Origin of the sequence: Nocardia jiangxiensis NBRC 101359 (assembly GCF_000308615.1) — a bacterium.
Classification (GTDB): Bacteria; Actinomycetota; Actinomycetes; order Mycobacteriales; family Mycobacteriaceae; genus Nocardia; species Nocardia jiangxiensis.
In genome coordinates, this window is sequence record NZ_BAGB01000054.1 from 1 (window position 1) to 227,031 (window position 227,031).

Sequence of the window (227,031 nt, forward strand, 5' to 3'; positions counted from 1 at the left end):
CGTCGCCGCCGACACCTCCAGCTCCGCGGCGATCTGTTCGCCGGTCCTGCCTTCAGCAGCCAACTCGTCCGCGCGGCGCAGCTTGCGCACGATGTCCTCCGCGGAATGCCGCTTCCGACCAGCCATACCCTCATCGTCCCTTCCAGCCCCTACCAGGGCCAACAGGACTCTAATACCAAGCGGTCTCATTCACTGGGGACGGGCCAATCACACGCGACCGGAGACAGCCAAGCCAACTACACGGCTACGTAAAAGTGGACACCCAGCCTCGGGGTACACCAGCGGTACACGGCACCCTTCATAGCTGGTAATCGGCTTCAATTACCAACTGCCCTATCGGAAATCGCAGGTCAGACCCGTTCCCATGTTCACAGTGCCCCGCCGAGAGCGCGAACCTGCGACAGCGGTTCTTCATCCGCTGTCGCGTGATCAACGCGGCGCGGTCGGGCGACTCGACTGGTGGCCCGGTTCTGATGCCGAGTGTTGTAGACGTACAGTTCCAAAACAGCCGTAGCCGGAATCAGCGGCGGCCAGCCATCCATGGCGCGCGGGTTGCCGTCCAGTCGTCCCTGGTTGCCATTTAATCCGCCATTTAATGGCTGACGTCAGCCAACGACACCCACACTCGCCAACGCGAGTGACATCTATCACAAAATATGCCGGATGCTGCTTCGGCGTTCCCGCCGCTCAGAGACTGGACGAACCAACAACGTTCGATACTGGCCACCCTTGACAACGACACCAACCACAAGCTAGCTCTATGCGAGTACATGGAGTTACCCATGTGCTCACGACATCAGTTGTTGCCTTGGGTAGCGGGACAGTCTGTGCCGCGAGACTTGCGATGCCGAGTCACCTTTGAGAACGTGCCCGAGTTTCGGTCGTACCCCAGGAGTTATCCATGTCCTCGCCGGATCAGTTGCCCTTGGCGTTGAAAGCGCAAGGGGCGCTTCGAGAGATCGCGTTCTGGATGGAGCGTGGGCGGGCGCAGACTCATCGGGTCAAGGCGTATCGGCGGGCTGCGGATGCGGTTGCGGAGCTGTCGGATGAGGAGTTCGAGCGGTTCCGGAAAGGCGGTAAGTGGCAGGATATTTCGGGGATCGGGCCGAAGACCGCTGCCGTGATCGCGCAGGTGTGCGCCGGGGAAGTGCCTGCGAAGTTGGTCGAATTGCGTTCGGAGGCAAGGCCGATCGCGCCGGAGGGTGCGGAGTTGCGGAGGTTGTTGCGCGGGGATCTGCATACGCATTCGGATTGGTCCGATGGTGGCAGTCCGGTCGAGGAGATGATGCGGACGGCGATGGCGCTGGGGCACGAATACTGTGCGCTGACCGATCATTCGCCGCGGCTGCGGGTCGCCAACGGACTGTCGGCCGAGCGGCTGCGCCGTCAGCTCGACGTGGTCGCCGAACTGAACGAGCAGCTGGCGCCGTTCCGGATCCTGACCGCCATCGAGGTCGACATTCTCGACGACGGTTCGCTCGATCAGCGCGCGGATCTGCTCGCGGAACTCGATATCGTCGTGGCGAGCGTGCATTCGCAGCTGCGGGCGGACAGCGAAACCATGACCCGGCGCATGGTCACCGCGGTCGCGAATCCGGATGTGGACGTCCTCGGACACTGCACCGGGCGGCTGGTGGAGGGTGAGCGCGGCGTCCGGCCCGAATCGGAGTTCGATGCCGAACTCGTCTTCGAGGCGTGCCGACGTTTCGGGACGGCCGTGGAGATCAACAGCCGCCCCGAACGTCGCGATCCGCCCGGACGGCTGATCCGGCTGGCCGTCGAGATGGGGTGCCTTTTCTCCATCGACACCGACGCCCATGCGCCGGGTCAGCTGGATTGGCAGGGTTACGGCTGCGCGCGGGCGCTGGCCAACGGCGTGAATGCGAAACGCATCATCAACACCTGGCCACTGGATCAGCTGCTGGGCTTCACCGAGGCCGCGCACTGACACGCGAGTCGGCGGCGCGACACCGATCACCGTCCTGATCAATGCTGTAGCACGAGCACGGCCCCGAAGGTGAACATGATCAGGGCGATCACCGAATCCAGTGCGCGCCAGGCGGTTCGGCGAGCGAACAGCGGGCCCAGCAGGCGGGCGCCGAAGCCGAGGCCGGTGAACCACAGGATACTGCCGAGCATCGCGCCTGCGGCCAGGAACCATCGGTACGCGCCCGCGTAGGTGCTGGCGAACGAACCCAGCAGGACCACCGTGTCGAGGTAGACGTTCGGATTGAGCCAGGTCATTCCGAGGCAGGTGAGCAGCGTCGCGCCCAGTGCCACCGAGGCCCCGGACGGTTCCCCGGTGATCGCGCCCGGCGACAACGCCCGCCGCGCCGCCATGATCCCGTAGCCGATCAGGAATGCCGCCCCGGCATACCGCGCCATGACCAGCACCGTGGGGGCCGACCGGATGACCGCGCCGAACCCGGCCACGCCCGCCGCGATCAGCACCACATCCGAGACCGCACAGACCGCCACCACGGCCAGCACGTGCTCGCGACGGATGCCCTGACGAAGTACGAAGGTGTTCTGCGCGCCGATCACCACGATCAACGAGAGTCCGAAACCCAGGCCCGACAGGGCGGCCTGCACGGCCGACGACGTATTCACCGGCTCCACGCTAAGTGCGGCACAATGGCCAGACCAGCTAATGTTTTTCACCGATCATTACAATTTCTTGATATGGATCTGCAGCTGGATCAGCTCCGGGCCCTGGACGCGGCCGTCGCCGAGGGGACCTTCGAGGCGGCCGCGCGGCGGCTGCGCGTCACCCCGTCGGCGATCAGTCAGCGCATCAAGGCGCTCGAGCGGGCGGTCGGGCGCATCCTGCTACAGCGCACGAAACCCGTGCGCCCCACCGAATCCGGGCTCGCGGTGCTTCGCCTGGCCCGGCAGATCGAGTTGCTGACCGGCGATACCGCCCGCGAACTCGGCTCTGCCGCAAGCGAATACGGCGAGGCCGGACCCGAGGCCGACCGGCGCGTCCGGCTGCCGATCGCGGTCAACGCGGACTCCCTCGAGACCTGGGTGATGCCCGCGCTGTCCGGCGCACCGTCCGGGGTCTGCTTCGAAATCCACCGTGAGGACGAGGAACACACCACCCGCCTGCTGCGCAACGGCACCGTCATGGCCGCCATCACCGCCACCGCCCAGCCCGTGCAGGGCTGCCGAGTGCGCCGACTCGGCGCGATGCGCTACCGCCCCATGGCCACCCCGGAGTTCGCCCGCACCTGGTTCGCCGACGGCGCGACCGCACGCGCCTTCGGCACGGCCCCGGTGATCGTGTTCGACCGCAACGACGATCTGCAGGACCGCCTGATCCGCCGCCGCACCCGTCGCCCTGTCGACCCGCCCCGGCACTACATCCCCGCCACCTCCGGCTACGCCGAAGCCGTCCGCCTCGGCCTGGGCTGGGGACTGCTCCCCGACCTCCAGATCGACATGCACGGCTACGCGAAGTCGCTGGTCACCATCGACGAATCGCTGCACATCGATGTCGCGCTGTATTGGCAGCAATGGCGACTGGACTCCCCCGCGCTGACCTCCGTCGCCACCGCCATAGCCGAGGCCGCCGCCGAATCCCTGCGCTGATTCGGTTGCATTCAGGGTTCGTAGTCGGCCGATTCGATGCGAGTTTCGCCATACCGGCGGACACGATGTGGGGAAAATCCGGTGGGCCAGGCGGTTTCGGGTGAACGGGTAGCGCGTTCGACGACGACGAGAGCGTCGGTGTGGAGCCAGCCGTTGGCGACGAGGGCGGTCAGGTCGTCGGTGATCCGGGTGCCCTCCAGGGCGTAGGGCGGATCGGACAGCACCAGGTCGTACGGTCCGGCCGGAGGTGTGGCCAGTACGGAAGATACTGTGCCGATCCGCAATTCACCGCCGGGCAGACCCAGATCGGCGATATTGCCGCGGACCACAGCCGCCGCCTTGCGATCGGATTCGACCAGCAGCGCGTGAGATGCGCCGCGGGACAACGCCTCCAGTCCGAGCGCCCCCGAACCGGCATACAGGTCGAGCACCCGAATGCCGTCGAAATCCATTCGGGCACACAACATGCTGAACAGCGCTTCACGCACCCGATCCGAAGTCGGCCGGGTCCCGGCGGGCGGCACCCGCAACCGCCGCCCGCCCGCGACTCCGGCCACGATCCGTGTCATCGGGATACGCTCCCGCCCAGGAGATCTCGCGAATCACGACCGGTGCACCTCACCGGTCGGCCCCGGATTTCCGCCGACGCCGGTTCACTCGGCGGCGGTCTCGTTCACGCGGACGTTCACCAGCAGATCGCCGCCCTCCACCTGCTGCACCCGGCCGATGGCGACCCGGGCGACGGTGCCCGCGCGAGGCGCGGTGATGGCGGCTTCCATCTTCATCGCCTCGATCGTGCCGATGGTGTCACCCGCGGCGATCGTGTCGCCCTCGGCGACGACCAGGGTGACCACACCGGCGAAGGGTGCGGCGATGTGGCCGGGATCGGACTTGTCGGCCTTCTCCGCGGCGGGAATCTCGCTGGCGATCGAACGGTCGCGCACCAGGACCGGCCGCAGCTGGCCGTTCAGGATGCACATCACCGTGCGCATACCGCGCTCGTCGGGTTCGGAGATCGCCTCGAGGCCGATCAGCAGCGTGACGCCCTTCTCCAGCTGGACGCGATGCTCCTCGCCGTGCCGCAGACCGTAGAAGTACTGGTTCGTCGAGAGGCCGGAAGTGTCGCCGAATTTCTCGCGGTGGGCCAGGAATTCGCTCGTGGGGCCGGGAAACAGCAGGCGGTTCAACGTCTCTCGACGCAGGGTCGAATCACCGTTCAGCCCGGCCTCGTCCTGCGCGGTGAGCTCGGTCTCGGGTTTGGCCGCACCGCGCCCGGCCAGCGCCCGACTGCGGAACGGTTCGGGCCAGCCGCCCGCCGGCGTGCCGAGTTCCCCACGCAGGAAACCGATCACCGAATCGGGAATGTCGTAGCGGCCCGGATCGCCGGCGAAGTCGTCGACCGTCACCCCGGATCCGACCAGCGACAGCGCCAGATCACCGACCACCTTCGAGGACGGGGTCACCTTCACCAGACGGCCCAGGAGTCGGTCCGCCGCAGCGTATTTCGCCTCCACCTCCTCGAACCGATCGCCCAGGCCCAGCGCGATGGCCTGCTGCCGCAGATTCGACAGCTGACCACCCGGGATCTCGTGCTCGTAGACGCGCCCGGTGGGACTGGGCAGTCCGGATTCGAAGGGCGCGTAGCCCTTTCGCAACGCCTCCCAGTACGGCTCCAGATCGCAGACGTGCTGCAGGTTGATCCCGCTGTCGTACGCCGAATTCGCCGCTGCGGCAACGATTGCCGACAGCGCGGGCTGCGAGGTCGTACCGGCCATCGGCGCACTTGCGCCATCCACCGCATCGGCCCCGGCCTGCCACGCGGCCAGATATGTCGCCAACTGCCCGCCCGGAGTGTCGTGCGTGTGCACGTGCACCGGCAGATCGAAGTTGCTCCGCAACGCCGTGACCAGGGTGTGCGCCGCGGGTGCGCGCAGCAAACCGGCCATGTCCTTGATCGCGATGATGTGCGCGCCGGCCTCGACGATCTGCTCGGCCAGTTTCAGGTAGTAGTCCAGGGTGTACAGATCCTCGCCCGGATCCGACAGATCCCCGGTGTAGGACAACGCCACTTCCGCGATCGTGGTCCCGGTCTCGCGCACCGCATCGATCGCCGGACGCATCTGATCCACATTGTTCAGCGCGTCGAAGATCCGGAAGATATCGATACCGGTCGCCGCGGCCTCGGACACGAAGGTGCGCGTGACCTGCTCCGGATACGGCGTGTACCCCACCGTATTACGGCCCCGCAGCAGCATCTGCAGGTTGATGTTCGGCACCGCCTCCCGCAACGCCGCCAGCCGCTCCCACGGATCCTCGTGCAGGAATCGCAGCGCCACGTCGTACGTCGCCCCGCCCCAGCACTCGATCGACAACAGCTCCGGCGTCATCCGCGCCACGTGCCCGGCGACCTGCAACAGACTGTTGGTGCGCACGCGAGTGGCCAGCAGCGACTGATGCGCATCGCGGAAGGTGGTGTCGGTCACCGCGATTGCGCTCTGCTGCCGCAGCGACTGCGCGAAACCTTCCGGGCCCAGCTGCAACAGCCGCTGCCGCGAACCGTCCGGCGGCGGCACGGTCAGATCCAGCGCGGGCAGTTTGTCCTGCGGGTAGACCGCGGTGGGTCGTTCACCGTGCGGCTTGTTGACGGTGATGTCGGCCAGATAGTTCAGGATCTTGGTGCCGCGGTCCGCGGAGCCGCGCTGAGTCAACAGATGCGGCCGCTCGTCGATGAACGAGGTGGTGATCCGCCCGGCCCGGAAATCCGGATCGTCCAGAACCGCCTGCAGGAACGGAATGTTCGTGGCCACGCCGCGAATCCGGAATTCGGCCACCGCCCGTCGCGCACGCGCCACTGCCGTGGCGAAATCCCTTCCGCGACAGGTGAGTTTGACCAGCATCGAGTCGAAGTGCGCGGCGACCTCGGCACCCAGGTTGGCTCCGCCGTCCAGGCGGATGCCGCTGCCGCCGGGACTGCGGTACGCGGTGATCCGGCCGGTGTCGGGCCGGAATCCGTTGGCCGGATCCTCGGTGGTGATCCGGCACTGCAGCGCCGCACCGTGAATGCTGATCGAATCCTGGCTCAGCCCCAACGATTCCAGCGTCTCCCCCGCCGCGATGCGCAGCTGCGACTGGACCAGGTCGACATCGGTGATCTCCTCGGTGACCGTATGTTCCACCTGGATACGGGGATTCATCTCGATGAACACATGGTTGCCGCGCTCGTCCAGCAGGAATTCCACGGTGCCCGCGCAGCTGTAACCGATCTGCCGGGCGAAGGCCACGGCGTCGGCGCAAATACGTTCGCGCAGTGCGGGATCCAGATTCGGCGCGGGCGCGAGTTCGATGACCTTCTGATGCCGCCGCTGCAGCGAACAGTCGCGCTCGAACAGGTGGATCACGTTGCCGCTGCCGTCGGCCAGGATCTGCACCTCGATATGGCGCGGATTGATCACCGCCTGCTCGAGGAAGACCGTCGCATCGCCGAAGGCCGATTCGGCCTCACGCATCGCGGCCTCGATGGATTCGCGCAACTGAGCGCGATCCGCGACCCGTCGCATACCGCGACCGCCACCACCCGCGACGGCTTTGACGAAGACCGGGAATTCCATCGACTCCGCGGCGACCAGCAGTTCGGACACATCGGCCGACGGCTCACTCGAGCTGAGCACCGGCAGTCCGGCCGCCCGTGCGGCGGCGATGGCGCGCGCCTTGTTACCGGTCAGTTCGAGTACCTCGGACGAGGGACCGATGAAGGTGATGCCCTCCCTGGCGCAGGCCGCGGCCAAATCGGGGTTCTCCGACAGAAATCCGTATCCCGGATAGATCGCATCGGCGCCGGCCGTCCTGGCGGCCTTGATGATTTCCGGGATCGACAGGTAGGCCCGGACCGGATGGCCGGGCACGCCGATCTGGTAAGCCTCGTCGGCCTTGAGGCGGTGTACCGAGTTGCGGTCCTCGTAGGGGAACACCGCGACGGTCCCGACGCCGAGTTCGTAGGCGGCGCGGAACGCACGAATGGCGATTTCCCCGCGGTTGGCGACGAGCACTTTGGAGAACATCCGATAAAGGTACCTGTCCGGATACAGGTCGACGCAAACTGTAACGGGTTCGACCGAACACTCACCGAGTGCCCCCGCGACCGGTGCGCGGCCCGACATCGCCGCGACATGTCACTGTGCATCGACCGAATGCGGACTCCGGCGTCATCGGGGACGCGTTCGAACAACACGAACCGATCGGTCGCGACCGATCGGAGATACCGGCGACACGGCTCACCATCGGTTACCTTCGATGAACGGCTCGGCATCCCGGGGCGAACAGCGGTCGGCAATTGCCGTCCCGAACCTGGACGACCACGACAAATTCGCACACTACGCATCAGTAATATCGACCGAAACAGCGGGCACGGGAGATTGTCCGCAGACGTGGCCGAAGATATTGCAATGATTGCGAATCTCCACGGGTACCCTCTTGCACGTGCGCAAGATGTATGCGGGTGCCCGACTACGGCGATTGCGCGAGGAACGGCGGATGACGCAGGCCGCCCTGGCAAAGTCCCTCGAGCTCTCGCCCAGCTATCTCAACCAGCTCGAGCGGGATCAGCGGCCACTCACCATTCCTGTTCTGCTGAAACTGAATTCGACATTCGATCTGGATGTGCAGTTCTTCGCCGCCGACTCCGACGCGCGTCTGGTCTCGGATCTGCACGAGGTTCTGGTCGAGGCGGCGGGCGGCACCGCACCGCCCGCCGCCGAGGTCGAGGATCTGGCCACCCGCCTGCCCGAAGTCGCCAAGACCATCGTCGCCATGCACCGCCGCCTGCGCGCGGCCACCGATCAGCTGGATCTGCTCTCCTCCAAGGTCGCCACCCCGACCGGTGCGCCCGGTGTGCCGATGCCGTACGAGGACGTGCGCGATTTCTTCTACGACCACCACAATCACATCGCCCAGCTGGATCTGGCCGCCGAGCAACTGTTCGAGGAGTCCGGCCTGACGATCGGGTCACTGGACCGCCAGCTGGCCCGGGTCGCGGAGGAGCGCGCGCGGGTGACCGTGCTGGTGCGCGGCGACGGAGCCGATCCGACCATTCCCAAACGGCACTACGATCCGGAGAGCCGCACCCTCACCCTGGCGCGACGGCTGCGTCCGGGACAGCGCGCCTTCCAGATCGCCACCACCCTGGCATTCCTGCTGTACGGGCCGCTACTGGACGAGGTGATCGCCGGAACGCCCTCGCTGACCGGCGAATCGCGCGCCCTGGCCCGCGTCGGGCTGGCCAACTACTTCGCGGGCGCACTGGTACTGCCGTACGGGAAATTTCTGCGCTCCGCCGAGGAGTTGCGCTATGACATCGATCTCCTCGGACTGCGCTTCGAGGTGGGCTTCGAAACCGTCTGTCATCGGCTGAGCACGCTACAACGGCAGGGACAACGCGGCGTGCCCTTCTTCTTCGTGCGCACCGACCGCGCCGGGAACATCTCCAAACGTCAGTCCGCGACCGCATTCCACTTCTCCCGCGTCGGCGGCAGCTGCCCGCTGTGGGTCGTGCACGAGGCGTTCGCGAATCCCGGCCGGGTCCTGACCCAGGTCGCCGCCATGCCCGACGGGCGTCGCTACCTGTGGGTGGCCCGCACCACCAACCCGGCGACGCGCGGATTCAGCTCGGCCACCAAGGAATTCGCGATCGGGCTGGGATGCGATATCGAATACGCCGACCGCCTGGTGTACTCCAGCGGCCTGCAACTCGACGACCCATCCGCCGCGGTTCCCATCGGCGCGGGCTGCAAGGTCTGCGAGCGCTCCTCCTGCCCGCAGCGGGCGTTCCCGCAGATCGGACGGCCGCTGGCCGTCACCGAGACGACATCGGTCGACCTGCCGTACCCGCGCGCGGTGCGCTAGCGGCCAGCTGTCCCTAGAGTTCGGCCCGGCCGGTGCGGGTGGCGCCGGCCGACGCGGCGACCACACACGCGATCCCCGCCCACTGCATCAGGTTCATTCGCTGGCCGAGCACGAGCAGCCCGGCCACCGCCGCCACGGCGGGTTCCAGGCTCATCAGCACCCCGAACACCCTGGGCGGAATCCGGCGCAATGCCTCGAGCTCCACCGAATACGGCAGCACCGAGGACAGCATCGCGACTCCGAAACCGGCCGCCAGCACCGACGGATGCAGTAGCGACGTGCCCGCGCCCGCGATGCCGATCGGCGCCATCAGCACCCCGCCGAACGCCATCGCCAACGCCAATCCGCCACCGCCGCTGGTCTTCTCACCGAGTTTCGCACCGAGCAGGATGTAGCCCGCCCAGCAGGCCGCCGCGCCCAGCGCGAGCAGCACACCCGTCCACGGCACCTGCCGGGCCGCCCGGGTCAGCAACAGCACCCCGGCGCCGGCCAGCACCGCCCACACCGGATCGATCCAGCGGCGCGATCCTGCCAGGGCCACCGCCAGCGGTCCCAGGAATTCGAGCGTGACGGCCATACCGAGCGGGATGCGGTCGATGGCCTCGTAGAAGGACAGGTTCATCAGCGCCAGCACCGCGCCGTAACCGAGGACGACCGGCAGCACCCGGCGTTCGATCCGCAGCGACGAACGCCAGAACACCAGCAGCACGACCCCGGCGAAGAACAGTCGCAGACTCACCGCACCGGCGGGGCCGGTCGCGGCGAACAACTCGGTGGCCAGGGCCGCGCCCACCTGCACACTGACGATGCCCGCCAGCACGAGCAGCGTCGGCGGTACCCCGCCGATCCCCTGCCACACCGGCACGCGGGAGAACCACCGCGGCGCGGCCTCCCTGCGCATTCGCTCGAAATCGATCGCGACCACCGAATCCGCCGTCCTTCCTATCCGGCGCCCACACGTGCCGACGCCCTATCCAGCACCGGCACGCACCGACACCGACCCGAGCGAGCGTTCACGACTTGGCCAGGTACTCCAGGCGTTCACCGTCGACCGCCGCTCGCATCATCGTCGCCAGACCGGGATGACGGTTCAGCCCCGGGTCCGATTCGACGATCTCACGGGCGAGGTGCTGTGCGGCGGTGATCACCTCGAGATCGTCGAGCAGCGACAGCAGGCGCAGCGACCGCGCGGTGCCGGACTGGGCCGAGCCGAGCACGTCACCCTCCCGGCGTTGCCGCAGATCCAGCACCGACAATTCGAATCCGTCCAGGGTGCCCGCGACCGCCTCGAGCCGAGCCATGGCGGTACCCATCGGGGAGGTTTCGGTGATCAGCAGGCACAGTCCGGGATGTTTGCCGCGCCCGACGCGACCGCGCAACTGATGCAGCTGGCTGACTCCGAAGCGGTCCGCGTCCACGATCACCATGACCGTCGCGTTGGGCACGTCCACGCCGACCTCGACGACGGTGGTGCAGACCAGCACATCGATCTCGGCCTCGTTGAACGCGCGCATGACCGCGTCCTTCTCATCGCTCGGCAGCCGCCCGTGCAGCAGCCCGACCCGCAGACCGGCGAGTGCACCGGCCGAGAGCGTCTCGTAGACGTCGCGAGCCGCGTGCGTGGTCGGCCCCTCCTTCTCCTCCTCCGGTTTCGCCTTGCGCCCCTTGGCCTTCGGCTTGTCCTCCTCCTCGCCGATGCGCGAGCAGACCACATATGCCTGACGGCCCTGCCCGACCTCCTCGCGGATCCGCTCCCAGGCCCGGTCCACCCATTTCGGATGCATTCGGGCCGGGACCACGCGGGTGGTGATCGGCGAGCGCCCACGCGGCAGTTCGGTCAGCGTCGAGGTCTCCAGATCGCCCAGGGTCGTCATGGCGATCGTGCGCGGGATCGGGGTCGCGGTCATCACCAGCAGGTGCGGGCTTATGCCGTCCTTGGCCTTGGCGCGCAACGCATCCCGCTGCTCCACGCCGAAACGGTGCTGTTCGTCGACGATCACCATGCCCAGGTCGAGGAATTCGACGTTGTCCTGGATCAGCGCGTGCGTGCCGATGACGATTCCGGCCTCGCCGGTCACCGCGTCCAGTAGCGCGGCCTTCTTCGCGCCGGTGGACATCGAGCCGGTCATCAGCACGACCTTGGTGGCGTTGTCGGCCGCGCCCAGCTCACCGGCCGTGCCGAGCTCGCCGAGCATCCCGCGCAGCGATCGATAATGCTGGGCGGCAAGCACTTCGGTGGGCGCGAGCAGTGCGCACTGCTGTCCGGCATCGACCACCTGCAACATCGCGTGCAGGGCGACGATGGTCTTGCCGGAGCCGACCTCCCCCTGTAGCAGCCGGTGCATCGGATGCGGGCTGGACAGGTCTTCCGAGATCTCCGAGATCACCTGCTTCTGGCCCGCGGTGAGTTCGAACGGCAGGCGTTTGCCGAATTCCGTTGCGATACCGCCGGTCCGGGGCGGGCAGGGCTTCGCGACACGTCCCGCGGCATCGTGCCTGCGTTCGGCCAGGACCAGTTGCAGGGCCAGCGCCTCGTCGAAACGCAAACGCTCCCTGGCCTGTTCGATATCGGACTTGCGTTCGGGCAGGTGGATCAGGCGCAGCGCGTCCGAGACCGCGAGCAGTTCGCGATCGGCCCGAAGCTCCTGCGGCAGGGGATCATCGATCGGATCCAGCTGATCGAGCACCTGTCGCACGCAGGCGAGGACATCCCAGCTCTGCACCTTCGCGGTCGCCGGATAGACCGGGATGTATTCGCGCTCGAAGAACGACACGTCCACGCCCTCGGCGCCTTTCGCGCTCTGCGCCAGTCCGCGCAGATCGCCGCTGCCGCGCACCGCGGTGAGATTCTCCACCGATTCCCCGGCCTCGGGCAGGATCAGGTACGAGGGGTGCGAGAGATTCCAGCGGTCCGGCCGCCAGTAGTGCACGGTGCCCGACATCATCGCCCGCACACCCTGTTTCACCAGATAGCTCACCTTGTCGCCGTTGAAGAAGGTGATCTCCACCGGTTTCGCGGATCCGGCGTCGAGTTCGACCTTCAACAACCGGCCGCGGCGGTTCTTCATCGGCCGCAGTTCGGTTTTCGTGACCACGCCGACGAGGGTCAGGTGCGCGCCCTCCTCCGGGGCCTCCTCGCTCAGCGGCTGGCCCTGCGTGGCGTAGCGCAGTGGATAGTGCCGCAGCAGATCCTCGACCGTCTGCATGTCGAAGGCGTCGGCCAGGGAATCGGCCGCTTTCACCCCGAGCACGTGATCGAGCCGGTCCCGCAGTGTCGCCATGGTTATTCCACCCCGATCTGCACCAGATCCACGGACTGGCCGCCGAGGTAGGCGACCACCTCGACCCCGGGAAATGTCGCTGTGATGTGTTCGGCCAGATCTCGGCCCAGTTCGTCGGATGCGTCCGCGCCCAGCAGCAGGGTGACCAGCTCGCCACCGAGGCCGAGCATCCGGTCCAGCAGCGTGCAGGCCGCGGCGTGCGGATCGGGATCGATGACGACGACATCGTTGCCGACCAGACCGAGCCCGTCGCCACGGTCGCAGGTGCCCACGATGGTCAGCGCCCGCTCGGGGGCGACTCGCAGCGCACCCCAGCGGGTGCCCGCGGCGGCCTCGGACATGGCGAACGCGTCGTCCACGGCGATCCGCCCGCCGTCGTGCACGGCCAGCGCCGCCAGGCCCTGCACCATCGACCCGCTCGGCAACATCAGCACCTCCCGCGGGACGGCCCCGGCCCCGCTGCGAGCGGCCATACCGACCGCGACCAGTTCGTGTGCGGCCAGTGCGCCGTTGGGCAGGACCAGCACCTCGCGTTGCGGCATGCGTCGTATCGCGGCCAACAACGCCTCCGCGGTGACCTCACCGTCCAGCACGGTCGCCCCGGAATCCTCGAACAGCCGCGCCGCGCCCGCGCCCGCCGCGACCGCGAGGATGCCGCGATCGGTAGAGCCTTGTGCAGCAAGCGGATTCACCGTCAGCCCCTCGATGCGAATCCGGCTCAGCGCGCCCGCGACCAACCCCGCCTCGACGGCCGCGCCCGCATCCGCACAATGCACGTGCGCCGACCAGCCGTCCCCGCCGTCGCCGACCACGACCACCGAATCCCCCAGGAGCGCAAGATGTTCACGCAGTTCGTCGATGCGTGAAACGGTCGTCCCGGACAGCAGGTACATCACCTCGTACTGCGGAACCGTCGGATCACCCGTCACCGAATGCTCGTGCCGCACTGGAGATCCGGACTTGTCGGCCACCATGCCCGGCCGATGCTCCTGCTGCGCTGAGGATTCGGGAACATCGTCCGAAGTGGTCGGCCGCACTGTGGATTCGGAGACACCGCTCGACCGGTACTCCTGCCGCACCGGAGCCTGTCCGGCACTCACCGCCACCAACGCATCCAGCACCACGAGCAGCCCGCGCGCCCCGGCATCCACCACCCCCGCCGCCCGCAGCACCCCGAGCTGCGAGGGCGTATCCCCCAGCGCCTTGCACGCGCCGTCGGCAGCCGCCCGAGCAACCTCCGCCAAGTCGGTGTCCGGACAGTCCGCCGCCCGCTCCGCCGCCGCCTCCAGCACGCTGAGCATGGTCCCTTCGACCGGATTGCTCAACGCCCCCCGCACCAGCACCGCCGCCCGCCGCAGCGCGGCACGCAAGTTCTGCGCGGTCAACGGCCCGCTGCGCACGGCCTCCGCCAACCCTCTCAGCACCTGCGACAAGATGATCCCGGAGTTTCCCCTCGCCCCGGCCGTCCCCGCACGGGCCATCGCAGCAAGCACCCCACCTGCGTCTGCGCCGGTCGGACGACCCTGCCTCGAATCGCTCCGGACATCGTGGCCGCTCACATCACCGACGCCGCTACTCACATCACGCCTGGTCGCCGCATCGCCACCCGACCCGTCGTGACGCGCACCATCGGTGATCCCGGTGTCACCGTCCGTACCAGCAGCACTGTCGACAGAGTCGGGATCGGTCCCACCGCACGATCCGGCAGCGGCCAGCGCATCCTCGGCGGCGGTGACGGCGGCGCGCATGGTGGCCAGGAGGTTGGTCCCGGTATCCGCGTCGGCCACCGGGAAAACGTTCAGCGCGTTGATCTCCTCGCGGTGACGCTCCAAGCCCAACAGGCAGAGCTGACCCCACCGGACCATCGCTGATCCATCGAGCACCTCCCGGACCCCGGGCACCGTCACCATCCTTCCGCTCCCACCTGTGACCACGACCTCGGCAACCACCGCCCAGATCCCCCCGCAAGGGTAATCACCTCCACCGACACCGCACCGCCACGGCGGGAATCTTCGGTCGGCCGCCTGGCTATCCTGCTGACCGGCCACCGCGTTACCCGGCTACCGGGGGCGATTGGACATGGCTCGGCGCGGGCGGCTACTCTTGCACGGTTGCCTCACGCGCCCGTCGATCGGTCGCGTCGCCGACGCTCTCGTCGGCAGGCATTGGACGATACGTTTCCGGATCGGCTGTCTCGAATGGCAGCGGTCCGTACATGACATGAAGGAGCTCGCGACTATGGCTGCCGTCTGCGACGTCTGCGCCAAGGGCCCCGGCTTCGGTAAGTCGGTTTCGCACTCGCACCGGCGCACCAACCGTCGCTGGAACCCGAACATCCAGACCGTTCGCGCGCAGGTTGCACCCGGCAACACCCGCCGCATGAACGTCTGCACCTCCTGCCTGAAGGCGGGCAAGGTCGTTCGCGGCTGAGCTGCACGAACCGTTCGTCGACGCCCCGGCACCCGATGAGGGTGATCCGGGGTGTCGTCGTTTACACACAGGTGCCGAGATGACATCCGACCGCCCCTGGCACATCACCCCCCTGCGCGCCGAACACTGCCTCGGCCTCGCCGAATGCCATATCGGCTGCTGGCGTGAGGCGTATCGAGGACTGGTCCCGGACCATGTCCTGGACGCCTTCGACGTCGACCGCCGAGCCGAGCAGTGGGAACGTATCCGAGCCGCGACCCGGGCCCCGGATGCGGTCCTGGTCGCCCTCGTCGACGCCGTGGTCGTCGGCTTCACCGGCATCCGCGCGATCGACGAGCCCACGGCGGTGGCCGAGCGGGAATTGAACGCGATGTACGTCCGGGCCGCCTGGTACGGCACCGGACTCGCACACGATCTGATGCGCGAGGTCCTGGACGCCCGCAGGAACACCTCCCTGTGGGTGTTCGAGGAGAATCCCCGCGCCCAGGCTTTCTATCGCAAATACGGTTTCGAACTCGACGGCGGCCGACGAGCCGAGCGCTTCTCCCCCAGTATCGAAGTCCGGATGCTGCGCCCGACCGATCCGACCCCTGCCCGGTAGGGCGGGTTCACACCGTCGGGCGCGGCACTACCGACCAGCGATCACCTACCGCCGCCCAGGCACTGCACATTGGCGCTGAGGCTCTGGACCGCGCACAGACCGTACGCGTTCACATTCGACGAGAGCGAGGCGGAACCCGTCTGCGGATCCCACAGCGCCAGCACCGGCGCGGCCTGCTCGGTGTTCGCGGGCGCGGCCGGAACCTGCTCCAACGGAATGGTCCTGGCCTGCGCCGCAACCGGCGCCCCCATGATGGCGGCTCCGGCAGCCACGGTCACGATGGCACCGCGCACGGACTTGATCTGCATGCATCTGCTCCTACTGTGATGAGTTCGAACACCGGTCAAGGCAGGCGCCAGTCGACCGGGGCGGCCCCCAATGTACCGAGCAATTCATTGGTTCGGGAGAACGGCTGGGATCCGAAGAATCCTCGGGAGGCCGACAATGGTGAGGGATGGGCCGATTCGATGGACGGCACGGAGCCGAGCATCGGCTTGAGGGTGGACGCGTCGCGGCCCCACAGGATCGCCACCAGCGGCTGCTCACGCGCGACGAGCGCACGAATTGCCTGCTCGGTGACCGCTTCCCAGCCCTTGCCGCGATGTGAGGCCGGCTGGCCGGGCGAGACGGTGAGCACCCTGTTGAGCATCAGCACGCCCTGATCCGACCACGGCGACAGATCACCGCACGACGGCGTCGGAAAACCGAGATCCCGGGAGTACTCGGAAAAGATGTTCGACAGGCTGCGCGGCACCGGCGAGACATCGGGCGCGACCGAAAAGCTCAGGCCCATCGCATGTCCCGGCGTCGGATAGGGATCCTGGCCGACGATCAGCACCCGCACCTTGTCCAGTGGACGCTGGAACGCGCGCAGCACGTTCTCGCCCTTGGGCAGGTAGCCGCGCCCGGCCTCGTTCTCCGCGCGCAGGAATTCGCCCATGGCCGTAATGCGGTCGGCCACCGGCTCCAATGCCTCGGCCCAGCCCGAATCGATGATCTCCGACAGTGGTTTCGCACCCATGTCGGACAAACTTAGTGTGGCCCGATTCACCACGACAGCTCACCTACCTTCCGAGAAGGATTCCCAACCGCCCGGTCCGGATCTGCGCACGCCGTCGACGGTGACGCCGGCGCCGTCCGCGACCCGTCCGACCCGGGTCCATCCTGCCGGAAGCACCTGTCCCGCAGCGAATGTGGCCGCGAAGGCGTGGTCCTCACCGCCGGTGAGGATCCAGTCCGACGGATCCTCACCGAGTTCACGCGCAACCGGATCCAGTTCCTCGTCGCGAATCGCGGCGGTGTCGAGATCGATGGCGACGCACGAGGATTCGGCGATATGCCCGATATCGGCGAGCAGCCCGTCGGAGACATCGGTCAGGGAGGTGATCGCCGCGTCGTCCGGCAGGTCCAGCACGGCCCTATACGGCGGTTGCGGAACCCGGTGCGCGGCAACCACACCGGGGAATCGGGCCGGATCGAGCCCGGCGTTCAACACGGCCAGCCCGGCCGCCGACCAGCCGAGCCGTCCGGCGACCGCGACCACGTCACCCGGCTGTGCACCGGACAGCAGCACCGGCGTGCGGCGCGGATCACCGAACGCGGTCACCGAGACGATCAGCAGCGGTGCTCGCACCACGTCACCCCCGGCGATCGAGGCGCCCACCCGGCCCGCCTCGGCCCACATCCCCTCGACGAATCCGTCCACGAAGTCCACCGGGGTGTCGGGCGGGCAACCGAAGGACACCACGAAGCCGCTCGGCGCGGCTCCCATCGCCACCACGTCGGCGGCGTTCTGCGCGATCGCCTTGGCCCCGATATCGCACGGGCTCGACCAGTCCAGCCGGAAATGCCGGTCCTGAACCAGCATGTCGGTGCTGACCACGAATCGCCCGTCCGGCGCGGCGAGCACCGCGGCGTCGTCGCCGGGCCCGAGCAGGACGGCCGGAACCTGGGCGCGCCCGGTGCTCATCCGCGCGATGAGCCCGAACTCGCCCAGTTCACGCACCGTTCGCGGGCTGGTATCAGTGATGGCCGTCTCCTTTCACGAACCGCGCCGGGGGCGACGGACTATCGCGACGCTACCCTCGGACCCGAAACCAACGACCACCAGCCAGGATCCGGTACCGAGACGAGTGGAGAAGATCTCCGGGATGAGCAGCAGCGAAACGGAAGGGCCGGACGCGGACCGCTACAGCGTCGAACCCGAGGACACCCGGCGGTCCCCGGCGCTCATCGCGACCGCCGTCGCACTGCCGGTCGCGATGATCGTCGCGGTCCTGGCCATCGCGGTGTTCGCCCGGCAGCACCCGACGCGTGAGCCGCTCGCGCTGGGATCGGTCCCGCAACCGCAGGCCACCGGTCAGGCGTGCACCACGCTGCTACCGGCGCTGCCGTCGAGCCTGGGCGACTACACCCGGGCGGATCTGGCCCGGCCCGCACCGCCCGCGACCGTGGGCTGGCAACTGCCCGACGGCGGCGACCCGGTCGTCCTGCGCTGCGGCCTGGATCGTCCGGCCGAATTCGTCAAATCCGCTGCGCTGCAGGTGATCAACGGCGTCAACTGGTTCGAGGTGCGTGATCCGGCCAGCGGAATCACCTCGGGCACCTGGTACGTCGTCGACCGCGGCACCTACATCGCCGTCACCATGCCCGACAAGGCCGGACCGACTCCGCTGCAGGACATTTCGAATACGGTCGCCAAGGTGCTGCCGGCCCGCCCGATCGATCCCGCGCCGATCCCGAACTGATCCTCAGCCGGGTCGGCGGAAGGTGACTCGGCCCGTGCCCAGATCGACGCCGAGGCCGCCGGGCGCACCGTCGCCCGGATTCTCCCGGTGCATGAGCACCACCTGACGCTGCTGGAATTCGATCCGCTTGGCCGCCCCGAACACCGCGTCGAGCTCCTCCAGCCCGATGGCGGCGGCGCCCGGACCGCCCGATCCGCGCATCCACGGCAGCGCCGTGCGGCCGGTCAGCCGGCGATACAGCACGTCACCACAGGCGACGACCGTGATCAGCACTACCAGACCCGGGATCGTCATCGCGAACAACACCAGCCCGAGGATACCGACCCGGACCGAACCGCACGTCGGGCTCGGCCGAGGCGACACCTGCCGGGTGGGGATTCAGCGCAGGCCGGTGCCGCGGGCGAGTGCGGTCTCGATCAACGTGCTGACCAGCGCGCCGTTGTCGATGCCTGTCGCCGCCCACATCCGCGGGTACATCGAGATGGCGGTCATCCCGGGCATGGTGTTGATCTCGTTGATCACCGGGCCCTGCTCGGTGATGAAGAAGTCGACGCGGGCCAGCCCCTGGCAGTCCAGCGCCCGGAACGCCCCCACCGCCAGCTCCCGGATCTGCAGGGCCACATCGTCGTTCAACTTCGCCGGAATGTCGAACTCGCACACGTCGTCGAGATATTTGGTGTCGAAGTCGTAGAAGTCCGGGGCGTCCGAACTCAGCTCCGGCATCCGAATCTCGGCGGGCACACTGGCTTCCACCCGACCGTCCGGGAATTCCAGTACGCCGCACTCGACTTCGCGCCCGATGATCGCGGCCTCGACGATCACCTTCGGATCGTGCAGGCGCGCAGCGGCGATCGCCTCGTCCAGCCGGTCCCAGGCGTCCACCTTCGTGATGCCGATGGAGGATCCGCCGCGAGCGGGCTTGACGAACACCGGAACCCCGAGGCGCTCGCGATCCGCCTCGCTCACGGTGGCCGTGCCGGGCCGCAGCACGACGTGATCGCCGACCGGAATGCCCTCGGCGGCAAAGAGTTTCTTCATGAACTCCTTGTCCATCCCGGTGGCACTGGCGAGCACACCGGGACCGACGTAGGGCAGCCCCGCCATCTCCAGCAGACCCTGCACGGTGCCGTCCTCGCCGAACGCGCCGTGCAGCACCGGGAACACCACCTCGAGCGCGCCGGGCCCGCCCGTGGAACCGTCCAGCGGCAGCAGACTGCCGCCGCGGGTCGGATCGGCCGCCAGCACCAATTCGGTACCGGATCGGTCGACCGCGGGCAGCGTGCGATCGGCGATGGCGAGCGTTCCGGCGTCGGAGCCGCTCAACACCCAGGTCCCGTCGTGGGTGATCCCGACCGGCACGGCCTCGTATCGTTCGGGGTCCAGGTTGCGCAGCACGAAACCCGCCGAGACGCACGAGACGGCGTGCTCGTTGCTGCGGCCGCCGAAGACGACTCCGACCCGAATCCGGTTACTCATGCCCGGAACCGTACCCGGACAGCGGCGATTCAATCATTCCGGCTTCATCGACCGGCCGAGCAACCGTCCGACGGCGGCGGCGACCGACAGTCCCTCGTGACACACCTGATGCACCGAGGTCGTCAACGGCATCTCCACCCCGTTCCGTTCGGCCAGCGCCCGGATCGAGGTGCACGATTTGACGCCCTCGGCCACCTGACCGTGGGTGGCCTGCTGCGCGGCCTCCATGGACCCGCCCGTACCCAGCACGTGCCCGAACGACCGGTTGCGCGAGAGCGGCGAGGTGCAGGTGGCGACCAGGTCACCGACCCCGGCCAACCCCGCCAGGGTCACCGGATTCGCGCCCAGCGCGACGCCCAGCCGGATGATCTCGGCCAGCCCCCGGGTGATCAGGCTCGCGACGGTGTTGTCGCCCAGGCCCATTCCCGAGGCGATACCGCAGGCCAGCGCGATGACGTTCTTGCACGCACCGCCGATCTCGCAGCCGATCACGTCGGTGTTGGTGTACGGCCGGAAATAGCCGGTGGCGCACGCATGCTGCACGGCCTGGGCGCGCGCCTCGTCCCCGCAGGCCACCACCGAGGCGGCGGGCTGTTCGGCGGCGATCTCGCGCGCCAGGTTCGGCCCGGACAGCACCGCGATCCGACCGGGATCCGCGCCGGTGACCTCCGCGATCACCTCACTCATCCGCAGCAGCGTGCCGGTCTCGATCCCCTTGGCCAGACTCAGCAGCGTGGCGTCGGGCCCGATCGCGGGCCGCCAGTTCGCCAGATTGCCGCGCAGCGACTGGGACGGAACGGCCAGGACGACGATCTCCGCGCCGTCGAGCGCGGCCAGATAGTCGTCGGTGGCCCGCACCCCGTCCAGACGCACGTCGGGCAGATAGTCCGGATTGCGATGCTCGGTGGCCAGTGTCCGGGCCACCTCGGGCCGCCGGGCCCACATCGTCACCTCGGTGCCCGCGTCGTTCAACACCTTCGCGAATGCGGTGCCCCACGATCCCGCACCCATCACTGCCGCCCTAGTCACCAGACCGATACTGCCATTCGTTCCCGGATTCGCGTCGCAATACCGGTGGTCATGACCCCCACCACAGTGCAGGACATGCAACGATGGGCGCATGCGTCCGGATGCCGTCCACGCCGTGATCGCGGTGAAGAACCTCGAGCGTGCCAAGAGCCGACTCGCCGAAGAGTTGTCACCCGCCGATCGGTCGCGTCTGGTGCTGGCCATGCTGTCGGACACCGTGCACGCGGCCCTGGCCGCGGGGATCGGCTCGGTCACCGTCGTCACCCCGGACTCCGGTGTTGCGGCGGCGGTGCACGCACTGGGCGCGGCTGCCCATCCCGACCCGGAGGCGGCCGACGACGGGCTCAATGCCGCACTCGCCGACGCGGCCGAGGCGGTGCGCGATCGGCACGGTGCGGTGGATCTGCTTGCGTTGCAGGCGGATCTGCCCGCCCTGCGACCGAGCGAATTGACCGATATGCTGGCCTGCGCCCCCGTGACCGGACGCGCCCTGGTCGCCGATCACACGGGGCAGGGCACCGCCGCCCTCCTGGTGCGCGACGGGCTCGCCCCGCTGCGGCCGCTGTTCGGCCCGGATTCGGCTCGCCGCCATGCCGACTCGGGCGCGAAGGATCTCGACGGCGACTGGCCCGGCCTGCGCCTGGACGTGGACACACCCGCGGATCTGCGCGCCGCGGTCACACTCGGCCTCGGCGCGGCCACGACCGCACTGCTGCGCGACATCGGCTGGCCGCACCCTGTTCACACGGATCTCATACGGAGGTGCGGCGCGGGTCACATGTGTGCTAGATGATCGCCAGACCTGCATCGAGGGTTGGCAACCAGCGGTGCCGGTCGCGGTGCCGCTCGAACATGAGGGATGATCGTGAGTGTGATCGAGCCTGCGAGCGAACCAGCAGCACTGCCTGCGCCGAGCAGGTTACGACCGAGCGCAGCGAGGTGATGGTGTGAGTGATACAGAAATCGTCCAGCAGCAGCAGCCCCGGTTGCCGGCGGCGCCGCCGGCCGCCGCACCGCCTCCCGGGAGCACCACTGCTTCGCAGTTGCCCGCGGATCGCTACCTCAATCGAGAACTGAGCTGGCTGGACTTCAACGCGCGGGTGCTGGCCCTGGCCGAGGATCATTCCGAACCGTTGCTGGAGCGCGCGAAATTCCTGGCGATCTTCGCCTCGAACCTCGACGAGTTCTACATGGTCCGCGTTGCCGGGCTCAAACGCCGTGCCACGGCCGGACTCTCGGTGCGTTCGGCCGACGGCCTGTCCCCCACCGAACAGCTGGAGCTGATCGCGGCCGCCACCCAGGAGCTGGCCTCCCGGCACGCCCGGGTATTCCTGGACGATGTGCAGCCCGCGCTCGTCGAACAGGGCATCGCCATCATCGGCTGGTCCGATCTGGACGATGACGAGCGTCGCCGCCTGTCGGGCTACTTCCAGGATCAGGTGTTCCCGGTGCTGACCCCGCTGGCCGTGGACCCCGCCCACCCGTTCCCCTACATCAGCGGCCTGAGCCTGAACCTCGCTGTGACGGTGAAGGATTCCGACAACGGCGGTGAGCACTTCGCGCGAGTGAAGGTGCCCGACAACGTGGACCGCTTCGTGCGCGTGCGCCGCAGCACCCCGGCCGTCCCGGGCCGCGCCGCCGCCGCACTGCGCGACGGTGATCCGGCGGTGTCGAGTCTGGCCGCCTTCCTGCCGATGGAGGATCTGATCGCGGCTCACCTCGATCAGCTGTTCCCGGGAATGGATGTGGTGGAACACCATTCGTTCCGCATCACCCGCAACGCCGACTTCGAGGTGGACGAGGACCGCGACGAGGATCTGCTGCAGGCCCTCGAGCGCGAACTCGCCCGCCGACGCTTCGGATCTCCGGTGCGCCTGGAGGTTTCCGACGACATGACCGAGCACATGCTCGATCTGCTGCTGCGGGAACTCGACGTCGACCCGGGCGACGTCATCCAGGTGCCGGGCCTGCTGGACCTGTCCTGCCTGTGGCAGGTCTACGGGGTGGACCGGCCCGCGCTCAAGGACGCCCCCTACGTGCCGACCACTCCGCCCGCGTTCGGCGAAAGGGAAACGCCCCGAAACGTTTTCGCCGCCCTGCGCGAGGGCGACGTGCTGGTGCACCACCCCTACGACTCGTTCTCCACCAGCGTGCAGCGGTTCATCGAGCAGGCCGCGGCCGATCCGCAGGTCCTGGCGATCAAGCAGACGCTGTACCGCACCTCCGGCGACTCCCCGATCGTCAACGCGCTCATCGACGCCGCCGAGGCCGGTAAGCAGGTCGTGGCCCTGGTGGAGATCAAGGCCCGCTTCGACGAGCAGGCCAACATCAAGTGGGCGCGGGCACTGGAGCAGGCGGGCGTCCACGTGGTCTACGGCCTGATCGGCCTCAAGACGCACTGCAAGACCTGCCTGGTGGTCCGGCGCGAGGGCGCCACCATCCGCCGGTACTGCCACATCGGCACGGGCAACTACAACCCGAAGACCGCGCGACTATACGAGGACGTCGGATTACTTACCGCCGCACCGGAAATCGGCGCGGATCTGACCGATCTGTTCAATTCGCTGACCGGATACTCGCGTAAAGCCTCCTATCGGAATCTGCTCGTCGCCCCGACCGGTGTGCGGGCCGGGATCATCGAGCGGATCCAGCGCGAGGTCGAACTCGCCGAGCAGGGTCTGCCGGCCCGAATCCGGATGAAGGCCAACGCCATCGTCGACGAACAGGTGATCGACGCGCTGTACCGGGCCTCACAGGCCGGGGTGCCGGTGCAGATCGTGGTGCGCGGCATCTGCGGGCTGCGACCGGGCGTGGCCGGGATGAGTGAGAACATCGAGGTGCGCTCGATCCTCGGGCGGTTCCTGGAACATTCCCGGGTCATGCACTTCCAGGCTCAGGACGAGTACTGGATCGGCAGCGCCGACATGATGCACCGCAATCTGGACCGGCGCGTGGAGGTCATGGCGCAGGTCAAGGATCCCAAGCTGTGCGAGCAGCTGACGGTGACGTTCGATTCCGCGCTGTATCCCACGACGCGCTGCTGGGTACTGCAGCCGGACGGGACCTGGCAGGCCCGCCCGACCCCGGAAGAGGTCGCCGAGCTCGGCGAGCAGGTGCGCGACCATCAGGAATTCCTCATGCGTCTGCGGCGTCCGGATCAGCAGTGAGTCGTTCGGCGACACAGGATTCCGGCCCCGTCCGATATCCCGACCCCAGGGTCACCGCCAACATCCTCGCCGCCGGCGCCGTCGTATGGCGTCGGCGCCACGACGGCGCGATCGAAGTCGCGGTGGTGCACCGCCCGAAGTACGACGACTGGTCGCTGCCCAAGGGAAAACTCGATCCGGGCGAGACCGCGATGATCGCGGCGGTGCGCGAGGTCGCCGAGGAGACCGGTCTGAGCACCCGGCTGGGCCGGTATCTGGGCAAGGTCACCTATCCGGTGACCGGGCACCGGAAACTCAAGCGCGTGGACTACTGGTCCGCCCGGATCGACGACGGTGAATTCGCATCCAATTCCGAGGTGGACCGGCTGCAGTGGCTCACCATGGACCGGGTGATGGATGCACTGTCGTATCCGATGGATCGCACCATCATCCGCAATTTCCTGCGGTACCCGCCGGACACCGCGACCCTGCTGTTGGTGCGGCACGCCAAGGCCGGACATCGGGACCGCTTCTCCGGGCCCGATGCCGAACGTCCGCTGGACAAGAACGGCATCGCCCAAGCCCTGGCCCTGACGCCGAATCTGGCGGCCTTCGGACCCGCGGAGGTCTACTCGGCCCCGCCCCTGCGCTGTACGCAGACCGTCGAACCGCTCGCGGACGAACTCGGCGTCGAGATCGGTATCGAGCCGACGATGTCCGAAACCGCTTATGCCACAGCGCCGGACGCGGCACTGCGGCGGATCCGCGAACTGGTGTCACCGGACACCGTGCGCGTTATCTGCAGTCAGGGCAAGGTGATTCCGCCGCTGATGGCCGCCTGGGCCGAAATCGACGGTGTCACACTGCCTCCCGCGCGCAATCGCAAGGGCAGCGCCTGGGTGCTGTCGGTGGCCGACGGGCGGCTGGTCGCCGCCGACCATCTCGACAAGGCGTTGCGCGAGCTCTGACGCGCGAGCACACCGAAACATCGTGCCGACACACTAATCGGCCCCGGCCTGATGGGCCGGGGCCGATTCGTTGTGCAGACGTCAGCGGCGAGCGGTCCGCTTGGCAGCGGTCTTCTTCGCCGGGGCCTTCTTGGCGGCTGTGGTCTTCTTCGCGGCGGCCTTGGTCGCCGTGGCCTTCTTGGCCGGAGCCTTGGCAGCCGTGGTCTTCTTGGCGGTGGTCTTCTTGGCCACCGTCTTCTTGGCCGCGGCCTTCTTGGCAGGGGCCTTGCTGGCCGTCTTCTTCGCCACAGCCTTCTTGGCAGCCGTGGTCTTCTTGGCGGCTGCGGTCTTCTTGGCCGCGGCCTTCTTGGCTGCGGTCTTCTTCGCCGCACCCGACACCGGTGCTGCCACACCGCGTTTCACGGCCGGGCCCGAGGCCGCGACCTTCTGCTTCCCGGCAATGATTGCCTTGAACTGCGCACCCGGCCGGAATGCAGGGACCGAAGTGGGCTTGACCTTGACGGTTTCACCGGTACGCGGGTTGCGCGCCACTCGCGCAGCGCGCTTGCGCTGTTCGAACACACCGAATCCGGTGATGGTGACGCTGTTGCCCTTGTTCACCGCGCGCACGATCGTGTCGACAATCTGCTCGACTGCCGCAGTGGCCGTGCGCCTGTCAGTACCCAACTTTTCGGTCAGAACGTCGATCAGTTCCGCCTTGTTCATTGAATCCTCCGCAGACTAATGGCCCGTCGTCGGACCGACTAGGTACCACGGTAAACCTTCAATGGGCAAGAGTCTATGTGCCACGCCAAATTTCATGTGGTGTGGCACACGCACAGCTACCGCGATTGGCAGCTCTCAGCTAACGCCTAGGGCGGATTAGCCCCGCTAATTAGGCGTCGGAATGGTGGTGGGTTTCCAACCTGGCCTTGCCTTTTCGAACCGGTCGATCGCCTGTTCCTGACGAAGAGTCAGGCCGATGTCGTCCAAGCCCTCGAGCAGACGCCACCTGGTGTAGTCGTCAATTTCGAAGGGCAACACGACGGTTCCGGTCGCCACCGTGCGTGCCTCGAGGTCGACGATCAATTCCTGACCGGGTCGTTCCTCGAGCAACTTCCAGAGCAATTCGACATCATGTTGTGACATGCGGGCCGCCACCAGCCCGCCCTTACCGGCGTTGCCCCGGAAGATGTCACCGAACCGTGAGGAGATCACCACCCGGAAGCCGTAATCCATCAACGCCCAAACGGCGTGTTCGCGTGAGGATCCCGTACCGAAATCCGGGCCCGCCACCAGCACGCTGCCCCGGTTGAACGGTTCGGCGTTGAGAATGAACGTCGGATCCGAGCGCCAGGCCGCGAACAGCCCGTCCTCGAATCCCGTACGTGTGACTCGCTTCAGATAGACCGCCGGGATGATCTGGTCGGTATCGACATTGGACCGGCGCAGCGGCACCCCGATCCCCTTGTGCACCTTGAAGGGTTCCATGAGAGTTCTCCTGAGTATGTGGGTGAATCAGTTCAGGTCCGCAGGTGAGGACAGGGTTCCGCGCACCGCGGTGGCCGCCGCGACCAGCGGCGAAACCAGATGTGTGCGCGATCCTTTGCCCTGCCGGCCCTCGAAATTGCGGTTGGAGGTCGACGCGCAGCGCTGGCCCGGAGAAAGTTGATCGGGATTCATGCCCAGGCACATCGAACATCCGGCCTGCCGCCATTCCGCGCCCGCCGCGGTGAAAATCTCACCCAAACCCTCGGATTCGGCCTGCGCGCGCACCCGCATCGAACCGGGGACGATCAGCATGCGCACACCATCGGCCACCGTGCGCCCCTCCAGCACCGCCGCTACCGCACGCAGATCCTCGATCCGACCATTGGTGCAGGAACCGACGAATACGGTGTCGACCGCGACATCCCGAAGCGGAGTACCGGGCGCCAAATCCATATAACGCAATGCCTTCTCGGCGGTCTCGCGCTGCGTCTCGTCGGCCATTTCGGCCGGATCGGGCACGACGGCGCCCAACGGGGCGCCCTGTCCCGGGTTGGTCCCCCAGGTCACGAACGGTGTCAGCGCGGAGGCGTCGATATGCACCTCGGCGTCGAATTCCGCCTCCGGATCGGTCTTCAGCGCATCCCAGGCCGCCACCGCCGCATCCCAGTCCGCGCCCTGCGGCGCGTGCGGACGACCCTTCAGGAACTCGTAGGTGGTCTGATCGGGGGCCACCATGCCCGCCCGCGCACCCGCCTCGATGGACATGTTGCACATCGTCATCCGCGCTTCCATCGACATCGACCGCACGGCCTCGCCGCGATACTCGATGACGTAGCCCTGACCGCCGCCGGTGCCGATCTGCGCGATCACCGCCAGGATGACGTCCTTGCTGGTGACGCCGTGCGGCAGCTGGCCATCGATATTGACCGCCATGGTCTTGAACGGCCGCAGCGACAACGTCTGCGTGGCCAGAACATGTTCGACCTCGCTGGTGCCGATGCCCATCGCCAGCGCGCCGAACGCACCGTGCGTGGAGGTGTGCGAATCACCGCACACCACGGTCGTGCCCGGCTGGGTCAACCCGAGCTGCGGACCGACCACGTGCACGATGCCCTGCTCGATATCGCCCATCGGATAGAGCCGCACGCCGAATTCCTCGCAGTTGCGGCGCAATGTCTCGACCTGGGTACGCGAGGTCGGGTCGGCGATCGGCTTATCGATGTCGACGGTCGGGACGTTGTGGTCCTCGGTGGCGATGGTGAGATCGGTTCGGCGCACCGGCCGCCCGGCCTGCCGCAGTCCGTCGAACGCCTGCGGGCTGGTCACCTCGTGCACCAGGTGCAGATCGATGTAGATGAGATCGGGCTCGCGCGCCTCGCCCTCGCCCTGACCGCGGGCGACGACATGCTCGTCCCAGACCTTCTCCGCCAGTGTGCGTGGCCGTTCGGCCATCGGTATCACCTCTGTGTTCGATTGCCTCCGCTTCGCTCCGGCGGGTTCGCGGCCGCTCGAAGACTCGCTCCGTGCGGGCTGGGTCGAGAGCGGAAGTTGCGTGGTTGTGTTGTTGCTTTGTCGGTTGCTCCACCGGGCTGGGTGGGGTCTCGGACTGGTTTGCAAATCTCATTATCTGAGACTTAAATATCGTCCTATGAGACAGCATAGCGGTATCGGGGTGCTCGACAAAGCCATGACCGTGCTCTACGCGGTGGCCGAGCAGCCCTGTGGCCTCAATGAGCTGTGTGCGCGGACCGGATTGCCCCGGGCGACCGCGCACCGGCTGGCGGTCGGCCTCGAGACGCACCGCATGCTGGCCCGCGACGCCAACGGCCTCTGGCAGCCCGGACCCGCACTCTCCGAACTCGCGAGCACAGCGCAGGATCCCATGCTCGACGCCGCGGCCGTCGTACTGCCCCGGCTTCGCGAGATCACCGGGGAAAGTGTGCAGCTCTACCGGCTGGACGGGCATTCGCGGATCGCCGTCGCGGCCCTGGAACCCACCTCCGGACTGCGCGACACCGTCCCGGTCGGCGCTCGCCTTCCGCTGACCGCCGGATCGGCGGCCAAGGTCCTGCTGGCATGGGCGGATCCGGAACTGCAGCGCAGCGTGCTGCCCGACGCGGTCTTCGGCGAACGCGCACTGGCCGAGGTCCGCCGACGCGGCTGGGCGCAGAGCGCGGCCGAGCGGGCGGCCGGTGTGGCCAGCATCTCCGCGCCGGTGCGCGATTCGTCCGGCGCCGTGGTCGCCGCGGTCTCGGTGTCCGGACCGATCGACCGGATGGGGCGTCGTCCGGGCGCGCGCTGGGCCGCCGATCTGGTCGCGGCCGCGGATGCCCTGCACAAACGCCTGTAGGCCCGGCACTACTGTGACAACGGCCATGTGACGCGCACCATACGCCGTAAACTACAGTCGGCCCATGGGAGTGAATCAACGCGCACAGATCGTGATGTCCGACGACGAGGTCACCGGATTCCTCGAACGCAGCCGCATCATCACGCTGGCCACGCTCGGCCCGAAGGGCCTGCCGCATCTGACCGCCATGTGGTACGGCCTGGTGAACGGCGAGATCTGGTTCGAGACCAAGGCCAAATCGCAGAAGGCGGTCAACATCCGCCGCGACCCGCGGGTGACGGTGCTGATCGAGGCCGGTGACAGCTACGACCAGCTGCGCGGGGTCTCCATCGAGGGCCGCGCGGAGATCGTGGACGACCCCGAGGCGCTGTTCAAGGTGGGCGTGAGCGTCTGGGAGCGCTACACCGGCCCGTACACCGAGGAACTGCGCCCGATGGTGGACGCGATGCTGAACAAGCGCGTCGCGGTCCGGCTGGTGCCCGAACGCACCCGCAGCTGGGATCACCGCAAGCTCGGCATGCCGGAGATGCCGGCCGGCGGGTCGACCTGGCCGCTGGACAACTGAGCGCCGCACCCGTCGCACAACGAAAAAGATCCCCCAGCCGGATGGCCGGGGGATCTTCTCGTAGCCCCGACGGGATTTGAACCCGCGCTACCGCCTTGAGAGGGCGGCGTCCTAGGCCGCTAGACGACGGGGCCAGGACAAGTGCAACCGAATCGAAAGACCCGGACACACTCCGCTGGGGTACCAGGACTCGAACCTAGAATGGCTGAACCAGAATCAGCTGTGTTGCCAATTACACCATACCCCAATGACCTGGGCGTTCTGCCTCCCTCCCAGTGGGCTGGAGGCTCGTTTCCGGGCCGGGGAGAAGATTACCAGTCCCCTCCCCGCTTTATACAAATCGCCTGGTCAAATGGGGTCGAACGGCGTCTGAGGCGGTCAGATCGCGGTTGCGGCGGCCCGCAGCCGCTGCATGCTCACCTCCCGGCCGAGCAACTCCAGCGACTCGTACAGCGGCGGGCTGATGTGTGAACCGGTCACCGCGACTCGCACTGGTGCGAACGCCTTACGCGGTTTGAGGCCCAGATCGTCCACCAGAGCGGTTTTCAGCGCCGCTTCGAGTGCGATTGCCGACCAGTCGGAAATATCCTCCAGCGCCGCGATGGCGGCCTGCAACACGGGTGCGGCATCGGGTCCCAGATTCTTTTGCGCCGCGGCCTCGTCGACGGTGAACTCCGACGGCGGCAGGAACAGGAACTTCAACAAGTCCCAGGCGTCCCCGAGAACCACGATCCGGGTCTGCACCAACTCGGCCGCGGCCGAGAAAAGTGCATCGTCGACTTCGGCGCCGATGTGACCCTGCCCGGTGAGGTAGCTGCGGAGTCGATGAGCGAAATCCGCGGGCTCCAGCAAACGAATGTGCTCGGCGTTGACGGCGTCGGCCTTCTTCTGGTCGAACCGGGCCGGATTCGAATTTACTTTCGATATGTCGAATGCCGCGACCATCTCCTCCATCGAGAAGATGTCCCGGTCCTCACCTATGCTCCACCCGAGCAAAGCCAGGTAATTCAGCAAACCCTCGGGAATGAATCCCCGATCCCGATGCACGAACAGATTCGACTCGGGGTCGCGTTTGGACAACTTCTTGTTGCCCTGCCCCATCACGAAGGGCAGATGACCGAACTGCGGAGTGAACTCGGCGACCCCGATCCGGGTCAGCGCCTCGTACAGCGCGATCTGTCGCGGAGTGGAGGACAGAATGTCCTCACCGCGCAGTACGTGGGTGATCTTCATCAATGCGTCGTCGACCGGATTGACCAGGGTGTACAACGGCTCGCCGGTACCCCGGGTGATCGCGAAGTCGGGCACCACGCCGGCCCGGATGGTGGTCTCACCGCGTACCAGATCGTGCCAGGTGATGTCCTTGTCGGGCATCCGCAACCGGATCACCGCACCGCGGCCCTGCGCCTTGAAATCCGCGACCTGCTCGGCGCTCAGGTCGCGGTCGAAGTTGTCGTAGCCGAGCTTGGGATCGCGCCCCGCGGCCCGATGCCGGGCCTCGACTTCCTCTGGCGTGGAGAACGATTCGTACGCTTCGCCCGCCTCCAGCAACCTTCGGACGATGTCCATGTGCATGTCCCGGCGCAGCGACTGCCGGTACGGCGCATAGGGTCCGCCGACCTCCGGACCCTCGTCCCAGGTCAGGCCGAGCCAGCGCAGCGCGTCCAGCAGCGCGTGGTACGACTCGTCGGAATCGCGTGCGGCATCGGTGTCTTCGATGCGGAAGACGAATGCGCCGCCGTGGTGCCGGGCGAAGGCCCAGTTGAACAACGCCGTCCGGATCAGCCCGACGTGCGGTGTGCCGGTCGGCGACGGGCAGAAACGGACCCGTACGTCTGTCGCGGGGGATGGTGAGCCGGCGGGGTGGGTAGTCACAAGCCCTACTTTCCGATCAACGTTTGGCGGCAACAGGATTGGTGAGGGTGCCGATGCCCTCGACCGTCACGGAGACGGTTTGCCCGTCCTGCATCGGTCCTACCCCCTCGGGAGTGCCGGTCAGGATGACATCGCCGGGCAGCAGCGTCATCACGGTGGTGATCCACTCGATCAGCTTCGGAATATCGTGCAGCAGAAGTGATGTCCGGCTGCGCTGGCGGACCTCGCCGTCGAGCTCGGTGACGATCTCCAGATCCGTTGGGTCCAGCTCGGTTTCGATCCAGGGGCCGAGCGGGCAGAAGGTGTCGTACCCCTTGCCGCGCGTCCACTGGCCGTCGTGGCGCTGCTGGTCGCGAGCGGTGACGTCGTTGGCGACGGTGTAGCCGAGGATCACCTCGCGAGCACGGGCGGCGGGCACGTCCTTGCACGGGCGTCCGATGACGATCGCCAGCTCGCCCTCGTAATCGACCTGAGAGGAACTGGGCGGCAACACGATTGCCGAGTTCGGTCCGGCGATGGCGGTGTTGGGCTTGAGGAAGATCACCGGATCCGCCGGCGCCTCACCGCCCATCTCGCGGGCGTGCGCGGCGTAGTTCTTGCCGATGCACACCACCTTGCTGGCCAGGATCGGCGCGAGCAGCCGGACATCGGCGACCGGCCAACTGCGGCCGGTGAAGGTGGGCGTGCCGAACGGATGTTCGGCGATCTCCTTGGCAACACCATCGGAGGTGGTTCCTTCGATGCTCACGAACGCGACCCCATCGGGGCTGGCAACTCGACCTAGACGCATGGTTCGCAGTCTATCCACCAGGTGGTATGGGCCCGACCACCCGGTCTGCACACTGCGGCCGCGCTACCGCCGCACATTCGGCCGCGAGCCGGGTGTACCGTGAGCGAGAAGTTCACAGAATAAGATTCAAATCCCAGTATTTGAGATAGAGGTGAGAATATGGTGGCCGTGATCCAGCTGAGCACCACTCGACGGTGGGTCATGCTCGGCCTCGGACTCTTCGCCCAGGCCGCCAGCGCGGTGATGAGCAACGGCGCGCCGTTCCTGCTGCCCGCCCTCACCGAACGCGGAATGCCCTTGGCCACAGCCGGTCTGCTGGTGGCGATGCCGATGGTCGGCATGGTCTGCACGCTGGTCGCCTGGGGCTACGCGGTGGACCGGTTCGGCGAACGCACGGTGCTGATCGTGGGCCCGCTGCTGATGTTCGGCGCGGGCGCCGCCGCGGCCGCCACCACGAATTACCTTGCGCTGGGCGTATTGCTGCTGCTGGCCGGCATCGGCGCGGCGAGCACCAACGGCGCGAGCGGGCGGGTGATCGCGGGCTGGTTCCCACCCGATCAACGCGGATTGGCGATGGGAATCCGGCAGACCGCACAGCCCCTCGGCGTCGGCATCGCGGCCCTGGCGATCCCGGCAATTGCGGCGGCACACGGGTTTTCCACCGCCGTGCTGGTTCCCGCGGTGATGGCCGGTGTCGCCGCGATCGGCTGCGCGATCGGGATCATCGATCCGCCGCGCCCCGAACGTTCTGTTGCGCAGACCGATTCAGACAATCCCTACCGCCGAGATACGACATTGTGGCGCATTCACGCCGTTTCGGTCCTGCTGGTGATCCCGCAGGCGACGGTGTGGACGTTCGCACTGCTGTGGCTGAATCACGGTGTCGGACTGTCACTTGCGGTCGCGGGCGTTCTCGTCACTGTGACGCAGATCCTGGGTGCGGCGGGACGTATCGGCGCGGGAATCTGGTCCGATCGACTGGGCAGCCGCCTACGCCCACTGCGCACTATTGCGATCGCAGCAGTGGTTTCCATGGCCGCCCTGGCCTTCTCGGCATGGCTGCACTGGTGGTGGGCAGCGCTGCCGATCCTGGTGATCGCGTCGGTCATCACCGTCGCCGACAACGGCTTGTCCTTCACCGCCGTAGCCGAAATCGCGGGCCCCTTCTGGAGCGGTCGTGGCCTGGGCATTCAGAACACCGGCCAGTACCTCGCCACCGCCGCGGTGGCCCCGGTCTTCGGCGCACTGATCACCGCCGCGGGCTTCCCCGCCGCCTACCTCGCCGCCGCGGCCTTCGCCATCGCCGCCGTGCCGCTGGTCCCCCGGGACAGCCGCTAGCCCGGCACGATCGCGCCCCCGAGCCGGACGAAAGGACCGGTTCGGGGGCGCGAGTTCGTTCCACTCGGAATCTCTTCTGCGAGAACAAGATCGAACTCGAGGCTCGAAAGGGCTTGTCCGCCTCGGCATTCGCAATCGAGCGCACGCTCGACGACCTTCTCGAAGTTGAGGCTACAACCGAAAGGCCCCGCGCCCGAAGACATTCGGACGCGGGGCCTGGTTGTCGATACTCAGACCGCGGCGGCGATCCGGTCACCGATCTCGACGGTGGACGCGGTGCCGGTGCGGGTGGACAGATCCTTGGCCACGGCGGACTCGATGCGGGCGGCCTCGTCGGTCCGGCCCAGGTGGTTCAGCAGCAGGGAAACCGAGAGAATCGCGGCGGTGGGGTCGGCCTTGGACTGGCCCGCGATATCGGGGGCGCTGCCGTGCACGGGCTCGAACATGCTCGGGTTGACGCCCGAGGCGTCGATATTGCCCGAGGCGGCCAGGCCGATACCGCCGGAGACCGCGGCGGCCAGGTCGGTGATGATGTCGCCGAACAGGTTGTCGGTGACGATCACGTCGAAACGACCCGGATCGGTGACCATGTGGATGGTCGCGGCATCGATGTGCTGGTAGGCGACCTCGACGTCCGGATACTCCGCGCCGACCTCGGTCACCGTGCGCTGCCACAGCGAACCGGCGAAGGACAGCACGTTGGTCTTGTGCACCAGGGTCAGATGCTTACGACGCTGCTGGGCCGCGGCGAAGGCGTAGCGAACCACGCGCTCGATGCCGAAGCGGGTGTTCGTGCTGACCTCGGTGGCGACCTCGTGCGGGGTGTTCACGCGGATCGCGCCGCCGGTGCCGGTGTACGGGCCCTCGGTGCCCTCGCGCACGACGACGAAATCGATCTCCGGATCACCCGACAGCGGGCTGCTCACGCCCGGAAACAGCCGCGACGGACGCAGATTCACGTGATGATCCAGCGCGAAGCGGGTGTGCAGCAGCAGCCCGCGCTCGAGCAGACCGCTGGGCACCGACGGGTCGCCGATCGCACCGAGCAGAATCGCGTCATGCTGCTTCAGCTCGGGCAGCACCGAATCCGGCAGCACCTCACCGGTCTCGTGGTATCGCTTGGCGCCCAGGTCGTAGTGGGTCTTCTCGACACCCGGCACGACTACGTCGAGCACCTTGAGCGCCTCGGCGATGACCTCGGGACCGATACCGTCACCGGGGATGACAGCCAGTTTCATATGACAACGCTCCGTTCGTTCACGCTCGTGGCCCACATACCGGATATGTGGCCGAATCAGCCGGTAGGGCCGACCGGCACGATCTCGGCGGTACAGTGGCGCCGAGCCGATCGGCCATGCGATCACACGCGCCGATCGCAAGCATCGTCACCTTATCGGTACCCCGAATCTGCCCCGTAACCAGGGCGAGCCGCTCTCAATCCGTGAGATCCGGCCGCCGAGGTGAGCGTGCCGCGCTACCCCACCTGACCGCCACCATGGCGGCACAATGCTCACCGACGGCCCGCACCGAACTCAGTCGACGTGAGCGGACGGCAACCCGGTTGTTCCGGCCCTCGCGACCGCGAACTCACTGTCCGAGACACCTCGAGCGCGGCAGCGCCGGGTTACCGGTCTCGCTGGAAAAGCGGTGTGCGCGAGCCGATCGGCTCGCGCACACCGCATGTTCCCGGACTCAGCTCAGGTCGACCTGGACGACCTTGCCCGCGCCGACGACCTCGGCGATCGAGGACCGCACGTCGGCGGGAACCTCGGTGTTCACCCGCAGGATGACCGTCGCGCCCTCCTGGTCGACGTCCTGGCTCAGCTGGGCGGCCTGGATATCGATCCCGGCATCGCCCAGGGCGGTGCCGATCTTGCCCAGCGCGCCGGGACGGTCCTCGTAGTTCAGCACGGCCAGGTTCAGGCCCTCGGCGCGCATGTCGTAGTTGCGGCCGTTGATGTTGACGATCTTCTGCACCAGCTCCGGCTCGGTCAACGCGCCCGAGACGTTCAGGGTGCGGCCGTCGCCGAACACCGCGCGCAGATCCACCACGCTGCGGTGCGAGGGGCTCTCGGTGGCGGTCGTGACGGTCGCCTCGATCCCGCGCTCCTTGGCCAGCGCCGGGGCGTTGACGAAGGTCACCGCCGGGCCCTGCTCACCCTCGGAGTCGGTCTCGTTCAGCGCCGAGAAGATACCGCGCAGCGCCGAAAGTTCCAGCACCGTAACGTCGTACGCGCTGAGCTCGCCGCGCGCCTGCACCTCGAGGCTGACCGGCAGCTCGTCGGCCAGCGCACCCAGCAGCGCACCCTGCTTGCGCACGATCTCCAGCCACGGTGCGACGAACTCGTCCACCGCGCCGCCGGTGACGTTCACCGCGCCGGGCACGAATTCGCCTGCCAGAGCGAGCAATACGGACTTGGCCACGTCGGTGCCCGCGCGATCCTGCGCCTCGGAGGTGGACGCGCCCAGGTGCGGGGTCACCACGACCTGCGGCAGCTCGAACAGCGGGCTGTCGGTGCACGGCTCGGTCTCGTACACGTCGATACCCGCGCCGCGCACATGACCCGACTTGATCGCGTCGGCGAGGGCGGCCTCGTCGATCAGCCCGCCGCGGGCGGCGTTGACGATGATGACGCCCGGCTTGGTCAGCGCCAGCTTCTCCGCGGACAGCAGGCCCTTGGTCTCGGGGGTCTTGGGCAGGTGCACCGAGATCAGGTCGGCGCGGGCGAGCACCTCGTCCAGCTCGAGCAGTTCGATGCCCAGCTGCGCGGCGCGTGCGGGCGAGACGTAGGGGTCGTAGGCGACGATCTTGGTCTCGAAGGCGGCCAGGCGCGCGGCGAAGAGCTGCCCGATGCGGCCCAGGCCGATCACACCGACGGTCTTGCCGAAGATCTCCACACCGTTGAACTTGCTGCGCTGCCAGGTGTGCTCGCGCAAGGTGGCGTCGGCGGCCGGGATCTGGCGGGCGGTGGACAGCAGCAGGCTGACCGCGTGCTCGGCGGCGGTGTGGATATTGGAGGTCGGCGCGTTGACGACCATCACACCGCGCTCGGTGGCCGCGGGGACCTCGACGTTGTCCAGGCCGACACCGGCCCGCGCGACGATCTTCAACCGCCGGCCGGCGTCGAGGACCTCGGCGTCGACCGTGGTGGCGGAGCGGACCAGCAGCGCGTCGGCCTCCGGCACGGCGGCCAGCAGTTCGGGCCGATTGGGTCCGTCGACCCAGCGCACCTCGACACCGTCGCCGAGCGCATCGACGGTCGACTGGGCGAGCTTGTCGGCGATCAGAACAACAGGACGGCCATTTTGGCTCACTGGGGGCACTCCTGGAAGAAGAGGGGATCGGCATTTACCGGGGCCAAGCTTAATGGGCTCGTCTACGCCGGGCGGTGCGGGTGGTCCGATCTGCTCACACCCCGCACCGGGGGTGACCTCGGTCTCACCGATGCCGCGAGACGTGCGCCCGCTCCGCCTCGGGTGCGGTCTCACATCGGCCGCGACCCCACCCCCGGCACTTGCGCACGAGGACCGCATGACGCGTCCACGACCTCCCGGGTCGGATACTCGGCGACAGCTTTCGCATCCGGCAAGAAATCCGAGCGGAGGCGAATACACCGTCGATACTCGTTCATCACCGAGATCACCCGGCGCGCATCAGCTCGGACAGCCTGTGCGCGCTCCGCCCGAATACTCCGCACAGCATGCGTCTCGCCGACCCGGTCGCCCCGGGGCATATGGCGACGCCCCTGCCTCGCGTGCGGAAGCGCTTTTACCGACGCATTCAGCGAGGACGTCTTGTCGTCTACCCCGCTTGCGCGCGTTCCTCCTCGATTCCGCGCATCGCGTAGACCCGCTCGAGGAAGTCGCGGTGTGCCCGCAACGTCGAATCGAGCAGTTCGCGCCAGGTGCGGCGGTCGATGCGGGCGTCACTGTCCAGGGAGGAGAGCGAGGCGGGGCGGAGGCGGTCGATGTGGTCGACGATGAAGGTGAGTCGGCGCCGGGGGAACTGGTCGCCGATGCGGGGGTTCTCGGTCAGGAAGGTGTCCAGCGCGTAGAGGTAGTTGATCGCGCGGTTGTACTCCTCGTCGGTGAGGTGGTAGTCCATCCGCTTGATCTCCACGATCCACAGCTCACCGGCATCGTGCAGCAGGACGAAATCGGGTTCGCGCTTGGCGCTGCCGATGGCGCTGGTCACCAGGGTGGAGCCGAATTTCTGTGTGTACCAACGTTCGAAGGCCGCGCGGACGCGGGTGAGCGATTCGTTCATGCCCAGCGGAGTCCACTCCGGCGCGAGCAACCACGGCGCTCGCTCGATGAGTTCCTGGAAGGGCCGTTCGAGCGAGCGGCGATCGTCGATGAGCGTACGCAGCTTGTCCACCACCGCGACTCGTTCCCCGGCGATCTGGCCGAGCGAATAGATCTCCGCCACCCGGGCGCGTTCGAACAGTGCCACCACGACATCCAGGCGCGGATCGGAGTCCTCGGCGATCTGCTGCAGGGTGTCGAGCAGGCTGCGCTGCGGTCCGAGCGACAGGGCCAGGCGCACAATGCTTTCCACATGTCCGGGATCATCCAGTGCGGCACGGTCCTTGTTGGCCACCAGGATTCGCGCGGCCGCGGCCACCGATTCGCGAAACAGCTTGTCGCCCGGGCCGATCGCCTCCAGCGTCCGATAGATGTGCGAGCGCTCGACGAACTCCTCCCACACCCGCCGACGGATCGAGCGCTCCCCCATCCGGCCGATCTCGGCGATGAGCTCACGACCCCACGCGGCCAGCGCCTCGCCCCGCCCGGAGTTCCAGATGATGTCCTGCCGGTCCGAGCGCACCAGATCCTCCTCGTCGTCGAGCCAGTCCACGTGGATGGCCCCGACCAGGTAGGAACGCAGTTTGTACTCACCGGTGAATCCGGCCGCGATGCCGAAATCCCTTGTCTGAGCAACGATCTTGCCGCGCGCATAGATCCGCACGCCCGCCATCGCCTCATCTCGGTAGGGGTGCCGGGAGTAGGCGATCCAGCCGGTGACGGGCAGATACTGCCGACCCGTGAGCACCGGGCGCGAGGCCACATCGATACGCGTCTCCTCCATCACATCGATCGGCAGATCGCTGAGGATGAAGCTCTCGGTCTCCTGCGCCGCACTGTTGTGCACCTCGACCCGCCAGTCCGGGCGCTCGATCCCGAATCGCGCGGCGAGCTGGCGATTCAGTTCCGCACCCGAATTGACCCGCTTGCGGAAGAAATCCCGCAGGATGACAGTGGTGCCGCGCTGCGGGGCGACGGTGCCGTCCAACGGACCGACCGCCGGGTAGTAGTCGCTCTCGGTGTCGTGCACCATATCGTCCAGGTCCAGAACGATATGGGAGACAGGCCATCCGGCCTCGGTGCGATCCTGCTCGCCGCTGCCCGCGCTGATCACCTCGATGGTCCGGCAGATTCCGAAGGCGGCCAGTTTCCCGATTCCCTTGCGGCCCATGACCGGTCGGCTGCGTTCGCGCGAAAGATCCGAGCCCGTGCGGATTCGACGGTCCGAACCCACCATCAGATAGTGCTCGTTGACCTCGTCGGCGGTCATGCCGTGACCGTTGTCGGTCACGACGATCTCGTAGGGCGGCTCCTGCGCGCCGCGCACGGTGCCGGCGAGGGTCACTCCCCACGGCAACCACACCGCCACTTCGCTGGCGTCGGCGTCGTAGGAGTTGGCGATGAGTTCGGCCAGAACCGCCGAAACTCGGTCGTAGAGGCGGATTCCCAGCTTGTCGATGGCCAGCCGGCTGATCCGCATCGTGTACTTGTGGTCGGTCTGCACATCTTCATCCATGGTCGGGCCTTCCGCTGCCCGTGGGCAGCCGCTGTTCAGCTACCACCACTGCCACCCATGCTGCGTGGCCCCGTTGACCAGGGGTTGAACGGTAAACGTCCAGGTCGTCACAAGCCGGTTCCGGTCCGGCCGCACATCACGGAACGATGACCGCTCCGGCCTGCAAATACATTGGAGGCGCGGCGAATCGCTCACTAACATCGTTCACGTGAGCCTGCGCGCGATTCCGGATTCGATGGACCCCACCGTGGTGGGCGAGATCGACGCCGAGCTCGACCGGATCTGCCGCGAGGATCGCGTCTCGATCCGGCTGGCCGTCGAAAGCGGCAGCCGCGCCTGGGGTTTCCCGTCCCCGGACTCCGATTACGACTGCCGCTTCGTCTACGTCGCCGAGTTGGATCGCTATCTGTCGCCGTGGGCCGCGCGCGACGTCATCGAAACTCCGCTGACCGCGCTGCTGGACGTGAACGGCTGGGATCTGGCCAAGGCGTTGCGGCTGCTGGTGAACGGCAATGCGGCGCTGATCGAATGGCTGATGTCCCCGATCGTCTACCGCGGCGACACCGCGTTCCGGGAGCAGCTGCGGGCACTGGCCGACGAGGTCGCCGATCGCGACCGGATCGCCCGGCACTATCTGCACCTGGGCGAGCGGCACTGGCGACTGTTCGACGGCACTGGCTCGCTGAAGAAGGTGTTCTACTCGCTGCGCCCGGCGATGGCGCTGCGCTGGTTGCGCGAACATCCCGGGGCCGCGATCGCGCCGATGCATCTGCCGACGCTGTCGGCGCAGTGCGAGCTGCCCGCGGATCTCGTTGCGGCCGTGGGCGAGCTGACCGAACTGAAGTCCCGCACCCGCGAGATGGGCAGTGGCCCAGCACCGGTGGCGATCGCCCGATTCATCGACGAGGAGTTCGCCCGCGCGGTCGAGGAGTTCCCGAGCACGCGGGGCCGTGAGCGCGACGCGGCGAAGCTCGAGGCGGCGGAGTTCTTCCGTGCGCAGGCGCTGGCGGTCGGCTGAAACGTCCCCCCGGAAACGCGAAAGACCCCGCACCACAATGGTGCGGAGCCTTACCAAGTCAGGTGACTCAGATCACGCGCACGCCCTGGGCCTGCGGACCCTTCTGGCCCTGGCCGATCTCGAACTCCACGCGCTGACCCTCATCGAGGGACCGGAAGCCGCTTCCGGAAACAGCCGAGTAGTGCACGAACACATCCGGACCACCGTCATCCTGAGCGATGAACCCGAAGCCCTTCTCGCTGTTGAACCACTTCACTACGCCTTGCGCCATTTCATACCTTCTGTAGACGAGCCGGACCGGCCAACGTCCGCTCGACCCGGTCTCGATGCTCCAGAATGCCATGCCCAGGCGCTGCCGCGCCACTGTGATTTCCCGCAACCGGCGATTGCACCTGATACGCCAGCAGCCCTGACGGACCCGTCCCAGCATTCGTGATCGTACCGATATAGGCAGATCAGCCGGGGATCCGATTTCGGTGATCCCTATTCCGTCCGGCTTCGTGACCCGGTCGGGATAAAAATGGGCCGGTCCTGGACAGTGACTGTCCAGGACCGGCCACCCGGCCGATTCACACGGCCGTTGTGCGAGCTCAGCCGCCGAAAGACCCGGTCCACAGCGTGTTCAGGATCCCGTGGAACGCAGCGCTGCCGGTGTTGAACAGTCCGTGCAGAGCGGCGGAACCGGTATCGATGATAACGGGGATCATGGAATTGCCTTTCATTGTCGTCATCCGGCCGAACCGGCTTTCGACAGGCATATCGACCAACTTGAAACACTCGTTAGCCACAATTGCGGGAAAGTGACCCGCACAACACGATTTCAAAACTGTGTGCCACGACACACACAATCAGTTCTGTACGAGCCGGACGTTCCTGGCCTCGGGCCCGGTCTTGGTATGACGGATTTCGAACACCACCCGCTGTCCCTCCGCGAGCGAGCGGAAGCCGGTCCCTTCCAGCTCGGTGTAGTCGACGAAGGCATCGGGGCCGCCGTCATCCTGACGGATGAACCCGAAACCCTTCTTGGTGTCGAACCACTTGACCGTGCCTTGTGCCATATCACATACCTTCTCGCCATCGGGCCAGCCAGACCATAGCGAGGCAATCGGCGTCAGTCCAGGCCGATTCGGCGCGTCGCGCGCCGTGCCGTGCATTTCACGGGCGCAGATACCGCACCTGACGCGCCGTCGCGGCCTCCTGAGCCTCGTGGCCGGACAGCTGTTCCGGCACGCCTACCTGCCAGAACGCACCGGATTCGGTCCACGCCGAGGGGTGCGTGCGCACCACGACCACCGCGGGCCGCGACTGCCGGGCCGACGCCTCTCTGGCGTGGCCATATGCCTCGCGGAATTCGTCGGCACTCGAGGCGGTGAAAACGACACAACCCAGCGAATGCGCGTGCGCGGCGAAATTCACCCGTGGCGGCGCGGGATGATTGGTACGGCAGTCGCGATACATATTGTTGAAACCGTTGCCGCCCTGGCCCTCCTGCAGGCGTGCGATGACCGCGTATCCGTCGTTGTCGCAGACCACCGCGACGAAGCCGTGACCGGCGAACGCCGCGGAGAACAGCTCGGAGTTGAGCATCAGATACGAGCCGTCACCGAGCAACGTGGTGACCTGTCCGTGTCGATGCGCCATGGCCGCGCCCCACGCGCCCGCGAGTTCGTAACCCATACAGGAGAATCCGTACTCGACGTCCATGGTGGGTTCACCGCCCTCGGCCCGCCAGCCGCCGACCAGCTCACCCGGCAGACCACCGGACGAGGTCATCACGTAGTCGCCCGATTCGCTCAGGTCGTTGACCTCGCCGACGATCCGGGCGTAAGTCGGTGGTCCGGCAGCCGGTGCGCGCAGGGTGTCGATGTAGTCGTCCCACTCTTCGCGCACCGCAGCGGCACGGGTCGTCCACTCGCGAGCGACGCGCCAGCCGGACAGTTCGGCCTCCAGATCCTCCAGTGCCGCAGCGGCATCCGCGACCACCGCGAGCGCGCCGTGCTTGACCGCGTCGAAACGCGCGGCATTGATCGTGATCATCCGGACCTCGGGTGCGAAGGCGGTCCACGACGCGGTGGTGAAGTCCTGCAGGCGAGTTCCCACCGCGAGCACCAGATCCGCCTCCGCCGCAAGGGTATCGGCCGAGGCCGACCCGGTGATGCCCAGCGGTCCGGCGTACAGCGGGTGATCGTGCGCCACCAGGGTGCGCCCGGCGGTGGTCTCGGTGATCGGAATGCCGTGTCGCTCGGCGGTTTCCAGCGCCTGCGATGCGGCTCCGGAATAGCGCACGCCGCCGCCCAGGATAAGCAGCGGGCGTTGCGCGGACCGCAGCGCCTGCGCCGCCGCCGCGAGTGCGGTGCGATCCGGACGCGGCCGGGCCACGGTGTGTACGACCGGTTCGAACAGCACATCCGGGAAGTCGAAGGTTTCAGCCTGAACGTCCTGTGGCAGAGCGAGTGTCACCGGTCCGGCATCGGCGGGATCGGTGAGTACCCGGGCGACCTGCGGCAGCGTCGCGAGCAGTTGCTCGGGCCGGGTGATCCGGTCGAAATAGCGACTCACCGCCCGGAACGCGTCGTTGGCGGTCACGGTCGGATCGCCGAAGTGCTCGACCTGCTGCAACACCGGATCCGGCCCGCGCCCGGTGAACACGTCACCCGGGAGTAACAGCAGCGGAAGACGATTCGCATGCGCGACACCGGCCGCGGTCACCATGTTCAACGCGCCCGGCCCGATCGAGGAGGTGACCACGCCGACCTGCCGTCGGTGCACGGCTTTGGTCAGCCCGACCGCGGCCAGGGCCATGCCCTGTTCGGAATGTCCACGCCAGACCGGGATCACATCGCGACGCTCCTCGAGCGCCGTCCCCAAGCCCAGGACGTTGCCGTGCCCGAAGATCGCGAACACCGCGGGGAACAGCGGCACCTCACGCCCGTCCAGGGTCTGTGAGCGCTGGGCGATCAGCCAGGCCACCAATGCCTGCGCGGTCGTCAGTCGCATCTGTTGTCGCTCCTCGTCATGCCGGTCGTACGGTTAGGGCGAGGCCGGTTTGTCCGTCTTCCGGCCCGCTTTCGGCGAGTACCCATCGTGACCCACGTCATACCAACAACATTCCGGCCGAGCGATCGTCGCCGCCGGACGCCGGACGGATGCCGCCGCGGCCGGGTCATCACATGCGTCCCCAATGGTCGGTCACCGGGCAGCGCGGGTCGGGCGCGGTCGAGGCCCACGTGTCGCGGACCCAGCCGTGCGCCGGATCGTCGCAGAAGGCCATGGATCGCTCGGGCGCCGGGCCCGCCAGGACGTTCAGGTAGTACATCGGGTAGCCCGGCGCGGCCACACACGGCCCGTGATAGCCGCGCGGGATCAGGAATACGTCCCCGTCCCGCACCGCGACGTTCTCGTCGAGCTCGCCGTCGGCGGTGTAGGTGCGATGCAGGCCGAATCCCTCTCGGGAAGGTCTGATCTCGTCCCGTCCGGCGATGCGGAAGTAGTAGATCTCCTCGTTGACCACCTCGCACTCGCCCGCCTCGTCGTGCTTGTGCGGTGGATAGGAGGACCAGTTGCCGTCCGGGGTGAGGAGTTCACAGGCGTTGAGTTTGTCGGCGTGCTCCCACACTCCGGGTGTGCCGAAATTCGTGACCTGCCGGGTCGCCCGGCCCGCACCGCGAACCTCCACCGGAACATTCTCGGCCGCACCATATTTCGGGGACAGCCGCCGCTCGCAGCGGGCCATCGGCAGCGCGATCTCGGCACCGGCCCGGGAGGTGAACTCCACCTCGGCCTCGCGCGGGACGTAGGCGAAATCGGTGACGCGGGCGAAAACCGTCTCCCGGCCGGTCAATTCGAAGATCTCGCCGTCCACCCGGACGGTGCAGCCACCGCTGAGCGGAAGGATGAACGCCTCGTATTCTCCGGTGTGTACCGTCCGCGACTCCCCCGCAGGCAGCCCCAGTACCCGCAGCCCGACATAGGTCCACCCCGCCTCCTCGGCGGTTAGCAGGATCGGATCGTTGCCGTCGTTCAGCGTGCCTGCGGGGCGGTGTAATCGGCTCATCGCGCGCCCCCCTCGGATTCGATTCGGCACCGCCCGGCGGGCAACCGCGACCCAGGATCGGTCCAGGCCGAGGCAGTGGTGGACAGCAGGACGGGATCGTCTCCGTCGGCGAGTACTCCGATCGGCCGGTGCAGAATGCTCATCGCGCCTCCGTCAGGATTCGTGCGGCGGCGTCGACCGCGCCCGCGACATCGCCGTCGGGTGGATACAACAGACTGCGACCGACCACGAGGCCGCGCGAAACCTCGTGTCGCAGTGCACCTCCCCAGGCCGCCAGATCCGCCGCCGAATCGCCCGATGGTGCTCCGCCCAGCATGAGCACCGGCAGCGTGGTGGCGTCGAGTACCGAGATATCCTCCGGCGCGGGGATTTTCAGCCAGGTGTAGGCGGAGGTGACGCCGAGGCCCGACGCGACGGTGATCGCCCGCTGTAATGAGGCCGAATCCTTGTGCATCACCAGCGATCCGGACTCGTCGCGATGGTAGGGCAGCGGTTCCACCATCGCCATCAGGCCGTGCGCGGCCAGTTCCGAGACCGCGCGGGCGCACGCTTGCAGTGTCGGAATGGTGCGCGGGTCCGAATCCACCAGTCGCAGCAGCATTTTCCCGCCGTCCAGGCCGAACTCGACCAGCGATCGGGCATCGTATCCGGTGAACCGATCCTCGATCTCCCAGTCCGCACCGGCCAGGCCGCCGCGATTCATCGATCCGATGACGACCTTGTCGTGCAGCGCGTCCAGCAGCAGTAGTTCCTCCACGACGTCCGGGGAGCCGAGCACGCCGTCCACCGCCGGATTGTCCAGCGCGATCAGCAGACGTTCGAGCAGGGTGCGCCGATCGGCCATGGCGGTGCGGTCCGAACCGACCCCGAGCGCACCGCGGGCCGGATGGTCCGCCGCGACCAGGAACAGCGTGCCCTGCTCGGACAGCAGCCGCTCGCGCCGACGCCGCCCGGCGTAGGCACGCGCGACCGCTGCGGGTTCGGTGCTGCGCACGTGCAACAGCTCACGCCAGCGTTCGTCGGTCAGGTACACCGCATCTCCTCATACGATCTCCTCCGCGCGCCGTCCTCGGCACAGCAGTTCCTCGATCTCCGCAGTCGTGGGCATGGCGTCCGCGCAGGCCAGCCGCGAAGCCACCAGGGCCCCGGCGGCATTGGCGTATTCCGCGGCCCGCCGCGGATCCCAGCCCGCGAGCAGTCCGTGCGCCAGCGCGCCGCCGAAACCGTCGCCGGCGCCGAGTCCGCACACCACCTCGACCCGGCACGGCGGCACGGTCCACCGATGTCCCGCCGCATCGGCGACGAACACCCCGTCCGCACCGCATTTGATCACCGCCAGTTCGACCCCGCGCTCGACGAGCCGCTCGGCGGCCGCACCCGGATCGTCGGTCCCGACCGCGACCCGCACCTCGGTTCTGTTGCCCACCACCACATTGACGTGATCGAGCAGCGCACCGATCGCACGCCCGGCGGTCGTCGCATCGGGCCAGAACATCGGCCGATAGTCCAGATCGAGCACGGTATGTCCCCGCCGCGCGCGCCGTTCGAGCACCCGGTGCTGTGTGCTGCGCGCGGGTTCCGCGCTGACGCCGGTCCCGGTCACCCACAGCAGCGGAACGGATTCGACGACGTCCCAAGGGATATCGTCCTCGGTCAGGGTCAGATCCGGCGCGATCGGGGCACGATAGAACAGCAACGGCGGATCGGCGGGCGGATTCAACTCGCAGAACACCACGGGCGTCAGCAGATCTGCGGACGTGGCCACATACCGCGCCGAAACCCCGAACTCCCCCAACGCGGTTCGCACATACTCCCCGAACCCGTCCGCCCCGACCTTGGTCACCACCGCACTGCGCCGCCCCATCCGCGCCGCGGCCACGGCGACGTTGGTCGCGGTGCCGCCCAACGATTTCGCGAACGTGCGCACCTGAGCCAGCGGAACCCCGCTCTGCTCCGGATACAGATCCACCCCGACGCGGCCGACGGTCAGGACCTCCAGTTCGCTCATTCCACCACCCGCTCCAATTCATGTTGCAGCGCAGCGAGTTCCGCTCCCCCGGCCATCTGGCGGGTCAGCTCGGGCAGGTCGATCTCGGACTTCTCGTACGAACCCAGTACCGCGCCACGTTTGAGCAGCAGGAAGCGGTCACCGACGGGATAGGCATGGTGCGGGTTGTGGGTGATCAGCACGACCCCGAGGCCGCGATCGCGCGCCTGGACCACGTAGCGCAGCACGACCCCGGCCTGTTTCACGCCCAGCGCGGCGGTCGGCTCGTCCAGGATGAGCACCTTCGCGCCGTAGTGCACCGCACGCGCGATCGCCACACACTGCCGCTGCCCGCCGGACAGTGTGCCGACCGGCTGCTCCAGATCCCGAATCTCGATTCCCATATCCGACAACGCCTTCCGGGCGATTTCCCGGCTCCGGTCGCGATCCAGGAAACGCAGCGGCCCGATCCCGAAGGTCGGCTCCGAACCCAGCACGAAATTGCGCCACACACTCATCAGCGGGACCACCGCCAGATCCTGGTACACCGTGGCGATTCCACGATCGAGCGCCACACGCGGAGAGACGAACCGGGTCGGCTCCCCCTCGACGCGCAGCTCACCCGCGTCGTGCTGATGCACCCCGGCCAGAATCTTGATCAGCGTGGACTTTCCCGCACCGTTGTCGCCCAGCACGCAGGTGACCTCGCCGGCGTTCACCACCATGGACACGTCCTCGAGCGCGACCACCCCGCCGTAACTCTTGGTGACGCCGACGGTTTCGATGAGCGTGGTTGCCCCGGACGTCGCGGTCATCGCCGAATCCTCTCCGCGCGCTTGCTGAATGCGTTGTTGACCAGGACCGCCGCGAGCAGCAGCACGCCGAGGAACAACATGAACCAGTCGTCGTTCCAGCGGGCGAATACGATGCCCTGCCTGGCCATCCCGAAGATCAGCGCGCCCAGGGCCGCACCGATCACCGACCCGAATCCACCGGTCAGCAGGCAGCCGCCCACCACGGCGGCGATGATGAACTGCAGTTCCAGACCCACGCCCTGATTGGCCTGCACGCTGCCGAACCGCAGTATGCTGCACGAGCCGACCACCCACCCGGCGAGACCGGTACCCATGAACAGCAGGATCTTCGTGCGCACCGCGGGCACGCCGACCGCGCGGGCACTGGGCAGCGAACCGCCCACCGCGAACGTCCAGTTGCCGAATCGCGTGCGCAGCAACAGGATCGACCCCAGCACGGTCAGCAGGATCCACCACACCACCGACGCCTGGATACGGGTGCTGCCCAGATCGATCGTGGAGGCGAAAACCGCACCGGCCGAGGCGTATCCGGCCGCACCGCGAATCCCGGCGACCTGCACTGTGTCGGTGACCAGCCGGGTCACACCGAGATTCAGGCCCTGCAGCGCGAGGAACGTACCGAGCGTCACGATGAAACTCGGCAGTCCCGTCCGCATCACGACCCACCCGTTGAACGCGCCCACAGCCAGTGCGAACACCAGCGAGGCCAGCAGCGCGAACCACACGTTCCAACCTGCGTGCACCGCCAGCAGCGCGGTGACCAGCGAGGTCGAAGCCGTCATCACGCCCGCCGACAGATCGAATTCGCCGCCGATCATCAGCAGCGCCACCGCGACCGCCATGATCCCCAACGTCGAGGAGTCGTCGAGCCAGTTCGCGATGCCCAGCGGGCTCAGGAACCGGTCGGTGATGACGCTGAAGAACACGAACACCAGCAGCGCGCCGAGCAGTGCCCCGATCTCGGGCCGCACGATCGCGCGTTGCAGCAGCGTGGGGCCCGAGGTCGTGTCCGGCGCACCGGCCTGCGCGGAGGACGAGTCCGATGACGTTGCGGTGGTAATCAATTCATCGCCTCTCAGCGCGTGCCCTGCGACACCAGCGTCGCGATCGCGTCGACGTTGTCCTTGTCCACGAAGGCCGGACCCGTCTGCACCGGCGCGCCGCCGCCCACGGTATTGCGATTGGACTTGTACAGCTGCAGCATCACGATCGGCAGATAGCCCTGCTCGTACTGCTGCTGATCGATGGCGAACAGCAGTTTGCCCGATTTGATGGCGTCCACCACCTCACTGTTCAGATCGAACGTCGCGACCTGCGCGGTCGAACCGGATTCCCCGGCCGCGGCCACGGCGCGCGCCGCCACCTGCGAATTGAGCGTCAGCACGGCGTCGATGGAGTGATCGGCGTCCAGCGCGCCCTTGATCCGGGACTGTGCATCGGTCGGATTGTTGATATCGACCTGCAGGGTGGTCGCGCTGCCGCCGAAGCCCTTCGTCGCGCCGTCGCACCGCTGGTTGTCGCCGATGTTCCCGGCCTCGTGAATAACGCAGAGCAGCTTGTGTTTTCCGGCCGCGGCCAGGCGCTTGCCCGCTCCCTCGCCCGCGGATTCCTCGCTCTGCCCGACGTGACCGATCGCCCCGACGCTCGCGCTCTGCGCCTCGCCGGAGTTGATCGTGACCACGGGAATGCCTGCGGCGACGGCCTTCTGGATCGAGGGACGCAGCGCATCGGGATTGGCCATCGAGACCACCAGCCCGCCGACCCCCTGAGCGACGGCGTTGTCGATGAGTTTGGCCTGCTGGGTCGGATCGCCGGAGGATTGGTAGTCGACCTTGACGCCGAGTCGCTTACCCGCGGCGTCCGCGCCGTTCTTCACCACGTTCCAGAACGCATCACCCGCACTGCCGTGTGTGACAACGGAGACCGAGGTCAATGTGCCTGTCGGACCGGCCGTCTGGGTCGTGGTGTTCTCGGCGGCAGGTCCACTGCACGCGGCCAGCACCGCGGCCGTGGCGAACCAGGGCAGCACGCGCCGCCAGCGTGTTCGGACGGTGCGGGCCGAGGCGGACTTCGTTGTCATCTTCTCTCCTAATCGATCCGGAATGAGCCGGGGCCTGCGTGGTTACGCCCCTGCTGCCCGGATCCGCTCATTCCTGGGTCCGGCGGAATCCAGTGCCGCGCCGATATTTTCGAGCCGACGCAGACTTCGTTCGGTGTCCCGGGTGGGCCCGGCCGCGGTGTCCTCCGCCGCCAACGCCGTATCCTGCTCGAGCACATACCAGCCGCGATAGCCGCCCGAGTGGGCGCATCGCACCAGCGTCTCGATGTCCACATCCCCGTCGCCCAGCGGCACGAACAGGCCCTGGCGCACCGCTGCGCTGTATTCGATTGCACCGCAACGGATCTGTTCGGCGAGATCGGCCCGCACGTCCTTGAGGTGGATATGCCCTATCCGATCGGGGTGTCGACGGACCAAGGCCACCGGATCCGTGCCGCCGATCAGCAGATGCCCGGTGTCCAAGCACAATTCGAGGTCCGAATCGGCGAGCAGGCGCTCGACCTCCGCACCGGTCTCCACGAGCGTGCCCACATGCGGGTGCAGGACGGTGCGCAGGCCGTATCCGGCAGCGATATCGCGAATGTCGGTGGCCGTGTCGATCAGGGTGCGCCACTGGTGATCATCGAGCTGCGGACGGGTGTCGTACCCCTCGTCCCCGGTCGCCGCGGCGATTACCAGCACCTCGGCCCCGGCCGCGGCGAACAGTTCGGCGCTGGCGCGGGCGGCGGTGCGGGCAGCCGGTGGATCCCGATGCAGGGCCAGGGCGAGGAATCCGCCGATCGCGGCGATTCGGTAGGGCGCCAACAGTTCCCGGAGCCGGTCCGGCTCGACGGGCAGATATCCCGGCGGCCCGAATTCGGTGGCGGTGAGCCCGAGGGCGGCCATCTCCGACAACACGGTCGAGGCGGGGAGCACATGTCCCCAGCCGGGCACCTCGCACACGCCCCACGAGATCGGCGCGGCGGCGATCCGCAGCGGATGCATTGGTTCGGTCATAGCCTGCTCCGGCCTGTCGGTGCACGGTGCGCGCTCGGCGTCATTGGAGCGCTCCAATAATGTAACCTGTGTCACGATAGTGTCAAGGGGTCGTCGTACCGCGTTTCCGCAGGTTCCACCTCGGATAATGCACCCCAGCCAGGCGAATCCGGGAAAATCCCGATGGTGTGAATGTCCGATTGGAGCGCTCTATTGCTCGGTGCGTTGCCGCGCGGTACCGTCGGCGCACAGGTTCCGCCGAACGTCCGGGAAGAGGACATGATGCAGCGACCGACGATGCAGGACGTCGCCGCTCGGGCGGGCGTCTCGCGCGCCCTGGTCTCGCTCGTGATGCGCGATTCGCCGAAGGTCAGCGAGCATCGCCGCCGCGCGGTCCTGGCCGCGGCCGCCGAACTCGGCTATCGGCCGCACACCATGGCCCGCTCCCTGGCCAGCCGGACCTCCAATATCGTCGGCGTCCTGGTTTCCGATCTGCACAACGCGTTCTTCGCCGACGTGGTGGAGGCCATGGACGGCGCGGCACAGCAGGCCGGACTCGAGCTGATCCTCAACACCGGCCGCCGCAGCCCCGCCCGCGAACGCACCGCGCTGAGCAGTCTGCTGGCCTTCCATCCGGGCGGAATCATCCTGCTCTCACCGGTTCTCGCGGCGGCGGCGATCCGCGAGGCGTCCATGCAGTGCCCGGTGGTGCTGGTCTCGCGCAGTTCGTCGGCGGCGGAGGTGGACACCGTCGACGACGACGGCGAGACGGGATCCGCACTGGCCGTGGATCATCTGGTCGCCCTGGGGCATCGGCGCATCGTGCACTTCGACGGCGGCGCGGCCTTCAGCGCGACGCCGCGGCGCAAGGGATACGTCGCGGCCATGCATCGGCACGGCCTCGAACCCCTGGTCGTGCCGAGCGAGCACACCGACGAAGCGGGTGTCGCGGCCGTGCGCAAACTCCTGACGGTGTTCTCCCCCACCAACTTCCCCACGGCCCTGGTGTGCGGCAACGACTTCAACGCCGTGGGCGCGATGTCCGCACTGGAGGATGCGGGATTGCGTGTGCCGCAGGACGTCTCGGTCGTCGGCTACGACAACTCCTCGCTGGCCGCACTGCGACACGTCGCCCTGACCACCGTCGACCAACCGCGCACCGAGATCGGCCGCCTCGCGATCGAAGCGCTCGCCCAACGTCTGCACGCAGACCGCACCGACCCGGTCCGGCGACGCGTGCACCCCTCGCTGATCGTCCGCGCGACCACCGCCGCACCCGCGGATTGACCAGCAACCACCCGACGCCGGTCGTGGCGAGTCCACCCGACGCGCACGACCCGCCCCGAAAGGAGAACGCACCCATGACAATCCGGATCGGTCTGGCCGGAACCGGCCGCATCGGCGTCGCCCATGCGGAGATCCTGCGCAACCTGCCCGAGGTGGACCAGGTCGTCGTGGCCGATGCCGAGCCCGAACGCGCCCGCAGCACCGCGGCGAAACTGGGCATCGAATTCGCCCCCGACATCGAGAGCCTGTTCGCCTCGGACCTCACCGGCGTCGTGATCACCACCGCCACGGACTCGCATCCCGAACTCATCACCGCGGCGGTCGATCTGGGTATCCCGGTCTTCTGTGAGAAGCCGGTCGCCGCGGATATCGCGGGGACACTCGCGGTGATCGAGCGTCTCGAGCATTCGAGCGTCCCGGTGCAGATCGGTTTCCAACGTCGTTTCGACGCCGGATACCGGGCTGCCCGCGCCGCGGTCGCCTCAGGCGAACTCGGCCGCCTGCACACCCTGCGCGCCACCACCCTGGACCCGGCTCCCCCTCCGGCCGAGTACATTCCGCGCTCGGGCGGACTGTTCCGGGATTGCGGCGTGCACGATTTCGACATCATCCGCTGGGTCTCGGGCCGCGAGATCACCGAGGTGTCGGTGCTGGGCGCGAACCGCGGCGAGCAGTTCTTCCGCGACGCCGGTGACGTGGACACCGCCGCGATCCTGCTGCGCCTGGACGACGACACCCTGGCGACGGTCTCACTGGGCCGCTACAACGGCGCGGGCTACGACGTGCGCCTCGACGTCCTCGGATCGCGCGCCAACGCCATTGTGGGCCTGGATGATCGGGCCCCGCTGCGCTCGGTGGAGCCGGACTACCCCCCGCCGCTGTTCCCCGCCTACCCCGGTTTCATGGAACGCTTCCGCCGCGCCTACATCGAGGAATTGACCGCCTTCACCGCGGTGGCCACCGGCGAGGCCGAAAGCCCTTGCGGCCCAAGCGATGCCCTCGAGGCGTTCTACATCGCGGAGGCATGTGAGTTGTCCCGCACGCGAAACAGCACGGTGTCGGTCGCCGAGGTTCGTTGACGCGGCTCACCCGACAACGTGCAGATACTCCCCGTAGAACAACATCAGCCCGATGGCGCAGGCGCTCGCGCCCAATATCCAGAACCGGATGATGACCGTCGTCTCGGCCCATTTGCTCAGTTCGAAATGGTGATGGAACGGGGCCATCTTGAACAGTCGGCTGCGGGTGGTGCGGAAGACAACGATCTGTAGCAACACCGAGGCAATCTCCGCGACGAACAGCGCGCCGATCACGACGGTCAGCAACTCGGTCCGGGTGGTGATGGACAGACCGGCCAGCATTCCGCCCAGCGCCAACGATCCGGTGTCCCCCATGAAGATCCGGGCCGGTGCGGCATTCCACCACAGGAATCCGACACAGGCCGCCACCCCGGCCGCGCACACCACGGCCAGATCGAGCGGATCGCGCACGTCGTAACAGCCGATCTCGGGCCGGGTGGCGCAGGAGTTGATGTACTGCCACGACGTCACCACCACGTACGCGCCCAGCGCCAGACCCACCGATCCGGCGGCCAGCCCGTCCAGCCCGTCGGTGATGTTCACCGCGTTCGACCAAGCCACCACCAGAAAGCTCACGACCGCCAGGAATGCGATGAGACCGAAGGAGACGGTGTCGATATCGCGCACATAGGACACGTGCTCACTGGCCGGCGTCAGCCCGGTACTGCTCGGAAAACGCAGCGCCAGCACCCCGAAGATCAACGCGGCGGCGATCTGCCCGATGAACTTCCCGGCCGCGGTCAGCCCGAGATTGTGTCTTCGGCGGACCTTGAGCAGATCGTCGATGAATCCGACCGCGCCCAATGCCGTGGACAGGCCGAGCACCAGCAGGCCCGAGGCCGATATGCCCGGCGGGTGGTTGCTCACTCCGATCAGGTGCGCACCCAGATATCCGGCCCACATGCCGACCAGGATGGCGATGCCACCCATCGTCGGCGTGCCACGTTTGGCCTGGTGACTGGCCGGACCCTCGGCACGGATCTCCTGACCGACGTCGCTCTTGGTGAACCACTTGATCAGCAAGGGCGTCAATGTGATCGAGACCGCGAGCGCGATCATGGCCGCGAAGAGGACCTGGTTCATGCGCTCCCGTACCACCGATCACCACCGCCGACGGCTCCGACGGATTGCACCGATGGTAGCCATGTCGGGTTCCGCGCGCTGTTCCCCGGCCGGAACGACGCAAGATCGAAACGAGCGGCAGCATAACCGCTTCCGGAACGCCTCACCCGACACACGTTGCGCGCAGCCCGAATTCCCGGGCGCGACCACCTCATACCGCGACGAACGGCTCCCCTCGCTCGAGGTACAGCATGCCGCCGTCGTGATAGGCCGCGTACGCCTGCCGCAGGCGGCTCGCCAGCCGCGGCACCGCGTAATCCTCCACCGATTCGATGGGCGCCCACGCCCAGCGATCCAGTTCGCTGTCCTGCAGCACGATGGCCGATTCGTCGCCGAGCTCACCGCAGTCGAACACGAACAGCAGCCGGTCGGTACCGTCGTGCGGTGCCCAATCACAGACCAGCAGGCGCCGGGGCGGACGCGCGAGGCCGAGCTCTTCGGCGATCTCCCGTCGGCACGCCTCCACCGGGGCCTCGCTCACGTCCACGAATCCGCCGGGGATGTCCCAGCCGTCGCCGTAGGTCTTGTGCACCAGCAGTACCGACTCCTCGCGCACGAACAGCGCTCCGGCGGCCAGCCATGGTCGGGCGAAAACTTCAGGGGTATAACTGGTTTGCTCAAACGAGGCATTCATGCCGCCCACCGACCTCACCAGCCCGCACGATGCGAGACTTCATTCCGGATCCGAACATTCGCCGAACACGATCTCACACCGGCACCGCCTCGCGCCCGGCATCCGAACAGGACAGCGCGGCAGGCGAAGGCTGTTCATCTGCGACGCACCGGGTTTCATGGGTATCGATAGGCATGCATAATTACCCCGCCGCCTGGCAATTCTGATATCGATGACCCATGGCGAACGATGCGCTCGAGCCCGAGTACCGATTCAAGTGCTACAACGTGTCGGGTCTGGGTACCATCACGCCGCTCCTGGTCGCGGAGACGACCCTTTGCGGGCTGTACGTCCTGCACTTCGCGGACGGTGAGGCGTACGTGGGCCAGTCGGTCAACGTGGCGGCCAGATTCTCCGCGCATGCCCGGATGTGGAACGACATCGAGACGATCGATTTCGCGCCGTGGCCGGTCGAGGACCTCGATTTCGCCGAGCGTCACCTGATCTCCCTGCTCGAGCAGACCACCGAACTGCGCAACAAGCAGTGGGTCTATCTCGCCGGTGACGACGACGACGAATTCGTCCCAGTCGAGCATGCGCGCTCGATCGTGCTGCCCTGGGACCGCGGATCACGCACCACGGTGGAAGCCGGAACCGCCGGCGAGCAACGACACCGCTACTGGGAGCTGCACCGGCACAACGACTATCCCGCACTGCGTGCCGCCATCGCGCTGTACATCAACGAGACCATTCCCGATCCGGTGAACACCCAGCGCTACCTGTGGAACATTTCCGCGCTGCCGACCCGTTCACGGGGCGGGCGTCGGCTGATGACGTTGCGCTGCGGCGCCCTGGAGACGTTGTTCGTCTCGGAGAGCAAACTCGACGACGGCAGTCTCTACACCACGATCCGGATGAACGTCGACATCCCGAAGGGGATGAGCGACGAGGACCTGACCATCGAGAGCGATCTGTTCCACGCCCTGCCCGGCACCTATCGCAATCAGCGCGTCTGGTCGTGGGTCTTCGGCCTGTACGACCTGATCGAGGAGGACATCAACGTCGACTCGGTCACCGGCGGCTACGACTTCTTCGACCTCGCCTACGGCCTGAACATTCGCATGATGCGCCGCGGCATCTCCCGCTACGCCCGCAACCACAATCAGGATCTGGCCAACGACGTACTGACCGAGGCATACCGGCAGCAAATGGATTTCGGCGGGGAGACCTGATCTCGCCTTTTCAGCCCGGAACCTGCCCGAATCCGATCTCGTTGCCGTCGGGATCGGTGTAGGTGATCTTGCGGACGCCGTTGTCGTAGGTCTCGGTCTTCGCCAACAACTTCTCGTACCAGGTCACGGCCGTTCGGAAGTCCGCAACCGGAATTCCCGCGAACAGGTGCAACGCCGTCGGCACACGCTATCCACGACCGATCCGGTCGTTCACCAACGTTGCAGCGCGGATCCCGCTCTCAGTGAATCCGGTACAGATCGCTGTGCCGGGGATGGGGCTGAGGCTCGGCGAACAGGTACTTCACGCGGCACCGCATGCATATCGGCTGCGCCCGGTGATGCTTGTTGATCATCCACCGGTCACAGTTGACACAGTTCGTGGAGGTCGGCGGGTCGGACAGCTCGGACCAGCCGATCAGCAGCCCAGTGATCACCAGAATCAGGACGATCACCGGCAGTACGAAAACCAGAATCTCCAATGCCATGGGCTCAACTCCTTCTACAAATATCGTACTACGATACTTATACGTCGTGACCCGATACAAGGGCGGTACGGTGTGAACAATCAGTCGATCGCACCGACCGGTACGCGATACGAGGGAATGGGAACCGGCATGCCCAAGCTGACATCGCGTGACTACAGCACGCTCCTACACTTCCGCACCGCCCTACGCCGCTTCGAGCGCTGGAGCGAGGAACGCGCCAAACAGGTAGGCCTCACCCCCGCCCAACACCAACTCTTGCTCGCGATCACCGGCCACACCCACGACCAGGGCCCCACCATCGGCGAGATAGCCGACTACCTGACCGTCCGCCACCACAGCGCCGTCGGGCTGGTCGACCGGGCAGTGGATGCCGGTCTGGTGGAACGTATTCGAGACCCTCAGGACTCCCGAGTAGTGCGTCTGATCGCCACCGCGTTGGGCGAGGAACGCATCGAGGCCCTCAGCGAACTCCACCTCGCCGAGTTGGGGCGTCTCACACCGCTACTCGATCATTTGACCGCAAGTCTGCCCATTCCCGAAGTTCGGGCCGAGGGGTGAGGTTCGGCGCTACGCCGTCCGGCACAAGCGAACAGCCGATCCGCTACACGCCGTCGATCTCGCGTCGCGGACTCCCTCGAAAGTTCTCCTCATCGAACAACACCCACTGCCCCACGGCAATCTCGAACATCCGCGACGCACCCTCCGGCATGGCCTGCACTACCCCCGCCGCGTTCGGCCAACGCGCAACGAACGCCCGAGCCACGTCATCGCTCCCGACGCCGGCCAACTGCTGCGCCCGCCCGGTGAACGACACCCCGCGAGCTGTCAGACCGAGCTCCGTCGGCGGGTTGTCCAGAATCGCCCCGGCGACCGCGGCATTGCGCCGGATATTGTTCGAATGCAAACGATCGGTGCGAGAGACGAAATACAACCGATCCGGACGGAAAACCGGCAGGTATCACACGGTGCACACGGTAGGAGTGCCGTCGTCACACACCGTCGAGAGCTGCATCAGCTTGGCGTCCCGGACGTACTCCTCCAGAAGCTCACGTTCATCCACGGCTCTACGCTACGACCAGAGGCGTCCTAACTGGTCTGATGGCGCCTTGCGCTCGGCGCGCCCAACGCCGCCGAGATCGGCCAGCGGTCAGTTCGCACACGCGGTGTAAGCTGCCACAGCATCGGCTACCGGATTCGCGACGTCAGGAGACGGCAGGTCATCTTCCATGATGACATCGAGAATGTCCGCAGAATCGAGAGTGGCCCGGAGGTGATGACGTCTGGCATCTGCGATAACAGACTGCAGGACAACGGCATAGACCCTCGACCTCGGCACGATCAGACGACGTCCATACCTCTCGGATCTCTGCAAGGCCACCTCGACCGCGTCGATGACGTCCTGGATGACATGAATCTCGACGTCGGCGGCATCGTCGTCGGCACGCATCAGAACCCGAACTTCGGGCGCTCCGCCGGTTGCAGCCGACCACACGCGACAAGAAAAGCCTTGGCCCGCTGCTTGATCGGGCACGCTTCGAACGGGCAGCGGATGTGCTCCTGCATGACTGCATGGGCACGACGTGCGGTGAGTTCACCCGTCGGAACCAAGTGATCGACAGGCGGAACGGGAAACATGACGCAGTACCTCCGTTGTGGGAAACCGTTGGGACACAGGCTGTTCGCCTGCACCACAAGCACATCCTTGGACAGACGTCCAGAAGATGCGGTTCTGAATATTCAGAACAACCTCCCCAAAGCTCCACGTGAGCACTCAGATTCGCGCGAGAATCCCCTCAGAACAGTCCGGCTTCGTCGTTCGACTACCAGGGGGTTGAGACGTCCACAGAGCAAGCACCGACACTATTGCGCCGACAGCTCGGCCGATTCCTACGAGAACGACGATTGGAGGTCGGACTCACGATCGCTCGGGCCGCACAGGAGGTCCAGCTGAGCCCGGCTGCGCTGCAACGCATGGAGACCGGCCGTCCGCAGAAGTTGCGGAAGCAGGATGTGCGGGCGCTGTGCGAGCTGTTCGATGTCGATCCAGCCGAGACCTCGAAGGCGATCGAACTCGCCGCGAAGGCTGCCGACAATCCGGATGTCACAGCGCTGGGCGGGATGTTCAGCAATGCGTTCAACATGTACGTGGGCATGGAAACCGCAGCACAGAGGATGATCTCGTACCAGGAGCTGGTTCCGGGACTCCTGCAGACAGCGCCATATGCGCGAGCGCTGATCAGTACCAACCCCGAATTCGTGAAGGACGAGGATGTCGAGCGCCGAGTACAAGTCCGGCTTCGTCGCCAGAAGATCCTGACGAGAAGGGTTGCGCCCCTTCGGCTCGAGGTGCTCCTCCACGAATCCGCTCTGCGCCGCATCGTCGGCGATACCCGAACGATGGCCGCTCAACTCCGACACCTCGCCGAACTCGGCAAGCAGCCGAACCTCACCCTCCGAGTGCATCCCTACCGGGCCGGTTGCCCCTGGGGAATCCTGCCCGGCCAGTTCGTAATTCTGGAGTTCGATGACGACGCCGAGGGAACCCCGATCGAACCGCCCGTCGTCTACCGAGACGGTGGCATGAGCAGCGACATCTACTCCGAGGATCCGGTCGAACTACAGCACTACCATGAACTGACCGAAGCGATCCGGCGCACCGCACTGGACGAGGTGGACACAAGAAGCCTGCTACGGCAGGTGGCTAGGGAGTATGACAGTGATCGTTGATCTATCCGGGGCGCAATGGCGCAAGAGCAGCTACAGCGAGTCCAACTCCCAGTGCGTCGAAGTTGCCTGGCTCCCCGGAGGTCTGGTCGGCGTCCGGGACAGCAAGAACCCGGACGGGCCGGCACTCGTCTTCGCCCCGGAGGAATGGGATGCCTTCACAATCAACGCAGGACGCGACGAGTTCAGGCTCCCGGCTTAGGAGAAGAGGAATTCGTGGCTGAAACCATCCCCTCCCTCAAGGCGGTATCGTGTGCCCGAAGCACCAGCAGCCCATGACATGAACCTATGAACCTCAGCGACGAGCGAGCACAGTGGCAGACACCGCACACCAGCAGGCCATGCACCCAGCATCCGACTCGATAGAACTTCTCGTCCTTCGTGACCCGGACGGCCCGCTCGAGATCCACCTCCTCATCGATGGAGTGCCCTGCACTGCAACAGAATTCATTGTCGACAGCGGCGCAGGGTGGACCCCGGACGAGTGGGCGCAAAAGCGAGACACCGACCTGTCGATGGCTTCGGATGCTGCTCGCACCATCCTGCTCCAATGGTACGACTGCCCGCCTGGCAGCCAGTACGTGACGGACATGTAGGTGTTTACCTCGTTAAATTCGTTAGCATCGCGTACGAGTTCGAACACGCTGCCGCGTACGAGATTTCAACTATTCCTGATGTTGCAGATCAACATCGCTGACATGAGCATGGCACAATCGTCCCATGGACAGCTTGGTCGAGAATGATCTACGACAGATGGTTTTCGACCACCTCACCAAGGCCATGGCCGATAAGAGTGTCCGTGTCCTGACTCGAGAGGAACTGAATTCCTTCTGGGTAGGGACTCACTTCCGGCGGCTCATCGACGTCGCAAAAGAAATCTGGAACCCAGTGACCTACAGGGAACACTCGCAATCGTGTCGGACCCCCAAGGCCAGTACGCAGATGCCGAACTCAGCGACTCGGTGTTCGCGTATGCGTATCAGCAGGATACGGAAGAGGGCGACAACGCCAAGCTGCGACGCGCCTTCGAGCTCGGCCTTCCCCTGATCTTGTTCCGAAAGATTCGCCCGAGCCTGTACATGCCGATCTATCCTGTCTACGTCGTTGCAGATGACAGAAAGAATAGAAGATTTCTCATTGCCCTGGATGAAGAAATACGAATGTTCGACAACCCGTTCGACCTCAAACCGGATGAGCGCAGGTATGCCGAGCGAACAACCAAACAACGTCTACATCAACCAGAATTTCGAAGCAGAGTACTCACCGCCTATAAATACCAGTGCGCAGTGTGCAACCTAAAGAGAAGTAAACTTCTAGATGCCGCACATATCATAGCGGACGGGCAACCGAACAGCGTCCATCGACAACGGCTTGACGCTATGCAAGATTCACCATGCAGAATATGATATAAACTACTTGGGAATATCTCCCGAGTACGTTATACAAATAAATGAAGATCTCCTGCTCGAAGAGGACGGCCCGATGCTCAAGCATGGTCTTCAAGAGATGCACGACCGGCGGCTGTTCGTACCGTCGATAAAAAAGGAACGCCCATCACCAGAGCGATTGGCCGAACGATTCGACGAGTTCAGGGCAGCAAGCTAGCTCGCTCAGATGCTTCCTGAATCACCAGATTCGACTATCCATTCCGCTCGGGCAAGAAGCTCATCGAACGTCAGCACTTCTGGTTGAACCAGATCTCTGCGAAACAGTTCGAATGAACGAAATTTATTCTTGTTGTGCCCGCCGCTGTCATTTACCAGACTGTTCAGATTTCCTACCACGAGATACGAACGCGGACGCAATAGATAAGTATATTCGCCAGGAATATCATCGCCATCGGCAGACTTCCTCGCCAAGCGATCACCTATTTCGCGGATAGCTTCGTGAACAGTACATTGCGCCTGAGCAATCCCACCCGCCAACTCCGACGAAGGCGCCCAACATCCCGAGCGATACTCAGGCCCGAGTAGCGGCGTGCGGTGTGTCTTGATCTCAGCGAATACCATCGACTTGATTCGCCCGGAGGTGGTCAGAAGTGCGTCGACACGCTTGCCCACGTTTGCGATAGAGGCGCCTGCCACGACCTTCTCCAGCTTTTGCTTGTCCCAAGAGGTCAGCAGTTGTCCAGAAAGTGATACTCCAAAAATCCAAGGGTTGTCCTGGAAGAAGTTCTGCCAGACCTTTTCCCGCGCGGCAGACTTCGTCGAACAATCCTTCATCTTTGCCGCTTCCGAATCGAAGTAGCCGCTATCCAACAACAGTCTGCGAAATCGTTCGACCTGACTTCTTCTATGCGCCATCGCAATAACATCACGCGACGCCTCATCGTTGGAGATGATCGCTCGTAGCCGATCCGGATTTTTTCGGTAAGCTTCTTTCAGAACATCATCTAGATCAGATGCAGGCATCCCGAACGCGTCGGAAAGAATATCTACCAGCGTGGCAGCGATGCCTTTATCGACCTGCAATGACTGACTACTCTTACGGTGCGAAATTCGCTGCTGCGAACCGAAGGTAGATAAATGAACCAGCGTGGTCCCGTCGTCATCATGGACGACCTGATACTCACAGTCGACGCCCTGATCCACCTTGTGAGCAGATATTTTCTGCGTATTTTGCTTGATTTCGAGGATTCGAGCCAAGTCCGAAGACCCCCTGATCGACTGTCGTATTCAACCTGAACCACGTGGAAACTTCGGATCGATTCTTGTTGACAGTCGACCAGGTGTCAATGCAGCCGCTGCTCGTTTGACCCTGTTCCACTTAGGATTCCGCGCATTCGCAGTCAGCGTCGAGGGGCCTCGCTCAGCCTCATGCCCATACCCTTGACCTCAATACCGCTCGAGGTTTTACCGTCGTCCCATGCCCTTCACACCAGTCGAACGCGCCTACCTCAGCACCCAGAACCTCGGCCGCCTGGCGACCGTCACCCCAGGTGGCAAGCCCCTCATCGCTCCCGTCGGCTTCCAGCTGAACGATGACGGGACCATCGATATCGGCGGCCCGAACCCGGAGTCTCAGCGGTACCGGAACGTCGAGAAGAACCCGAATGTCACGTTCGCTGTAGACGACATGACTCCCGATGAGCCGGGGGCGGTCAAGCCGGGATGGGGGCGGGGAGTGATCATTCGAGGAGTTGCCGAGGTGCTGACCGTGGAGACGCCGCCGGTTGCCCCGGAGTGGTTCTCCAACAGGATCATTCGGATTCGGCCGGTTCGGATCCACAGTTGGCATATCGATCCGGACAACCCCGACGGGGAAGCTCGGGTCGTGAGGTAGGGGTTGTCCCCGAGGGGGTCTCATCCCTGCGGACGATTCTCACCCGGAAGTCGGGTCGGGACCGGTGACCTTCGGTTGCTTCTGCGCGAGACTGCTTGCAGGGCAATCGAGTTGGAAGGTGGTCACGATGAGCAGACGGTACTGGGCGCGGGCGGTGGTCGCGGGGGCGATCGTTGCGGTTCCGCTTGCGGCGCTGGCTGTTCCGGCGCAGGCCGAGCCGACTGCCCCGCACGTGACGCAGGTTCGGCACGAGCACTGGAGCGTTCCGTGGGACGTGCCGGGGACCTGGGACAACTGGAATCGTCATGGCCGGTGGGACGATCGCTACCCCTACGAGCGTCGTCACCACCATCATCGGGGATGGCAGCGATCCGTACCTCCGGGATGGTTCGGGAGCAGCTAGATCCGGGGGCGATAGCCCGGCACCGCACGGGGTGCCGGGCCATCGTCATATCGGTCAGTCCTCGTCGGAGGTGGTCAAAGCTCTGCGGCGACGTCGCCATTTCCAGTAGACGACGCCGAGAACGACGAGTACGACGACGACCACCGCCGCCCAGGCGTCAACTCGTTGCAGGATCGCCGTGAACGACTCGCCGATCGCGTAGCCGGCCATCACCATCGCGCAACCCCAGATGATGGCGCCAAGTGTGCTGGTGAACAGGAACCGCGAATATCGCATCGAGGACATGCCGACCAGCTGCGGCAGCATGGTTCGGAAGAACGTGCTGAAACGGCCGAAGATCACTGCCCAGCTGCCGTGACGTTCGAAGTATCGGCCGGAACGGTCCAACCGCTCACGATGACGTTCGAATACCGCCCAGCGCAGGATTCGCGCACCGAAGATCCTGCCGGTGCCGAATCCGACACTCGCGCCGACGATTGCGGCAACGACCACCAGGACCAGGGTGGTCGGCAGATCCAGCCGACCGCGGTTCGCGGCGACGCCGGCCAGGATCGCGGCGGTGTCACCGGGAACCAGCAGGCCGAAAACCATGGCCTCCTCCGCGCACACCAGAAGCGCCACAACCAGGTACGTCCACACCGGCTGAAGGCTCAGTACGCGCTGAACCAGCGACTCCATACCATCGACGCTAGCCACTGCGGTGAGCGATTTCAGGCGAGATCGTCGCGGACTGTCCGAACCGATATCGACAGCACAGCGCGATCGACCGCTAGATTCCGAATGGAACAAATCGAACGTCCGTCACGACATACCTCACGTACAGATCGACCCGAACACGAATCGACCCCCGAAGGAGCCGAACGGATGAAATTCGGTCGTATCGCCGCCGGTATCGCACTCGCCGCCGCTCTCACCACAGTCCCGGCCGTCGCCTCCGCCGACGACCCGGAATTCCCGCGCAACGGCGTGATCCCACCCGGCACGTATCACATCATCAGACACCCCTCCAACGTCGTCGGCTCCCCGATGGAGAACTGTGACCTCCAGGTATTCGTCGACCACACCGTCGTCGTACTGGTCTGCGGGGAGTCCGGAGTCACCGGACGTCAGTCCCCCGTCGGGCCCGACGAAACTCACGTGACCTTCGACGGCAGGCTGTTCGGCCTGGATCTACAGGACATCGACCCACGGTTCGGACATTGGATCGGCGTACCGAACGTCGCCGGAACCCAGTTGAAGGCACCGTATCCGCTGGCGGGAGTTACCCTGAACCGCCGCTGATCCAGCAGCCGTTCTCTCCTCCGCGGATACATCTCATCTATCCGCGGAGGCGGTCGGCTCATCGAGGAACCTGCCGAATCTCCACCGCACCGGCACTTCGCCTACCGAGCACGGATCGCATATTCTCGCGCAGAGGTGTTTTCGGAACGTCGGTCTCGTGAGTCTGATGGGGGCCGGTGGCTGTGCTGGCCGGCTGCTCGCCCGGCGATACGTCGACCGTGGACGCAATGGCGCGGGAAATCCACTTTACGAGTCCACCCCATGTGGTCGCGGACCAGTCTGGGGCGCTTTTCGTATCCGGGCAGACGCTGTGGGCGGTCGTCGATATTCCGCTGAATCAGCTGGATACTTTTCGGCAGCGGTCCAGGCTCGGGCAGTTCAGTGCCGGAGTGCCGCTGGACATTCCCGGCTACTTCAAGGGTGCCGGGGCGGTGGCCGACGTCCTGAAAACCGATGACGGAAACGTCAGTGTCGAAGACGCCCACGCGATTCCGGCACGACGCGTCGCCGCGCACACCACCGGTTCGGGCGAGCGGCGGGTTTCATCAGCGTGCTCTGCTGACATCTCGGCCCGGACAACGGAAACCGTTCAGGCCCTGGTTTTTTCATCGCCTTCGAGAACTCCCGCGATGCCGTCGAGGATCAGTTCCAGGCCGAAGGTGAAGTCTTCGTCGGCGGTGTCGGGTGGAGGCACCGATTCGAATAAGCCTGCGGCGAGGAGTTCGGCGACGTCCGGAAAACGGTGCGGGTCGACTAGTCGGGTCAGTTCGCGGCTGTAAATTCGCAGGGCACGAGACTCGTCGAGGTCGGCTGCGCGGTGGGCGGTGTCGAGCTGGTTCGCCATCAGGAAGCCTTGACGCACATAGCCACTCAGGACGGTGATGACGCCGATCTTGGCGCCCCAGTCGGCATCGGTCGCGCGCAGGGCGCGCAGGCCCGCGTCCATCCAGCCGACGGCGTTCGGACCGCGCGGGGGGCCGCTGATCGGGATCTGCACGAGCCACGGGTGACGTTCGAAGACGGCGAATTGCTCTCGCGCCCAACGGCTCAGGGCCGAACGCCAGGGTTCGTCGCCGGGGCCTGGTTGCGGGATCGGGCCGAAAGCGGCGTCGGACATCAGGGCGATCAGTTCGTCCTTGGAGCCGATGTGGCGGTACAGCGACATCGGCGTCACGCCGAGTGCGGCAGCAATTTTCGGGAGGGTCGCGCCGGACAGGCCGGTGCGGTCGGCCAGGTCGATCGCGGTGCGGACCACCGTGTCCACGTCCAACTCGGCCGGCCGACCCAGGCGGGTACCGAGCGGCAGCCGCCACAGGCGGGCCAGATCGTCGGGGATCTCTCGCTCAGCCATGATCCGAACATCCTTCCACAGAGGCTTGCCCGAACCTTAAGTATATGCCTTATAGTTTAAGCCATATACTTAAGGCCGATGCGCACCGGCACATCACCGAACGAACAGCGAGACCGCATGAACGCCAACGTCATTCGCCGTATCACCGGAGCGACCGCACTGCTGGGAGCGGTGTGCCAGCTCATCGAACTACCGCTGTACTTCGTCTACTCCGGGGCCCCGCCGGACTCGAACATCCTGACCCGGTCGCTGTTCGGGCTGGTCGGGCTGACGTTCTACGTGGTCTTCATGACCGGCATCGGCCACCTGGTGAGCGAACTCGGCCCGCAATACCGCTGGCTCGGCACGTTGACCAGTACCGCGGGCCTGATGTGGCTGGCGGTCGCGTTCGTGGGCATGGGACTCGAGGTGGGCGCGGTCATCCAGTCACCTGTCGACATCGATCCGACGATCGCCGTCAGCGGCACCTACATCCTCTACGGCACCATCTCGAAACTGCTGATGGGCCTGTTCCTGTTCGCCTTCGCCACCTCCGTACGCCTCACCCGCATCCTCCCGACGTGGACCCCATGGTCGGCATACGTTCTGGCACTGGTGAATTGGACATTCGTCCCGTCGATGTTCTTCGGCAACACCCCGGCCCACTTCTACGCCGCCAACGGCTGGGGCACCACCGCAACCACCGGCGGCATACTGATGTTGTGGCTGCTCGTCGTCGGCATCACCCTACTGCGACAGCCCTCCCTGACACCGGTCGACTCCGCACAACCGCAACCAGCCTGAGGGGAAAGCACCCGGCATCGGCTCGGGCGGGCCACCCCCTCGATCCGCTGGCTAATGGCCCCGCCGCACAGAAGTTCGGCAGGCCACTTCCCAGTCAAGGGCTACCGGCGCGCCAGAGCCCTACCGTTTGACACTCCACCAGCAATCACCCCCCGGATCCCGCGAGGAAAGGTAGAAAAGTCGGTACGGAATCAGCACTCGATCGCCCGATTCGCCGACCGAACGGAGCAGAACCATGAAGGAATTCCTGGTCGAGATCACCACGACGATTCCCGACGGCACCGACCCGGCCGAGGTCGACGCACGCCGCGCCGCCGAAGCCGTACGCGCCAAGGAACTCGCGGCCACCGGCCACCTGGGCCGACTCTGGCGTCCGGTCGGCGAGAGGCGCAGCATTGGTCTGTGGCGGGCGGAGGACGAGAACGATCTCTGCACAAACGTTCTCGGGACACTGCCGCTTCAGGACTGGATGAACTTCACGATCACCGCCCTCCAGCCGCACCCGAACGATCCGGGCGCGTAGCACCGCCCCGAACGCACTGCGGCCCGGCACCTTCGGAAGGTGCCGGGCCGCAGTGCGTGCGAAAACCTTACGCGGTCTCGGTGATCGGGCGATCGACCCAGCTCATCAGGCCGCGCAGCTTGGCGCCGGTGACCTCGATCGGGTGCTCGGCGTTGGCCTTGCGCAGACCCTCGAGCTCCTTGTTGCCGCCCTCGACGTTGGCGACGAGGCGCTTGACGAAGGTGCCGTCCTGGATGTCCTTCAGGATCTCGCGCATGCGCTCCTTGGTGCTCGCGTCGATGACGCGCGGGCCCGAGAGGTAGCCGCCGAACTCCGCGGTGTCGGACACCGAGTAGTTCATGCGCGCGATGCCGCCCTCGTACATCAGGTCGACGATCAGCTTCAGCTCGTGCAGCACCTCGAAGTAGGCCATCTCCGGCGCGTAACCGGCCTCGACCATGACCTCGAAACCGGTCTTGACCAGTTCCTCGGTGCCACCGCAGAGCACGGCCTGCTCACCGAACAGGTCGGTCTCGGTCTCCTCCTTGAAGGTGGTCTTGATGACGCCCGCGCGGGCGCCACCGATCGCCTTCGCGTAGGACAGCGACAGCGCCTGGCCCTCGCCCTTCGGGTCCTGGTCCACGGCGATCAGGCAGGGCACGCCCTTGCCGTCGACGAACTGGCGACGCACCAGGTGGCCGGGGCCCTTGGGGGCGACCATGCCGACGGTGACGTTGCCCGGAGCCTTGATCAGGCCGAAGTGGATGTTCAGGCCGTGGCCGAAGAACAGCGCGTCGCCGTCCTTCAGGTGCGGCTCGACGTCGTTGGTGAAGATCGACGCCTGCGCGGTGTCGGGGGCGAGCAGCATGATCACGTCGGCCCACTCGGAAACCTCGGCGGGGGTGCCGACCGTCAGCCCGGCCTCCTCGGCCTTGACCCGCGACTTCGAGCCCTCCTTCAGGCCGATGCGGACCTCGACGCCGGAGTCGCGCAAGCTCAGCGAGTGCGCGTGCCCCTGCGAGCCATAGCCGATGACGGCGACCTTGCGTCCCTGGATGATCGACAGGTCGGCGTCGTCGTCGTAGAACAGCTCGATAGCCACTGGTTGTATCCCTTCGCGGATGGCCCCCGGAGCATGCCGGGGAGTGTGTTCGGTATGCGCGCCACGAGGCGCATTCAGTTCAATGCATCAATTTCGATCGGACCCCGCACCGGCGGGGGAAAGCAGTTGCGCCGACCTATCGACAGACGACAACCCTAGTCCTCGCGACGCCGCGTCGGTGCAGCGCCCGTCCCCTACCACCGCGTACGGCGTGGAGCCCGATCGACGTCACCGGGTCGCGGTGATCGACTTGGGCCCGCGGCCCACGGCCACGACACCGGACTGCACGATCTCCCGGATGCCGTACGGTTCCAGCATCCGCAGCAGTGCGTCGAGTTTGGACCGGGTGCCGGTCGCCTCGACGGTGAGCGCGTCGGGCGAGACGTCGATCACCTTGGCGCGGAACAGGTTCACCGATTCGATGACCTGGGTGCGCACACTCGCATCGGCGCGCACCTTGACCAGGATCAGCTCACGGGCGACCGAGTTGTCCGAATCCTGCTCCACGATCTTGATGACGTTCACCAGCTTGTTGAGCTGTTTGGTGACCTGCTCGAGCGGCAGGTCCTCGACCGTCACCACGATCGTCATCCGCGAGACGTCCGGCAGTTCGGTGCCGCCGACCGCGAGGGACTCGATGTTGAATCCGCGCCGGGAGAACAGGCTCGCCACCCGAGCCAGCACACCGGGCTTGTCCTCCACCAGCACGCTCAAGGTGTGGGTGGTACTCATGCTGCATCCATTCCGGCCCGAGCGGGGCCCTCCGTGGTTACGCTTCGCTGCCGCCTGCGGGCCTGACCACTCATGCCGGGTGGTTCCCCTTCTGCCCGGCCTGCTCGTGCGCCATCGCCTCGTGGATCACCGAGGGCTCCGCGGCCGCTTCGTCGTCGTCGAACAGCGGGCGGATACCGCGGGCTGCCATGATCTCGTCGTTGGAGGTGCCGGCGGCGACCATCGGCCACACCTGCGCGTCCTTGCCGACGATGAAGTCGATCACCACGGGGCGGTCGTTGATGGACTGCGCCTCGCGGATCGCGGCCTCCACATCCTCTTCCTTCTCCACCCGGATGCCGTGGCAGCCCAGCGCTTCGGCGAGCTTGACGAAATCGGGGATGCGCAGGGTGTGGGTGCCCAGATCGGTGTTGGAGTACCGCTTCTCGTAGAACAGGGTCTGCCACTGGCGGACCATGCCGAGGTTGCCGTTGTTGATCAGCGCGACCTTGATCGGCACGCCCTCCACGGCGCAGGTGGCCAACTCCTGGTTGGTCATCTGGAAGCAGCCGTCACCGTCGACCGCCCACACCTCTTTGTCCGGAGCGCCCATCTTCGCGCCCATGGCCGCCGGAACGGCATAACCCATGGTGCCCAGACCACCGGAATTGAGCCAGGTGCGCGGCTTCTCGTACTTGATGAACTGCGCGGCCCACATCTGGTGCTGGCCGACGCCGGCACAGTAGATCGCGTCGGGCCCGGCGAGCTGGCCGAGCTTCTCGATGACGAATTCCGGGGACAGCGAACCGTCCGAGGGCGGGGTCCAGCCCAGCGGGTAGCTCTCGCGGACACCGTCCAGGTAGCTCCACCACTCCGAAAGTTCCAGCAGCGCAGCGTTCTCGGCGGTCGAATGCGCGGGGTCGGCCTCGAGCGTCTCGATCAGCTCGGCGATCACCTCGCGGCAGTCGCCAACGATCGGCACGTCGGCGTGCCGGTTCTTGCCGATCTCGGCGGGGTCGATGTCGGCGTGGATGACCTTGGCGTTCGGGGCGAACGAATCGAGCTGACCGGTGACGCGGTCGTCGAAACGCGCGCCCAGGGTGATCAGCAGATCCGACTTCTGCAGCGCCGCAACGGCTCCCACGGTGCCGTGCATACCGGGCATACCCATGTTCTGCCGGTGGCTGTCCGGGAACGCGCCGCGCGCCATCAACGTCGTGACGACCGGGATGCCGGTCAGCTCGGCCAGTTCCAGCAGCTTCGCCGACGCCTCGGCCTTGATCACGCCGCCGCCGACGTACAGCACCGGGGACTTCGAGTCCAGGATCAGGCGGGCGGCCTCGCGCACCTGCTTACCGTGCGGCTTGGTCACCGGGCGGTAGCCGGGCAGCCGCATCTCCGGCGGCCAGCTGAACAGCGTCTGCGCCTGCAGCACGTCCTTGGGGATGTCGACCAGCACCGCGCCCGGACGACCCGTCGAGGCCAGGTGGAAGGCCTCGGCGATCATGCGCGGGATGTCGAGCGGATCGTTGACCAGGAAGTTGTGCTTGGTGACCGGCATGGTGATACCGGAGATGTCCGCCTCCTGGAAGGCGTCGGTGCCGATCAGGCTCCGGCCGACCTGACCGGTGATGGCGACCAGCGGCACCGAGTCCATCTGCGCGTCGGCGATCGGGGTCACCAAGTTCGTCGCACCCGGTCCGGATGTGGCCATGCACACACCGACCTTGCCGGTGGCCTGGGCGTATCCGGTCGCGGCGTGACCCGCGCCCTGCTCGTGCCGAACCAGCACGTGACGAACCTTGGTGGAATCGAACAACGGATCGTAGACCGGGAGTACCGCACCGCCCGGAATGCCGAAGACCGTGTCGACGCCGAGCTCCTCGAGAGAGCGGACGACCGACTGCGCGCCGGTGACCCGCTCGGGCGGGACCTGGCGGCGGTTCGGTGCGGCAGTAGTCGCGGATGTCGGCTGATTGGCCGAGGGCGCGGGCCTGCGGGCCGAGGGCCCGGGGCGTGCGGTAGGTGCGCTCACCGTCTTGATCCTTTGCTGCTTGTCTTCTCTAGCGGAACTTGGCCTGAACACAAAAAAGCCCCCGACAGCCGATGGCTGATCGAGGGTGGCGCGTCGCAGCTACGAGCTGAGGTAATCAGTCTCAGCGCTGGACGCGCCGGCCGATTACGAGGAGCTCGATTCGATTCACGCGCACGACGGTATGTGGGCGTACAGCGTTGAGTCAAATTCCCTGACATGGGTGTCCCATCATGTGAGACAGGGCGGTATCTGTGTCCGATCGCCGTGATGCGAGGATGTGGGTGTGTCCTCGTCGCATCAGTCCGTGCCACCTGTTCGATCGTCCCACACCGCCGACCAGGCATCCGATACGGGTCGGGTGATCAGAAACCCGCGCCTCGGTCATCTGGCCGTGTTCGTGCTGTTGCTCTGTGTGGCGTTCGCCTTCTTCGGCTGGCCCCAGGTGCTGTGGATTCTGTTCGTCATTCCGATCGCCGTCGCGATCTGGATCGAGCGGACCCGGACGAAGGTGTCCGCGTCGGGGCTGGATCTGCGGACGTTCTTCGGCTCGCGGCATATCGACTGGTCACAGCTGCAAGGGGTGAGCATTCCCAAGCGCGGCTACGTGCGGGCGCATCTGTCCGACGGCTCCGAGGTGCCGCTGCCCGCGGTCGGATACGACCGGCTGCGCATCCTGGTCGAGGCCAGCGGGGGACGCATTCCGGACCCGTTCGCCGCGGCCGAGGAGGCCGCGGCGAAGGCCCGCGCCGAGGCTGCGGCAGCACAGGAGGAAGCGGCCGAGGACACCGGCGAGGAGACCAAGATCACCAAGGCCGCCGAGGTCGGCGCGGAGGCCGGTGCGCAGAACGACGACGCGGGAACTGCCACGCCCGCCGAGTGATCTCGCGCGACGGTCGGGCAGCTACCCGGACACCTCCGCCGACGTCGCGGGAATATCGGTCGCCACTCGTGTGCTGACACAGAAATCGGTCGATCGCGACACACCACGCCGCGCCCCCGCGAAGCCGCCCACCGGCGCATCACCTCCTCCTCACTCGGGAGTACCGTAAAAGGGCCGTCCAGGCAGTCACCAGTCGCCGAACAGCCCCCGCGACGAGATTCGAGGACCCGACACCTATGCCACCGCTTCGTTCACGAACCACCACGGCCGGACGCAACGCCGCAGGCGCACGCGCGCTGTGGCGGGCCACCGGCCTGACCGACTCCGACTTCGGTAAGCCGATCGTCGCCATCGCGAACTCGTACACCCAGTTCGTCCCCGGCCACGTGCATCTGAAGGACGTCGGCGAGATCGTGGCGGACGCGGTCCGCGCCGCGGGCGGCGTACCGCGCGAATTCCACACCATCGCCGTGGACGACGGCATCGCGATGGGCCACGGCGGCATGCTCTACTCGCTGCCCAGCCGCGAGATCATCGCCGACTCGGTGGAGTACATGGTCAACGCGCACACCGCCGACGCGCTGGTGTGCATCTCCAACTGCGACAAGATCACCCCCGGCATGCTCAACGCCGCCATGCGGCTCAACATCCCGGTCGTGTTCGTTTCCGGCGGCCCGATGGAGGCCGGTAAGGCCGTCGTCGTGGGCGGTGTCGCCCAGGCCCCGACCGACCTGATCACCGCCATCTCCGCGAGCGCCTCGAGCGCCGTGGACGACGAGGGCCTGTCCGAGGTCGAGCGCAGTGCCTGTCCGACCTGCGGTTCCTGTTCGGGCATGTTCACCGCCAACTCGATGAACTGCCTGACCGAGGCGCTGGGTCTGGCGCTGCCGGGCAACGGCTCCACACTGGCCACCCACGCCGCACGTCGCGCGCTGTTCGAGCGGGCCGGGACCACCGTCGTCGAGGCCGCCAACCGCTGGTACCGCGACGACGACGCCTCGGTGCTGCCGCGAAACATCGCCAACGCCAAGGCCTTCCGCAACGCGATGGCGCTGGACGTGGCCATGGGCGGTTCCACCAACACGGTGCTGCACACCCTCGCCGCCGCGCAGGAGGGCGAGATCGACTTCGATCTGGGCACCATCGACGAGATCTCGCGTCGCGTGCCGTGCCTGGCGAAGGTCTCCCCCAACTCCGACTACCACATGGAAGACGTGCACCGGGCCGGCGGCATCCCCGCCATCCTCGGTGAGCTGCGTCGCGCGGGCCTGCTGGAGACCGACGTCTCCACCGTGCACACCCGCAGCTTCGACGAATGGCTGGACACCTGGGACATCCGCTCGGGCAAAGCCTCCGACGAGGCGCTCGAACTGTTCCACGCCGCGCCCGGCGGTGTGCGCACGACCGTGCCGTTCTCCACCGAGAACCGCTGGTCGTCGCTGGACACCGACGCCGAGGGCGGGTGCATCCGCGATCTCGCGCACGCCTACACCGTCGAGGGCGGGCTGTGCGTGCTCAAGGGCAATATCGCCCCCGACGGCGCGATTCTCAAGACCGCGGGCATCGACGAGGACCTGTTCACCTTCGAAGGTCCGGCCGTGGTACTCGAATCGCAGGAGGACGCGGTCTCGGCCATCCTCGGCAAGAAGATCACCCCCGGCGACGTCGTCGTCATCCGGTACGAGGGCCCCGCGGGCGGCCCCGGCATGCAGGAGATGCTGCACCCCACCTCGTTCCTGAAGGGCCTCGGCCTGGGCAAGGTCTGCGCGCTGATCACCGACGGCCGCTTCTCCGGCGGCACCTCGGGCCTGTCCATCGGGCACATCTCCCCCGAGGCGGCCAGCGGCGGCACCATCGGCCTGATCGAGGACGGCGACCGCATCCGCGTCGACGTGCACACCCGCGCGTTGGAACTGCTGGTCTCCGACGAGGTGCTGGCCGAGCGTCGCGCGAAAATGGATGCGCGCGAACGGCCTTGGCAGCCGGTTGCCCGTGATCGTCCGATCACCACCGCCCTGCGCGCTTATGCCGCGTTGGCGACGTCGGCCGACAAGGGCGCTGTGCGTCGCGTGCCGTAGCTCGTCCGCCTCCCCGCGATTCAGCGCACAAGTAAGAGCCGCGAGATTTGCTCTGCGGGGTGACGGTTGATTGCCCGCTCGAGGTCTGGACGTACCCGAGGGGTTACCCATGTCCTCACGAAATCAGCCGACACCCCGCCACTTCTCGCGCCGTTGGAGCTATCACACTGTCGCGGAACGCCTTCCGGCGCTCAGGGCGTACATCAGCCCGCCGCCGAGGACAACGCCGACCGGCCAGGACAGGGCGGTTACGTACTGGGAATGCGGGATCAGGGCGACCAGGACTCCGACTGTTCCGGAGATCGCCAGGGCGGTCAGGGCGCGGGGGTTGAAGCCACGGGTGTAGTGGTAAGTGCCTTGGGGCGCTTCGGAATACAAGTCGGTCACCACTGTGCGCTGGCGGCGGATGAGGTAGTAGTCGACGATCAAGATGCCGAACACCGGTCCCATCAGGGCGCCGACGCCGCCGAGGAAATAGACGATGAAATTCTGGTTCTCCCACAGCTTCCAGGGCAGCACCAGGATCGACAGCACGGCGGTGATGATGCCGCCGGTGCGGAACGAGATGTATTTCGGTGCGGTGTTGGAGATGTCGTAGGACGGGGAGACGAAGTTCAGCACCACATTGATGCCGACCGTGGCGATCGCGAACAGCGCCGCGGCGATGACGACGATCGTATCGCTGTGAAGGTGCGCGACCAGCTCCACCGGATCGGACAGCACCTTGCCGTACACCTTCAGCGTGGCCAGTGAGATGACGATCGAGATCACCACGAAAGCGGTCTCGTTGAACGGAATTCCCCACGCGTTGCCGCGCACGATGGCCTTCCTGCTCGGCGAGAAGCGCGCGAAATCGGCGTAGTTCACCAGCGGCCCGGCCATGAACGCCACCATCAGGAAGACCACCCCGACGAACGCGGCCACCGTCTTGCCGCCGGAGAGCGCCGCACCCGCGCGCGAGCCGAAATCGATACTCCAACCGGCCTTTCCGAGAATCCAGATCGCCAGCGCGAGCATCCCGATCCACACCACCGGCCCCGCGAAATCCGACACCCGGCGCACCACCTCCATGCCGTAGGTGATAATCAGCAGCTGCGCGGCCCACAGCACCAGGAACGCGATCCAGCCCAGCTCCGACAGGCCGATGAAGCTGTGCTGCGTCAGCGCTTTCAGTCCTGGCGCGACCCGCAGCAGCAACACGATCACCGCTGTCGAAGCCAGATACGTCTGAATGCCGTACCAGAACACCGCCACCAGCGCCCGCAGCAGCGCCGGGATATTCGCGCCGAATATCCCGAACGCACCCCGGGCGAACACCGGGAACGGCACCCCGACCCGCTGCCCGGCCACCCCGATCAGATTGCTGCCGCCCCACAGCACCAGAACACCGACGAACAACGCCAGCATGGTCTGCCAGCCGCTCAGCCCGAGCGCGAGCATGCCCACGGCGAACCCGTAACTGCCGATGCTGTGCGCCGAGGTCATCCAGAGACAGAACAGATCCCAGGTGCGCCAGGCGTCGGTCTCGGAGGTGGTGGGCGTCAGATCCGCATTGACCAGCGCCGAACGTTCGACTACCGGTTTTAATTCTGTCTCCGTCATGGAAATTCCTCACTCGATCTCGGTAACCTGCAACGCGGTCACGGCGGGATTCATCTGCGGTATCACGGCATCGCCGTACACGCGCATGGTCTCTTCCTTGTTGTCGTGTTGCAGGTATCCGGCGAACTGATCGACACCGAGGGCGGCGAGGCGGCGCAGTTTGGCCAGGTGGTCCTCGGGGGTGCCCAGGATGCAGAAGCGGTCGACGACTTCGTCGGTGACGAAGTCCGCGTGAGCATTTCCCGCGCGGCCGTGCTGGTTGTAGTCGTAGCCCTGGCGTTCGGCGATGTAGTCGGTCAGGGCCGCGGGGATCTGTCCGCTCGTGCCGTAGCGGGCGACGATGTCCGCGACGTGATTGCCGACCATGCCGCCGAACCAGCGGCACTGCTCGCGCATGTGCGCGTAGTCGGTCCCGATGTACATCGGCGCTGCCACACAGACTTTCACCGCGTCCGGATCGCGCCCGGCCGCGGCGGCGGCCTCCCGGACGGTGCGGATCGTCCACTCGGCGATGTCCGGGTCGGCCAGTTGCAGGATGAATCCGTCCGCGACCTCACCCGCGAGCGCCAGGGCCTTGGGCCCGTACGCCGCGACCCACACCTCCAGCCGCGAACCCGCGCTCCACGGGAATTGCAGTGTGCGCCCGCCGTATTCGACGGACCGGGAATTGGCCAGCTCGCGGATAACCCGGATCGAGTCACGCAGAGTCTGCAATGTGACGGGATGTCCGCCGCCGACCCGCACGGCCGAATCGCCGCGCCCGATGCCACAGACGGTGCGATTGCCGTACGCCTCGTTGAGGGTGGCGAAGGTGGACGCGGTCACCGCCCAGTCCCGGGTGGCGGGATTGGTCACCATCGGGCCGACCGTAATTCGCTTGGTCTCGTTCAGGATTCGGCTGTGCAGCACGTACGGCTCTTGCCACAGGATGTGTGAATCGAATGTCCACACGTGGCTGAAGCCGTACGCTTCGGCCAGTTTCGCCAGATGCACCGTGCGCGCCGAGGGGGGATCGCACTGTAGGACCGCGCCGAATTGCATTGCCGTCTCCCTAGATCAGGTACTGACAGGGATCGCGGCGCACGAAGCGCCCGTCGCCCTTGCGGCCGAGGTACTCCCCCGCGTCGACGACGACCTTGCCGCGGGAGAGCACCGTGTCGACGTGGCCGTCGATCTCGAAGCCCTCCCAGGCCGAGTGGTCCATGTTCATGTGGTGGGTCTTGCCCAGGCCGATGGAGGTGTGGCCGTTCGGGTCGTAGATCACCACGTCGGCGTCCGCGCCGGGCGCGAGCACACCCTTGCGGCCGTAGAGTCCGAACATGCGCGCCGGTGTGGTGGAGGTGATCTCGACCCACCGCTCGAGGCTGATCCGGCCCTCGACCACGCCCTGATACATCAGGTCCATCCGGTGCTCGACCGAGCCGATGCCGTTGGGAATCTTGGAGAAATCCCCGACGCCCATATCCTTCTGCCCCTTCATGCAGAAGGGACAGTGGTCCGTGGCGACCATCTGAATGTCGTTGGTGCGCAACGCCTGCCACATGTGGTCCTGATGGTGTTCCGCGCGCGAGCGCAGCGGGGTGGAGCACACCCACTTGGCGCCCTCGAAACCCGGTGCGCCCAGTTGCTCCTCCAGTGACAGATACAGATACTGCGGGCAGGTCTCGCCGAAGACGTTGCGGCCGCGATCGCGCGCCGAAGCCACCTGTGCGACAGCCTGTTTCGCCGACACGTGCACGACATACAGTGGGGCGCCGGTCAGATCGGCCAACATGATCGCCCGATGGGTGGCCTCCTCCTCGAGCTGCCAGGCCCGCGCGATGCCGTGGTAGTACGGATCGGTCTTGCCCTGTTCGAGCAGTTGGCCCACGAGAACGTCGATGGCGGGCCCGTTCTCGGCGTGCATCATCGTCATCAGGCCGGTCGACGCGCCGGTCTGCATCGCGCGCAGGATCTGCGCGTCGTCGCTGTAGAACACGCCCGGATAGGCCATGAACAGCTTGTAACTGGTGATGCCTTCGTCCGGAAGCCCGCGCAGCGCCTGCAACGACGCGTCGTTCACGTCGCCGACGATCTGATGGAACCCGTAGTCGATCGCGCACTGTCCCGCGGCCATCTCGTGCCAGGTGGCCAGGCTGTCCTGTAGGCGCTCGCCGAACTTCTGTACCGCGAAGTCGATGATCGTGGTGGTGCCGCCCCAGGCCGCGGCGCGGGTGCCGGTCTCGAAATCGTCCGAGGCGGTGGTGCCGCCGAACGGCATCGACATGTGCGTGTGCGCGTCGATGCCGCCGGGGACGACGTATTTGCCGGTCGCGTCGATGACCGTGTCCGCGGTCCGGGCCAGGTCCGTGCCCAGCACGGTGCTGCCCGGTTCGAGCAACGCGGCGATCCGTTCGCCGTCGACGAGGATGTCCGCGGCGGTGCGGCCGGTTGCCGAGACGACGGTGCCGCCGGTGATGAAAGTGGTTGGCATACCGGATAACTCCTTAGGAAGAGGACCGGAAAAGGTGAGGCTGGTGGAATCGGCGGGCGGGCCGGGGCTCAGGGAGCGACGATCGCCTCGTACGAATCCGGGCGACGGTCCCGGTAGAACTGCCAGTCCCCGCGCACCTCACGCAGCACGTCCAGGTCCAGTTCGCGGATCACGAGTTCCTCGGTGCCGGTGGAAGCGACCGCGCCGACGTAGTTGCCGCGCGGATCCACGAAATACGAACTGCCGTAGAAGGTCACCGCCGCATCGCCGAATTCGTCACTCTCCGTGCCGATCCGGTTGTTGGCGGCGATGTAGTACTGGTTGGCGGCCGCGGCGGCGGGCTGCTCGAGCTCCCAAAGCCGGTTGGACAGACCGGGTTTGGTGGCCGAGGGGTTGAACACCAACTCCGCACCGGCCAGGCCCAGCGCCCGCCAGCCCTCGGGAAAGTGACGGTCGTAGCAGATGTAGACACCGATGCGGCCGACCGCGGTATCGAAGACCGGGTAGCCGAGGTTGCCGGGCCGGAAATAGAACTTCTCCCAGAAGCCCGGCAGGTGCGGGATGTGGTGCTTTCGGTACTTGCCCAGATAGCTGCCGTCCGCGTCGATCACCGCGGCGGTGTTGTACAGCACGCCGGGTTGCTCCTGCTCGTAGACCGGCAGGACGACGACCATGTTGTGCTCGCGGGCCAGTTCGGCGAATCGCGTCGTGGTCGGACCGGGCACCGATTCGGCGTACTCGTAGTACTTCTTGTCCTGAACATTTCCGAAGTACGGCCCGTAGAACAATTCCTGGAAGCAGATCACCCGCACACCCTCGGCCGCGGCCTGCTCGACGAACTTCTCGTGCTTGGCCAGCATCGATTCCCTGTCCCCGGTCCAGGTGGCCTGGGTGATGGCCGCCTTGATCGTCGCCATGGAGGTTCTCCTTCCAGAATTCAATTATTGTCGAATATAAACATTTCCTGAATATTTCGATGAATGCAGGAATTGTAAACCTGCCGCCGCGACGACCAGGCGGAAATGCGCAGAGTACGCGGAAGGCCGAGCCCGACGGATGCGGGCTCGGCCTTCCGGACGGCGAATCGCGGGACAGCGGATCGCCGGAACAGCGGTTCAGGTCAGTGACGAATGCCGTGGAACGGGTTACCGCCGTGCAGGTAGAACCAGGCGCCTGCGGCGGCGACCAGGGCGAGGACGAGGACAACGAAGGAGCCGTAGCTGGGGCGGGTCGCCCAGCCGCGGCTGCGGTCGAAGGACAGACGGCCGGGACCGGTGAGGATCAACGCAGCGGCCAGGCCCGCGAGGATCGACTCCAATTCGACTGTCTTGTACTGGAATCCGGAGGACATGCCCTGTTTCCAGAGCCACGCGTCGCTGATCGAGGCCAGGACCGCGCCCGCGGCCAAGGGAGTGGCCAGCCCCAGGATGATCAGGATGCCGCCGCCCACCTCGGCGACGGTGAGCATCGACGCGGACAATTCGACATGCTTCCAACCGCCGGAGGACAGCATCTCGCGGGTGCCGCTCAGACCCGGTCCGTGGAACCATCCGGCCAGCTTCTGCAGGCCGTGATAGAGGAAGGTCAGGCCGATGACCAGGCGCAGTACCAGCAGGCCCAGATCCTGTGTGCCACGGCGCGCGTCGATGCGAGTCAGACGTTGCCGCGGGGTGCTGTCACCACCCCCACCACTCGGCGCGGGCGGAATGGTGGCGAAGGAATACGTCGCGGCGGTGGATTCACCCGCCGGCACATCGCGGTCCTCGCCGGGTAGTTCACTCTTGGCCGATTCGTACCGGCCGATTCCCACGGATTCGTACTGGCCGGTGGTATACGGTTCGGTGGACGAGCCCCCCCTTGCGGGAACATCGGGATCGAGGCCGAGTTCGTCCTCGGTGCGCGGGACATCCGAGCCGGGAGCGGATTTCATTGTCGGGAACTCCCCGGTGGGCGCATCGTACGGACTGCGCGCCGGCTCACCGGGATGCCCCGGAGTGTTCGACTCGGATAATGCATGCGGCTTGTCGGTCACCCGAGCAGACTATGTCGGCGCCGGGATCCGCGCTTCGTCTCCGCGCGGCGTGTCCGCGCCACGCGGGCCGGTCGGATCACCCCCCTGCGAGCGTGCGCCACGGTATTTCCGTAACGTCTGACCCATGAGTGTGGTTGTCGCGGGCCGTATCGCTGTCAGCTTGGCCGTCGCCGCAGGTCTGCTGGCCGGGTGTGCCAGCTTCGACGATTCCGCCTCCAAACCGTTCACCCCCGCACCCAGCATCAGCCCCGAGGGATCGGGACCGACCACCACACCTCAGACCAAACCGTCCACGCCCAAACGCGCCGCCGGCCCCTGCGTCGACTCCGATCCGAGCGTCGTGGTGTCCTGCCTGGACACCACCGGCGGGCTCACCGTCCTGCCCGACGGGCAGCAGGCGCTGGTGGCCGAGCGCGTCACCGGACGGATCCTGAAGGTGGTCAACGTCGACCCCAGCGAGATACCGCCGACCCCGACCGAGGCGGCCAGAGTCGATGTCGATGCCGCAGGTGACGGCGGTCTCACCGCCGTCGCACTGTCGCCGACCTACGACGAGGACGGGCTGATGTACGCGTACATCACCACCGCGAGCGACAACCGCATCGTGCGCATCGGCGCGGGCGGCGTACCGAAGCCGATCCTGACCGGAATCCCCAAGGGCGCCACCGGGAATCGCGGCGCCATCGACTTCGTCTCGGCCTCGAAGATGGTGGTGGAGACCGGTAACGCGGGCGATCCGGGCGCGGCCGGGAATCCGAATTCGTTGGCGGGCAAGGTATTCACGATCGACAACCCCGGACCGGGCAACGCGAATCCGAAGATCCTCGCCTCGGGCATCGGCACGGCCGGTGGCATATGCCCGGATCACAAGGACACCATCTGGTTCACCGACCGCACCGCCACCGAGGACCGACTGCAGCGCGTGGACGCCAACGGCACCGTGAGCACCGGCTGGACCTGGCCGGACCGGCCGGGAGTCGGCGGCTGCGCGGCCGCCGCCGACGGCGTCGCTGTGTCACTCGCCGCGGGCAAGGCACTGGCCTTCGCCAACGCCGACCAGAACACGCACGCCATCACCACCCCGCCGACCATGGTCGCGCAGAACAAGTACGGCCAGTTGAACGGCGCATCGCTGGCGCCGGACGGCTACGTCTGGGTGGACACCGTGAACAAGCCGTCCGCCGCCGGACCGCTGGACGACCGCGTCGTGCGGATTCCGCCGCCGAAGGGCGGCTCGGGCAACGGCTCGCCGGACTGACCGAAGGCCGGTGGCGCATCGGCTCGAATGCGCCACCGCTGCTTCATCCGCCGACGGACGCTATCCGGCGACGCCGCAGGCCGCCAGCACCAGCTCACGCACGCGGGCGGCATCGGCCTGACCGCGGGTGGCCTTCATGACATCACCGACGACCTTGCCTGCGGCCTGCACCTTGCCCGAACGGATCTTCTCGGCGATATCGGGATTGGCAGCCAGGGCCTTGTCGACCTCGGCCTGCAGGGCCGAATCGTCGGACACCATGCCCAGGCCCTTGGCCTCGACGATCGCGCCCGGCTCACCCTCTCCGGCGAGTACGAAGTCGACGACCTGCTTGGCGACCTTGCTGTTGATGGTCTTGGCCTCGACCAGGGCGACGACCTCGGCGACCTGCTGCGGGGTGATGGGCAGCTCCTCGAGCGCCACCTCGCGCTCCTTGGCCTGCTCGGTGAGGTAGTTGACCCACCAGGCGCGGGCGGCGTCGACCGAGGAGCCCGCATCGACGGTCGCGATGATCAGATCCAGCGCATCGGCGTTGACCAGATCGCGGAACACCTCGTCGGACAGACCCCACTCGGCCTGGATGCGGGCGCGACGCAGCCACGGGTACTCCGGGATGGTGCCGCGCAGCTGCTCGACCCAGGCCGCGTCGGGAGCGATGGGCTCGAGGTCCGGCTCGGGGAAGTAGCGGTAGTCCTCGGCGGACTCCTTGATGCGGCCGGGCGAGGTGGTGCCGTCGGTCTCGTGGAAGTGTCTGGTCTCCATGAGGATCGAACCGCCCTCGGCGAGGATCGCGGCCTGACGGCGCATCTCGAACCGCACCGCGACCTCGACGCTCTTGAGCGAGTTCACGTTCTTGGTCTCGGTGCGGGTGCCGAACTCCTTGGCGCCCTTGGCCATCAGCGAGACGTTCGCATCGCAGCGCAGCGAGCCCTGCTCCATCTTCACGTCCGAGACGGCGAGCGATTTGAGGACCTCGCGCAGCGCGGTGACGTAGGCGCGAGCCACCTCGGGCGCGCGCTCACCCGCGCCGGTGACCGGCTTGGTGACGATCTCGATCAGCGGAACGCCCGCGCGGTTGTAGTCCAGCAGGGAGTGGCTCGCGCCGTGGATACGGCCGGTGGCGCCGCCCACGTGCAGGGACTTGCCCGTGTCCTCTTCCATGTGGGCGCGCTCGATCTCGACCCGGAAGGTGGAGCCGTCGTCCAGCGCGACGTCCAGGTGCCCGTTCACGGCGATCGGCTCGTCGTACTGGCTGATCTGGTAGTTCTTGGGCTGATCCGGATAGAAGTAGTTCTTGCGCGCGAACCGGCCCCACGGGGTGATCGAGCAGTTCAGCGCGAGGCCGATCCGGATGGCCGACTCGACGGCCTTCTCGTTGACCACGGGCAGCGCACCGGGCAGACCCAGGCAGACCGGGCAGACCTGGGTGTTCGGCTCGGCGCCGAAGGCCGTCGGGCAGCCGCAGAACATCTTCGTCGCGGTGCCCAGCTCGACATGCACTTCCATGCCCAGCACCGGCTCGAACCGGTCGACGACATCGGCATAGTCCATCAAGTCCACCGTTGGTGCAGTCATGCCGACAAGTCTATGTAAAGCCCCGACACCGTCGAGTCGCCGCACCCCGTCCAGGTCGCCGCACCCATTCCCAGCCATTGCAACGGGTGCGACCAACGCGAAAGAGTGCGGCAAAGCCCTGCCCCGGCGTGAGCCGAGCGACCCGACGTACCAACGCACTCAGCGGCGAAGTGTCTCCGTACGCCGGAACAGTCAGCCCGGTAACGCCAACCCCGAAGTTTTCGGCGCGGCTCGTCGTTGCGCGCTCGAAGCGCATGGCCGAAGGCCGAGTCTCGAGCGCGCAACGACGAGCCTTACAGCGCCGAAAACCCGCCGGAGCGAAGCGGAGGCCAAAAATACAGCCGATCAATCGGCGGCGATGGCTTCCACGATCGGCATGCGGGCCGCGCGCAGCGCCGGCGGGATCGAACCCAGCAGCGCGAGAACCAGTGCGGCCGAGGCGTAGACGAGCAGCATCGGGCTCGGGGTGTAGGTCACGGGGATGGTCATGGCCCGGCCGAACGCGATGTCGGCAAGGTACTGGACCGCGGCGCCGATCGCCAGCCCGAGCACCGCGCCGGTCAGCCCGATTCCGGCGGCCTCGGTGAGCACCGCGCGCAGCATGAATCGGCGGCTGGTGCCCATCGCTCGCAGGACGCCCAGTTCACGGCGTCTTTCCAGCACCGAGAGCATCAGCGTGTTCAACAGGGCGATCGTGGAGACCAGCACCACGATCCACAGGATCGATCCGGACAGCGACGTCCCCTGTTTCACGCTGCTGGACACCGCCGCCACCGAACCCGCACCGGTGTCCACCGACAGACCTCGCGGCACGGCCCGGCGCAGCAGGTCGAGTTCGGCCACAGGGTTCACGCCCGGGGCGTAGTTGATTCCGAGGATGGTCTCCCCGGGCCGCTCGTACCACTGCCGCATCATGTCCAGATCCAGAAGCACCGTCCCGGTGATCGCCGAGAAGTACGGGATCACTTGCAGCACATGGACTTCGTGGACACCCGTCGGCGTCGGCAGATCCAGCTCGGAGCCCTCGTGCACGCCCAGTTGCCGTGCCACATCGCCCGAGACGACCACACCCTCTCCACGCGCCATCCGGTCCTGCACACCCGGATGCAACTCGGCGATCGGACCCGCCGGGATGCCGCGCTCATAAGCCTGCAACATCACCTGCCCCCGCCCGAGCGTCGCGAAAGCCATCTGCGCGGAGCCCACATCGACCACCCCCGGCAGCGCCCGGATCCGGGCCTTCAGATCCGCGGGCAGCAGCGGCCCGGTCGGGAACTCCGCCATCGAACTCGTGCTGATGTAGGCGTCCCGGCGGGCGAGGTCGGCGAAGGTCGCTGTCGCCGAGTCGACCAGATTGTGTGACGCGCCGCCCATCGCGACCACCGCGGTCACACCGATCATGACGGTCATCGCGGTGGCCCAGACCCGGCGCGGAGCGCGCTCGATCGTGGTGGCGCCCAACGCTCCCGGCGCACCGAACACCCGCGCGACCGCCGCCGCGGATCGCACGATCGGTCCGGTCGCCGCGAAGCACAGCACCACCGCCGCGCTGATGGACAGCGAGATCGCCGCCAGGGACAAGCGGCCCAGGTCGGAGCGGGCGATCAGAATCGCCGCGGCGACCATCACACCGCCGAGAAGTACCGCGCCCCAACGCAACAGCGGATTCACCGCGTCGGATTTCGACACCCCCACCGGGGCCAGCGCCTCGATCGGCTGCACCTTGTAGATCTGCCGTGCCGCGATCGCTGCCGCGGCGGTACTGGCCAGCACACAGGCCGCGATCGCGATCGGGATGGCATATCCGGGCACCATGTATTCGATCCGGCCCTGCACCGAGGCCATCATCGCCGAGGGCACCTGATCGATCGCGGTGCGCCCCATGAACATTCCCACCACCGCGCCGATACCGCCGCCGATCAGGCCGAGCAGTGCGGCTTCGGCGATCAGATCACGCACCATCGGCCCGCGCCGCCCGCCGATGGCACGCAGCAGCGACAGCACCGGACGTCGTTGCGCCACAGCCATACTCATGGCGTTGTAGATCAGGAAGCCCGAGACGATCAGCGCCGCGGCCGAGGCCATCGTGGTCGAATAGCGCACCAGTTGGATGGCTCCGCCCGCCTGCGCGGTGCGCAGACTCGGATCGGCCACCACCGCACGTCCGTTCACCACCGCGGTGAGCGCCGAACGCAGTTGTCCCACATCGGTTCCCGGCGTCGGCACGATCTGGATCGAATCGAGCTGACCGGACCGGCCGAGGATCTTCTCGGCCACCGGCAGCGCCGCCACCACGATCTGACCGCCGTTGAGCTGCCCGGACGTGTTGTCGTCCAGCACGCCCGCCACCGTCACCGTGGCCGATCCGAGGGTGAACCGCTCCCCCTCGTGTCGCCCGAGACCCGCGCCGACCAGCACTCCGTCCGGCACCGAGAGCAGTTTCACCGCCTGCGAACTCATCGGCCCGGCCAGCGCACTGTCCAGCGCGGACACGCTCGCGTCGGCCCCGAGCAGCAACGTGCGATCCTCGCCCGTGCCGACCCTGGACCGCACCATCGGCACAGCCGCCGAGACCCCGGGCACCGCCCGGATCCGCGGCAGCAGATCCTGGTCGAATCCGCCGTCGGTGACACCGGAGATCTCCAGTGCCGCTTTACCTCCCAGTGCCCGGGTGAGTTTGTCGACCGAGCCGGTGACCGAGCCGGAGATGCTCAGCACCGAGACCAGCAGCCCGGCCGAGACGGCCATCACGACCAGCGACATGATGGTGCGGCCGCGATGCGCGAGCACCTCGCCGATATTGAACAGCCGCAGGCGATCCCACGCGGCGGCGATCATGCGCGAACCGCCGGGTGGCCGTCCACGGAACGTCGCTCGGGGGCAGCCTCGCCGCAGGTGATCGATCCGATTCGCCCGTCCCGCAGGGTGATCACTCGATCACAGTAGTGCGCGGCGCCCATGTCGTGCGTGACCATCACCACCGAATTGCCCTGCTCGGTGATCGTGCCGAACAGTTCCAGGATGGCCGCGCCGGTCTTGGAATCCAAGTTGCCGGTGGGCTCGTCGGCCAGGATCAGCGGTGGATCCATGATCAGCGCCCGCGCCACCGCCACCCGCTGCATCTGCCCGCCGGACAACTCGGCCGGGCGGTGCTCGCTGCGCTCGCTGAGCCCGACCAGGTCCAGCAGTTCCAGCGCCCGTGGTTTGGCCTTGCGTAATCCGGTGCCGTCCAACAGCTTCGGAATGGCCACGTTCTCCCAGGCGGTCAACGTCGGCAGCAGATTGAAGAACTGGAAGACGAATCCGACACGGTGCCGCCGGAATTCGGACTGCCGGTCGTCGCCGAGGTCGCCGATCTCCTCCCCCTGGAAGGTGATCGACCCGGAATCGGGCGAGTCCAGCGCGCCCAGCAGATGTAGCAGCGTGGACTTCCCGGACCCGGACGGGCCGATGACGGAGGTGAACTCCCCCGCGGCGATGGTCAGGCTGACGCCATCGAGGGCGCGGACCCGCTGCTGCCCGACTCGGTATTCCTTGACGACGTCGGTCAATTCCAACATCGGTGCTCCCCTCCTCGTTCCTGCCCGTCGACCGGGCACTGTCTCCGGTTGTGGTCGGCCTCAGCGCACGAGCACGGCGGGCGCGCGCCACCGGCGCACGTCCTGGGCGTCGAGTACGGCGCGCAGCACGGGTTGTTCGGCGGCCAGTTCGAGATACGCGTCGGCGGCCGATTGTCCTTGCAGCAACGCCAGATCGAGCTTCACGTGCAGATGGTTGTCCCAGCGGTATTGCAGCGCGGCCAGCACTCCGGCAGGCCCGCCGAACAGCCGATCGACGTCCGGAAGTCCGTGCAGCAGGCCCGGATTCGCCGGGTCGGCCGTCGCGCGCGTCAACACCACATCGAGAATTTCGGTACGGGCGTGCAGATCTTTCCATGTCATCGCACTCACCCCTTCCCTCCTGCGCCCGGCATCGGTCCGCCGAACGCTGTGGCATCGACCCTACGGACGCGACGTCGGCGAATCGTCGTGCCGAGGGCGTGAGTTCGACTCCTACTCCGGTAGGAGCGCACACCCGCTCCAGGGACGATGATCGGTGTCACACCGACTGGCTAGCCTTGGTACATGGAGGTGCTGCGGATCATCGTGCTGACCGCCGCCGCGGTTCTGCTGGCCGTGGTGGCCTGGAAGGCGATCGTGGGATGGCGGCACGCGCGGCAGCGGATCGTGGACTTCTGGCACGACCCGCGCGGCACATTCGAGCAGCACATCGCCGAACTGCCGTTCGACTATCCGCCCGCGGTGATCGTCAGCGCCGACCTGGCCCTGTCGATCGCCGCGATGACCGGCGTGATCCAGCGGCACGGCTACCTGGGGACCACCCTGCCCATTCTGGCGCTGCTGCTGGTCACCTTCGCATTCCCGATCCTGACCGTCTTCGGCGTCCCGCCGCGCCCGGTGCCGCTGTGCATCGTCGGGCTGATCGCGCAGGGCATGTTCCTGCTGCAGCCGGTTCCGCTGGACGCGTCACCCTTCGTGCTGGTGGTCGTCGCCGGGGAGGTCGCGGCGATCGCGAGTAAACGGATCAGCCTGCCGTTCGCGGCCCTGGCCATCCTGCAACTGCTGCTGTTCCACATCGTGGGCCCCGGGATCGACTCGCTGCCCGCCTACCTCGTCGGCATCGTGCTGGGCACGCTGGTCGGGCTGATGATGCAATACCAGCGCCTGTATCTGTATCAGGAACGCGAGAATCAGGAGATCCGCGCCGCCCGCGCCGCCGACGAGGAACGCCGCCGGATCGCCCGCGAGGTGCACGATGTGATCGCGCATTCGCTGAGCGTGACGCTGCTGCACCTCACCGCGGCCCGCCATTCGCTACAGACCGACCGCGACGTCGAGGAGGCGATCGACGCGCTCAGCGATGCCGAGCGGCTGGGCCGTCAGGCCATGGCCGACATCCGGCACACCGTGGGCCTGCTCGATCAGCGCCCCTCCAGCCTGACCCCCGAACCCGGTATGGACGATATCGCCGCTCTGGTCGAGGATTTCGTGCGCGCGGGACTGGACGTGGACTACTCGATGTCCGGGGATATCACGACCGTCTCGGCGACGACGGGTCTGGCGTTGTTCCGGATCAGCCAGGAATCGCTGGCCAATATCGCCAAGCACGCCCCGGACGCCGCGGCGACGCTGCGCATCGAGGTCAGCGACACCCGGGTCAGCGCGGTCGTCACCAACACCCTCGCCGGTCCGGCCCCGACCCGGCGCGGCCGCGGGATGGGCATCTCCGGAATGCGCCAGCGCGCCACCCTGATCGGCGGCAGCCTGACCGCCGGTCCCGCCGACGGGCGGTGGGAGGTGCACGCCGGATTCCCGATCGCCGACCCCGCCACCGGCCTGACGTGCCCGGTCTCCGGGCCGGAGGATCATCTGCGGAGCGTGCGCGACGCGTTCACCGCTCTGACCCGCAAACTCCAGGAGGGTATGTGATTCCGGGTACTTCGCAGTCCGAGGAGAACTCGCTCGGCGTACTCGTCGTCGACGATCAGGAGCTGGTGCGCGGCGGCCTGCGCCGGATCCTGCGCCGCCGCGACGGTTTCCTGGTGAGCGAATGCGCCGACGGCGACGAGGTCCCGGCCGCGCTCGCCGCGCAGCCCGCCGACGTGGTGTTGATGGATCTGCGAATGAAGCGCGTCGGCGGCATCGACGCCACCCGAATTCTGCGCTCGCGCACCGACGCACCGCCGGTTCTGGTGCTGACCACCTTCGACGACGACCAACTGCTCTCGGGCGCACTGCGCGCGGGCGCGGCCGGATTCATCCTCAAGGACTCCCCCGCCGAGGATCTGATCCGCGCGGTGCGCACGGTCGCGGGCGGCGGATCCTGGCTCGATCCGTCGGTAACCGGACGAGTGCTGTCGGCATACCGCACGGTTGCGCCGACTGCGGTCAAGACCCGTTCCGGCCTGGACGAGCTGACCGCGCGGGAGTATGAAGTATTGCAGCGAATCGGTCGCGGGCGGGTGAACACCGAGATCGCCGCCGAGTTGGGCATCTCGGAGGTCACGGTAAAGAGCCACGTCGGACACATTTTCGGAAAGCTCGGGTTACGGGATCGAGCCGCGGCGATCGTGTTCGCGTTTGACCACGGAGTAGTCGCACCTGGAGAATCGTCGGCGTAAGAGGGGCAGGCAACCCCGGTGAGACAGCCGGGCACGGGTCTCGCACCCTGCCCAGGGACGGAGGTTTCACCGGTGAACGCATCGCGGCCGCGGACCGGCGGCCGATTCGGTCCGTACGAGCTGCGCTCCATGCTGGGCCGCGGCAGCATGGGCGAGGTCTACGAGGCGTACGACACCCATAACGATCGCGTCGTCGCCCTGAAGTTGCTACCCGAGGAGCTGGCCCAGGATCCGAGTTATCGCGAGCGGTTCCGCCGGGAATCGCATGCCGCGACGCGCATCGCCGACCCGCACATCGTCCCGATCAATCGCGCGGGCGAGATCGAGGGCATGCTCTATCTGGACATGCGCCTGATCCGTGGCGACAACCTGCGCGCGCTGCTGCGTCGTCAGGGAGCGATGGAGCCCGCGCGCGCGGTGCACATCGTCGAGCAGATCGCCACCGCGCTCGATGCGGCGCACGGCGCGGGTCTGGTGCACCGTGACGTCAAACCGGCCAATATCCTCGTCACGCCGACCGATTTCGCCTTCCTCACCGATTTCGGCATCGCCCGCAGCGAGGGTGACAGCTCGACCACGATGGTCGGCATCACGGCGGGTTCGTACACCTACATGGCGCCCGAGCGGTTCGACTCGGGTCCGGTCACCGGCCGCTCGGACATCTATTCGCTGGCCTGCGTTCTGTACGAATGCCTCACCGGTGCAACGCCGTTCCCGGTGCAGAACGTGAGCACGCTGATCCGCGCACACCTGTCCGAGACGCCGCCGCGGCCGAGCCTGCAGCGTTCGGACGTGCCCGCGGCGCTGGATGCGGTGCTCGCGCATGCCATGTCGAAGTCGCCCGAGGACCGATTCTCCTCGGCCGGGGAGTTCGCCGGGGCCGCTCGTGCCGCGGTGGGTCTGTCGGGCGGGAGCGAGACCGTTGTCGCCGCGCCACCGCCGCCGCCCACCCCGACCTCGGTCGATCCGCCGCGGCCGCAGGACACCGGTGCGGTGCAGGCGGGTCCGCTGCCGCCGCTGCCGCAGCGCGCGGCTCCCGGACCGGGTGCACCCAGGCCGGTGCTGGAACCCACGACTTTCCAGCCGTTCGGGCCCGACGGGCCGACGATCGCGGCGCAGTTCCAGCCGCGCGGCGACGAGTTGCCCGAGTCCGGACCCGAACCGCGCGAGGAGATTCCCCCGGCCGTGGGTTCGGCGACCACCGTCATGCGGACCGGCGCGGGCACCGGCATACCGTCCAATGCGGACGAGACCACCAATGCGCTGGCTCGCGGCCCGGTCCCGACCTCCGCGGATCAGGACATCCCCGACGAACCGGCCCCTGCCCCACGGGGTTACGAGACGACCGGATCGTTGCGGATCATCGCGCCTGCCGATCCGGAGGAGCGCGATACCAGCAGCGATCTCCCGGTGATCACGCCCACGGATCCCTCCCGGGTGTCCCGGGAGGAATTCGAGTTCGCCCCGAAATCCCCGCAGCCACCGGGGCTGCCGCAGCGGGCGGCCGAATCGACCCCACCGGCGCCGAAGCTGCCGCAACGCACCTCGCAGGCGGCCCAGTCGGAACCGACTCTCCCGCAACGAGGACCGGAGTCGACTCGATCGACGCCGCAACTCCCGCAACGCGAGCCGCAGCCGATCCCGCCGACCTCGCAACTTCCGCAACGGTCGCCACAGCCGGTCCCCCCGCCGGAGCCGGCCCCTCAAACGTCGGTGCTCCCGCAACGCGCGCCACAGCCGATCCCGCCGCCGCAGCCGATCCCGCCGACCTCGGTACTCCCGCAACGCGCGGCGCAGTCGGCCCCACCGACCCAGCATCTCCCGCAGCGAGCGCCCGAGTCGACCGACCAGGCATCGAATCTGCCGCCGCAGGCATCGGAGCCGACCTCGCCGGCGCCGAAACTGCCACCGCGAGCGCCGGAATCGTCCGATCCGGCGCCACATACCGAACTGCTGCCGCACGGCACCACCGCCGGCGCGGCGACCGCGGGCGTGATCGGCGCGGGCTACGCCGAATACGAGGACGAGTCGCAGTACGGACCGCACGACGGTTACGACGACCAGGCCGGTTACCGCACCGACGACGGCTACGAGGACGAGTACGGCGACTACGACTCCGAGGCCACCCACACCGGCCAGGGTTACGCCGACTACTCCGAGGACGAGTACGCCGAAAACGGGTACGGCCGGGACGAATACGACCACGGCACCTATGCCGAGGGCGAGTACGCGGAAGGCGAGTACGCCGAGAACGACTACGTCTCGGGCGAATACGACCAGGACGAGTACGGCCGGGGCGAATACGACGACCGCACACCGCATTCCGTTCTCGGTTACGGCCCGGACGACGACGGCGACTACTCCGACGACTACGAATACGCCGACACCGCAGCCGGATACGGCGAGCGCAGCACCACGCCGAAGAAGCGTTCGGTCGCGGTGCCGCTGGTACTCGGCTTCCTCGGCGCGGCAGTGGCCATCGGAGTCGGTGTGGTCGGCTGGCAGGTCCTGGGCAAATCTCCCACGAGCAGTTCCTCGGCCGCGCAGCAGACCGCCGCGGTGGCGGCCACCACCGCGCCGATGGCCGCTCCGCAGACCGAGGCAGCGGACACCACGACCACTGCGGCCACCTCGACACCGCCCGAGGGGTCCACAGCGTGTTCGTCGAGTTCGTCGGGGCAGGACACCAAGTACACCCGGGCGGCATCGGGAAATTCGCAGACGACCTGTGGCTTCGCCGAAGCGGTCCGCAAGGCGTACGCCAAGGAGGCCGACGCGGAGTCCGACTCGCCGACGTCGGTGGTCGCGGTCAGCCCGACCACGGGCCGCTCGTACACCATGACCTGCAAGGCGACCGGTCGTCTGATCACCTGCTCCGGCGGCGACAACGCCGTGGTGTACGTGTACTGAACGAGGGCCGTTCCGGCAAATGGACCGCGATCGGGTCGCGCGGCCTGCCGAAACGTCACGCGTTCCGTCACATATGCGCCATCGCTCGTCGGTGCATTTGACCCCGGGGGCGTGACGGCACAGAATTCCACGACTGACCGGTGGCCCGGACGCGGGCCACCGCGCGATGTGGAGGTGGCCGGGTGCAGGTACCCAGAGAGCCGAGCAGGTGGCGCAGGAGCCTCGGGGCAGCCGTGTGCGGGCTGGCCCTGTTGGCGAGCGCGGCATGCTCCAAGGCCGCCGAGAACGCCCCCCTCCTCGATCCGGTCGTGACCCATCCGAACACTTCCAGCAGTCCCGGTCCGGTGGTGGCGTTGCCCGGAAGCCTGGCCGCCGATTTCACCTCGCTGCTGCCGACTCTGGGCGGGCACGCCGGGATGGCGATCATGGCGGTCGGCAGCGACACCGCGACCTCCATGGGCGACTGGACCTCCGGTCCGGCCTGGTCGACGATGAAGGTGCCGCTGACCCTGGCGGTGCTGAGCACCAACGGCAACACGCCCAGTTATGCGATGTCCGCGGCCATCACCGAATCGGACAACAATGCCGCCGACTCGCTGTGGCAGTCACTGGGCACCGGCGATCAGGCCGCGCAGGCGGTGCAGAAGATCCTGCAGCAGGGCGGCGACAGCACCACCAAGGTTCCCGCGACCCGATCTCGCGCGGATTATTCGGCGTTCGGCCAGGCCACCTGGGCGCTGGCCGATCAGGCGCGGTTCGCTTCGCATCTGCCGTGCCTGCCCAATGCGAATACGGTCACCGATCTGATGGGCAAGGTGGTCCCCGGTCAGCAGTGGGGTCTGGGACATCTGGAGAACGTCACCTTCAAGGGCGGTTGGGGCCCCGACCCGTCGGGCAACTATCTGGTCCGCCAATTCGGCCTGGTGACAACGCCGAACGGGCAGATGGCGATCGCCGTCGCCGCCCAGGCGAATTCGGGGTCCTTCGACGACGGCACCGCGATCCTGAACAAGATCGCCCCGCTGATCACCCAGCATCTCGGCGATCTTCCGGTGGGTTCCTGCGCTTCGGCGCACTAGCAGAATCACCCGGTCATCCGGCTTCCTTCCCTGCGCACAGCGCAGTTGTCACTTCGAGCTTCAAGATCGCCGACGCTATTGTCAACAATAATGTGAACATATAGGCTCCGAGGCGGTTCGCGACTGTGCCCGGCGCCACTTCCCACCGACGATGTGCACCACCGCACAGATCGACCAGGAGTGATCGGCTCTCGGCGCAGGTGTGCCCGGGTGAGAACATAAGGAGCACAGCGACTGTGGGCGTCATCGATTCACACACACATGTCATCGCCACCGACGCGGACCGGTATCCGGTGGACCCCATCGGCGGACGGCAATCCACCTGGTCGGTGGAGCATCCGGTCGACGTCGACGGCCTGCTGTCCGCGCTCGACGAAGCCGAGATCGACCGGGCGGTCGTGGTTCAGGCATCGACGGTGTACGGCCACGACAACCGTTACCTGGCCGATTCGATTCGCGCCCATCCCGATCGGCTGACCGGTGTGTTCTCCCTCGACGCGTTGGCGCCCGACGCGGTGGACCGCATCAACCACTGGCAGGATCAGGGTCTCTCGGGCTTCCGGCTCTTCACCACCGGCACCACCATGCCGGGACAGGCGGACTGGCTGGGCCACGAGGACTCCTATCCGGTGTGGGAATGCGCTCAGGCACAGGACATTCCGGTCTGTCTGCAGATGACGATCGAGGGAATCCCGGCACTGCAGCGCATCCTCGAGCAGTTCCCGCGGGTCAAGGTCGTCCTCGATCACTGCGCCCGGCCGATCCTGTCGGACGGCCCGCCGTACGCCGAGGCACGCGGGCTCTTTCAGCTCGCCGAGTATCCGGGGGTGCACCTGAAGGTGACCCACCGCGCGCTGCAGGCGGCCGGCGAGGGAGCCTCGACGGTCGACGACTTCCTGGCGGCGCTGCTCGCCGCCTACGGATCGCGGCGGCTCATCTGGGGATCGAATTTCCCGGCCGCGGCGGGACCCCTGTCCGGACTTCTCGCCGACGCCCGCAGCGCACTCGGCGGACTCGATCCGGCCGACGCCGCCAACGTCTTCGGCGGCAGCGTCGCGAACTTCTACGCGTTGCGCGAGCAGGGACCCCAGCATGTCTGAACAGACCGTCACCCTGACCGCGGCGTTGGGCAAACACCCTGTCGCACAGATACTCCGCAGTCGCGAGGTGAGCGACCCGATGGTGCGGCTCGACCTCGCCGACGTCGACCCCATCCACCGGGCCTTCGCGCCGATGGTGCGCGAGCAGAGCTTCGACGTCTGCGAGCTGGCGATCGTCACCGCGCTGCAGGCGGTGGCCTACGGTCATCCGATCGCGCTGCTGCCCGTCGTCGTGGCCGGACGCTTCCAGCGCGGATGCCTGGTCGGCCGCGCCGAGGATCGGATCGACGATCCCACCGAACTGCGCGGTCGACGCATCGGTGTGCGCTCCTACACCCAGACCACCGGCTTCTGGATCCGCACTCATCTGCACGAGGACTACGGCCTGCGTGCCGAGGACATGACGTGGCTGACCCAGAATCCCGCGCACGTCCCCGAGTACGAGGATCCGGACTTCGTCTCCCGCACCCTGTCGGGAAGTCTCGTCGACGCCCTGCGCGACGGTGCGATCGATGCGGCGATCTTCGGCAACGACCTGCCGGACGGCGACGAGTTCGTCCCGCTGATAAGCCAAGCGCGGCAACGCGATCGACGTTGGTACGACGAACACGGCTACGTCCCCGTCAACCACCTGGTGGCAGTGTCGCTGCCCACCCTGCAGGCCCACCCCGAGACCGTCGGCCGGGTCTGGGAGATGCTGACCCGCGCCGAGCACCTGGCCGCCGAGCGCGCCACGGATATCCCGGTCACCGCCGCCGGGTTGTCGCGGCTGGCCGGACCGATCGACGCCATCGCCGCACAATGCCATGCCCAGGGCATGCTGCCCCGGCCGCTGACCTCGGCAGAGGTGTTCGCTCCGCTCGACCGGCTCCCCGCACCTCGAGCGTGAACCCGATCCCCCGATAGCGGCACGGCCCCGCCGGGTCCGTGCCACTCCCGAACGCCGCACCGGCGTTGCTCAGAGAGAAGTTCTCCATGTCCGTTTCAGAGGCTCTGCCCCAACCCGAGCAGTCACGGCGTCGGCGATTCGACTGGAAGGCGTTGAGCCCCTTCAGCAAACCGCTGTACAAGGACCTGACCTTCCAGGTCCTCGTCGGCATGGTGCTCGGCGTACTGCTGGGCGTCTTCGTGCCGATCGTCGGCAAGAACGTCAACGTGGTCAGCACGATATTCATCAATCTGATCCAGATGGTGGTCGGGCTGGTGGTCTTCTGCACGGTCACCCTCGGCATCGCCAAGGTCCGCGATTTCGGCAAGGTCGGACGGATCGCGGTGAAGGCGATTCTCTACTTCGAGGTGGTGACCACCTTCGCGCTGGTGATCGGTCTGGTCGTGGTCAACGTGCTGCACCCCGGGTCCGGCATGCACGTGGATCCGGCCTCGTTGAGCGGCGCGAAGTCCGTGCATGCCGCGAAATCCATGAGCTTGTCGACCTTCCTGGAGGGTCTGGTGCCGACCAGCGCGGTCGATGCCTTCGCCAAGGGCGACATCCTGCAGGTGCTGGTGTTCTCGGCGTTGTTCGGCTGTGGTGTCGCCGCACTGGGCGCGAAGGCCGAACCGCTGGTGGGAGTCATCGACACCGTGCAGCAGAGTCTGTTCTGGGTCATCGGCAAGGTCATGAGGCTCGCACCGCTGGCTGCGTGCGCGGCGATCGCCTACTCGGTGGCCAGTTACGGGCTGCACACCCTGTTGTCACTCGGCTCGCTGGTGCTCGTCTTCTTTCTCACCGTGGCGGTGTTCTTCGTCGTCGTCCTGTGGCCCATCTCGTTGTTCGCCGGTGTCAGCCTCTGGAAATTGATCAGGTATTTCCGGGAGGAGCTGCTGCTGGTCATCGGGACGAGTTCCTCGGAGAGCGTCTTTCCGCAGCTGACGGCCAAACTCGAGAAACTGGGTGTGAGCGAGTCGGTGGTCGGCCTGGTCCTGCCGACGGCGTACAGCTTCAACCACGACGGCACCTGCCTGTACTGGGCGGCGACGAGTGTGTTCCTGGCGCAGGCGACCGATACCCACCTCGGCGTGGCCGGTCAGTTGAGCCTGATGGTCGTACTGCTGTTGACCTCCAAGGGAGGCGCGGGGGTCGCGGGTTCGGCGATCCCGATGCTCGCGCTGACCCTCGCCGCCACCCACACCATCCCGGTGGCCAGCGTGGCGCTCATCCTCGGGGTCCACAAGATCCTCTCGGCGGCCTTCGTGTTCACCAATATCGCCGGAAACTGTCTGGCCACGGTCGTGGTCGGGAAGTGGGAGAAAGCGATCGATTGGACGCAGATGAACCGGGAGCTGGCGGCGCGGGTGTGAAATGGTGGACCGGCTCCGGCCCTCGTCACCAACCCCGAGGTTTTCGAGCTTTACAGCGTCGAAAACCCGCCGGAGCGAAGCGGAGGCCAAAGATACGGCAAGATATGTGGCATGCGCATCGGAGTCTTGACCGGAGGCGGAGACTGCCCCGGACTGAACGCGGTCATCCGAGCCGTCGTCCGCACCGCGAACGGCCGCTACGGGGACGCGGTCGTCGGGTTCCAGGACGGCTGGCGCGGACTACTCGAGGATCGCAAGATCCACATCCACAACGACGATCGCACCGACCGGATACTCACCAAGGGCGGCACCATACTCGGCACCGCGCGCACCAATCCGGACGTGCTGCGTGACGGCCTGGGCCGGGTCAAGCAGACCCTGGACGACAACGGCATCGACGCACTCATCCCGATCGGCGGCGAGGGCACGCTCACCGCGGGCAGCTGGCTGGCCGACGAGGGCGTCCCGGTGGTCGGCGTGCCCAAGACCATCGATAACGACATCGATTGCACCGACACGACTTTCGGCCACGACACCGCGGTCACCATCGCCACCGACGCCATCGACCGCCTGCACACCACCGCCGAATCGCATCAGCGCGTCATGCTGGTGGAGGTGATGGGCCGGCACGCCGGATGGATCGCGATGAACGCCGGTATCGCGGCGGGCGCACATCTGACGCTGGTTCCCGAGGTGCCCTTCGACGTCGACGAGGTGTGCACGATGATCAAACGCCGCTTCCAGCGCGGTGATTCGCATTTCATCTGCGTGGTGGCCGAGGGCGCGAAACCCGGTGAGGGCTCGTTCGCGCTGCGCCAGGGCGGTATCGACGAATACGGTCACGAACGTTTCACCGGTGTGGCCCATCAGCTCGGTGTGGAGATCGAACGCCGCATCGGCAAGGAGGTCCGCACCACCGTCCTGGGCCACGTCCAGCGCGGCGGCACCCCCACCGCCTTCGACCGCGTCCTGGCGACCCGCTTCGGCGTGCACGCCACCGAGGCCGTGCACAACGGCCAGTTCGGCCAGATGGTCGCCCTGCACGGCACCGAAATAGACCTCGTCCCCCTCTCCGAGGCCACCAAACAGCTCAAACTCGTTCCGGCACACCGGCATGACGAGGCGGCCGCCTTCTTCGGCTGAGCCGCGCGGCCGCCGAGTCCCGGCCAGATCCTTTCGAGACTGATCGTGCGTTCGCTACCGGCGGGGGCGGCGGGCCTGGAAGACATCGCGCGACTGCTGATGATGCATCCGCGTGCGGTACAACGCGAACTCGCCGGTACCGGAACAACTTTCGAGGCCATGGTGGACGACGCACGACGCGATCTGACCACCACGCTACTGGCCAACCGCGACGTCTCGCTGTCCGCGGTCGCCCGCCAGATCGGATATTCCGAACAGAGCACACTCACCCGAAGCTGCCACCGATGGTTCAAGATGTCCGCGTTGGCGAAACGCCGAGAAACTGACCGGTCAGAGCGAGGAGACGTCCGCAATCGATCGCGCTCCGATGACGCGTCAGCGTGTTTCGGCGCGCACCTGCCCGGCCTCGCTCGTGGCCCGCCGACGATGGCCCACCAGCACGACACCCACCGCAGCAGCGGTGAAGGCGGCGCTGCACCACAGTGCCGTGGCCGGGCGGTCGGTGCGGTCGACCAGTGGACCGGCGGCGAAAGGGCCGAGAACGGCACCGACATTGAATGCGGTGGTCGCCAAGGCACCGGCGATACGCGGAGCAGCCGGTGCGGCGGTCTGCACGATCGTCGCGATCAGCGTCGAACCGCCGCCCAGCCCACAGGCCGGGCGGCTACCGTCTGGATGCCTCCGGAGAACTCACCCCGACACCTTAACAACCCACCTCCATCACACCGAAGCGACGACTACAACGTCATGACCCGCCCCCTCCGGATGATGTTCCGTCCGGCGGCAATTCGTTATCGACGTGCCGGAATGAGTTGTGCCGCATGATGTTCGGCCCGTCACCGATGAGTTGTCGAAACCTCTTGCGCCATGCTCCGGTGTAGGTGACAGGGATGTTCCGCCAGGTTCCGCGCCATCCTGTCCAGCACGTCGGCCGCACGGAGGAGGTGATCATTCACAGCGCTCGAGCCCAGCACGACCGGCGAGGATCGCCTGCGATGTCGAGTCGTGCGTCGGCGGTGTCGTGCCGGCGACCAGCACATTCGATACCCGTACTAGAGGCGTGTCGCGGTGCGAACGAGGTCGGCGACGGCTCTGGATCTGCTGTGCGGTGGCCAGGCGATGACGGTCGTGACGGCCGGTGCGTCCGGTACGGGGATGAGGGCGTGTCCCTCGCGCAGGTGCGTTCGGGCCGACTCGGGCAGCATCGCGCAGGCGCGGCCGAGCGCGATCAGCTGGGCGAGCTGGGTGTGGTCGCGGACCTGCGGGCCGGGTCCATCCGGATAGCTTCCGTCCGGTCGGGGCCAGCGCGGCAGCGGCAGGTCCGTGAGGGCAGCGACCTCGGCCGAGGAGATGTGCGACCGGGTGGCGAGCGGGTGGCCCGCGGGCAGGACGAGGATCTGCTGCTCGGTGTACAGATCCTCGGTGTCTAGTCCGGCGGTGGTGTCGAAGGGCCGGTGCAGCAGGGCGACGTCGGCGCGCCCGTCGCGCAACAGGCGTTCCTGCTCGCCGGGCCCGCACAGCAGCACCTCCACGGTGACCGAGTCCGGTTCGGCCGCATAGGCATTCAGCAGTTTCGGCAGCAGTTCGCTGGACGCTCCGGCCTTCGTGGCCAGCACCACGCCGGGCCGATCGGCGGCCGCGCGACGGGTGCGACGTTCGGCGGCTTCGACCGCGTCCAGTGCGGCGCGGGCTTCGCGCAGCAGCACCGACCCCGCCTCGGTCAAAGCGATCGCGCGGGTGGTGCGGTGCAGCAGAACCACTCCGAGCCGTCGTTCGAGCTGCTGGATCGCCCGCGACAACGGCGGTTGCGCGATGGCCAGGCGCTGTGCCGCCCGCCCGAAGTGCAACTCCTCGGCGACCGCGACGAAGTATCGCAACTCCCGAGTCTCCACCGTCCCATGATATCCGCCGCTGACCGCGATCCATACCCGTGCGGTATTGCCGCCTACTCGGTAGGTGTTGGACGCCCCATGCGAAGCCGACCCAGTATTTCGGTATGAGTGAACAGACGATCGCGCTGGTGACCGGCGCGAACAAAGGAATCGGCTACGAGATCGCGGCGGGCTTGGGCGCTCTGGGCTGGCGCGTCGGCGTCGGCGCGCGAGATGCGCAGCGCCGCGACACCGCGGTGGACAAGCTGCGCGCGGCCGGAGTCGACGCGTTCGGCGTACCGCTCGACGTGACCGACGACGCGAGTGTGGCCGCCGCGGCCGAGCTGATCGCCGACCGGGCCGGCGGGCTCGACGTCCTGGTCAACAACGCCGCGATCACCGGAGGGATGCCACAGGCACCCACCACCGTCGCGCCCGCGACCGTGCGAGATGTGGTGGACACCAACGTGATCGGGGTCATTCGCGTCACCAACGCGATGCTGCCCATGCTGCGCGCCTCCGCCTCGCCGCGGATCGTGAACATGTCCAGCACCGTCGGCTCCCTCACCCTGCAATCCACTCCCGGCGCCGAAACGGGCCCGATCTCCGCTGCCTACGCGGTGTCGAAATCCCTCCTCAACGCCGTCACCATCCAATACGTCAAGGAACTGGGCGACACCAACATCCTGATCAACTCCGGCTGCCCCGGTTTCACCGCCACAGACCTCAACGGCTTCCGCGGCATCCGCACCCCGCAACAGGGCGCGGCGATCGCGATCCACCTCGCAACCCTCCCCGACGACGGACCGACCGGCGGATTCTTCGACGACGCCGGAACAGTCCCCTGGTGAGGACCGCAGTACAGATCGGCCTGATATCGGTTCCCCAGCATTCCGATATTCCCTGACAGGCCGAGTGAACAGGCGCGCGCCATCGAATGGCGCGCGCCTGTCGCGCATTGCAGAGAGCCGACATCCGGCGTGGTACGCGGGATGTCGGCTCTCTGCCATGCCGTGACCATGATGATCGAACTCGCTTGTGCGCGACCGGGAGCCTACGCAGGCAGCAGCGCGGTGAGCATCGCGCGAGGGCCCGTCACTGGTTCGCTTCGCGCACATATGTTTCCGCACTGTTTGTAGGGCGATGTTTGTGCTTACGAATTCCTGCACGGTGAATTCCAGTACGGATAGTTGACGATGCCTCCTCGGCGGCGGGGATGTTCGTTGAGTCGCACCCGGTCTGTGATCGGGTTTCCAGATTGTCGGTGGGTGTCATTACAGTCGTGACTGCACTCTCCGAAGACGTAGTTTGCAGGCGAATGCCCGACGGGCGCTTGCTGATTCGTTCTCCCTGCGGCACACATCGAGTACACACCGAATCGTGCTAGCTTGGGGTCCGGTCAATGGCATTCGTCGCCAAAAGAAAACGTTCCAATCAATCTGAATGCAACAGTCACAGCCAAAGGGGGCCTCATGACGATCGAAGCGACCACCGTGCCACGCAGGCTGCTCGCCAGACGGCTGGTCGAGTTGCGGGAGTCCACCGGCCTCACTCGCGACGCCGCCGCCGAGCTCGCCGAGATCGGTCGACAAACCCTGTGGCGCTTGGAGAACGGACGCACCTCGGAGGTCAAGAAGCCGACCATCCGGGCGCTCTGCCGCGTCTACGAGGTCGAGGATGAGGATCTCAACAACCTGCTGTGGCTGGCGGACGAGTCGCGTAAGGACGGTTGGTGGCAGCCGTACAGTGAAGCGATCTTTCCCAACACCGACCTGTTCATCAGTCTCGAACAATCAGCGAGTCGGATCGTCTCATTCCAACTCACTTTGATACCCGGACTCGCGCAGACAGCCGACTATCGCCGCGCAATGGCATTGGATTACCGACCACCATTGAGTGATCAGCAAATCGACCAGCATCTCGAACTCCTCGCCAAACGCCAAGCATGCCTGACTGATTCGAAGAATCCGAAGATCTTCGATATACGAATAAGCGAGGCAGTGTTTCGTCACCTGATCGGAGGTAAATCCGTGATGCGCGATCAGGTACGCCACCTGCACGAACTGAGCATGCTCCCGAACATATCGGTGCGAATCGTACCTTTTTCGATCGAAGGATATCTCGGACTGCAAGTGAGCTCATTCGTGATGCTCGAGTTTCCGCGGCAACTGAATCCGGCGCTCACTCAGACCCCTATCGTCTACATCGAGAACTATGCTGGGTCTTTGTATCTGGACAAGCCGATGGAGATCGAGAGGTATCGCCAGGCACTGTCGGACATCGAGACGGTATCGCTGGACGAATCGCAGTCCAGAGCACTTCTACAGACGATCGAACGGGAGTACATGGCATGAACATCGACCTGTCCGCCGCGCAGTGGTTCAAGAGCAGTCGAAGCCAAACGGGGAGAGACTGCGTGGAGGTCGCCCACCTCGACGGCGGCATGGTCGGCGTCCGCGACTCCAAGAACCCCACCGGCCCGGCACTGATCTTCACCGCGGGCGAGTGGGATGCCTTCGTGGCCAACGTGAATCACCACCCGTAAGCAAACCCGCCTCACGACGCGGCGTCCGCCACCCCGTTCGCCGCGTCGGCAGGCCGCTCGTCCGCCTCGTCCCGCAGCTGCCTCGCGCGCCGATCGCGGTAACGCACCAGAGCCCACAACAACACCGCCTCGGCGATCGCGGTGAAGACCGTCAGGAACTGACTGAAATAACTGGCCAGCACATTCACCACGGTCAACGACACGACATCGGACCAGATGGCAAGGCGCACACCGAGTTCCTCGTTTCCGCGCAACCACGCCACCGCACCGACCGCGCACCCGATACCGACCGCGAGCTCGGCCACTGCCGCAATCGCCAAGGCCGCCAGGGATTTCCAGCCGTGGCCCTGGGTCATGTCGAGCATCCGGTCGATTTCGTGCCAGTGCGAATGCCAACCGGCGATCACCACACCGGCCAGCGCCAGCCGCAGCAGCGACCACACGCCGTGTGCGATCAGCACCGCGATCAGTACGACACGCAACATCGGCAGCGGCAGGAACCGCTTCTCGATCGCGAGGCCGATCCGGGTCAGCCGCCGCTCGAGTTCCGGCTCGGTGTCACACGGCAGTGCGCTCAGGTAATCGTTCAGTGCGACAACGAGTTCGCGATGTTCGGGACCGCACCTCTCCGGATCGATGGCGCGAAGTTCGGCGAGCAGCTCCGCGCGTCGCTGGGCGTTCATCCGGGTGCCGACGGACTGGCCGACCTCCTCGGTGATCGCGCCCAGTGCCAGCTCCGGATGCACGTTCCGCCGCCGCGCCGACATCCGCGCCACCGCGACGGTCAGCAGAAAGGCCAGGTAGATGATCGGAGCAGCCAGCGGAAAGAAGTAGTTGTTGTCCGTGGTGATGAATTTGCCCACCTCATCGATGAACAGCCCCAACCCCACCCCGGACAACAGCGCGGCCCAAGTCATCGCCGTCCGGCCCGAGGACATCAGCAAGAGCAGGCACGAAATCACCAGCAGCAGACCGCCGAACAGAGCGTGGGCGATGTGGTACGTGCTCCCGCCGATCTTCGGATATCCGGAGGCCATCAGGTACAGCCGGGTGATCACGACGGTCAACCCGAAAGCCACCGCCATCAACGTCACCAGCCGCCCGGCCTCGGGCCGCCACCGCATCCTCACACCCTGTGCGCCGATCATGAGAGTCACACTTCCACACCCCCGACCCGGGCGAATGCCGGTCACCCGATCGCGCGGTTGCCCCGAGGTCGAACCGACATGCTCGCTCACCGCCCACTTGCTACCTTGATGTCGACTCGTCTTCGAAAGGACTCTGCACTGTGGAACCCGGCTCTCCTGTCGACCTGCAGAAGGATCAGCCTCACACCGCCCGGATGTACGACTACTACCTCGGCGGCAAGGATCACTACCGCGCAGACCGGGAAGCAGCCGAAAAAGTCGTGGGCATCTGGCCCGGAGTGCGGGCGGCCGCGCGGGAGAACAGGGCCTTCATCCACCGCGTGACACGTTTTCTCGCGAACGAGGGCATTCGTCAATTCCTCGACATCGGCACCGGTATCCCGACCGAGCCGAATCTGCATCAGGTCGCCCAGCAGGTCGCGCCCGACGCGCGAATTGTCTACGCCGACAACGATCCGCTCGTGCTCGTGCACGCCAGAGCGTTGATGGTCAGCACACCGGAGGGACGCACCAACTACGTCTCCGCCGACGTCACCAAGCCCGAAACGATCCTCGACGCACCGGGATTGCACGAGACGCTGGACCTGACCCAGCCGGTCGCGCTCAGCCTCAACGCACTGTTTCATTTCGTCCCCGACGAGCAGGATGCCTACGGCATCGTCGACACGCTGATGGACGGGCTCGCGCCCGGCTCGTATCTGGTGATGACGCACGTGACCCCGGATTTCGATCCGGCCGCGATATCCACCGTGGTCGACATTTACCGCGGCAGCGGCCTATCGTGCCAGGTCCGAACCCGGGACGAGTTCCTGCGGTTCTTCCGGCAGCTGGAGCTGGTCGATCCCGGCGTGCAGGTGCCGCACCGCTGGCGTCCCGATGGTGTCGAGCACCCGAAGAAGGTGGACGCGGAAGTGTCCGCCTACGCAGGCGTCGCGCGGAAGCAGTAGCTCGCGTTCTACAGCGGCGTCTGGTCCCACCATTTGGCGAGCACCTCGTGTGCGGGGGTGTCCGCCATCATCTCCACCGAACCGGTGTCGTAGGCGTAGAGCAGCGTATTCGCCCGCGCCGGATCGTTTTCGAAGGAGACGAGCATTTCGGCCGTCTCGGTCCGCATATCCTCGGGCACGATCCAGTTGCGGACGGTGAAGGTCGCGTCGCCCTTGGCGCCGCCGGTGGTGCGGGTCATCGGAGCCGCGGCCAGGGCGGCCTGGACGGCGGCGGGGCTGTCGAAGACCGCGATCGCGTAGCTGAGCGAGGTCTGGCGCGACGTGCACTCCCAGGCGCCGATCCAGTTCGCCGCGGCGAGCGGATCGCTGCGCCGGATCACGCCGGTCATCGGGTCGCTCTGCAGTACCTTGCCGGGTTGACCGGCTTGACTGCGCTGACAGAACACTCGGCCCTGGTAGGCGTCCCCGGCGTTCGAATCCCCTTGCGGCAGTAGCGTCGGGAAGGACTGCTGGATTTCGCTGACCGGATCGGACAGCCGTGTCGCCGTCGGTGTCCCACCCCCCGACCCGGTCGGCGGGGCGGTGGCCTTCGGCCCGGCCGCCCCCTGGTGTGAACCGCCGGGGAGTGCGAGCAATCCCAGACCGACCACGATCAGCAGCGCGACCGCACCGAGCACGCCCCACAGCAGCAGATTGGACGTATGCCGCGAAACCGGTTGCGGTACAGCGGGAATGGGGGGAAATCCGCCGGTCGGCGGCCCCGGGGGCGACGCCGGTGCCGCCACCTGATGACCATTCATCGCCTGCGCGGCAGCCGGGATCCCAGCGGGCGGAACTCCTACGGGCGGGACTCCGACAGGTGGCACTCCGGCAGGAGCCAACGGCACCCCTGGGCGCACGGCAGCAGGCGGCACGGCGACGGGCGGCACCGCGGGAACCGGTGCGGTCAGCGCCTGCTTTGCCGCCGCGGCGAATTCCGCACAACTGGCGAACCGATCGACCGCGCGCTTGGCCATCGCCCGCGCCAGCACCAGATCCATCGCCGGATTCACCCCGGGCCGACGCGCGCTCACCGGCGGCAGCGGCAACCGCAGATGACCGTGGATCAGCTCGTTCGGATCCTCCGAATCGAACGGCCCGGTACCGCTGAGCAGCCAGTACAGCGCACAACCCAGCGCGTACTGATCCGAATGGTTGTCCAGCGGTGAGCCGGTCATCTGTTCGGGCGAGGCGTAGGCGAGGGTCGCGGTGAACATCCCGGCCTGGGTCAGGTGGGTGGAATCCTCGCGCAGCCGGGCGATCCCGAAATCGGTGAGATAGACCCGCTCACCCTTACCGTTGGTGTCGCGGCCGAGCATGATGTTGGCGGGCTTGACATCCCGGTGCAGCACACCATTGCTGTGCGCGTAATCCAGTGCGGCGGCGACGCCTTCGATGATCTGCACCGCGCGCTCGGGTGGCAGCGTATGCGGATTCACCGTGGCCGCGTCGACGCCATCGATGTACTGCATGCTGATCCACAGCTGTTCGTCCACGACGCCACGGTCGTAGACGGCCACGATGTTCGGGTGATCGAGCTGGGCGACGAGATCGGCCTCACGCTCGAAACGCGCGCGAATCTCCGCGTCGGCGAACAGTTCTCGGTTCAGCAGTTTCAGCGCCGTCTGCCGCTGCAATCGCGGATGCCGCGCCAGATACACCGAACCCATGCCACCCTGGCCGAGCAGTCGCTCGACGGAGAAACCGGCGAACACGTCACCGCTGCGCAACACCTACGACTCCCTTCCGGCGACGGGCTCATTCCCGCGTGCGCGGGGCGTGCGTTATCCGAGTCGATGCCACGCGCATCCTACTCGACCTGGACTCTGCACTTCCTGCTCGGGAATTCAGCCCGGCGTCACCAGACCCGATTCGTAGGCCAGTACCACCGCCTGGGCACGGTCGCGCAGGTCCAGTTTCGAAAATACCTTCGATACATGCGTTTTCACGGTCTGTTCCGCGACGAACAGGGCTTCGGCGATCTCGTTGTTCGACATTCCGCGGGCGATGAGTTCGAGTACCTCGCGCTCGCGCGGGGTGAGGGCGTTCAACGCCGGGGACGGAGTGCGACGGGCGCGACGGCGAGTGACGTCGGCGATGAGCCGCCTGGTCACCGTCGGGGCGAGCAGCGCTTGGCCGTCCGCGACGACCCGCACCGCGCGCACCAATTCCTCGGCGGGGGCGTCCTTGAGCAGAAAACCGCTGGCCCCCAGGCTCAATGCCTCGTAGACGTAGTCGTCGATATCGAAGGTGGTCAGCATCAGCACCCGCACCGGCGGATCGAATCCGGCGGCGAGGATCGCGCGGGCGGCGTCGAGACCGTTCATCTCCGGCATGCGCACATCCATCAGCACCACGTCGGGGCGCAGGCGTTTGGCCTCGGAGACCGCGACCTGCCCGTTCGCCGCGTCACCGATGACGCTGATATCGGACTGCGCGGTCAGCAGCGCGCCGAATCCCTGCCGAACCATCGCCTGGTCGTCGGCGATCAACACGGTGATGGGCACGGACTTCGCCTCAGACGAATCGGATGATCGACAGCAGGCCCGCGACCAAGCAGTACACCGCGAACGGCAGCATCGTGCGGGTCTTGAAGAACCGCTCCAGGAAACGCACCGCGAACCACGCGGCCAGACCGGCGACGATCGCGCCGACCACGGACTGGCCGATGATGTCGCGTCCCTGCGGACCGGCCAGTTCGGGCAGCTTCAGCACACCCGCGGCCAGAATCACCGGCGTGGCCAGCAGGAAGGCGAACTTGGCGGTGTCCTCGTGGTCGAGTCCGCGCAGCAGACCGCCGACCATGGTCAGACCCGAGCGGCTGAATCCGGCCAGCAGCGCACCGGACTGGGCCAGGCCGATGCCGAGCGCATCCTTCACGCTCAGGGCCGCGAGACGTTCGTCCGAGGCGAGATGTTCCTCGGTCAGCACATCGCCGCCGTGGCCCGACGCGTGCGCCTCCTCCTCGGCGAATTGGCGTCCGTAATCCGACAGCGACGGCGCGTTGCGGCGGCGCAGACCCTCGCCGACGATCAGCACGACGCCGTTGAGCATCAGGAAGATGCTCGCGTAGATCGGGGTGGCGAACAGTGTCCGCAGCGGATGTTCCAGGGCCAGGCCCAGGATGCCGACCGGAATCGTCGCGATGACGATCAGCCAGGCCAGCCGCTGCGTGGAGGTCTCGATGCGGCGGGTGCGCAGGGTCTGCACGAATCCGATGATGATGTCGCGCCAGTCCCGCCAGTAGTACCCCAGTAGCGCGATTGCCGTCGCGACGTGCAGGGCGACCACGAACGCCAGGTACGGCGTGCCCGACTTGGAATCCCCCTGCGTGACCAACTCCTGCCAGCTGCCGCCGATCCACGCCGGGACCAGCACCGAATGACCGAGACTGGAGATGGGGAACAACTCGGTGACGCCTTGCAGCGCACCGATCACGATGGCTTGGAAGTAGGTGAGCATCGTGACGAGTCTCCCATGTGCACCCTCGATCCGCCGCACCAGTTCCCGGGTCGCTCGATCGCACCCCCGAACTTGTGAAGAACCGGCGCTGCCACACTCCCCCGGGTATCGGATGCGAGCTGTCCCGGCCCAGCTCGAAGCGGTTTCCGGCCGGGCTGCTCCCCGAGCGCATTCCCGCACGAGGCAGCGGTAGCCGGGTCCCCAGCGTCGGCAGCATCCAGCCCGCCCACGCGGCCGGGTTACAGCAGAGCGCTCGGTGTGGTGATGGCGGAGGGTGTCGCGGGAAGCCGGGCGCTGACCTCGAATCCACCGTCGGGGCGCGGCTCGGCGGTGAGGGTTCCGCCGATGTATTCCGCACGGGCGCGCATCCCGGCGATCCCTGTTCCGGGGGTTCCGTCGGCCGGGGATTCGCCAGGGGCATTGACGACCAGCAAGTTCACGAAGTGTTCGTCGACCGTCAGGCTCGCCTGCACCGCCGCATGCGGGGCGTGACGCGAGGCGTTGGACAGCGATTCCTGCACGATCCGGTAAAGGGCCAGACCGACGGTGTCCGGCACGGTGTGCAACGGGCCCTCGACGGTCCAGTCGAGCGGGACACCGGCCCGGCGCGCACCCTCCAAGAGCGGGAGAACGTCGGCGGCCGCAGGTTGCGGGGCGTGGTCGGGCAACTGGCCGTCACTGCGCAGCACACCCAGCATGCTGCGGACCTCGTTGAGCGCGTCCCGCGCCGAGGAGCCGATCGACTCGAATTCCGCACGCGCGGCGGGTGATACGTCCGCGATCCGGTACGGCGCGGTCTGCGCCTGCACCACCACCATCGACATGTGATGCGCGACGACGTCGTGCAGATCGCGGGCGATGCGCGCCTTCTCCTCGAGGACGGTGCGGCGGGCCCGTTCCAGCTCGCTGACCTCCTCCTGCTCGACCAGCGCCCGGCGCGAGAGCACCAGCCAGCGCACCAGCAGACCGAACAGCACCAGCCCCGTCATCGCGATCGGCCAGCCGAAGGCCGAGGAGGCGACCGACGCGTCCGCCCCCGCCATCGTCGTGGCGAACAGCAGAGCCGAGGACACCCAGGCGACCAGCACGATCTGGACGTGCGCGCGCACCGCGACCGCGAACAGCAGCGGGAAGAACACCAGGATGTGCACCACCTGGAACGGCAGGTCGTTCCCCGGCTGATGCGGAATCGCCAGCGCGATCAGCAGTGCCGAACCCGCCGAGATCGCCCATCCCAGAGCGGGATTCACCCGGATCAGCACCAGCGGCAGCGCCGCCAGCCCCGCGATGAACGGTTGCGCCGCCGCAGGTACCTGATGCGTCAGATGCAACGTCGGCCAGGCCACCGAGAACAAGATCGCGGCAACCACCCCGATGGATACGTCGAACCACAACCGCATCTGTTTCGGGTCCCGCGCCGTTCGCGCCAGCCACCGCATCGTCCGAGCCATACCCATGACCCTAGAAACCCCGTCCACCCGATTCCGTCATACCGGCGGGTGAATTCGCACCCCTACTCCAGTACGAGACGCACCCCCGCCTCCCCCACCACGTCCGCTCACGAACAGACCCCCAGCGTGAGGCCCGATTCACGTCCGAATTCATACGTTCAACCCATGAGCGAGCCCCATGCCGCACCCCCGCAGAATGTCGGCCCCCTTACCCGCAGCGCACCCGCGGAAGCGGTGATCCCGGAACCTGCCGAAGACCGCGAATCAACGCCCGTTCGGCGCGAATCCCCTTGCATCCCAGAATCATCGGACTCATCTGACACGACCACGACCGATTCACCCGCGAGGCCGCCCACGCACCGGACATCCGAATCGGAGTCGCCGCACGCACACGAGGACAGCGCCCGCGATGTGCCCACGCCGCCGCACGAGTGCACCTCGCTGCTCGCGAACAGATCAGGGCGAGCGCAACCCAGCTCGGAATCGGCGACGGCGTCCACAGCCAAGGCACCAGAAGTCTCACATCGCCCGACCGACCACGCCACTACCGCGAGCCCTGGAAGGGTACGCGGGCCCGCAGACCGAGCACCAGGCTCGAAATCGACGGCCCAGCCGAAAGATGACCAGTGCGAGGACGCAAAGCCATCACATCGTCCGAACGACCACGCCCCCTCCGAAACTCCCGGAACCGTACGCAGGTCCACAGACCGAGCACCGGGCTCGGAATCGACGGCCCAGCCGAAAGACGACGGTGGCGCACAGCCATCACATCGTTCGAGTGACCACGTGTCCGTTGCCGGAGTTGTGACCTACTCTCGGAACCGCGCTGGGAGATCGTGGCGCGGGCGGGTATCAGCGGGGGTCGGGGCCGCCGGTGTGGTTGCGGCATTCGTTGTCGCGCAGCCGGTTGCCGGTGCGACGGCGGGGGCTGCGGGTGGGGAGAATTCCGCGGCTCGGGTGGCTGTGGCGGGGTTGACCGGGCCGCATCCGGGAAATGTGGTGCTGCCGGCGGACTTCGCCGCCGAGCGGGGATATCGGCCGGTGGTCGCCGATGGGCTGCTGGTGGATCCGGGTGGCGACTGTTCCTCGCCGGTGCGGTTGCCCGCGGAATTCCGTACCGCGTGCCAGGCACACGATCTCGGGTACGACCTGCTGCGTTATGCCGACGATCACGGACAACCGCTGGGGACGTGGGCGCGGCAGGCGATCGATGCCGTCCTCGAGCAGCGCATGCAGGCCGCCTGCGACGACCGGCACGGCCTGCACCGGACCGGGTGCCGGACAATGGCCACCGTCGCCGGAACCGCCGTGGACCTGAACTCCCGTCGCCAGAACTACGCGACACCCCGCCCCGAGTACCTGTTCGGCATCCGGCTCGCGGGCGAACACTTCGGCTACCAGTTCCTCGCCATCGCCGCACCCGCCGCGCTGGTGCTCAGCGCTCTCGCACTGCTCATCACCGAATCAGTGCGCGGCAGGCGGCGGCGAAACCCGACCTCGTCCGACCGTGCCGAGACAACGCGATGATCCCGGGAGGCTCGCCACGGTCGCCCGGGGCACCCTCGTTGTCGCCCGGGGCGTCGGCCGCTGGGATAGGCGTCGTCGCCACACCGGCAGCTGCGAATCGATGCTGCCGGCCATCCAACTGCTACTCGACTGCACACAGCCGACCCGCACAGCGATCCCCGCGCGACACACCTGATCACCGACATACACAGCAGCAAGCGCGCCATACGGCGGTTCATGGCCGCCGACCTCGAACGACCAGCCCGTGCGGCCGTCGCCGGGCGACACAACCGATCACCGATTCAGCAATTGCACCGGGCACGGCGATCCAGTGCTTCTCGACTGCCCGGGTCCCGCGAGGAGTTCGGCTCGGATACAGGGAGTTTCGATGAGTTCGTCAACTGCTCACGGTCGGATCGATGGCGAATCCGCAGGGGTTTCCAGGCCGCGGCGTTTTCCGATGCCGTGTACGGGCACCGTGGTTGCGGTGGCGTCGGGGGCGGTGATGTCGCTGGCTCCCGGGCTGCTGCCGCGGACTCCGATCGCGCAGGGGCTGCTCACCGGGGTGCTGGTGGCGTTATTCGTCGGTGTGGCCGCTGGAGTGCGAATGGTTCTGCGGCACAGGCGGTCCGGTATGGAGCAGCGGTGGGTTCGCATTGCGGTTGCGGCGGGCTGCGCGCTGGTGGTGGCGCTTGCGGTGATGCGGGCCGAGTGGTGGCAGAACCGGCTGCGGGCGGCCATGGGGTTTCCGGACGTGGGTGTCGGCTACTGGCTCGAATGCGCTGTCGGGGCGCTGGTGGTGGCGGTCGCGCTGATCGGGAGCGCTCGGGCGCTGCGGTGGGTCGTTCGGTGGGCGATGCGGGCGCGGAACGTCACGCTGACGATTGTCGCCGCGTTGGCGATACAGATCGCGCTGATGCCCGCGATGGCCGATGGTCGGCGACCCGCAGACGCGCGAGCCGATGCGCCGACGGATTCCGCGAGTGCGCGGCAGGTGTCCGAAAGCCTTTCCGGGAGCGGCGAATCAGTGGTCGACTGGTCCTCACTGGGGACACAGGGACGCAAATTCATGTCGGCCGATGCCGGACGCTCGGTACGGGTCTATGCGGGTCTGGATTCGGCACCCGATCTGAATTCCCGTGTTGCCCTGGCAATCCGCGAACTCGAACGGTCGGGTGGACTGGATCGCTCCAATCTCGTCGTCATGGCCCCGACCGGATCGGGCTGGGTCGACGAGCACGCGGTGGCGGGCCTGGCCCGGCGATTCGGCGGCGACGTCGCCCTGGTCGCCCTGCAATACTCGGATGCTCCGAGCTGGATCGGCTACGTGTTCGGCCGCGACGCCGCCGAACAGTCGCAGCGAGCCCTGTTCACCGCGCTCGAACGGCGACTGTCCGACCTGAAACATCCACCGCGCCTGTACATCTACGGTCAGAGCCTGGGCGCGACCGCCGGAAGTTCGGTCTTCACGGACGACGCCGATCAACGCCACCGCGTCTGCGCCGCACTCTGGGCAGGCCCGCCCGCCGACCGCGTCCACCACGCCGGTGCACGGATCCTGGCCAACTCCTCCGACCCGGTCGTCCAGTGGTCGCCCGAATTGCTCTGGCACGCACCGAATCTCACCGACACCCGCCCCGACGCCCCGCACCCGCCCTGGATCCCGATCGTCGGATTCATCCAAACCAGCGTGGACCTGCTCACCGCCCTCACTCCCGCCCCCGGTCACGGCCACCGCTACGGCGCCGATCAGGGCACCGCCCTGGGCGCCTGCAACTGACCGATCAACGCGGCGACCGGTGCGCGAGCCACCCGCAGAGCCCGAAGGCCGGAGTACGACTCCGGCCTTCGGTGCGACTGTTCAGATGTCGGCTACCCGCGAACGACCAAACCCCTTGCGGGATCAGGCAATCGGTCCGCGCGCCGCCTCGTAGGCCGCGCCGACGCGGTACAGGCGGTCATCGGCCATGGCGGGAGCCATGATCTGCAGGCCGACCGGCAGATTGTCGTCCGCGCTGAGCCTCGACGGGACCGACATGGCGCAGTGCCCGGCCAGGTTGGTCGGCAGCGTGCACAGGTCGGACAGGTACATCGCGAGCGGATCGTTGACCTTCTCCCCCAGCTTCCAGGGGGTGAACGGGCTGGTCGGCGAGACCAGGACGTCGACCTGCTCGTAGGCGCGGTCGAAATCCTGCGCGATCAGGGTGCGCACCTGCAGCGCCTTGCCGTAGTACGCGTCGTAGTATCCGGCGGACAGCGCGTAGGTGCCGATCATGATGCGGCGCTTGACCTCCGGGCCGAATCCGGCCTCACGGGTGGCGGCCATGACCTGCTCGGCGCTGTGCTGACCGTCGTCGCTGACGCGCAATCCGTACCGCATCGCGTCGAAACGCGCCAGGTTCGAGGAGACCTCACTGGGCAGGATCAGGTAGTAGGCGGCCAGCGCGTGCTCGAAGTTCGGGCACGACACCTCCAGCACATCCGCACCCAGATCCTTCAGCGCGGCGACGGCGGCGTCGAAGGAGGCCAGCACGCCGGGCTGATAGCTGTCCGAATGCAGCTCCTTGACCACGCCGACCTTCAGACCGCTCAGATCCCCCCGCGCGCCTTCGCGAGCCGCGGCCACCACGCCGGGAACCGGCGCGTTGCGGGAGGTCGAATCCTTCGGGTCGTATCCGGCGATGACCTCGTGCAGCAGCGCGGTATCCAGCACCGTACGCCCGCACGGACCACCCTGATCCAGCGAGGACGCGCACGCGACCAGGCCGTATCGCGACACCGTGCCGTAGGTCGGCTTGGTGCCCACGGTGGCGGTGACCGCGGCGGGCTGGCGAATCGATCCGCCGGTGTCGGTGCCGATGGCCAGCGGAGCCTGATACGAGGCCAGCGCGGCAGCCGAACCGCCACCCGAACCGCCCGGAATCCGCTCGGTGTCCCACGGGTTGCGGGTCGGGCCGTAGGCGGAGTTCTCCGTCGACGAACCCATCGCGAATTCGTCCATATTGGTCTTACCGATGATCGGGATGCCCGCGGCGCGCAGCTTGCTCGTCACCGTCGCGTCGTACGGCGACACCCAACCCTCGAGGATCTTCGACCCGCAGGTGGTGGGCATGTCAGTGGTGGTGAACACATCCTTCAGCGCCAGCGGCACACCGGCCAGCGCCGAGGCCACCTCGCCGGCGGCGATCGCGCGGTCCACCTCGGCCGCGGTCAGCAGCGCCTGCTCACCCGCGACGTGCAGGAAGGCGTTCAACTCCCCGTCCACCTCGGCGATGCGCTGCAGATGCGCCTCGGTGACCTGCACCGAAGACACCTCGCGGGCGTGGATCTTCTCCGCCAGCTCGGCCGCGGACAACCGGGTCAGATCGGCCTCGCTCATTCGCCCTCCCCCAGAATCTGCGGAACCATGAACCGCTGCTCGTCGACCGCCGGAGCGCCCGAGAGCGCCTCGTCGGGCGTCAGGCAATCCACCGGCACATCCGCACGAGTCACATTCGTGGTCGGATTCGGCGCCGCGGTGGCGGGAACATCGGCGGCGACCTCGGAGATCACCTGGACGTGGCTCAGGATCGAATCCAGCTGGCCCGCATACAGGTCGAGCTCTTCGTCGGTCAGAGCGAGCCGGGACAACCGGGCGAGGTGTGCAACCTCGTCGCGGGAGATGGCGGGCACCGCGGGACCCCTTTCGGCAGGTTCGAACGTGGAACAGGTCCGGCATCGAGACGATCGCGCCGGTTGGCACAGATAGCCTAGCGAGTCGGCCTCCACACCCCACGCACAGGAGGCTGGATCTTCGGCCTCCGCTCAGCTACGACCGGGCCGGAGCCCGTCAAACCGACCTTCGGGCGGACATTCGGTTGACCGCTCAACGTCCACACGGCTTCGGTGGCACGAACGGCCGATGAGGATCACAATGCGAGTGATGTAGGTCACCGCGGATACTTCGAGTCGATTGCCCGGCATTGCGGGTGTAAAGATGACCAGGCTCGGGTACCCGTCCGAAAGTTTCGGTCGCACAGGAAGGAAGGAACGCACGTGTCATTTCTGCTCCGCGTGCAACTTCCGGATCGCCCAGGAAGTCTCGGATCTCTTGCCCTCGCCTTGGGCTCGGTAGGCGCGGACATTCTCTCACTCGACGTAGTCGACCGCGGGGCCGGTTACGCCATCGACGACATCGTCGTCGAGGTCACCCCGGGCGCCCTGCCCGACACGTTGATCACTGCGGCCGAATCGATCGAGGACGTCCGCGTCGATTCCCTGCGCCCGTATTCGGGGGTGCTGGACACCCATCGCGAACTCGAGCTGATCGACCAGGTCGCCGGGGCGCGCGACGATCGACTACAGGTGCTCGTCGACGGCGTGCCGCGGGTGCTGCGCGTCGGCTGGTGCACGGTCCTGGACATGGGTCCGCAGGGCGCGTACCGGCTGGTCGGCAGCCAGAGCGCACCCGAGACCCAGGCGGCAACGGCTCCCTGGATGCCCCTGGAGAAGCCGGTCGCCCTGGACGGCGAGGCCGACTGGGTGCCGCAGATCTGGAAGGACATGGACACCAAGCTGGCCGCCGCACCGCTCGGCAACACCGGCAAGGTGCTGATGCTCGGTCGCCCCGGCGGGCCCGACTTCCGTCCCTCCGAAATCGCCCGGCTGGGTTACCTTTCCGGCATCGTCGCCACCGCCCTGGGCTGAACGCCCGGTCCGGCTCTCGACGCGATCGACGAAATGCGAAGGGCTACAACGCCAGACGCATGACGGTCAGCTGCAGGCCCGAATCGGTCGCCCAATCCCGTTCGGGCACATGAGCGAAGCCGATTCGGTCGTACATCCGACGGGCGTCGGCCATGCCCGGCATGGTCGTGAGCACCACCGCGTCGAAACCCTCCGCTCGCGCGGTATCGATGACCGCGCGCACGAGCGCGGCTCCGATGCCGCCGCCGCGGGCCTGCGGATCTACCGCGAGCATCCGGAATTCCAGCTCGCCCGGCCGGGCGATGTCGGCGAACGGCGTCCCCGGACGCGCGATCGTCACCGAGCCGAGCACCTGCCCGGCCCGGGAGGCGACCAGCACCAGCGCCGAGCGCACCCGCGTTGCGGTGTCGAAAAGCTCTGCAACATAAGTACTCTCGGCGTGCACATGCCCCTCGCCGATGTAGACGCCGACGGTCAGCGCGCCGATATCGGCGAACTCCTCCTCGCGTGCCGAACGGATCTCGACCTGTTCGGGTGCGAGATCGGCTCGGCTGCGTTCGGGCGTGGTTCCCGCGGGCCGTCCCGGGTTCATTACTCGTCCTCGCTCTCGTCCGCATCCGGCTGCGGCGGTGTCACCGCCTCGGGGCCGCTCTCCAGCAACGTACGGAATCCGTCCTCGTCCAGGATCGGCACCCCGAGCTCCTCGGCCTTGGCCGCCTTGGAACCGGGTGCGTCGCCGATGACGACGAAGGCGGTCTTCTTCGAGACCGATCCGGCCGCCTTACCGCCGCGCACCAGAATCGCCTCCTTGGCCTCGTCGCGCGAAAAGCCTTGCAGCGAACCGGTGACCACGATGGACAGGCCCTCGAGGTTGCGTTCGATGGAGGTGTCGCGCTCGTCCTGCATGCGCACCCCCGCGGCGCGCCACTTCTCGACGATGGCGCGATGCCAGTCGACGGTGAACCATTCGATCAGGGCCGCCGCGATGGTCGGGCCGACGCCGTCGACCGCGGCCAACTCCTCGCCCGCTGCCTGTTCGATCCGTTCCATACTGCCGAGCTCGGCGGCCAGGGCGCGCGCCGCGGTCGGCCCGACGTGCCGGATGGACAGGGCCACCAGCACCCGCCACAGCGGCCGGTCCTTGGCCGAATCCAGATTCTGCAGCAGGCGGCGGCCGTTGGCCGAGAGGCTGCCGTCCTTGTTGACGAAAAGCGTTGTGCTGAGCAGCTTTTCCTCGGACAGGTCGAACAGGTCGCCCTCGTCGGTGATGACACCGGACTCGAGCAGATCGACCGCGGCCTCGTAGCCCAGCGATTCGATGTCGAACGCACCCCGCCCGGCCATGTGGAACACCCGCTCGCGCAGCTGCGCCGGACAGTGCTGCTGATTCGGACAGCGGATGTCGGCGTCGCCCTCCTTCTCGGGGGCCAGTTCGGTGCCGCATTCGGGGCAGTGCGTCGGCATCACGAACGCGCGCTCGGACCCGTCGCGCGTATCGACCACCGGCCCGAGCACCTCGGGGATCACGTCACCGGCCTTGCGGATGGTCACCGTATCGCCGATCAGCACGCCCTTGCGCACGACCTCGGCGGCATTGTGCAGGGTGGCCATCGCGACGGTCGAGCCCGCGATGGCGACCGGTTCCATCACCGCGAACGGCGTGACCCGGCCGGTGCGACCGACGTTGACCTGAATATCACGCAGCGTCGTGGTGGCCTCCTCCGGCGGATATTTGTAGGCGATCGCCCAGCGCGGGGCACGCGAGGTCGACCCGAGCCTGCGCTGCAACGCGATCTCATCGATCTTGATGACCTGGCCGTCGATCTCGTGCTCGATATCGTGCCGATGCTCACCCCAGTACGCGATGCGCTCGAGCACCGCATCGGCCCCCTGCACCCGCACGGTGTGCGCGGACACCGGCAAGCCCCACGCGACCAGCGCCTGATATGCCTCGTACTGCGAGGCCGGGCTGAAACCTGCCATCCGGCCGAAGCCGTGACAGATCATCCGCAGCCGCCGCCGGGAGGTGACCGCCGGATCCTTCTGCCGCAGCGAACCGGCCGCGGTATTGCGCGGATTCGCGTACGGCGCTTTACCTTCCGCGACGATGGCGGCGTTCAGATTCTCGAAGTCCTCGAGCCGGAAGTACACCTCACCACGCACCTCGAGCAGTTCGGGGACCGGGAACTCCGCGGTGGGGGTGAGTTCGGTGGGGATGTCCTCGATGGTGCGGGCATTGAGCGTGACGTCCTCACCGGTGCGGCCGTCGCCGCGGGTCGCGCCGCGCACCAGCCGGCCGTTCTCGTAGACGAGGTTGAGTGCGACGCCGTCGATCTTCACCTCGCAGACGTAGTGGATGTCCGGACCGGTCTCGGCCTCCACCCGGCTGATCCAGGTGCGCATCTCCTCGGCGTCGAACACGTTGTCCAGCGACAGCATCCGCTCGAGGTGGTCCACCGCGGTGAATTCGGTGGCGAAACCGCCGCCGACCAGCTGCGTCGGCGAATCGGGGGCGCGCAGGTCCGGATGCGTCTCCTCGAGGGCCAGCAGGCGCTGGAACAGCGCGTCGAACTCGCCGTCGGAGATGATCGGCGCATCGCGCACGTAATAGCGGAACTGATGTTCGCGCACCTGCTCGGCCAGCTCCTGCCACTGCAGCCGCTCATCTCCGGTGGCCGCGCTGATCCCGCTACCGGATACCTCCGATGTCACCGATTCCCTGGTCAGCTCGTTCACGGGTCGAACATTAGCCGAACCCACCGACACCGAGCGCGACCTGCGTCGACCTCGCGGAGTGCGGCATGTCCGACACCGGCCCGGGCCGACCGATGGTCGACTTCCTCCGGCCATTGTTCCGATTCGAAACCCGTTGCAGGTCTTGTATCTTGACACTATGTCGCCAACGTCCGACGTAGATCCGAGTGTGCCGCACATCGCCCGGATGTACGACTACTACCTGGGTGGAAAAGACCACTACCAGGTCGATGCCGAGGCCGCCGAGAAGGTGCTCGAGGCGCTGCCCGCCGTCCGGATCGCCGCCCAGGCGAATCGCGGTTTCATGCATCGCGCGACGCGGTATCTGGCCGCTGAGGCAGGTGTGCGTCAATTCCTCGACATCGGCACCGGCATCCCGACCGAACCCAACCTCCATCAGATCGCGCAGGAACAGGTCCCCAGCGCGCGGGTCGTCTACGCGGACAACGACCCGCTCGTGCTCGCCCACGCGCGCGCCCTGATGAAGGGAACCCCCGAAGGTCGCACCAACTACATCCAGGCCGACGCCACCCGCCCGCAGGAGATCCTCGACGCCGCACGCGCCACCCTGGATTTCACCCAGCCGATCGGGTTGTCGGTGATCGCGTTGATGAATTTCGTGCCCGACGCGTACGAGATCATCACCACCCTCACAGCCGCGCTCGCCCCCGGATCGCACCTGGTCATGACGCATCTGACGGCGGATTTCGATCCGGAGGGAGTCGCCGCCACCGCAACGGTGTACCGGGACCGCGGAATGCATTGCCAGCCACGAAACCGAAGCGAGATCGCCCAATTCTTCGACGGCCTCGAACTACTCGAGCCCGGAGTGGTGCCGATCCACCGCTGGCGAGCACCCGTCGAACCGCCGAAGTCGAGGGACGCCCAAGTTCCCGGTTACGCAGCCGTGGCCCGGAAGCCTTGATTCGCGGCGGAGTGAGCACGATCCGTTCCCGCCGTGAAAACGCGGCGGGAACACCACCCCCACCGCGCAGGTTGGAGACCTTATGGAACTCGCCACCGCCCTGGACTTCGCCCGCACCCACACCCGCTCGGTCCTGACGACGATCCGCCGCAACGGACGCCCCCAACTGTCGAACGTCACGCACTGGCTCGCCGACGACGGCCTCATCCGCATCTCGATCACCGCCGACCGGGCCAAATACGTCAACCTGCTCCGCGAGCCGTGGGCCGCGCTGCACATCACCCGCGAGGATTTCTGGGCCTACGCGGTGATCGAAGGCGACGTCGAACTCACGCCCGTCGCCGCCGACCCCGACGACGCCACCGTCGCCGAACTGATCGACTACTACCGCGCCCTGTCCGGCGAACACCCGGACTGGGACGACTACCGCCGCGCCATGGTCGCCGACCGCCGAGCGATCGTCCGGATCACCCCCACCCGCGCCTACGGCATGCTCCCCTGATCAGAATCGCCTGCACCACTGCCGATCGACACGGCGATCCGCACAGCCCGGCCCGAATCATCGGTGTCAGAATCCCTCACTGCCGCAGATGTTTTCGAGTTCGGATCTGCACAGAGCGCGCACGCTTTCGATGGCGTCGCGTAGCGCCTGCGGGTCGGTGGTGAGTGATTCGACGATCTCATCTATCGCCGTGAGCCCGGCTCGGGTGAGCAGCGACTTCTCGTTGGTGATCCATTCGGCGCGGGCGGCGAGGATGGCGTGGGCGAAACAGGATGCGGCTACTGCGATCTGACCGGCACAGGGGGTGAGGCGGCCGTGCGGGGCGTGGTTGGCGGCGGCGTAGTCGAGGGTCATTTCGGCCTGCGCCGCCCAGGTGCGTGGTGCGTTGCGGCGCAAGGCTTCCGGGTAGGCGGGACGCGGAAGTGAGCCGCACAGCACACGATTGATCGCAAGCTCGGCGACGACCAGATAGGTGGGGATGCCGGCGAGATGGAAGGCCAGTGGTTCGATCCGGAATCTGCCCGACTCGGCCGCGCGCAGTTGGGCATCCACCACGTCCAGGTCGCGGTAGTGCACGTCGACGCGGCGGTCCTCGATGGTCAGCCAGGCGCCGCCGTTGAAGACGCCGCCGCCCCATTCGCCCAGTTCGGAGACTTGTCCGGGCCATCCGACCGCCGCCAGGTCCGCCGGGGCGAAGGCGCCGCGATAGTAGATCGCCAGATCCCAGTCGCTGTCGGGGCGGGCGGTGCCCTGCGCCCGCGAGCCGCCCAGCGCCACCGCGGTGACGCCCGGCAGCGCGAACAGCGTGTCGGCGGTCGTGTTCAGGAATGTCTCGTCATCCACGCTGCACCATCCCCTGTCGCGATGAAATTCGTTCGCCGCCTTGGCATACCGCTTTCGGCGGACCTGCGCCCCTACGCCTGGTCGGGCTGCGGCAGTTCGGGCAGCACCTCGCCGGTTTCCAGCAGAGTCTTGAGATTCGCCAGGATCGCGGGCCAGCCTTCGGTGATGCCCGCGAGCATCGCACTGCCCGGCCCGAACCCATTGTGCACCACGGTCAGCTTCACCTGCTCACCCAGCGGCTCGATCTCGAAGCGCACCCGTGATCGCGGCTCCTGGGACAGCTTCTCGAAATCCTCTGCGCTGAAACCGAATTCGTCAGCGAATGCCTGATCGACGGTGTGCCAGGCGTAGGACAGCAGGCGGTAGGGCTGCGCCTCGAGCACGACCTGCTCGGGGTCCTTGCCGGTCCAGCCGCGCTGGGACCAGACCATCGGTGAGCCGGGCTGCCAGTCGGTGTCGAAACTCGCACCCCAGTAGCGGCTGGTGAAGGCCGGATCGGTCAGCGCCTGCCACAGCTGACGATCGGTGGTCTTGATGTAGGTGGTGTAGACGAATTCGTTCGAGTCGGTCATGGTCACGCTCTCCAATGTGGATTTGAGGTCGGCGAGCAGATGCACTCGCCCGCGGTCGTAGCGGTTGATCCAGCGATCGGCGATGGCGTTGATGGGCTCGGCGTTCAAATAGTGCAACTTCTCCCGGCCGCGGCGGCGGGTGCTGACCAGATTCGCCGCCTCGAGCACCGCGAGATGTTTGCTGACGGCCTGTCTGGTCATCGCCAGCCCGGCACACAGCTCGCGCAGAGTCTGGCCGTTGTCCGCGTTCAGACTGTCCAGCAATCGGCGGCGGCTGGGATCCGCCAGGGCCTTGAACACCTCGTCCACATCACCATCCTCCACATGCAACCATCCGGCTGCATATTCAGACGATAGGCATCCGATTGGTTGCCTGTCAATACCGGCCCGGTGTCACCGCCTCGGACGGCGGGCGGCAGGATCACACCCGTGCTGCGCAACTTTCAGGTGACGAATCACAGATCGCTGGCCGAACCGCAGGAACTACGGCTGGTCGGTACCCGGGCAGCGTCGCTGCCCGCGCCGGTGACCGCGGTGCACGGCCCGGCCGCCTCCGGTAAGTCGAGCCTGGTGGACGCGTTGGGCCAGATGCGCGATGCGGTGCTGAACTCGGTCACCGGCTGGGATCCGTATGCCGGCCCGGTCCGCGCCCCGCATCTCGGATTCGCCGAGCGCCCTTCGGAATTCGCCGCGACGTTCATCGCCGAGGGCGTCCCCTACACCTACGGCTTCCGGCTGGACAACGCCGACGTCAGCGCCGAATGGTTGCACAGCCACCCGCACAATCGCAAACGCATCGTCTTCGAACGAGACGGCGAGCAGATCCGCATCGGCCCGCAGTTCGAACCGGTGCGCTACGGCATCGGCGCGCTGGTACCGCTGGTGCGCCCGAATGCGCTGCTGCTCAGCCTCGCCGGGCAGATGTACGCCGAGGCGCTGGTCCCGGCCTACCGCTGGTTCTCCGCGCAACTGGACGTGCTGCGCGGCCGGGAGGATCCGGAGACCACCGCCCGGCGCCTGGCCGGTCATCTGTCCCGCTCACCGGAGACCGCAGCCCGGCTGCTGACCCTGCTGCGCTCGGCCGAGCTGGGCATCGAGGATCTGCTCATCGCCGAGCCCGATCCGATGTACGCGGACTACCTGCGCGATCTGGATGCCGAGATCGCCGGTGCGGCAACCCAACTCGACGCCTGCCTGGCCTCGCCCGCACACGCGGCGCAATTCGAGAGCACGCACGGGCTCAGCCCGACGGGCCTGGAACGGGAGTTGAGCAATCTGCGCGCGGCCCGCGACACCCTGTACACCCGGATGGTGAGTCGCCGCGGCGCGGGACTGGGCCTGGTGCACGAGGGCATCGACACGCCGTTCGACATCGCCGACGAGTCCACCGCGACACTGGCTCTGCTGCGCCTGTTCCCCACCGTCCTGGACGCCCTGGACACCGGCCGCGTCCTGGCCGTGGACGATATCGACACCCACCTGTCCGGCGACACCGCCGACCGGCTCGTCCAGCTGTTCCAGAATCCGGAGACCAATTCCCGTGGCGCACAACTGATCTACACCACCAGCAACCGCACCCTGGTCGACCGCGGCAACGGCCGCTCGTCCCGCCGCACCACCGTCTGGCAGCTGCGCCGCACGCCGAGCGGCACCAGCGAACTGACCGCCCACTGACCGGATCGGGGCTCGGCAGGCGGTGGTGATCCGCCTCGCGCCGGACGTGGCCCGACGCGAACAACGCCTAGCATGGTGACCATGCTGCTGCAGATCGTGTTCGTTGTGGTGATCGCCGGCGCGCTGGTGGCCATGGTGACGTTGTACCTGCGCGGACGCAGTGGGACGCCGCAGGCGAACGCCGAGTCCGGGACGCTGTACGTCACGGGTGTGAGTCCCCGTCCGGCAGCGCAGGGTGAGCAGTACGTGACGATCACGGGCACCCTGGCCGGTCCGTCGGTGTCCGGGGAGACGGTCTACGGCCGGTACGCCTGGGACGTCGACCAGTGGCCCAGCCCCGGCGACCAGATCCCGGTCAGCTACCCGCCCGGCAAGCCGCAGCACTGGCAGATCGCGCATCCGGGAGCCCGGCCGCCGCTGGGTTCCTGATCGGCCGAGGCAGCAGCTCAGTCGAAGGTCAGCGACTCCGGGTCCTCGGTGAAGGCGCGGGCGGTTTCGGTGGCCAGGGAAAGGGTGCGGCGGGCCCAGGTCAGCGGGGCGTTCGCGAGGCCGCAGGCGGGGGTGATCAGGATCCGGTCGGCGAGGGTGCGGCGGCCCATGCCCAGGCGGTCGACCAGACGTACCGCAGGTTCGGCGATCTCGCGCCAGGTGACCGGGGTGGACGGGGGCTGGACCGCGATCAGCCCCAGCGCCAGTTGTTTTCCGGTCTCGAGCAGTTCGCCGATATCGTCCAGGTCGGCGGTGCGGATCGTGGCGAGGTCGAAACCGATTGCGGCGGCGGCACTTCCGCGCAGGAATTCCAGAGCGGGACGGTCCGCGCAGGTGTGCACCAGGACGGGGTGCCGCACGCCGGTGATCACCGAGTCCAGGATCGACAGCGCCTCGGGGGCGGGGACGGCGCGCACCGAATCCAGCAAGCTGGTGCCGGGTAGCGATCCCTCCAGCACGGCGGTGCTGGACGGTTCATCCAGCTGCACAACGACTTTCGCGCCGAGCCGCGCGGCCACCTCCGCCGCGTGCCGGGCCAGGCCCTCGGCGAGCGACTCGGAAAGGTCGTGCACCGCACCGGAATCGGTCAGCACGCGATGTCCGCCGGCCAACTCCAGCTGCGCCGCCAACGTCAGCGGTCCCGCCGCCTGCACCTTGACCGTGCGCCCGGCCCCCGCCGAACCGGTACCCTCCCAAGCTTCTTCGAGCGCATCGAGATCGGTCCGCAGCAGATCACGCGCGCGGCGAGAGACCGCACCGGGACGCGGGGTGAGCCGATACCCGCGCGTACTCACATCGAAAGGCATATCGACCAGCAGCGCCGACGTGCGCCCGATCATGTCCGAACCCGTTCCACGGCCGGGCAATTCGACCAGATGAGCCAGATCTCCCAACTCACCGGCTACGGTCGCGGCAGCCTCCCGCGGATCCGTACCGGGCCACGACCCGACCGCCGTGGCGATGCCGCCACGCAACAACTGCTCGGTCTGCTCAGCGCTCACCGCACATCCCCTCGGTCGACATCGAACCGGCGCAACCGGCGAATGTCCACGCACGGTGTCGGTCCGGTCCGATCAGCTCGAATTCGCCTGACGGTAGTCGGGGAATCCCTCACCGACCGACGTCCGACACCAGACCGGCGGCATCCAGGTCGCTTCGATCCCGGTCGGCGCCGGTGATGGTACCGCTACCGATGACCTCGTCGCCGAGCGCGTCGGTGCGATACAGCACCACGGCCTGACCTCGGGCGACGCCGGTCAGCGGCTCCCGCAGCCGGGCCACGAGGCCGTCGCCGACCGCCTCGGCCACCGCGGGCGCGGTGCCGCCGTGCGCGCGGACCTGCGCGATGCACTCGATCGGTCCCTCGGGACCCGCACCGGAAGTCCAGATCGCGCGCTCGGCCCGCACCGTCCACACGTTCAACTCGTCCGCGCCGCCCACGCGCACGGTCCCGGATTCGGGATCGATATCGGTGACGTAGCGGGGACGGCCGTCCGCGGCCGGGCCGGGCAGACCCAGGCCCTTGCGCTGGCCGATGGTGAAGCCGTGCACACCGTCGTGTTCGGCGAGCCGGTGCCCGTCGGAGTCCACGATCGCACCCGGCCGGATGCCGATCTTCGCACCCAGGAAGGCACGGGTGTCACCGGACGGAATGAAGCAGATGTCGTGCGAATCGGGCTTGTTCGCCACGGCCAGACCACGTTCCGCGGCCTCGGCGCGGATCTGCGGCTTCGGGGTGTCGCCGACCGGGAACATCGCGCGCGAGAGCTGCTCGGCGGTCAGCACCGCGAGCACATAGGACTGATCCTTGTCCGCATCCACCGCGCGACGCAGCACGCCGTCCTCGAGACGGGCGTAGTGGCCGGTGGCCACCGCGTCGAACCCCAGCGCCACCGCGCGGTCGGCCAGGGCGGAGAACTTGATCTTCTCGTTGCAGCGCAGGCACGGATTCGGCGTCTCCCCCGCCGCGTAGGCGGCGACGAAGTCGTCGATCACGTCCTCTTTGAACCGATCGGCGAAATCCCAGACGTAGAACGGGATTCCGAGCACATCGGCGGCGCGGCGGGCATCACCCGCATCCTCCTTGGAGCAGCAGCCCCGCGATCCGGTACGCAGCGTCCCGGGTGTCGCGGACAGCGCCAGATGCACGCCGACCACCTCGTGACCGGCCTCGACAGCGCGGGCCGCTGCGACCGCCGAATCGACGCCGCCGCTCATCGCCGCGAGCACTCTCATCGCGAACCTCCCTGCACACTCGCCAGTCCCGCCGCCCGCGCACGGTCCACCACCGGCGGCAGCACCTCCAGAACTCTGTCGATATCGACGCGGGTCGAGGTGTGCCCCAACGAGAATCGCAGCGAACCCCGCGCCGCGCGCGCCTGCGCGCCCATCGCCAACAGGACGTGACTGGGCGCGGCCACACCCGCATTGCAGGCCGACCCGGTGGAGCATTCGATCCCCGCCGCGTCCAGCAGCATCAGCAGCGAATCACCCTCACAGCCGGGAAAGGTGAAGTGCGCGATACCCGGTAGCCGCAGCTCGGCGGGCCCGTTGACCACCACGTCGGGCACCGCGGCCCGCACACCGGCGACCAGATCGTCCCGTAGCAGAGTCAGTTCGGCTGTGCGCGAAGGCAACCCGCGGACGGTCTCGCGCAGCGCGGCGGCCATTCCGACCGCACCGGGCACATCCGAGGTCCCCGAACGCAGATCGCGTTCGTGGCCGCCACCGTGCAGCAGCGGCACGCAGCCGACCTGCCGACCCAGCAGCAGCACGCCGACGCCGTGCGGCCCGCCGACCTTGTGCGCGGCGAAACTTGCCGCGGCAGCGCCGCTTCCGGCGAAATCGATAGGCAGCTGAGCGGCGGCCTGCACCGCGTCGGTATGCAGCGGCACACCGAATTCCTGTGCCACGGCCGCCAATTCGGCAATCGGCTCGATCGTGCCGACCTCGTTGTTGGCCCACATGATCGAGATCAGCGCGACCTCACCGGCATGCTTGGTCAGAATCTCGCGCAACGTGCGGGGCGACACCAGGCCCTCGCCGTCGACCTCGAGCAGACTCACCTGAGCGTCCTCGTGCTGTTCGAGCCACTCGACCGCGTCCAGCACCGCATGATGCTCGACCGTGCTGACCAGAATTCTGGTGCGCTTCGGGTCGGCGTCACGACGCGCCCAGTAGATCCCCTTGACGGCGAGATTGTCGCTCTCGGTGCCGCCCGAGGTGAAGATCACCTCCGAGGGCCGCGCCCCCAGATCGGCGGCGATCGATTCGCGCGCCTCCTCCAGCTGCCGCCGCGCCACGCGCCCGGACCCGTGCAACGAGGACGCATTGCCCGCCGCCCCCAGGACAGCCGTCATCGCCTCGACGGCGGCGGGGAACATAGGTGTTGTGGCCGCGTGGTCGAGGTAGACCGTCTGGGGCACCGCACCGACCGGACCCGGGAAGACCGACTTCATGACCGTGTAAGCCTAACCGACCGTTGACCTGCGCATCTTGGGGGTATCCCTTCGGCTTCTTCGATTTCGTCCACGATTCACCACGATCCGTAACCCGGTGACCGCCCTCCGCTATTCCCGGAGCCCGCTGCGCAGCACGTCACCGAGGGTGACCTCGCGGCCCGAACCGCCGCCTACACACCGAGGCGCGCACGCCGGACGGCCTCGACCGCCTCTGACGGACCGCTGTCGGTCCCTCGGGGCCGAGCTCCTCGAGCAGATCGACGAGCTGTTCTCGCTCGACGGCGTCGAACAGCGGCGGACATGCCATGTGAAGAGTTCAGCGAGCGCCGAACCGGCGAACTTCGATCGACGCTGAGCCGACTACATCACGTCACCGATATCTCGAGGCCGCCCCGGCGAGCCCACCGCCACCGTGACTCTATTTCGTTGCAGCGGTGGCAGTCTCGCGCGTAGTTCGTCGAGGGTGGCCGAGATGAATCCGGTGCCGATGTTGCCGATGTCAGCTCACCGGGAGGTCCATCGGGCCGCGCCTGCTCCGGCGAGCCGGTCCGCTGCGACGTCACGTCCGGTGAGCACCAGCAGCAAGGCGGTCACGGATCCTTCGATGATCAGCCCGTCGCCGACGGCCCAGTCGGTGTCGGTTGCCGCGAGACGGTAGCCGTCGAATTTCTCGGGCGCGTGGAACGGGGCGCCCGTGTGCCAGATTCGGTCCAGCGCCGATCGCGCGGCGGCAACCGGCACGGTGTGCGCGATTCCGAGCGGTACCGCGATGTCCTGGCCGTGCACGAGCAGATCCATCAGCCGGTCGGTCGGTGTTGTGCCGACCGGCGCGACCCGGGCGCCGATACTCTCGCGCAGCCCGACGAGGAGCTGGGCGCTGGTGCGAGCGTCCGCGTGGCGGATGGCCGTGTCGCGGATCGCGCGGTCGAGGCTGCCGCGGGCGCGTGCCAGATTGAGCAGTAGCCAGCCGATCCTGGGCCGGGCAGACAACACCAGATGTGCGACAACGTCGCGCACCCGCCAGCCGTCGCACAAAGAGGCGTGGCCCCACTCGGCCTCGGGCAGGGCCTCGAGCATTTCGGCCAGGCCCGCGCGCTCGGTGTCCACCGCCCGCCAGATCTGTTCGGTGCTCATCGATGTCGGTCCGGTCATTCGCGTGACTCCCTTTTTCCGGTGGGTGTTCCAGTAGGGTAGGAATTCCAGTCGGGTGGAGGTTCCAGCTATTGTGACTGAGATCACACACCGTGAGGAGCTGGTCGGCACCGGGGAACTGTCCCGGCTGATCGGTGTGCCGGTGCGCACCATCCGCTTCTACTGCGACGAAGGGCTCGTTCAACCCCACCGCAGCTCCGGCGGGCACCGCCTGTTCGATCCGGCTGGCGTGGATCGGCTGCGATCGGTGCGCCGGTTGCGCGCACTCGGGCTCGGTCTGGCCGCGATCTCCGCCGTCCTGGACGGCACGATGTCGATCACCGAAGCTGTAGCCGCCGAACAGGCGGCACTCGACACCGAATTGGGTGCACTGGTGTGGCGGCGAGCGATACTGGCCGCTGCTCAGGATGCACCGCCGGGCGCGCGAGCCACGCGACTGGACCTGCTCGCAACGGTTGGCGATCCACACAGCGCTCACGATGGTCTCGTCACCTTCTGGCAACGGCTGCTGGCCCCCGCATCGGCGAGCGTCTTCGAGGGGTTCGTCGTGATGAACGTCCCGACCCCACCGACCGACCCGACCCCCGAGCAGGTGGTCGCCTACGCCGAACTCGTCGGAACCGCGGCCGATCCCGCACTGGCAGCGGCGATCTCGCGCCAGCTGTGGCGATCGGATCCCGCGAGCGTCCGCCACCCGCGAGAACTTCTGGCCGGAATCTCCGAAGCCTGCGCCATGGTGGAACCCCTGCTCAGCGCCCACGTTCCACCGCGACCAGGACCCGAACTGGACTGTTTCCTCGATGCCCACGCCACCGCGCGGCACGAACTCGACACCCCCCGCTTCCGGCAGCACATCCTCTCTGGCGCTGACGATTTCGATCCTCGCATCCATCGATACTGGGAGCTCACCGGCGAGATCACCGCAACGACCACCGCGGGCGCCGCCCTACAGTGGCTACGACAAGCCCTGGGGCAGTCTCGGCCATCCGAACGGACCGACGGCGAGACCTGACCGCGAGACCGCACAGCCGCTCCAGCGGTGTTTCCGGGTCAGGCCCTGGCCGGTCGCCAATGCGAAGCACGGATGCACGGCGTGGTCAGTGGGAGTCCGGCCCGGGGATGCGGACCCCGGCGGAGCGCAGCTTGGTCTCGACCAGAGCGAGTGCCCGAGCGGCGGCAGATCCCTGCTGTTCGCCGTGGTGCGCGATCAGGTGGTAGCGCGTCCCGGCCTCGGTGCGGGCTTGCATACCGGTCACGATTTTCAGCTGTGCGGGGTTGGCGAGGTAATGCTCGGCCATGGCGGTGGCGAGTTCGTCGATGCGCGGGTCGTCCGGCTGCCAGGCCGCGGCCTCGGCCGCGCCTCGGATCAAGGCGACGTAGCGGGGGTCGTCCAGGGCGTGCTCGAGGTGCGCGAGGTAGTCCTCGAAACCTTCCGGGACCAAGGCTTTTGCCAGCACCCAGCCCTCCCTGGTGGCCGCCACCTCGTCGGCGGGGAAGCCGAGGCCGGGCATCCGCTCCAACAGCGCCACCGCGCGGTCGCCCAGCAGCGCACGGTCACCATCGGCGAGCATGTGCAGCATGTCGCGCCGCGCGATCAACTCCTCGATCCGCGCGGTGAGCTGCCGGTCGACGTCGGCGAGTGCGGCGGCGAACGAGGTGGTGTCGGCATCGAGCATCGGCCCGACCTCGGCCAGCGGCACCCCGGCGGCGGCCAGCGTCCGGACCCGCACCAGCCGCAACAGCTCGGCCGATCCGTACCGCCGGAAACCGGAGCTGTCACGTTCGGGCTCGGCGACCAGGCCGAGCTTGTGATAGTGCCGCACCGTCTTCACCGTGACGCCGACGAATGCCGCCGCCTGCCCGATCGTCACTCCGTTCCGCACCTACCCAGCCTTCCTCACGAACTTTGCGCGAACGTGGACACCGGCGGCGGACGCCGACGAAGTACTCAACCCACCGGCCTAGCCTGATCCGCCTGCCCGGCGCAGAACACCTTTTCGACGAGCTTGCGCTGAGCGTTCCGGAAGGCTGTTGCGATCGAAAGGTCGGCGTCGTCGACACAGTTGAGCGCGGCAGTCAGGGTCTTGCTGCCGTCGGGCGTGCTGTACATCAGCGCCGCGTACCCCGCGGCGGCGCCGTTGTGGCAGATGACGGTGCCACCCTCCGTGGTCAGCACGAAAACTCCCAGGCCGTAATCCATATCCGGGATGCCCGTCGGATGCGGAGTGCACATCTCGGCCAGCAACGGCGCGGGCAGGAGCTTGCCGCCCAACAGCGCGGAGATGAACCGGGCCAGATCCGCGGTGGTCGAGATCATGTCACCACCGGTGCAGACCCAGGAGGGATTCTGCCGGGTGATGTCGATCGTCTGCTGCCGATCGGCGTCCGCGTAGCGGTAGTAGGCGTGGGCGTGCGGCTCGGGGATCTCCGGTGAGGCGTCCGGCAGCACGGTGCCCGACAGACAGAGCGGCCCGATGATCCGCCGCTGCATCTCCTCGGCCAGCGAGCGGCCGGTGACCTTCTCGATCAACAGCCGGGCCAGCACATAGTTGGTGTTCGAATAGCTCCAGCCCGTCCCCGGCTCGAACCGCGCGGGCTCGGACAGCGCCGCCTTCACCAACTCCTCGGGACGGTAGGTGTGGAACCGGTTGTCCAGCCACTGCCTGCCCGTGGCGCCGTAGGGGACGGGGATCGCATGCACGATCGTCCCGTCCGCATCGACCTCGCCGGTGAAGTTGAAGACTCCGCTGGTGTGCTGCAACAACATTCGCACCGTGATCCGACGGTCCAACCCGAACTCGGGCAGATGATCGATCACGGGGGCGTCGAGGGCGATCCTGCCCTCGGCCACCAATTGCAGCACCAGGGTCGCGGTGAAGGTTTTCGTATTGCTGCTGATCCGGACGTGCCCGTCGGTCGGCGGCTTCTCGATACCGCCCAGCTCGGCTACTCCGGCGCTGCCGACCCATTCGCCGTGGTTGTCGCGCACACGCAACGTCACGCCGAGGAAACCGGAATCGACGATCTCCTCGATCGTCCGCAGAATGCGCTCGTCTTGCTCGGAATGGGAGACGGACATGGCGGTGTGCTCCTGAAAACTGTTGTGCCCGGTCGGCGTAGTGCCGCTCGCGACGAGCCTGCACCCTGACCCAGGGTCAACTTCAACAGTGACCTAGCACACAGCCATGGTCCGTCCGGTCCGGCATCGACCTGCTACAACACGTCGCTGATGTCGACGCCGTTCCTGGTCAGCCCCACTTCACCGCCACGTTCGGTGATCGCGCCGAGTACCGGCTCGATGGCTCCGATGAGTTGCCCGAACGCGGGTGCGAACTCTTCGGTCATGGCTGCGGGCACGGTGAAGCGGAGTACGTATTCGGTGGACTGCTCTGCATCGACCGGATCAGGGGACGTGCTCATGGTGCGTCCTCTCGTTCACGAACGGCGGATGTTGCATCGACAGACGGGTATAGCCGGATCGACCCCGAGTCGAAACCTCGGGCTCCGCACAATCCCGCCACACCGGCCGCCCGGCCGCGACATCTCGTCCCTCAATCACGGAGTCGAGTTTCGTGACCCGAGCCGCGGGAAGGTCGTCGGTGTGGGAAGGAGAAAGCCGTGGCCGATCCTCGAGAGACTGACGATCCTCCGCAGAATACCGGCGCACCGAATGCCGTGGAAGCCGATCCGGCGGCTCCGAACAGCGCCGATGCCCTCACCGCGCCGCAACCGGGCCGCACCGGCGCCGGACCGCGGTCACCGGAGCAGATCCGGTGACGTCGCCGCACACCGGCAACTCCCCGCCGCGCCCACTCCGGGCGGTGGCGCGACACCACAGCGGCAGGGCCACTGATCGCTCGACGTCTCAGGCGACCGTGACCGGGTGGTGAATATCGTTGTCCGAGACGATCTTGCGGGTCGGTCCGGTGCCCAGTGCGGTGGCGCGGGCGTCGATGGCGGGGGTTTCGTCGCCGCGGATGGCGCGTTCGCAGCGGCGGGCCAGATCGTGCCGGTCGTCGCCGGCGGATTCGGCTGGCAGCAGGGTGATCTCGGCGACCACGCCGCGGGCGTGCAGGACGCGGCCGACCGAGTCCAGGAAGGTGTCCACACCGACGAAGCCGGGCACGGTGGACAGCTCACCCGTGCGATCGAGGTACCGCACCCGAATCGGCTGTACGGCGGTTCCGGTGTCCACCGCGGCCTGGAACAGCGCCGGGCGCATCCGGCCGTGTGCGCGACCACACCAGGTGGTGCCCTCGGGGAACATCGCGACGCGCTCGCCCGCGGACAGCCGCGCGGCGATCGCGTCGATCACCTCCGGCAGCGCCCGCAACCGTTCCCGCTCGATCGGGATCACCCGCATCAGCCGCGCGAGCGCGCCGAGCACCGGCCAATCGATCAGATCCGCCCGAGCCACGAACCCCATCGGCTGCACCGCGGCCAGCGCAATCACATCGGTCCAACCGACATGCCCCGCCACGGTCAGCAGTGCTTCATCCTCGCCCTCCGCGTTCGCCGAGCCGGAATTCACACCGCGCTCGTCGACGACGCGCAATCCGATTCCGCAGCAACGCAATACGGCTCGGGCGTAGCCACGATGCAGTCCCTTGCGACGGCTGCGCGGAGTGACCAGGTTGACCACCGGGAAGGTGAACAGCAGGCCGAACGCACCCAGTACCCGACCGGCGACGCGCAGCGACCCGACCTCGGCCTCGGTCTCGACGCAACCGGGCACGCAGGGGCTCGACGGCATCCAGGCGTGCACGGCCGCAGCGGGCGGGCACGATAACGCTGCTGATCCCGGAGAAACGAACGCGGGCATCGACATTCACCGTCCATCCATGACCGAGGCCGCCGACTGTAAGCGCTCCAGATACCGGCGGTTGATGGTGTCCAGGCCGAGCAGGACGACGAAGTCCGCGACGGCGAAATCAGGATCGTGCGCAGGCTGACCGCAGATGTCCGCGCCCAGGCGCAGATATCCGCGCAACAGCGGCGGAAGTTTCGGCCGCGCGGGCGGTTCCAGCTCGTCCAGGGTGCGGCCGTCGACCACGACCGGGTTCAGCGGGCGCGCCCACCGCGCCGGATCTCCACCGTGCTTGGCCAGCACCATGTCTCGCACGCCGCGCACATTGACACCGACCGGATCGCCGGGCGCGTCCTGCATGGGCACCGACGCGCAGCCCATCACCCAGTCGTAACCGGTGAGCTGGATGTAGTGCAGGATGCCCGCCCACATCAGCGTCACCACCGAGCCGTTGCGGTGGTCGGGCACCACGCACGCCCGGCCCATCTCCACGATGCGCTGACCTTCGGGATTCATTGCGCTGAGGTCGAATTCGGTGGCGGTGTAGTAGCCGCCCGCGGCGGCGACCTTGTCCGGCGGCAGCATCCGGTAGCAGCCGACGAACTGATCGGTCAGCTCGTCGCGCACGAGCAGGTGGTCGCAGTGGTCGTCGAACGAGTCCGCGTCCAGGCCGTCGGCCCGCTCGGGAATGCGGAATCCGGGTTCCCCGGCGAAGACCTGGTAGCGCAACCGCTGTGCGGCGATGCGGTGCTCGGCGTCGGAGGACACCACCAGCGAGTACTGTGGGCGGCCGTCTCCGGCGGCCGCGCTGCGCACCGGCGCGGGCGAAACCGCGGCGGGTGCGGACTCGGGTGAGAGCAGGGCGGGATCTGACACTGCCTTTATCGCCATGATCCGATGAAGCCAGCCCGAATCGGCCCTGAAGCATCCGCCGAGTGTCGCCCCGATGCCAGTCCGGTGAACGAGACGAGCATCACACCCGACGTTCACCGCGAGGTCGTGTCCAGTTCGCCCAGATTACGAAGTGCGCCGCTACTCGAAACGAATCCGTCACTTCCGCAGGTGTTTCAACTCTCGATCGTATCCGCGAAGCCGGGCTCCCCGATCCGCCGGGTGTTGCTCCGGAGAATCTCCGTGACGCGCTCCACCCAGTCCGCGATCGCCGCCCACTCCTTCGCGCTGTACCGACCCGTCAGCCCGGCCATGTCCTGCCCGAAGGGCACGAACACCGCGGTGAGCAGTGCGTCGACACGAGCGTTCGGGATCAGCTCGACCAGCACCTTGCGACGATCCCCCGGATCGCGCGTGCGGCGCGCGTACCCGGCCTTCTCCAGGCGATCGACCAGTCCGGTGACCGCCCCGGTGGTCAGGCCGGTCCCAGGACCGACAGCGTATCCAGATGAGACGATCCGAAGGGGGGACCCGATCCATGTCCGAACCCGATAAACGCACCAAGGCGATCTGGCTGGCGGCCGCAGTGGCAAACCTCGCCGCGGACATGCTGCTGCCGACGCTGACCTGGCCCGCGGTTCGTTCTACCTCGTCGTCTTCGGGGTGATCGTGCTGGCCTCGACCTGGACCGACCGGCCGATGATGCAGGTGGCACTGAAGCCCGTTGCAACGCAAGGCGATCCACTGCGCACTGCGGCATACGACCGGCTCTGGGCGAGTTCGAAGCGATTCCGCGTGATCTACCGGACGGTCAACGGCTCGCTGGGAATGGTTCTGCTGGCCGACGCGGCCCTGCGAATCGTCGTGATCTACAGCTTCTCATCCGGGCAGATCGCGCAATCCGGACTCATTTCCCAGCTGCCGTTCGTGGTGCTGATCGCCGCGTGGTTCCTGATCAATCGGGGGCTGCTGGTATGGCGCGCCCGCCGCATGCTGGACGCGGAATGTGATGTGGCTCAGGGCACGGAAAAGAAACTGTTCCCACCGGCCGGCGATTCATATACTCGAATGTCGTCGGCCGTCCGGCCGACCGGGTAAAAAGGGACAAATACGAAATGAAACGTGTTTTCGTTGGCGCCGCAGTAACTCTCGCCCTCGTAGCGGGCGGCAGCACAGTCGCCGCGGCCACCGCGAGCGCGCAGACGGTACCGGCTCCGATCGCCAGCACCGGGTCCGCCAATGGAGCGGGGACGACCGGCATCCTGCAGACGCTGCTCGCGGGCAAGGTCGGCTGCTTGCTGGGCGGCCTGTTCGGGACCACTCTGCCCAACTGCTGATCTGCCCGAAAAACGATCGGGTACACCATGATTCGCGCCCGTCCGGCAACAGCCGGGCGGGCACGACGGTTATCCGGAAGCGCGAGGCTCACCAACGCCGCACGGTCGCCTGCGAATGCGAGCGGATCGCCTCGGACTCCTCCTCGGGCACGTAAACCGATTGCACCGCAACACGTCCCGGCCCGACCAGCCGCAACCAGATACTGCGATAACTGAAACTGCGCCACCAGCCCAGCCCGCGAGTATGCGGATACTCCAGGTGCAGATGCGCGGTCACCGACAGGTCCCGATACAGCAGCGCAGAAGGTTTGACCAACAGACTCTGCCCCGGCGCGAGATCCCGGATGAAGGTATTGCCCGGTGCGTGCAACAACAGCAGGCCGGGACCGCTCTGCGCGCTGAAGATATCGCCGAACATGCCGAGCGGATAATGCGTCTTGCGATCATCGCCGCTACCGGTGACGAACCAGACGTTGTTGTTGGACCAGTCGTAGGCGATATTGCCGCTGGCCACCAGGAATCGGTGCTCGCGCACCCACATCTGCTGATTGGGCGCCAGCGGCAGCACCACGACATCCCCGGCGTGCGTACCGGACAGCGCGATGTGGCCGGGCCCGCGGCCGGTCATCATGATCAGCGGCAGCCCGCCCATCATCCGCCGCCACGCGCCCTTGAGGCTCATCCGGTCCAACTGCGCGGCCGGATCGACCCAGAGCAGATTATGATGGGAGAAGTAGATCCAATCACCCTGTGCCAGAGCGAAATCCGCGGCCGGAACCAGCGTTCCCTCGATCTGGCAGCGGGATTGGCCGAACTGGATGCGGGTCATATCGCGGATCGCGGGCTGCTTGGTCCAGCCCGACGCGCTGACCGCAGCCCGGATATCCACCGGCGCACCGCAATTCGGGCAGGTGCTGGCGTTCGGATCGCTCGCCTGACGACAGAACAGGCAGGTGTACGCGTTCATCGCGGCCTACCCGGACCGGTGGTGGACGTACATCGACTGGATGCCGACCCGGCCCGGCCCGGTCATCTCGGCCAGATACATCCGGCCGAACAAACCGACCTTGATGTTCTGCGGCACCGCCTGCATCTGCACGGTCGCGTCCTTGTAGAGGAATCCGCCCGGTTCGACCAGGATCTTCTCCCCCGGACGCAGATTCCGCTCGAAGACGTTGCCGTACCCGTGCAACATCAGCAGCCCCGGATAGCCCTGGGTGATGAACCGGTCCATGTACATGCCGTTGCCGCCGTGCAGGATATTGGCCAGGCCCTTGATCCGCACGAACGAATAGTTGATGCTGCCCGAGGCGAGCAGGAACCCGTGCTCGCGCACATCGAGTTCCATCCCCGGATGCATCGGCAGCACCACCAGCTCGCCCGGCGAATCCCTGGAGAACGCGATACGCCCCGGCCCCTGGGACACCGTGACGACGTGCGGCATACCGGCCAGCGACCGTTTCATCCCGCCGCCGGTGTTGAGCGCGAAGATCGGGACGGCCTCGTCCTTCCACAACATCACGTGATGCTCGTAGTAGACCTGATCCCCTGGCCCGAGCGCGATCTCGGCCACCGGCACGAGCTCACCCTCGACCTGGCAGACGCTGTTGCCGAACCGGAATTCGGTCATGTCCCGCAGCCGCGGGGCCTCCCGCCAGCCCGAATCGCTGACCTTGTTCGCCTCGTCCAGCGGCGCACCGCAACTGGGGCAGGTATGCCCCGTACCGGGCGGCGTCTGCACCCCGCACCAGTCGCACTGCAGCTTGTCCACAGCCGAATCCTCCCCGTGCGCAACCGGTCCGCGACCGTCCATCGAAAACGAGTAGAACGTAGCACCCGGCCGCTGATCCTTCGAGTGCGTTACTCCGAGTTCGGATCCCGCTCCGGCAGCGGCCGTTCGACGACGACCGGACGTCCCATCGGATTGCGTACCCGGCGCTTGGCGGCCTGATAGACCAGGATCGTCTCGGCCGCAACCACATCCCAGGCGAAGTCGGCGGTGAGCCGCTCCCGCGCGGCGAACGCGCGGTCCTGCGCGGCGCGCGGATCGTCCAGCACCGCGCACGCCGCCTCGACCAGGCCGGACACGTCCGCGGGAGCGAAGGACGCACCCGTCACACCGTCCACGACCAACTCGCCGAGCCCGCCCGCATTCGAGGTGACCAGCGGGATACCCGCCGCGGCCGCCTCCAGCGCGACGATGCCGAAAGGCTCGTAGCGGCTGGGCAATACGACCGCGTCGGCGCCGTGCAGCCAGCCCAGCAGCTCCTCGTGATCGAGACGGCCGACGAAATTCACCGCCCGCGCCACCCGATGCACCCGGGCGCGCTCACGCAACCACTCGAACTGGGTGCCCACACCGGCGACGGTCAGCGTCGTGCCCGGATGCGCACGCCGGATCCGGGGCAGCGCCGCGATCGCGTCCTGCACGCCCTTCTCGTACTCCAACCGCCCGACGTACAGCAGCCGAGGCGGGCCCGAGCGCGGACCCCGAGCGCGAAAAGGCCAGGCCCCCACATCAATTCCGTTGCGGATCACCCGCAGCGGCACCCGCTCGGGGTGATAGAGCCGCTCCACCTCGTCCTGCATCGAGGCCGAACACGTGATGAGCGCATCGGATTCGTTGGCCAGCCACCACTCCACCGAGTGCACCTGCCGGTTGACCCGGCCGGACACCCAGCCGCTGTGCCGTCCGGCCTCGGTGGCGTGGATGGTGGAAACCAGTGGTACGTCGAAGTATTCGGCCAGGGCGATGGCCGGATGCGCGACCAGCCAGTCGTGCGCGTGCACCACGTCGGGCGTCCACCCCTCGGCGATGCCCGGCTTGCTCAGGGCCACGCCCGCGCGCACCATCGCATGCCCCATCGCCAGGGTCCAGGCGAGCATGTCCTCACCGAAGTCGAAGGCGGGAGGATCCTCCGCCACCGCGACGACCAGGACCCGGTCCTCGATATAGGTGTGCGTGGGGTGGGTGGAGGCATCGGTGCCCATCGGACGACGGGCCAGCACGACGACCTCGTGTCCGGCGACGGCCAATTCGGTGGCCAGGTGATGTACGTGGCGGCCCAGGCCGCCGACCACGACCGGTGGGTACTCCCACGACACCATCAAGATCTTCATGCTGGTCCTCTGTGTTCGATGTGGCCGCCCGCCGAGGGTGCCATCGATGCCGCAGGGCCCAGCCGCCGCGCGTCCAACGCGGGAAAGAGTCCGTCGGCCGCATACCATCCTGCCGCCAGATCACGCGCCTTGGCCAGTTGCCCGCCCAACACCGCCGCGGCGATCTCCCGCACCGCGTGCGCATGCCGATGCGCGCGATCGCGGGCATATCCGGCGGCGGAGTCCTTACTGACCATGAACGCCCAGTCGCTGGACACCGCCAGCACGACCTCGCGCAGCAGCTGATCGGCGACGCGATCGCGCACCTGCACACCGCCCGCTTCCGCGCGCATCTTGTCCAGCGTCTCCAGGGTGAAGCGCACGATCTCGGCATTGAGCTCGACCAGATCGCGCACCTTATCCCCGGCCCACACCCGCCAGTCCTTACCCGAACCCCAGGACGAGTCCGCGAGCTGAACCGGTTGTCCCACATAGCTGTTCGCGCGGGCGTCGGCCAGCGTGCCGACGGTGACGCCGGCCTCGGGCAGTGCACGCAGCACCTGTTCGAGCCACTGTGGACCCTCGTGCCACCAGTGCCCGAACAGCTCGGTGTCGAACGCGGCCACCACCAGCGCCGGACGTCCGATGCGCGCGGATTCGGCGATCAGGCGCTCGCGCACGGTCGCCACGAAGTCGGCCACGTCGCGCCGCACCGCCGCGGCCGCGAGTTCCGGATCGTACGGCGCCTTGTCCGGGCCTTCGACCTGTTTACCGGTCACCCTTGCGGGTTTGAGGCCGGTGGCGTGGTCGTAATGATGGAAGTCGCGGTACGCGCCGTGCCCCGGATATCCCGACTTCGGCGACCAGACGCGGTAACTCACCTGCAGGTCCCGGCCGAAGGCCAGCACATCCGAATCCCGCACCGGCCGACCGAGAGTCGTGTCACCGCGCAGGGCCGGGCCGTCGACCATGAAGTGCGTCACACCCGCGGCAGCGTATTCCGTTTCCATGCCCGGGGTGAATCCGCATTCGGGAGCCCAGATGCCCGCGGGGGTGTGCCCCCAGCGGTGCTGCGCGTCGGCCAGGCCCTCGGCGAGTTCGAAGGTGCGCAGCCGCGGATCCAGCAGCGGCTGGAACGGATGCGACAGCGGCCCGCCGAGCAGCTCGATCGTCCCGGCGGCGATCAGCTCCCGCCACACCGGCGAACCACCGTGCCGCCAGCGCTGTTCGAAATCGGCCAGCGCGGCCGCGGCGAGGCCGTGTTCGTGACGGCCGAGCGCGACGTTCCCGGCCATCGCGGCCTCGTCGGCACGCAACTGCCAGTTGCCGAGCCAGTGATGCATTCCGGCCAGGGCGTGCGGATCGTCCAGCTGAGCAGCCAGCACCGGCGTGATGCCCAGGCTCAGCAGATTCGAACGTCCCTCGGCGGCAAGGGTTCTCAACACTCGCGCCACGGGCAGATAGGACGCGGCCCAGGACTGGTACAGCCACTCCTCGCCCACCGGCCAGCGCCCGTGATGGGCCAGCCAGGGCAGATGTGAGTGCAACACCAGGGTGAACTGCCCCGGCACCGCCCGCGTCTCGGCGTCGGATACGCCGGTCACGGCTTCACCGCGATCGCGACCAGGTCCAGGCTCGCATCGATGCGCGGATCCCACACTCCGCCGAAACCTTCCGGCCCGCGGTCCGCCGGGGTGATGTCCAGGGCGAAATCCGCACTGCGGACCGCGGCGACGTCGGCGGCCAGATCGACGGGCCAGGGCTCACCGGCGAGCGCGCGCTCGATCTGCGCGTCGATGATCGATCCGCCCCACTTCCGGTCCAGCGCAACGATTTCGGGACCGTGGTGCACACCGGTCATCACCTCGAGCCGAAAACCCGCCTCCGCCAACAGTTCCGCCATCTCCGAGGCGGCGAGCTCGCGGGTGTGGAAGGGGTTCAGCGGCGTATCGCGTCCGGGCGAGAAGGTGATCCGATTCGGCGTGCTGATCAGCAGCTCACCGCCGGGACGCAGCACCCGCAGACATTCGCGCAGGAACTGCCCCTGATCCCAAAGGTGTTCGATCACCTGGAAATTCACCACCACGTCGACCGAATCGTCGTCGAGCGGCAGCTCGGCCAGATTCCCCTGGAGCATCTCCACCCGGGGATAGGCCGCGCGCACGTGCTCGACCGCGCTCGCGTCGTAGTCCAGGCCGATCACCCGCGCGGCGACACCGGCGATCATGTTCGCACCGTATCCCTCACCGGATCCGGCCTCGAGCACGGTGCGACCGACGCAGCGCGAAAGCACTCGCAGATAGGCGATCTCGTGACGACGGAACCAGTAGTTCTCCTCCGGAATGCCCGGCACGGTCCGTTCACCGGTCAGCGGTAACGGGTCCACCACACTGGCTTCCTCAGGGGAGAAAACGGCCTCACTCATTCAACAGACGTTAGCGGTTGCCTGTATCACACCGACGCTCGGAGGTGTCGATGCAGAACATCACACCGTAAGTTACCCATGAGTAACTTAACGTAGGGTAATGTCCCGAATCGAGCTACTTTCCGTGGACGTACGGCCCTCGTGCGACCCCACTTTCACGTGTCCACCAGAACAGGAGGTCGACGAAGACCAATGCCGAACATCGTCGTACTGATCAAGCAGGTTCCCGACACCTGGTCCGAGCGCAAGCTGACCGATGGTGACTACACCCTCGACCGGGAGGCCGCCGACGCCATCCTGGACGAGATCAACGAGCGTGCCGTCGAAGAGGCCCTGCTGATCAAGGAAGCGCAGGGCGGCGAGGTGACGGTCCTGGCCATGGGCCCCGAGCGTGCCACCGAGGCCATCCGCAAGGCGCTGTCCATGGGCGCCGACAAGGCGATTCACGTCAAGGACGACGCGATCCACGGCTCGGACGCCGTGCAGACCGCTTACGTTCTGGCCGCCGCGCTGGGGCAGGTCGAGGGTGTCGAGTTGGTCATCGCCGGTAACGAGGCCACCGACGGCCGCAGCGGCGCGGTGCCCGCGATCATCGCCGAGTACATCGGCATCCCGCAGCTGACGCACCTGCGCAAGCTGACCGTCGACGGCGAGAAGATCACCGGCGAGCGCGAGACCGACGAGGGCGTGTTCAAGCTCGAGGCCAGCCTGCCCGCCATCGTCTCGGTCACCGAGAAGATCAACGAGCCGCGCTTCCCCTCCTTCAAGGGCATCATGGCCGCGAAGAAGAAGGAAGTGCAGACCTTCACCCTGGCCGACCTGGGCGTGGATCCCGCCACCGTCGGCGTGGCCAACGCGGGCTCCGCGGTCACCGGTGTCACCCCCAAGCCGCCGCGCACGGCGGGCGAGAAGATCGTCGACGAGGGCGAGGGCGGTAACCAGATCTCCGCCTACCTGGTCGGCCAGAAGATCATCTGATACCGCCCCCGAGCAACTCCCAGGAGAAGAGAACAATGGCAGAAGTACTCGTGCTCGTGGAGCACGCCGACGGTGCGGTCAAGAAGGTCAGCACCGAACTCCTCACCGCCGCCCGCACACTGGGCACCCCGGCCGCGGTCGTGCTCGGCCCGGCCGGCACCGGTGACAAGCTCGCCGACGCGCTCGCCGCGGCCGGCGCCGAGAAGATCTACGTCGCCGAGTCCGACGACGTGGACGGCTTCCTGGTCACCCCGAAGGTCGACGTGCTGGCCGGTCTGAGCGAATCGGCCGCCCCGGCAGCCGTTCTGGTCGCCGCCTCCGCCGAGGGCAAGGAGGTGTCGGGGCGCCTGGCCGCCCGCATCGGTTCGGGCCTGCTCACCGACGTCATCGACGTGAAGTCGGACGGCACGGTCACGCACTCCATCTTCGGTGGCGCGTTCACCGTGGACGCCAAGGCCACCGGCGACGTGCCGGTGATCTCGGTGCGTCCGGGCGCGATCGAGGCCGCCCCGCAGGCCGGCGCCGGCGAGAAGGTGACCGTCGAGGTTCCCGCGCAGGAAGAGGGCGTCACCAAGGTGACCTCCCGCGAGCCCGTGGTCGGCGGCGACCGGCCGGAGCTCACCGAGGCCACCATCGTGGTCTCCGGTGGCCGCGGCGTCGGCAGCGAGGACAACTTCCACAAGGTCATCGAGCCGCTCGCCGATGCGCTCGGCGCGGCGGTGGGCGCCTCGCGCGCCGCGGTCGACTCGGGTTACTACCCGGGTCAGTTCCAGGTCGGCCAGACCGGTAAGACGGTCTCCCCGCAGCTGTACGTCGCGCTGGGCATTTCCGGCGCCATCCAGCACCGCGCGGGCATGCAGACCTCGAAGACCATCGTCGCGGTCAACAAGGACGAGGAAGCCCCGATCTTCGAGATCAGCGATTACGGCATCGTGGGCGACCTGTTCAATGTCGCCCCGCAGCTGACCGAAGCGGTCAAGACCCACAAGGGCTAGCCCGTTCGAACCTGCACTACTGTGGCCCCGGCTGGAAACAGCCGGGGCCACTGTTGTTTTCGATCACAAGAGTTTGTAACGGTTCGGTCGCTGTCATCCTGAAATGCTGCTAATGTTGGCCCGCGTCGGGTTACGGGAGTGGTCTGGTCCCGCATCGGCGTTGCCGTCGCGAGATCGCCTGTCCCGGCGGCATTTCGAGCATTCAAGGGCAGGCTTGCGCCTGCCCGGTTCCAGAAGTTGACAGGCATGATCCGGTCGCGGGCAAGACGCGACCGACGAGCTGAGGAAGGCGAGGCGGCCGGACACCCGGCAAGAGGAAACCTGATGAATCAATCTACTGCCGTGACGATTTCGTGGATCCTCGCCGTGGTGCTCCTCCTGGCCGTCTGCGCGGCGGTCTACGCGGTCTACTATGCGGCCCAGCAGCGCGCACGCGCCGAGACCGCTGCCCGCGAGGTCACCTCGCGCGAGGACGAGCTCGAGTATTTCGTCACCACGACGATGCCCTTCGCGGTCGAGTCCACAAGACATTCGGACAGCCAGGTGGAACTACCCACCGGCAACGAGCGCTTCCCCCGCCTGCTGCGCGGGCTGGCCGAGCGCTACATCTCGGATCTGCACATGGTGCAGGCCGAGACCCGCGACCGAACCCGTCATGAGACGGAATTCGAAGCGCAGCAAGCAATTTCGCAAGCCGAGACCGCCGGGCGGGCCGAGATCGAGGCCGCCCGCGCGGAAGCGGACAAGGTCCGCAACGACGTCCAGGCCGGTGCGCACGAGGCCACCAGTGCCGCGGTGCGCTCGTTCGGCACGTCGGTGGTGAGCCTGGGCGCCGACGTCGGCCAGGTGGTCAGCGACGCGCTGCGCCGCCACCGCGGCGACGAGGTCTACGAGACGCTCTCCCGCATCGACCACAACGTTCAGCAGATGATCCGTCAGGCGCAGTCCTACGTGATCGTCTGTGGTGGTCTGCCCGGTCGCCGCTGGCCCCAGCAGTCGCTGACCGACATCGTCGGCGGCGCCATCGGCCGTGTGCGTGACTACACCCGCGTCCGGCCCGGGCAGCTCGACCGGGTGGTGATCAGCCGTGCGGTCGAGCCGCTGGTGCACACCCTGGCCACCCTGCTGGACAACGCGCTGCGCTACTCGCCGCCGACCTCCTTCGTGGACGTCAGCTTCCAGGAAGGCCATCACGGCGTCACGATCATCATCGACGACGCCGGTGTGCGGATGAACGCCGAGCAGATGGAAGAGGCTCGGCAGATCCTGGCCGGAGAGCGCGCCGTGGACATCCACCAGCTCGGCCCCGCACCCCGAGTCGGTCTGCCCGGTATCGCCGCCCTGGCCCGACGCTACGGCTTCAGCGTCTACGTCGATGGCCCCAACGCGTACGGGGGTATGCGCGCCATGGTATTCGTTCCCGAAACCCTGCTCACCGAACGCAAGAGCACCGATCAGCCCGCCGTGGATCCGGCGGTGCCGACGGTGTCCGCCCCCGTACCCGTGGAACCCGTTGCGGCGCAACCGAATCCGCCGATGCCCGCACCCGCCCAGATCAGGGAGCCGGAGCCGGTGTCGATGCAGGATCCGGAGCCCGTCACCACCTCGACCGTGCACGAGATCACCCCGGGCGGCCTGCCGCGCCGCCGTCGCCGGACCGTTTCGGTCTCCAGCGTGGCGCGACTGGCCAGCGCCGAGGACGGCACCGTCTCCGAAACCACCGCGCTGCCCCGCCCCGAGATCGCGACCGCGTGGCACAGCGGTTCCCAGAGCGGCCGCGCCGCATTCGACGAACACAGCGAAGGGATGACATCCTGATGGGCACACCCGGTACAGCCGTCACAGACGGCAACAAACTGGCCTGGATGCTCGACGATCTCCACGTTCCCGGCGTTCGCTTCGCCGTCCTGCTCTCCGAAGACGGTCTGCGCATCGCCCACGTCGGCGCCATCAGCCTCGACGACGCCGAGCGTTTCGCCGCCGCGTCCTCCGGGCTACGTTCGCTGGGCAAGGCCCTGGGCGAATTCTGCGGTACGGCAAATGCGGTGCGGCAGAACATGACCGAGTACGACGACGGGATGATCTTCATCACCGCGGCCGGTGAGGGTGCCCTGATCGGCGTGTCGACCACCAGCGAGGTCGACGTCAGCATGGTTGCCCACAGGATGAACGAACTCGCCGGTCGGGTCGGCCGGGAGCTCGGTAGCCTTCCGCGCCAGCACTAGCGGCCGGTGACATGAGTAACCACCGGCGCGACCCGGATCTGGTGCGTTCGTATGTCCGTACAGGCGGTCGTCTGCGTCCCAGTCGAGAACTCGACCTGGTGACCCTCGTCGTCGCAGCTCAGGATCCAGCACCCGGCGCGAGCCCGGATGCCTTACGGGTCCTGGGTGTGTGCAACCGACGCCGCGTGCTCTCGCTGGCCGAGATCGCCGCCTACCTGGATCTACCACCCTCGGTGGTCAAGATCCTCGCATCCGACCTGCTGGACAGCGGCCACCTGGCCACACCGGCCCCGGCGAAATCCGTGCCGGAGCTTGCTCTGCTCGAGGAGGTACTCAATGGGCTCCGCGCTCTCGCCGTCTGAGTCTGCGGTTCCCGACCGCACCGTCGACTATGTGCCCGAGACCGTGACCCGGTCGGTGAAGCTACTGGTCGCCGGTAATTTCGGCGTCGGCAAGACGACGTTCGTGGGCAGCGTGTCCGAGATCCGGCCGCTGCGCACCGAGGAGACCATCACCGAGGCCAGCGTCGGCATCGACGATATGGCCGGCTTGCCCGGCAAGGTAACCACCACCGTGGCAATGGATTTCGGCCGCATCACGCTGAATCCGCAACTGGCGCTGTACCTGTTCGGCACGCCGGGCCAGCGACGGTTCATCCCGCTGTGGGAGGAACTGTCCCGCGGCGCGCTCGGCGCGCTGGTCCTGGTCGACACCCGGCGCATCGACAAGGCGGACGAGGTGCTCGCGGTCCTCGAGGAACGTGGCGTGCCGTATTCGGTGGCGGTCAACGAGTTCGAGGGTTCGCAGCGGTATCCGCTCAGCGAGATCCGCGACGCTCTGGACCTCGAGCCCGGCACACCGCTGACCGCCCTGGACGCGCGCGACCGCGGCACCTGTCTGCGTTCACTGATCACTCTGGTCGAACATCTCTTCCACCGCGTCGAGACCCGCGGCTAGAGCTCACGAGCTGTGCAGTGCGGCCAGCAACGTCACCAGAATCGGTGAGGGCCGCACATCACTGCGCACGACCGAGGACACCGGTATCCGCAGCGGGTTCCCGGCCAGATTCAGTCGGGCGATCCCCTCGACCGCGCTGTTCGCGTACAGGATGGTCCACGCGTCCGGGCGATTGATCAGTTCCATCGTGGCCGTGTGATCCGGCGGGATCGGCGGGCCGAAGGTGGGCCGAACCGGCAGATCCGCGAATGCGGAGCGCACCACGTTGTGCAGCAGCACCTGTTCCTGTTCCGGCGGCAGCAACAACGGGTAATTACCCAACTGGGTGAGTGTGACGTCCTCGCGTCCGGCGAGCGGATGCGATGTCGAGGCAGCCAACTCGAGGTCCTCCACCCACAGTTGTTCGACCGTCAGACCGGGCTGATCGACACTGCCACGGATGAGAGCAAGATCACAATCGCCATCTGCCACCGCGGCGATGCGCTGCCGGAACGGCTTGATCACGAACTCGATCTCCGCCCCCGGATGCGCGTCGCGCGCCCCAGCGATGGCCGACAGCGATCTTGTTGCGAAGGACATATTGGCGGCCAGGCGAATCCGCGGTCCCGATGCCCGCACAGCTGCGCGAATGGCCGATTCCAGACTCAGCATCTGTTTCGCAAGCGGAAGTAGCCGAGCGGTTGCGTCGGTCGGGACGACCGATCGCGTGGAGCGTTCGAAGAGCTGTACACCAAGATCATGTTCGAGTCTGGCGATCTGGTGACTGATAGCCGATTGCGATATGAAGCACCGCGAAGCCGCCCTACTGAAGCTGAGCTCCTCGCAGACGGCGACGAAGTACGAGAGCTGCCGTAGTTCCATCACGAACTCCATTCATGAAAGATCCAGATAAGAGTCATCTGAATTATGCGCCCTGACCCGTGGAACAGTCCCCTTCCGGATCGCGTTTACTAATGACAGAAGGAGGCTGTCATGCAGAACGTGGATGCGGGTATCGAAGCCGCGGATGTCGTCATCGTCGGATCGGGCTTCGGCGGGCTCGCCGCCGCGAAGCAATTGAACAAGTCGGGGGTTGATTACGTCCTCATCTCGAGTACGCCGGAGCATTTGTTCCAGCCGCTGCTGTACCAAGTAGCGACGGGTGTGCTCCCGGCCACAGACATCGCCCCGCCGATCGCGCAGGTGCTGCGTCGGCACAAGGGTGCGGATGTCCGGCTGGGCAAGGTCGTCGAGATCGACGCCGACGCCGCGGTACTCACCTACGAGACCGAGCAGGGCGCACGCAAGATCCGCTACGGGTCGCTGATCGCGGCCACCGGAGCCAACCAGTCCTATTTCGGCCGGGACGATTTCGCCGAGAAGACCTATTCGCTCAAGACCATCGACGATGCCCGTCGGCTGCGCGCGCAGATCGAGCGCGTCTTCGCCGAGGCCGCCGGGGCCGACCAGCAGACCCGGGAGCGGCTGCTGAGCTTCGTGGTCGTCGGCGCCGGGCCGACCGGTGTCGAGGTTGCCGGTCAGCTCAAGGAACTCGCGAAAAGATACTACCACCAGGAGATTTCGGTCGCCCTCGTGGAGGGCGCCGGCGCCGTGCTGCCCCCGTTCGGCGGCAGCCTGTCGGAATACGCGCGGGAGTCGTTGACCCGCAACGGTGTCGAGGTGCTGCTCGACACGTTCGTCACCGATATCGATGACGGCAAGGTGACGGTCAAGACCAAGGACGGCGTCGAGCGGGGCATCGCCGCCGAGACCGTGGTGTGGTCGGCGGGTGTGGCGGCCGGCGGTTTCGCCGGACTGCTGGCCGAGGCCACCGGCTGCGAGACCGACCGCGCCGGGCGACTGCTGATCAACCAGGACTGCACGGTCGGCGGCCACGCGGACATCTACGCCATCGGCGATATGACCTCGCTGAACGGCTATCCGGGCCAGTCGCCCACGGCGATGCAGGAGGGCCGCCACGTCGCGGACATCATCCGCCGCAAGAAGCAGCCCGGCACGCCGTTCGTCTACTGGGACAAGGGATCCATGGCGGTGATCAGCCGGTTCAGCGCGGTCACCAAGGTCAGCGACAAGCTGAAGTTCACCGGCGTCATCGCGTGGACCACCTGGCTCGCGGTGCACCTGTTCTACCTGGTCGGGTTCCGCAACCGGTTCATCGCGGTCGCGTCGTGGCTGGTGGCCTTCATCGGCACCGGTCGTCCGGGCTTCGCCGAGACCGAGAAGGTCACCGCCGAACCCGCGGCCGAACAACGACGAGCGGCCTAGGCACTCCCCCGAGACCCTCCGGTATCGACCGGAGGGTCTCGTCGTCTGCGACGGACTCTCACGCAGCGCGTTCCACCTCCGTATCGGTCGTCGCCATCTCGAACAACGCCTCGGCGAGCGCATCGGGCCCGACCCGCTCGACCTCGTTCGGCTCGACCGAGGCGAAATGCCCGGAGTCGTACAGCCGCTGCGCCGCACTCGTCTCGATGAGCCTGCTGATCTGCAGACTACCCACGCGCACCCCCGCCGGGCGGACCTGCTGAGCCGCCGAGCGCAGGTAGTTGAGCAGGCCGGACTGCGGAATCCCGACACTGGCCAGCGCGGGCTGCGGTTCATGCAGGGAACTGCCCTGCGCGACGAGTGCCGCGCCGGATCCGCGGCGCACCATCTCCGGCAACAGGGCGTGCAGGATGCGGACGGGGGTGGTCAGATTCAGCGGCAGCCAGGTTCGCAGGGTGTCCGCATCGAGGGCGAGCGCGTCCACCGGGAGGCGTTCGACGCCGCCCGGCGAATAGAGCAGCACATCCGGAATGCCATGGCGGGCACGCAGATTCGTCAGGGCGGTAGCCACCTGCGCGTCGTCGGTCAGATCCGCCAGCAGGATGTCGGCGGCGATGCCGTCGGCAGCAAGGCTCCGCCGCAGCGTGTCGAGTGTGTCGCCGTTGCGCGCGATCAGCGTCACCGAGTACCCGGCGCGGCCGAAGCGGCGCGCGGTGGACAGACCGAGAGCGGGACCTGCGCCGAACACTGCCAGATGAGGCATGGCGAGTTCCTTTCACTGAAGTTGAGAAGGCACTCAATTTGAGCACCCTCTCAACTTAGCTCGAAACCGAGAGGGCATTCAACTTGTTAGGCTGAAGTCATGGTGGACGCGGGCGAACGAGGAACTATCGCGAGCGCCGCGTCGACGCGTCCGCGCCGCCGGGATGCCCGCGACAATCGGGACAAGGTCGTCGCCGCGGCCCGCAACCGGTTCGGCACCGACGGACTGGACGCCTCGCTCAACGCGATCGCACGCGATGCCGGAGTCAGCATCGGAACGCTCTACAACCACTTCCCGACCCGCGAGGAATTGATCGGCGAAGCACTGTTGGAGCAGGTGCGGGAGTCGGTGCGCAGCGCCGAGGCGGCACTGCGGGCCGCCGATCCGTGGACGGGGCTGGTCGAACATCTGACCACGCTGGCCTCGTGGCAGGCCCGCGACCGCGGATTCACCGATATCTGCGTGCGTTCACTACCGCCCGACAGCCCCATCGAGATCGCGAAACATCAGGGCCACAGCCTGTTTCATCAACTGGTCACCCGGGTGCGGGATTCCGGTGCGCTGCGTGCGGACGTCGAGGTGGCCGATATCGGGTTGTTGCTGTGGTCGGCCGTGCGGGCGACCGAGAGGGTACGTGAGCAGGCGCCCGACGCTTGGCGGCGGCACCTCGGCATCCTGCTCGACGGATTGCGCAGCGAGGCCGCGCATCCCCTGCCGGGGCCGCCGCTGGACCAGGAAATCCTGCGCACGGCAATGCGATTCGGGTAGCCGGTCGGGTCAGGAACGGCGCAGCGACAGCACCGGAATCGTGCGGATGCCCGCGGTCTTCTCCGCGTACTCGGCGAAACCCGGATAGCGGCGGGCCTGCTCGTCGAAGATACGGTCCCGGTCCGCGCCGGTGACCTCGGCCACGGCGACCGGATAGGTCTCGGTGCCGCGCTCGATCTGCGTGGATCCCGCGGTGGTGAGGTTGTAGTACCAATCCGGGTTGGTCGGCGCGCCCGCCTTGGACGCGAAGACGTAGACCAGATCCGGATCCTGATCGTCGGCCATGTACATCGTCGGGGTCACCGACTCACGTCCGCTCTTGCGGCCGCGATGATGGAGCAGCAATACCGGCGCACCCTCGAACGGCCCGCCCACACGTCCCTCGTTGGCACGGAACTCCGCGATGATATTCGCATTCCAGTCGCTCATGCGAACCATCCTTCCCGATATCTCGCCAGGTGAGGCCGATATCGGGTCGGCGCGGCGACGATCGACCGGAGCGGGGGCCAACTACATACCGTTGACCTCGACGATCGGGGCCGGATATACCGAGTGCGGGATACCGGACCGCCACGGCGTATGCACCGAGGCGCCGGACAGCTGCGCCAGCTCGGGAAGCCAGCGGCGCACGTACTCCCCGTCCGGATCGTGGCGTTCGGCCTGACGGAGCGGATTGAGCACCCGATTCGGGCGGGTGTCGGTGCCGGTGCCCGCCGCCCACTGCCAGTTGAGCTGATTGTTGGCCACGTCCGCGTCGATCAGCCAGCGCCGGAAATGCGCGGCCCCGATACGCCAATCGATCCGCAGCGTCTTGGTCAGGAATGCGGCCACGATCAACCGGGCCCGGCCCGGCATCCAACCCTCGGCCACCAGCTGACGCATCGCGGCGTCGATCACCGGATATCCGGTGCGACCGCTACGCCATGCCTCGACGGCGTCCGGGTCGTCGCGCCATCCGGCGGGCGCGCGCCGGTAGTCGGTCCACCCGGCCTCCGGACGATCGGCCAACAGCTGGTGGTGGAAATCGCGCCAGGCCAACTGACGTACGAAGGCGTGGCCGCCGGGTGTCGAGGTATCGGTCCGATGCACCAACTCGGTCGCGGAGACACAGCCGAAATGCAGATACGGCGACAGATGCGAGGTCGCGTCGGATGCGAGGTCGTCGCTCATCGAGTCGTACTCGTGGATCGGGCCGGACAGCCACTGCTTCATGAGCTTGCGACCGCTGGTCTCGCCGCCCGCAGACATCTGCGGCGAGCCCGGTTCGGCACACAGCTCCTGCGGCCGGGGCAGTTCCGCACCGCGCAGCGGCGGCACCACGAACCGCGGCGGCGGCGCGAGCGGACGGCGTACGGGCGTCTCCATCCACCGCCGGAAATACGGTGTGAAAACGGCGAAATGGCCGCGACCGCTTGCGGGCGACGGGTCGCCGGGTTTGGCCACCGTCACCGAGTCGTCATGAGCGTGCAGCAGACAGTCCCGGCGCGCGAGCCGCTCGCGCAGCAGACGCTCGCGCTCGCGGCTGTACCAGCTCACGTCGGCGGCGATGTGCACGCTCTCGGCGTGCGTGTGCGCGACCACCTTGTCCACCTCGTCCAGGACATCTCCGCGCCGGATCACCAGGCGCCCGTCCAGTGCGTGCAGTTCGTCGTCCAGCTCGCTCAGGGCGGTCAGCAGGAATCGGATCCGGTTGGGCGACACCGGTTCCCGGGCGATGATCCGGTCGTCCAGGACGAACAGCGGGACGACCCCGGCACCCTCGTGACAGGCCGCACGCAACATCGGATTGTCGTGCACGCGCAGATCGCGGGTGAACAGCGCAACCGTGACCGTCATCGGCTCCCACCTCCGGAGCAGCTATCTCCGGATCGAGCGGTGGACAGGAAAATCTTTGACACACTTACCCTTTCGAGATCGCATCGGACATCCGGATACCCTCGACCCGCGCCGGTCAGACCGAGCACAGCGGAGCGATCGTGCCGAGCCCACCCGTCGTGGGCGAGGTCAGATAGATACAGCTGTTCTCGCCCGCCACGGTGATGGCGGCGCGGATCGCGGCCCAGTGCGCCGAGTCGAGCGCAGGCGTGCGGGAGAGCACGAAACCGGAAATCCGCGCGGGATCGGTCACCAGCGCCCAGTCGTAGTCGGCGCCGAGCGCGGTCACGATGTAATTGGTCGGGCCCTCGCGGCGGTCCTGGGTCGGCACCCCCGGAAAGCTCACGCGCAGTTGGGCATCGGTCGCCGGATCGGTCACGGTCGCGGTTCCCGCGATCTGGTTCAACGATCCGTTCCAGGTGGTGCAGCTGTTGTGCACCGATACGTCGCCGCGGGAGTCGAGGGCATAGACCGCTCGCGTATCGCGGGCGCAGACGAGATTGAAGTACTGCGGCACGGCGGCCAGCTGATACCAGGTGCCCAGATACCGCTGCAGGTCCAGGCGCGGGACCGGCGCGGGCGGGGCTGCGGACGCCGGCGCGGCCATGATCGCGAGGGCAGCCGCGGCGACGCCGAGCGCGCCGGCGAATCGGCCGAGCCACTGGGGTCGATCGGTGATCACACCGTTCTCCTTCGAATCGACTAGGTACCCACTGTAGCAATATTTCGATGCATAAACGATGCAAAAAAGGCAACCGATGTTGGCGATGCCTGCGCCGGTTGCGCTGTGGCCCCAAAAGGAATCCACGACCCTGGTCTCCTCGGCACGAGCTCGCCTCGATGTCGACTCGGCGGTCCGCTTTGGTGGGCCGAACTGAGCATCGGTCCGACTTCCTGCCGAAATCCATACCCTGATAGATCTGGCTACAGCTCTCACCGCGCTCAACTGACCGCTGCGTACCCACGTCGGACTACCCACATTATCGATGCGCAAACGATGCGTTCGACTCATCGGAGCCTTCGCGCCGTATGCACCATCGGGCCCGCCGAATCCGGCGACCGATCACGGTGCCCGCACCTCTGTCAGAACACGGCAGCCTGGGGATCTCCGCATTCGCCGCCTACGCCTGCTCCGACCGTCCGGCCTTCGACAAGTCTTCTGCCGCAGGATGATCGGTTGTCGCGAGCCTGGTTCGCGGTGGCGGCACACTACTTCGCGCTCGCCCGGGAAGTGGGACCGGCCGCTTGCGTCGACGGCGAGTGCCCACTCGACGGACGATCGGTTCGCCACCGCGGTCCGGGATCAGTCGTGAGTCTGGTTGTCGAGCGTGCGGCCGAGGATGTGACGCAGGGCGAAATCCAGTTCGGGAGTGCGGAATCGGTGTCCGGCGGCCTGCAATCGGGCAGGTTGCACGCGCTGGCTGGCGACGGCCAGTTCGCGGACGCCCTCGGTACCCAGGAGCAGGGCCGGGCCGAATGTGGGGACCGGGAGCAGCGCGGGCCGATGCAGCACGCGCGACAGGGTGCGGGCATAGTCGGCATTGGTGACCGGTTGGGGCGCAACGGCATTGACCGGCCCGGTCAGCTCCGTGTCCCACAGCGCCCGGTGGTAGATGTCGACGAGATCATCGATTCCGATCCAGGACAGCCATTGGCGGCCGTCACCGATGCGTCCGCCGAGTCCGGCCGCGAACAGCGGACGCTGTAGCCGCAGTGTGCCGCCACGCGGGGACTGGACGATCCCGGTGCGGACGGTGACCACCCGAATGCGATCTGCGGCGACCTCGGCGGCGGACTCCCATCGGGTGACCAGATCCGCGAGGAAACCCGTACCGCGCGAACTGTTCTCGGTCAGCTGCTCCGCACCCCGGTCGGCGCCGTACAGGCCGATCGCGGAGGCACTGACGAAGGTGCGCACCCCGGACCTTGCGGCCAGATCGGCGAGTCGCCGCGTTGGTTCGATCCGGCTGTCGGCGATGGCACGCTTGTGCGCGGCGGTGAACCGGCCGGCGATGGAGGCTCCCGCGAGATGCACCACCGCATCCACCCCCTCCAGCAGTGCCGGGTCCGGATCGGACGGATCCCACCGGCGCTCGCCGGGACCGGACGGTGCGCGGCGGACCAGCCGGATCACGGTATGACCGCCGGTGCTCAGCATCGCGGTGAGCGCAGCCCCGACCAGTCCGCGCGCACCGGTGACCGCGACGACCGACGGCGCCAGGCCGTGCTCGGCCGCACGTCGATGCGCCGCCAGATCATCGGACAGCTGCCGGGACCGGTAGGCGAACATCGGCCGCAGGGCGAACTCCGGCACCGGCGAATCGACGCGATCCACCACACGGGTGTGGTCCGCGTCCAGAGCCTCGAATTCGTGAGTGTGCCGCCACGGCAGCAGTCCCGCGGGCAGCGTGGTGAGCCCGTCGGTGACTACTTCGTCCACGAACCGATGCGGCGGATCGTAATCCCCCGAACGATGCTGTGCCACCCAGGACAGCCCGCCCGGAAGTCCCAGAATCGCACGCCCGTCGGCCAGCGACCGAGCCTCCGATCGCACCCTGACCGGCTGCCACGGCGGAGCCAGCCGAGTGAACGCCCCCGGACGCTCGAACCAGGCGAAAACCTCGTGACGAGGCACAGCGACGACACTCGACCATTCGATGCCCACGAACCGAGCCTAACCATGCGAGAGCAGAATCCAGCTCATTCACCCGCCCGGCCGGAAACGATCAGCTTGCCGCCGCCACACCTCCGATGCCGTCGCCACGTAGGACTCCCGACCCCAGCCGGGATCCGTACCTGCTCAATTCCTGGCCGGGAGCCGATCGAGAATCTCCCGCAACAGATCGCCATGCGCCCGCATCAACTCACCCTGTTCACGGAACATGGCGTCGTGCCGGTCCAGCCGAGCGTTCACCGCCCGGAACTCCGCTCGCATGGCATCGAGCTCTCCACGCACACCCGCGAGTTCTTCGTGCACAGCGGCGAACTGCCGATCCACATCAGCGAACTTCTCCCGCACACCGCCAAGCTCTTTGTGCACAGCAGCGAACTGCCGGTCCACGTCCTCGAACTTCGCACCCATACCAACGAGTTCCTCGTGTACAGCAGCGAACTCCTGACGCATCCCGGCCAGCTCACCATGTACAACGGTGAACTCCTGACGCATCCCCGCCAATTCACCGTGCACGACAGCGAACTCCTGGCGCATCTCTTGGAGGGTGCCGTGTACTCGGCCGAATTCTTCGAGCACCTTGTCGTGGTTGGCGGTTACGGTTACCTCGAGTTTGTCGAGGCGGCCGGTGGTGGCGACGGCGATGTGTTCCAAGTGGGTCACCCCGATCTCGAGCGGCGCGGTCACTGTGAGTCCTCTCAGGAGTGGGATGTTAGCAAGCCGGAGCGGGGCGACGCCGGCGATGAAGGAGGGCGGTCGACCCTCAGGCGCGGTCCTCGCGGAGGGGGATGCGGACCGCCTCGACGGCGGTGCGCACCTGCTGGCAATCGGTGTCGGTGAAGTCGGCGTCCTTCTCCAGGACGGCGTCGTGGCAAGCCGTGAGCAACGTGTTCGCCAGGGCGGGATAGTCGGCGCTGGAGTACAGCTCGGTCTGCACGGTCCAGTACAGGGCGGCAGCCTTCTCCAGGCCGATTCCCCGGATCTTCCGGCGGCCGAAGGTTCCCCCGTCGGTGATCAGGAAGGCCAGCTTGTTGCCGACGCCGCTGTTGATGTGCACACCGCCCAGATCGGGCACCCGATTGCGATCGGAGTACGTCGCCGGCGCCCACCCCGGCCCGCGGTAGGTCTCCGGCTGCGGATCGGCCGCGGTGGCCGGAGATTTCATATCCCGGATGACGCCCACCTGCGTCCCGTTGCCGATCTTCCAGCGATCCTCGGCGGAATGCTTTGCACGAGTGGTCAGTTCGGTGAATTCGCCGAATACGTCGGACAGTGATTCGTTGATCGCACCCGACTCGTTGAGGTAGTCCAGATCGCTGGTCTTCTCGGTGACGCCGTGGGTCAGCTCGTGTGCGACGACGTCCGGCCCGAGGACCGCGGTGCCCATCACGAACCCTTCGGCATCGGACCAGAACGCGTTCGCGTACGGGCACGAATCGGGACATACCCGGACGTGCGCGCGCAGCGCCTTGCCACGGCCGTCGTGCGCATCGATGCCGATCAGATCGGTGAGGCTGCCCAGATCGGTGTAGCGCGCGTAGAACCTCTCGGTATCGCCGATCCAGTCGTAGACCTTGTTCGCATCGTCGTTGCCGCGAACCCTGGCCTGCCCCTCGGCGCGCACGACCGGATACGATCCGTCGGCGCCGCACGGAGTGCCGAGTTCCGCCTCCGAACCATGGAAATTCGCATCGCACACCACCCGAGTCAGATTCGCGCCCGTCTGCCAGGCGTCCAGTACCGCGCCGGACGAATCTGCCGCGACGAATATCCGCCATCCGGTCCCTGCCGCGGTGACCTCGAACCGGTACGCGGGGACCGCGGTCTTGTCCGGACCGCTGCCCGTCAGCTCCGGATCGAACCAGACCGCCACCCCGGCCCGCACCCGCACCGCGCTCGCCGGGACACGAGCGAGTGCCGTGGCGGTGGTGATCGCGCGGTCCCGAGCACTCGCCGGGGGCGTCGTCCGACCGGCGGGGAAGTGGCCCGAGATGTGTTCGGCGAGTGCACCGCTCGCCGAGAGCAACGCCCCGTCCGGTTGCAGGGCCAGCGCGACGGCCGCACCGTAGACGGGCACCGCACCGATCGACTGCGTGAGCCGCACGGTACTGCCTCGACCGCGCCGAGAAACCTTCTGCACCAGGAGTTTCCCCGATGTGGTCGCACCGAAGAGGCGCTCGACGGCGGCGGCGTGCGCGAGAGCCGCGTCGGCATCACCGCCGGACGCACCCACTCGCGGGACGGGCCGATCCGGCACGACCTGACGCACAGATCCGGCCGCATCGCGGTGAATTCGCTTGGGCGCGGCCACGAGTGCTGGCGTGGCGGGCGGCTGAGCCGATGCGGGACCAGCCGCCGGAACGGATGCGAGTACCGCAACCGCACACAGGGCAGCGATCGAAACCCTCATGAATCCCCCTATTACTCGATGACGACGCAGAACCCCGGCATGCATCGAGCGATCCCCGACAACGGGTCACCACCGACGTACCGAGAGAAAACGTCTTCCGACAAATTCGTTTTTCTGCAATCCATTTCGATTGCGGTCCCCCGAGACGAATTCTCTCGGTATTCACATAATCAGTTCATCCACTGTGTGCACTCATCGGGATGATCCGGCATTCCCGATCCGCAAGAATCGCCGGAAAGGTATCGCCGAGCCCCTACAACTTGGCGAAAATCTTGTGCACCGTGGCCCAGGTACGAGTGGTGACCTGTTTGCCGAAGGTCTTGTCCAGCCAGACCATATGATTCGGCGTACCCGGCGTGCTGTTGTCCATCACCGCCAGAATCGCCCGGACCTGCTCGTCGTACCCGAGAATCTTCACCTGGTCGGCCAGATGCGGCGGCGGTTCGGCGCCCAGACCGGGATTGTCGGCATCCTTCAGAAACGTCACCATCAGATAGGTCTCCCGCGAATGCGTGAGACCCGAGAACGGATCGGATTCGATCAGAGCCTGCAACTCGCCGCGGGTGCGGATCAGCGTGCCGCCGCCTATACCGAGCTCGGTGGACAATCCCTGCTGAATCTGCGATTCCAGTGCGGCACAATCGGATTCCGCACTGCTGAACACGATGTTGCCACTGCCCAGCACCGAGCCGACCGATTCGAAACCCAAACCACTGAACACGCCGCGCAACTTCTCCCCGCGCATGGCGGGATTGCTCGGAGTTATTCCTCGCAACAGAGCGGCGTATCGGTTCATGGCTCAGACGCTACCGCCCGCCACCGACAGATTCACCCTCCTGCGGCCAGCCGCCCTACGACGCGCCGATACTGGAAGATTCCACTTGTGCGGCATCCCCGTCGGCCGCCTTCTTGCGCTCGATATCGGCCAGCGCGGCCGCGTGCGCAGCGCGCGCATCGGCGGCCGCATCCCAGGCGTCCTTACGGTTCTTGACCACCTTGGCGGGCGCGCCGACCGCGATGCTGTAGTCCGGGACGTCGCCCTTGACCACCGCGTGCGCGCCCAGGACACAGCCGCGGCCGACCCGGGTGCCGCGCAGAACGGTGACCTTCGCCGCGATCCAGGTGTCCGGGCCGATGCGCACCGGGCTCTTCACGATGCCCTGATCCTTGATCGGCATGGTGACGTCGTCCATCTTGTGGTCGAAGTCGCAGATGTAGCACCAGTCCGCCACCAGCGTGGACGCGCCGATCTCGATGTCGAGATAGGTGTTCACGACGTTGTCCTTGCCGAACACCACCTTGTCACCGATGCGCAGCGAACCCTCGTGGCAGCGGATCGCGTTGCCGTCGCCGATGTGCACCCAGCGGCCGATCTCCATGCGCCCCAACTCGGGCGTCGCATGCACCTCGACCCGGCGGCCCAGGAAGACCATGCCGCGCAACACGATGTGCGGATTGGCCAGGCGGAATTTCAACAACCGGTAGTACCGCACCAGGTACCAGGGGGTGTAGGCCCGATTGGCGAGTACCCAGCGCAGCGACGCCACGGTGAGGAAACGCGCCTGCTCCGGATCCCGGCGGCGCGAACCCCGCCAACGCGAGCGCAACGGTGCGCCCCACATGCTCGTCACGAAGTGCTCCTCGCGTCCATCGGGCGATCCTCTCGTCCCGCGGTGTCGTCGTCGAGCTACCAGGGTACTTTCGGTCGAAATCGACCGGATCCCCTACCCTGGCCGGGCGCGGAAATCCCCCGAAGCGGGCGCACTGCGTGAGGCGGCACACCACCCGCTCGCCGGGACGGTTAGTCTCGTGCAAGCCCGTACGAGCAGAGGGGAGACAAGGTCAGGTGCGTACCAGCATCCGGCGACCCGCGCACGTTCTCCGTACCATTGTGCGCCGCCCGGCATTTCGTGCCGCCGCGGCCCTCGGTGCGGTCGGCGTGCTGACCCTGAGCGGCTGCGGGGGGACGACGCTCGACGACATCACGGTGGGGCCCGGCCACGGCTGGCCCTCGGCCTTCCACGACGGGCGCAACAGCGGCACGACCACGGTCACCGGTTCGCGGCATCTGACGCTGAGCTGGTCCAGGCCGATCGGCGGGCCCGCTCTCACGCCCACCACGGTCGGACCGGACGGGCAACTGTTCGTCACCACCGGAATCGACAACGCCTGCGTCGGCGCTCCGGGCGCCGTCGGGGCACTGTTCTCGTTCCAGATGCCCACGGGCCGCAAACGATTCTGTAATCCGCTGGGCGTGAATGCGATCCACTCGGTGTCGGCGGTCGACGAACTGGCCAACGTCTACGTCGGCGATGACGGCGGGGTGAATTCGATCAACTCGCTGGGTGAGCCGCGCTGGCGCACGCCCGTGGCCGGTGTGCCGGTCTCGGTGCAGTTCACCGGTGACAGCAATGTGCTGACCATCACCCAGTCCGGCCAGGTCGACGTGCTGAACCGGCAGACCGGCGATCGCACGGTCCCCTCGTTCCAGCTCCTTGGCGAACCCGACTTCCTGGCCCACCCGAACCTGCCGCGCCCGGCCGACGGCGACGGTCTCGACGACTGCGGCTCGGGCGGTCCGCAATGTCCGGTGGCCAACGTCTCGGCCATCGATCCGAGTTCCGAGCGCTTCTACGTGACCGTGTGGCAGCGTGGGTCGGCGAACGCGTCACTCGTGGCACTGCGCTACGCGGACAAGCGAATTCAGCAGGACTGGAGCGCCGACATCCTGACCGACGGCAGCGCCACCAGCCCGACGCTGTCCCCCGACGGCAAGACCGTCTACGTCGGCGACAACAGCGGTCGCCTGATCGCCGTCGACGCCGAGAACGGGCACACCAAATGGGTGCAGCCACTGGGCTTCACGCCGCGCGGCGCGGTCTCCGACGACGACGGCCTGCTGATTCCCGGCGGTGACGACGGCCATCTGATCGCGTTGCACGACAACGGCGACAGCGTCCGGATCGCCTGGGAACGCAAGGATCTGCAGTTGCGCGGACGCCCCGCGCAGACCGCGGGCGAGACCGGATACGTGGTGTCCCCGATCGGTGACGCGCTGAATCTGGTCACCTTCGACACCCATACCGGCACCACCGTCGCCTCGGCCGTACTGCCCGGTGCTCAGGGCACCACCACCGGAACCTCGGTCGGCCAGAAGGGCGAGGTCGTGGTGACCTCCCGGGTCGGGCAGATCTACGTCTTCAAACCGGAGACGTAGCCACAGTCGGACAGGCCCCGATCAGCGCACGGGAGGCGTCCGGCAGAGGAATACCGTCGGTGTGCGGCCGATTCTGGTGATCACCAAGGTGAACGGAACGCTCCCTCGGGGTTTGATCCGTCCACGCAGGGCGTCAGGATCCAGATCCACTCCGCGGGTGAGGATTTCCAGCGGGCCGCAGTCCCGGCGGCGCAGTTCGGCGCGCAGGGTCTTCTCGCGCAGGTCCAAGCGGTCCAGGATGCGAAAACCGCGTATCCCCTCCGGGACGCGGTCGCCGGTGAGGTAGGCGATGCGGGGATCCAGCTGCCACAGGCCGTTCTCGGCGGCGTAGTGGCGCACCAGACCGGCGCGCACCACCGCGCCGTCCGGATCGATGATCCACTCCCCCGGCGGACGTTCGGGGATCTCGTCGGGTGCGGCGTCGGTGAGCGTCCAGTGGCCGCCGTCCGAACGCAGCACCGTCGCCCGGCGGGTGACGCCGGGTTCGGTCAGTCCGGGTGACCACAGGCACGCCTCGCGCACCGCTCCGTCGAGGGAGACCACCTCGGCTTCGCATTCGGTGAACTGGTCGAAATCCAGTCCGGGAGCGCATTTCACGGCGATGTCGCGGCCGCGGTAGGCATCGAGCAGATCCGGCAGCGGCGGTTGCAGCTTCGCCGGATCATGCGTGCGACGGCCGTCCGCGCGCCGGGCCGGATCGGCGATGACGACGGTCCCGGTACTGCACGGAACGAGCGCATCGGCCTGCGCCAGCAGGACGTTCCGGGCGTCGGCGAGATTGTGCGCGGCCATCGCGAGACGCACCTGGTCCAGGTCACTGCCAATCACCGCGGGACAAACCTGTTGCAGCGCAGCGAGTTCCGCACCGATCGAACAGGTCAGATCATGCACCGTGCGCCCGGCCAGCCGACGAGCCCGGTGCCGCGCGACCACACTCGGCGTGGCCTGCTGCAATGCCTCGTCGGTGAACAGCCAGTCCGGTGCGTCGGTCAGTTTCGCCGCGGCCCGGCGACGCAGACGCACCGTTTCCACCAGCGCGGCGGCGCGATCACCGTGATCGCGCCGCACCCGCTCGAGATCGCCGAGCAGACTCGCTGTGGTCAACGTCAGCCGATCCACCTCGGCGAGCGCCGCCCGACCGGCGGAGTCCCCGAGATACGCGACATCCGCACGGGTGAAGCGGTACGCCACTAGAGCACCCCGCCCGGTCGCATTACCTTCCCGCGCCGCCCGGCTTCACGCCGGTGATCATCGCGTTGTAGAAGAACTGCCGGGGCACGACGTGCCGCAGCACCTTCTCGTCCAGCTTGCTCAGGCCCAGCCACGCCCGGTACTGCGCCATGCGGTAACGCCAGGTCAGCTTCGCGTCGGGCACCGCGGCCTCGAAGGTGCGCACCGGCCAGCCCCACAGCGCCGCGGCGAACTCCTCGGTCTCGGCGTGCACCTCGGTCGCGCCCGCGCGACGGGCGATGCTCTCGAGCTCCGAGGGATCGAAGGTGTGCAGATCCACCACGGCCTCGAGGGCCGCCGCCCGGGAGGACTCGTCGAGCTCCTCCTGCGGCCGCCGCCAATCGGACAGGAACGGCAGCTTGGTGACCTCGGTGGTCACCTTCCAGGTGATCTGGCCCAGTTTGCGGGCGTAGAAGTTGCCGATCGTGGTCGGCTCACCGGCGAACACGAACCGGCCGCCGGGCTTGAGCACGCGCAGGCATTCCTTCAGCGCCAGCTCGACATCCGGAATGTGGTGCAGCACAGCGTGACCACAGACCAGATCGAAGGTGTCGTCGTCGTACGGGATGGTCTCGGCGTCGGCGACCCGGCCGTCGACGTCCAGGCCCAGGTTCTGGCCGTTGCGGGTGGCGACCTTGACCATGCCGGGCGACAGATCGGTCACCGAACCGGCCTTCGCGACCCCGGACTGCATCAGGTTCAGCAGGAAGAATCCCGTGCCGCAGCCGAGTTCGAGCGCACGCTCGTAGGGCAGCGGCGCGTCGGGGACCACGGCGTCGAAGCGACCGCGGGCATAGGCGATGCAGCGCTCGTCGTACGAGATCGACCACTTGTCGTCGTAGGTCTCGGCCTCCCAGTCGTGGTAGAGGACCTGAGCGAGCTTGTTGTCGGAAAGTGCGGCCTGGACCTGCGCTTCGGTCGCGTGCGGGTTCGGCGCGGGGTCGTCATGACGTGCGGTCATGATCGGAAAGGGTAGCCCAGCCTCACGTGCGCATTACCACCAGGCCCGTGGCGGACGGCTCGGTCGAACACCGGCGACCGCGGGCGGGATCGGCAGCCGATTCCCGCCCGGTGCGGTCAGCGGCCGACGAATTCGGCCGACCCTGGACCGGCGACCAAATAAGAACCTGTTCCTATCCTGCGATCTTCGGTCCCGAACAGCTCCGCCCACTCGCTCCGGGCCCGATCGTGGCCGTGCGTTCCGGCCTCGAAGACGGCCTTCGCGGCAGCCAGCGCACGAGCCGGGCCGGAGACGAACTGCCGGGCCCAGCGCATCGCGGCGAGGTAGACGTCATCGGGGGCGACCACCTCGTCGACCAAGCCGAGCGCGGCGGCCTCGCCGGGCTCCACGAAACGTCCCGTGTACACCAGATCCTTCGCCCGCGCAGCACCGATGAGCAGACTCAGCCGCCGGATCCCCGCGAGCGGGATCAGACCCGCGCGAATCTGCGGCAGCCCCAGACGCACGTTGTCGCCGATGATGCGCCGATCCGCGCCCAGGGCCAGTTCCAGCCCGGCACCGAGTGCGTAACCGCTGATCGCGGCAACCGTGGGTTGCGGCAGGCGGGCCAGGCAACCCAGCGCGGACTGCAGATCCCCGGCCCGCGCCGCGGCCTGCTCGGGGGTGAGGCGGTCCAGCTCGGCCAACTCGTCACCGGCGCAGAACACCCGTTCGTCGCCGTACACGAGCACCGCGCGCACCTCGGCGTCCGCGCCGATCCGCTCGGCCTCGGCGGCCAACTCGCGCGCCACCTGCAGATCGATCAGATTCATCGGCGGCCGCGCGAAGCGCAGCACGGCGATTCCCGCCTCGGGACGGTCAACGGTCACGAATTCGGCCACGGAGCAGGAGCCTACTGGTCGCTCGCTCGCGCACCGGCAGCGCGGCGGGCGAGACATTTCGGCCCCGGGTCGGCGGCACGCCATCCAAGGAACCTGATCCAGCTCTGCGGCACAGCGTCCGGCGCATCCGATCCAGCCCGGCAACTCGACTCCAGGCTCCCGCTCCAGACCCGCGACGCTGCGTCCGGACGCTCAGTCCGCGGGCTGTGATCCGCGCATGCGCGAACCTTCCGGGAAATCGGCGAAGTAGCGCTCGTTGTTCGGAAACTGCAGGCGCGGTTTGCCGTCGACGGTCGTCAGGACCGGCTGGATCGGCTCGAAATCCGGTGTGGCGGCGAAGATCTCCGCGGTCGAGGAATACTCGCCGAGCGCGATCAGCTGCGACCAGGTGGGCGGCAGCAGTACATCGGTCCCCGCCTTCCACCGCTCGATGGCCTCGGCGGGAGTGCTCCAGATGACGTGTTGAGCTTCGGAAGTGGCCCCATCGGCGCGCTGCCCCTCCGGAAGGACCGCGACGAAGAACCAGGTGTCGTATCGCCGCGACTCCACGGTGGGCGTGATCCAGTTGGCCCAGGGCCGCAACAGATCCGCGCGCAACACCAGATTCTCGGCGGCAAGGAACTGTCCGAGGGACAGCTCGCGACGCTCGAGGCGGGCGCGCGCAGCGCTGTACACGGACGTGTCGGAGACGACGGTGTCGGCAGTCGGCCCCGCCAGCAGGACTCCGCATTCCTCGAACGTCTCGCGCACCGCCGCGCACACCAGTGCCTGCGCTCGCGCCTCGTCGACGCCGAACCGCTCGGCCCACCAGGCGGGACCCGCTCCGGCCCAGATGATCTCGGCCTGCGCGTCGGAGGGGTCCACCCCGCCGCCCGGGAAGACCGTCATTCCGGCGGCGAATGCCATCGCCTTGACCCGCCGCTGCAGGAACACCTCGGGACCCGATGCACCCTCGCGCACCAGCATGACCGTTGACGCGTCCTTGGGCGCCACCGGCGCCGAATCGTTCACAGCTGCACCGTGCCGGTACTCGGGTTCGCGCGACGCCCGGCGCGCTGTGTCCTCGGTTCACTCACGGCAACAGTCTCGCTCACCCTTCGCACCCTAACGGGTGCTTGGCCCCGCTCATCGCGAGCCCCGGCTCCATACAATCGCGGACCCGCGACCCGGTGCACGCGCTCGACCGGGGTCCGCACGATCGAGTGGCGCGCGATCACGACGGAGCGCGTACTCACTCAGGCGCGGTGCCGCCCCAGCCGACGACTCCGACGCGCGAAATAACGCCCCTCGATGCGGTCCAGGGTGATCGACTGCCGGAACGCCTTGCTGAGGTTCTCCGCGGTGAGTACGTCCTCGAGCAACCCCTGGGCGACGACGCTGCCCTCGTTGAGCAGCAGGCCGTGCGAGAAGCCCGGCGGAATCTCCTCGACGTGGTGGGTGACCAGCACGGTGGCCGGCGAGTCCGGATTCGAGGCCAGATCGCCCAGGCGCTCCACCAATTCCTCCCGGCCGCCCAGATCCAGCCCGGCGCCGGGTTCGTCCAGCAGCAGCAGTTCCGGATCGGTCATCAGCGCCCGTGCGATCAGCACCCGCTTACGCTCCCCCTCGGACAGGGTGCCGTAGGCGCGATCGGAAAGATGTTCCGCGCCGAGGCTTTCCAGCATGTCCACCGCGCGGTCGGTGTCCTGGTCCTCGTATTCCTCCCGCCAGCGGCCCATCACCGCGTAGCCCGCCGACACCACGAGGTCACTGACCTTCTCGTCCAGCGGCACCCGGCTGGCCACCGCGGCCGAGGACAGGCCGATGCGCGGGCGCAGGTCGTTGATGTCGGTCCGGCCCAGCACCTCACCCAGCAGATGGGCGGTACCCGAGGTCGGATGCAGTTCGGCGGCGGCCATTCGGAGCAGGGAGGTCTTACCGGCGCCGTTGGGGCCGAGCACGACCCAGCGCTCGTCGAGCTCCACTTGCCAGCTGAGGGGACCTACGAGCGTATGTCCCGACCGCCGGACGGTCACCTGGTTGAAATCGATGAGTAGATCGGGATCGGGTTGCGACACGGGCTCCATCTTGGACCACGCACCCGAAACATTCCCAACATGGTCCGTTTGCACGTAGATGTCATATCCCGCCGTACGCCCGAAGTGGCCGCGAATTCACCATCACGCCGGTGAGATTCGACACTGTCACCTTCATGACAACCGGACGCTCGCGGCAGCCGTGGCCGCGGTCAGCCCGCAACGCCTGGCGGGACGGCGATCACCGTCATCGATCCGGGGGCGACCTCGGTGAATCCGGCGTCCCGCACCGCCGTCGCCGAACCCGCACGGACCAGGCGGGCCAGCTCGGGCCAGCGCGGACCGGCCTCGCGCACCGAACAGCGATAACCGTGCCCGGCCCATCGGAACGCCTGCTCCACCGACAACGCACCGGCCAACAGCATGCTCGCGTGGCCGACCTGGGCCGCGGCCTTGCCGACGGTCATCCCCAACTCCGAATCCACCCACAGCACAGGCAGTTCCGGATCGACCGGACCGGGATCGTCCGCTTCGAGATCGGTGCCGCCGATCTGCAGTCGACGAATTCGCTGATCGATGGCGCCGACCGGACCCGGCACCAGCGCCCGAGCCTGCGCGCCGTCGACCTGCACGGTGATCCCGTCGACCTCGTTCGCCGCCAGCCACTGCGCACCGCGAGCCCGCCGCGCCACCTTGCGAATCCGTGAGCGTTTCCAGGTCAGATACCGCTGCTCCCATTCGCCTCCGGGGCCGACCCGCGAATCCATGCACAACGCGACCGCCGCCGTCGCGGCAGCAGCCAACAGTGCACTGCGAGGCGGCGGATCCTGCTTCGGAATGTGCAGCACCATCTGCATCGCCTGAACCAGCGCCGGATCCTCCGGATCCCCGCCGCCCCCGTAACCCCGCGCCAATTCCGCGTGCCGCGCGACGAATCCGTCGTCGAGCTCCGACTCTACGAGCATCCCGGAGCTGCTCAGTTCAGCGGGACGCGACGCAGCAGACCGTCGCGAGCATCGGCGGCTTCGACCTCGTCACGGGTGACGCCGAGAATGAACAGGACCGCGTCCAGGTAGGGGTGCGACAGGGCGGCGTCGGCGATCTCGCGCAGTGCGGGTTTGGCATTGAAGGCGATACCCAGACCCGCCGCGTTGAGCATGTCGATATCGTTCGCACCGTCCCCCACCGCGACGGTCTGTTCCATCGGCACGCCGGCCTCGGCGGCGAAACGCCGCAGCGCCACGGCCTTCGCGGGCCGGTCCACGATCTCCCCGATCACCTTGCCGGTCAGGCGACCACCGACCACCTCGAGCGTGTTGGCCTGGACGAAATCGAGTTCCAGCTCATGCGCGAGCGGCTCGATGACCTGGCGGAAACCGCCGGAAACCACACCGCAGCGAAAACCCAGCCGACGCAGCGTGCGAATGGTCGTGCGCGCGCCGGGGGTCAGCGTGATCGCCTCGGCGACCTCGTCGATCACCGACTCCTGCAACCCGCTCAGCGTCGCCACCCGTTGCCGCAGCGATTCGGCGAAGTCCAGCTCCCCGCGCATGGCCGCCTCGGTCACCTTGCGGACCTCGTCCTCGACCCCGGCGTGTGCGGCGAGCATCTCGATCACCTCGCCCTGGATCAGCGTGGAGTCGACGTCGAAGACGATCAGCCGCTTGGCGCGCCGGGCCAGGCCCGCGCGCTCGACGGCGATATCGATGTTCTGCTTGGCCGCGACCTCGGCCAGGGTGGTGCGCAGCCGCGTCTCGGCGGATTCGGTCGCGGGAGCGGTCACGGTCAGTTCGAGACCCGTCACCGGATAGTCCGCGACACCGCGGATCGCGTCGATGTTGACGTCCTGTTCGGCCAGTTTGCGGGCGATGACGCTGAACGCCCGCGCGGTCACCGGACTGCCCAGCACGACGATCGCATGTGTGGACAGCCGTGCTCCGGCCGAAGGCTCCGCATCGATCTCGACCTCGACCTGCATGCCGACGGTGACCATCGCATCCTCGAGCTCATCCTGCAGGCCCTCCGGATCGCCCGGGCAGGACACCAGCACACCGAGGGTCAGGCGGCCGCGGATCACGACCTGCTCGACGTCCAGGAGGCTCACTCCGTTGCGCGCCAGCGCCGCCAGCAGAACCGAGGTGACACCGGGCCGATCGGGGCCGGTGACGGTGATCAGCACCGTCGTCCCCGCGGCAGCCTGTGCGGCCACGGACGGACCGTGGTTGCCGGGTTCAGGCTCGGACGTGCTCACGTTGTCTCCCTCTCGCGACATGCTCGGCCGCCGACGACGGCTCTTCATTGTCTCAGGCTGTTTCCGGCGTACCGGACACGGCCCACGGCACCGTGGCCGGAATCACTGCCGGAAAAGCCGAACGCGGCGGCCGTCTCGGAAGAGACGACCGCCGCGCCGGTCATAGCGAGGATCAGCCGATCAGTTCGGCACCTTCTCCAGCTCCTTGACGGCGTGCGACTTCCCGCCCCAGCCGACGTGGGCCTCGGCCCGCATCCGCTCCACCATGTGCGGGTAGTGCAGCTCGAACGCCGGCCGCTCGGACCGGATGCGCGGCAGCTCGTAGAAGTTGTGCCGCGGCGGCGGGCAGGAGGTGGCCCACTCCAGCGAGTTGCCGTAGCCCCACGGATCGTCCACGGTCACGACCTCGCCGTAGCGGTAGGACTTGAAGACGTTCCAGATGAACGGCAGCGTCGAGGCGCCCAGGATGAACGCGCCGATCGTGGAGATCGTGTTCAACGTGGTGAAACCGTCGGTGGGCAGGTAGTCCGCGTACCGACGCGGCATACCCTCGGCACCCAGCCAGTGCTGCACCAGGAAGGTGGTGTGGAAGCCGACCATGGTCGCCCAGAAGTGCCACTTGCCCAGGCGCTCGTCCATCATGCGGCCGGTCATCTTCGGGAACCAGAAGTAGATGCCCGCGAAGGTGGCGAACACGATGGTGCCGAAGAGCACGTAGTGGAAGTGCGCGACCACGAAGTAGGTGTCCGACACGTGGAAGTCCAGCGGCGGGCTGGCCAGGATGACACCGGACAGACCACCGAACAGGAAGGTGACCAGGAAGCCCACCGACCACAGCATCGGCGTCTCGAACGTCAGCTGACCGCGCCACATGGTGCCGATCCAGTTGAAGAACTTCACGCCGGTCGGGACAGCGATCAGGAAGGTCATGAAGGAGAAGTACGGCAGCAGCACCGCGCCGGTGGCGTACATGTGGTGCGCCCACACCGCGATGGACAGCGCCGCGATACCCAGGGTCGCGTAGACCAGCGTGGTGTAACCGAAGATCGGCTTACGGCTGAAGACCGGGAAGATCTCCGAGACGATGCCGAAGAACGGCAGCGCGATGATGTACACCTCGGGGTGGCCGAAGTACCAGAACAGGTGCTGGTACAGGATGGCGCCACCGTTGGCCGGGTCGTAGATGTGCCCGCCCAGGTGCCGGTCGTAGGCCAGGCCGAACAGCGCCGCGGTCAGCAGCGGGAACGCCAGCAGCACCAGCACGCTGGTGACCGCGATGTTCCAGGTGAAGATCGGCATGCGGAACAGCGTCATACCCGGGCAACGCAGGCAGACAACGGTGGTCAACATGTTGACGCCACCGAGGATGGTGCCCAGACCGGAGACGGCCAGACCCAGGATCCACAGGTCGGCGCCGACACCCGGGGAGTGCACGATGTCCGACAGCGGGGTGTAGGCGGTCCAGCCGAAGTCGGCCGCGCCACCGGGGGTGATGAAACCGGCGGTCGCCATGCTCGCGCCGAACAGATACAGCCAGTAGCTGAACGCGTTCAGACGCGGGAAGGCGACGTCGGGCGCGCCGATCTGCAGAGGCAACACGATATTCGCGAAACCGAACACGATCGCCGTCGCGTAGAACAGCAGCATGATCGTGCCATGCATGGTGAACAGCTGGTTGAACTGCTCGGGCGAGAGGAACTGCAGACCCGGACGAGCCAGCTCCGCACGCATCAGCAACGCCATCAGGCCGCCGATCATGAAGAACGACATGGCCGTCACCAGGTACATCACCCCGAGGACCTTCGGGTCGGTGGTGGTGACCAACTTGTAGATGAACGAACCCTTCGGCCCCAGACGTTGCGGGTACGGCCGAGTCGCTTCCAATTGGGGGACTGGCTGGGGCTCTACAGCAGTCACTGATCCTCCTGAAGGTTTGCCTTCTGGTCGTTGTCGTACGTCTGGCTCCGGCCCGGCGGACAGGCGCACGGCGAACGACGGTGGCTTTCGCTACTACGGATCGTAAACCGTGCTGCCGTAAGCATCACGCCCGGTCCTACTCTGTGTCGTAATTGGGTGCCACCCCCGGCATTTGCCTCGGGCCCGGAGGCCGCGGCTCGGGAATCACGCCGGGCCCGCAAATGCCGTCGAAGGCACCGCATGTGTACCCTTCCCCGCATGCCCGTGAGCCAGCGCAGCGAGCGAACCCCCGACCCGGCGAAGCGTTCGCGTGGCAGCGGTCTGCGCGAGGACCTCGATGCCCGACGTCGCACGCGCCGCGTGCGCGGTGGTTGCCTGATGCTTGCTGTGGCCGTGACGGCATTGACCGCCTGCAGCAACGGGTCCGGTGACGATGCCAGTTCGATCGTCCGCACCACCACCAATATCGCCGGTGCGGACGTGGTGGGTATCGAGCGCGACACCACCCGCGCCTGCCCGCTGCCGAGCGATCCGGATCAGCCCGCGGGCACCCGCGATGTGACCAGTCCCGCTGGGACAGCTCAGGTTTCGGCCGATCCGAAGCGGGTCGTCGTCCTGGACACCGCCGCGCTGGACGCGGCGTGCGCACTGGGCCTGTGGCAGCGCGTGGTCGGCGCGACGACGCTCGCCGGTCCCAGCCCGCAGCCGTCGTATCTGGGTTACGGCCTGCAGATCGTGCCGAGCGTGGGCGCCTCGGGCGCACCCGACGTCGCGAAAATCGCAGCGATGCACCCGGATCTGGTGCTCGGCACGGTGGGCGACGGTGATCTGAACGCGTTGCGCACGGCCGCGCCCACCGTGCTGATCGGCAAGGATCCCAGCTGGCAGGCATCGTTCAGCGCCTTCGCCGATGCCCTGGGACGCTCGAACGCCGGGGCGAAGGCGATCACCGACTACCACACCTATGCGCACGACACCGGTGTCTCGATCGCGGCCTCGTTGTCCCAGGCCTCGGTCCTGCGATTCGGGGCCTCCGATGCGCAGGTACAGGGTGCGGACACCTTTGCCGGACGAGTGCTGGCCGATGCCGGCGTACAACGTCCCGAAGCGCAGCGGGGTGCGTCCTACCAGGTGAACAGCCTGGGCAGTGAGCGGGACCGGGCCAAGGTCGAGGGCGACATCATCTACGCGATGTTCGACGGCAAGGACGGCGAGACCTACGGACAGAAGGTCATGCACGGCGACGACTGGAAGAAACTCGGCGCGGTCTCGGACAAGCGCGACTTCGTCGTCGACGACACCATCTGGCACGGTTCGGGCCTCACCGCCGCCCGCGCCCTGATCGATGATCTGCGCACCTCGCTCAACGCGTACGTGAACGACTAGTCGACAGCTCAGTAGATCCGCAACCCACGACGTCGCACGATGGCCAGGGCGATCGCGGTGCCGAGAATCCACACCAGCAGCCCGACCCCGGCGTTCCAGACGAAGCGCAGATTCCGATCCAGGTGCGGCAGCAGTCGCAGCAGCGGATCGTGCTGGGCGCCGTCGATCGGGGCGATGAGGTAGTACACGCCGTACGGCAACGCCAGATGACCGAGCCACAGCAACGTGGTCCGATCCCGCCGTTCGCGCCATCGCCGCACCAGCGTCCGGGTCTCCACGGCCAGCAGGACCGAGACGATATTCCCGACGCCGAGCCAGCACAGCAGCGGCAGCGTCACCACGAACAGGGTGCCCATGAGCGGCCCCGGCCGCATCGCATGGGCGAGGATCGCGGTCAACGCCAATGTCGGCAGGCCCACGATGACGAGCAGCGCAAGGTTTTTCGTCACCAGGATGCCGCGCATCGACATGCCTTCGGCCAGGCTCGCGCGCACCCGCGGTGCATCCAGGCCCAGCACGTTGGTCGTGGTGACGTCGGCCAGGATGAAGGTGGCGAAATAGGTTCCGACCAGCACCACCCAGCCGAACTGACGATGCGGGTGGACCAGCGGCGAGTAGAGCAGATAGAGCAGCGAGAGCACGACGTTCACCCCGACGCCCTCGAGCCAGTGCCGCGGCGGCGCGAACGACCAGCGCACCTCGTCGGCCACGCGCCGCAGCAGACCGTCTCCGGGGACCATCGGCGGGGGTGGTGCGGTGCGAACCTCATGTTCGCTCAGATATGCGCGCAGCCGTCCGCGCGCACCCGCGGAAACCTGCTCAGCCCACCGAATCGACAAATTCACCTATCTTCGCCGCGATGACATCCGGAATCCGCTGCGGCAGCAGATGTCCGCCTCCCGCGACCAGCTCCAGGCGGGATCGCGGAAACCGGTCGTGCAGCGCGCGTGCGGTCGAGATCGGGACGACTTTATCGGTCGGATCGGCGACGATCAACGCGGGCATATCGGTTGCGTCGAGGCGGTCGAGCCAGTGGTCCAGGCTGCGGAACAGTTCGCGTTGTTCGAGCAGGACGGTGCGCCACACCGGACCGTACTCGTGCTGGATGTCGCCGAACGCATGCCAGGACGCGACGGCGTCCGGGTGACGTGTGCGATGCCACCGGGCCAGCCGCGGCATCATCGACCACATCGCCAGCGCCAGCGCCGGTCCCGCGACGGGTGCGGCGAGCACCTCGTCCCATCTCGTGGCGCAGTCGGGCCCGATTCCGGCGATGGAGATCAGCCCGCGCACCCGTTCGGGCGCGATCGCGGCCGCGGCGAGTGCGACACCGCCGCCGTAGGAGTGCCCGGCCAGCACGGCATCGTGAATACCCGCGCGCTCCAACCGATCCAGCAACCAGACAGCATTTTCTTCGAGGGTGCCCGCGGGCCGCTCGTTGGCACCGTATCCGGGCCGATCCCACGCCATCGCCCGCACCGAGGACGGCAACTGCTCGAGCACACCGTTCCAAGCGGAATGATCCCCTGGCTGCCCGTGCAGCAGGACAACCGGCGCGGTCGTGGTCATCGCCCTCCCCCTCTGCGAGCCCGTCGAGTGCCCGAGCACCGCGGGAGCCGCCGGCCCGACGACCACGTCGGAAGTATTCGTCATGACCCGCTCCTGTCCAATTACTGTCCAGTTACCGACAGTAACGGCCGAAGCTGGCCCCCAGCCAGGTACTTTCTGTGCGCTTGCTGTGCACCCGATCCGAGCGGACGACTCGGCACGCCGTCACCCGACTGCTACTTCCGGGACCACCAGCGACAGTGCCGCTGGCAGCCTGCGAAGCGACGCTCACATTCCGATCGTGTTGGACAACTCCAGCCCGTATCCCTCGATTCGCGCAATGATCCGATCGCCGCGATCCAAGCGGAAACCGGCCTGGTAGCTGCCCTTGTCAGCGCCCAGGTAGAGGTAGTGGACCGTACCCGGACGGGTCAGTTCGGGATAGCCGAACAGCGTCGAGACCAGATCGTCCACCCGGTAGTGCAGCGCATCGGCGCCGGTGCGGAAGGCGCCCTGCCACGCGGGCGCGCCGTCCCGCTCGATGGTGACCGTCCCGGTGACCTCGGCGGGCGGCGGTTCGCGGAACAACCACGGCAGGATGGCCGGCTGGCAGAGTTTGGCGTAGGCCAGGTGCCCCGGCAGACGCTTGAAGTGGCCGATGTCGGTGAGGTCGTTGCCGAACGTGTATCCGACGTAGACCGGGGCGCCGGTCGGATCGATGACGTAGACCAGCACCACCTCGATCTCCTCGCACAACGCCTCGAAGGTGGCCGGGACGCGCAGCGGGCCGTCACCCACCGCCGATGCCGAGCCGAATCCTTTGAAGAACCAATTCGGCTGAGCCGGAACGTCATCGGCGGCATTCACATGATGGGTGCGCATGAAACCGCTGACCAGAGCCGCACCGGTGCGAGGCAGTAGCGGCGGCCGGAATACGACGTCGGCGGCCGCGACCCGGATCGGAGTCACGCCGGGACGCAGCGCCGTCGACGCATCGCCGGCGATCGAGGCCTCCGCGGAATCATCTGTGGCACAGGGGAACAGATCGATCAGTTCGGCCGCGCAACGCACTGCCAGGTGCTCCGCACCGCGGTACTCGCACTGGGCGACGGCGGCAATCTTGCGAGCAGCCATGATCAGACTCTCGGCTCACCAGGGTGAGCAGCTCCCGGATCGCGAGTTCGTACCCGTCGACGCGGAGCCCGCAGATGGTGCCGCGCGCCACCGCGGAGATGATCGAATGTCGCCGGAACTCTTCGCGGGCATGGATATTCGTCAGATGGACCTCGATCACCGGCACCGGGATGACGTCGATGACATCACGCAGCGAGAGCCCGTAGTGCGACAGCGGGCCGGGGTTGATGATCGCGCCGTCATAGGAATCGACCGCATCCTGCAACAGGGTCACCAGTTCGCCTTCGGAATTACGTTGCGCGGCAGTGAGTTCCACGCCGAGTCCGGTGGCGAATTCGATCAGGCGCTTTTCGACCACCGGCAGCGGTGTCGAGCCGTACAGGTGCGGGTCGCGAAGCCCGAGCAGGTTCAGGTTCGGATCGTTGAGCAGCAGAATCCGGGTGGTCATGGTTCATCCCTTCGCCGCCGCCGACGGCTTGGTCGTCACGCCGACCAAGGTCGGCTACATCCTGATCGCCACCGACGGCGCCGGGCTCGAGCGCAAGTTCGAGGCGAAGCAGCGCAACCGCGGCAAGCCGGGAGTGGTGCTGTGCGCATCCCTGGCGCAGCTGGCGGAATTGGCCGAGCTCAACGATGAGATCGCCGAGTTCTACCGCAAACATTGGGACTCCGTCGTGGTCTCGACATCGATCGGATCATGGAGAATCTGGGCGAGAGCTTCCCGTCCTGGGACTACCGTCACGGCGACTACTACTGAACAACCGAGCCCCGCACCGGCCACGACCGGTGCGGGGAGGTTCAGCGTCGGAGACGCGGGATCAGAACTCCCAGTCCTCGTCCTCGGTGTTGACCGCCTTGCCGATGACGTAGCTCGAGCCCGAACCGGAGAAGAAGTCGTGGTTCTCATCGGCATTGGGTGACAGTGCCGAGAGGATGGCCGGGTTGACCTCGGTCTCGTCCTTCGGGAACAAGCCCTCGTAGCCGAGGTTCATCAGGGCCTTGTTGGCGTTGTAGCGCAGGAACTTCTTGACATCTTCGGTCAGGCCGACCTCGTCGTACAGATCCTGGGTGTACTCGACCTCGTTCTCGTACAACTCGAACAGCAGCTCGAAGGTGTAGCTCTTGAGCTCCTCGCGTTCGGGCTCGGTGAGCTGCTCGAGGCCCTTCTGATACTTGTAGCCGATGTAGTAGCCGTGCACGGCCTCGTCGCGGATGATCAGGCGGATCAGGTCGGCGGTGTTGGTGAGCTTGGCCCGCGAGGACCAGTACATCGGCAGGTAGAACCCCGAGTAGAACAGGAAGCTCTCCAGCAGCGTGGAGGCCACCTTGCGCTTGAGCGGCTCGTCGCCCCGGTAGTAGTCCAGCACGATCTCGGCCTTGCGCTGCAGGTTGCGATTCTCCTCCGACCAGCGGAAGGCGTCATCGATATCGCGCGTCGAGCAGAGCGTGGAGAAGATCGAGCTGTAGCTCTTGGCGTGCACCGACTCCATGAACGCGATGTTGGTGTACACCGCCTCCTCATGCGGGGTGAGCGCATCCGGGATCAGGCTCACCGCGCCGACCGTGCCCTGAATCGTGTCCAGCAGCGTCAGACCGGTGAAAACCCGCATGGTGAGCTGCTTTTCATGCGCGGTCAACGTGTTCCACGAGGGAATGTCGTTGGACACCGGAACCTTCTCGGGCAACCAGAAGTTGCCGGTGAGCCTGTCCCAGACCTCGGCATCCTTCTCGTCGGGCACCCGATTCCAGTTGATCGCACTCACTCGATCGATCAGCTTCACGCCCACCTCACTCACCTTCTCGCTTCGCCGAATCGCGGGGATATCACTCACCTTGAACACTACTACTGGTGGCCGACATCCTTAAGTAGCACAACACCTTGTGTCTTTCGCCGCCTGCGAATATCGGTGCGAACGTGCGGTGATCCACACCGCCACCGCTGGTCGCGGCAGCATGCGGCCCGTCACACGAGTTCGCAGGGCGAATGACAGCCCCCGCGGAGGATCCGTTCGGGGCGCTCGCAGTTTGCCAGACGCCGACGCCACGACAGCGCCCAACCCCACCCATCCCCGGGCGCACTACGCCTCGCCGCTCCCGGCGATCGCGGCCTGCACATCGAGCCACGTCGGCACGGCGCGAACCCACTCCGGCGCAGGCGCGGACTGCGCACCGAACCAGAACAGCTGCGGCACCAGCCCCCGCAGCGCCTCGTGCACCTCGATCCGGTCATCGATCATGTGCGTGATCCCCAGTTCCGCACAGTGGATCGCCTTGTCCGCTCGCGCCCGGCAGAACCGCACGTTCTCGCCCGGAATCCCGGTACGCCGAAAGAAGTCGTGGTGAGCAAGCCACTGCCGAGTCCGCTGTTCGACCCGAGGACCACACTTCGAAATGACCCACACCCCCTCGAACAGCGGCACGATCCGCGCCAACACCTCGAAGGCATCCGCACTCGGCGGAGTCGACATCGCCTGCTCCACACCACCGGACAGAAAAACGGTGTCCGCCTCGCCGGGCTCGGTCGCGGCCCCCTGGATCACCCGCCCGAAATCGACCCCCAGTCGTTGTGCCGCAGTAGTTTCCGGCGACATGACACTCTCCCCCACTTCTTCGATGACCGCCCTCTCACGTTGAGCGTGCCGCCGCGATCCACTGGGGCGCAACCCGTTTACCACTGTTCGAGAGTTTCCCCTATTTCCATGGTTCCACCCGGCAACGACCAGTTGCCCGAGTCGCCGCGCTGCTGCATGAGCACACGGCCGGAATCGTCCACCACCAGCGCGGAAGCTCCCGACGTCAGGGAGTTGGGCTCGGGTGCGTTCGGATCCTTGTAGTAGTCCCGCCGTGAGCCCATGATTTCCCCTGTGTGATGCACTGGGTTTCGCAGTCCCTGTACCCGTCATTTAGAGTTTTTGCATACCGGTCGCTTCGCGAACCACTGAAGTCCCCGATCGCTCGCCGGTACGAAGATTGCGCCAATTGATCGTGAGCCATCGATGACCGATCTCACTGTTCCAGGGCAATGCCCCGCCTCAGATGCCCAGCACGAGCTTCGCGGTGGTGAAGTAGATGATCAAGCCGGTGGCGTCGACCAGGGTCGTGACCATCGGGGCGGAGATCACCGCCGGATCGATGCGCAACTTCTTGGCCAGCAACGGCATGGTGCCGCCGATGGTCGCCGCCCAGCCGCAGATGATCACCAGGGTGATGCCGACGACCACCGCGATCTGCGCACCGACGAACGCGGCTCCGATGACCATGCCGACCACCGCGAGCATCGAACCCAGCACCAGGCCGACCCGGCATTCGCGCCAGATGACCTTCAGCAGATCCGAGACCCGCACCTCGCCGACGGCCAGCGCTCGCACACAGGAGGTCGCCGCCTGCGCACCGGCATTACCGCCCGCACCGATCAGCAGCGGAATGAACAGCGCGAGATGCGCGGCCCGAGTCAGCGTCACCTCGAACGCATCGGTGACGGTCACCGTCAAAGTGGCCGCCACCAGGAGCAACAGCAACCACATCGCGCGGTAGCGGGCCAGCTGGAAAACCCCGGCGGCCATATAGTGACCGGCCCACGGGCTCGCCCCGGCCTGGCGCGCCACATCCTCACTGTCGGCGGCCTCGATGACCTCGACCGCGTCATCGATCGTCAACAAGCCGACCAGCCGATCCTCGCTGTCGACGACCGGCAGGTTGATCAGGTTGGTTTCGCGCATGAGCCGCGCCGCCTTCTCCGCGGCATCGGTGGCGCGCGCGAAAACCGGTGCGGTGACGACGAGTTCGGTCAGCGGGGTTCCGGGATCGCTGAGGACCAGTGCGCGCATCTCGACCACGCCGGTGAGCCGGCGGCCCCCGTCCACCACGGGCAGGGTGTACACGGTCTCCGCATGCGCACCCTTGGCGCGAACCACCCCCAGCGCCTGTTCGACCGTCAGATCACGGTGCAGCGCAACGACTTCCGGAGTCATATAGCGCCCGGCCGAGCCCTCGGAATAGCCGAGCAGCGCCGCGGTCATCCGACGCTCACGCGAACTCAGCCCGGCCAGCACCTTCTTGACGACCGTCGCGGGGGCCTCACGCAGCATCCGGGCCCGGTCGTCGGGGTCCATACCCTCGACCAGTTCGCGGAAGCTCTGGTCCCGCATACCGGCCAGGATCTGCTGCTGGTCGACGGGTTCGAGCTCCTCGAAAACCGCCAGCGCCCGATCCTTGTCCAACAGCCGGAACGCGATTCCCGCGTGCACGGCGTCCATGCGGGCGAGTTCGTCGGCGATCCGGTGCGGCGGGTGGTTCTCCAACCAGGTCGCAGCGGCATCGACGTGCCGGGCAGCAATGCTATCGCGCAGCGACGCGTCATCCGAATCTGCTTCGGCAGCAACGGATTCAGCGACAACGTCCCCGGCAGCCTCGGTTCGGGTGACCGCCGCCGCGTCGGCAGGACGGTCGTCACTCAGTGCATCGGAGCGTGCGGGGGCGACAAAGGACAGATCGGTCGACATGACAGAACCTCGGCATACGGCGAGTGGGTACGGGAATCACGGATTCACACCGCGAGGCACCGACCTCGCCACCGAAAGCTCTACCGGCAGAACAGGAGGACGGCGCCGCGCGGCGTTCGACTCGGGGGTTCGCTACGCATAGCCACCCACCTCCTCATCGCCGACACTGCACCGTCAGGAATTCATCTCGATGCCCCCTGGCACCGCACGACCTGCACCGTCGCAGATCACCAGCACGGAAAGACCGCGCCGTACGCAGGCTACACCTCCACACACCGCCACGCCGAACCTCAGCCTGCCGCAACCACGTGATGTGAGTCATCGGCGGCTTCACCCCGCCTTCGCACCGGCAAGTTGTGGCAAACCGAATGGCGACAGCCCACAACGAGTCTGCCGCCATTCCGATCAGAGCGCTCGGCTCCTATCGCCTACAGCATGCAGCTGACGCAACCCTCGACTTCGGTTCCCTCCAAAGCCATCTGGCGGATGCGGATGTAGTAGAGGGTCTTGATTCCCTTGCGCCAGGCGTAGATCTGCGCCCGGTTGACGTCGCGGGTGGTGGCGCTGTCCTTGAAGAACAGCGTCAGCGACAGTCCTTGGTCGACGTGCTGGGTGGCCGCGGCGTAGGTGTCGATGATCTTCTCGTAGCCGATGTCGTAGGCGTCGGCAAAATAATCGAGATTGTCGTTGGTCAGGTAGGGGGCCGGGTAGTAGACGCGGCCGATCTTGCCTTCCTTGCGGATCTCGATCTTCGAGGCCACCGGGTGGATCGAGCTGGTCGAGTGGTTGATGTAGGAGATCGAACCGGTCGGCGGGACGGCCTGCAGGTTCTGGTTGTAGATGCCGTGCGCCATGACCGAGGACTTCAGGTCGAGCCAGTCCTCCCGGGTCGGGATGTGCACCCCGGCCTCGGCGAAGATCTGGCGCACGCGTTCGGTTTTCGGCTCCCACGCCTGCTCGGTGTACTTGTCGAAGTACTCACCGCTGGCGTACTTGGACTCCGGGAATCCACCGAAGGCGGTGCCGCGTTCGACGGCGAGCTTGTTCGAGGCCCGCACCGCGTGATACGCGACGGTGTAGAAGTAGATGTTGGTGAAGTCGACACCCTCTTCGGATCCGTAGTGGACCCGCTCGCGCGCCAGATACCCGTGCAGATTCATCTGCCCCAGGCCGATCGCGTGCGAGGAGTTGTTGCCCTGTTCGATCGAGGGCACCGAGTAGATGTGGGTCTGATCCGAGACCGCGGTCAACGCCCGGATGGACACCTCGATGGTCTGCCCGAAATCCGGTGAGTCCATCGCCTTGGCGATGTTCAGCGAGCCGAGGTTGCACGAGATGTCCTTGCCCACAGTGGCATAGGACAGATCGTCGTTGAACACCGACGGCGTGGAGACCTGCAGGATCTCCGAGCACAGATTCGAGTGGGTGATCTTGCCCTTCACCGGATTGGCCCGGTTCACCGTGTCCTCGTACATGATGTACGGGTAGCCGGATTCGAACTGCAGCTCGGCGATGGTCTGGAAGAACTCGCGCGCGTTGATCTTCGACTTGCGGATGCGCCCGTCGTCGACCATCTCGTGGTACTTCTCGGTGACGTCGATGTCGGCGAACGGCACACCGTAGATCCGCTCGACGTCGTACGGCGAGAACAGGTACATGTCCTCGTTCTTCTTCGCCAGTTCGAAGGTGATGTCCGGGATCACCACACCCAGCGAGAGCGTCTTGATGCGGATCTTCTCGTCCGCGTTCTCCCGCTTGGTGTCCAGGAACCGGTAGATGTCCGGGTGGTGCGCGTGCAGGTACACCGCACCCGCCCCCTGCCGCGCGCCGAGCTGATTGGCGTAGGAGAACGAATCCTCCAGCAGCTTCATGATCGGGATGACACCCGAGGACTGGTTCTCGATCTTCTTGATCGGCGCACCGTGCTCACGAATGTTGCTGAGTAGCAGGGCAACCCCGCCACCCCGCTTGGACAGCTGCAACGCCGAGTTGATCGACCGCCCGATGGACTCCATGTTGTCCTCGATGCGCAGCAGGAAACAGCTGACCGGCTCGCCGCGCTGCTTCTTGCCCGAGTTGAGGAAGGTCGGGGTGGCGGGCTGGAAGCGGCCGTCGATGATCTCCTCGACCAGCTGCTTCGCGAGGATTTCGTCGCCGTCGGCGAGGGTGAGCGCGACCATGCAGACGCGGTCCTCGAAACGTTCGAGGTAGCGCTTTCCGTCGAAGGTCTTGAGGGTGTACGAGGTGTAGTACTTGAATGCGCCGAGGAAGGTCGGGAAGCGGAACTTCTTGGCGTAGGCCTGCTGGAACAGCTTCTTCACGAAAGCCCGGCTGTACTTGTCCAGTACCTCGGCCTCGTAGTAGTTCTCCTTCACCAGGTAGTCGAGCTTCTCGTCGAGGTTGTGGAAGAAGACGGTGTTCTGGTTGACATGTTGCAGGAAGTACTGGTTCGCGGCCTCGCGATCCTTGTCGAACTGGATCTCCCCGTTCGGACCGTAGAGATTCAGCATCGCGTTGAGGGCGTGGTAGTCCAGGCCCTCGGTCGATGCGGTATCCACGGTGACCGGTCGCTCTAGGCGGGCCGACTTACCGGCAGGTGCTGTTGTCGTTGCCAAAACAATCCCAATCCCTCTCGGACGCGCTCGACGTCCTCGGCAGTTCCCATGAGTTCGAAGCGATACAGGTACGGAACGCCGCATTTGCGCGAGATCACTTCTCCCGCATAGCAGTACGTATCGCCGAAGTTCGTGTTGCCGGCCGCGATGACGCCGCGCAACAGCGCACGGTTGTGCGGATCGTTCAGAAACTTGGCCACCTGGCGGGGCACGAATTCCTTCTCGGATCTGTTGCCGCCCAGAACGTGCCGACCACCCCCGTAGGTGGGGCAGATCAGCACGTAGGGCTCGTCGACGCGAAGCGAATCGGCAGTGTGGAGCGGAATGCGAACGGCGGGCAGGCCCAGCCGTTCGACGAAACGGTGCGTGTTCTCCGACGCACTCGAGAAGTAGACCAGGGGTGCGTTCCCGCGAGGCGCTTCCCCACGCTTGCGGGAATCAGGCGTTTCGGCCATCAGCACTCCCCTTCCTACTACCTCCCTCGCCGGCGAACTCGACCGGCGGATCAGGCCGCGGCGACCGCCAGGGACTTGATCCGATCCGGGCGGAATCCGGACCAGTGATCCTCACCGGCGACGACGACCGGGGCCTGCAGATAACCCAGGGCCATCACGTAGTCGCGGGCCTCCGGATTCTCCGAGATGTCAATTACTTCGTATTCGATACCGGCCTTGTCGAGGGCACGGTAGGTGGCGTTGCACTGGACGCAAGCGGGCTTGGTGTAGACGGTGATGGTCATGTGTCCCTCTCTGATCGGGCCTTGGAACCGAACCTGAACCTGAGCCTTGAATCCGTATGCAGTGCATGACCGAGTGCGATTCGCCTCACGTGCGCAAACCCCTGGAAGTGGGCTCGGCCCCCCAGGTCACACGACCCCGGACGACCTTGCGGCCGTACCGTCTTCCAGCTTCCAAGACACTACACCTAGTGGCCGACAGAATCCTAGAACACGAGATGTTGCGAGTCACAAAGGTGAAATTCGGTCGGTGTAAGTACCTGGACAGTCGATTCGCAACCCGACACGACTGTGCTACAGATCACGATTTCATCGCGTAGCTTCTTCCCAGCTAACACATTGTTCCCACAGGTAACAGATGCCCCTCCCGGCTCACAGCCCCCGAATACGACCTTCCCCGGACACGACGCGGCCCGCCCCGTCGAATCCGACGGGGCGGGCCCGGTGGTCACACCTCGGTCACATCAGGATCGGCCCTGCCGGGCCGTGCGTCAGGCGTTGACCGAATTCTCGACCGCCTCGACCAACTCGTGCACCGTGGCGGCGAGCTCGGTCAGAGCCTCGGCGTCGTCGCGGGGGTGCACCTCGCCGAAACGCTGCCCGATGACACCGAAGTGCAGATGCGCGCTCTCCACCACCGACGCGCCCGCCACGCCGAGCACCTTGACGGTGTCGCCGTGCGACCACTTGGCGGCGTTCTGGCTGATCGACGCGCTCACCACAGCGGCGGGCTTGCCCTTGATGGAACCCGCGCCGTAGGGACGCGAGGCCCAGTCGATGGCGTTCTTGAGCACGGCCGGGATCGAGCCGTTGTATTCGGGGACGAAGACCAGCAGACCGTCGGCGGCGGCGACGGCCTCGCGCAGCGCGGTCGCGGCGGCGGGAACGCTGCCGGGTACGTCGATGTCCTCGTTGTAGAACGGGATGTCGGCGAGGCCGGAGGCGATGCTGACCTCGACACCCTCCGCGGCGGTCTGCGCCGCGGCCTCGGCGAGCTGCCGGTTGATCGAGCCGTCGCGCAGGCTGCCGACGAGTGCGAGAAGACGAGTCCGAGACATGATCACTCCTTGATTTGCCGAGGCGGTCACCGCCGCCGTCACGGTAGAATAACCGGACCACGGTCCGCTTTCATTCCGTCCCTAGGGGGGCCACCCCGTGAACTACGACACAGCCGCCGACGACCCGTGCGCGCGAGAGTCCGGCGACGATCGTCCCACACGGCTGCCGATCGAGGCCGTCGCCATCCAGATGCCTCCCGAGGCACTCGCCCTGCTACCCGTCACGACCGCCGCGGCAGAGCGCAGCGACGCGGCCCGCAACCGGCAACTTCTCCTGGATGCTGCCGAGCAACTGGTGCGTGAGTTCGGCGCGGATGGCGTCACGATGGACGCGGTCGCCCGAAGTGCGGGCGTCGGCAAAGGTACCGTCTTCCGGCGTTTCGGCACCCGCTCGGGTCTGATGCTGGCCCTGCTCGACCAGTCCGAGCGAAAGCTGCAGGCCGCGTACATGTTCGGCCCGCCGCCGCTGGGACCGGGCGCACCACCCGCGCAACGGCTGATCGCCTTCGGCCGGGCGCGACTGGCCGGTATCGAGGTCGAGGGCGAGATGCGCCGGGCGGCGGACGATTCGAGCCGCTACTCCAGCCCGCCTTACAACATCACGAAATCCCATGTCTCACTGCTGCTCCGGGAGGCCGGTGCGGCCGGGGACATCGCACTGCTGGCCGACAGCCTGATCGCCGCCCTGGACGCCGCGCTGGTCCTGCACCAGATCCGGGTGCTCGGGTACACCACCGAACAGGTCGCCGACAACTGGGAACGCCTGGTCCGCTGGGTCCTGGCCGACGCCTCGGTAGAGTGACCGGCGTGGGTAATCTTCGCCAGGCCATCATCGCCGAATTGGGTGTTCAGCCGATCATCGAACCGAAGGTGGAGGTGCGCCGCCGCGTCGATTTCCTGAAGGCGTATCTGCGCTCCACTCCCGCAACGGGTTTCGTGCTCGGCATCAGCGGCGGCCAGGACTCCACACTGACCGGGCGGCTGTGTCAGCTGGCCGCGCAGGAATTGCGCGAGGAGGGGCACGAGGCCACCTTCGTGGCGGTGCGCCTGCCCTACGGCGTCCAGGCCGACGAGGACGATGCGCAGGTCGCGTTGCGTTTCATCCAGCCCGATCGCTCGATCGAGGTCAATGTCAAACCCGGCGCGGACGCGGTCGCCGCCGAAGCCGCACGCGGTCTGGGCGAGCTGTCCGCGAGCGGAACCGACGAACCCCGCCTGCGCGATTTCGTGCGCGGCAATATCAAGGCCCGCGAGCGCATGGTCATCCAGTACGCGATCGCCGGTCAGCTGAACATGCTGGTCGTGGGCACCGACCACGCGGCCGAGGCGCTCACCGGATTCTTCACCAAATACGGCGACGGCGGCGTCGACCTCACTCCCCTCACCGGCCTGTCCAAACGCCAGGGCGCGGCCCTGCTCCAGGAACTCGGCGCACCCCCGAGCGTCTGGGAGAAGGTCCCCACCGCCGATCTCGAAGACGACCGCCCCGCCCTCCCCGACGAGGTCGCACTCGGCGTGAAGTACGCCGACATCGACGACTACCTGGAAGGCCGCGACGTCACCCCCGAGGTAGCCGACCGCCTCGAATCCATCTTCCGCAACACCCGCCACAAGCGCACCGTCCCCGCCACCCCCTTCGACACCTGGTGGACGTGAACCGGGCACAACCGGACCCCGCGCATCGAATCGCTCGACCACAAACCGAAGTCAGTGCACGAATTGCGGCTCGGGCGACGGACATTGCCGTGAGCTATGGTGAGCACAAGTCGTCGGCAAAGAGGTGATCGTCGGTGAATTTCGCTGCTATTCGTCCACGTCCGGGCAACCTTCGCGTTGTCGCCGAGGAGATCGAGCAGAGAGCAGATCATCCGTAGGAACGGCTGGTACAGCGTCGCAGGCGTTCGCACCCTCCTGGTCCTGGATCCCCGGTTCGGGCCGATGGGAGCTGTACACCCACCCGGCGGGACGGGGACTATCACGGTCGGCTCGACGGCAAGTACGGAGATCCTATTCCGTTGCCGGAGCCGTTCGGGTTCACGGTGGAGACAGGCGAGCTGCCGCGCTACGCCCGGTGAGGTCTATCCCCCGGCGAAGGGGGGTAGGACGTCTACGCGGGGCGTGAGGGGGGTGGTGACGTCGCGGGTGAGTTCGTCGCCGATGAGGAAGGCGCAGACCTTCAGCATGGGGTCGAGGGTGGGGCCGTAGGTGCGCGAGAGGGTGTGGCGCAGGTCGGAGATGGTGGCCTCGGCGGGGAGGTCGAGGTGTTCGCTGGATTTACCGACCGCGTCCGCGATCGCGGCGAAATATCGGACCTCAACCACCGATCGCTCCCATCGTCCGTTCCGGCGGCACGAAACCGGCCGCATCGATGCCGTGTCCGGCCCATTTGTTCCACATCGCGCCGCGCCACAGCTCGGCCAGTTCGGTATCGGTCGCGCCCTCGCGCAACGGCGCCCGTAGGTCGTATTCCTCGTCGCTGAACAGGCAGGAGCGGATCTTGCCATCGGCGGTGAGACGGGTGCGATCGCAGGCCGAGCAGAACGTCCTGGTCACCGAGGCGATGATGCCGACGGTCGCCGGGCCGCCGTCGACCAGCCAGGTCTCGGCGGGTGCGGCCGGATCCTCGCGACCGGCGGCGGTCAGCGTGAAGCGTTCCCCCAGGACCTCGAGCAGTTCGGCGGCGGTCACCATATTCGCGCGGGCCCATTCGTGATCGGCGTCCAGCGGCATCTCCTCGATGAACCGCAACGCGCAGCCCTCGGCCAGACACCACTGCAGCAGATCCGGTGCCCCGGAAAGGTTTTCGCGCATCAGCACCGCATTCACCTTGACCGGGGCCAGGCCCGCGCGCTGGGCGGCGCGGATGCCGGCCAGTACCGAGGGGAGCCGGTCGCGGCGGGTCAGCCGGGCGAAGGCGGCGCGGTCGACGGTGTCGAGTGAGACGTTGACCCTGCTCAGGCCCGCGCGCACCAACGCATCCGCCCGATGTTCGAGCCCGACGGCGTTGGTGGTCATCGCCAGCGGCGTATCCGGTACGGCCGCGTGGCAGCCCGCGACGATCTCCTCCAGATCCCGGCGCATGAGCGGTTCGCCACCGGTGAAGCGCACCTCGCGCACACCCAGTTCGCGCACCGCGAGCGTGACCACACGCACGATCTCCCCGGCCGAGAGCAGCTCGTCGCGGGGGATGGCGGGCAGCCCCTCCTCGGGCATGCAGTAGGTACAGCGCAGCGAGCACTTCTCGGTGATGGATACCCGCAGGTCGCGGGCGATTCGCCCGAATTTGTCCACCAGGTGCGGCGTATCGGGCCGTCCCGCCGACGGGGGATGCCCGCGGCGCACGGCGGGAATCCCCATCACGACCACACTCACAGAATCCATTATTGCCGCACGATGCCACAGGTGCTTCGGAGGAACATACGAACTGTCCGGAACAGGGCCGCTACTACAGTGCCTTGTATGGCATTATCGCGCAGCGATTCGATGAGCGGCGGCGGGCGGACCGGCCCGGTCGCCGTCCCGGCCCGGTCGGTCGAGGAACACCTGCGCCGGGTCGAGGAACTGCTGCGGCCACTCGCGATCCGCGACGTCCAGGACGTGGCGATGGCCGAGACGCTGGGGCGGCGGCTGGCGCGCGACGTGCACGCGCCACTGGATCTGCCGGTGTTCCGCAACTCCGGGATGGACGGTTACGCCGTGCGCGCCGCCTCGGTGTCGGTGACGCCGGTCACCCTGCCGCTCGCGGGTGTCGTGGCGGCCGGACAGGCCGGGCAGGCGCCGCTGCCGCCCGGCGCAGCGATGAAGGTGATGACGGGTGCGCCGATCCCCAGCGGCGCGGACTGCGTGGTGCCGGTCGAGGACACCCACAACGACGGTCCTACGGTGACGATCGAACGTGGTCGCAAGACCGGGGATTTCGTGCGCGAACCGGGTGTCGACGTGCGTTCCGGGGAGCTGCTGGTGTCGGCGGGAACCGCGCTGGGTCCCCGGCACATCGCCGCCCTCGCCGCGGTCGGCCTCCCGAATCTGCCGGTGTTGCGCCGGGTGCGCGCCGCCGTGCTGACCACCGGTGACGAACTGATGCCCGCGGGAGTTCCGTTGCGCCCCGGGCAGATCTACAACTCCAATGGCATCGCACTCGCCGCGGCGCTGACCGCGAACGGGGTCGAGGTCGTCTCGGTGGAGCACAGCCGCGACGACCCGGCCGAGTTCGGTGACCGTCTCGCGGCGGCGACCGCCCGCGCGGACGTGGTGTTCACCTCCGGCGGAGTGTCCAAGGGCGACTTCGAGGTCGTCAAGGACGTATTGTCCACGCGAGGCGGAGAATTCGGCTCGGTCGCGGTGCAACCCGGCGGACCACAGGGGCTTTCGGTCTCCGACGGCGTCCCGGTGCTGAGCTTCCCCGGCAATCCGGTCAGCACGATGGTGTCCTTCGAGGTGTTCGCGCGGCCGATCCTGCGCGAACTCGCGGGCCTGCCGCCGGTGCCGACACACGATGTGACACTGCTGGATCCGGTGCGCTCCCCGGCCGGTCGACGGCAGTTCCTGCGCGGCCGCCTGGACGACGCGGGGGTGTGGCTGGCCTCGGGGCCCGGATCTCATCTGGTCGCCGCGATGGCCCATGCCGATGTGCTGATCGATATCGCCCCCGAGATCACCGAGCTGGCCGCGGGTTCGATCGTGAAGGTCCGGGAACTGTGAGCGAACACGAACTCTCGCACGTCGATTCGGAGGGCCGCGCGCGCATGGTCGACGTGAGCGCCAAGGCCGATACCGCCCGCATCGCCGTCGCCGCCGGTGAGCTGCGCACCACCGCCGAGGTGGTCACGCTGGTGCGCGCCGACGACATGCCCAAGGCCGATGTCCTGTCCACCGCCCGCCTGGCCGGAATCTCCGGCGCCAAGAAGACCTCCGAACTCATCCCGCTGTGTCATCAGCTGGCCCTGACCAAGGTCGACGTGCGGTTCGGATTCACCGCCGACACCATCACCATCGAGGCGACCGCCAAGACCACCGGCCCCACCGGCGTCGAGATGGAAGCGCTCACCGCGGTGGCCGTCGCGGGGCTGACCCTGCACGACATGGTCAAGGCCGTGGACCCCGCCGCGGTCCTGAACAACGTCCGCCTGCTCACCAAAGACGGTGGCAAGCACGGACATTGGGAACGTCCGGAGGCACAGGCCACGGCCGATTCGTCCACGCACACGCCACCCGAGGCGACCGCGCACGAGACCACCACAACGCATCGCGGACACGATTCGACGGCGTCCGGAACTGGAAAAGACACCGAGCCCACCGGATCCCGGACCGCGGTTGTCGTGGTGGCTTCGACCGGAGCGGCAGCAGGCACGCGGGTCGACAAGACCGGTCCGGTGCTGCGGGATTGGCTTGCGGGACTGGGTTTCTCGGTGCGCGGTCCACTGGTGTACGCCGATGCCGACATCGCGGCCGGGCTGGCGGACGCACTGGGCGGGCAGCCGGGTCTGGTGATCACCACGGGCGGAACCGGAGCCTCGCCGACCGACGCCACGCCCGAGGCGACGCGCGCGGTCCTGGATCGCGAACTGCCCGGGGTGGCCGAGCAGATCCGTCTGAAGGGAACCGCGACCTTCCCGCTGGCCGCGTTGAGTCGCGGCACCGCCGGTCTGGCCGGGCGCACCGTGCTGATCAATCTGCCCGGATCGCCGGGCGGGGTGCGCGACGGCATCGCCGTGCTCGAACCACTGCTGGACCATCTGCTGGCCCAGGTCGCCGGAGGAGGCAGCCATGACTGATCTGCAACCCGCCGTCCGCCTCGCCACGATCAGCGATCGGCCGCTCTCGCCCGAGGCGGTGGAGCAGGCGGTGACCGGACCCGAGTACGGCGCGGTCGTGGTGTTCACCGGCAAGGTGCGTAATCACGATGGCGGACAGTCGGTTTCGTCGCTGGAGTACTCCGCGCATCCGGATGCGGAGAAATTCCTGCACCGGATCTGCGCCGAGGTCGCGACCTCGACCGGCCTGCCGGTGGCCGCGATGCACCGCATCGGCGCACTGGGGATCGGTGATGCGGCCATCGTCGTGGCGGTCGCCGCAGCGCATCGCGCCGAGGCGTTCACCACCTGCGCCGACCTGGTGGATCGGATCAAGCACGAGGTCCCGATCTGGAAACGCCAGCTGTTCGCCGACGGCCTGTCCGAATGGGTCAACGCCTGCGGCTGAACGGAATTCGCGATCAGCCGTCGAGCGAGTCGGGTGTGAGATTGTGCCGGATCCGGTCCAGCGCCTGCACCACGGCCGCACGTTCGGCGTCGTCGAATCCGGCCAGCGCCCGATCGGTGAGACCGGCCATCTCGTCCTCGATGGTGGCCTCGAGATCACGGCCGCGTTCGGTCAGATGTAACCGGACCAGCCTTCGATCGGTGGGGTGCGGTTCGCGTCGCAGCAGGCCCGCGGCCTCCATCCGGGTGGTCGCCCGGGTGATCGTCGGGGTGGACAGACCGAGCCGTTTGGCCACCTCCCCCGGCGTCAGCCCGTCCTGCGACCACAGGCTGCGCAGGATGAACTGCTGCCCCTCGTAGACGCCGTGCCGCGCGTACGTGGCGGTCGCAGCCATCGTCACCGCGCGTTTGGTGGACCAGTACACGGTGAGGAAGTCTTCGGCGTCGGCGGTGGTCATGGTGCGTTCAGCGTAGGGTATTGAGTTCGTTAGCCGACTCACGATATGGTCGTTGTCCGGCTAATGATCCTATCGAAGGACCGCGATGAAACTTGGCATCGGCATCACCGACTTCTCCTGGCCCGTCCCCGCCGATCACCTCGGCCCGACCGTGACCGACCTCGCGCAGCAGGCCGACGAGTCGGGATTCGACAGCCTGTGGGTGATGGACCACTTCTTCCAGATCGGCCTGTCCGGGCAGCCGCCCGAATCCCCGATGCTGGAAGCCTATGCGGCGCTGGGTTTCCTGGCCGGCATCACGCACCGCATCACACTCGGCACCCTGGTCACCTCCGTGGCGTACCGTCACCCGGGCGTACTGCTCAAATCGCTCACCACGATCGACGTACTCAGCGGCGGCAGAACGTATTTCGGCATCGGCGCGGGAGCCGCGCTGAATCCCCGGACCCTCGACCGGATCTTCGAGACCGATGGCCTGGGCATCCCCTTCCCGTCGCTGGGGCAGCGCTTCGAGATGCTCGAGGAGACCCTGCAGATCGCCCATCGGATGTGGGACGGCGACGAAACACCTTTCCGCGGAATACATTACGAGCTGGCCCGGCCGCTCAACTCACCGAATTCGGTGCAGCGTCCACGTCCGCCGATCCTGATCGCGGGCAGCGGCGAGCGTAAGACGCTGCGGCTGGTGGCCCGATACGGCGACGCCTGCAGCCTGTTCGACATGCCCGGCGCGGGCTACGCGGACGACATCACCCACAAACTCGACGTGCTGCGCGCGCACTGCGACGAGGCCGGGCGCGATTTCGACGAGATCGAGAAGACGATCGGCACCCACCTGGACCCGAGTGACGAGAAGCACTTCATCGCCCATATGCGCGAACTGGCCGCCCTCGGCATCGACCACGTCCTGCTCGCCCCGCAGGGTCCCTGGGACGAGAAACGGCTGGCCGGGGTCGCGGCGATGCTGCCGGAGGTGCACGCGATGTGAGTCCGTTCCCGCGATCGGCCCGGTGGCCACTGTGCGCCGTTCGCGGAGTCCGCGCGCCGACGACATTGAGCTGAGCACGGCAAAAGGGCAGAATTGGTGTGTCGGAGTTCGGCGCATATGCGGTATTCCTGTCCGGCCCGGTCGACAACGGTTACTGTCGAGTGCCCCGCTCGGGTGGATTCAATGATTCGCCATCGGTGGATCCAGGGGGCATGTGCGTTCCCACCCGCAGGTGGCGGGTCCGGGAGAGGATCGGATCGCCCGGCCGCGCGGGTGGATCGAGAAAGGGGCGCAGCGTGCACTGGTGGGAGACCGCGCCTCCAGGAAGGGCATCCGTGCCGATCGCTGCCCGTTCCGCTGCCACAGCTGCCCGATTCGTCCTGTTTCCCGGTCCTGGCGGCACCCTGACGATCCCCATCGCGACGTCGGCCGATATCGCCACCGCGCGGCAGGCGGGGCGCGACTGCGCCATCGGGCTCGGCTTCTCCCCCACCGATGTCACCATGATCTCCACCGCCATCTCCGAGGTGGCCCGCAACATCACCAGCTATGCCGGACACGGCGAGATCCGCCTGACCATCGCCGACGTCCAGGCCCGCCGGGCACTGGTCGTGCACGCGCAGGATCAGGGCCCCGGCATTCCCGACACGGTCGCGGCCCTGGAACACGCGGCCGGTTCGGGCCGCAGACTCGGCCTGGGCCTGCCCGGCGCGCGCCGGTTGATGGACGGGCTCGTGCTCGAGTCCGAACTCGGCCAGGGCACGCTGGTGGAGATGTGGAAGTGGATCCCGGTGCGCGCACGGCGATGAGCCCGTGCGCTCTCGGTGAGGTGCACGCTGCTCGGTAGGGTGGGCGCGTGAGTCGGCGCATCCCTGTACTGATCGTGGCCGGATTTCTCGGAGCCGGAAAGACGACGCTGCTGAACCATCTGCTGCGGCAGCGGCAGGCGCGAATCGGAGTGGTGGTCAACGATTTCGGCGCGGTCAACATCGACGCGATGCTGGTGGCCGGACAGGTCGATGCGATGGTGTCGCTGGGCAACGGCTGCGTGTGCTGCGCGGTGGACGTCGGCGAACTGGACGAGATGTTCACCCGCCTGGCGCAGAGCAATCGCGTCGATGTGATCGTCGTGGAGGCCAGCGGGCTGGCCGAGCCGCGCAATCTGATCCGCATGGTGATCGCCAGCGACAATCCGCGCATCCGATACGGCGGGTTGATCGAGATCGTGGACGCCGAACATTTCCCGGACAGTCGCGCCCGGCATCCGGAATTGACGTCTCATCTGCGACTGGCGGATCTGGTCGTGGTGAACAAGGCCGACCGGGTGCCGTCCGGGGAACTCGAACGACTGCGGGGCGAGATCGGCGACATGGTGCGCGGTGTCCCGGTGCACGCGACCACACACGGACGGATCGATCCCACCCTGCTGTTCGATCCGCCCGAACAGACCACCGCCACCGTGGCCGAACAACTCAGCTTCGACGAACTGCTCGACGAGCACGACCACACCGCCGAGGATCACCACCACCTGCACGACGACTACCAGAGCGTATCGTTCACCAGCACAACCGATCTCGATCCGCGCAAGCTGGTAGCACTGCTGGAGGATCCACCGGCCGGACTGTTCCGCGCCAAGGGCTTCGTCGCCTTCGGCGTCGCGGACGACCGCCGAAAGTTCCTGCTGCACATGGTCGGACGGCACGTCGTGTTCGGACCGGCCAGCTGGTCGCGCGGTGAATCCCGCCGAACCGACCTCGTGCTGATCGGATCCGGCCTGGACACCGCCGCCGCCACGGCCGCCCTGCACGAGACCGTCCACGATGCACCCGAACCGCTGGAGGAACAGGCGCTACTCGGCGTCTGGCGGCACGTCCCGCGCGAACTCAGCGACGCCGAGCTCTGAGCCCGGCCCGGCGAGGCGGTCCAGCAGATCGGCGGCGGCGAGGCGAACCGGTGCCGGATCGAGGTTCCGGCCGAGCATGCGCAGCACCGTGTCCGGGATCAGATGATCCGCCTCGTCGGGTGCGGCGCCTCGATCGGACCGGATGTTGATCACGCTCTCGACCAAGCGGAACGGCAGTGTGTGCGCATCGACCGCCCAGGCCGTGGCCACCTCGGCGGCCAGACGCTCGTACCGCTCGCGCAATTCAGCGCGGCGCAGCCGGAATTGCGCGAAACGCTCCGAGCGCAGTTCGGGCAGGAGATACAGCGCACCGAGATTCCACCGCGCCGCGCACAGCTGACGCACGTCGAACCACGCCAGGGCATACAGCCGCACCTCGGGCGGTTCCTCGGTGCGATCCAGCAGCGCCGCCAGATCCAGTGGCGCGGAGATCGTTTCGGACAGCAGCGCGTCGAGGATGTCGTCCTTGGCGCCGAAATGGTGATAGAGCGATGCCTGCCGGATGCCGACCGCGTCGGCGATCGCCCGGGTCGAGGTGCTCGCGTACCCGCGCGTGGTGAACAGTTCGGCGGCGGCGTCGAGGATTTCCGCGCGCGGGGTCGTGCCCCGGCGTCGCCGGGCCTCGTGGCGGGGACGGCCGGGTCCGGGTTGCATCACACCTGCCATTCTGGACCATAACCCCGCTCGCAGGCCCGTCACCTGGGCGGAGAGATTTCTGTCATTTGACAGAAATTCAGGCAACACAAAAGTTACCGACGGTAGCGGACTGGATACATCACCGTCACCGACCGCGCGATCGGACTCGGAAAACTATCAGTCGATAGATATTGGCCACGACGCCGAAGGATCCCGCCCATGGCCACCACCCTGCCCGCACCCCCGTCCGACAGCGCCGACCTCGAGGCGTTCGGCTACCGGCCCGTCCTGCACCGCAAGCTCGGCCGCTACGCCTCGTTCGCGGCCGGATTCTCCTTCGTCTCCATCCTCACCACCATCTTCCAATTCTTCGGATTCGGTTACGGATTCGGCGGCGGAGCCTTCTTCTGGACCTGGCCGATCGTTTTCGCCGGACAGTTCCTGGTGGCGCTGAACTTCGCCGAACTCGCTGCGCGATACCCGATCTCGGGCTGTATCTACCAGTGGTCGCGCCGGCTGGCGGGTGAGGTCGTGGGCTGGTTCGCGGGCTGGATGATGATCATCGCCCAGATCGTCACCGCCGCCGCTGCGGCGATCGCCCTGCAGGTGGTGCTGCCCTCGATCTGGAGCGGATTCCAGCTGATCGGCCACGACACCGCGCTGACCTCGAAATCCGGTGCGGCGAACGCGGTTCTGCTGGGCAGCATTCTGCTGGTGCTGACCACCGTGGTCAACGTCGTCGGCATCGAACTGATGGCCCGGATCAACACCATCGGCGTGACGGTCGAGATCGTCGGGGTCCTGGCCACGATCGCGCTGTTCCTCACCCACACCCATCGCGGACCGCACGTCGTCGTGGAGCACAGCACCGCCGCACCCGGCGGATATTGGGCCGCATTCCTGGTGTCCGGGCTGATGGCCGCCTATGTGATGGTCGGATTCGATTCCGCCGGTGAACTTTCCGAGGAGACGCGCAATCCGCGGCGGGTCGCGCCGCGCACGATTCTGACCGCGTTGGCGGTCTCGGCGCTGGGTGGCGGGCTCATGCTGCTCGGCGCGCTCATGGCCGCACCGAGTCTGACCGACGGCAAGCTGTCGACCGACGGCCTGGCGTACGTCATCTCCGCGACCCTGGACAGCCCGGCGGGCAAGGTGCTGCTGTGCTGCGTGGCCATCGCGATCTCGGTGTGCACCTTGGCGATTCAGACGGCCGGTTCGCGCCTGATGTTCTCGATGGCCCGCGACGGGCGGCTGCCGTTCGCCCGGCGGCTGGCGACGGTGCATCCCCGCTTCGGCACGCCCGTGCTGCCGTCGGTGGTGATCGGCGCGCTCGCCGTCGCGCTGCTGGTGCTCAACCTCGGCAACGCGGCGATCTTCGCGACCCTGGCCAGCGTCTGCATCGTCATGCTGTACCTCGCCTACCTGCTGGTGACCGTACCGCTGCTGCTCCAGCGGCTGCGCGGCACCGCCCGACAGCCCGACGGCCTGTTCTCCCTGGGGCGCTGGGGAATTCCGGTGAACCTGCTGGCCGTGCTGTGGGGCATCGCGATGGCGGTGAATCTGGCCTGGCCCCGCCCGGCGGTCTACACGCCCAACGGCGGCAGCTGGTGGATGCTCTGGGCCGCACCGCTGTTCGTGCTGCTGACCATCGCCGTCGGAGTGGTGGTGCACCGACTCGCCGCTGCGCCGGACCGAACCTCCGCGCCCGCAGTGCAACCCGCATGATCCGCCGAGCCGGTGCCGGCCCCGCCGCCGCACAGCCGGGACTGCTGGGCCGCCCGGCCCTGGCTCTGCTCATCGCGGCCGCGATCGACCGAGCCGTGACCGCCGCACGCCATCGAAAGGACAAAACATGACCAGCACCGCATCCACGACCGAGGCACGCGCGCACGCTCGTTCACAGGCGGCGGACGCGCACGTCATCGGACCGGCGCTGCCCCCGGACGTGGACCCCGCGAACATCTGCTTCGCCCAACGGATTCCGGCGGGCGGATACGCGAATATCGTGCTCGACCGCGGCACCCGGATCCGACTGTCCGATCCCGCGGGCGCGGCATGCGCGCACATCATGCTGCTGCGCGCCGAATCACCTTGGGAGCGACTCAATGTCGCGGACACGGTGAAGGTGCCGTGGCAGGCGTATCTGGGGACCGGGCATCCGCTGCTCTCGGATCAGGGACGCATCCTGGCCACACTCCTGGCCGATTCGTCGCAGCGGCACGACGCACTGTGCGGTCCGGGGCCCGCCGCGCGCCGGGCGCTGCTGCTCGCCGCCGCGAAACACGGGCTGAGCCCGCGCGATATCGGCCCGACGGTATCGCTGTTCCGCGGTGTGCGGGTCGAGCCGGACGGCGAACTCGTGCCGACCGGCGGCGCCGGAGCCGGGCGCGCGGTCGACCTGATCACGCACCTGCCCGTCACGCTGCTGATCGCCGACGCCGAACATCCCCTCGACCCGACCCCGGTCACCGAACTGGACGTCATCGCGTGGCACGCACCGGAAGATCTCACGCGCATCCCCGGCGACGAGCCGGAATATCGACGGGCCGTCGAGAACACCGAACTGGCCCGGCGCGCCGCGCACGCGTGAACGCTCCGGCCCGCATCGACCGCAAGCCCCTCTCCCGGAACGGATTTCGAACATGACCACATCGGCGCACACCGTGACACTCGATCAGACCGTGCCCGCCCGCAGCCCCTGGTCGGCCGTCGTCCCCGCCGGAGCCCGGCTGGACATCATCGACCTGCACGGCAATCAGGCCGTCGACTGTCTGCTGTACTCGGCCGCCGACCACGCCGACCGCTACAGCGCCCAGGCCACGATCACCGCCCAGCGCAACATCTTCCTCACCACCGGCAGTGTCCTGCGCACCGACACCGGCACCGCCCTGATGACGGTGATCGCCGACGAGGTCGGCAATCACGACACCGTCGCCGGAGCCTGCTCGCAGGAGTCCAATACGCTGCGTTACGGCCACCACACCCGCCACCAGCACGCCTGCGTCGAGAATTTCCTGGCCGAAGGCATGAAATGGGGTCTGGGCAAACGGGATCTGGTGTCGAACATCAACTGGTTCATGAACGTCCCGGTGGAGGCCGACGGCACGCTGGGCATCGTCGACGGCCGATCGGCTCCCGGCAAGAGTCTGTCGCTGCGCGCCGAGATCGACACGCTCGTCCTGATCTCCAACTGTCCGCAGATCAACAACCCCTGCAACGGATTCGACCCCACCCCCGTACGGATGGTCGTCTCGCGTTGAGCCGGGCGCGACGTCCCGAATCCACCGCAGCACGGTCGCATTCGCTCAGGAGGTCCGAGTAATGACCGACACCGCACCACCCCTCTCGCCGATCGGACGCCCACCCACGGCCATCAACGGCGACACCGAATTCCGAACCGCGAGGGACAGTCTCGCGCCCACCTCACCTGACGTACCACCGCGGGACGCGCATACGGCGGGCGGTGCCGCGCCGACGGTGAGCACGCCGGGAGACATCGCCGCATCGTCGGCGCACGAATCGACGACACCTTCCGCTATCGAGGTGCTGCGCCCGGGAATGCTCACGACAGTGCAGGATTGGCCGGGGCGAGTGGGGTTCTGGCATGTCGGTGTACCACCGTCGGGGCCGATGGACGATCTGTCGTTCCGGCTGGGCAACCGGGCGCTCGGCAATGCCGAGGGCGCGGCGGGACTCGAGTGCACGCTGGGCGGTCCGGCACTGCGATTCGAGCGATCCGCACTGGTCTGCGTGACGGGAGCGCCCGCCAAGGTGACCGTGGACGGGGCACCGGCGCCACAGTGGCGCACGATCCGGGTTCCGGCGGGCGGCGTACTGGATGTGGGTCCGGTCTCCGGGCCCGGCATGCGGAGTTACATCCTGTTCGCGGGCGGACTGGACATTCCCGAATACCTCGGCAGTACAGCGACGTTCACCCTCGGCGGATTCGGCGGAAGCACCGGGGCGGCACTGCGTTCCGGAGACCGGTTGCCGCTCGGCCCGGCCATCGGCACGATCACCTCCGGCGTGCCCGCAGACGATCGCCCGATGCTCTCGCAACGCTGGGAACTGGCCGTCACCGAGGGGCCGCACGGTGCACCGGAGTTCTTCACGCGCGAGGACATCGACACCATCGTCGGGTCCGACTACGAGGTACATTTCAACTCCGATCGCACCGGCGTGCGACTCATCGGCCCCAAACCGCAGTGGGCGCGCACCGACGGCGGCGAGGCCGGATTACATCCGTCCAACATCCACGACACCGCGTATTCGGTTGGCGCACTGGACTTCACCGGTGATACGCCGATCCTGCTCGGACCGGACGGACCGAGCCTCGGTGGATTCGTCTGCCCGGTCACGGTGACCGCCGCGGATCGGTGGAAGCTCGGTCAGCTCGCCCCGGGCGATACCGTTCGATTCGTCCCGGTACGAGCCGATCGCGCCGCCTCACCACACGCTCTGGGGCCCGCCCGACGCGCAGGCTGGCCGTTCGTCCGCTCCACCGCCGGAGACGGCGACGACGGCATCCTGATCCGCACCGACGCCGACGACACCACCACGGTCACCTACCGCCGAGCGGGCGAGGACGGCATACTCGTCGAATACGGCGATATGACACTGGATCTCGAGCTGCGGGCACGCGTCCACGCACTGTACGAACATCTGCGCGAGCGCGGTGAACCGGGCATCACCGAACTGACGCCGGGCGTGCGCTCACTCCAGGTCCGTTTCGATCCGGAACGTCTCCCGACCGCGAAACTGCTCACGCTGCTGCGCGAAGCGGAGTCGCTACTGCCGTCCGCCGACGAACTCGTGGTACCCAGCCGGACCGTGCATCTGCCGCTGTCCTGGGACGATCCAGCCACCCGGGAGGCGATCACCCGATACATGCACGGCGTGCGCGCGGACGCGCCGTGGTGCCCGTGGAATATCGAGTTCATCCGTAGAATGAACGGATTGTGCTCCGTCGGTGAGGTTTTCGACACCGTCTTCGCCGCCGAATATCTGGTGCTCGGCCTCGGCGATGTCTACCTCGGCGCGCCCGTGGCCACCCCGACCGATCCACGACACCGGCTCGTCACCACGAAATACAATCCGGCACGCACCTGGACCCCGCAGAACGCGGTCGGCATCGGCGGCGCGTATCTGTGCATCTACGGTATGGAAGGTCCGGGCGGCTACCAGTTCGTCGGGCGAACCACCCAGGTATGGCGTCATCACTCCGCCGACGACGAATCCCCTTGGCTGCTGAGGTATTTCGATCGCATCCGGTGGTACCCCGTGGAGGCCGACGAATTACTGGACATGCGTGCGGAATTCGCCGCCGGTCGCGGTGAGCTGCGAGCCCAGGACGGCGAATTCCGGCTCGCGGACCACCGTCGCTTCCTCACGGCCAACGCCACCTCGATCGAACAGTTCCGCACCCGGCAGCAGGAAGCCTTCGCCGCCGAACGCCAATCCTGGCGCGCGGCAGGCGAACTCGCCGAATCCGCGGTATGAGCGGAGCAGCCAGCGATCCGCACGAACCACCACCTTCACGCACCGAGGAGACCAGACCATGACCGTGTGGATTCATCGGCCACCGGACGATTCGATCGCCGCGCAGCTCGCGAACGCCCGGGGCGAGCTGGCCGGGCTACGGCTGGCCGTGAAGGACAACGTCGACGTCGCCGAAATGCCCACGACCGCAGGCTGTCCGGAGTTCGCCTACACCCCCGAGCAGGATGCACCGGCGGTAGCGGCCCTGCGTGCGGCCGGAGCGGTCGTGGTGGGCAAGACGAATCTGGATCAGTTCGCGACCGGTCTGGTCGGCACCCGGTCGCCCTACGGCGCGGTGCGGGACCTGCGGCGGCCCGAATTCGTCTCGGGTGGTTCGAGTTCCGGTTCCGCGATCGCGGTGGCCAGCGGCGCGGCCGATATCGCGATCGGCACCGATACCGCTGGTTCCGGCCGGGTGCCCGCGGCGTTCCAGGGCATCGTCGGTATCAAACCGACCGTCGGGGTGGTGTCGACCGAGGGCGTCGTCCCGGCCTGCCGCTCCTACGACTGCGTGACGATCTTCGCTGCGGACGTGGATCTGGCGAATCGGGCCATGGGCGTACTCGCCGCGGACGCGGGTGCCCGCAGCTGGCCCGCCGACGTGCGGTTCGCCGCACCGCCGGAACCGGTCGTGGCGATATTCGACGCACTGCCCGATCTGGATCCGGTGTGGCACAGCGCCTTCGATCGGACGGTCGCGAGATTGCGCGAAGCGGGCGCACGAATCGTCACGGTGGATCCGGAACCGTTCCTGGCAGCGGCACGGCTGCTCTACGACGGCGCGCTGGTCGCCGAAAGATACGCCGCAGTAGGCGAATTCGTCGATGCGCGACCCGATGCGGTCGACCCCACGGTCGGGTCGATCATCCGCGCGGCCCGCGACATCCCGGCTCACCGGCTCGTCTCGGATCTGGCTGCGCTGCAGGCCCTTCGCGCTCGCGCACTGGCGAGCCTCGACGGCGCGGACGTACTGCTGACCCCGACCGCCCCCGCACAGCCGACGATCGCAGAGGTGACCGCCGACCCGATCGGCGTGAACTCCCGGGTCGGGGTCTACACGAATTTCTGCAATCTGTTCGACCTGTGCGCGGTGGCGGTTCCGGCCGGGACCGCGGGCGATGCACAGTTCGGCGTCACCGTGCTCGCCAGGCCCTTCGAAGATGCGGTCGCCCTCGATATCGCCGCCCGAATTTCCCATGGGGACAACGATTCCCGGCCGGACCTGCAGACGACCTGGCCGCTGCGCGCCGCCCCCGCGCACGAGCTGATCGTCTTCGGCGCGCATCTGCGCGATCAGCCGCTGGCGCATCAACTCACCGGCCCGGGGGCGAGGTGGATGGGCCCGGTGCGCACCGCGCCGCGATACCGGCTGGCCGTTCTGGACACCGAGCCGCCGAAACCGGCCGTCACCCGGCAGCCGGAGGATATCGCCGGAGTCGCCGTGGCCGGGGAGCGATGGATGCTCTCCCCCGCCGCTCTGGGCCGTTTCCTCGCGCAGCTGCCCGCCCCCATGCAACTGGGCGCGGTCGAACTGGACGACGGCACCTGGCACACCGCCTTCGGATGTGACGGCGCTGCCGCGTTGGCAGGCAAGGACATCAGCGAATACGGCGGCTGGAAGGCCGCACTCGCCGCTGGGGCGGTCGGCTGAGAAGTTCTCGCACGAAGCCGTGCGCCCTGCCGCACGTGACGGGCGGCAGGGCGCGAGCGGAGCGAGGCTTACTTGGTGGCGGTCGCCACCGCATTACCCGCGGCGCCGATCAACGTCGACACCAGGGTGTAGGCGAGATTGACCAGTTCCGAATTCGCCACATCACCCAGGCCCAGTGAAGTGGCCAAGGGTGCGAGCAACTGGATGGCCGCGGTGACCAGCATGCTCGCCGCCGAATTCGGATCGACGGACTTGGGCGCACCGGGCTGTGCCTGGGTGCCCGGGGTGGTCCCCGCCTGCGGCGTGGTTCCGGGCGTGGTCTGATTCTGCGGCAGCGTCCCGGGCGCGGTCTGATACTGCGGCGCGGTGCCGGGCGCGGACTGCGGCTGCGCGGCGCCCGGGGTGTAGGCATTGGGCGTACCCTGTTGCGGCGCAGCGGGCGTCGTGGTCTCTGGCGTGGAATTCACTGCCGGGGCGGCGTTCTGCGGAGCGCTGCCGTCGTTCCCCGCCGGAGCCGCGTTCGGCTGCGGAATCGGGGAGGCGGCAGGGCTGTCGGCCGATCCGGTGGACGCGGCCCCGAGCAGATAGGTCACCAGCCCGGTCGTGATGGCGATCGCGTGCTTGATCTGGCCCTCGTTGGAGACCAGCTGCGCCGCGTCGTTCTTGTTGGCGCCGTTGCCCATTTCGATGAACACATTGGGCACCTCGGTCAATGCGGGTCCGGCGATATCGGAACGGGTCTGCATACCGTCGACGGCCCCGGCATAGCCGGCCGCGGTGAACCCGGCCCGCTTGTAGGCGTCACGCACCGATTTGCTGGCGGCCATTCCGGCAGTGGCCTGTACCTCCGCGGCCCTGAGATCGGGGACGGGCAGTTTCGGGACGATCAGGTGGAATCCGTGATCCTGTGCGGGTGCGCTGTCGGCGTGAATGCTGATCGCGACATTCGCCCCGGAACGATTCGCCGCGGCGGCCCGCTCGTCCACGCAGCCGCCCCATCCGGTGTCGTCCTGACGGCTCAGCACCACCCGAGCGCCCAGCACCTCGAGCGACTGTTTGACGAGGTTGGCAACCTTCCAGTTGATGGTGTGCTCGGGTGTACCGTCCAAGGCCGTCATTCCGGTGGTCTGACACGCTTTGGTGCCGCCGTAGCCATTGTTGACCGGGCGATCGAGATTCTGCCCGGATCCCTGGTGGCCTGGATCGAGGAATACCGTCTTACCTGAGAGTTTGGTCGACAGATTGGACGGGGGCTGCGCGGGCGCGGCCGGGGCGGCCGAGGCTGTCGGCGCGAGTCCCGCACAGGTGGCAGCGGTCGTGACGACAAGGCACAGACCTGCCCGAACGATTTTCGGCTTGCGGTAGAACAGCTGGCGAGAGAACACAACGCCCTCCAAATCCGGTGCTGGTACCGGTCTCGCGGTGCCAATGAGCACAGCCGGGGCGGTGGACCGCCCTAGCTGTTACTGCTGTTGCGGTTGTTACGGGTGAGCATAGCCACAATCCCATCCGATGTCGCCTTCCGCCCCCCTTTCACAGCGATCCGCAACATTTCCGCATCCGAAATTCGCGGCGCTCTCGCCTCAGGCGCGCACGATATTGCCGTCCTGCACCTTCACCGGGTGCGAATCCAGCGGACGGGTCGCCGGACCATGCGCGACAGTCCCGTCGAGATGGAATGTACTTCCGTGACAGGGACATTCGATCAATCCGTTTTCGACCTTGTTGACCTTGCAACCGGCATGAGTGCAGGTGGTGGAGAAACCGGAGAAGTTGCCCGCGGTCGACTGGGTGACGACGGTGTCGCCGACGATCACCCCGCCACCCACGGGAACATCCGAGGTACTGGTCAGCGGAGCGGTCGCCTGAGCGCCCGTGGTTCCGGCGGCGGCCGCCGAGGACTTCCCCGACGAGGACGAGGACGAGGACGAATCATCCGAACTGCAGGCGGCGGCCAGGGTGAGCGCCGCTGCGGCCACACCGGCACCGGCCAGGGCCGTGCGACGGTCGAGCGGGTTGATGACCTGATCGTTCTGAGACATGGGCTGTTCTCCTCACCGGGGCGCGCGTACCAGCGCGATCCGCATCACCCCATCGGTGTTCGGGGCAAGATCGGTCGAGCCGAACGATACGGGCGCATCGTGGTGCAACACCACAAATTTCACCGATTCGATCAATTCGCCCTCGCGATTCTGATAAACACCCCGGGAAAGGTGCGGGGAACTCCCGCCGCCGTCCGAGTTCTCGGCGGCACAGATATGTTCGAGGAGGACCACCGTGCGTGCCAGCACGCTTGCGATCGCCGGGGCCGTGGCTTCGACGGCCACACTGCTCGCCTCGGGGACGGCCGCCGCCGCTCCGGCGAAGTCCATGCCCGGCGACGGGCTCTACCGCGTCGGCGTGGACATCACCCCCGGCATCTACCAGGCGGCCGGATCGACCGATCCGGTGCACGCGTGCTTCTGGGAGCGGCTGTGGAAGATTCCCGGCCCGAAGGACCACGGCGATCCGAATCAGTACATCATCGCCAGCGACCTCACCCACCAGACTCCGGTCCGGGTGATGATCAAGTCGACCGACGTCGCGTTCAAGGCGACCGGCTGCGGCGGCTGGGTGATGGCTCCCACCCCGCCGAGCACCGGCTCCTACGGTCCGGGTGGCCTGTTCGGCAGCGAATACTGACCCTGTCGCGAGAACGTTCAGGCATATCGCCGAATGTTCTCGTGCGGCCCTGATGTGAGCGCTCACAACTTCCCCGTGTACTGTCCGGACCGACTCTCACGTGTCCCGATCGGAGGTTGGCATGGCGCTCGTACCTGACCAGATGCGCACACCGCAGCGGGCCCGCCGGTGATCATCACCCGCCGCCGGCTCGCCGACGACCGCGAGATTCTCTACTTCGACCGGGCCCCGGTGGCTCGCACCGCCACCGACACCCGCGACCTGCCGCACACCACCACCCATTCGCAGACCCGATTCGATCCACTGCTCGGGGAATGGGTGGTCCTGGCCTCGCACCGGCAGACCCGTACCTTCCTGCCCCCGGCGGATCTGTGCCCGCTGTGCCCTTCGACTCCGGAGCGCGCCACCGAGGTTCCCGAATCCGACTACGAGATAGCGGTTTTCGAAAATCGCTTTCCCTCGCTGTCCACCGACCACACCGAATGGCCGGATACCGTGGACGGTTCGCCGCTCACCGCGCTGCGCGAAGGCTACGGACGTTGTGAAGTGGTGTGCTTCACCAGCGTTCACGACTCCTCCTTCGATCGGCTGGATCCGCAACGCGCGCGCATGGTGGTCGACGTCTGGGCTCATCGCACGGCCGAACTGGCCGAACTGGACGGCGTCGGTCAGGTGTTCTGCTTCGAGAATCACGGCGAGGAGATCGGGGTCACGCTCTCGCATCCGCACGGGCAGATCTACGCCTACCCGTTCGTCACGCCACGCGTGGCGAAGATTTCCGCCAACGTCGCCGAGTATCGGAAAGCCCACGGCGGCAACCTGTTCGGCGATCTGCTCGACGCCGAGCGCGCCGCCGGACTGCGGGTGGTCGCGGCCAACGAGGAGTGGACCGCCTTCGTCCCGCCGTTCGCCCGCTGGCCCTACGAGGTGCAGTTGTATCCGCACCGCCGGGTCGCCGACATCCCCGATCTCGATGACGCCCAGCGCGACGCGTTCGCCGAACTGTATCTGGACGTCCTGGGCCGCTTCGCCCGCCGCTTCGACACCCCGATGCCGTACATCGCCGCCTGGAATCAAGCACCGACACCGAAATCCGGTGCGCCCCGCGATGATTGGTGGCTGAACATGCAACTGTTCTCGATCCGCCGCGCCGCGGGCAAGCTGAAGTACCTGGCCGGATCCGAGTCCGGTATGAACGTCTTCATCAGCGACACCACTCCCGAGACCGTCGCGGCCGAACTGCGGGAGGTCGCCGCATCGTGAGTGGAGCGCAGCGGAGCGAACCATCGACACAGTGTGCCCCGCGCACGATGGAGGCGAGCGCCAGCGAGGTGGAATCGTGAGTGGAGCAGCGCGCGGCGTCTGGGTCGCCCCCGGACGGGTCAACATCATCGGCGAGCACACCGATTACAACGACGGCTATGCGCTGCCGATCGCGCTGCCGCATGTGGTGCGGTGTGCTGCGGAGGCCGAATCCGATGCGCAGGTGCGGGTTTCGTCGCGTCAACATCCCGGCGAGGTGATCGATGAGCCGATCGCCGGGCTCGCGGATTCCACGGTGCAGGGCTGGGCGCGATATCCGCTCGGCGTCGTCCACGAGTACGTCCGGCGCGGATACCCGATCCCGGGTGTCCGGCTCGAACTCGACGGCGCGGTGCCGGTCGGCGCGGGTCTGTCCTCCTCGGCGGCGGTGGAGTGCGCGGTGGCGGTCGCGCTGCGCGATCTGTTCGACCTGCCGATCTCCGATGCCGAGCTGATCGATATCGGCCGGGCCGCGGAGAACTCGTACGTCGGCGCGGCCACCGGCACCCTCGACCAGTCCGCGTCGGTGCTGTGCACGGCCGGGCACGCGTTGTTCCTGGACTTCGGCCGGGGCGAACACGCCCAGGTGCCCTTCGACCTGGCCGCGGCCGGTCTGGCGCTACTGGTCGCGGACACCAACACACCGCATCAGCACGCCGGTGGCGGATACGCCCAGCGCCGCCGCGAATGCGAGGAGGCCGCAGCCGCACTCGGGGTGCGCTCACTGCGCGAGATCACCGATATCGCCGAGGTCGAGCGGATCGCCGCGGACGCGCCGCGGCGACGCGCGCGCCACATCGCCTCGGAGAACGCCCGGGTGCTCGAGGTGGCACGGATGCTGCACAGCGGTCGCGATCCGCGTGAGATCGGCCCCATCCTGACCGCCGGGCACGCCTCGCTGCGGGACGATTTCGAGATCTCCACCCCGCAACTGGACGTCGCGGTCGACGCGGCATTGACAGCGGGTGCGCACGGCGCGCGCATGGTCGGCGGCGGATTCGGCGGCAGCATCATCGCCCTGGTCGACACCGACCGGCTCGACGCGACCGTGGCGGGTATCGAAACCCGTTTCCGCAAGGAGGATTTCGCGCAGCCGCGTACCTTCGTCGCGGTGCCGTCCGCCGGTGCGCGCCGGGAGTCGTGAGGACCCGGCCGGGCGATGACGCTGGGCCATTACCTCCGAGGTCATCGACGCACGGCCGAGGGTGCGGCAAGCTCACCGCATGATCGATTCCGAGGGAACCAAGCTGTTCCACACGACCATGCCGTTCACCGAGAAACTCGGCGTCGAGGTGCTCGAACACGGGCCCGAGCTCGTGCGCAGCCGCCTGGCGTGGCAGGAGGATCTGTGCACGCTGGGCGGTGTGCTGCATGGCGGTGTGCTGATGTCGCTGGCCGACGCCACCGCGGCGGTGTCCGCATTCCTGAATCTGCCCGAGGGTGCGCAGGGCACGACGACGGTGGAATCGAAGACGAACTTCCTGCGCGCGATCCGCTCGGGCTACGCGTCGGCGACCGCGCGACCGCTGCACACCGGACGTCGCTTCATCGTCGTGGAGACCGAAATCCATGACGACGCAGGCAAACTCGTCGGCAAGACCACCCAGACCCAGGCGGTTCTCTAGGCTCTGCGCTCCGCCGCGCCACCCCGATCCCCCTCGATCTCATCCACCCACGCCTGTAGTCCGGCGAGGAAGCCGTGCTGCTCCTCGGGCGTGAGCCGACCCATCGCGCGGAACAGCCCCGCACTGCGCCGGGCGAGAAATTCCTCGAAGGCCGCACGGTACTCCGGCGCGGCCGAGAGCAGTGTGCGGCGATGATCGGCCGGATCGTTGCGCCGCTGTAGTAGTCCGGCGCGGGTGAGTTCCCCGCTGAGCTGGCTGGCATTGGTGAGCCCGAGTCCCAGTTGCCGGGCCACCTCACTCACACTCGCCGGACCCGAGGACACCACTAAACCCAGTACCGCGCCGTGCCGCGCACCCAGTCCCGCCTGCTCGAACACCTTCCGGATCACCGGCGGCATATCGTTCCGGGCGCGCCGAAGGTAGGCGGAGACCATCGGCACGAGCATCGTCAGCCGACGCCGTTGTTCCGCACTCACAGTCGATGTCACATCCGCGCCGTCGGCCGATGCCTCTTCCACTACGCCTCCCGATCCCTCTTGACAGCACCAAGCATACAAGTTCAGAATTCTGAACCGTTCGGAAATCTGAACTATCAAGGGGATCATCGTGACGCCACCGTCCACCAACCCGGCCGAATATTTCGACGCCTTCTATCGGACCCGACCCGCCGACGGAACCGATGTCCGGTCCGCCGGATGGGATATCGGACAGCCCGGCGCCGAGGCCCGAACGCCCATTCCCGCTTGGCTTTTCAGCGCACGGCGGCAGGGGTGACGCCGCGGGCGTGGCAGCGGCTGCTCCGTACGATCGCGACCCTGGTCACCCTGGACGGCTTCGCTCAGGCCATGTTCGCCGGACGTCTGATGGCCGGAAGTTACGACGGGCTCGACGCGCATTCGCTCAACGGTCCGATCATGGCGGCCGGAATGCTGGTCATGACCCTGTGTTTCGCCGCGGCATGGCGATTCGGGCAGACCACGGGACGCAGCGTGCTCCAGTGCGCGGCGATGACCGCCGGCACCGGAGTCGAGATCGGGCTGGGACATCGAGAGATCCTGGCCGTACACGTCCCGCTCGGCGTCGCACTCGTCGCGGGTCTGGCCGCGGTGCTGGTCCAGGTGTGGACGAAACCCACGATCGAGGCCGAGGTCGCGGCGCGATGAATCCTGTGCTGTCGCGCCGCTCCCTGTTCCGCATCGCGGCGGCGGTCGGCGTCGCCGGCGCGGCCGGAGCCTGGCAATTGGCCGCCGACTCCCCGGACGACCGGCTGCATCTGACCAGTTCGGCCCGGCTGCCCGAACCGTTCACGCTGCCACTGCGAGTACCGCGAGCACTCGCCCCGATCCGCCGCGATGCGACCACCGATTACCATCGGATCGTCCAGCGGCGCGCGAATGCCGTTATCCTGCCCGGCTATTCGACGCCGATCTGGGGATACCAGGGCATATTTCCGGGACCGCTGCTGGTGTCCTCGCGCAGTCGCCGCACGGTGGTCTCGCATCGCAACGAGCTGCCCGTCCCGGTGGTGGTCCACCTGCACGGCGGACATGTTCCCGAGGCGTCGGACGGATATCCGACCGATCTGCTGCTTCCGGTCGACGCGACGAGCGCACACGAGCACATGATGGACTCGGATCCGCTGGCGCACACCATGATCGGTGAGCGCGACTACATCTATCCGGCCGGGCAGCCCGCCGCGACGCTCTGGTATCACGACCATCGGATGGATTTCACCGGGCCGTCGGTCTGGCGCGGGCTGGCCGGGGTGCACCTGGTCGTCGACGAGGCCGAGCAGCGACTCGGACTGCCCTCGGGCGAGCGGGATCTGCCGTTGCTGATCACCGACCGAGCCTTCGATGCGACCGGGGCATTCCTTTATCCGGCGATGGACCCCACGGCCCTGCACACGCCCGGAGTGACCGGGAAATTCGGCCGCGGCGTGCTGGGTGATGTGATTCTGGTGAACGGTGTGCCGTGGCCGGTGCACCGGGCGAGCACGGCCCGGTACAGGTTGCGGCTGATCAACGGATCCAATGCCCGCGTCTATCGACTGCGGGTCGAAATGCCGCTCGGTGACGGGCATTTCGTGCAGATCGGCTCGGACGGCGGCCTGCTGGACCGCCCGCGGCGAGTGGACGCGTTGACGATCGCACCCGGCGAGCGATACGAGGTGATCCTGGATCTGTCCGGATGCGCGGTCGGTGACCGGGTGACGATTCACAACGATCTCGGCGACGGAATCACCACGCGCGTCATGCGTTTCGAGGTCACCGAGCGCATCGCGGACAGCTCGAGAGTGCCCGATCGTCTGAACGAGATCACGCCGCTGGACCGGCGAGCGGCCGTCACCACGCGCCGATTCGATTTCCGCCGTGGGGATTCCGGCTCGATGAGCGGCTGGCTGATCAACGGACACCCCTACGATCCGCGCGAACCGATCGCCCGGCCGCGCCTCGGCGATGTGGAGATCTGGCAGCTGTCCACCGATCTGGATCATCCGATCCACCTGCACCTCGAGCAGTTCCAGGTGCTGTCCCGCAATGGCGGGCAGCCGCTGGCTACGGATGCGGGCTGGAAGGACACCGTCTATCTGGGAGCCAGTGAACTCGCCGAGATCGCCGTCCGGTTCACCGACTACCCGGGGCGGTATGTGCTGCACTGCCACAATCTCGAGCACGAGGACATGGCGATGATGGCCACCTTCACCACGCACGACCGAAGCAGTTCGGACGGTATCGCCGCCGGCTGAGCAGATGCGGACCGTGCGATCCCGTTCGGGCGCGCTTGTGACGAATTCCTTACGAGCGGCGTCGTCACGCGCCCGCGCGGCGTCGCGGAGGCGAGGATCGGTGGATGACTTCCACACGACCGAACCCGGCCTGAGACGATGCGGGTGCTGCTCACCGGCGCGGCCGGTTTCATCGGATCCCATATTCGCGAGGCGCTCACCGCCGCGGGCGACGAGGTGATCGCCGCCGACCTCATGCTGGCGGCCGCGCACGGCGTCGACGCGGCCCCGCCGGACGGGGTGCACCGGGTGGACGTGCGCGACCCCGAGGCGGTGACCGCACTGCTGCGCGACATCGATGCGGTGTGTCATCAGGCAGCCGTGGTGGGCGCGGGGGTCAGCGCCGCCGACGCACCGGCCTATGCCAGTCACAACGATCTCGGCACCGCGGTCCTGCTGGCCGCGATGGCCGAGACCGGGGTGCGGCGGCTGGTGCTGGCCTCCTCGATGGTCGTCTACGGCGAAGGGCGCTATCGCACTGCCGAGGGGGCAGCGGCGATTCCGACGCAACGTCAGCGTGCCGATCTGGATCGCGGGCAATTCGACCATCTCGATCCGCGGACCGGAGAACCGTTGCGCTGGAGCGTGATCGACGAGGACAGCCCGCTGTGCCCGCGCAGCCTGTACGCGGCGAGCAAAGTGGCGCAGGAGAATTACGCGAGCGCCTGGGCCGCGGCGACCGGCGGCACGGTCACCGCCCTGCGATACCACAACGTCTATGGCGACGATATGCCCAGGGACACACCGTATTCCGGGGTGGCGGCCATCTTCCGCTCGGCACTCGAGGCGGGCGAATCACCGCGCGTCTTCGAGGACGGCGCGCAGATGCGCGATTTCGTACACGTCCGCGATATCGCCGCCGCCAACCTCGCCGCCCTGCACCACCCGCTCCCCGGCTTCGTTCCGCTGAACATCGCCTCCGGCACCCCCATCAGCATCCGCGAGGTCGCCGATCTGCTCGCCCGTGCCCACGACGGCAAACCTCCTGCCGTCACCGGTGAATACCGCCCCGGGGATGTTCGTCACATCGTGGCAAGCCCCGAAAGAGCGCGAGCCCTACTGGATTTCACCGCCACGATCTCCCCCGCCGACGGGCTCACCGAATTCGCCACCGCCCCCTTGCGCCCGGTCTCTGCCGCGGGTGCGCCCGAGTGGCGCTGAAAATTCCTGCTGCAGAACCACACTCAACACGACCGTGTCGGAATGGTCCATCCGCCGGACAAACCGTTGCCCCCACCGCCATGAGGGCGGCGGGGGCAACCGGCGGCAGTTACGGCCAGCACCAGTTCAAAGTGGCCGATCCGGGCGTCGGGATACTCGACCTCGGCCGGGCAACGCTACCGAGACCTCGCCGAAGCCGTCCTCGGCCCGCTGTTCTCCAAGCACCCAGCAGCGCGAAGTCACGACGAGGCGAGGGAGGCCGCCGAAGTCTCGGGAAGGCGCAGGGGCAGGCGGATTTCGAAGCGGCAGCCGACCTCCTGATTGTGGGCGCTGATCTCGCCGTGATGTGCCTGGATCAGGCCCGACGCGATGGCCAGGCCCATACCGCTGTTGCTGCCGATGTCGGTCGCGGAACGGGCAGCGGTGCCGCGGTAGGCGACCTCGAAGATGCGGGGCAGATCCTCCGGGGCGATACCGGGACCGGTGTCGGTGACATGGGTCCATGCCTGGCCGTCGCGAGTGCCGGAGCAGATGTCGATGTGGCCGCCGGGTGGGGTGTGCTCGATGGCGTTGGCCACCAGATTGGTCAGCACCCGCGTCAGCGCGCGATCGCTGGCGGTCACCATGATCGCCGAATCCGGTTGGTGCGCGGTGAGACTCACTCCGGCGCGTTCGGCGGTGGGCTGATTGGCCGCGGCGACCTCGTCGACGAGTTCGCGCAGATCCACCGGTTCGAGTTGCAGCCGCAGGGCACCGGAGTTGATCTTCGACATCTCGAACAGGTCGTCCACCATCGTCGAGAGCCGATTCGTTTCCAGGACAATGCGATTCGCATAGCGTTCGACGGTTTCGGGCCGATCGATCACGCCGTCGACGAGCGCCTCGCCCATGGCCCGGATACCGGCCAGCGGGGTACGCAGATCGTGGCTGACCCAGGCGACCAGTTCTCGGCGGGAACGTTCGGCTGCGCGCTCCTGTTCGCGCATCTGCCTCTCCCACACCGTCTTTCGGGCCTGAGCCCGGCCCAGTACGACGGCCGCGGGCACCGCGACGATGGTGACCACGGCCAGCACCACCAGGATGCGGCGCAGTTCGTCGGTGAACATCATCCCGCTGACCGCGACAACGCCGACCAGGGTGGCCAGCGTCGGAATCAGCACCAGCAGAACCATGCTGCTGGTGAGGCTGCGATTGTGGGTCAGGCGCATGGCGAGCGCGCCCAGCGCGGTCACCGGGAGCGATCCGGCCAGGGCGTACCCGATCAGTCCGAGAATATCGGTGGGCATCAGTGCTCTCCGTCCTCGTCCCCGGGGCGACCCCAGGCGTAACCACGGCCCCAGACGGTCTCGATGCGATGTGCGGCACCGAGTTTCGCACGCAGGCGTTTGATGTGCACGGTGACGGTGGACTGATCGCCGAAGCTCCAGCCCCACACCTGTTCGAGCAGATCCGCCCGCCCGAACACCTGCTGCGGATGAGCGAGCAGGAAGGCCAGCAGATCGAATTCCCGGGCGGTCAGATCCACCCGGCGGCCCTCGACCAGCACCGCCTGCGAATCCGGCCGCAACTCGACCGCACCGCTGCGCAACGCGGGCTGTTCGGCCGGGGCCGGGGTCCGCTGGGCGCGCCGCAGCACCGAGGCCACCCGCAAGGTCAATTCCCTGGGGCTGAACGGCTTCACGATGTAGTCGTCCGCGCCGGACTGCAGTCCCAGAACGCGATCCTCCTCCTCGCCGAGTGCGGTCAGCAGAATGATCGGCATATCCGGATGCGGTCCGGCGCGCACCGACCGGCACAGCTCGATTCCGTCCGGCGGCGGCATCATCACGTCCAGGATGGCCAGCGCGATCTCGTTGCGCGCCAGCACTTCCGCGGTCGCCGGACCGTCGGCAGTCTCCACCACCGTGAATCCGTCCCGTTCGAGGTAGCGGCGCACCACCTCGCGGACCACGGCATCGTCATCGGCCACCAGAATGCGCATCGAATCACCAGTTCGTCATCAGCAGATGGTTGAGGGCCAGCGCCGCGACGGCCTGCAGCGCCAGCCAGATCCGGGCGCTGCGCTGCGGCAGCAATGCCGTCCCGGCGAGCACCCACATATCGAACGGCAACCAGATCCGCTCGGTCTCGGCCTTGCTCAGCCCACTCAGATCAGCGGCCACGATGGCCACCACTCCCGCCGCGGCCAGCAGCGCCGCAGGGTCAACACTCTCTCGCCATCCGACCAGGCGTTCCACCCACGCCCGTCGTGTCCTGCCGCTGCCGTGCATCGGCGCCTCGCGACCCCACGACAGTCCGTCGCGCGCGGCACGACGCGGGCTCTGCTCATCGTCCGCCTGGTGCGATGCCTGCACACCTTCGCTCGCGGGCGAGCCGAACCCGGCCAGCACGCCACGCGCCACGCGATGCAGGGCCGCTGCGCCGGCCAACCCGACGGCACAAACGGTGGCCGCGAGGTTGCCCCAGATCCAGTAGGAGTACGGACGTTCGGAGGCGATGCCCTGGTAATAGCGTTGCACCACAAGGTGATAGCCGTCGAACCACCAGAATCCGGCGGCGGCGAAGGCCACCACGACCAGCACGACGCCCAGGAGCGTGACGACCGCGGGCATGGCAGCGCGCACCCCTCGTGCGCACAGGACCGCGGCGGCCGGGATCACCATCAGCGTCAGGCCGTAGTTCAGGAACAGCCCGTAGCCGAACAGCAGACCGGATGCCAGGGCGATACCCGGCCATCCCGGGCCGCGACGGGTCGCGATCGCCAGCAGGGCCACCGCCCACGCGGTCACCCCGGCGAACAGCGCGTCGGCCGAAACCCCGAGCCACACCGCGGCGGGCGCGAGGACCAGATAGGGCACCGCGGCCCTGGCCCGGCCCTGCGCACCCAGCGCACGCAGAGTTACCGCCACCGCCACCACCGCACCGGCCCCGGCCAGCACCACCAGCCAGGCCGCCCACGCCCCGCCGCGCAGACCGATCCGGTCCATCAGCACGAAGGTCAGCAGCGCACCGGCCGGATGCCCCGAGACGTGGGTGGCCCACGAGTCGGGCTGGAAATCCAGTATGCGGCCGGAGAATCCGCGCAACATGCCGCCGATGTCGGTGACCCGCCCGGCCTCGTACAGGTACTCCTCGTGTCGTGTCAGCCGCCCGGCGAAGCCGGTGCGCCAGCCGTCGATCATGGCCAGCGAGAAGATCCACGCGATCGAGGTCACCCAGGCCAGCAGCAGCATCGGCCGCCACGGCAACCGGCGAGCGAGTCCGGGGCCGGTCAGGACGACCAGAACGGCGATGAGGATCGCCGGGCCGGTCCCCCAGCCGATGTGTGGCCCCCAGATCCCGAAGATCGGCGCGGCGGCGGCATACAGATGCCGCGACCACTGCTGACCGCGGATCTGCGGTACGGCGAAGGCCACGACCACCAGCACCGCGGCCACCAGGGCACAGGCGACGTCGGCGCGCACGCCCGAGACACGCCGGACCTGGGCGGGAATTACCTGCTGCACGCCGTTCACCCTAGGCCGCGCCACCCACCGAACTCGGGCACATCACCGCCCCGGCCGGGTCCCGTCACACTTTCGTCACCGGTTCCTTGGGACGAAATCAGTGGTCACGGGCATACGGTGCCAGATGTGAGCGATGCACTCAGCGCGCGAGACGTCACCGTCGTCATCCCGTGCCACAACGAGGCCGGGGCGCTACCCGGTGTGCTGGCGGCCGTGCCGGACGGGTACCGGGTGATCGTGGTCGACAACGCCTCCACCGACGACACCGCCGCGGTGGCGCGGGCCGGTGGCGCGAATGTCGTCAGCGAGCCCGTGCCCGGATACGGTTCGGCGGTCAACGCGGGCGTACACGCGGCCGATACCCCATTGGTCGCGGTGCTCGACGGTGACGGATCCATGGACGCAGCCGAATTACCTTGTCTGCTGGGTGAATTCGATACCGACGTGGATATGGTGGTGGGACGCCGTCGACCGGTGCAAGCGGGCGCGTGGCCCTGGCATGCCCGGCTCGGCAATCTGCTTGTCGCCGGACTGCTCCGGCGACGGCACGGTCTGCCGGTGCACGACATCGCCGCCATGCGGGTGGCCCGTCGCGACCGCCTGCTGGCATTGGGTCCGCTGCATCCGCGCTCGGGATATCCACTGGCACTGCTGATCCGCGCGAGCGGGGCGGGCTGGCGGATCGTCGAACGCGATATCAGTTATCGACCGAGAACCCATGGCGTATCCAAGGTTTCGGGTTCGGTCCGCGGGACCGTGCGCGCCGTCGCGGACTTCTGGAGTGTGCGATGACCACATCCGCCGCATCGCAGGGCATCCCCGCCACACTGCTGGTGATCGCCAAGGCTCCCATCGCCGGGTTCGCGAAAACCCGTCTCACACCGGACTTCTCACCGCGAGAGGCGGCGCAGATCGCCGCCGCCGCACTTCTGGACACGCTCCGGGCCGTGCGGCACAGCGGAGTGCGGCACCGCATGGTCGCCTGGACCGGTGATCTCACCCGAGCCGAACTGTCCGACGAATTATCCACGGCCCTGGGCGAATTCGACCTCATTCCACAACGTGGCACTACCTTCGGGCAGCGTCTGGCCAACGCCCACGCCGATGCCTCCCGACTGGGCCTGCCAGTACTCCAGATCGGTATGGACACCCCACAGGCGGGCCCCGCACTGCTCGCGGTCTCGGCGACGCTGCTGCTCGAATGCGGAGACACCGTCCTGGGCCCCGCCTCCGACGGCGGCTGGTGGGCCCTGGGCCTGACCGATCCTCGCCCGGCCCGAACCCTCGCCGAAGTCCCCATGTCGACCGACCGAACCGGCGAACTGACCCGAGAAGCCTTGAGCCGCTGCGGATGCCGAATCCGCCGCCTCCCCATCCTCACCGACGTCGACACCGCCGCGGACGCCCTCGCCGTAGCCGAAGAACACCGCGGCCACTTCTCCAGAACCGTCGAACAGTTACGTCACCACGCACCCGCATGACAATCGCCCCCACCACGGCTTTTCCCGGCGAGATCGAGCCTATCCCGACCGGCCCTCGTCGCCTCCGGCTCCATCAGCGGGCGCACTATCCGCATCGTGATTCACGTGCCCACTGTGACCAGCATGCCCACCGCCACCGGCGTGCCCGGCGTCATCGGCGTGCCCGGGGTGATCAACATGCCGACCATGACCTGCGTGCCCACGATGATCAGCCTCGTGATCGACCTGCCCACTATGCCCGGCATGATCGGCATGCTCACCATGACCAGCATGCTCAGCGTGACCGGAGGCCGAGTGGTCATGCTCGGCATCGGGTGAGCCACCCATCATGCGCAGCATGGGAATTCCGCCGGTGCGGACGAAGCGGATCAGCAGAACCGCTGCGAGCAACAGGAATACGATGTTCAGCCAGGTGGTGTAGTTCCAGCGGATGCCCTCTTCCATGACCATGGCGTTGCGCTGTCCGGGCACGAGTCCCGTTGCGCCGAAGAGGATTTCGACCAGATATCCGGCGCCGACCATGGCGACGTAGAACACGCCCAGCACGGTCAGCATCATGCGGGTGCCGTAGTACTTGCGGTAGATGTTCAGGATCGGCAGGATCAGCAGGTCGGCGAAGATGAACGCGGTCACGCCGCCGAAGCTGATGCCGCCGTTCCACAGCACCGCGGCCAGCGGCACATTGCCGATCGAGCAGACGAACGAGGCGATCGCGACCAGCGGCCCGACGATCGGTCCCCAGATCGCCGACAGCAGTGGATGATCGCTCAGGAAGAAGTGCTGCCAGAAGGTATCCGGCACCCACGCGCCGATCGCACCGGCGATCAGCAGTCCGATGATCAGATCGCGCAGGATCGCGGCCCACTCCATCACGAAGACGTGCGATACCGAGGTCAGCCCGCGCGGGGACAGCAGCCGCCGCGCGAACGAGCCGGTGCCCGCGACCGACATGTCCATGGCCGCATGGCCTTCCATCGATCCGGCCAGGCCGCGCTCGGACTGTGTCCGGGCCGCCTCCACCAGCCGGGACCGCACGAACAGCCGGAACAGCACCGCCACCAGCACGATCATGATCGGCCCACCGATGAATTCGGCCGCGGTGAACTGCCACCCCAGCAGCAACGCCAGGATGATGCCGAGTTCGACGACGAGGTTGGTCGACCCGATCTCGAACGCCATCGCGGCGGTGAAGTTCGCCCCCTTGCGGAACAGCGACCGCGCCAGCGCGACCGCCGCGTACGAACACGAGGACGAAGCCGCACCCAACACCGACGCGACGGCCAGCGTGCGCGGCCGATCGTCACCGAGCAACCGCACGATCGTGGATTTGCGCACCACCGCCTGCACCACGGCCGACAGCGCGAACCCGAGAATCAACGCCCACAGAATCTCCCAGGTCATCGACCCGGTCAACGCCAGCGCGTGCCCTATCGCATGCATCAGCCACCTCGCCTCCGCCATGGGCGCGGCACGGATGTGCCGCGCTCCGCACAGAAACCTATACCCCCTATGGGTATATGGTCAACAGCCGCGCGCGACCCCGACCAGCGCAACTGGCTCCGTTCACACCATGCCCTCGGATGCACGCACGACACACCCCGAAACGCACCGATGCCATGCCCACCGGTCAATCCCGGTAGACACGGCATCGGCAACGCACACACCCCGCCCCGAATTCACCCGGGCCCCGCGGCAGCACCGCGACTGCCGGGTCGGCGGAGCGAATCGGAGCCCGAGGACGCCGCCACCCCGCAGGAGCGGAGCCGAGGCCCGATTACCGCATGGAGTTCAGGCGCTCGATGACGGCCGCAGCCTTCTCGGTGTATTCGATCGGATCACCGTCGGGCATCACATCGATCTGCGTAATCCCCAGGGCCGCATAGCGTTCCGCCTCGGCCAGGAAGGCATCCGGATCGCCGACCGGGGAGGTGAAGGAGGTGAGCGTCTTGCGGATGGAGCCGTAATCGCGGCCCTCGGCCTCGCAGTGCCCGCGCAGCACCTCCAGCTTGTGCGTGACGTCGTCGATGCCGGTGCCGAACAGATTGCACGCGTCGGCGTACCGGGCCACCTGCAGCAGCGTCTTCTTCTCGCCGCCACCACCGATCAGGATCGGCGGCCGGGGCCGGGTCAGCGGCGCGGGCACGCACAGCGTCTCGGCGAGTTCGTAGTGCGCACCCTTGTAGGGGCCGTTGTTGTCGCTCCACATCTGCAGGCAGATCTGCAGCGTCTCCTCCATCCGCTCGAACCGTTCGGCCACCGGCACCACCGGCACGCCCAGTCCGAGCTGCTCACGCTCGTACCAGGACGCGCCGATACCCAGCTGCGCGCGGCCGCCGGACAGTACGTCCAGGGTGGACACGATCTTGGCGAGCAGGCCCGGGTACCGGTACATCACACCGGTCACCAGCACGGCAAGCCGCATGCGCTCGGTCAGCGCCGCGACATACCCCAGGGTTGTGTACGCCTCGAGCATGGGCTCGTCGGCGGTGCCGCGCAGCTCCATCTGGAAGTAGTGGTCCATCACCGTGAATTCCGCGAAACCGGCCTGCTCGGCGATCTGCGCGGTACGGGCGAGGGTGGGCGCGATCCGCGCCGGATCCGACGGCGTCGAGAAGTTCCAGTAGTGCAGACTCAGATCCATTACTGTCGTTTCCTTCGCACTAGGCGGGAGTGAAAGGACGGGTATCCGTCGATTCCCACCCTATCCCCGCCTCGGACCGGCAGGCCCGACCGACCGCCGCCCGGCCCGGTCAGCGAAGCCGAATACTGTGCGCGACAACAGCTTTCTACGAACCCACTGGAACAGGCTCGGCGGGCCGCCCGGACGTGAGGCGCCCGCCGACGAGCGCGTCGGCGCGCGGCTGGACGTGCCCCGCCTCGACCAGCACCCGCAAGGCCGCGGCCTTGCGCGGGCAGGACGCCGCGGCGCAGTCCAGATGCTCCTGCATGGCGCGATGCGCCTCGGACACCCCGAGCGGATGATCGGGCGCACCGTGCCCGGCCAGCAGTTCCAGAATCGGCCCGGCGGCCTCGGCGTCCAAGCGTGCCCGGATCTCCGCCACGCTGCGACCGGGCGTCATCCGCCGCGGCGGGCGCACGATCAGCAACAACAGGGCCAGCGCGGCGGCCGTGGACATGGTGACCGCGAAAATCTGCCAGCTACCCATCATTTCACCTCCCCGGATGCGAAATACGCGCAGCCGCAGGCACAACCATGGGGAGTATTCATCTCTCTCTTCCGTTTCTCCGAATTACCTTTTCTCGAATTTCCTTGCAGAACAACGTGTTACAGGCGGAATGCGGTGGCCAGATGCACCGAGACCTCGTTGATCGCGATCCGCGCGGCGGTCAGCCGGCCGGCCACATCGTCGGCGGCGGCATCGTCGGAGGTCCACACGCTCGTGCACGGCGCGAACGGATCGTTGGCCAGGGCGACCGCCTGTTCCACATCGGCGACGCGGACCACCGGCAGAACCGGTCCGAGCGTCTGCTGCCGCAGCACCGCCATCGCCGGATCGACGTCCGCGAGCACGGTCGGCTGCACGGTGTGTCCGTGGCCGTTCCCACCGACGCGCACCCGCGCACCCTTGGCGAGGGCGTCGGCGATCTGCTGCCGCACACACTCCACATGCGCGGCGGAGGTCATGACCTCCACGGTGGCGTCGTCCGGATCGTGCGAGCCGAACGCGATGACCTCCTCGACCAGCCGGTCGAGAAACGCGTCGTAGATCGCCGATTCGACGAACACCCGCTCGATACTCGCGCAACTCTGCCCCGATCCCGCGAGCCCGCCCAGCGCGATTCCGGTGGCGGCGCGCCCGATATCGGCCCCGGCCAATACGATCGCCGCCGACTTCCCGCCGATGTCGAGTCGGCACGGGACGAGCCGGGCCGCCGCGCGCAGGGCGACCACCTTGCCGGTCTCCGGCGACCCGCCGAAGTGGACGGCGTCGACGACGTCGACGATCGCCGCTCCGGCCTCATATCCGGCGGCGAATTCGAAGACCGGCGGCGCACCCAGATCGAGCCAGCCGGTGACCAGCGCACGCATCGTCAGCGGCGTCACCGAGGACGGCTTGACCACCACCGCGGATCCGGCCAGCAGCGCCGGAATCACATCCAGCAGCGGCGCGGCCATCGGAGCGGTCCAACTGGAGATCACCCCGACGACAGCGCACGGGCGATGGGCGACGGCCAGCCGCAACGCCGTGCCCGGCACCCGGCCGCCGCGCGTGCGCGGCGGGGTCAGGAAGTCCGCACCGCGGGTGCGGTGATAGTCGAGCGCATCGATGCTGAGCCGGAACTCCCGGTGCGCCGCGGTCGCCGAACGCCCCGTCTCGGCCGCGAGCAGTCCGGCGATCGGATCCTCGTTGTCCAGTAACCAGTCCCGGAACGTGGTCAGCCAGTGCGCCCGGCCCACGACACCCATCGCACGCCACTCGCTCTGCGCCTCGCGCAGACGGGCCACGTTCGCATGCACTCGGTCGGGCGTGTGCATCGGCAACGTACCCAGAATTCGTCCGTCGGCGGGTGCGGTCACGGTAATCCAGGAGTCCCTGGCGGCATTCGAGGGAATCGACAACATTCGTGGTTCACTCCGGTCGCGATGGGATGGGTTACCGCACCGCGAACGCACAGCTCACAGACCGATAGAGCAAACGACCGGGTCGAAAGGGTTGCCCGAGCGCGGCACGGCATATGAGAAACCGTATGGCTATCGAGAACGTTCAACCAGCGCGGATTGGGCCAGGAACCACCGAATATGGGACGCCGCCAGCAAACTTACCGGCGAGTAAAGTGTACGGGCGCACCGCATTTCGCCACGAATCGCCGCCGATTCTGCGAGGATTCGCAGGTGAACGATGCGAGAACGTCGGAGGAGTCCGGCCGCTTGCGGTCCATCAGCGGTGCGGCGTTGCTGGTGGAATACGCCGTATCGCGCGGTCTGCCGGTGGCGTCCCTGTTGTCCGGAAGCGGCATATCCGAGAACCAGTTGCAGGATCCCGGCACCGAGATCACTCTCGCGCAGGAGATCGCGCTGACTCGCAACGTCGTCGGCGCACTCGACGACGAGCCGGGCATGGGCCTGATGGCCGGACTCGCCTGCCACGCACCGAACTTCGGCGTCCTCGGCTTCGCCGCGATGAGCAGCCCGACGCTGCGCAGAGCCGCGGAGATCGTACTGCAGTACGCCGATCTGTCGTTCACCTTCGCCCACCACATCCTCGAGGATCACGGCCAGGAGTTCTGGTTCATCCGCGATGACAGCGCCGTCCCGGCCGACCTGCACCGGTTCGTTCTCGAGCGCGACCTCGCGGCCATCGCGACCGTGGTCCAGGACGTGCTGGGCTCCCGGCTGCCCATGGTCCGGGCGGAGATCGCAGTGGAACCGCATCCGATCTACGAGATGTTCGGCACCCTGCTCGGGGTCGACAAGATCGTGTTCGGCACCGAACGATCGGTCCTGATCGGCAATTCCAGCGCCCTCGATCAGCCTATGCCGCAATCGAATCCGGTCACCGCACGCTACTACGAGCGGCAGTGCTCGGACCTGATCCAGCAGCGCCGCAACCGCACCGGCCTGAGCGGTCGGGTGCGCGAGTTGCTGATCCGGCACGGCGGTGTCGCCGATCAGGCGCACATCGCCGCGGATCTGGACGTCAGCGTGCGCACCCTGCGTCGGCGGCTGGCGAGCGAGGGCACCACGTTCCGCGAGGTCAGCAACGAGACCGTCGGACTGCTCGCGGAGGAGATGCTGATCGCCGGGCTCACCGTCGAGCACGCCGCGGAACGTCTGGGGTACTCCAGCGTCTCCGCGTTCACCTCGGCCTTCCGGTCCTGGCGGGGCCAGTCGCCGGGGCAGTTCGCCCGCGCCCACCGGGGCCGGGCCACCGTGCGCGTCTAAGCGAATCGCGCACTCGATCAGACATTCGTAACCTATTCGAGTTCAGCTAATGGTCCGCTAGTCACTGAACCCGATTTATCCTGCCCAAATGACAACCAGCAAAGAAGGAGTAACCGAGGGGCCACTGCATCTACTGGCCCGCGGCGCGTGGCAGTCGCTGCTGGTCATCGGCATCCTGTCGGTGGTCATCGGCCTCATGATCCTGATCTGGCCGGGGCCGACACTTGTCGTGGCCGGCATCCTGTTCGGTGTGTACCTGCTGATCTCTGGGATATTGCAGCTCGTTGCGGCGATGGGACCGCACGTGGGCGCGGGCTGGCGGGTGCTGTCGATCGTCAGCGGCATCCTGTCGTTCATCCTGGCCGTATTCTGCTTCCGGCACATCGGCGATTCGCTGGTGCTGCTGGCGCTGTGGATCGCGATCAGCTGGCTGTTCCGCGGTATGTCGGTGCTGATCGGCGGCGCCGAGACGCCCGCGGGCACGCCGGGGAAGGGCTGGACGATCGTCTTCGGCATCCTGCTGCTGATCGGCGGTGTGGTCATCGTGGTGTGGCCGATCCACTCGATCGCCGCACTGACCATCCTGACCGGCTGGTGGCTGCTGTTCATGGGCATCATGGAGATCGTGGAGGCGTTCCAGGTGCGCAGCGCGGCCAAGCACACGCCCGCCGCGGTGTAGCTGCTCACTGCGAGACGGCCGTCAGCGAATCTGTGGTTCCGGCAACGGATCCGCATGATCCGCGGGCGGCCGTTGCGGCATCCGGTAGGACGACGGCAGGCCCAGGGTGTGCTCGCCGATGTAGTTGAGCACCATCTCCCGGCTCACCGGCGCGGTGCGCATGAGCCGCGCGGTGAACCACATCTCGGCCAGGCCGTACTCCGGAGTGAGCCCGTTCCCGCCGTGCACCTGGATGGCCTGGTCCAACGCCCGCAGCGACGCTTCGGCTGCGGCGAATTTGGCCATATTCGCCGCGGCGGCCGCATCGTGACCGGAATCGAACTGTTGTGCGGCCGCCCGGGTGGCCAACCGGGCCATTTCGACCTCTATGTGACATTCGGCCAGCGGATGCGAGATGCCCTGATGCGCGCCGATCGGCACCGACCACACCCGACGCTCCTTGGCGTAGTCCACGGCCTTGGCTACCGCGTAGCGGCCGATGCCGCAGCTGATCGCGGAGGCCAGAATGCGTTCGGGATTCAGCCCGGCGAACACCTGCGGCAATCCCTTGCCGGGCAGGCCGATCAACGCCTCGGGCGGCAGCGCGACCTCGTCCAGGAAGACCGTGAACTGCCGATCCGGGGAAACCACCGCGGTCGGCAGCGGTTGCAGCGTAACGCCTTTCGCGTCGGCGGGAACGACGAACAGCGACAACGGGTTTCGCCGCTCGTCGGGCACATCGATCGCGCGGGCGACGACCAGCAACGCATCGGCCTCGTTCGCGGCGGAGATGAAACACTTTCCGCCCGAGACGATCCAGCCCGGCCCGTCGGCGCGGGCGAAGGTGCGCACGGCATGGCTGTTGGATCCGGAATCGGGTTCGGTGAGCGCGAAGGCCATCTTCCGGATGCCGTCGGCCAGGCCGGGCAGCCATTCGGCCTTCAGCTCCGGTGAGCCGTGCGCGGCCAGGATGGATCCGCAGATGGCCGGGGAGATGACCGTCAGCAGCAGCGGGATACCGTGCGCGGCAAGCTCTTCCACGACGATCGACAATTCGGTCAGACCGGCGCCGCCACCACCGTATTCGACCGGCAGATGCACACCCAGCATGCCCGCGGACCCCAGATCGGCCCATAGTTCATCGAGCTTCGCACCGGCGCGCGAGCGCTCCAGAAAGTATTCCGCACCATATTTCGACGCGATCTGCGCGATGCTGTCGCGAAGCAGGCGCTGATCGGAGCTGTCGACGAGAAGACCCTGCACGGTTGCCCCACTCTCCCTCGGCTCAACCGTACCCGACACGTCAGGTCCGACGGTCCGAATCGCCCTACGCCCGTTCGAGTCTTGCTACCTTGAGAGCACCCGTCCAGTAGTTCGCTGAGGAGTACGACATCATGAGCATCGTCTGGATGATCATCATCGGCCTCATTGCCGGCGCCATCGCCCGTCTGCTCGTTCCGGGCAAGGAGAACTTCGGCTGGATAGGCACCATCGTGCTGGGCATCGTCGGCGGATTCGTCGGCGGCACCCTGGGGAGCCTGGTATTCGCTCCGCACAAATTCAGCTTCCGCCAGCCGATCGAACACACCTTCATCGGCGCGATCGTCGGTGCGGTCATCGTCCTGGTCATCTACAAGTTCGTGCGCGCACGCACCTAGACCGCATCGCGCGCGCGGCAACACTGGCATACTCGGAGCGAACCGTCGGCGTCGCGTCGGCGGTCCGAGTTGTCGGAGGTGTGAGGCCATGAGCGGCACAGACGACGAGAACATTCCAGCCCCGCAGGGCAAGGCCCTGGGCATGCCCTTCGACTGGCGCCGCCCGACCACGGCACGAGCGCGCGCACGATTGTGGAATCCGGACGACGCGCGCCTGTTCACGCCCAAATCGTTCGGCTGGGGTTACACCCTGAACTTTTATCGCCTGTTTCATCGGCGCAAACCCCACTGAATACCCGGCGCCGCGAATAACCGCTGTTCGGGACTCGAAGCACCCTAGACTGTCGGCATTTCATGCAGTAGGCCATCGGACGCGAACCGATAGGAGAACCTCATGACCACCGGCACCTCCAACGCCTTGGCCGCGGGAACCTGGGTCATCGACCCGGCGCATTCCAATCTCGGCTTCACCGTGCGACATCTGATGGTGAGCAAGGTCCGCGGGCGTTTCAGCGACTTCTCCGGCCGATTGGTCGTCGGCGAGGACGGCACCGCCCGCGCCGAGGCGCAGATCCAGGTCTCCTCGGTGACCACCGACAACGAACAACGCGATGCTCACCTGCGCACGGCCGATTTCTTCAAGGCCGAGGAATTCCCGGTCGCGACGTTCAGCACCGCCCCGTTCCGGATCGAGAAGGGGGAATTCGACGTCGACGGCGAATTCACCATTCGCGGCGTCACCAAACCGATCACGCTCGAGGTCGAATTCCTCGGCAGCAATCCGGGTATGGGCGCGGGGCCGGTCGCCGGTTTCGAGGCCAAGACGGTGATCAACCGGCGCGATTTCGACATCACCATCGATATGCCGCTGCCCGAGGGCGGCGCGGTGATCGGCGACAAGATCACCCTCACTCTGGAGATCGAGGCCGGCCTGCAGGGCTGAGCGCACCCTGAGCCGAACCGGTCCCACCCGATCGGTCCGGCTCAGGGGCGGCACACCGCCGAATGGGAGTTGCCGCCGATCTGGGTCAGAATTCCGCGCGGCAGCAGAATGCCGTAGAGCGAGATGTCCAGGCTGCACACATAGGCCGACACGGACGCACTGTCCTGGCTGGCGCCACCGGCATCGGACAGCAGTGCGGGCAGATCCACCGCAGCCTGATCCAGTTGCGCACCGTGCGAGAGCAACATCGTCAGCGCGTCGTGGGCGGAATCCTGTGCCAGTGCGATCTGCGGCTGAATCCGCGTCACCAGCTGTTCCAGCGAATTCGTCGCGCCCGCGATCTGCTCGGTCGAGGACAGCAGCGACTTGCCCTGCTGATACAGGCCACCGACCAGGGCGCGCGTCTGGGTGATCAGCGTTTCCAGCTGATCACCGCGCGCGGCCAGACTCTTCATCACCGCCGACAGATTGCCGATGATGTCGGTGAGGATCGCATCGCGCCGCTGGAAATCCCCCGCCAGACCCGCGGCCTGGGTGATGAACGCGCTCAGCGAGACGTCGTTGCCCTGCAACGCCTGGATCAACGTACTGGTCAGATCATTGACCTGAGCGGGGTCCAGCGTTTCGAACAACGGCTCGAAACCGTTGAGCAGTGTGGAGATGTCGAAGGACGGTTCGGTCTGCGCCAGCGGGATCGAACCCCCGGGCAGGAGCAGCGTGGGTGCGCCCTTGGTCCCGGGCTCCAGCGCGACGTATCGCTGGCCGATCAAATTCTGGTATCGCACAAGGGCTTTGGTGTCGTGGTACAGGTGCTGATCGCGCTGCACCCGGAAATGCACCGACGCCACATATTTGCGACTCGCGGGATCGCGCACCGCGGCGATCGTATCGACCTTGCCGACCCGGACCCCGGCCATGCGCACATCGTCACCGGGCCGCAGCCCGAGCACATCGGTGAAGGTCGCGGAATAGCTGTCGGTCGCGCCGGAGATGGTGCGGGAGAGCGTATTCCACATCATCACCGTCACCAGCAGGGCCGCGAGTCCGAAGACGGTGAAGCCGATCGCGGCCCGGCGCTCCTTCATCCGCATGTCGGCAGTCCGTCCGCAGCTACCCACCCGAGCACAGCACGCCTCCTCGAACCTTGCGGTGGAACCGGACTACTGGCAAAGACGTCGCCGATGAAGCAAATCATGGCTACGACGCGGCAAATGCGAGCACTGTAGCGAATACGAGTCGGTCGCGGACCTCGCCACGCCGCGAACCCGCGCGCCGCATTGCACCGCGACTCGTTGTCGCCCATTATTTGCTGGTTGCCGTCTCCGGGCATTCGCACGCACCGGGCGAGACATCGCCCGGTCCGGACCGCCGTCGCCCGGCGCTCCCATCCGATCGCTCATCCAGCAACGTCCTCGCCGGTCTGCTTAGCTGGGAACCACCACGCGGAGGTCAGCACAGTCATGTCGAACAGCGGTCAGGGTCCTGCAGCCGAACGACGAGCGGCGCATCGGGCGCGCAGACGCCCGCTCGTGCCGCGTCTCGCCTCGGCCGCGGCCTGGGTGCTGTGCGTCGTGGTGATCGTCTGCGGCGTGATCTTCTTCGCGCCCAGGATTCCGGTCCGGCCGATCCAGGAGGTGGTGGGCGCCGCCGGTTTGGCGCTGTCGATGGGAACGCTGTGGTTCGCGGTGGCCTGCTTCCTGTGCGTGGTGATCGCCATCGTGTCCTGGCACAGCCGCAAACACTGGCGGTTGGCGGCCGGGGTGATCGCGGCGGCAGTGGCGCTCACGGTCGTGCTGGTCCCCTGGCTGACCGCGTGGCGCACCGCGAGCGCGCACGGTTCCTCGGTGTCGTGGTTCTCCTTCTCCGATCAGGGACCACGCCGATCCCCCACGCAGACAAAGACTTTCGCCACCATCGACGGACAACCGCTACAGCTCGACGCCTACCGCCCGCCCCAGCCCGCAGCGGGCGGGCCCGCGATCGTGTTCGTGCACGGCGGCGGATTCATCAACGGTGATCGCGGCGCGAGCAACAGCTGGTTCAGCTGGCTGGCGACCCAGGGGGTCACCGTCTTCTCGGTCGACTACCGGCTCGCGCCACCGGCCCGCTGGCAGCAGGCCACCGGCGACGTCAAATGCGCGCTCGGCTGGGTCCGGCGGCATGCCGCGGAATTCGGGGTCGCACGGTCCAACATCTCGGTCGCGGGCGATTCGGCGGGCGGGAATCTCGCACTCATGGCCGCGTACACGATGGGCGATCCGCAGTTCCCGCCGACCTGCGATGTGCCCGAAGTGCCGGTACGTTCGGTGATCGCACTCTATCCCCTGACGAATCTTCCTGCGGCACTGGATGATACGCGAATGCCGTACGCGATACGCACCATGCTCGACCGCTACACCGGCGGCAGTGTCGACGAACACCGCGACCGCTACCTCGCCGCCTCGCCGACCGAACACGTCACGCCGGGCCTGCCGCCCACTCTGCTGGTGCACGGCGGCAGCGATCATCTGGTTCCGGCGAACCAGTCCACACATCTGGCCACCGCGCTCGATGCCGCCGGGAATCCGGTGCAGACTCTCGAGCTGCCGTGGGTGGACCACGGGTTCATCAGCCAGTGGGGCGGTTGGGGATCACAGCTGCTGCGACCGCAGCTGACCGAATTCATCCAGCGGCATCTGATCGCCGCCGGGTGAGCGTCAGGCCGCGGCGGCCCTGGTCAGCTGTCGGCACACCGTCTCGGGATCGGCGACGTCCAGAACCAGCCGGGTGAAATCATTGCCGGCCAGCTCGATGCGCACCCCGCGCCCGTCGAACAGCGTGTCCCAGAATTCCTTGCGGTGCTTCCCGCGGAAGATCCCGGCCGCGATGACACCGGGGAAGAAGGTGCCCGGCGCACGCACCCACGGGGGCCGCAGATCGACCTCGGCGGGTCCGACCTCGGTGATATTCGACAGATCGAAGGTGACCTGCTCGCGCAGCGACAGGAACCGGTGCGCGCCGCGTACGTGGACCGTCACCGTCGTCCCCGTGACCTCGATTTCGACCATCGCGCACCTCGCCCTCGCCGGTTCCGTCTACTCGAACCAGAATGCGCCGCGCGCCTGACCGGATCCTGTGGCTTTCCTTTGTTTTCTCTCAGATTCGGCACGGGCAGCCGGGTTCGCCATGCGTATGCTGTGACCCATGCGACTCAGCACACGCAATCAGCTCGACGGAACGGTCGCCTCGATCACGCTGGGCGAGGCGATGGCGGTCGTGAAGATCCGGCTCGGCGGCGGAGACGTCGTCACCTCCTCGATCACTCGTGATGCGGTGGAGGATCTCGGCCTGGCCGAGGGCTCGTCGGTCAAGGTGTTGATCAAGTCGACCGAGGTCGCTCTGGGCATCGAATAGGACAACCCGATAGCCGAAACATAGCCATCCGATCGCCCGAGTGAAGATCACCACAACGTGCCGGATGGTCCGTCGAGCCCGGTTAGTCTGTACCGACGTGGCGGTGGGGCTCGCCACTTCCGCTAGCGGGAACAACCGCGGTCTCGCACCGCCAACAGTCCCTACTTGACCAGAGCTTTCATGTTCGAGTAGGAGTCTGCCGTGAGCGAAGTGCGTCTTTCCGGCGGTGTCGCCGCCGAAGCCGGTGCGACCAGCCCGCGCCCCAGTTGGTTTCGAGAACACGGGTCGGTGCTGCTCGTCGTGGCCGTCGGCGGCGGGATCGGCGCGGAAGCCCGTTACGGGGTGTCCCGGCTGCTGCCGACCCGGCCCGGCCAATTCCCCTGGGGGACCTTCCTGACGAATGTGGTCGGCTGTTTCGCCATCGGTGTTCTGATGGTGCTGATCACCGAGGTCTGGACCGGGCATCGGCTGGTGCGGCCCTTTCTCGGCGTGGGCTTCCTGGGCGGATTCACCACCTTCTCCACCTATGCCGTGGAAACCCGCAATCTCCTGGAACCCGGGACCGTGTACGTGGCCTTCGGCTATCTGGCCGGAACCCTGATCGCGGCCATGCTCGCGGTTCTCGCGGCCGTGACGCTGACACGAACAATATTGTTGCGCAAGGAGATTCACCAGGACACCGACGAGGAACAGGGCTGAACCCGTGACACCGATCCTGATCTTCCTCGGCGCCCTGTTGGGCGCACCAGCGCGCTACCTCACCGATCGCGCGATCGGCGCACGCCACGACAGCCCGTTTCCGTGGGGCACCCTCACCGTCAATCTGACCGGCTGCCTGATCCTGGGGGCGCTGACCGGCGCGGCCGCGGACCTTCCGGTGGTGGCCCTGCTCGGCACCGGTTTCTGCGGTGCGCTGACCACGTACAGCACGTTCAGCTTCGAGACGTTGCGGCTGCTCGAACAGCGCGCGTACTTCTACGCGACGGCGAACGTCCTGGTCAGTGTGATTTCCGGGTTGGGCGCGGCACTACTCGGCTTCACCGTCGCGCACACCCTGCTCGGTTGAGCGGGGCCGCGCGGGGGCGGACAAGCGCACCACACCGCCGTCCAGGTCCAGTTCGAGACGTGGCCGGTGCGGCTGGCCGTTGCTGTCCTCGCTGCCCTCGTCGGTCAGCTTCCTACCCGGGAACATTTCGCCGATGACGCCCATATCCCCACGATAACCTCGTCGGCGGCGCTACACCGTCAGTGGTTCGCGTTCCCGGTATCGGCATTGCTCAGTTCGTCGGCGGCCTCGCGCTGGCCGGAGGCGAAGGTGCCGAACGTGGTGGCCAGATCGTTGATGCCGTCGAGCAGGTTCTTGCTGACCGCGACGTACCCCTTCTCCCCGTTGGCGAATTTCTTGCCGAACGAGTCGTTGCCCCAGGGCGCCTGTTTGGCGTCGACGGCGGTCTGCAGAGACTTCATGGCGGTCAGGATGGCGCTGTGGATCCGATCGCAATCCGATGCGGCGGTACGCAGCTGTTCGGGATTGATCTCGACACTGGTCATCGTTCCGTCCTCAGTGGTCCGTATCGGTGATCAACGGTCGTCGTTCGTCGCCGTCCTCGACGGTGCCCCGCAGATGCGGCGGCTCCGTCGAAGGCGGTGGCGCGGGCGGCAGGATGTCTTCCAGATCCGGTGCGCCCTCGATGATCTCGGATAATTTCGGCAATCGGGATTTGCG

225 protein-coding genes, 2 tRNA genes and 5 pseudogenes (1 of these 232 only partly in view) are annotated in these 227,031 nt (G+C 67.2%); 97 read left to right on the forward strand and 135 right to left on the reverse strand.

Annotation, left to right across the window (positions count from 1 at the left end; translation table 11 throughout):
- Window positions 1-901: 901 nt before the first annotated feature.
- Window positions 902-1,948 (forward strand): PHP domain-containing protein, encoded by a 1,047-nt coding sequence (locus ON40_RS23900; RefSeq protein ID WP_051193470.1) that lies wholly within the window; start codon window positions 902-904, stop codon window positions 1,946-1,948.
- Between the two features lie 38 nt (window positions 1,949-1,986).
- Here the strand turns inward: ON40_RS23900 and ON40_RS23905 are convergent, their stop codons facing one another.
- The gene (locus tag ON40_RS23905) at window positions 1,987-2,610 is read right to left on the reverse strand and encodes a LysE/ArgO family amino acid transporter (RefSeq protein ID WP_040826657.1); all 624 of its coding nucleotides are present in this window, start codon (window positions 2,608-2,610) and stop codon (window positions 1,987-1,989) included.
- A gap of 72 nt (window positions 2,611-2,682) precedes the next feature.
- On the opposite strand from ON40_RS23905, the gene ON40_RS23910 reads away from it, so the two are divergent.
- Window positions 2,683-3,591, forward strand: a complete 909-nt coding sequence (locus tag ON40_RS23910; protein ID WP_040826318.1) for a LysR family transcriptional regulator ArgP — start codon at window positions 2,683-2,685, stop codon at window positions 3,589-3,591.
- Window positions 3,592-3,602: 11 nt separating this feature from the next.
- Here ON40_RS23910 and rsmD read toward each other — a convergent pair whose 3' ends face one another.
- On the reverse strand, window positions 3,603-4,160 hold the full coding sequence (gene rsmD / locus ON40_RS23915; RefSeq protein WP_040826319.1) for a 16S rRNA (guanine(966)-N(2))-methyltransferase RsmD: 558 nt from the start codon (window positions 4,158-4,160) through the stop codon (window positions 3,603-3,605).
- A gap of 84 nt (window positions 4,161-4,244) precedes the next feature.
- On the reverse strand, window positions 4,245-7,649 hold the full coding sequence (locus tag ON40_RS23920; RefSeq protein WP_040826321.1) for a pyruvate carboxylase: 3,405 nt from the start codon (window positions 7,647-7,649) through the stop codon (window positions 4,245-4,247).
- A 418-nt stretch (window positions 7,650-8,067) separates the two neighbouring features.
- Between ON40_RS23920 and ON40_RS23925 the strand changes: the two genes are divergently transcribed.
- Window positions 8,068-9,489 carry a short-chain fatty acyl-CoA regulator family protein gene (locus ON40_RS23925; RefSeq protein WP_040826659.1) on the forward strand — a complete coding sequence of 474 codons (1,422 nt, stop codon included), beginning with the start codon at window positions 8,068-8,070 and terminating at the stop codon, window positions 9,487-9,489.
- Window positions 9,490-9,502: 13 nt separating this feature from the next.
- Here the strand turns inward: ON40_RS23925 and ON40_RS23930 are convergent, their stop codons facing one another.
- From ON40_RS23930 to ON40_RS23940, 3 genes are all read right to left on the reverse strand, one after another.
- The gene (locus ON40_RS23930; protein WP_040826323.1) at window positions 9,503-10,414 is read right to left on the reverse strand and encodes an EamA family transporter; all 912 of its coding nucleotides are present in this window, start codon (window positions 10,412-10,414) and stop codon (window positions 9,503-9,505) included.
- A gap of 88 nt (window positions 10,415-10,502) precedes the next feature.
- Entirely contained in the window at window positions 10,503-12,770 is a 2,268-nt protein-coding gene (gene recG / locus ON40_RS23935) for an ATP-dependent DNA helicase RecG (protein WP_040826324.1), read from the reverse strand.
- 2 nt (window positions 12,771-12,772) lie between these two features.
- Window positions 12,773-14,680, reverse strand: a complete 1,908-nt coding sequence (locus tag ON40_RS23940; RefSeq protein WP_040826325.1) for a DAK2 domain-containing protein — start codon at window positions 14,678-14,680, stop codon at window positions 12,773-12,775.
- 328 nt (window positions 14,681-15,008) lie between these two features.
- Between ON40_RS23940 and rpmB the strand changes: the two genes are divergently transcribed.
- Both rpmB and ON40_RS23950 read left to right on the forward strand, forming a co-directional pair.
- Complete coding sequence (gene rpmB, locus ON40_RS23945) at window positions 15,009-15,200, forward strand: 50S ribosomal protein L28 (RefSeq protein WP_011210730.1); 192 nt, start codon at window positions 15,009-15,011, stop codon at window positions 15,198-15,200.
- Between the two features lie 79 nt (window positions 15,201-15,279).
- The gene (locus ON40_RS23950) at window positions 15,280-15,801 is read left to right on the forward strand and encodes a GNAT family N-acetyltransferase (protein WP_040826326.1); all 522 of its coding nucleotides are present in this window, start codon (window positions 15,280-15,282) and stop codon (window positions 15,799-15,801) included.
- A 41-nt stretch (window positions 15,802-15,842) separates the two neighbouring features.
- Here the strand turns inward: ON40_RS23950 and ON40_RS23955 are convergent, their stop codons facing one another.
- From ON40_RS23955 to ON40_RS23965, 3 genes are read right to left on the reverse strand one after another with little or no spacing between them, the layout of a single operon-like run.
- On the reverse strand, window positions 15,843-16,109 hold the full coding sequence (locus ON40_RS23955; RefSeq protein WP_040826328.1) for a hypothetical protein: 267 nt from the start codon (window positions 16,107-16,109) through the stop codon (window positions 15,843-15,845).
- Window positions 16,110-16,144: 35 nt separating this feature from the next.
- Complete coding sequence (locus tag ON40_RS23960; RefSeq protein WP_040826330.1) at window positions 16,145-16,822, reverse strand: uracil-DNA glycosylase; 678 nt, start codon at window positions 16,820-16,822, stop codon at window positions 16,145-16,147.
- Window positions 16,823-16,861: 39 nt separating this feature from the next.
- The gene (locus tag ON40_RS23965; protein WP_040826331.1) at window positions 16,862-17,830 is read right to left on the reverse strand and encodes a thiamine-phosphate kinase; all 969 of its coding nucleotides are present in this window, start codon (window positions 17,828-17,830) and stop codon (window positions 16,862-16,864) included.
- Window positions 17,831-17,951: 121 nt separating this feature from the next.
- Here ON40_RS23965 and ON40_RS23970 point away from each other — a divergent pair, with 121 nt between their 5' ends.
- Window positions 17,952-18,548 (forward strand): DUF3515 domain-containing protein, encoded by a 597-nt coding sequence (locus ON40_RS23970; RefSeq protein ID WP_040826660.1) that lies wholly within the window; start codon window positions 17,952-17,954, stop codon window positions 18,546-18,548.
- A gap of 3 nt (window positions 18,549-18,551) precedes the next feature.
- Here the strand turns inward: ON40_RS23970 and ON40_RS23975 are convergent, their stop codons facing one another.
- The 3 genes from ON40_RS23975 to ON40_RS23985 form a co-directional block, all read right to left on the reverse strand.
- Window positions 18,552-18,854 carry a DUF6191 domain-containing protein gene (locus tag ON40_RS23975; RefSeq protein WP_245567985.1) on the reverse strand — a complete coding sequence of 101 codons (303 nt, stop codon included), beginning with the start codon at window positions 18,852-18,854 and terminating at the stop codon, window positions 18,552-18,554.
- Window positions 18,855-18,926: 72 nt separating this feature from the next.
- A complete protein-coding gene (locus ON40_RS23980; RefSeq protein ID WP_040826332.1) occupies window positions 18,927-20,024 on the reverse strand; it encodes a D-alanine--D-alanine ligase family protein in 1,098 nt (365 codons plus the stop codon).
- Between the two features lie 33 nt (window positions 20,025-20,057).
- Window positions 20,058-21,053: an NAD(P)H-dependent glycerol-3-phosphate dehydrogenase gene (locus ON40_RS23985; RefSeq protein ID WP_040826333.1), complete on the reverse strand. Its 996-nt coding sequence runs from the start codon at window positions 21,051-21,053 to the stop codon at window positions 20,058-20,060.
- Between the two features lie 91 nt (window positions 21,054-21,144).
- Between ON40_RS23985 and cofC the strand changes: the two genes are divergently transcribed.
- From cofC to ON40_RS24000, 3 genes are all read left to right on the forward strand, one after another.
- Window positions 21,145-21,846 (forward strand): 2-phospho-L-lactate guanylyltransferase, encoded by a 702-nt coding sequence (gene cofC, locus ON40_RS23990; protein WP_040826335.1) that lies wholly within the window; start codon window positions 21,145-21,147, stop codon window positions 21,844-21,846.
- A 154-nt stretch (window positions 21,847-22,000) separates the two neighbouring features.
- Entirely contained in the window at window positions 22,001-24,220 is a 2,220-nt protein-coding gene (locus ON40_RS23995; protein ID WP_051193471.1) for an RNA degradosome polyphosphate kinase, read from the forward strand.
- On the forward strand, window positions 24,217-25,167 hold the full coding sequence (locus ON40_RS24000; RefSeq protein ID WP_051193472.1) for an NUDIX hydrolase: 951 nt from the start codon (window positions 24,217-24,219) through the stop codon (window positions 25,165-25,167). The genes ON40_RS23995 and ON40_RS24000 overlap by 4 nt, the downstream gene beginning before the upstream one ends.
- 81 nt (window positions 25,168-25,248) lie before the next feature.
- Here the strand turns inward: ON40_RS24000 and ON40_RS24005 are convergent, their stop codons facing one another.
- From ON40_RS24005 to leuC, 3 genes are all read right to left on the reverse strand, one after another.
- Complete coding sequence (locus ON40_RS24005) at window positions 25,249-25,872, reverse strand: HU family DNA-binding protein (RefSeq protein WP_040826339.1); 624 nt, start codon at window positions 25,870-25,872, stop codon at window positions 25,249-25,251.
- A 165-nt stretch (window positions 25,873-26,037) separates the two neighbouring features.
- Window positions 26,038-26,637 (reverse strand): 3-isopropylmalate dehydratase small subunit, encoded by a 600-nt coding sequence (gene leuD / locus ON40_RS24010; RefSeq protein WP_040826340.1) that lies wholly within the window; start codon window positions 26,635-26,637, stop codon window positions 26,038-26,040.
- Between the two features lie 27 nt (window positions 26,638-26,664).
- The gene (gene leuC, locus ON40_RS24015) at window positions 26,665-28,089 is read right to left on the reverse strand and encodes a 3-isopropylmalate dehydratase large subunit (protein WP_040826342.1); all 1,425 of its coding nucleotides are present in this window, start codon (window positions 28,087-28,089) and stop codon (window positions 26,665-26,667) included.
- Between the two features lie 196 nt (window positions 28,090-28,285).
- Here leuC and ON40_RS24020 point away from each other — a divergent pair, with 196 nt between their 5' ends.
- Together ON40_RS24020 and ON40_RS24025 are read left to right on the forward strand one after the other, a co-directional pair.
- Window positions 28,286-28,987, forward strand: a complete 702-nt coding sequence (locus ON40_RS24020) for an IclR family transcriptional regulator (protein ID WP_040826343.1) — start codon at window positions 28,286-28,288, stop codon at window positions 28,985-28,987.
- Between the two features lie 64 nt (window positions 28,988-29,051).
- On the forward strand, window positions 29,052-29,552 hold the full coding sequence (locus tag ON40_RS24025; protein WP_040826345.1) for a PPOX class F420-dependent oxidoreductase: 501 nt from the start codon (window positions 29,052-29,054) through the stop codon (window positions 29,550-29,552).
- Between the two features lie 61 nt (window positions 29,553-29,613).
- Here ON40_RS24025 and ON40_RS24030 read toward each other — a convergent pair.
- The 4 genes from ON40_RS24030 to ON40_RS24045 all read right to left on the reverse strand — a co-directional run bounded on the left by ON40_RS24030 (window position 29,614) and on the right by ON40_RS24045 (window position 32,217).
- A tRNA-Glu gene (locus ON40_RS24030) sits at window positions 29,614-29,686 on the reverse strand.
- A 41-nt stretch (window positions 29,687-29,727) separates the two neighbouring features.
- Window positions 29,728-29,799, reverse strand: a tRNA-Gln gene (locus ON40_RS24035).
- Between the two features lie 131 nt (window positions 29,800-29,930).
- Window positions 29,931-31,427: a glutamate--tRNA ligase gene (gltX, locus tag ON40_RS24040; RefSeq protein WP_051193473.1), complete on the reverse strand. Its 1,497-nt coding sequence runs from the start codon at window positions 31,425-31,427 to the stop codon at window positions 29,931-29,933.
- Between the two features lie 16 nt (window positions 31,428-31,443).
- Complete coding sequence (locus ON40_RS24045; protein WP_040826347.1) at window positions 31,444-32,217, reverse strand: fumarylacetoacetate hydrolase family protein; 774 nt, start codon at window positions 32,215-32,217, stop codon at window positions 31,444-31,446.
- Between the two features lie 159 nt (window positions 32,218-32,376).
- Here ON40_RS24045 and ON40_RS24050 point away from each other — a divergent pair, with 159 nt between their 5' ends.
- Window positions 32,377-33,555 (forward strand): MFS transporter, encoded by a 1,179-nt coding sequence (locus ON40_RS24050; RefSeq protein ID WP_218008853.1) that lies wholly within the window; start codon window positions 32,377-32,379, stop codon window positions 33,553-33,555.
- 230 nt (window positions 33,556-33,785) lie between these two features.
- Here ON40_RS24050 and ON40_RS24055 read toward each other — a convergent pair whose 3' ends face one another.
- The 3 genes from ON40_RS24055 to ON40_RS24065 all read right to left on the reverse strand — a co-directional run bounded on the left by ON40_RS24055 (window position 33,786) and on the right by ON40_RS24065 (window position 39,376).
- Window positions 33,786-34,793 (reverse strand): 3-isopropylmalate dehydrogenase, encoded by a 1,008-nt coding sequence (locus ON40_RS24055; RefSeq protein ID WP_040826349.1) that lies wholly within the window; start codon window positions 34,791-34,793, stop codon window positions 33,786-33,788.
- Window positions 34,794-35,247: 454 nt separating this feature from the next.
- Window positions 35,248-36,870 carry a phosphoglycerate dehydrogenase gene (gene serA, locus ON40_RS24060; RefSeq protein ID WP_040826351.1) on the reverse strand — a complete coding sequence of 541 codons (1,623 nt, stop codon included), beginning with the start codon at window positions 36,868-36,870 and terminating at the stop codon, window positions 35,248-35,250.
- Window positions 36,871-37,357: 487 nt separating this feature from the next.
- Window positions 37,358-39,376 (reverse strand): ATP-binding protein, encoded by a 2,019-nt coding sequence (locus ON40_RS24065; RefSeq protein WP_051193474.1) that lies wholly within the window; start codon window positions 39,374-39,376, stop codon window positions 37,358-37,360.
- A gap of 208 nt (window positions 39,377-39,584) precedes the next feature.
- Between ON40_RS24065 and ON40_RS24070 the strand changes: the two genes are divergently transcribed.
- Window positions 39,585-40,394 (forward strand): nucleotidyltransferase domain-containing protein, encoded by an 810-nt coding sequence (locus ON40_RS24070; RefSeq protein WP_218008854.1) that lies wholly within the window; start codon window positions 39,585-39,587, stop codon window positions 40,392-40,394.
- Between the two features lie 67 nt (window positions 40,395-40,461).
- Here the strand turns inward: ON40_RS24070 and ON40_RS24075 are convergent, their stop codons facing one another.
- The 12 genes from ON40_RS24075 to ON40_RS24120 all read right to left on the reverse strand — a co-directional run bounded on the left by ON40_RS24075 (window position 40,462) and on the right by ON40_RS24120 (window position 50,305).
- Window positions 40,462-40,665, reverse strand: a complete 204-nt coding sequence (locus ON40_RS24075; RefSeq protein ID WP_040749676.1) for a cold-shock protein — start codon at window positions 40,663-40,665, stop codon at window positions 40,462-40,464.
- Between the two features lie 319 nt (window positions 40,666-40,984).
- Window positions 40,985-41,161 carry a hypothetical protein gene (locus ON40_RS52040; protein ID WP_157186394.1) on the reverse strand — a complete coding sequence of 59 codons (177 nt, stop codon included), beginning with the start codon at window positions 41,159-41,161 and terminating at the stop codon, window positions 40,985-40,987.
- An 81-nt stretch (window positions 41,162-41,242) separates the two neighbouring features.
- Window positions 41,243-41,452 carry a cold-shock protein gene (locus ON40_RS24080; RefSeq protein ID WP_040826353.1) on the reverse strand — a complete coding sequence of 70 codons (210 nt, stop codon included), beginning with the start codon at window positions 41,450-41,452 and terminating at the stop codon, window positions 41,243-41,245.
- Window positions 41,453-41,549: 97 nt separating this feature from the next.
- Window positions 41,550-43,391 (reverse strand): 3D-(3,5/4)-trihydroxycyclohexane-1,2-dione acylhydrolase (decyclizing), encoded by a 1,842-nt coding sequence (gene iolD, locus ON40_RS24085; protein WP_040826354.1) that lies wholly within the window; start codon window positions 43,389-43,391, stop codon window positions 41,550-41,552.
- Window positions 43,392-43,560: 169 nt separating this feature from the next.
- Window positions 43,561-44,448: a 5-deoxy-glucuronate isomerase gene (iolB, locus tag ON40_RS24090; RefSeq protein WP_040826356.1), complete on the reverse strand. Its 888-nt coding sequence runs from the start codon at window positions 44,446-44,448 to the stop codon at window positions 43,561-43,563.
- Window positions 44,445-44,591, reverse strand: coding sequence for a hypothetical protein (locus tag ON40_RS52045; protein WP_157186395.1), 147 nt, complete (start codon window positions 44,589-44,591; stop codon window positions 44,445-44,447). Before ON40_RS52045 ends, iolB begins: the two co-directional genes overlap by 4 nt.
- Window positions 44,588-45,481: a Cgl0159 family (beta/alpha)8-fold protein gene (locus tag ON40_RS24095; protein ID WP_040826357.1), complete on the reverse strand. Its 894-nt coding sequence runs from the start codon at window positions 45,479-45,481 to the stop codon at window positions 44,588-44,590. Before ON40_RS24095 ends, ON40_RS52045 begins: the two co-directional genes overlap by 4 nt.
- A 9-nt stretch (window positions 45,482-45,490) precedes the next feature.
- Window positions 45,491-46,456, reverse strand: a complete 966-nt coding sequence (gene iolC / locus ON40_RS24100) for a 5-dehydro-2-deoxygluconokinase (RefSeq protein ID WP_040826359.1) — start codon at window positions 46,454-46,456, stop codon at window positions 45,491-45,493.
- Window positions 46,453-47,250: an ATP-binding cassette domain-containing protein gene (locus tag ON40_RS24105; protein ID WP_040826361.1), complete on the reverse strand. Its 798-nt coding sequence runs from the start codon at window positions 47,248-47,250 to the stop codon at window positions 46,453-46,455. Before ON40_RS24105 ends, iolC begins: the two co-directional genes overlap by 4 nt.
- Window positions 47,247-48,311 carry an ABC transporter permease gene (locus ON40_RS24110; protein ID WP_040826670.1) on the reverse strand — a complete coding sequence of 355 codons (1,065 nt, stop codon included), beginning with the start codon at window positions 48,309-48,311 and terminating at the stop codon, window positions 47,247-47,249. Before ON40_RS24110 ends, ON40_RS24105 begins: the two co-directional genes overlap by 4 nt.
- 14 nt (window positions 48,312-48,325) lie before the next feature.
- Complete coding sequence (locus tag ON40_RS24115) at window positions 48,326-49,330, reverse strand: sugar ABC transporter substrate-binding protein (RefSeq protein WP_051193475.1); 1,005 nt, start codon at window positions 49,328-49,330, stop codon at window positions 48,326-48,328.
- Between the two features lie 42 nt (window positions 49,331-49,372).
- Window positions 49,373-50,305 (reverse strand): TIM barrel protein, encoded by a 933-nt coding sequence (locus ON40_RS24120; RefSeq protein ID WP_040826362.1) that lies wholly within the window; start codon window positions 50,303-50,305, stop codon window positions 49,373-49,375.
- 171 nt (window positions 50,306-50,476) lie between these two features.
- Here ON40_RS24120 and ON40_RS24125 point away from each other — a divergent pair, with 171 nt between their 5' ends.
- Window positions 50,477-51,571 carry a LacI family DNA-binding transcriptional regulator gene (locus ON40_RS24125; RefSeq protein WP_245567964.1) on the forward strand — a complete coding sequence of 365 codons (1,095 nt, stop codon included), beginning with the start codon at window positions 50,477-50,479 and terminating at the stop codon, window positions 51,569-51,571.
- Window positions 51,572-51,645: 74 nt separating this feature from the next.
- Window positions 51,646-52,650: a Gfo/Idh/MocA family protein gene (locus ON40_RS24130; protein WP_085997785.1), complete on the forward strand. Its 1,005-nt coding sequence runs from the start codon at window positions 51,646-51,648 to the stop codon at window positions 52,648-52,650.
- A gap of 6 nt (window positions 52,651-52,656) precedes the next feature.
- Here ON40_RS24130 and mraY read toward each other — a convergent pair whose 3' ends face one another.
- Window positions 52,657-53,733 carry a phospho-N-acetylmuramoyl-pentapeptide-transferase gene (mraY, locus tag ON40_RS24135; protein WP_040826364.1) on the reverse strand — a complete coding sequence of 359 codons (1,077 nt, stop codon included), beginning with the start codon at window positions 53,731-53,733 and terminating at the stop codon, window positions 52,657-52,659.
- A 190-nt stretch (window positions 53,734-53,923) separates the two neighbouring features.
- A complete protein-coding gene (locus tag ON40_RS24140; RefSeq protein WP_051193521.1) occupies window positions 53,924-54,406 on the reverse strand; it encodes an NUDIX domain-containing protein in 483 nt (160 codons plus the stop codon).
- Between the two features lie 218 nt (window positions 54,407-54,624).
- On the opposite strand from ON40_RS24140, the gene ON40_RS50085 reads away from it, so the two are divergent.
- On the forward strand, window positions 54,625-55,617 hold the full coding sequence (locus tag ON40_RS50085) for a GIY-YIG nuclease family protein (protein ID WP_051193476.1): 993 nt from the start codon (window positions 54,625-54,627) through the stop codon (window positions 55,615-55,617).
- Between the two features lie 10 nt (window positions 55,618-55,627).
- Here the strand turns inward: ON40_RS50085 and ON40_RS52050 are convergent, their stop codons facing one another.
- Together ON40_RS52050 and ON40_RS24150 are read right to left on the reverse strand one after the other, a co-directional pair.
- Entirely contained in the window at window positions 55,628-55,801 is a 174-nt protein-coding gene (locus ON40_RS52050; protein WP_157186396.1) for a hypothetical protein, read from the reverse strand.
- 55 nt (window positions 55,802-55,856) lie between these two features.
- Entirely contained in the window at window positions 55,857-56,102 is a 246-nt protein-coding gene (locus ON40_RS24150) for a hypothetical protein (RefSeq protein ID WP_040826366.1), read from the reverse strand.
- 129 nt (window positions 56,103-56,231) lie between these two features.
- Here ON40_RS24150 and ON40_RS24155 point away from each other — a divergent pair, with 129 nt between their 5' ends.
- Window positions 56,232-56,660 carry a MarR family winged helix-turn-helix transcriptional regulator gene (locus ON40_RS24155; RefSeq protein ID WP_051193522.1) on the forward strand — a complete coding sequence of 143 codons (429 nt, stop codon included), beginning with the start codon at window positions 56,232-56,234 and terminating at the stop codon, window positions 56,658-56,660.
- A gap of 43 nt (window positions 56,661-56,703) precedes the next feature.
- On the opposite strand, the gene ON40_RS24160 is transcribed toward ON40_RS24155, so the two are convergent.
- Both ON40_RS24160 and ON40_RS24165 read right to left on the reverse strand, forming a co-directional pair.
- Window positions 56,704-57,006: a hypothetical protein gene (locus ON40_RS24160; protein WP_157186397.1), complete on the reverse strand. Its 303-nt coding sequence runs from the start codon at window positions 57,004-57,006 to the stop codon at window positions 56,704-56,706.
- 243 nt (window positions 57,007-57,249) lie between these two features.
- Window positions 57,250-57,633 carry a hypothetical protein gene (locus ON40_RS24165; RefSeq protein ID WP_169541899.1) on the reverse strand — a complete coding sequence of 128 codons (384 nt, stop codon included), beginning with the start codon at window positions 57,631-57,633 and terminating at the stop codon, window positions 57,250-57,252.
- Window positions 57,634-57,965: 332 nt separating this feature from the next.
- On the opposite strand from ON40_RS24165, the gene ON40_RS24170 reads away from it, so the two are divergent.
- The 4 genes from ON40_RS24170 to ON40_RS54750 all read left to right on the forward strand — a co-directional run bounded on the left by ON40_RS24170 (window position 57,966) and on the right by ON40_RS54750 (window position 60,232).
- Window positions 57,966-58,829: a helix-turn-helix domain-containing protein gene (locus ON40_RS24170; RefSeq protein ID WP_040826370.1), complete on the forward strand. Its 864-nt coding sequence runs from the start codon at window positions 57,966-57,968 to the stop codon at window positions 58,827-58,829.
- On the forward strand, window positions 58,813-59,028 hold the full coding sequence (locus tag ON40_RS24175; protein WP_040826371.1) for a DUF397 domain-containing protein: 216 nt from the start codon (window positions 58,813-58,815) through the stop codon (window positions 59,026-59,028). Before ON40_RS24170 ends, ON40_RS24175 begins: the two co-directional genes overlap by 17 nt.
- 112 nt (window positions 59,029-59,140) lie before the next feature.
- Complete coding sequence (locus tag ON40_RS24180) at window positions 59,141-59,422, forward strand: hypothetical protein (protein ID WP_157186398.1); 282 nt, start codon at window positions 59,141-59,143, stop codon at window positions 59,420-59,422.
- A gap of 318 nt (window positions 59,423-59,740) precedes the next feature.
- Entirely contained in the window at window positions 59,741-60,232 is a 492-nt protein-coding gene (locus ON40_RS54750; RefSeq protein ID WP_245567965.1) for a hypothetical protein, read from the forward strand.
- 204 nt (window positions 60,233-60,436) lie between these two features.
- Here ON40_RS54750 and ON40_RS50100 read toward each other — a convergent pair whose 3' ends face one another.
- A complete protein-coding gene (locus ON40_RS50100) occupies window positions 60,437-61,417 on the reverse strand; it encodes a Shedu immune nuclease family protein (protein WP_218008855.1) in 981 nt (326 codons plus the stop codon).
- Window positions 61,418-61,691: 274 nt separating this feature from the next.
- Between ON40_RS50100 and ON40_RS24190 the strand changes: the two genes are divergently transcribed.
- On the forward strand, window positions 61,692-62,108 hold the full coding sequence (locus ON40_RS24190) for a PPOX class F420-dependent oxidoreductase (RefSeq protein WP_040826375.1): 417 nt from the start codon (window positions 61,692-61,694) through the stop codon (window positions 62,106-62,108).
- Window positions 62,109-62,235: 127 nt separating this feature from the next.
- Window positions 62,236-62,511, forward strand: coding sequence for a hypothetical protein (locus ON40_RS52055; protein WP_157186399.1), 276 nt, complete (start codon window positions 62,236-62,238; stop codon window positions 62,509-62,511).
- A gap of 54 nt (window positions 62,512-62,565) precedes the next feature.
- Here ON40_RS52055 and ON40_RS24195 read toward each other — a convergent pair whose 3' ends face one another.
- Window positions 62,566-63,189: a DedA family protein gene (locus ON40_RS24195; RefSeq protein WP_040826376.1), complete on the reverse strand. Its 624-nt coding sequence runs from the start codon at window positions 63,187-63,189 to the stop codon at window positions 62,566-62,568.
- Between the two features lie 186 nt (window positions 63,190-63,375).
- Between ON40_RS24195 and ON40_RS24200 the strand changes: the two genes are divergently transcribed.
- The gene (locus ON40_RS24200) at window positions 63,376-63,792 is read left to right on the forward strand and encodes a hypothetical protein (protein WP_040826378.1); all 417 of its coding nucleotides are present in this window, start codon (window positions 63,376-63,378) and stop codon (window positions 63,790-63,792) included.
- A 589-nt stretch (window positions 63,793-64,381) separates the two neighbouring features.
- Here the strand turns inward: ON40_RS24200 and ON40_RS24205 are convergent.
- Window positions 64,382-65,143, reverse strand: coding sequence for a TetR/AcrR family transcriptional regulator (locus ON40_RS24205; RefSeq protein ID WP_040826380.1), 762 nt, complete (start codon window positions 65,141-65,143; stop codon window positions 64,382-64,384).
- Between the two features lie 78 nt (window positions 65,144-65,221).
- Here ON40_RS24205 and ON40_RS24210 point away from each other — a divergent pair, with 78 nt between their 5' ends.
- Window positions 65,222-65,926, forward strand: a complete 705-nt coding sequence (locus tag ON40_RS24210) for a hypothetical protein (RefSeq protein ID WP_218008856.1) — start codon at window positions 65,222-65,224, stop codon at window positions 65,924-65,926.
- Window positions 65,927-66,161: 235 nt separating this feature from the next.
- Entirely contained in the window at window positions 66,162-66,449 is a 288-nt protein-coding gene (locus ON40_RS24215; RefSeq protein WP_040826385.1) for a muconolactone Delta-isomerase family protein, read from the forward strand.
- A gap of 67 nt (window positions 66,450-66,516) precedes the next feature.
- Here the strand turns inward: ON40_RS24215 and ilvC are convergent, their stop codons facing one another.
- From ilvC to ON40_RS24230, 3 genes are all read right to left on the reverse strand, one after another.
- Window positions 66,517-67,530, reverse strand: coding sequence for a ketol-acid reductoisomerase (gene ilvC / locus ON40_RS24220; protein ID WP_040826386.1), 1,014 nt, complete (start codon window positions 67,528-67,530; stop codon window positions 66,517-66,519).
- A 228-nt stretch (window positions 67,531-67,758) separates the two neighbouring features.
- Window positions 67,759-68,262, reverse strand: coding sequence for an acetolactate synthase small subunit (gene ilvN / locus ON40_RS24225; RefSeq protein ID WP_040826388.1), 504 nt, complete (start codon window positions 68,260-68,262; stop codon window positions 67,759-67,761).
- 70 nt (window positions 68,263-68,332) lie between these two features.
- Window positions 68,333-70,276: an acetolactate synthase large subunit gene (locus ON40_RS24230; RefSeq protein ID WP_040826390.1), complete on the reverse strand. Its 1,944-nt coding sequence runs from the start codon at window positions 70,274-70,276 to the stop codon at window positions 68,333-68,335.
- Window positions 70,277-70,634: 358 nt separating this feature from the next.
- Here ON40_RS24230 and ON40_RS49285 point away from each other — a divergent pair, with 358 nt between their 5' ends.
- A complete protein-coding gene (locus ON40_RS49285) occupies window positions 70,635-71,156 on the forward strand; it encodes a PH domain-containing protein (protein ID WP_083895907.1) in 522 nt (173 codons plus the stop codon).
- A 236-nt stretch (window positions 71,157-71,392) separates the two neighbouring features.
- The gene (gene ilvD, locus ON40_RS24240) at window positions 71,393-73,234 is read left to right on the forward strand and encodes a dihydroxy-acid dehydratase (RefSeq protein ID WP_040826392.1); all 1,842 of its coding nucleotides are present in this window, start codon (window positions 71,393-71,395) and stop codon (window positions 73,232-73,234) included.
- Window positions 73,235-73,396: 162 nt separating this feature from the next.
- On the opposite strand, the gene ON40_RS24245 is transcribed toward ilvD, so the two are convergent.
- From ON40_RS24245 to ON40_RS24265, 5 genes are all read right to left on the reverse strand, one after another.
- Window positions 73,397-74,836 (reverse strand): NCS1 family nucleobase:cation symporter-1, encoded by a 1,440-nt coding sequence (locus tag ON40_RS24245; RefSeq protein ID WP_040826393.1) that lies wholly within the window; start codon window positions 74,834-74,836, stop codon window positions 73,397-73,399.
- Window positions 74,837-74,845: 9 nt separating this feature from the next.
- Window positions 74,846-75,877, reverse strand: a complete 1,032-nt coding sequence (locus tag ON40_RS24250; protein ID WP_040826395.1) for a TIGR03842 family LLM class F420-dependent oxidoreductase — start codon at window positions 75,875-75,877, stop codon at window positions 74,846-74,848.
- A 10-nt stretch (window positions 75,878-75,887) separates the two neighbouring features.
- Window positions 75,888-77,309, reverse strand: coding sequence for a dihydropyrimidinase (hydA, locus tag ON40_RS24255; RefSeq protein ID WP_040826396.1), 1,422 nt, complete (start codon window positions 77,307-77,309; stop codon window positions 75,888-75,890).
- A gap of 68 nt (window positions 77,310-77,377) precedes the next feature.
- On the reverse strand, window positions 77,378-78,226 hold the full coding sequence (locus tag ON40_RS24260; protein WP_040826398.1) for a nitrilase-related carbon-nitrogen hydrolase: 849 nt from the start codon (window positions 78,224-78,226) through the stop codon (window positions 77,378-77,380).
- A gap of 203 nt (window positions 78,227-78,429) precedes the next feature.
- Window positions 78,430-79,239: a DoxX family protein gene (locus ON40_RS24265; RefSeq protein WP_051193523.1), complete on the reverse strand. Its 810-nt coding sequence runs from the start codon at window positions 79,237-79,239 to the stop codon at window positions 78,430-78,432.
- Window positions 79,240-79,465: 226 nt separating this feature from the next.
- Here ON40_RS24265 and ON40_RS24270 point away from each other — a divergent pair, with 226 nt between their 5' ends.
- A complete protein-coding gene (locus ON40_RS24270) occupies window positions 79,466-80,599 on the forward strand; it encodes a PQQ-dependent sugar dehydrogenase (protein ID WP_040826402.1) in 1,134 nt (377 codons plus the stop codon).
- 60 nt (window positions 80,600-80,659) lie between these two features.
- Here ON40_RS24270 and gatB read toward each other — a convergent pair whose 3' ends face one another.
- From gatB to ON40_RS24290, 4 genes are all read right to left on the reverse strand, one after another.
- A complete protein-coding gene (gene gatB / locus ON40_RS24275; protein WP_040826403.1) occupies window positions 80,660-82,174 on the reverse strand; it encodes an Asp-tRNA(Asn)/Glu-tRNA(Gln) amidotransferase subunit GatB in 1,515 nt (504 codons plus the stop codon).
- A 345-nt stretch (window positions 82,175-82,519) separates the two neighbouring features.
- Window positions 82,520-85,012 (reverse strand): ABC transporter permease, encoded by a 2,493-nt coding sequence (locus ON40_RS24280; RefSeq protein WP_040826404.1) that lies wholly within the window; start codon window positions 85,010-85,012, stop codon window positions 82,520-82,522.
- The gene (locus ON40_RS24285) at window positions 85,009-85,734 is read right to left on the reverse strand and encodes an ABC transporter ATP-binding protein (RefSeq protein ID WP_040826406.1); all 726 of its coding nucleotides are present in this window, start codon (window positions 85,732-85,734) and stop codon (window positions 85,009-85,011) included. The genes ON40_RS24280 and ON40_RS24285 overlap by 4 nt, the downstream gene beginning before the upstream one ends.
- Window positions 85,735-85,794: 60 nt before the next feature.
- The gene (locus ON40_RS24290) at window positions 85,795-86,115 is read right to left on the reverse strand and encodes a hypothetical protein (protein ID WP_051193479.1); all 321 of its coding nucleotides are present in this window, start codon (window positions 86,113-86,115) and stop codon (window positions 85,795-85,797) included.
- A gap of 183 nt (window positions 86,116-86,298) precedes the next feature.
- Between ON40_RS24290 and ON40_RS24295 the strand changes: the two genes are divergently transcribed.
- From ON40_RS24295 to ON40_RS50105, 9 genes and pseudogenes are all read left to right on the forward strand, one after another.
- Window positions 86,299-87,663, forward strand: a complete 1,365-nt coding sequence (locus tag ON40_RS24295) for a sensor histidine kinase (protein WP_040826408.1) — start codon at window positions 86,299-86,301, stop codon at window positions 87,661-87,663.
- Entirely contained in the window at window positions 87,663-88,355 is a 693-nt protein-coding gene (locus tag ON40_RS24300; RefSeq protein ID WP_051193524.1) for a response regulator transcription factor, read from the forward strand. The genes ON40_RS24295 and ON40_RS24300 overlap by 1 nt, the downstream gene beginning before the upstream one ends.
- Before the next feature lie 72 nt (window positions 88,356-88,427).
- Complete coding sequence (locus ON40_RS48300) at window positions 88,428-91,265, forward strand: serine/threonine-protein kinase (RefSeq protein WP_051193480.1); 2,838 nt, start codon at window positions 88,428-88,430, stop codon at window positions 91,263-91,265.
- A gap of 182 nt (window positions 91,266-91,447) precedes the next feature.
- On the forward strand, window positions 91,448-92,344 hold the full coding sequence (locus tag ON40_RS24315; RefSeq protein ID WP_040826410.1) for a serine hydrolase: 897 nt from the start codon (window positions 91,448-91,450) through the stop codon (window positions 92,342-92,344).
- A gap of 236 nt (window positions 92,345-92,580) precedes the next feature.
- A complete protein-coding gene (locus tag ON40_RS24320; protein ID WP_040826412.1) occupies window positions 92,581-93,444 on the forward strand; it encodes an amidohydrolase family protein in 864 nt (287 codons plus the stop codon).
- On the forward strand, window positions 93,437-94,333 hold the full coding sequence (locus ON40_RS24325) for a substrate-binding domain-containing protein (protein WP_040826413.1): 897 nt from the start codon (window positions 93,437-93,439) through the stop codon (window positions 94,331-94,333). Before ON40_RS24320 ends, ON40_RS24325 begins: the two co-directional genes overlap by 8 nt.
- Window positions 94,334-94,419: 86 nt before the next feature.
- Window positions 94,420-95,742 carry a cation:dicarboxylate symporter family transporter gene (locus ON40_RS24330; RefSeq protein WP_051193481.1) on the forward strand — a complete coding sequence of 441 codons (1,323 nt, stop codon included), beginning with the start codon at window positions 94,420-94,422 and terminating at the stop codon, window positions 95,740-95,742.
- Window positions 95,743-95,853: 111 nt separating this feature from the next.
- Window positions 95,854-96,885, forward strand: a complete 1,032-nt coding sequence (locus ON40_RS24335; protein WP_040826416.1) for an ATP-dependent 6-phosphofructokinase — start codon at window positions 95,854-95,856, stop codon at window positions 96,883-96,885.
- Window positions 96,886-96,930: 45 nt separating this feature from the next.
- Window positions 96,931-97,191 (forward strand): annotated as a pseudogene (locus ON40_RS50105) (helix-turn-helix domain-containing protein); the annotation flags it as partial.
- 69 nt (window positions 97,192-97,260) lie between these two features.
- On the opposite strand, the gene ON40_RS53285 reads toward ON40_RS50105, so the two are convergent.
- Both ON40_RS53285 and ON40_RS24345 read right to left on the reverse strand, forming a co-directional pair.
- On the reverse strand, window positions 97,261-97,458 hold the full coding sequence (locus ON40_RS53285; protein WP_169541896.1) for a hypothetical protein: 198 nt from the start codon (window positions 97,456-97,458) through the stop codon (window positions 97,261-97,263).
- 479 nt (window positions 97,459-97,937) lie between these two features.
- Window positions 97,938-98,777 carry a LysR family transcriptional regulator gene (locus tag ON40_RS24345; RefSeq protein ID WP_040826419.1) on the reverse strand — a complete coding sequence of 280 codons (840 nt, stop codon included), beginning with the start codon at window positions 98,775-98,777 and terminating at the stop codon, window positions 97,938-97,940.
- A 104-nt stretch (window positions 98,778-98,881) separates the two neighbouring features.
- On the opposite strand from ON40_RS24345, the gene ON40_RS24350 reads away from it, so the two are divergent.
- The 3 genes from ON40_RS24350 to ON40_RS24360 all read left to right on the forward strand — a co-directional run bounded on the left by ON40_RS24350 (window position 98,882) and on the right by ON40_RS24360 (window position 101,301).
- Window positions 98,882-99,607 carry an SDR family oxidoreductase gene (locus ON40_RS24350; protein ID WP_040826420.1) on the forward strand — a complete coding sequence of 242 codons (726 nt, stop codon included), beginning with the start codon at window positions 98,882-98,884 and terminating at the stop codon, window positions 99,605-99,607.
- 621 nt (window positions 99,608-100,228) lie between these two features.
- A complete protein-coding gene (locus ON40_RS24355) occupies window positions 100,229-101,110 on the forward strand; it encodes a helix-turn-helix domain-containing protein (protein ID WP_051193482.1) in 882 nt (293 codons plus the stop codon).
- Window positions 101,107-101,301: a DUF397 domain-containing protein gene (locus ON40_RS24360; RefSeq protein ID WP_040826421.1), complete on the forward strand. Its 195-nt coding sequence runs from the start codon at window positions 101,107-101,109 to the stop codon at window positions 101,299-101,301. Before ON40_RS24355 ends, ON40_RS24360 begins: the two co-directional genes overlap by 4 nt.
- A gap of 11 nt (window positions 101,302-101,312) precedes the next feature.
- Here ON40_RS24360 and ON40_RS48305 read toward each other — a convergent pair whose 3' ends face one another.
- Window positions 101,313-102,458 carry a hypothetical protein gene (locus tag ON40_RS48305; RefSeq protein WP_157186400.1) on the reverse strand — a complete coding sequence of 382 codons (1,146 nt, stop codon included), beginning with the start codon at window positions 102,456-102,458 and terminating at the stop codon, window positions 101,313-101,315.
- A gap of 131 nt (window positions 102,459-102,589) precedes the next feature.
- Here ON40_RS48305 and ON40_RS24370 point away from each other — a divergent pair, with 131 nt between their 5' ends.
- Window positions 102,590-103,396 (forward strand): SAM-dependent methyltransferase, encoded by an 807-nt coding sequence (locus ON40_RS24370; protein ID WP_051193484.1) that lies wholly within the window; start codon window positions 102,590-102,592, stop codon window positions 103,394-103,396.
- 8 nt (window positions 103,397-103,404) lie between these two features.
- Here ON40_RS24370 and ON40_RS51250 read toward each other — a convergent pair whose 3' ends face one another.
- From ON40_RS51250 to ON40_RS24390, 4 genes are all read right to left on the reverse strand, one after another.
- Window positions 103,405-105,168, reverse strand: a complete 1,764-nt coding sequence (locus ON40_RS51250; protein WP_051193485.1) for a serine/threonine-protein kinase — start codon at window positions 105,166-105,168, stop codon at window positions 103,405-103,407.
- Window positions 105,169-105,282: 114 nt separating this feature from the next.
- Entirely contained in the window at window positions 105,283-105,942 is a 660-nt protein-coding gene (locus ON40_RS24380; RefSeq protein WP_040826423.1) for a response regulator, read from the reverse strand.
- Between the two features lie 10 nt (window positions 105,943-105,952).
- Window positions 105,953-106,897: an undecaprenyl-diphosphate phosphatase gene (locus ON40_RS24385; RefSeq protein ID WP_040826424.1), complete on the reverse strand. Its 945-nt coding sequence runs from the start codon at window positions 106,895-106,897 to the stop codon at window positions 105,953-105,955.
- 239 nt (window positions 106,898-107,136) lie between these two features.
- Window positions 107,137-108,348: a sensor histidine kinase gene (locus ON40_RS24390; RefSeq protein WP_245567966.1), complete on the reverse strand. Its 1,212-nt coding sequence runs from the start codon at window positions 108,346-108,348 to the stop codon at window positions 107,137-107,139.
- 876 nt (window positions 108,349-109,224) lie between these two features.
- On the opposite strand from ON40_RS24390, the gene ON40_RS24395 reads away from it, so the two are divergent.
- Window positions 109,225-109,875, forward strand: coding sequence for a hypothetical protein (locus ON40_RS24395; protein WP_083895878.1), 651 nt, complete (start codon window positions 109,225-109,227; stop codon window positions 109,873-109,875).
- Between the two features lie 439 nt (window positions 109,876-110,314).
- Window positions 110,315-111,634 carry an alpha/beta-hydrolase family protein gene (locus ON40_RS24400; protein WP_040826425.1) on the forward strand — a complete coding sequence of 440 codons (1,320 nt, stop codon included), beginning with the start codon at window positions 110,315-110,317 and terminating at the stop codon, window positions 111,632-111,634.
- A gap of 123 nt (window positions 111,635-111,757) precedes the next feature.
- On the opposite strand, the gene gatA is transcribed toward ON40_RS24400, so the two are convergent.
- Window positions 111,758-113,233, reverse strand: coding sequence for an Asp-tRNA(Asn)/Glu-tRNA(Gln) amidotransferase subunit GatA (gatA, locus tag ON40_RS24405; RefSeq protein WP_040826427.1), 1,476 nt, complete (start codon window positions 113,231-113,233; stop codon window positions 111,758-111,760).
- Entirely contained in the window at window positions 113,230-113,526 is a 297-nt protein-coding gene (gene gatC / locus ON40_RS24410; protein WP_040826429.1) for an Asp-tRNA(Asn)/Glu-tRNA(Gln) amidotransferase subunit GatC, read from the reverse strand. Before gatC ends, gatA begins: the two co-directional genes overlap by 4 nt.
- 363 nt (window positions 113,527-113,889) lie before the next feature.
- Here gatC and ON40_RS24415 point away from each other — a divergent pair, with 363 nt between their 5' ends.
- Window positions 113,890-114,540, forward strand: coding sequence for an ACT domain-containing protein (locus ON40_RS24415; RefSeq protein ID WP_040826430.1), 651 nt, complete (start codon window positions 113,890-113,892; stop codon window positions 114,538-114,540).
- 43 nt (window positions 114,541-114,583) lie between these two features.
- Here the strand turns inward: ON40_RS24415 and ON40_RS24420 are convergent, their stop codons facing one another.
- Window positions 114,584-115,132 carry a GNAT family N-acetyltransferase gene (locus tag ON40_RS24420; RefSeq protein WP_083895879.1) on the reverse strand — a complete coding sequence of 183 codons (549 nt, stop codon included), beginning with the start codon at window positions 115,130-115,132 and terminating at the stop codon, window positions 114,584-114,586.
- Window positions 115,132-117,252: an NAD-dependent DNA ligase LigA gene (ligA, locus tag ON40_RS24425; RefSeq protein WP_051193525.1), complete on the reverse strand. Its 2,121-nt coding sequence runs from the start codon at window positions 117,250-117,252 to the stop codon at window positions 115,132-115,134. Before ligA ends, ON40_RS24420 begins: the two co-directional genes overlap by 1 nt.
- Before the next feature lie 181 nt (window positions 117,253-117,433).
- Here ligA and ON40_RS24430 point away from each other — a divergent pair, with 181 nt between their 5' ends.
- Window positions 117,434-118,219, forward strand: coding sequence for an SAM-dependent methyltransferase (locus ON40_RS24430; protein ID WP_040826432.1), 786 nt, complete (start codon window positions 117,434-117,436; stop codon window positions 118,217-118,219).
- A gap of 82 nt (window positions 118,220-118,301) precedes the next feature.
- Complete coding sequence (locus ON40_RS24435; protein ID WP_051193487.1) at window positions 118,302-118,721, forward strand: PPOX class F420-dependent oxidoreductase; 420 nt, start codon at window positions 118,302-118,304, stop codon at window positions 118,719-118,721.
- 66 nt (window positions 118,722-118,787) lie between these two features.
- On the opposite strand, the gene ON40_RS24440 is transcribed toward ON40_RS24435, so the two are convergent.
- Together ON40_RS24440 and ON40_RS24445 are read right to left on the reverse strand one after the other, a co-directional pair.
- Window positions 118,788-119,564, reverse strand: coding sequence for a nucleotidyltransferase domain-containing protein (locus tag ON40_RS24440; RefSeq protein ID WP_051193488.1), 777 nt, complete (start codon window positions 119,562-119,564; stop codon window positions 118,788-118,790).
- A gap of 71 nt (window positions 119,565-119,635) precedes the next feature.
- Window positions 119,636-120,445, reverse strand: coding sequence for an ArsR/SmtB family transcription factor (locus ON40_RS24445; protein WP_040826719.1), 810 nt, complete (start codon window positions 120,443-120,445; stop codon window positions 119,636-119,638).
- Window positions 120,446-120,565: 120 nt separating this feature from the next.
- Between ON40_RS24445 and ON40_RS24450 the strand changes: the two genes are divergently transcribed.
- Together ON40_RS24450 and ON40_RS24455 are read left to right on the forward strand one after the other, a co-directional pair.
- Window positions 120,566-121,810 (forward strand): AAA family ATPase, encoded by a 1,245-nt coding sequence (locus ON40_RS24450; protein ID WP_040826434.1) that lies wholly within the window; start codon window positions 120,566-120,568, stop codon window positions 121,808-121,810.
- 81 nt (window positions 121,811-121,891) lie between these two features.
- Window positions 121,892-122,239, forward strand: coding sequence for a hypothetical protein (locus tag ON40_RS24455; RefSeq protein ID WP_051193526.1), 348 nt, complete (start codon window positions 121,892-121,894; stop codon window positions 122,237-122,239).
- A gap of 17 nt (window positions 122,240-122,256) precedes the next feature.
- Here ON40_RS24455 and ON40_RS24460 read toward each other — a convergent pair whose 3' ends face one another.
- The 4 genes from ON40_RS24460 to ON40_RS24475 form a co-directional block, all read right to left on the reverse strand.
- Window positions 122,257-123,300, reverse strand: a complete 1,044-nt coding sequence (locus ON40_RS24460) for a methionine synthase (protein ID WP_051193489.1) — start codon at window positions 123,298-123,300, stop codon at window positions 122,257-122,259.
- Between the two features lie 109 nt (window positions 123,301-123,409).
- The gene (mnmA, locus tag ON40_RS24465; protein ID WP_040826435.1) at window positions 123,410-124,534 is read right to left on the reverse strand and encodes a tRNA 2-thiouridine(34) synthase MnmA; all 1,125 of its coding nucleotides are present in this window, start codon (window positions 124,532-124,534) and stop codon (window positions 123,410-123,412) included.
- Window positions 124,531-125,757 carry a cysteine desulfurase family protein gene (locus tag ON40_RS24470; protein WP_051193490.1) on the reverse strand — a complete coding sequence of 409 codons (1,227 nt, stop codon included), beginning with the start codon at window positions 125,755-125,757 and terminating at the stop codon, window positions 124,531-124,533. Before ON40_RS24470 ends, mnmA begins: the two co-directional genes overlap by 4 nt.
- Before the next feature lie 507 nt (window positions 125,758-126,264).
- Window positions 126,265-126,912 (reverse strand): maleylpyruvate isomerase family mycothiol-dependent enzyme, encoded by a 648-nt coding sequence (locus ON40_RS24475; protein WP_051193491.1) that lies wholly within the window; start codon window positions 126,910-126,912, stop codon window positions 126,265-126,267.
- Between the two features lie 73 nt (window positions 126,913-126,985).
- Here ON40_RS24475 and ON40_RS24480 point away from each other — a divergent pair, with 73 nt between their 5' ends.
- Window positions 126,986-127,924, forward strand: a complete 939-nt coding sequence (locus ON40_RS24480) for a MerR family transcriptional regulator (RefSeq protein WP_157186401.1) — start codon at window positions 126,986-126,988, stop codon at window positions 127,922-127,924.
- An 85-nt stretch (window positions 127,925-128,009) separates the two neighbouring features.
- On the opposite strand, the gene ON40_RS24485 is transcribed toward ON40_RS24480, so the two are convergent.
- The 3 genes from ON40_RS24485 to ON40_RS24495 form a co-directional block, all read right to left on the reverse strand.
- Window positions 128,010-128,783, reverse strand: coding sequence for a MerR family transcriptional regulator (locus ON40_RS24485; protein WP_245567968.1), 774 nt, complete (start codon window positions 128,781-128,783; stop codon window positions 128,010-128,012).
- Window positions 128,784-128,860: 77 nt separating this feature from the next.
- Window positions 128,861-129,991: a serine hydrolase domain-containing protein gene (locus ON40_RS24490; protein WP_040826439.1), complete on the reverse strand. Its 1,131-nt coding sequence runs from the start codon at window positions 129,989-129,991 to the stop codon at window positions 128,861-128,863.
- 134 nt (window positions 129,992-130,125) lie between these two features.
- Entirely contained in the window at window positions 130,126-130,332 is a 207-nt protein-coding gene (locus tag ON40_RS24495) for a hypothetical protein (protein WP_040826441.1), read from the reverse strand.
- Window positions 130,333-130,530: 198 nt separating this feature from the next.
- Here ON40_RS24495 and ON40_RS52060 point away from each other — a divergent pair, with 198 nt between their 5' ends.
- Window positions 130,531-130,689, forward strand: a complete 159-nt coding sequence (locus ON40_RS52060) for a hypothetical protein (RefSeq protein ID WP_157186402.1) — start codon at window positions 130,531-130,533, stop codon at window positions 130,687-130,689.
- Between the two features lie 88 nt (window positions 130,690-130,777).
- Here ON40_RS52060 and ON40_RS24500 read toward each other — a convergent pair whose 3' ends face one another.
- The 4 genes and pseudogenes from ON40_RS24500 to ON40_RS54760 all read right to left on the reverse strand — a co-directional run.
- The gene (locus ON40_RS24500; protein ID WP_245567969.1) at window positions 130,778-131,734 is read right to left on the reverse strand and encodes a lysophospholipid acyltransferase family protein; all 957 of its coding nucleotides are present in this window, start codon (window positions 131,732-131,734) and stop codon (window positions 130,778-130,780) included.
- Window positions 131,735-131,740: 6 nt separating this feature from the next.
- Window positions 131,741-132,595 carry a GNAT family N-acetyltransferase gene (locus ON40_RS24505; RefSeq protein ID WP_373281964.1) on the reverse strand — a complete coding sequence of 285 codons (855 nt, stop codon included), beginning with the start codon at window positions 132,593-132,595 and terminating at the stop codon, window positions 131,741-131,743.
- A 191-nt stretch (window positions 132,596-132,786) separates the two neighbouring features.
- Entirely contained in the window at window positions 132,787-132,999 is a 213-nt protein-coding gene (locus ON40_RS54755) for a hypothetical protein (RefSeq protein ID WP_040826443.1), read from the reverse strand.
- A 42-nt stretch (window positions 133,000-133,041) separates the two neighbouring features.
- Window positions 133,042-133,203 (reverse strand): annotated as a pseudogene (locus ON40_RS54760) (hypothetical protein); the annotation flags it as partial.
- Here ON40_RS54760 and ON40_RS55505 point away from each other — a divergent pair.
- From ON40_RS55505 to ON40_RS24520, 3 genes are read left to right on the forward strand one after another with little or no spacing between them, the layout of a single operon-like run.
- Window positions 133,149-133,277, forward strand: coding sequence for a hypothetical protein (locus ON40_RS55505; protein ID WP_281033061.1), 129 nt, complete (start codon window positions 133,149-133,151; stop codon window positions 133,275-133,277). The pseudogene ON40_RS54760 and the gene ON40_RS55505 sit on opposite strands and share 55 nt — an antisense overlap.
- 2 nt (window positions 133,278-133,279) lie before the next feature.
- Complete coding sequence (locus tag ON40_RS24515; protein ID WP_157186403.1) at window positions 133,280-133,708, forward strand: DUF3159 domain-containing protein; 429 nt, start codon at window positions 133,280-133,282, stop codon at window positions 133,706-133,708.
- A 17-nt stretch (window positions 133,709-133,725) separates the two neighbouring features.
- A complete protein-coding gene (locus ON40_RS24520; protein WP_040826447.1) occupies window positions 133,726-133,947 on the forward strand; it encodes a hypothetical protein in 222 nt (73 codons plus the stop codon).
- 88 nt (window positions 133,948-134,035) lie between these two features.
- Here the strand turns inward: ON40_RS24520 and ON40_RS48315 are convergent, their stop codons facing one another.
- The 5 genes from ON40_RS48315 to ON40_RS24545 form a co-directional block, all read right to left on the reverse strand.
- Window positions 134,036-134,914, reverse strand: coding sequence for an AIM24 family protein (locus tag ON40_RS48315; RefSeq protein ID WP_051193493.1), 879 nt, complete (start codon window positions 134,912-134,914; stop codon window positions 134,036-134,038).
- Window positions 134,915-134,920: 6 nt separating this feature from the next.
- The gene (locus ON40_RS24530) at window positions 134,921-135,718 is read right to left on the reverse strand and encodes an AIM24 family protein (RefSeq protein ID WP_157186404.1); all 798 of its coding nucleotides are present in this window, start codon (window positions 135,716-135,718) and stop codon (window positions 134,921-134,923) included.
- 89 nt (window positions 135,719-135,807) lie between these two features.
- Complete coding sequence (locus tag ON40_RS24535) at window positions 135,808-137,067, reverse strand: glycosyltransferase family 4 protein (protein ID WP_040826448.1); 1,260 nt, start codon at window positions 137,065-137,067, stop codon at window positions 135,808-135,810.
- The gene (locus ON40_RS24540) at window positions 137,064-138,650 is read right to left on the reverse strand and encodes a 1,4-alpha-glucan branching protein domain-containing protein (protein ID WP_040826449.1); all 1,587 of its coding nucleotides are present in this window, start codon (window positions 138,648-138,650) and stop codon (window positions 137,064-137,066) included. The genes ON40_RS24535 and ON40_RS24540 overlap by 4 nt, the downstream gene beginning before the upstream one ends.
- On the reverse strand, window positions 138,647-139,471 hold the full coding sequence (locus ON40_RS24545; protein ID WP_051193495.1) for a class I SAM-dependent methyltransferase: 825 nt from the start codon (window positions 139,469-139,471) through the stop codon (window positions 138,647-138,649). The genes ON40_RS24540 and ON40_RS24545 overlap by 4 nt, the downstream gene beginning before the upstream one ends.
- A 192-nt stretch (window positions 139,472-139,663) precedes the next feature.
- On the opposite strand from ON40_RS24545, the gene ON40_RS24550 reads away from it, so the two are divergent.
- The 6 genes from ON40_RS24550 to ON40_RS24575 all read left to right on the forward strand — a co-directional run bounded on the left by ON40_RS24550 (window position 139,664) and on the right by ON40_RS24575 (window position 144,626).
- Complete coding sequence (locus tag ON40_RS24550) at window positions 139,664-140,449, forward strand: electron transfer flavoprotein subunit beta/FixA family protein (protein WP_040826450.1); 786 nt, start codon at window positions 139,664-139,666, stop codon at window positions 140,447-140,449.
- A 35-nt stretch (window positions 140,450-140,484) separates the two neighbouring features.
- The gene (locus ON40_RS24555) at window positions 140,485-141,444 is read left to right on the forward strand and encodes an electron transfer flavoprotein subunit alpha/FixB family protein (protein ID WP_040826452.1); all 960 of its coding nucleotides are present in this window, start codon (window positions 140,485-140,487) and stop codon (window positions 141,442-141,444) included.
- 324 nt (window positions 141,445-141,768) lie between these two features.
- Window positions 141,769-143,262 carry an ATP-binding protein gene (locus tag ON40_RS24560; RefSeq protein WP_040826454.1) on the forward strand — a complete coding sequence of 498 codons (1,494 nt, stop codon included), beginning with the start codon at window positions 141,769-141,771 and terminating at the stop codon, window positions 143,260-143,262.
- The gene (locus tag ON40_RS24565; RefSeq protein ID WP_040826456.1) at window positions 143,262-143,669 is read left to right on the forward strand and encodes a roadblock/LC7 domain-containing protein; all 408 of its coding nucleotides are present in this window, start codon (window positions 143,262-143,264) and stop codon (window positions 143,667-143,669) included. Before ON40_RS24560 ends, ON40_RS24565 begins: the two co-directional genes overlap by 1 nt.
- A gap of 11 nt (window positions 143,670-143,680) precedes the next feature.
- The gene (locus tag ON40_RS24570) at window positions 143,681-144,031 is read left to right on the forward strand and encodes a DUF742 domain-containing protein (protein ID WP_040826457.1); all 351 of its coding nucleotides are present in this window, start codon (window positions 143,681-143,683) and stop codon (window positions 144,029-144,031) included.
- Entirely contained in the window at window positions 144,006-144,626 is a 621-nt protein-coding gene (locus ON40_RS24575; RefSeq protein ID WP_040826458.1) for a GTP-binding protein, read from the forward strand. The genes ON40_RS24570 and ON40_RS24575 overlap by 26 nt, the downstream gene beginning before the upstream one ends.
- A gap of 3 nt (window positions 144,627-144,629) precedes the next feature.
- Here ON40_RS24575 and ON40_RS24580 read toward each other — a convergent pair whose 3' ends face one another.
- Window positions 144,630-145,487, reverse strand: coding sequence for a LysR family transcriptional regulator (locus ON40_RS24580; RefSeq protein WP_040826745.1), 858 nt, complete (start codon window positions 145,485-145,487; stop codon window positions 144,630-144,632).
- Window positions 145,488-145,598: 111 nt separating this feature from the next.
- Between ON40_RS24580 and ON40_RS24585 the strand changes: the two genes are divergently transcribed.
- Complete coding sequence (locus ON40_RS24585; RefSeq protein WP_040826460.1) at window positions 145,599-146,891, forward strand: NAD(P)/FAD-dependent oxidoreductase; 1,293 nt, start codon at window positions 145,599-145,601, stop codon at window positions 146,889-146,891.
- Between the two features lie 58 nt (window positions 146,892-146,949).
- Here the strand turns inward: ON40_RS24585 and ON40_RS24590 are convergent, their stop codons facing one another.
- On the reverse strand, window positions 146,950-147,654 hold the full coding sequence (locus ON40_RS24590) for an SDR family NAD(P)-dependent oxidoreductase (protein WP_040826462.1): 705 nt from the start codon (window positions 147,652-147,654) through the stop codon (window positions 146,950-146,952).
- Between the two features lie 99 nt (window positions 147,655-147,753).
- Here ON40_RS24590 and ON40_RS24595 point away from each other — a divergent pair, with 99 nt between their 5' ends.
- Window positions 147,754-148,422: a TetR/AcrR family transcriptional regulator gene (locus ON40_RS24595; RefSeq protein WP_040826463.1), complete on the forward strand. Its 669-nt coding sequence runs from the start codon at window positions 147,754-147,756 to the stop codon at window positions 148,420-148,422.
- A gap of 9 nt (window positions 148,423-148,431) precedes the next feature.
- Here ON40_RS24595 and ON40_RS24600 read toward each other — a convergent pair whose 3' ends face one another.
- The 8 genes from ON40_RS24600 to ON40_RS24635 form a co-directional block, all read right to left on the reverse strand.
- Window positions 148,432-148,860: a nitroreductase/quinone reductase family protein gene (locus ON40_RS24600; protein WP_040826466.1), complete on the reverse strand. Its 429-nt coding sequence runs from the start codon at window positions 148,858-148,860 to the stop codon at window positions 148,432-148,434.
- Window positions 148,861-148,932: 72 nt separating this feature from the next.
- Entirely contained in the window at window positions 148,933-150,258 is a 1,326-nt protein-coding gene (locus ON40_RS24605) for a cryptochrome/photolyase family protein (protein WP_040826467.1), read from the reverse strand.
- Window positions 150,259-150,373: 115 nt separating this feature from the next.
- Window positions 150,374-150,904, reverse strand: a complete 531-nt coding sequence (locus ON40_RS24610; protein ID WP_083895910.1) for a lipocalin family protein — start codon at window positions 150,902-150,904, stop codon at window positions 150,374-150,376.
- A 696-nt stretch (window positions 150,905-151,600) separates the two neighbouring features.
- Window positions 151,601-152,962, reverse strand: a complete 1,362-nt coding sequence (locus ON40_RS24615) for a TIGR01777 family oxidoreductase (RefSeq protein WP_040826469.1) — start codon at window positions 152,960-152,962, stop codon at window positions 151,601-151,603.
- A 135-nt stretch (window positions 152,963-153,097) separates the two neighbouring features.
- On the reverse strand, window positions 153,098-153,655 hold the full coding sequence (locus ON40_RS24620) for a hypothetical protein (RefSeq protein WP_040826470.1): 558 nt from the start codon (window positions 153,653-153,655) through the stop codon (window positions 153,098-153,100).
- 76 nt (window positions 153,656-153,731) lie between these two features.
- Entirely contained in the window at window positions 153,732-155,378 is a 1,647-nt protein-coding gene (locus ON40_RS55510) for a M4 family metallopeptidase (protein ID WP_157186405.1), read from the reverse strand.
- 253 nt (window positions 155,379-155,631) lie between these two features.
- Window positions 155,632-156,174 (reverse strand): DUF1697 domain-containing protein, encoded by a 543-nt coding sequence (locus ON40_RS24630; protein ID WP_040826471.1) that lies wholly within the window; start codon window positions 156,172-156,174, stop codon window positions 155,632-155,634.
- Between the two features lie 55 nt (window positions 156,175-156,229).
- Window positions 156,230-157,000, reverse strand: a complete 771-nt coding sequence (locus ON40_RS24635) for an acyltransferase (protein WP_040826473.1) — start codon at window positions 156,998-157,000, stop codon at window positions 156,230-156,232.
- A 224-nt stretch (window positions 157,001-157,224) separates the two neighbouring features.
- Between ON40_RS24635 and ON40_RS24640 the strand changes: the two genes are divergently transcribed.
- Window positions 157,225-158,595, forward strand: a complete 1,371-nt coding sequence (locus ON40_RS24640; RefSeq protein ID WP_245567970.1) for an outer membrane protein assembly factor BamB family protein — start codon at window positions 157,225-157,227, stop codon at window positions 158,593-158,595.
- Between the two features lie 21 nt (window positions 158,596-158,616).
- On the opposite strand, the gene ON40_RS24645 is transcribed toward ON40_RS24640, so the two are convergent.
- The 8 genes from ON40_RS24645 to ctaD all read right to left on the reverse strand — a co-directional run bounded on the left by ON40_RS24645 (window position 158,617) and on the right by ctaD (window position 167,850).
- Window positions 158,617-159,786 carry a THUMP-like domain-containing protein gene (locus ON40_RS24645; protein WP_040826477.1) on the reverse strand — a complete coding sequence of 390 codons (1,170 nt, stop codon included), beginning with the start codon at window positions 159,784-159,786 and terminating at the stop codon, window positions 158,617-158,619.
- A gap of 22 nt (window positions 159,787-159,808) precedes the next feature.
- Window positions 159,809-160,786: a class I SAM-dependent methyltransferase gene (locus ON40_RS24650; protein ID WP_040826479.1), complete on the reverse strand. Its 978-nt coding sequence runs from the start codon at window positions 160,784-160,786 to the stop codon at window positions 159,809-159,811.
- 116 nt (window positions 160,787-160,902) lie between these two features.
- Window positions 160,903-161,667 carry an enoyl-CoA hydratase-related protein gene (locus ON40_RS24655; RefSeq protein ID WP_040826481.1) on the reverse strand — a complete coding sequence of 255 codons (765 nt, stop codon included), beginning with the start codon at window positions 161,665-161,667 and terminating at the stop codon, window positions 160,903-160,905.
- Window positions 161,668-161,859: 192 nt separating this feature from the next.
- Window positions 161,860-162,633 (reverse strand): NUDIX hydrolase, encoded by a 774-nt coding sequence (locus tag ON40_RS24660; RefSeq protein WP_245567983.1) that lies wholly within the window; start codon window positions 162,631-162,633, stop codon window positions 161,860-161,862.
- A 269-nt stretch (window positions 162,634-162,902) separates the two neighbouring features.
- A complete protein-coding gene (locus tag ON40_RS24665; protein WP_040826484.1) occupies window positions 162,903-163,733 on the reverse strand; it encodes an ABC transporter ATP-binding protein in 831 nt (276 codons plus the stop codon).
- Between the two features lie 161 nt (window positions 163,734-163,894).
- Entirely contained in the window at window positions 163,895-164,647 is a 753-nt protein-coding gene (locus ON40_RS24670) for an aminoacyl-tRNA hydrolase (protein ID WP_040826485.1), read from the reverse strand.
- A gap of 11 nt (window positions 164,648-164,658) precedes the next feature.
- Window positions 164,659-165,954, reverse strand: coding sequence for a phosphoserine phosphatase SerB (gene serB, locus ON40_RS24675; protein WP_083895882.1), 1,296 nt, complete (start codon window positions 165,952-165,954; stop codon window positions 164,659-164,661).
- A gap of 159 nt (window positions 165,955-166,113) precedes the next feature.
- Window positions 166,114-167,850 carry an aa3-type cytochrome oxidase subunit I gene (gene ctaD / locus ON40_RS24680; protein WP_040826489.1) on the reverse strand — a complete coding sequence of 579 codons (1,737 nt, stop codon included), beginning with the start codon at window positions 167,848-167,850 and terminating at the stop codon, window positions 166,114-166,116.
- A 378-nt stretch (window positions 167,851-168,228) separates the two neighbouring features.
- On the opposite strand from ctaD, the gene ON40_RS24685 reads away from it, so the two are divergent.
- On the forward strand, window positions 168,229-169,236 hold the full coding sequence (locus ON40_RS24685) for an ABC transporter substrate-binding protein (RefSeq protein WP_051193528.1): 1,008 nt from the start codon (window positions 168,229-168,231) through the stop codon (window positions 169,234-169,236).
- An 8-nt stretch (window positions 169,237-169,244) separates the two neighbouring features.
- Here ON40_RS24685 and ON40_RS24690 read toward each other — a convergent pair whose 3' ends face one another.
- The 4 genes from ON40_RS24690 to ON40_RS24705 form a co-directional block, all read right to left on the reverse strand.
- Window positions 169,245-170,081 (reverse strand): hypothetical protein, encoded by an 837-nt coding sequence (locus ON40_RS24690; RefSeq protein WP_245567971.1) that lies wholly within the window; start codon window positions 170,079-170,081, stop codon window positions 169,245-169,247.
- Window positions 170,056-170,889, reverse strand: coding sequence for an alpha/beta fold hydrolase (locus ON40_RS24695; protein WP_083895884.1), 834 nt, complete (start codon window positions 170,887-170,889; stop codon window positions 170,056-170,058). Before ON40_RS24695 ends, ON40_RS24690 begins: the two co-directional genes overlap by 26 nt.
- 183 nt (window positions 170,890-171,072) lie before the next feature.
- Window positions 171,073-171,918: a hypothetical protein gene (locus ON40_RS24700; protein ID WP_040826493.1), complete on the reverse strand. Its 846-nt coding sequence runs from the start codon at window positions 171,916-171,918 to the stop codon at window positions 171,073-171,075.
- A complete protein-coding gene (locus ON40_RS24705) occupies window positions 171,806-172,366 on the reverse strand; it encodes a type II 3-dehydroquinate dehydratase (protein WP_063713076.1) in 561 nt (186 codons plus the stop codon). Before ON40_RS24705 ends, ON40_RS24700 begins: the two co-directional genes overlap by 113 nt.
- Here ON40_RS24705 and ON40_RS54775 point away from each other — a divergent pair.
- Window positions 172,365-172,526: pseudogene (locus ON40_RS54775) on the forward strand (translation factor (SUA5)); the annotation flags it as partial. The gene ON40_RS24705 and the pseudogene ON40_RS54775 overlap by 2 nt on opposite strands.
- Window positions 172,527-172,736: 210 nt before the next feature.
- Here ON40_RS54775 and nrdF read toward each other — a convergent pair.
- The 8 genes from nrdF to ON40_RS24750 form a co-directional block, all read right to left on the reverse strand.
- On the reverse strand, window positions 172,737-173,699 hold the full coding sequence (gene nrdF / locus ON40_RS24715) for a class 1b ribonucleoside-diphosphate reductase subunit beta (protein ID WP_051193529.1): 963 nt from the start codon (window positions 173,697-173,699) through the stop codon (window positions 172,737-172,739).
- A 297-nt stretch (window positions 173,700-173,996) separates the two neighbouring features.
- On the reverse strand, window positions 173,997-174,509 hold the full coding sequence (locus ON40_RS24720) for a hypothetical protein (protein ID WP_040826495.1): 513 nt from the start codon (window positions 174,507-174,509) through the stop codon (window positions 173,997-173,999).
- 77 nt (window positions 174,510-174,586) lie between these two features.
- On the reverse strand, window positions 174,587-174,772 hold the full coding sequence (locus ON40_RS24725) for an NUDIX domain-containing protein (RefSeq protein WP_083895886.1): 186 nt from the start codon (window positions 174,770-174,772) through the stop codon (window positions 174,587-174,589).
- A gap of 178 nt (window positions 174,773-174,950) precedes the next feature.
- The gene (mgtE, locus tag ON40_RS24730) at window positions 174,951-176,420 is read right to left on the reverse strand and encodes a magnesium transporter (RefSeq protein WP_083895887.1); all 1,470 of its coding nucleotides are present in this window, start codon (window positions 176,418-176,420) and stop codon (window positions 174,951-174,953) included.
- A gap of 428 nt (window positions 176,421-176,848) precedes the next feature.
- Window positions 176,849-178,930 (reverse strand): class 1b ribonucleoside-diphosphate reductase subunit alpha, encoded by a 2,082-nt coding sequence (gene nrdE / locus ON40_RS24735; protein WP_245567984.1) that lies wholly within the window; start codon window positions 178,928-178,930, stop codon window positions 176,849-176,851.
- A gap of 62 nt (window positions 178,931-178,992) precedes the next feature.
- Window positions 178,993-179,490, reverse strand: a complete 498-nt coding sequence (gene nrdI, locus ON40_RS24740) for a class Ib ribonucleoside-diphosphate reductase assembly flavoprotein NrdI (RefSeq protein ID WP_051193531.1) — start codon at window positions 179,488-179,490, stop codon at window positions 178,993-178,995.
- Between the two features lie 50 nt (window positions 179,491-179,540).
- The gene (locus tag ON40_RS24745) at window positions 179,541-179,774 is read right to left on the reverse strand and encodes a redoxin NrdH (RefSeq protein WP_040826498.1); all 234 of its coding nucleotides are present in this window, start codon (window positions 179,772-179,774) and stop codon (window positions 179,541-179,543) included.
- A 488-nt stretch (window positions 179,775-180,262) separates the two neighbouring features.
- Window positions 180,263-180,829, reverse strand: a complete 567-nt coding sequence (locus ON40_RS24750) for an NAD(P)H-dependent oxidoreductase (RefSeq protein ID WP_040826773.1) — start codon at window positions 180,827-180,829, stop codon at window positions 180,263-180,265.
- Window positions 180,830-181,019: 190 nt separating this feature from the next.
- On the opposite strand from ON40_RS24750, the gene ON40_RS24755 reads away from it, so the two are divergent.
- Both ON40_RS24755 and nadE read left to right on the forward strand, forming a co-directional pair.
- Window positions 181,020-181,631 (forward strand): TetR/AcrR family transcriptional regulator, encoded by a 612-nt coding sequence (locus ON40_RS24755; RefSeq protein WP_040826775.1) that lies wholly within the window; start codon window positions 181,020-181,022, stop codon window positions 181,629-181,631.
- A 5-nt stretch (window positions 181,632-181,636) separates the two neighbouring features.
- Entirely contained in the window at window positions 181,637-182,485 is an 849-nt protein-coding gene (nadE, locus tag ON40_RS24760) for an NAD(+) synthase (RefSeq protein WP_040826777.1), read from the forward strand.
- Between the two features lie 422 nt (window positions 182,486-182,907).
- Here nadE and ON40_RS24765 read toward each other — a convergent pair whose 3' ends face one another.
- The gene (locus ON40_RS24765) at window positions 182,908-183,150 is read right to left on the reverse strand and encodes a MoaD/ThiS family protein (RefSeq protein ID WP_040826500.1); all 243 of its coding nucleotides are present in this window, start codon (window positions 183,148-183,150) and stop codon (window positions 182,908-182,910) included.
- A complete protein-coding gene (gene moaA / locus ON40_RS24770) occupies window positions 183,143-184,201 on the reverse strand; it encodes a GTP 3',8-cyclase MoaA (RefSeq protein WP_040826779.1) in 1,059 nt (352 codons plus the stop codon). Before moaA ends, ON40_RS24765 begins: the two co-directional genes overlap by 8 nt.
- A gap of 111 nt (window positions 184,202-184,312) precedes the next feature.
- Between moaA and ON40_RS24775 the strand changes: the two genes are divergently transcribed.
- Genes ON40_RS24775 through ON40_RS24785 form a run of 3 tightly spaced genes read left to right on the forward strand, consistent with a single transcriptional unit; the run spans window position 184,313 to window position 187,030 of the window.
- Entirely contained in the window at window positions 184,313-185,530 is a 1,218-nt protein-coding gene (locus ON40_RS24775) for a molybdopterin molybdotransferase MoeA (protein WP_040826781.1), read from the forward strand.
- 44 nt (window positions 185,531-185,574) lie between these two features.
- On the forward strand, window positions 185,575-186,603 hold the full coding sequence (gene moaCB, locus ON40_RS24780; RefSeq protein WP_051193532.1) for a bifunctional molybdenum cofactor biosynthesis protein MoaC/MoaB: 1,029 nt from the start codon (window positions 185,575-185,577) through the stop codon (window positions 186,601-186,603).
- On the forward strand, window positions 186,596-187,030 hold the full coding sequence (locus ON40_RS24785) for a molybdenum cofactor biosynthesis protein MoaE (RefSeq protein WP_040826504.1): 435 nt from the start codon (window positions 186,596-186,598) through the stop codon (window positions 187,028-187,030). The genes moaCB and ON40_RS24785 overlap by 8 nt, the downstream gene beginning before the upstream one ends.
- 13 nt (window positions 187,031-187,043) lie before the next feature.
- Here ON40_RS24785 and ON40_RS24790 read toward each other — a convergent pair whose 3' ends face one another.
- The gene (locus tag ON40_RS24790) at window positions 187,044-187,487 is read right to left on the reverse strand and encodes a MarR family winged helix-turn-helix transcriptional regulator (RefSeq protein WP_040826506.1); all 444 of its coding nucleotides are present in this window, start codon (window positions 187,485-187,487) and stop codon (window positions 187,044-187,046) included.
- Between the two features lie 85 nt (window positions 187,488-187,572).
- Here ON40_RS24790 and ON40_RS24795 point away from each other — a divergent pair, with 85 nt between their 5' ends.
- From ON40_RS24795 to ON40_RS24805, 3 genes are all read left to right on the forward strand, one after another.
- Complete coding sequence (locus tag ON40_RS24795; protein ID WP_040826508.1) at window positions 187,573-188,475, forward strand: LLM class F420-dependent oxidoreductase; 903 nt, start codon at window positions 187,573-187,575, stop codon at window positions 188,473-188,475.
- Window positions 188,476-188,879: 404 nt separating this feature from the next.
- The gene (locus ON40_RS24800) at window positions 188,880-189,284 is read left to right on the forward strand and encodes an ATP-binding protein (protein WP_235746947.1); all 405 of its coding nucleotides are present in this window, start codon (window positions 188,880-188,882) and stop codon (window positions 189,282-189,284) included.
- Between the two features lie 47 nt (window positions 189,285-189,331).
- Complete coding sequence (locus ON40_RS24805; RefSeq protein ID WP_040826510.1) at window positions 189,332-190,378, forward strand: CobW family GTP-binding protein; 1,047 nt, start codon at window positions 189,332-189,334, stop codon at window positions 190,376-190,378.
- Here the strand turns inward: ON40_RS24805 and ON40_RS24810 are convergent.
- Window positions 190,325-191,044: a TetR/AcrR family transcriptional regulator gene (locus tag ON40_RS24810; RefSeq protein WP_051193501.1), complete on the reverse strand. Its 720-nt coding sequence runs from the start codon at window positions 191,042-191,044 to the stop codon at window positions 190,325-190,327. The genes ON40_RS24805 and ON40_RS24810 overlap by 54 nt on opposite strands.
- A gap of 189 nt (window positions 191,045-191,233) precedes the next feature.
- Here ON40_RS24810 and ON40_RS24815 point away from each other — a divergent pair, with 189 nt between their 5' ends.
- From ON40_RS24815 to atzF, 6 genes and pseudogenes are all read left to right on the forward strand, one after another.
- Window positions 191,234-192,739, forward strand: a complete 1,506-nt coding sequence (locus ON40_RS24815; RefSeq protein ID WP_040826511.1) for an amino acid permease — start codon at window positions 191,234-191,236, stop codon at window positions 192,737-192,739.
- Entirely contained in the window at window positions 192,736-192,870 is a 135-nt protein-coding gene (locus ON40_RS55515; RefSeq protein WP_281033059.1) for a hypothetical protein, read from the forward strand. Before ON40_RS24815 ends, ON40_RS55515 begins: the two co-directional genes overlap by 4 nt.
- Window positions 192,867-193,604, forward strand: coding sequence for a DUF1989 domain-containing protein (locus ON40_RS24820; RefSeq protein ID WP_040826513.1), 738 nt, complete (start codon window positions 192,867-192,869; stop codon window positions 193,602-193,604). Before ON40_RS55515 ends, ON40_RS24820 begins: the two co-directional genes overlap by 4 nt.
- Window positions 193,605-193,656: 52 nt before the next feature.
- Window positions 193,657-194,274 (forward strand): urea amidolyase associated protein UAAP2, encoded by a 618-nt coding sequence (locus ON40_RS24825; RefSeq protein ID WP_040826515.1) that lies wholly within the window; start codon window positions 193,657-193,659, stop codon window positions 194,272-194,274.
- Between the two features lie 61 nt (window positions 194,275-194,335).
- The gene (locus ON40_RS24830; RefSeq protein WP_083895889.1) at window positions 194,336-196,513 is read left to right on the forward strand and encodes a 5-oxoprolinase/urea amidolyase family protein; all 2,178 of its coding nucleotides are present in this window, start codon (window positions 194,336-194,338) and stop codon (window positions 196,511-196,513) included.
- Window positions 196,494-198,203 (forward strand): annotated as a pseudogene (gene atzF / locus ON40_RS24835) (allophanate hydrolase); the annotation flags it as partial. The gene ON40_RS24830 and the pseudogene atzF, both read left to right, overlap by 20 nt.
- A gap of 68 nt (window positions 198,204-198,271) precedes the next feature.
- Here the strand turns inward: atzF and ON40_RS24840 are convergent.
- From ON40_RS24840 to ON40_RS24850, 3 genes are all read right to left on the reverse strand, one after another.
- Window positions 198,272-199,588 (reverse strand): N-acetylmuramoyl-L-alanine amidase, encoded by a 1,317-nt coding sequence (locus ON40_RS24840; RefSeq protein WP_373281965.1) that lies wholly within the window; start codon window positions 199,586-199,588, stop codon window positions 198,272-198,274.
- A 198-nt stretch (window positions 199,589-199,786) separates the two neighbouring features.
- On the reverse strand, window positions 199,787-200,245 hold the full coding sequence (locus ON40_RS24845; RefSeq protein ID WP_040826519.1) for a QcrA and Rieske domain-containing protein: 459 nt from the start codon (window positions 200,243-200,245) through the stop codon (window positions 199,787-199,789).
- 12 nt (window positions 200,246-200,257) lie between these two features.
- Window positions 200,258-200,530: a hypothetical protein gene (locus ON40_RS24850; protein ID WP_169541897.1), complete on the reverse strand. Its 273-nt coding sequence runs from the start codon at window positions 200,528-200,530 to the stop codon at window positions 200,258-200,260.
- On the opposite strand from ON40_RS24850, the gene ON40_RS24855 reads away from it, so the two are divergent.
- The 4 genes from ON40_RS24855 to ON40_RS24870 all read left to right on the forward strand — a co-directional run bounded on the left by ON40_RS24855 (window position 200,514) and on the right by ON40_RS24870 (window position 203,812).
- Entirely contained in the window at window positions 200,514-200,885 is a 372-nt protein-coding gene (locus ON40_RS24855) for an Rv1352/Rv1906c domain-containing protein (protein WP_245567972.1), read from the forward strand. The two genes, ON40_RS24850 and ON40_RS24855, sit on opposite strands and share 17 nt — an antisense overlap.
- 168 nt (window positions 200,886-201,053) lie before the next feature.
- Window positions 201,054-202,148: a galactose-1-phosphate uridylyltransferase gene (galT, locus tag ON40_RS24860; protein ID WP_040826525.1), complete on the forward strand. Its 1,095-nt coding sequence runs from the start codon at window positions 201,054-201,056 to the stop codon at window positions 202,146-202,148.
- A gap of 76 nt (window positions 202,149-202,224) precedes the next feature.
- Window positions 202,225-203,331 carry a galactokinase gene (gene galK, locus ON40_RS24865; protein WP_051193534.1) on the forward strand — a complete coding sequence of 369 codons (1,107 nt, stop codon included), beginning with the start codon at window positions 202,225-202,227 and terminating at the stop codon, window positions 203,329-203,331.
- A gap of 79 nt (window positions 203,332-203,410) precedes the next feature.
- A complete protein-coding gene (locus ON40_RS24870; protein WP_040826527.1) occupies window positions 203,411-203,812 on the forward strand; it encodes a PaaI family thioesterase in 402 nt (133 codons plus the stop codon).
- Here the strand turns inward: ON40_RS24870 and ON40_RS24875 are convergent.
- Window positions 203,809-204,330: a MarR family winged helix-turn-helix transcriptional regulator gene (locus tag ON40_RS24875; RefSeq protein WP_051193502.1), complete on the reverse strand. Its 522-nt coding sequence runs from the start codon at window positions 204,328-204,330 to the stop codon at window positions 203,809-203,811. The genes ON40_RS24870 and ON40_RS24875 overlap by 4 nt on opposite strands.
- Window positions 204,331-204,507: 177 nt before the next feature.
- On the opposite strand from ON40_RS24875, the gene ON40_RS24880 reads away from it, so the two are divergent.
- The 3 genes from ON40_RS24880 (at window position 204,508) to ON40_RS24890 (ending at window position 207,761) form a co-directional block, all read left to right on the forward strand.
- Window positions 204,508-204,975 (forward strand): hypothetical protein, encoded by a 468-nt coding sequence (locus tag ON40_RS24880; RefSeq protein WP_218008857.1) that lies wholly within the window; start codon window positions 204,508-204,510, stop codon window positions 204,973-204,975.
- Window positions 204,972-206,561, forward strand: a complete 1,590-nt coding sequence (locus tag ON40_RS24885; RefSeq protein WP_051193503.1) for a multicopper oxidase family protein — start codon at window positions 204,972-204,974, stop codon at window positions 206,559-206,561. Before ON40_RS24880 ends, ON40_RS24885 begins: the two co-directional genes overlap by 4 nt.
- Before the next feature lie 138 nt (window positions 206,562-206,699).
- A complete protein-coding gene (locus ON40_RS24890) occupies window positions 206,700-207,761 on the forward strand; it encodes an NAD-dependent epimerase/dehydratase family protein (RefSeq protein ID WP_040826531.1) in 1,062 nt (353 codons plus the stop codon).
- 239 nt (window positions 207,762-208,000) lie between these two features.
- Here ON40_RS24890 and ON40_RS24895 read toward each other — a convergent pair whose 3' ends face one another.
- The 3 genes from ON40_RS24895 to ON40_RS24905 are packed head-to-tail and all read right to left on the reverse strand — an operon-like array spanning window position 208,001 to window position 211,267.
- Window positions 208,001-209,047: a sensor histidine kinase gene (locus ON40_RS24895; protein WP_051193504.1), complete on the reverse strand. Its 1,047-nt coding sequence runs from the start codon at window positions 209,045-209,047 to the stop codon at window positions 208,001-208,003.
- Window positions 209,047-209,742, reverse strand: a complete 696-nt coding sequence (locus ON40_RS24900) for a response regulator transcription factor (RefSeq protein ID WP_040826533.1) — start codon at window positions 209,740-209,742, stop codon at window positions 209,047-209,049. Before ON40_RS24900 ends, ON40_RS24895 begins: the two co-directional genes overlap by 1 nt.
- Window positions 209,743-209,746: 4 nt before the next feature.
- The gene (locus tag ON40_RS24905; RefSeq protein ID WP_051193535.1) at window positions 209,747-211,267 is read right to left on the reverse strand and encodes a hypothetical protein; all 1,521 of its coding nucleotides are present in this window, start codon (window positions 211,265-211,267) and stop codon (window positions 209,747-209,749) included.
- Between the two features lie 126 nt (window positions 211,268-211,393).
- Between ON40_RS24905 and ON40_RS24910 the strand changes: the two genes are divergently transcribed.
- Window positions 211,394-212,059: a glycosyltransferase family 2 protein gene (locus ON40_RS24910; protein ID WP_040826535.1), complete on the forward strand. Its 666-nt coding sequence runs from the start codon at window positions 211,394-211,396 to the stop codon at window positions 212,057-212,059.
- A complete protein-coding gene (locus ON40_RS24915) occupies window positions 212,056-212,748 on the forward strand; it encodes a TIGR04282 family arsenosugar biosynthesis glycosyltransferase (protein WP_051193505.1) in 693 nt (230 codons plus the stop codon). Before ON40_RS24910 ends, ON40_RS24915 begins: the two co-directional genes overlap by 4 nt.
- A gap of 234 nt (window positions 212,749-212,982) precedes the next feature.
- Here the strand turns inward: ON40_RS24915 and ON40_RS24920 are convergent.
- From ON40_RS24920 to ON40_RS24935, 4 genes and pseudogenes are all read right to left on the reverse strand, one after another.
- A pseudogene (locus ON40_RS24920) lies at window positions 212,983-214,209 on the reverse strand (permease); the annotation flags it as partial.
- Window positions 214,210-214,522: 313 nt separating this feature from the next.
- Window positions 214,523-215,389, reverse strand: coding sequence for an LLM class F420-dependent oxidoreductase (locus tag ON40_RS24925; protein WP_040826537.1), 867 nt, complete (start codon window positions 215,387-215,389; stop codon window positions 214,523-214,525).
- Between the two features lie 145 nt (window positions 215,390-215,534).
- A complete protein-coding gene (locus ON40_RS24930; RefSeq protein ID WP_157186407.1) occupies window positions 215,535-215,915 on the reverse strand; it encodes a hypothetical protein in 381 nt (126 codons plus the stop codon).
- Window positions 215,916-216,034: 119 nt separating this feature from the next.
- The gene (locus ON40_RS24935) at window positions 216,035-217,288 is read right to left on the reverse strand and encodes an aldehyde dehydrogenase family protein (RefSeq protein WP_051193506.1); all 1,254 of its coding nucleotides are present in this window, start codon (window positions 217,286-217,288) and stop codon (window positions 216,035-216,037) included.
- A 315-nt stretch (window positions 217,289-217,603) separates the two neighbouring features.
- On the opposite strand from ON40_RS24935, the gene ON40_RS24940 reads away from it, so the two are divergent.
- Together ON40_RS24940 and ON40_RS24945 are read left to right on the forward strand one after the other, a co-directional pair.
- A complete protein-coding gene (locus ON40_RS24940) occupies window positions 217,604-218,653 on the forward strand; it encodes an AraC family transcriptional regulator (RefSeq protein ID WP_051193507.1) in 1,050 nt (349 codons plus the stop codon).
- A gap of 88 nt (window positions 218,654-218,741) precedes the next feature.
- The gene (locus ON40_RS24945) at window positions 218,742-219,332 is read left to right on the forward strand and encodes an HdeD family acid-resistance protein (protein WP_040826541.1); all 591 of its coding nucleotides are present in this window, start codon (window positions 218,742-218,744) and stop codon (window positions 219,330-219,332) included.
- Window positions 219,333-219,353: 21 nt separating this feature from the next.
- Here the strand turns inward: ON40_RS24945 and ON40_RS24950 are convergent, their stop codons facing one another.
- Window positions 219,354-220,574, reverse strand: coding sequence for an acyl-CoA dehydrogenase family protein (locus tag ON40_RS24950; protein ID WP_083895892.1), 1,221 nt, complete (start codon window positions 220,572-220,574; stop codon window positions 219,354-219,356).
- A gap of 131 nt (window positions 220,575-220,705) precedes the next feature.
- Here ON40_RS24950 and ON40_RS24955 point away from each other — a divergent pair, with 131 nt between their 5' ends.
- From ON40_RS24955 to ON40_RS24965, 3 genes are all read left to right on the forward strand, one after another.
- Window positions 220,706-220,969 carry a GlsB/YeaQ/YmgE family stress response membrane protein gene (locus ON40_RS24955; protein WP_040826543.1) on the forward strand — a complete coding sequence of 88 codons (264 nt, stop codon included), beginning with the start codon at window positions 220,706-220,708 and terminating at the stop codon, window positions 220,967-220,969.
- An 88-nt stretch (window positions 220,970-221,057) separates the two neighbouring features.
- Window positions 221,058-221,261 carry a DUF5808 domain-containing protein gene (locus ON40_RS24960; RefSeq protein ID WP_040826545.1) on the forward strand — a complete coding sequence of 68 codons (204 nt, stop codon included), beginning with the start codon at window positions 221,058-221,060 and terminating at the stop codon, window positions 221,259-221,261.
- 102 nt (window positions 221,262-221,363) lie between these two features.
- Window positions 221,364-221,912, forward strand: a complete 549-nt coding sequence (locus ON40_RS24965; protein WP_040826547.1) for a YceI family protein — start codon at window positions 221,364-221,366, stop codon at window positions 221,910-221,912.
- Between the two features lie 41 nt (window positions 221,913-221,953).
- Here ON40_RS24965 and ON40_RS24970 read toward each other — a convergent pair whose 3' ends face one another.
- The gene (locus ON40_RS24970) at window positions 221,954-223,003 is read right to left on the reverse strand and encodes an MCE family protein (protein ID WP_306305396.1); all 1,050 of its coding nucleotides are present in this window, start codon (window positions 223,001-223,003) and stop codon (window positions 221,954-221,956) included.
- Between the two features lie 369 nt (window positions 223,004-223,372).
- On the opposite strand from ON40_RS24970, the gene ON40_RS24975 reads away from it, so the two are divergent.
- On the forward strand, window positions 223,373-224,605 hold the full coding sequence (locus ON40_RS24975) for an alpha/beta hydrolase (protein ID WP_083895893.1): 1,233 nt from the start codon (window positions 223,373-223,375) through the stop codon (window positions 224,603-224,605).
- Between the two features lie 3 nt (window positions 224,606-224,608).
- On the opposite strand, the gene ON40_RS24980 is transcribed toward ON40_RS24975, so the two are convergent.
- Window positions 224,609-224,959 carry a hypothetical protein gene (locus tag ON40_RS24980; protein ID WP_040826549.1) on the reverse strand — a complete coding sequence of 117 codons (351 nt, stop codon included), beginning with the start codon at window positions 224,957-224,959 and terminating at the stop codon, window positions 224,609-224,611.
- A 136-nt stretch (window positions 224,960-225,095) separates the two neighbouring features.
- On the opposite strand from ON40_RS24980, the gene ON40_RS24985 reads away from it, so the two are divergent.
- The 3 genes from ON40_RS24985 to crcB (ON40_RS24995) all read left to right on the forward strand — a co-directional run bounded on the left by ON40_RS24985 (window position 225,096) and on the right by crcB (ON40_RS24995) (window position 226,371).
- The gene (locus ON40_RS24985) at window positions 225,096-225,305 is read left to right on the forward strand and encodes a TOBE domain-containing protein (RefSeq protein WP_040826551.1); all 210 of its coding nucleotides are present in this window, start codon (window positions 225,096-225,098) and stop codon (window positions 225,303-225,305) included.
- 201 nt (window positions 225,306-225,506) lie between these two features.
- Window positions 225,507-226,004, forward strand: a complete 498-nt coding sequence (crcB, locus tag ON40_RS24990) for a fluoride efflux transporter CrcB (protein ID WP_306305397.1) — start codon at window positions 225,507-225,509, stop codon at window positions 226,002-226,004.
- A gap of 4 nt (window positions 226,005-226,008) precedes the next feature.
- Window positions 226,009-226,371 carry a fluoride efflux transporter CrcB gene (gene crcB, locus ON40_RS24995; protein ID WP_040826553.1) on the forward strand — a complete coding sequence of 121 codons (363 nt, stop codon included), beginning with the start codon at window positions 226,009-226,011 and terminating at the stop codon, window positions 226,369-226,371.
- On the opposite strand, the gene ON40_RS25000 is transcribed toward crcB (ON40_RS24995), so the two are convergent.
- The 3 genes in view from ON40_RS25000 to ON40_RS25010 are tightly spaced (at most 35 nt apart) and all read right to left on the reverse strand, a layout consistent with a single transcriptional unit that may run on beyond the window.
- Window positions 226,333-226,515, reverse strand: coding sequence for a hypothetical protein (locus ON40_RS25000; protein ID WP_040826555.1), 183 nt, complete (start codon window positions 226,513-226,515; stop codon window positions 226,333-226,335). The two genes, crcB (ON40_RS24995) and ON40_RS25000, sit on opposite strands and share 39 nt — an antisense overlap.
- A gap of 35 nt (window positions 226,516-226,550) precedes the next feature.
- A complete protein-coding gene (locus tag ON40_RS25005) occupies window positions 226,551-226,856 on the reverse strand; it encodes a WXG100 family type VII secretion target (RefSeq protein WP_040826558.1) in 306 nt (101 codons plus the stop codon).
- Window positions 226,857-226,866: 10 nt separating this feature from the next.
- Window positions 226,867-227,031, reverse strand: the 3' portion of a protein-coding gene (locus ON40_RS25010; RefSeq protein ID WP_051193509.1) for a YbaB/EbfC family nucleoid-associated protein. Its footprint extends 300 nt past the window's final position; the window shows 165 of its 465 coding nt (coding positions 301-465); its start codon lies off the right edge, out of view; its stop codon occupies window positions 226,867-226,869.

Bases quoted from the DNA above. Each gene is read 5' to 3' on its own strand.
- ON40_RS23900 (WP_051193470.1), top strand. From the start codon at position 902: ATGTCCTCGCCGGATCAGTTGCCCTTGGCGTTGAAAGCGCAAGGGGCG.
- ON40_RS23910 (WP_040826318.1), top strand. From the start codon at position 2,683: ATGGATCTGCAGCTGGATCAGCTCCGGGCCCTGGACGCGGCCGTCGCC.
- rsmD (WP_040826319.1), bottom strand. From the start codon at position 4,160: ATGACACGGATCGTGGCCGGAGTCGCGGGCGGGCGGCGGTTGCGGGTG.
- ON40_RS23920 (WP_040826321.1), bottom strand. From the start codon at position 7,649: ATGTTCTCCAAAGTGCTCGTCGCCAACCGCGGGGAAATCGCCATTCGT.
- recG (WP_040826324.1), bottom strand. From the start codon at position 12,770: ATGGCGACACTGCGGGACCGGCTCGATCACGTGCTCGGGGTGAAAGCG.
- ON40_RS23940 (WP_040826325.1), bottom strand. From the start codon at position 14,680: ATGGTGACGGTGCCCGGGGTCCGGGAGGTGCTCGATGGATCAGCGATG.
- rpmB (WP_011210730.1), top strand. From the start codon at position 15,009: ATGGCTGCCGTCTGCGACGTCTGCGCCAAGGGCCCCGGCTTCGGTAAG.
- ON40_RS23950 (WP_040826326.1), top strand. From the start codon at position 15,280: ATGACATCCGACCGCCCCTGGCACATCACCCCCCTGCGCGCCGAACAC.
- ON40_RS23955 (WP_040826328.1), bottom strand. From the start codon at position 16,109: ATGCAGATCAAGTCCGTGCGCGGTGCCATCGTGACCGTGGCTGCCGGA.
- ON40_RS23960 (WP_040826330.1), bottom strand. From the start codon at position 16,822: ATGGGTGCGAAACCACTGTCGGAGATCATCGATTCGGGCTGGGCCGAG.
- ON40_RS23970 (WP_040826660.1), top strand. From the start codon at position 17,952: ATGAGCAGCAGCGAAACGGAAGGGCCGGACGCGGACCGCTACAGCGTC.
- ON40_RS23980 (WP_040826332.1), bottom strand. From the start codon at position 20,024: ATGAGTAACCGGATTCGGGTCGGAGTCGTCTTCGGCGGCCGCAGCAAC.
- cofC (WP_040826335.1), top strand. From the start codon at position 21,145: ATGCGTCCGGATGCCGTCCACGCCGTGATCGCGGTGAAGAACCTCGAG.
- ON40_RS24005 (WP_040826339.1), bottom strand. From the start codon at position 25,872: ATGAACAAGGCGGAACTGATCGACGTTCTGACCGAAAAGTTGGGTACT.
- leuD (WP_040826340.1), bottom strand. From the start codon at position 26,637: ATGGAACCCTTCAAGGTGCACAAGGGGATCGGGGTGCCGCTGCGCCGG.
- leuC (WP_040826342.1), bottom strand. From the start codon at position 28,089: ATGGCCGAACGGCCACGCACACTGGCGGAGAAGGTCTGGGACGAGCAT.
- ON40_RS24020 (WP_040826343.1), top strand. From the start codon at position 28,286: ATGAGACAGCATAGCGGTATCGGGGTGCTCGACAAAGCCATGACCGTG.
- ON40_RS24025 (WP_040826345.1), top strand. From the start codon at position 29,052: ATGGGAGTGAATCAACGCGCACAGATCGTGATGTCCGACGACGAGGTC.
- ON40_RS24045 (WP_040826347.1), bottom strand. From the start codon at position 32,217: ATGCGTCTAGGTCGAGTTGCCAGCCCCGATGGGGTCGCGTTCGTGAGC.
- ON40_RS24050 (WP_218008853.1), top strand. From the start codon at position 32,377: ATGGTGGCCGTGATCCAGCTGAGCACCACTCGACGGTGGGTCATGCTC.
- ON40_RS24055 (WP_040826349.1), bottom strand. From the start codon at position 34,793: ATGAAACTGGCTGTCATCCCCGGTGACGGTATCGGTCCCGAGGTCATC.
- ON40_RS24065 (WP_051193474.1), bottom strand. From the start codon at position 39,376: ATGGATGAAGATGTGCAGACCGACCACAAGTACACGATGCGGATCAGC.
- ON40_RS24075 (WP_040749676.1), bottom strand. From the start codon at position 40,665: ATGGCGCAAGGCGTAGTGAAGTGGTTCAACAGCGAGAAGGGCTTCGGG.
- ON40_RS24080 (WP_040826353.1), bottom strand. From the start codon at position 41,452: ATGGCACAAGGCACGGTCAAGTGGTTCGACACCAAGAAGGGTTTCGGG.
- iolD (WP_040826354.1), bottom strand. From the start codon at position 43,391: ATGCGACTGACGACCGCGCAGGCATTGGTGGCCTGGCTGATCGCCCAG.
- iolB (WP_040826356.1), bottom strand. From the start codon at position 44,448: ATGAGCCGATTACACCGCCCCGCAGGCACGCTGAACGACGGCAACGAT.
- ON40_RS52045 (WP_157186395.1), bottom strand. From the start codon at position 44,591: ATGAGCATTCTGCACCGGCCGATCGGAGTACTCGCCGACGGAGACGAT.
- iolC (WP_040826359.1), bottom strand. From the start codon at position 46,456: ATGAGCGAACTGGAGGTCCTGACCGTCGGCCGCGTCGGGGTGGATCTG.
- ON40_RS24105 (WP_040826361.1), bottom strand. From the start codon at position 47,250: ATGACCGCGACGTCCGGGGCAACCACGCTCATCGAAACCGTCGGCGTC.
- ON40_RS24115 (WP_051193475.1), bottom strand. From the start codon at position 49,330: ATGACAACGAAGTCCGCCTCGGCCCGCACCGTCCGAACACGCTGGCGG.
- ON40_RS24120 (WP_040826362.1), bottom strand. From the start codon at position 50,305: ATGACCGAACCAATGCATCCGCTGCGGATCGCCGCCGCGCCGATCTCG.
- ON40_RS24125 (WP_245567964.1), top strand. From the start codon at position 50,477: ATGTCCGATTGGAGCGCTCTATTGCTCGGTGCGTTGCCGCGCGGTACC.
- ON40_RS24130 (WP_085997785.1), top strand. From the start codon at position 51,646: ATGACAATCCGGATCGGTCTGGCCGGAACCGGCCGCATCGGCGTCGCC.
- mraY (WP_040826364.1), bottom strand. From the start codon at position 53,733: ATGAACCAGGTCCTCTTCGCGGCCATGATCGCGCTCGCGGTCTCGATC.
- ON40_RS24140 (WP_051193521.1), bottom strand. From the start codon at position 54,406: ATGAATGCCTCGTTTGAGCAAACCAGTTATACCCCTGAAGTTTTCGCC.
- ON40_RS50085 (WP_051193476.1), top strand. From the start codon at position 54,625: ATGGCGAACGATGCGCTCGAGCCCGAGTACCGATTCAAGTGCTACAAC.
- ON40_RS24150 (WP_040826366.1), bottom strand. From the start codon at position 56,102: ATGGCATTGGAGATTCTGGTTTTCGTACTGCCGGTGATCGTCCTGATT.
- ON40_RS24155 (WP_051193522.1), top strand. From the start codon at position 56,232: ATGCCCAAGCTGACATCGCGTGACTACAGCACGCTCCTACACTTCCGC.
- ON40_RS24175 (WP_040826371.1), top strand. From the start codon at position 58,813: ATGACAGTGATCGTTGATCTATCCGGGGCGCAATGGCGCAAGAGCAGC.
- ON40_RS24190 (WP_040826375.1), top strand. From the start codon at position 61,692: ATGCCCTTCACACCAGTCGAACGCGCCTACCTCAGCACCCAGAACCTC.
- ON40_RS52055 (WP_157186399.1), top strand. From the start codon at position 62,236: ATGAGCAGACGGTACTGGGCGCGGGCGGTGGTCGCGGGGGCGATCGTT.
- ON40_RS24195 (WP_040826376.1), bottom strand. From the start codon at position 63,189: ATGGAGTCGCTGGTTCAGCGCGTACTGAGCCTTCAGCCGGTGTGGACG.
- ON40_RS24200 (WP_040826378.1), top strand. From the start codon at position 63,376: ATGAAATTCGGTCGTATCGCCGCCGGTATCGCACTCGCCGCCGCTCTC.
- ON40_RS24205 (WP_040826380.1), bottom strand. From the start codon at position 65,143: ATGGCTGAGCGAGAGATCCCCGACGATCTGGCCCGCCTGTGGCGGCTG.
- ON40_RS24210 (WP_218008856.1), top strand. From the start codon at position 65,222: ATGCGCACCGGCACATCACCGAACGAACAGCGAGACCGCATGAACGCC.
- ON40_RS24215 (WP_040826385.1), top strand. From the start codon at position 66,162: ATGAAGGAATTCCTGGTCGAGATCACCACGACGATTCCCGACGGCACC.
- ilvN (WP_040826388.1), bottom strand. From the start codon at position 68,262: ATGAGTACCACCCACACCTTGAGCGTGCTGGTGGAGGACAAGCCCGGT.
- ilvD (WP_040826392.1), top strand. From the start codon at position 71,393: ATGCCACCGCTTCGTTCACGAACCACCACGGCCGGACGCAACGCCGCA.
- ON40_RS24245 (WP_040826393.1), bottom strand. From the start codon at position 74,836: ATGACGGAGACAGAATTAAAACCGGTAGTCGAACGTTCGGCGCTGGTC.
- ON40_RS24250 (WP_040826395.1), bottom strand. From the start codon at position 75,877: ATGCAATTCGGCGCGGTCCTACAGTGCGATCCCCCCTCGGCGCGCACG.
- hydA (WP_040826396.1), bottom strand. From the start codon at position 77,309: ATGCCAACCACTTTCATCACCGGCGGCACCGTCGTCTCGGCAACCGGC.
- ON40_RS24260 (WP_040826398.1), bottom strand. From the start codon at position 78,226: ATGGCGACGATCAAGGCGGCCATCACCCAGGCCACCTGGACCGGGGAC.
- ON40_RS24265 (WP_051193523.1), bottom strand. From the start codon at position 79,239: ATGAAATCCGCTCCCGGCTCGGATGTCCCGCGCACCGAGGACGAACTC.
- ON40_RS24270 (WP_040826402.1), top strand. From the start codon at position 79,466: ATGAGTGTGGTTGTCGCGGGCCGTATCGCTGTCAGCTTGGCCGTCGCC.
- gatB (WP_040826403.1), bottom strand. From the start codon at position 82,174: ATGACTGCACCAACGGTGGACTTGATGGACTATGCCGATGTCGTCGAC.
- ON40_RS24280 (WP_040826404.1), bottom strand. From the start codon at position 85,012: ATGATCGCCGCCGCGTGGGATCGCCTGCGGCTGTTCAATATCGGCGAG.
- ON40_RS24285 (WP_040826406.1), bottom strand. From the start codon at position 85,734: ATGTTGGAATTGACCGACGTCGTCAAGGAATACCGAGTCGGGCAGCAG.
- ON40_RS24290 (WP_051193479.1), bottom strand. From the start codon at position 86,115: ATGACATGGAAAGATCTGCACGCCCGTACCGAAATTCTCGATGTGGTG.
- ON40_RS24295 (WP_040826408.1), top strand. From the start codon at position 86,299: ATGGAGGTGCTGCGGATCATCGTGCTGACCGCCGCCGCGGTTCTGCTG.
- ON40_RS24325 (WP_040826413.1), top strand. From the start codon at position 93,437: ATGTCTGAACAGACCGTCACCCTGACCGCGGCGTTGGGCAAACACCCT.
- ON40_RS24330 (WP_051193481.1), top strand. From the start codon at position 94,420: ATGTCCGTTTCAGAGGCTCTGCCCCAACCCGAGCAGTCACGGCGTCGG.
- ON40_RS24335 (WP_040826416.1), top strand. From the start codon at position 95,854: ATGCGCATCGGAGTCTTGACCGGAGGCGGAGACTGCCCCGGACTGAAC.
- ON40_RS24350 (WP_040826420.1), top strand. From the start codon at position 98,882: ATGAGTGAACAGACGATCGCGCTGGTGACCGGCGCGAACAAAGGAATC.
- ON40_RS24355 (WP_051193482.1), top strand. From the start codon at position 100,229: ATGACGATCGAAGCGACCACCGTGCCACGCAGGCTGCTCGCCAGACGG.
- ON40_RS24360 (WP_040826421.1), top strand. From the start codon at position 101,107: ATGAACATCGACCTGTCCGCCGCGCAGTGGTTCAAGAGCAGTCGAAGC.
- ON40_RS24385 (WP_040826424.1), bottom strand. From the start codon at position 106,897: ATGCTCACCTACTTCCAAGCCATCGTGATCGGTGCGCTGCAAGGCGTC.
- ON40_RS24390 (WP_245567966.1), bottom strand. From the start codon at position 108,348: ATGGCTCGGACGATGCGGTGGCTGGCGCGAACGGCGCGGGACCCGAAA.
- ON40_RS24400 (WP_040826425.1), top strand. From the start codon at position 110,315: ATGCCGTGTACGGGCACCGTGGTTGCGGTGGCGTCGGGGGCGGTGATG.
- gatA (WP_040826427.1), bottom strand. From the start codon at position 113,233: ATGAGCGAGGCCGATCTGACCCGGTTGTCCGCGGCCGAGCTGGCGGAG.
- ON40_RS24420 (WP_083895879.1), bottom strand. From the start codon at position 115,132: ATGAACCCGGGACGGCCCGCGGGAACCACGCCCGAACGCAGCCGAGCC.
- ON40_RS24430 (WP_040826432.1), top strand. From the start codon at position 117,434: ATGTCGCCAACGTCCGACGTAGATCCGAGTGTGCCGCACATCGCCCGG.
- ON40_RS24435 (WP_051193487.1), top strand. From the start codon at position 118,302: ATGGAACTCGCCACCGCCCTGGACTTCGCCCGCACCCACACCCGCTCG.
- ON40_RS24455 (WP_051193526.1), top strand. From the start codon at position 121,892: ATGCTGCTGCAGATCGTGTTCGTTGTGGTGATCGCCGGCGCGCTGGTG.
- mnmA (WP_040826435.1), bottom strand. From the start codon at position 124,534: ATGAGAGTGCTCGCGGCGATGAGCGGCGGCGTCGATTCGGCGGTCGCA.
- ON40_RS24470 (WP_051193490.1), bottom strand. From the start codon at position 125,757: ATGAAGTCGGTCTTCCCGGGTCCGGTCGGTGCGGTGCCCCAGACGGTC.
- ON40_RS24475 (WP_051193491.1), bottom strand. From the start codon at position 126,912: ATGACCGGACCGACATCGATGAGCACCGAACAGATCTGGCGGGCGGTG.
- ON40_RS24490 (WP_040826439.1), bottom strand. From the start codon at position 129,991: ATGTCCGTCTCCCATTCCGAGCAAGACGAGCGCATTCTGCGGACGATC.
- ON40_RS24495 (WP_040826441.1), bottom strand. From the start codon at position 130,332: ATGAGCACGTCCCCTGATCCGGTCGATGCAGAGCAGTCCACCGAATAC.
- ON40_RS24500 (WP_245567969.1), bottom strand. From the start codon at position 131,734: ATGCCCGCGTTCGTTTCTCCGGGATCAGCAGCGTTATCGTGCCCGCCC.
- ON40_RS55505 (WP_281033061.1), top strand. From the start codon at position 133,149: ATGTCCGAACCCGATAAACGCACCAAGGCGATCTGGCTGGCGGCCGCA.
- ON40_RS24520 (WP_040826447.1), top strand. From the start codon at position 133,726: ATGAAACGTGTTTTCGTTGGCGCCGCAGTAACTCTCGCCCTCGTAGCG.
- ON40_RS48315 (WP_051193493.1), bottom strand. From the start codon at position 134,914: ATGAACGCGTACACCTGCCTGTTCTGTCGTCAGGCGAGCGATCCGAAC.
- ON40_RS24535 (WP_040826448.1), bottom strand. From the start codon at position 137,067: ATGAAGATCTTGATGGTGTCGTGGGAGTACCCACCGGTCGTGGTCGGC.
- ON40_RS24545 (WP_051193495.1), bottom strand. From the start codon at position 139,471: ATGAGTGAGGCCGTTTTCTCCCCTGAGGAAGCCAGTGTGGTGGACCCG.
- ON40_RS24550 (WP_040826450.1), top strand. From the start codon at position 139,664: ATGCCGAACATCGTCGTACTGATCAAGCAGGTTCCCGACACCTGGTCC.
- ON40_RS24555 (WP_040826452.1), top strand. From the start codon at position 140,485: ATGGCAGAAGTACTCGTGCTCGTGGAGCACGCCGACGGTGCGGTCAAG.
- ON40_RS24560 (WP_040826454.1), top strand. From the start codon at position 141,769: ATGAATCAATCTACTGCCGTGACGATTTCGTGGATCCTCGCCGTGGTG.
- ON40_RS24565 (WP_040826456.1), top strand. From the start codon at position 143,262: ATGGGCACACCCGGTACAGCCGTCACAGACGGCAACAAACTGGCCTGG.
- ON40_RS24570 (WP_040826457.1), top strand. From the start codon at position 143,681: ATGAGTAACCACCGGCGCGACCCGGATCTGGTGCGTTCGTATGTCCGT.
- ON40_RS24575 (WP_040826458.1), top strand. From the start codon at position 144,006: ATGGGCTCCGCGCTCTCGCCGTCTGAGTCTGCGGTTCCCGACCGCACC.
- ON40_RS24580 (WP_040826745.1), bottom strand. From the start codon at position 145,487: ATGGAACTACGGCAGCTCTCGTACTTCGTCGCCGTCTGCGAGGAGCTC.
- ON40_RS24585 (WP_040826460.1), top strand. From the start codon at position 145,599: ATGCAGAACGTGGATGCGGGTATCGAAGCCGCGGATGTCGTCATCGTC.
- ON40_RS24590 (WP_040826462.1), bottom strand. From the start codon at position 147,654: ATGCCTCATCTGGCAGTGTTCGGCGCAGGTCCCGCTCTCGGTCTGTCC.
- ON40_RS24595 (WP_040826463.1), top strand. From the start codon at position 147,754: ATGGTGGACGCGGGCGAACGAGGAACTATCGCGAGCGCCGCGTCGACG.
- ON40_RS24600 (WP_040826466.1), bottom strand. From the start codon at position 148,860: ATGGTTCGCATGAGCGACTGGAATGCGAATATCATCGCGGAGTTCCGT.
- ON40_RS24605 (WP_040826467.1), bottom strand. From the start codon at position 150,258: ATGACGGTCACGGTTGCGCTGTTCACCCGCGATCTGCGCGTGCACGAC.
- ON40_RS24610 (WP_083895910.1), bottom strand. From the start codon at position 150,904: ATGGCCGCGCCGGCGTCCGCAGCCCCGCCCGCGCCGGTCCCGCGCCTG.
- ON40_RS55510 (WP_157186405.1), bottom strand. From the start codon at position 155,378: ATGAGGGTTTCGATCGCTGCCCTGTGTGCGGTTGCGGTACTCGCATCC.
- ON40_RS24630 (WP_040826471.1), bottom strand. From the start codon at position 156,174: ATGAACCGATACGCCGCTCTGTTGCGAGGAATAACTCCGAGCAATCCC.
- ON40_RS24635 (WP_040826473.1), bottom strand. From the start codon at position 157,000: ATGTGGGGCGCACCGTTGCGCTCGCGTTGGCGGGGTTCGCGCCGCCGG.
- ON40_RS24650 (WP_040826479.1), bottom strand. From the start codon at position 160,786: ATGACCGCACGTCATGACGACCCCGCGCCGAACCCGCACGCGACCGAA.
- ON40_RS24660 (WP_245567983.1), bottom strand. From the start codon at position 162,633: ATGCTGGTGCGCGAGGGTGCATCGGGTCCCGAGGTGTTCCTGCAGCGG.
- ON40_RS24665 (WP_040826484.1), bottom strand. From the start codon at position 163,733: ATGGAGCCCGTGTCGCAACCCGATCCCGATCTACTCATCGATTTCAAC.
- ON40_RS24670 (WP_040826485.1), bottom strand. From the start codon at position 164,647: ATGCTCGTAGAGTCGGAGCTCGACGACGGATTCGTCGCGCGGCACGCG.
- serB (WP_083895882.1), bottom strand. From the start codon at position 165,954: ATGTCGCGAGAGGGAGACAACGTGAGCACGTCCGAGCCTGAACCCGGC.
- ON40_RS24685 (WP_051193528.1), top strand. From the start codon at position 168,229: ATGCTTGCTGTGGCCGTGACGGCATTGACCGCCTGCAGCAACGGGTCC.
- ON40_RS24695 (WP_083895884.1), bottom strand. From the start codon at position 170,889: ATGACGAATACTTCCGACGTGGTCGTCGGGCCGGCGGCTCCCGCGGTG.
- ON40_RS24700 (WP_040826493.1), bottom strand. From the start codon at position 171,918: ATGGCTGCTCGCAAGATTGCCGCCGTCGCCCAGTGCGAGTACCGCGGT.
- ON40_RS24705 (WP_063713076.1), bottom strand. From the start codon at position 172,366: ATGACCACCCGGATTCTGCTGCTCAACGATCCGAACCTGAACCTGCTC.
- ON40_RS24720 (WP_040826495.1), bottom strand. From the start codon at position 174,509: ATGTCGCCGGAAACTACTGCGGCACAACGACTGGGGGTCGATTTCGGG.
- ON40_RS24725 (WP_083895886.1), bottom strand. From the start codon at position 174,772: ATGGGCTCACGGCGGGACTACTACAAGGATCCGAACGCACCCGAGCCC.
- mgtE (WP_083895887.1), bottom strand. From the start codon at position 176,420: ATGTCGACCGATCTGTCCTTTGTCGCCCCCGCACGCTCCGATGCACTG.
- nrdE (WP_245567984.1), bottom strand. From the start codon at position 178,930: ATGCTGAATCTCTACGGTCCGAACGGGGAGATCCAGTTCGACAAGGAT.
- nrdI (WP_051193531.1), bottom strand. From the start codon at position 179,490: ATGGCCGAAACGCCTGATTCCCGCAAGCGTGGGGAAGCGCCTCGCGGG.
- ON40_RS24745 (WP_040826498.1), bottom strand. From the start codon at position 179,774: ATGACCATCACCGTCTACACCAAGCCCGCTTGCGTCCAGTGCAACGCC.
- ON40_RS24750 (WP_040826773.1), bottom strand. From the start codon at position 180,829: ATGTCTCGGACTCGTCTTCTCGCACTCGTCGGCAGCCTGCGCGACGGC.
- ON40_RS24755 (WP_040826775.1), top strand. From the start codon at position 181,020: ATGCCTCCCGAGGCACTCGCCCTGCTACCCGTCACGACCGCCGCGGCA.
- ON40_RS24775 (WP_040826781.1), top strand. From the start codon at position 184,313: ATGAGCGGCGGCGGGCGGACCGGCCCGGTCGCCGTCCCGGCCCGGTCG.
- moaCB (WP_051193532.1), top strand. From the start codon at position 185,575: ATGGTCGACGTGAGCGCCAAGGCCGATACCGCCCGCATCGCCGTCGCC.
- ON40_RS24785 (WP_040826504.1), top strand. From the start codon at position 186,596: ATGACTGATCTGCAACCCGCCGTCCGCCTCGCCACGATCAGCGATCGG.
- ON40_RS24790 (WP_040826506.1), bottom strand. From the start codon at position 187,487: ATGACCACCGCCGACGCCGAAGACTTCCTCACCGTGTACTGGTCCACC.
- ON40_RS24795 (WP_040826508.1), top strand. From the start codon at position 187,573: ATGAAACTTGGCATCGGCATCACCGACTTCTCCTGGCCCGTCCCCGCC.
- ON40_RS24810 (WP_051193501.1), bottom strand. From the start codon at position 191,044: ATGGCAGGTGTGATGCAACCCGGACCCGGCCGTCCCCGCCACGAGGCC.
- ON40_RS24815 (WP_040826511.1), top strand. From the start codon at position 191,234: ATGGCCACCACCCTGCCCGCACCCCCGTCCGACAGCGCCGACCTCGAG.
- ON40_RS55515 (WP_281033059.1), top strand. From the start codon at position 192,736: ATGATCCGCCGAGCCGGTGCCGGCCCCGCCGCCGCACAGCCGGGACTG.
- ON40_RS24820 (WP_040826513.1), top strand. From the start codon at position 192,867: ATGACCAGCACCGCATCCACGACCGAGGCACGCGCGCACGCTCGTTCA.
- ON40_RS24825 (WP_040826515.1), top strand. From the start codon at position 193,657: ATGACCACATCGGCGCACACCGTGACACTCGATCAGACCGTGCCCGCC.
- ON40_RS24830 (WP_083895889.1), top strand. From the start codon at position 194,336: ATGACCGACACCGCACCACCCCTCTCGCCGATCGGACGCCCACCCACG.
- ON40_RS24845 (WP_040826519.1), bottom strand. From the start codon at position 200,245: ATGTCTCAGAACGATCAGGTCATCAACCCGCTCGACCGTCGCACGGCC.
- ON40_RS24870 (WP_040826527.1), top strand. From the start codon at position 203,411: ATGATCGATTCCGAGGGAACCAAGCTGTTCCACACGACCATGCCGTTC.
- ON40_RS24880 (WP_218008857.1), top strand. From the start codon at position 204,508: ATGGGATATCGGACAGCCCGGCGCCGAGGCCCGAACGCCCATTCCCGC.
- ON40_RS24885 (WP_051193503.1), top strand. From the start codon at position 204,972: ATGAATCCTGTGCTGTCGCGCCGCTCCCTGTTCCGCATCGCGGCGGCG.
- ON40_RS24890 (WP_040826531.1), top strand. From the start codon at position 206,700: ATGCGGGTGCTGCTCACCGGCGCGGCCGGTTTCATCGGATCCCATATT.
- ON40_RS24895 (WP_051193504.1), bottom strand. From the start codon at position 209,047: ATGCCCACCGATATTCTCGGACTGATCGGGTACGCCCTGGCCGGATCG.
- ON40_RS24900 (WP_040826533.1), bottom strand. From the start codon at position 209,742: ATGCGCATTCTGGTGGCCGATGACGATGCCGTGGTCCGCGAGGTGGTG.
- ON40_RS24915 (WP_051193505.1), top strand. From the start codon at position 212,056: ATGACCACATCCGCCGCATCGCAGGGCATCCCCGCCACACTGCTGGTG.
- ON40_RS24925 (WP_040826537.1), bottom strand. From the start codon at position 215,389: ATGGATCTGAGTCTGCACTACTGGAACTTCTCGACGCCGTCGGATCCG.
- ON40_RS24930 (WP_157186407.1), bottom strand. From the start codon at position 215,915: ATGGGTAGCTGGCAGATTTTCGCGGTCACCATGTCCACGGCCGCCGCG.
- ON40_RS24945 (WP_040826541.1), top strand. From the start codon at position 218,742: ATGACAACCAGCAAAGAAGGAGTAACCGAGGGGCCACTGCATCTACTG.
- ON40_RS24955 (WP_040826543.1), top strand. From the start codon at position 220,706: ATGAGCATCGTCTGGATGATCATCATCGGCCTCATTGCCGGCGCCATC.
- ON40_RS24960 (WP_040826545.1), top strand. From the start codon at position 221,058: ATGAGCGGCACAGACGACGAGAACATTCCAGCCCCGCAGGGCAAGGCC.
- ON40_RS24965 (WP_040826547.1), top strand. From the start codon at position 221,364: ATGACCACCGGCACCTCCAACGCCTTGGCCGCGGGAACCTGGGTCATC.
- ON40_RS24970 (WP_306305396.1), bottom strand. From the start codon at position 223,003: ATGCGGATGAAGGAGCGCCGGGCCGCGATCGGCTTCACCGTCTTCGGA.
- ON40_RS24975 (WP_083895893.1), top strand. From the start codon at position 223,373: ATGTCGAACAGCGGTCAGGGTCCTGCAGCCGAACGACGAGCGGCGCAT.
- ON40_RS24980 (WP_040826549.1), bottom strand. From the start codon at position 224,959: ATGGTCGAAATCGAGGTCACGGGGACGACGGTGACGGTCCACGTACGC.
- ON40_RS24985 (WP_040826551.1), top strand. From the start codon at position 225,096: ATGCGACTCAGCACACGCAATCAGCTCGACGGAACGGTCGCCTCGATC.
- ON40_RS25000 (WP_040826555.1), bottom strand. From the start codon at position 226,515: ATGGGCGTCATCGGCGAAATGTTCCCGGGTAGGAAGCTGACCGACGAG.
- ON40_RS25005 (WP_040826558.1), bottom strand. From the start codon at position 226,856: ATGACCAGTGTCGAGATCAATCCCGAACAGCTGCGTACCGCCGCATCG.